This window comes from Streptomyces sp. NPDC003284 (genome assembly GCF_053589675.1).
Genome location: NZ_JBSFSI010000007.1, coordinates 230,687 through 392,569, shown reverse-complemented (window position 1 = coordinate 392,569; position 161,883 = coordinate 230,687). Strand labels below are relative to the sequence as shown.

At 73.6% G+C, this 161,883-nt stretch carries 113 protein-coding genes, 1 tRNA gene, 1 rRNA gene and 1 pseudogene (1 of these 116 running past the window's edge); 74 read left to right on the top strand and 42 right to left on the bottom strand.

Annotation, left to right across the window (positions count from 1 at the left end; translation table 11 throughout):
• From rrf to ACWDYF_RS18245, 3 genes are all read left to right on the top strand, one after another.
• Positions 1-86, top strand: a 5S ribosomal RNA gene (gene rrf / locus ACWDYF_RS18255); the annotation flags it as partial.
• A gap of 99 nt (positions 87-185) precedes the next feature.
• Positions 186-881 carry a DegT/DnrJ/EryC1/StrS family aminotransferase gene (locus ACWDYF_RS18250; protein ID WP_026252012.1) on the top strand — a complete coding sequence of 232 codons (696 nt, stop codon included), beginning with the start codon at positions 186-188 and terminating at the stop codon, positions 879-881.
• A gap of 41 nt (positions 882-922) precedes the next feature.
• Positions 923-995: transfer RNA gene (locus ACWDYF_RS18245), tRNA-Thr, on the top strand.
• 114 nt (positions 996-1,109) lie between these two features.
• Here the strand turns inward: ACWDYF_RS18245 and ACWDYF_RS18240 are convergent.
• Complete coding sequence (locus tag ACWDYF_RS18240; protein WP_389470038.1) at positions 1,110-3,878, bottom strand: SpoIIE family protein phosphatase; 2,769 nt, start codon at positions 3,876-3,878, stop codon at positions 1,110-1,112.
• A gap of 447 nt (positions 3,879-4,325) precedes the next feature.
• On the opposite strand from ACWDYF_RS18240, the gene ACWDYF_RS18235 reads away from it, so the two are divergent.
• The 9 genes from ACWDYF_RS18235 to ACWDYF_RS18195 all read left to right on the top strand — a co-directional run bounded on the left by ACWDYF_RS18235 (position 4,326) and on the right by ACWDYF_RS18195 (position 19,151).
• Entirely contained in the window at positions 4,326-9,851 is a 5,526-nt protein-coding gene (locus ACWDYF_RS18235; protein ID WP_389470035.1) for a HAMP domain-containing protein, read from the top strand.
• Positions 9,852-10,176: 325 nt separating this feature from the next.
• A complete protein-coding gene (locus tag ACWDYF_RS18230; protein WP_381739371.1) occupies positions 10,177-10,857 on the top strand; it encodes a response regulator in 681 nt (226 codons plus the stop codon).
• Between the two features lie 181 nt (positions 10,858-11,038).
• The gene (locus tag ACWDYF_RS18225; RefSeq protein ID WP_389470032.1) at positions 11,039-13,876 is read left to right on the top strand and encodes a DNA translocase FtsK; all 2,838 of its coding nucleotides are present in this window, start codon (positions 11,039-11,041) and stop codon (positions 13,874-13,876) included.
• A gap of 334 nt (positions 13,877-14,210) precedes the next feature.
• A complete protein-coding gene (locus tag ACWDYF_RS18220; RefSeq protein ID WP_389470029.1) occupies positions 14,211-15,056 on the top strand; it encodes a helix-turn-helix domain-containing protein in 846 nt (281 codons plus the stop codon).
• A 113-nt stretch (positions 15,057-15,169) separates the two neighbouring features.
• Positions 15,170-16,642, top strand: a complete 1,473-nt coding sequence (rimO, locus tag ACWDYF_RS18215) for a 30S ribosomal protein S12 methylthiotransferase RimO (protein WP_389470025.1) — start codon at positions 15,170-15,172, stop codon at positions 16,640-16,642.
• Complete coding sequence (gene pgsA / locus ACWDYF_RS18210; protein ID WP_026252008.1) at positions 16,639-17,403, top strand: CDP-diacylglycerol--glycerol-3-phosphate 3-phosphatidyltransferase; 765 nt, start codon at positions 16,639-16,641, stop codon at positions 17,401-17,403. The genes rimO and pgsA overlap by 4 nt, the downstream gene beginning before the upstream one ends.
• Positions 17,400-17,945 carry a CinA family protein gene (locus ACWDYF_RS18205; RefSeq protein WP_389470020.1) on the top strand — a complete coding sequence of 182 codons (546 nt, stop codon included), beginning with the start codon at positions 17,400-17,402 and terminating at the stop codon, positions 17,943-17,945. The genes pgsA and ACWDYF_RS18205 overlap by 4 nt, the downstream gene beginning before the upstream one ends.
• Before the next feature lie 109 nt (positions 17,946-18,054).
• Positions 18,055-18,432, top strand: a complete 378-nt coding sequence (locus tag ACWDYF_RS18200) for a helix-turn-helix domain-containing protein (protein ID WP_018564735.1) — start codon at positions 18,055-18,057, stop codon at positions 18,430-18,432.
• A 302-nt stretch (positions 18,433-18,734) separates the two neighbouring features.
• On the top strand, positions 18,735-19,151 hold the full coding sequence (locus ACWDYF_RS18195) for a hypothetical protein (RefSeq protein WP_389470016.1): 417 nt from the start codon (positions 18,735-18,737) through the stop codon (positions 19,149-19,151).
• Between the two features lie 64 nt (positions 19,152-19,215).
• Here ACWDYF_RS18195 and ACWDYF_RS18190 read toward each other — a convergent pair whose 3' ends face one another.
• Both ACWDYF_RS18190 and ACWDYF_RS18185 read right to left on the bottom strand, forming a co-directional pair.
• Entirely contained in the window at positions 19,216-20,061 is an 846-nt protein-coding gene (locus ACWDYF_RS18190) for an Fpg/Nei family DNA glycosylase (protein WP_389470013.1), read from the bottom strand.
• A gap of 53 nt (positions 20,062-20,114) precedes the next feature.
• Positions 20,115-25,160, bottom strand: coding sequence for an ATP-dependent helicase (locus ACWDYF_RS18185; RefSeq protein WP_389470010.1), 5,046 nt, complete (start codon positions 25,158-25,160; stop codon positions 20,115-20,117).
• A gap of 85 nt (positions 25,161-25,245) precedes the next feature.
• On the opposite strand from ACWDYF_RS18185, the gene ACWDYF_RS18180 reads away from it, so the two are divergent.
• From ACWDYF_RS18180 to ACWDYF_RS18170, 3 genes are read left to right on the top strand one after another with little or no spacing between them, the layout of a single operon-like run.
• Positions 25,246-26,268 (top strand): AraC family transcriptional regulator, encoded by a 1,023-nt coding sequence (locus ACWDYF_RS18180; RefSeq protein WP_389470006.1) that lies wholly within the window; start codon positions 25,246-25,248, stop codon positions 26,266-26,268.
• The gene (locus ACWDYF_RS18175; RefSeq protein WP_389470057.1) at positions 26,232-27,020 is read left to right on the top strand and encodes an AzlC family ABC transporter permease; all 789 of its coding nucleotides are present in this window, start codon (positions 26,232-26,234) and stop codon (positions 27,018-27,020) included. The genes ACWDYF_RS18180 and ACWDYF_RS18175 overlap by 37 nt, the downstream gene beginning before the upstream one ends.
• Positions 27,017-27,325: an AzlD domain-containing protein gene (locus ACWDYF_RS18170; protein WP_018564729.1), complete on the top strand. Its 309-nt coding sequence runs from the start codon at positions 27,017-27,019 to the stop codon at positions 27,323-27,325. The genes ACWDYF_RS18175 and ACWDYF_RS18170 overlap by 4 nt, the downstream gene beginning before the upstream one ends.
• A gap of 37 nt (positions 27,326-27,362) precedes the next feature.
• Here ACWDYF_RS18170 and ACWDYF_RS18165 read toward each other — a convergent pair whose 3' ends face one another.
• Positions 27,363-28,331: a hypothetical protein gene (locus ACWDYF_RS18165; protein ID WP_389470003.1), complete on the bottom strand. Its 969-nt coding sequence runs from the start codon at positions 28,329-28,331 to the stop codon at positions 27,363-27,365.
• Positions 28,332-28,411: 80 nt separating this feature from the next.
• Here ACWDYF_RS18165 and ACWDYF_RS18160 point away from each other — a divergent pair, with 80 nt between their 5' ends.
• Both ACWDYF_RS18160 and ACWDYF_RS18155 read left to right on the top strand, forming a co-directional pair.
• On the top strand, positions 28,412-28,606 hold the full coding sequence (locus ACWDYF_RS18160; protein WP_018564727.1) for a DUF3046 domain-containing protein: 195 nt from the start codon (positions 28,412-28,414) through the stop codon (positions 28,604-28,606).
• Positions 28,607-28,666: 60 nt separating this feature from the next.
• Positions 28,667-29,995: an AI-2E family transporter gene (locus ACWDYF_RS18155; protein WP_389470000.1), complete on the top strand. Its 1,329-nt coding sequence runs from the start codon at positions 28,667-28,669 to the stop codon at positions 29,993-29,995.
• Positions 29,996-30,035: 40 nt separating this feature from the next.
• Here the strand turns inward: ACWDYF_RS18155 and ACWDYF_RS18150 are convergent, their stop codons facing one another.
• Positions 30,036-30,842, bottom strand: a complete 807-nt coding sequence (locus ACWDYF_RS18150; protein WP_389469997.1) for a hypothetical protein — start codon at positions 30,840-30,842, stop codon at positions 30,036-30,038.
• A 262-nt stretch (positions 30,843-31,104) separates the two neighbouring features.
• On the opposite strand from ACWDYF_RS18150, the gene ACWDYF_RS18145 reads away from it, so the two are divergent.
• From ACWDYF_RS18145 to recX, 4 genes are all read left to right on the top strand, one after another.
• Positions 31,105-31,464 carry a hypothetical protein gene (locus ACWDYF_RS18145; RefSeq protein WP_389469995.1) on the top strand — a complete coding sequence of 120 codons (360 nt, stop codon included), beginning with the start codon at positions 31,105-31,107 and terminating at the stop codon, positions 31,462-31,464.
• Between the two features lie 343 nt (positions 31,465-31,807).
• The gene (locus ACWDYF_RS18140; protein ID WP_389469993.1) at positions 31,808-32,143 is read left to right on the top strand and encodes an inner-membrane translocator; all 336 of its coding nucleotides are present in this window, start codon (positions 31,808-31,810) and stop codon (positions 32,141-32,143) included.
• 212 nt (positions 32,144-32,355) lie between these two features.
• Positions 32,356-33,483 carry a recombinase RecA gene (gene recA, locus ACWDYF_RS18135; protein ID WP_037888982.1) on the top strand — a complete coding sequence of 376 codons (1,128 nt, stop codon included), beginning with the start codon at positions 32,356-32,358 and terminating at the stop codon, positions 33,481-33,483.
• A gap of 3 nt (positions 33,484-33,486) precedes the next feature.
• Positions 33,487-34,362, top strand: a complete 876-nt coding sequence (gene recX / locus ACWDYF_RS18130) for a recombination regulator RecX (RefSeq protein WP_389469989.1) — start codon at positions 33,487-33,489, stop codon at positions 34,360-34,362.
• Between the two features lie 28 nt (positions 34,363-34,390).
• On the opposite strand, the gene ACWDYF_RS18125 is transcribed toward recX, so the two are convergent.
• The 8 genes from ACWDYF_RS18125 to ACWDYF_RS18090 form a co-directional block, all read right to left on the bottom strand.
• Positions 34,391-34,867, bottom strand: coding sequence for a rhodanese-like domain-containing protein (locus ACWDYF_RS18125; RefSeq protein WP_389470054.1), 477 nt, complete (start codon positions 34,865-34,867; stop codon positions 34,391-34,393).
• A 43-nt stretch (positions 34,868-34,910) separates the two neighbouring features.
• A complete protein-coding gene (locus tag ACWDYF_RS18120) occupies positions 34,911-35,537 on the bottom strand; it encodes a cupin domain-containing protein (protein ID WP_389470052.1) in 627 nt (208 codons plus the stop codon).
• A gap of 77 nt (positions 35,538-35,614) precedes the next feature.
• Complete coding sequence (locus ACWDYF_RS18115; protein ID WP_309544753.1) at positions 35,615-35,686, bottom strand: putative leader peptide; 72 nt, start codon at positions 35,684-35,686, stop codon at positions 35,615-35,617.
• 121 nt (positions 35,687-35,807) lie between these two features.
• The gene (locus tag ACWDYF_RS18110; RefSeq protein WP_389469987.1) at positions 35,808-37,406 is read right to left on the bottom strand and encodes an FAD-dependent monooxygenase; all 1,599 of its coding nucleotides are present in this window, start codon (positions 37,404-37,406) and stop codon (positions 35,808-35,810) included.
• A gap of 175 nt (positions 37,407-37,581) precedes the next feature.
• Complete coding sequence (locus tag ACWDYF_RS18105; protein WP_381739395.1) at positions 37,582-38,469, bottom strand: amino acid ABC transporter permease; 888 nt, start codon at positions 38,467-38,469, stop codon at positions 37,582-37,584.
• On the bottom strand, positions 38,466-39,131 hold the full coding sequence (locus ACWDYF_RS18100; RefSeq protein WP_018564716.1) for an amino acid ABC transporter permease: 666 nt from the start codon (positions 39,129-39,131) through the stop codon (positions 38,466-38,468). The genes ACWDYF_RS18105 and ACWDYF_RS18100 overlap by 4 nt, the downstream gene beginning before the upstream one ends.
• A gap of 76 nt (positions 39,132-39,207) precedes the next feature.
• On the bottom strand, positions 39,208-40,041 hold the full coding sequence (locus ACWDYF_RS18095; RefSeq protein ID WP_381739397.1) for a glutamate ABC transporter substrate-binding protein: 834 nt from the start codon (positions 40,039-40,041) through the stop codon (positions 39,208-39,210).
• Between the two features lie 268 nt (positions 40,042-40,309).
• On the bottom strand, positions 40,310-41,086 hold the full coding sequence (locus tag ACWDYF_RS18090) for an amino acid ABC transporter ATP-binding protein (RefSeq protein ID WP_018564714.1): 777 nt from the start codon (positions 41,084-41,086) through the stop codon (positions 40,310-40,312).
• Positions 41,087-41,379: 293 nt separating this feature from the next.
• On the opposite strand from ACWDYF_RS18090, the gene ACWDYF_RS18085 reads away from it, so the two are divergent.
• Together ACWDYF_RS18085 and ACWDYF_RS18080 are read left to right on the top strand one after the other, a co-directional pair.
• The gene (locus ACWDYF_RS18085) at positions 41,380-42,066 is read left to right on the top strand and encodes a response regulator transcription factor (RefSeq protein ID WP_018564713.1); all 687 of its coding nucleotides are present in this window, start codon (positions 41,380-41,382) and stop codon (positions 42,064-42,066) included.
• 9 nt (positions 42,067-42,075) lie between these two features.
• Positions 42,076-43,518, top strand: a complete 1,443-nt coding sequence (locus ACWDYF_RS18080) for a sensor histidine kinase (RefSeq protein WP_389469980.1) — start codon at positions 42,076-42,078, stop codon at positions 43,516-43,518.
• Positions 43,519-43,561: 43 nt separating this feature from the next.
• On the opposite strand, the gene ACWDYF_RS18075 is transcribed toward ACWDYF_RS18080, so the two are convergent.
• The gene (locus tag ACWDYF_RS18075) at positions 43,562-44,560 is read right to left on the bottom strand and encodes a TAXI family TRAP transporter solute-binding subunit (protein WP_381739402.1); all 999 of its coding nucleotides are present in this window, start codon (positions 44,558-44,560) and stop codon (positions 43,562-43,564) included.
• Between the two features lie 143 nt (positions 44,561-44,703).
• On the opposite strand from ACWDYF_RS18075, the gene ACWDYF_RS18070 reads away from it, so the two are divergent.
• On the top strand, positions 44,704-45,144 hold the full coding sequence (locus ACWDYF_RS18070) for a pyrophosphohydrolase domain-containing protein (protein ID WP_381739404.1): 441 nt from the start codon (positions 44,704-44,706) through the stop codon (positions 45,142-45,144).
• Between the two features lie 133 nt (positions 45,145-45,277).
• Here ACWDYF_RS18070 and ACWDYF_RS18065 read toward each other — a convergent pair whose 3' ends face one another.
• Positions 45,278-46,537 carry a glycosyltransferase family 87 protein gene (locus ACWDYF_RS18065; RefSeq protein WP_389469975.1) on the bottom strand — a complete coding sequence of 420 codons (1,260 nt, stop codon included), beginning with the start codon at positions 46,535-46,537 and terminating at the stop codon, positions 45,278-45,280.
• Positions 46,538-46,862: 325 nt separating this feature from the next.
• Here ACWDYF_RS18065 and miaB point away from each other — a divergent pair, with 325 nt between their 5' ends.
• Entirely contained in the window at positions 46,863-48,383 is a 1,521-nt protein-coding gene (gene miaB, locus ACWDYF_RS18060) for a tRNA (N6-isopentenyl adenosine(37)-C2)-methylthiotransferase MiaB (protein WP_381739407.1), read from the top strand.
• 375 nt (positions 48,384-48,758) lie between these two features.
• Positions 48,759-49,493, top strand: coding sequence for a class III extradiol dioxygenase subunit B-like domain-containing protein (locus ACWDYF_RS18055; RefSeq protein ID WP_389469971.1), 735 nt, complete (start codon positions 48,759-48,761; stop codon positions 49,491-49,493).
• Positions 49,494-49,643: 150 nt separating this feature from the next.
• Here the strand turns inward: ACWDYF_RS18055 and ACWDYF_RS18050 are convergent, their stop codons facing one another.
• A complete protein-coding gene (locus ACWDYF_RS18050; protein ID WP_389469968.1) occupies positions 49,644-49,994 on the bottom strand; it encodes an antitoxin in 351 nt (116 codons plus the stop codon).
• A gap of 24 nt (positions 49,995-50,018) precedes the next feature.
• A complete protein-coding gene (locus tag ACWDYF_RS18045; RefSeq protein ID WP_389469965.1) occupies positions 50,019-50,339 on the bottom strand; it encodes a hypothetical protein in 321 nt (106 codons plus the stop codon).
• A gap of 183 nt (positions 50,340-50,522) precedes the next feature.
• Between ACWDYF_RS18045 and miaA the strand changes: the two genes are divergently transcribed.
• The 6 genes from miaA to hflX all read left to right on the top strand — a co-directional run bounded on the left by miaA (position 50,523) and on the right by hflX (position 58,919).
• Complete coding sequence (gene miaA, locus ACWDYF_RS18040; protein WP_389469962.1) at positions 50,523-51,461, top strand: tRNA (adenosine(37)-N6)-dimethylallyltransferase MiaA; 939 nt, start codon at positions 50,523-50,525, stop codon at positions 51,459-51,461.
• 106 nt (positions 51,462-51,567) lie between these two features.
• Positions 51,568-52,065: a hypothetical protein gene (locus ACWDYF_RS18035; protein ID WP_389470049.1), complete on the top strand. Its 498-nt coding sequence runs from the start codon at positions 51,568-51,570 to the stop codon at positions 52,063-52,065.
• A gap of 73 nt (positions 52,066-52,138) precedes the next feature.
• Entirely contained in the window at positions 52,139-53,008 is an 870-nt protein-coding gene (dapF, locus tag ACWDYF_RS18030) for a diaminopimelate epimerase (RefSeq protein WP_037888997.1), read from the top strand.
• 302 nt (positions 53,009-53,310) lie between these two features.
• A complete protein-coding gene (locus ACWDYF_RS18025) occupies positions 53,311-55,479 on the top strand; it encodes a RelA/SpoT family protein (RefSeq protein WP_381739415.1) in 2,169 nt (722 codons plus the stop codon).
• A gap of 172 nt (positions 55,480-55,651) precedes the next feature.
• Positions 55,652-57,199 carry a M1 family metallopeptidase gene (locus ACWDYF_RS18020; protein ID WP_389469957.1) on the top strand — a complete coding sequence of 516 codons (1,548 nt, stop codon included), beginning with the start codon at positions 55,652-55,654 and terminating at the stop codon, positions 57,197-57,199.
• Between the two features lie 211 nt (positions 57,200-57,410).
• The gene (gene hflX / locus ACWDYF_RS18015) at positions 57,411-58,919 is read left to right on the top strand and encodes a GTPase HflX (protein ID WP_381739418.1); all 1,509 of its coding nucleotides are present in this window, start codon (positions 57,411-57,413) and stop codon (positions 58,917-58,919) included.
• Positions 58,920-59,019: 100 nt separating this feature from the next.
• Here hflX and ACWDYF_RS18010 read toward each other — a convergent pair.
• From ACWDYF_RS18010 to ACWDYF_RS18000, 3 genes and pseudogenes are all read right to left on the bottom strand, one after another.
• Positions 59,020-60,230 (bottom strand): annotated as a pseudogene (locus tag ACWDYF_RS18010) (trypsin-like serine peptidase).
• 144 nt (positions 60,231-60,374) lie between these two features.
• Positions 60,375-61,613 carry a trypsin-like serine peptidase gene (locus tag ACWDYF_RS18005; RefSeq protein WP_389469953.1) on the bottom strand — a complete coding sequence of 413 codons (1,239 nt, stop codon included), beginning with the start codon at positions 61,611-61,613 and terminating at the stop codon, positions 60,375-60,377.
• A gap of 234 nt (positions 61,614-61,847) precedes the next feature.
• Positions 61,848-62,861: a GlxA family transcriptional regulator gene (locus tag ACWDYF_RS18000; RefSeq protein ID WP_389469950.1), complete on the bottom strand. Its 1,014-nt coding sequence runs from the start codon at positions 62,859-62,861 to the stop codon at positions 61,848-61,850.
• A 170-nt stretch (positions 62,862-63,031) separates the two neighbouring features.
• On the opposite strand from ACWDYF_RS18000, the gene ACWDYF_RS17995 reads away from it, so the two are divergent.
• From ACWDYF_RS17995 to ACWDYF_RS17975, 5 genes are all read left to right on the top strand, one after another.
• Positions 63,032-63,622, top strand: a complete 591-nt coding sequence (locus ACWDYF_RS17995) for an isochorismatase family protein (protein WP_018564695.1) — start codon at positions 63,032-63,034, stop codon at positions 63,620-63,622.
• A 477-nt stretch (positions 63,623-64,099) separates the two neighbouring features.
• Complete coding sequence (locus ACWDYF_RS17990) at positions 64,100-65,578, top strand: diaminobutyrate--2-oxoglutarate transaminase family protein (protein ID WP_389470046.1); 1,479 nt, start codon at positions 64,100-64,102, stop codon at positions 65,576-65,578.
• Positions 65,579-65,781: 203 nt separating this feature from the next.
• Entirely contained in the window at positions 65,782-67,824 is a 2,043-nt protein-coding gene (locus ACWDYF_RS17985) for an IucA/IucC family protein (RefSeq protein ID WP_389469947.1), read from the top strand.
• Between the two features lie 64 nt (positions 67,825-67,888).
• Positions 67,889-68,641 carry a GNAT family N-acetyltransferase gene (locus ACWDYF_RS17980; protein ID WP_389469945.1) on the top strand — a complete coding sequence of 251 codons (753 nt, stop codon included), beginning with the start codon at positions 67,889-67,891 and terminating at the stop codon, positions 68,639-68,641.
• Between the two features lie 70 nt (positions 68,642-68,711).
• Positions 68,712-70,703 (top strand): ATP-dependent DNA helicase, encoded by a 1,992-nt coding sequence (locus tag ACWDYF_RS17975; protein WP_381739432.1) that lies wholly within the window; start codon positions 68,712-68,714, stop codon positions 70,701-70,703.
• A gap of 273 nt (positions 70,704-70,976) precedes the next feature.
• Here ACWDYF_RS17975 and lexA read toward each other — a convergent pair whose 3' ends face one another.
• Positions 70,977-71,756, bottom strand: coding sequence for a transcriptional repressor LexA (gene lexA, locus ACWDYF_RS17970; protein ID WP_018564690.1), 780 nt, complete (start codon positions 71,754-71,756; stop codon positions 70,977-70,979).
• 590 nt (positions 71,757-72,346) lie between these two features.
• Between lexA and nrdR the strand changes: the two genes are divergently transcribed.
• Both nrdR and ACWDYF_RS17960 read left to right on the top strand, forming a co-directional pair.
• Positions 72,347-72,901, top strand: coding sequence for a transcriptional regulator NrdR (gene nrdR / locus ACWDYF_RS17965; RefSeq protein ID WP_018564689.1), 555 nt, complete (start codon positions 72,347-72,349; stop codon positions 72,899-72,901).
• A gap of 164 nt (positions 72,902-73,065) precedes the next feature.
• The gene (locus ACWDYF_RS17960) at positions 73,066-75,954 is read left to right on the top strand and encodes a vitamin B12-dependent ribonucleotide reductase (protein ID WP_018564688.1); all 2,889 of its coding nucleotides are present in this window, start codon (positions 73,066-73,068) and stop codon (positions 75,952-75,954) included.
• Between the two features lie 83 nt (positions 75,955-76,037).
• Here ACWDYF_RS17960 and ACWDYF_RS17955 read toward each other — a convergent pair whose 3' ends face one another.
• Positions 76,038-76,568, bottom strand: a complete 531-nt coding sequence (locus tag ACWDYF_RS17955; RefSeq protein WP_018564687.1) for a TerD family protein — start codon at positions 76,566-76,568, stop codon at positions 76,038-76,040.
• Between the two features lie 157 nt (positions 76,569-76,725).
• Between ACWDYF_RS17955 and ACWDYF_RS17950 the strand changes: the two genes are divergently transcribed.
• The 5 genes from ACWDYF_RS17950 (at position 76,726) to ACWDYF_RS17930 (ending at position 80,845) form a co-directional block, all read left to right on the top strand.
• Complete coding sequence (locus ACWDYF_RS17950; protein ID WP_381739435.1) at positions 76,726-77,331, top strand: YdbC family protein; 606 nt, start codon at positions 76,726-76,728, stop codon at positions 77,329-77,331.
• A 62-nt stretch (positions 77,332-77,393) separates the two neighbouring features.
• Positions 77,394-78,053 carry a histidine phosphatase family protein gene (locus ACWDYF_RS17945; RefSeq protein WP_018564685.1) on the top strand — a complete coding sequence of 220 codons (660 nt, stop codon included), beginning with the start codon at positions 77,394-77,396 and terminating at the stop codon, positions 78,051-78,053.
• Between the two features lie 34 nt (positions 78,054-78,087).
• Positions 78,088-78,996 carry an ADP-ribosylglycohydrolase family protein gene (locus ACWDYF_RS17940; protein WP_037889009.1) on the top strand — a complete coding sequence of 303 codons (909 nt, stop codon included), beginning with the start codon at positions 78,088-78,090 and terminating at the stop codon, positions 78,994-78,996.
• A 449-nt stretch (positions 78,997-79,445) separates the two neighbouring features.
• Positions 79,446-80,147 (top strand): ribonuclease HII, encoded by a 702-nt coding sequence (locus ACWDYF_RS17935; protein ID WP_037889011.1) that lies wholly within the window; start codon positions 79,446-79,448, stop codon positions 80,145-80,147.
• 68 nt (positions 80,148-80,215) lie between these two features.
• On the top strand, positions 80,216-80,845 hold the full coding sequence (locus ACWDYF_RS17930; RefSeq protein ID WP_078509711.1) for a hypothetical protein: 630 nt from the start codon (positions 80,216-80,218) through the stop codon (positions 80,843-80,845).
• A gap of 308 nt (positions 80,846-81,153) precedes the next feature.
• Here ACWDYF_RS17930 and ACWDYF_RS17925 read toward each other — a convergent pair whose 3' ends face one another.
• A complete protein-coding gene (locus ACWDYF_RS17925; RefSeq protein WP_381739438.1) occupies positions 81,154-81,768 on the bottom strand; it encodes a hypothetical protein in 615 nt (204 codons plus the stop codon).
• Positions 81,769-82,213: 445 nt separating this feature from the next.
• Between ACWDYF_RS17925 and ACWDYF_RS17920 the strand changes: the two genes are divergently transcribed.
• From ACWDYF_RS17920 to ACWDYF_RS17885, 8 genes are all read left to right on the top strand, one after another.
• The gene (locus ACWDYF_RS17920; RefSeq protein ID WP_389469938.1) at positions 82,214-84,373 is read left to right on the top strand and encodes a RecQ family ATP-dependent DNA helicase; all 2,160 of its coding nucleotides are present in this window, start codon (positions 82,214-82,216) and stop codon (positions 84,371-84,373) included.
• A 313-nt stretch (positions 84,374-84,686) separates the two neighbouring features.
• Positions 84,687-86,333, top strand: a complete 1,647-nt coding sequence (locus ACWDYF_RS17915; RefSeq protein ID WP_389469936.1) for a DUF4192 domain-containing protein — start codon at positions 84,687-84,689, stop codon at positions 86,331-86,333.
• A gap of 306 nt (positions 86,334-86,639) precedes the next feature.
• On the top strand, positions 86,640-88,745 hold the full coding sequence (locus ACWDYF_RS17910) for a glycogen debranching N-terminal domain-containing protein (RefSeq protein ID WP_389469933.1): 2,106 nt from the start codon (positions 86,640-86,642) through the stop codon (positions 88,743-88,745).
• Between the two features lie 130 nt (positions 88,746-88,875).
• Positions 88,876-89,634 (top strand): NUDIX hydrolase, encoded by a 759-nt coding sequence (locus ACWDYF_RS17905; RefSeq protein ID WP_018564676.1) that lies wholly within the window; start codon positions 88,876-88,878, stop codon positions 89,632-89,634.
• An 81-nt stretch (positions 89,635-89,715) separates the two neighbouring features.
• Positions 89,716-92,097 carry an ATP-binding cassette domain-containing protein gene (locus ACWDYF_RS17900; RefSeq protein WP_451584283.1) on the top strand — a complete coding sequence of 794 codons (2,382 nt, stop codon included), beginning with the start codon at positions 89,716-89,718 and terminating at the stop codon, positions 92,095-92,097.
• A gap of 162 nt (positions 92,098-92,259) precedes the next feature.
• Positions 92,260-93,147: a FadR/GntR family transcriptional regulator gene (locus ACWDYF_RS17895; RefSeq protein WP_078509712.1), complete on the top strand. Its 888-nt coding sequence runs from the start codon at positions 92,260-92,262 to the stop codon at positions 93,145-93,147.
• A 621-nt stretch (positions 93,148-93,768) separates the two neighbouring features.
• The gene (locus tag ACWDYF_RS17890) at positions 93,769-95,319 is read left to right on the top strand and encodes an RNA polymerase sigma factor (RefSeq protein WP_037891203.1); all 1,551 of its coding nucleotides are present in this window, start codon (positions 93,769-93,771) and stop codon (positions 95,317-95,319) included.
• Between the two features lie 221 nt (positions 95,320-95,540).
• Entirely contained in the window at positions 95,541-96,338 is a 798-nt protein-coding gene (locus ACWDYF_RS17885; RefSeq protein ID WP_389470043.1) for a S1 family serine peptidase, read from the top strand.
• 102 nt (positions 96,339-96,440) lie between these two features.
• On the opposite strand, the gene ACWDYF_RS17880 is transcribed toward ACWDYF_RS17885, so the two are convergent.
• A complete protein-coding gene (locus tag ACWDYF_RS17880; protein WP_018564671.1) occupies positions 96,441-96,671 on the bottom strand; it encodes a DUF7455 domain-containing protein in 231 nt (76 codons plus the stop codon).
• 442 nt (positions 96,672-97,113) lie between these two features.
• On the opposite strand from ACWDYF_RS17880, the gene ACWDYF_RS17875 reads away from it, so the two are divergent.
• From ACWDYF_RS17875 to ACWDYF_RS17850, 6 genes are all read left to right on the top strand, one after another.
• Positions 97,114-99,237, top strand: a complete 2,124-nt coding sequence (locus ACWDYF_RS17875; protein WP_389469925.1) for a DNA gyrase/topoisomerase IV subunit B — start codon at positions 97,114-97,116, stop codon at positions 99,235-99,237.
• Positions 99,238-99,642: 405 nt separating this feature from the next.
• Complete coding sequence (locus tag ACWDYF_RS17870; protein ID WP_389469921.1) at positions 99,643-100,167, top strand: DUF1453 domain-containing protein; 525 nt, start codon at positions 99,643-99,645, stop codon at positions 100,165-100,167.
• On the top strand, positions 100,164-101,315 hold the full coding sequence (locus ACWDYF_RS17865) for a sensor histidine kinase (RefSeq protein WP_389469916.1): 1,152 nt from the start codon (positions 100,164-100,166) through the stop codon (positions 101,313-101,315). Before ACWDYF_RS17870 ends, ACWDYF_RS17865 begins: the two co-directional genes overlap by 4 nt.
• Positions 101,312-101,995 carry a response regulator transcription factor gene (locus ACWDYF_RS17860; protein ID WP_381739453.1) on the top strand — a complete coding sequence of 228 codons (684 nt, stop codon included), beginning with the start codon at positions 101,312-101,314 and terminating at the stop codon, positions 101,993-101,995. Before ACWDYF_RS17865 ends, ACWDYF_RS17860 begins: the two co-directional genes overlap by 4 nt.
• Before the next feature lie 69 nt (positions 101,996-102,064).
• Complete coding sequence (locus tag ACWDYF_RS17855; RefSeq protein WP_389469913.1) at positions 102,065-102,664, top strand: DUF485 domain-containing protein; 600 nt, start codon at positions 102,065-102,067, stop codon at positions 102,662-102,664.
• Positions 102,661-104,259, top strand: coding sequence for a solute symporter family protein (locus ACWDYF_RS17850; protein WP_381739457.1), 1,599 nt, complete (start codon positions 102,661-102,663; stop codon positions 104,257-104,259). The genes ACWDYF_RS17855 and ACWDYF_RS17850 overlap by 4 nt, the downstream gene beginning before the upstream one ends.
• 106 nt (positions 104,260-104,365) lie before the next feature.
• On the opposite strand, the gene ACWDYF_RS17845 is transcribed toward ACWDYF_RS17850, so the two are convergent.
• Positions 104,366-105,058: a response regulator gene (locus ACWDYF_RS17845; protein ID WP_018564664.1), complete on the bottom strand. Its 693-nt coding sequence runs from the start codon at positions 105,056-105,058 to the stop codon at positions 104,366-104,368.
• A 161-nt stretch (positions 105,059-105,219) separates the two neighbouring features.
• Between ACWDYF_RS17845 and ACWDYF_RS17840 the strand changes: the two genes are divergently transcribed.
• The 3 genes from ACWDYF_RS17840 (at position 105,220) to ACWDYF_RS17830 (ending at position 108,057) form a co-directional block, all read left to right on the top strand.
• Entirely contained in the window at positions 105,220-106,035 is an 816-nt protein-coding gene (locus ACWDYF_RS17840) for an ABC transporter ATP-binding protein (RefSeq protein WP_018564663.1), read from the top strand.
• On the top strand, positions 106,025-106,888 hold the full coding sequence (locus ACWDYF_RS17835; protein ID WP_381739461.1) for an ABC transporter permease: 864 nt from the start codon (positions 106,025-106,027) through the stop codon (positions 106,886-106,888). The genes ACWDYF_RS17840 and ACWDYF_RS17835 overlap by 11 nt, the downstream gene beginning before the upstream one ends.
• 110 nt (positions 106,889-106,998) lie before the next feature.
• A complete protein-coding gene (locus ACWDYF_RS17830; protein ID WP_381739463.1) occupies positions 106,999-108,057 on the top strand; it encodes an ABC transporter substrate-binding protein in 1,059 nt (352 codons plus the stop codon).
• 88 nt (positions 108,058-108,145) lie between these two features.
• Here ACWDYF_RS17830 and ACWDYF_RS17825 read toward each other — a convergent pair whose 3' ends face one another.
• Positions 108,146-109,774 carry an ATP-binding protein gene (locus ACWDYF_RS17825; RefSeq protein WP_381739465.1) on the bottom strand — a complete coding sequence of 543 codons (1,629 nt, stop codon included), beginning with the start codon at positions 109,772-109,774 and terminating at the stop codon, positions 108,146-108,148.
• Positions 109,775-109,839: 65 nt separating this feature from the next.
• The gene (locus ACWDYF_RS17820) at positions 109,840-110,832 is read right to left on the bottom strand and encodes a sucrase ferredoxin (RefSeq protein WP_389469908.1); all 993 of its coding nucleotides are present in this window, start codon (positions 110,830-110,832) and stop codon (positions 109,840-109,842) included.
• 384 nt (positions 110,833-111,216) lie between these two features.
• Between ACWDYF_RS17820 and ACWDYF_RS17815 the strand changes: the two genes are divergently transcribed.
• Complete coding sequence (locus tag ACWDYF_RS17815) at positions 111,217-112,059, top strand: SDR family NAD(P)-dependent oxidoreductase (protein ID WP_389469905.1); 843 nt, start codon at positions 111,217-111,219, stop codon at positions 112,057-112,059.
• Between the two features lie 79 nt (positions 112,060-112,138).
• Here the strand turns inward: ACWDYF_RS17815 and ACWDYF_RS17810 are convergent, their stop codons facing one another.
• Positions 112,139-113,281, bottom strand: coding sequence for an FAD-dependent oxidoreductase (locus tag ACWDYF_RS17810; protein WP_389469903.1), 1,143 nt, complete (start codon positions 113,279-113,281; stop codon positions 112,139-112,141).
• 257 nt (positions 113,282-113,538) lie between these two features.
• Between ACWDYF_RS17810 and ACWDYF_RS17805 the strand changes: the two genes are divergently transcribed.
• From ACWDYF_RS17805 to ACWDYF_RS17790, 4 genes are all read left to right on the top strand, one after another.
• Entirely contained in the window at positions 113,539-114,540 is a 1,002-nt protein-coding gene (locus tag ACWDYF_RS17805) for an AfsR/SARP family transcriptional regulator (protein WP_381739473.1), read from the top strand.
• Positions 114,541-114,660: 120 nt separating this feature from the next.
• Positions 114,661-115,080 carry a type II toxin-antitoxin system RatA family toxin gene (locus tag ACWDYF_RS17800; protein WP_381739475.1) on the top strand — a complete coding sequence of 140 codons (420 nt, stop codon included), beginning with the start codon at positions 114,661-114,663 and terminating at the stop codon, positions 115,078-115,080.
• A gap of 15 nt (positions 115,081-115,095) precedes the next feature.
• Positions 115,096-116,340 carry an aspartate aminotransferase family protein gene (locus ACWDYF_RS17795; protein WP_389469899.1) on the top strand — a complete coding sequence of 415 codons (1,245 nt, stop codon included), beginning with the start codon at positions 115,096-115,098 and terminating at the stop codon, positions 116,338-116,340.
• Between the two features lie 36 nt (positions 116,341-116,376).
• On the top strand, positions 116,377-117,552 hold the full coding sequence (locus ACWDYF_RS17790; RefSeq protein WP_389469896.1) for a thioester reductase domain-containing protein: 1,176 nt from the start codon (positions 116,377-116,379) through the stop codon (positions 117,550-117,552).
• Between the two features lie 103 nt (positions 117,553-117,655).
• On the opposite strand, the gene ACWDYF_RS17785 is transcribed toward ACWDYF_RS17790, so the two are convergent.
• From ACWDYF_RS17785 to ACWDYF_RS17770, 4 genes are all read right to left on the bottom strand, one after another.
• Entirely contained in the window at positions 117,656-120,463 is a 2,808-nt protein-coding gene (locus tag ACWDYF_RS17785) for a helix-turn-helix transcriptional regulator (RefSeq protein WP_381739481.1), read from the bottom strand.
• A gap of 451 nt (positions 120,464-120,914) precedes the next feature.
• Positions 120,915-122,654, bottom strand: coding sequence for an ABC transporter ATP-binding protein (locus tag ACWDYF_RS17780; protein WP_037889047.1), 1,740 nt, complete (start codon positions 122,652-122,654; stop codon positions 120,915-120,917).
• Positions 122,654-124,480 carry an ABC transporter ATP-binding protein gene (locus ACWDYF_RS17775; RefSeq protein WP_389469891.1) on the bottom strand — a complete coding sequence of 609 codons (1,827 nt, stop codon included), beginning with the start codon at positions 124,478-124,480 and terminating at the stop codon, positions 122,654-122,656. The genes ACWDYF_RS17780 and ACWDYF_RS17775 overlap by 1 nt, the downstream gene beginning before the upstream one ends.
• Before the next feature lie 178 nt (positions 124,481-124,658).
• On the bottom strand, positions 124,659-126,827 hold the full coding sequence (locus ACWDYF_RS17770; RefSeq protein ID WP_381739485.1) for an MMPL family transporter: 2,169 nt from the start codon (positions 126,825-126,827) through the stop codon (positions 124,659-124,661).
• Between the two features lie 263 nt (positions 126,828-127,090).
• On the opposite strand from ACWDYF_RS17770, the gene ACWDYF_RS17765 reads away from it, so the two are divergent.
• Positions 127,091-127,687, top strand: a complete 597-nt coding sequence (locus ACWDYF_RS17765; protein ID WP_018564648.1) for a TetR/AcrR family transcriptional regulator — start codon at positions 127,091-127,093, stop codon at positions 127,685-127,687.
• A gap of 150 nt (positions 127,688-127,837) precedes the next feature.
• Here ACWDYF_RS17765 and ACWDYF_RS17760 read toward each other — a convergent pair whose 3' ends face one another.
• The 9 genes from ACWDYF_RS17760 to ACWDYF_RS17720 all read right to left on the bottom strand — a co-directional run bounded on the left by ACWDYF_RS17760 (position 127,838) and on the right by ACWDYF_RS17720 (position 138,101).
• Positions 127,838-128,548: a 4'-phosphopantetheinyl transferase family protein gene (locus tag ACWDYF_RS17760; RefSeq protein ID WP_389469887.1), complete on the bottom strand. Its 711-nt coding sequence runs from the start codon at positions 128,546-128,548 to the stop codon at positions 127,838-127,840.
• The gene (locus tag ACWDYF_RS17755; RefSeq protein ID WP_381739489.1) at positions 128,545-129,927 is read right to left on the bottom strand and encodes a 3-deoxy-7-phosphoheptulonate synthase; all 1,383 of its coding nucleotides are present in this window, start codon (positions 129,925-129,927) and stop codon (positions 128,545-128,547) included. The genes ACWDYF_RS17760 and ACWDYF_RS17755 overlap by 4 nt, the downstream gene beginning before the upstream one ends.
• Positions 129,924-131,834, bottom strand: coding sequence for an anthranilate synthase family protein (locus ACWDYF_RS17750; protein WP_389469885.1), 1,911 nt, complete (start codon positions 131,832-131,834; stop codon positions 129,924-129,926). The genes ACWDYF_RS17755 and ACWDYF_RS17750 overlap by 4 nt, the downstream gene beginning before the upstream one ends.
• A complete protein-coding gene (locus tag ACWDYF_RS17745; protein WP_018564644.1) occupies positions 131,831-132,523 on the bottom strand; it encodes an isochorismatase family protein in 693 nt (230 codons plus the stop codon). Before ACWDYF_RS17745 ends, ACWDYF_RS17750 begins: the two co-directional genes overlap by 4 nt.
• Positions 132,524-132,860: 337 nt before the next feature.
• Complete coding sequence (locus ACWDYF_RS17740) at positions 132,861-133,685, bottom strand: 2,3-dihydro-2,3-dihydroxybenzoate dehydrogenase (protein WP_381739495.1); 825 nt, start codon at positions 133,683-133,685, stop codon at positions 132,861-132,863.
• A complete protein-coding gene (locus ACWDYF_RS17735) occupies positions 133,682-135,166 on the bottom strand; it encodes an amidohydrolase family protein (RefSeq protein WP_381739497.1) in 1,485 nt (494 codons plus the stop codon). Before ACWDYF_RS17735 ends, ACWDYF_RS17740 begins: the two co-directional genes overlap by 4 nt.
• Positions 135,166-135,435, bottom strand: a complete 270-nt coding sequence (locus ACWDYF_RS17730; protein ID WP_381739499.1) for a phosphopantetheine-binding protein — start codon at positions 135,433-135,435, stop codon at positions 135,166-135,168. Before ACWDYF_RS17730 ends, ACWDYF_RS17735 begins: the two co-directional genes overlap by 1 nt.
• Position 135,436: 1 nt before the next feature.
• Positions 135,437-137,056 (bottom strand): (2,3-dihydroxybenzoyl)adenylate synthase, encoded by a 1,620-nt coding sequence (locus tag ACWDYF_RS17725; protein ID WP_389469881.1) that lies wholly within the window; start codon positions 137,054-137,056, stop codon positions 135,437-135,439.
• Positions 137,049-138,101 (bottom strand): ketoacyl-ACP synthase III family protein, encoded by a 1,053-nt coding sequence (locus ACWDYF_RS17720; protein ID WP_381739503.1) that lies wholly within the window; start codon positions 138,099-138,101, stop codon positions 137,049-137,051. The genes ACWDYF_RS17725 and ACWDYF_RS17720 overlap by 8 nt, the downstream gene beginning before the upstream one ends.
• 613 nt (positions 138,102-138,714) lie before the next feature.
• On the opposite strand from ACWDYF_RS17720, the gene ACWDYF_RS17715 reads away from it, so the two are divergent.
• Together ACWDYF_RS17715 and ACWDYF_RS17710 are read left to right on the top strand one after the other, a co-directional pair.
• Entirely contained in the window at positions 138,715-140,025 is a 1,311-nt protein-coding gene (locus ACWDYF_RS17715; protein ID WP_018564638.1) for a phenylacetate--CoA ligase family protein, read from the top strand.
• A gap of 727 nt (positions 140,026-140,752) precedes the next feature.
• Positions 140,753-145,894 (top strand): type I polyketide synthase, encoded by a 5,142-nt coding sequence (locus ACWDYF_RS17710; RefSeq protein WP_389469879.1) that lies wholly within the window; start codon positions 140,753-140,755, stop codon positions 145,892-145,894.
• 236 nt (positions 145,895-146,130) lie between these two features.
• On the opposite strand, the gene ACWDYF_RS17705 is transcribed toward ACWDYF_RS17710, so the two are convergent.
• Entirely contained in the window at positions 146,131-146,829 is a 699-nt protein-coding gene (locus ACWDYF_RS17705) for a TetR/AcrR family transcriptional regulator (RefSeq protein WP_018564636.1), read from the bottom strand.
• Positions 146,830-147,149: 320 nt separating this feature from the next.
• On the opposite strand from ACWDYF_RS17705, the gene ACWDYF_RS17700 reads away from it, so the two are divergent.
• The 5 genes from ACWDYF_RS17700 to ACWDYF_RS17680 all read left to right on the top strand — a co-directional run.
• Complete coding sequence (locus ACWDYF_RS17700; protein ID WP_037872560.1) at positions 147,150-148,697, top strand: MFS transporter; 1,548 nt, start codon at positions 147,150-147,152, stop codon at positions 148,695-148,697.
• 246 nt (positions 148,698-148,943) lie between these two features.
• Complete coding sequence (locus tag ACWDYF_RS17695; RefSeq protein ID WP_389469875.1) at positions 148,944-151,481, top strand: BTAD domain-containing putative transcriptional regulator; 2,538 nt, start codon at positions 148,944-148,946, stop codon at positions 151,479-151,481.
• Between the two features lie 323 nt (positions 151,482-151,804).
• Positions 151,805-152,071 carry an acyl carrier protein gene (locus ACWDYF_RS17690; protein ID WP_018564633.1) on the top strand — a complete coding sequence of 89 codons (267 nt, stop codon included), beginning with the start codon at positions 151,805-151,807 and terminating at the stop codon, positions 152,069-152,071.
• An 800-nt stretch (positions 152,072-152,871) separates the two neighbouring features.
• Positions 152,872-160,176, top strand: coding sequence for an SDR family NAD(P)-dependent oxidoreductase (locus tag ACWDYF_RS17685; protein ID WP_389469872.1), 7,305 nt, complete (start codon positions 152,872-152,874; stop codon positions 160,174-160,176).
• Between the two features lie 127 nt (positions 160,177-160,303).
• Positions 160,304-161,883: the 5' portion of a beta-ketoacyl synthase N-terminal-like domain-containing protein gene (locus ACWDYF_RS17680; RefSeq protein WP_389469870.1), read on the top strand. The gene runs 6,064 nt beyond the window's last position; only the first 1,580 of its 7,644 coding nucleotides appear in the window; its start codon is at positions 160,304-160,306; the stop codon falls past the right edge of the window.

The following is a 161,883-nucleotide window of genomic DNA, read 5'->3' as shown; positions in this document are numbered from 1 at the left end:
GTTACATTCCGAACCCGGAAGCTAAGCCTCACAGCGCCGATGGTACTGCAGGGGGGACCCTGTGGGAGAGTAGGACACCGCCGAACAATCATTCAAAGGGTTGGACCCCGAACTTCGGTTCAGGGTCCAACCCTTTTTTGTTTCCGGCCACTTGGTGTTCACATGGCCACGCAAGCATCCGCGGCATGGGTACTGCTGCACTGCTCAGGGCCGCCGGCGTCGGAGTCGGTGACGAGGTCGTCGTGCCGGCGTTCGGGAACGTGGAGGTCGCGGAAGCGGTCGTCCAGGCCGGTGCGTTGCCGGTGTTCGCCGACATAGACCCCGTGACGTACTGCCTCGACGCGTCGGCGGTCGAGGCGGCTGTGACCGCGCGTACGGCGGCCGTGGTCGTCGTGCACCGCTTCGGGCGGTCGGCGGACCGGGCGCGGCTGCACGCGGCCGGACAGCGGCACGGGCTGCTGGTGCTGGAGCACGGCGAGTCCGAGGCGCCGCACGAGGAGACGGCACGGCGCCGGGAGCGAGCCGCCTATCTGGACGCGCGGCTGCGGGGCGTACGGACGCCCGACGGGGGCGACGGGCACATCTACCAGCAGTACGTGGTGCGGGTACCGGGGAACGGACGGCCGGACCGGGACGCGTTCGCACGGGCCGTACGCGCCAAGGGAGTCGACTGCCGGGTGCCCGTGAAGACGCCCGTGCACCGGCTGCCCGAGTTCCGCCGCTGCGTGTCGCTGCCGGAGACGGAGCGGGCCGCGGAGGAGACGCTGGCGCTGCCGGTGGACGCCGCTCTGACGCGACGGGAGATGCAGCGGATCGTCACCGCGTGCAATGCGCTCGGCGGACCGGTCGTGGTTGGGAGCACGGCTGTGTTCGGGGTATGATCTATTCCGTTGCCGAGGGGGAAACCCCGAAAAGGCGACAGGCCCCCATAGCTCAGTCGGCAGAGCGTCTCCATGGTAAGGAGAAGGTCAACGGTTCGATTCCGTTTGGGGGCTCCGACAGGAAAGACCCCGCCCTTTCGGGCGGGGTCTTTCGCGTTTTCGCCGCGTTTCGGTGGGTCCCGGTGAGTGGGGGAGTGTGCGGGTCCCCCGGCGGGGGACCCGCACGGGTCAGGAGTTGAGGACCTCCGGGACGCGCATGGCCAGGATCGCCATGTCGTCGGACGGCGCGTCCGAAGCGAAGCGCTCCACGGCCCGCATGATGCGGGCGGCGACCGCGCCGGCCGTCAGCCCCGTGCACGTGGTGAGGACGTCCGCGAGGCCGTCGTCGCCCAGCATGCGGGTGCCCTCGCGGCGTTCGGTGACGCCGTCGGTGACGCAGAGCAGGACGTCGCCGGGATCGAGCGTGACCGACTGCTCGTACAGCTCCAGGTCCTCCATCACGCCGAGCAGCGGCTGCGGTTCGGCGGCCGGTTCGACCGTGCCGTCCTGCCGCAGGCGCAGCGGCAGCGGATGACCGGCGCAGACCACCTTCAGCCGGGCGCTGCCGTCCTCCTGGGGCCACAGCTCGCCGTAGAGGAGTGTCAGGAAGCGGCTGCGGGCGCCCTCGTCGAGGATCGCGGAGTTCAGGCGCTCCAGGACCGCGGGGCCGCCGTAGCCCTCGCGGGCCAGCAGGCGCAGGGCGTGCCGGGCGAGGCCGGTGACGGCCGCCGCCTCCGGGCCCGTACCGCAGACGTCGCCGATGGCGAAGCCGTAGGCGCCGTCGCGGATGGGGAAGAGGTCGTAGAAGTCGCCGCCGACCTCGTTGCCCTCACCGGCCGCGCGGTAGATGACGTCGACCTCGACGCCGTCGATCTGGGGCAGGCCGGGCGGCAGCAGGCTGCGCTGGAGGGACTGGCTGATGGCGGTGCGCTCGGAGTAGAGGCGGGCGTTGTCCAGGGCGAGCGCGGCGCGGCGGCTGAGGTCCTCGGCCAGTTCGAGGATCTCCTGGCGGAAGTGCTCGTCAGTGGGCTTGCCGAGGGTCAGCATGCCGATGACGCGGTTGCGGGCGACCAGGGGCAGGACGACCGTCTCGCCGCCGACCGCCGCGGCGGTGGCGAGGGTCGGGCCGATGGTCGTACCGATGCGGTGGTGCGAATCGCCCAGGCTGAGGCTGCGCATGGAGGTGCGCAGGGCCGCCTGGTGGGCCGCCTCGCCGGGCGCGGACCAGACGCGGGCGCCGGGGGTCGGCACCGGGTCGGGCGGGGCGATCTTCGACAGCAGGGACTTGATGCCGTCGATCAGTTCCTCGTCCTCGTGCAGCACGTAGGAGAGGTAGGGCTCGGACGCCTGGTCGGCGATCGTGTAGACGGCGCACCAGGTGGCCAGGGTGGGGACCGTCATCTGGGCCATCAGGGCGAGGGTCTGGTCGCGGTCCAGGGTGCCGGCCAGCAGGTCGGACGCCTCGACGAGGAAGCTCAGCGAGCCGCGGCGCAGCCGTTCCAGCTCGCCGAGGCGGGCCGACTCGACGGCCAGGGCGATGCGGTCGGCGGCGAACTGGAGGCGCAGCGCCTCCTCGTTGGAGTATCTGCCGGGCGCCTCCGCGGCGACGCCGAGGGAGCCGGTGAGGCGGCCCTCGACCTTCAGCGGGACCGTGACGACGGAGCGCATGCCCGTACCGCCGAGCAGGGGCACGGCGCCGGGGGCGGCGGTCAGGTCGTCGTGGACGGCGGGCATCCGGGCCGAGCCGTAGCGGCCGGGTCCGGCCTCGACGGGGACGCGGGCGAAGCGCTGGCGGGCGGAGGGCAGGCCGGTGGAGGCGCGGACCTCCAGTTCCGTCTCGTCGTCGGTGGCCAGGAGCAGGAAGGCGGCGTCGCCGTCGAGCATGTCGCGGGCGCGTTCCACCGTGCGCTGGAGGAGGCCGTCGAGGTCGTCGGGGGCGGGGGAGCCGATGAAGACCTCGAAGGGGTCGGTGCCGCTGCCGTCCGCCGAGCCGGACTTGGTGTCGCCGGAGGAGGCGGCGCGGACCGGGGTCTGGAGCACGGCGCGCTCGTGGTCGCGGACGAGCAGGCAGACCGTCGAGGGTTCGCCGCCGGTGTCGCGGACGCGCAGATGGGAGGCGTAGACCGGGATGACCCGGCCGTGGGCGCCGCGGATGCCGTAGCTGCCCTCCCAGCGGGACAGGCGCAGTGCCTCGGCGATGCCGGTGCCGGTGCCGGGGGTGTGCGGCCAGGCCGCGAGGTCGGTGAGGGGCTTGCCGGTCACCTGTTCGGCGGAGTAGCCGAAGAGTTCCTCGGCGTCGTCGTTCCAGGCGGTGATGGTGCCGCCGCGGTCGATCTGGACGACGGCGACGCGGACCCGGCCGTCGGCGAGCGGGAGCATCTCGGCGGGCAGGGAGGGACCGGCGGTGCGGGTGCCGACCGGGCGTTCGGGCAGGTCGAGGCGGAACCAGACGTTCTTGTGCGTGGGCGTGTACTCCACGCCCCAGCGGCCGGCGAGGGCCGCGCACAGCTGGAGTCCGCGTCCGCCCTCGCGGTCGGGGCTGCCCATGGAGACGGCGGCGCTCTGGAGCGGGACCTCGCGCTCGGGGTAGCGGTCGGCGACCTCGATGCGCACCCCGTGGTCGCTGCGCAGGCACAGCACGTCCGCCGCGGTGCCCGCGTGCACGACGGCGTTGGTGACCAGCTCGCTGGTGAGGACCACGGCGTCGTCGACGATGTCGCCGAAGCCCCACCCTTGGAGGGTGTCGCGGACGAAGGAGCGGGCGGTCGCGACCGATCGCCCCAGTGGCTCGAAGCTGGCGGCCGCGCGCGCGGTGATCACAGAACTCCTCGTCCGGTCGTCGGCATCCCGGCCCCCGCGGCCGCCCGGTTCGCCCCGCTGCTCCGGCAGCTGGGGAGCGTTCGGCCCCGTCGGCCGTGGCTCCGGGGGCTGTCCCCCGGGGATCACTCCGGTGGTCATGTGTGCGGATGCCCTCCGATGCCCGCTGGTCTCCCTGCCACCGTCCAGGCCGGACGGACCGTGGCTGGACAGCCGCATGCAAGGTTACTTACCTTCGCCGTCCGTGCGGATGCCGGTCACCAGTGTTTTCGCCCGGAGGGTGTGCGGACGGTGTGCGAAGCTGCCGAACTGTTATGGCCTGGTTCCGCAGGGGTGAAACACTGGGCAGGCTTCTGTTGACGGTGCGGACGGGCCGAGTGCGGTCCCCGTATGCGGGGCAGCAACCCCTGGTGGGGCTGTGACCCCGGGTGCGGCCCGGTCGTACCGGGGCGGAAGCGGCGCGGCAGTGACGAGGGCGCGGGCCGGGGCGACGGACTAGTCGTACCGGCGCGGCGTCATCGGATCGGCAGGACCGGCAGCAGTATCCGGAGCACAGCAGTGACGGTCGACCCCTGCGGGAGGGACACAGTGGAGTCTGGCGCAGCGACGCGGGGCACGAAGACGCGCGCGAAAGGCGGTCAGTCCGGGCAGTCCCTGAGCAGTCGGCGCACGCCGAGGGGTGCGACGACGACGGTCGACACGGCCGCCCTGAACCGGCTGCTGGCCGCGCTGGTGGGGATGCGGGACGGGAACTTCCGCAAGCGCCTCACGGTGTCCGGGGACGGCGTGATGTCGGAGATCGCCGCGGTCTTCAACGAGGTGGCCGACCGCAATCTGCATCTGACCGGTGAGCTGTCGCGGGTACGGCGCGTGGTGGGACGTGAGGGAAAGCTCACGGAGCGGCTGGAGACGGGCGCCTGCGAGGGGTCCTGGGCCGCCGCGATCGACCACTCCAACGCGCTGGTCGACGATCTCGTACGGCCCGTCTCCGAGGTCGGCCGGGTGCTGTCGGCGGTCGCCGAGGGCGATCTGTCGCCGCGCATGGAGCTGCGCACGCAGGCGCCGGAGGGGGCCGGGCATCCGCTGCGGGGCGAGTTCCTGAAGGTGGGCCGGACCGTCAACAACCTGGTCGACCAGTTGTCCGCGTTCACCGACGAGGTCACGCGCGTGGCCAGCGAGGTGGGCACCGAGGGCAAGCTGGGCGGTCAGGCGCGGGTGCGCGGTCTGTCGGGTTCCTGGAAGGACCTCACGGACTCCGTGAACACCATGGCGTCCCGGCTGACGGCGCAGGTGCGGGACATCGCGCTGGTGACCACGGCGGTGGCCAGGGGCGATCTGTCGCGGAAGGTCACGGTCGACGTGGCCGGGGAGATGCTGGAGCTGAAGAACACCGTCAACACGATGGTGGACCAGCTGTCGGCGTTCTCCTCGGAGGTGACGCGCGTCGCCCGCGAGGTGGGCACGGACGGCATCCTGGGCGGCCAGGCGCATGTGCCGGGTGTCGACGGCACCTGGAAGGAGCTCACCGACTCGGTGAACCTGATGGCCGGGAACCTGACGGCCCAGGTGCGCGGGATCGCGCAGGTCACCACCGCGGTCGCCAACGGCGATCTGTCGCAGAAGGTGACCGTTCCGGCGCGCGGCGAGGTCGCGCGGCTCGCCGAGACGATCAACCAGATGACCGAGACGCTGCGGATCTTCGCGGACGAGGTCACCCGGGTGGCCAACGAGGTCGGCGCGGAGGGCAGGCTCGGCGGGCAGGCGATCGTGCCGGGCGTGGCCGGGACGTGGAAGGACCTGACGGACTCCGTCAACACGGTGTTCCGGAACCTGACCACGCAGGTGCGGGACATCGCCGCGGTGACGACGGCGGTGGCCAGCGGTGACCTGTCGCAGAAGGTCACCGTGGATGTGGCCGGCGAGATGCTGGAGCTGAAGAACACCGTCAACACGATGGTCGACCAGCTGTCGGCGTTCGGCGCCGAGGTCACCCGGGTCGCGCGGGAGATCGGCGTCGAGGGCGAGCTGGGCGGCCAGGCGCAGGTGCCGGGCGCGGCGGGTACCTGGAAGGACCTGACGGACTCCGTCAACACCGCGTTCCGCAACCTCACCGGCCAGGTGCGCAACATCGCCCAGGTGACGACGGCGGTGGCCAACGGCGACCTCTCCCAGAAGGTCACCGTGGACGTCTCCGGCGAGATGCTCCAGCTGAAGAACACCGTGAACACCATGGTGGACCAGCTGTCCTCGTTCGCCGACCAGGTGACCCGGATGGCCCGTGACGTGGGCACCGAGGGGCGCCTGGGCGGCCAGGCGCGGGTGGACGGCGTGTCGGGTACGTGGAAGGAGCTGACGGACTCCGTCAACTCCATGGCGTCCAACCTGACGGGCCAGGTGCGCAACATCGCCCAGGTGACGACGGCGGTGGCCCGCGGTGACCTCTCGCAGAAGATCGACGTGGACGCGCGCGGCGAGATCCTGGAGCTGAAGAACACCATCAACACGATGGTCGACCAGCTCTCCGCCTTCGCCGACCAGGTGACCAAGGTGGCGCGCGAGGTGGGCACCGAGGGGCGGCTCGGCGGCCAGGCGCAGGTGCCCGGCGTCGCCGGGGTGTGGCGGGACCTGACGGACTCCGTGAACGGCATGGCGGGCAATCTGACCTCGCAGGTGCGCAACATCGCGCAGGTCGCCACCGCCGTGGCCCGCGGCGATCTCTCCCAGAAGATCACCGTGGACGCCCGCGGGGAGATCCAGGAGCTGAAGAACACCCTGAACACGATGGTGGACCAGCTCTCCTCGTTCGCCCAGGAGGTCACCCGGGTGGCCCGCGAGGTGGGCACGGAGGGCATCCTGGGCGGCCAGGCCGAGGTGCAGGGTGTGGCGGGCACCTGGAAGGACCTCACCCAGTCGGTGAACTTCATGGCGAACAACCTGACCATCCAGGTCCGCAACATCGCCGAGGTCACCACCGCCGTCGCCAAGGGCGACCTGTCGAAGAAGATCACCGTCGACGCCAAGGGCGAGATCCTCGAACTCGTCACCACGGTGAACACGATGGTCGACCAGCTGTCGTCCTTCGCCGAGCAGGTCACGCGGGTCGCCCGCGAGGTGGGCACGGAAGGCATCCTCGGCGGCCAGGCGCACGTGCGGGGCGTCGTCGGCATCTGGAAGGACCTCAGCGACAACGTCAACCTGATGGCCAACAACCTGACCATGCAGGTGCGCAACATCTCCCAGGTCGCGGCGGCGGTCGCCAACGGCGACCTGACGCGGACGGTGACGATCGAGGCGCGCGGCGAGGTCGCGCAGCTCGCCGACACCTTCAACACCATGGTGAAGACGCTGAGTTCCTTCGCCGACCAGGTGACCAAGGTGGCCCGCGAGGTGGGCACCGACGGCATCCTGGGCGGGCAGGCGTACGTGCCGGGTGTGGCGGGGACATGGAAGGACCTCACCGAGTCGGTGAACCAGATGGCGTCCAACCTGACCGGCCAGGTGCGCAACATCGCCATGGTGACCACGGCCATCGCCAAGGGCGATCTCACCAAGAAGATCGACATCGACGCGCGCGGGGAGATCCTGGAGCTGAAGACGACCATCAACACGATGGTCGACCAGCTGTCCAGCTTCGCCGAGGAGGTCTCGCGCGTGGCCCGCGAGGTGGGCACCGAGGGGCAGCTCGGCGGCCAGGCGCGGGTGCGGGACGTCGACGGCACCTGGCGGGACCTGACCGAGTCGGTGAACGAGATGGCCGGGAACCTGACCCGCCAGGTGCGGGCCATCGCGCGCGTGGCGACCGCCGTGACCCGCGGCGACCTCAACCTGAAGATCGACGTGGACGCCTCCGGGGAGATCCAGGAGGTCCAGGACTCGATCAACAAGATGATCGCCAATCTGCGCGACACCACGATCGCCAACAAGGAGCAGGACTGGCTCAAGGGCAATCTGGCCCGGATCTCCGCGCTGATGCAGGGCCGCCGCGACCTGGTGGACGTGGCCTCGCTGATCATGAGCGAGCTGACGCCGGTGGTCTCCGCGCAGCACGGCGCCTTCTTCGTCGCCATGCCGCTCGCCGACGACAAGGACCTCGGCGGTGACCAGGAGGACGCCTACGAGCTGCGGATGCTCGGCTCCTACGGCTACTCGATGGGCTCCATGCCGACCTCGTTCCGGCCCGGTGAGGCGCTGATCGGGACGGCCGCCGAGGAGAAGCGCACGATCCTGGTGGAGCGGGCGCCCAACGGCTATCTGAAGATCTCCTCCGGGCTCGGCGAGGCGCCGCCCGCGCAGGTGATCGTGCTGCCGGTGCTGTTCGAGGGCAAGGTGCTGGGCGTGATCGAACTGGCGTCGTTCACGCCGTTCACGCACATCCAGAAGGACTTCCTCAACCAGATCGCGGAGATGATCGCGACCAGCGTCAACACCATCTCCGTCAACACCAAGACCGAGCAGTTGCTCAAGCAGTCCCAGGAGCTGACCGAGCAACTGCGCCTGCGCTCCGAGGAGCTGGAGCAGCGGCAGAAGGCGCTCCAGGCGTCCAACGCCGAACTGGAGGAGAAGGCCGAGCTGCTGGCCCAGCAGAACCGCGACATCGAGGCGAAGAACTCCGAGATCGAGGAGGCCCGGCAGGTCCTGGAGGAGCGCGCCGAGCAGCTCGCGGTGTCCATGCGCTACCGCAGCGAGTTCCTGGCCAACATGTCGCACGAGCTGCGGACGCCGCTGAACTCGCTGCTGATCCTGGCCAAGCTGCTCGCCGACAACGCGGAGGGCAACCTCTCCCCGAAGCAGGTGGAGTTCGCCGAGACGATCCACGGCGCGGGCTCGGACCTGCTCCAGCTGATCAACGACATCCTGGACCTGGCGAAGGTCGAGGCGGGCAAGATGGACGTCTCCCCGACGCGTATCGCCCTCGTCGAGCTGATCGACTACGTGGAGGCCACCTTCCGGCCGCTGACCGCGGAGAAGGGCCTGGATCTGTCGGTGCGGGTGTCGCCGGAGCTTCCGGCCACGCTGCACACCGACGAGCAGCGGCTGCTCCAGGTGCTGCGCAATCTGCTGTCCAACGCGGTGAAGTTCACCGACTCGGGCTCCGTCGAGCTGGTCATCCGGCCCGCGCGTGGTGATGTGCCGCAGGCGATCCGGGAACAACTGCTGGAGGTCGGCTCGCTGACCGATCCGGACACGGAGATGATCGCGTTCTCGGTGACCGACACCGGTATCGGCATCGCGGCCAGCAAGATGGGTGTGATCTTCGAGGCGTTCAAGCAGGCCGACGGCACCACCAGTCGCAAGTACGGCGGTACGGGGCTGGGGCTGTCCATCTCGCGGGAGATCGCGCAACTGCTGGGCGGCGAGATCTACGCCCAGAGCGAGCCGGGCCGCGGCTCCACCTTCACGCTCTATCTGCCGCTGCACCCGGGGGACCTGCCGCCGCACGGCTACCAGCAGCCCGTGTCCGCCCTGGACACCGACGACCTGGTGGAGGCCGGCGAGCCGCGGCTGACCGAGCTGCCCGGCGTGTCGCACGCCTCCGAGCTGACGGCGGCCCAGGTCGAGACGCCGGCCGAGGTGAAGTCGTACCAGGAGACGCAGAACGGCGCCGCCGCGCTGTTCCGCCGCCGCCGCAGGGCGCTGCCCGCCGCCGGGCAGCAGGGACCCGAGGACGGGCCGGAGCAGTGGTCGCCGCAGATCGCGGAGCCGTCCGGGGCGCCGCAGCAGAACCGGGACGTGCGGTTCGGCGGCGAGAAGGTGCTCATCGTCGACGACGACATCCGCAACGTCTTCGCGCTGACCAGCGTCCTGGAGCAGCACGGTCTGTCGGTGCTGTACGCCGAGAACGGCCGCGAGGGCATCGAGGTCCTGGAGCAGCACGACGACGTGGCGGTGGTGCTGATGGACATCATGATGCCCGAGATGGACGGGTACGCGACGACCACGGCGATCCGCAGGATGCCGCAGTTCGCGGGGCTGCCGATCATCGCGCTGACCGCGAAGGCCATGAAGGGCGACCGGGAGAAGGCGATCGAGTCGGGTGCCTCCGACTATGTGACCAAACCGGTCGATCCCGATCATCTGCTGGGCGTGATGCGGCACTGGATGGGCGAGGAGTGACGAGGAGTGACACGGTCGCGGGGCCCGCGGTGATCCGGGTTCCGGTTCCGGGAACTTTCCCGGAGGGCCGGGAGTTGTCGGTTCCGGGTGCCCGATGCCGTGTAGGGACACGGGATTCGGGGAACCTTCTGGTCTCGCGTCGCGTTTCCGCTGCGTGCACTGTGACATCACGGTGACAGGGTGTGGTGACAGGCGGGGTGCGGCTACGATGACCGGCACAAGGACGGGCGGCGCAAGGAAGTCGTCCCCTGGGGCGGCACTCACCGGTGCTGCCCCGATTCCTGCGGACAGGGGCGGCCCCAAGCCGGGGCGAGGAGGGCGGGCCATGGTGCAGAAGGCCAAGATCCTCCTGGTCGATGACCGGCCGGAGAATCTGCTGGCGCTGGAGGCCATCCTCTCCGCGCTCGATCAGACGCTGGTGCGGGCATCGTCCGGGGAGGAAGCGCTCAAAGCGCTGCTCACGGACGACTTCGCGGTCATTCTGCTGGACGTCCAGATGCCGGGCATGGACGGTTTCGAGACGGCCGCGCACATCAAGCGGCGGGAGCGGACCCGGGACATCCCGATCATCTTCCTCACCGCCATCAACCACGGGCCGCACCACACCTTCCGCGGCTACGCGGCGGGCGCGGTGGACTACATCTCCAAGCCGTTCGACCCCTGGGTGCTGCGCGCGAAGGTCTCCGTCTTCGTCGATCTGTACATGAAGAACTGCCAGCTGAAGGAGCAGGCGGCACTGCTGCGGCTCCAGCTGGAGGGCGGCGGCCGGGGCGCCGTCGGCGACGGCAAGGAGGCGGCCGGACTGCTCGCCGAGCTGTCCGCGCGCCTGGCCGCGGTCGAGGAGCAGGCGGAGGCGCTGTCCAAGCAGCTCGACGACGACTCGGCGGACGCCGCGGCGGTGGCGACGGCGGCCCATCTGGAGCGCAAGCTCACCGGTCTGCGCCGCGCACTGGACGCGCTGGAGCCGGGCACGGGCAGTCCCTCCTCGCTCCCCTCGCAGAACTGACGTCCACCGGCGGCGCGTTGGGGCCGCCCGGCGGAGTCGGTCGCCGCGCCCGCCGGACGTCCGGGGCGCGGCCGCAGCCCATGTGAGCCCTGGTCAACTGCCGCAAGGACAGCCACGACACGAACGGGTGAAGCAGAGGGCACACGTGTCCGGCGCCGCCTCCGGCGGTAATCTCGCACCTATGGCCTCACGTCCCTCCGCAGCCAACAAGCCGCCCGCGAAGAAGGCGGCCGCTTCCGCGAAGGCTCCGGCGAAGCAGGCCGCCGCGAAAAAAGCCCCGGCCAAGAAGGCTCCCGCGAAGAAGGCACCCGCCAGGAAAGCCGCCGCGGCCAGGCCCGCGCCCCGGCCGGCGCCGAACCCCACCGGGGGCGTGCTCCGTGTCGTGCGCGCCCTCTGGCTCGGCCTCGCGCACGCCGTCGGCGCCGTCTTCCGCGGCATAGGGCAGGGCGCGAAGAACCTCGACCCCGCGCACCGCAAGGACGGCATCGCCCTGCTGCTGCTCGCCGTCGCGCTGATCGTCGCCGCCGGTACCTGGGCCGATCTGCGCGGTCCCGTGGGCGACCTGGTCGAGATCCTGGTCACCGGCGCCTTCGGGCGGCTCGACCTGCTGGTGCCGATCCTGGTCGGGATCATCGCCGTCCGCTTCATCCGGCACCCGGAGAAACCCGAGGCCAACGGCCGGATCGTGATCGGTCTGTCGGCGCTCGTCCTCGGGGTGCTCGGCCAGGTGCACATCGCCTGCGGCTCGCCCGCCCGCAGCGAGGGCATGCAGGCGATAAGGGACGCCGGAGGTCTCATCGGCTGGGGCGCGGCGACCCCGCTGACGTACGCCATGGGCGAGGTGCTGGCCGTACCGCTGCTGGTGCTGCTGACCGTGTTCGGCCTGCTGGTCGTCACCGCCACCCCCGTCAACGCCATCCCGCAGCGGCTGCGGCTGCTCGGGGTGAAGCTGGGCCTGCTGCCCGACCCCGAGGACTACGAGGACGCCGGGTACGGCGAGTACACCGAGGACGACGCGCGCTACGACGAGCAGTGGCGCGAATCCCTGCCCGCGCGCCCCCGCAAGCGCCGCAGCGCCCCCCAGGACCAGGGCTACGACCCCGAGACCGCCGAGCAGGAGGCGCTCGCCAAGCGGCGCGGCCGGCCCCGGCGCTCCGCCGTGCCGCAGCCCGACATGGAACGGCAGATGGACGCGGTGGACGTGGCCGCCGCTGCCGCCGCCGCGCTCGACGGCGCCGTCCTGCACGGCATGCCGCCCTCCCCGGTGGTGGCCGACCTCACCCAGGGCGTCACTGTCGGCGACCGCGCCGAGACCCCCACGCCGACCCCGGTCCCGGCCGCCCGCCCCGAGCAGGACGCGCCCGCCGCGCCCCCCCGGAGCGAACCGGCGCCGAGCGGTGCCACGGCCAGTGCCACCGGAGCGGGCGCCCCGGCGCGCCCGGCGGCCGGGAAGCCCCCCGCCGGGGTCCCCGACCTCACCAAGGCGCCGCCCGCCGAGACCCAGGACCTGCCGCCGCGCGCCGAACAGCTCCAGCTCTCCGGCGACATCACCTACGCCCGGCCGTCCCTGGACCTGCTGGAGCGGGGCGGCCCCGGCAAGGCGCGCAGCGCCGCGAACGACGCCATAGTGGACGCGCTGACCACCGTCTTCACCGAGTTCAAGGTCGACGCGCGCGTCACCGGCTTCACCCGCGGCCCGACGGTCACCCGCTACGAGGTCGAACTCGGCCCGGCCGTGAAGGTCGAGCGGATCACCGCGCTGGCCAAGAACATCGCCTACGCCGTCGCCAGCCCGGACGTGCGGATCATCAGCCCGATCCCCGGCAAGTCGGCGGTCGGCATCGAGATCCCCAACACCGACCGGGAGATGGTCAACCTCGGTGACGTGCTGCGCCTGGCGGCCGCGGCCGAGGACGACCACCCGATGCTCGTCGCGCTCGGCAAGGACGTCGAGGGCGGCTATGTGATGGCCAACATCGCGAAGATGCCGCACATCCTGGTGGCCGGTGCCACCGGCTCCGGCAAGTCGTCCTGCATCAACTGCCTGATCACCTCGATCATGATGCGGGCGACCCCGGAGGACGTCCGCATGGTCCTGGTCGACCCCAAGCGCGTCGAACTGACCGCGTACGAGGGCATCCCGCACCTGATCACGCCGATCATCACCAACCCCAAGCGGGCCGCCGAGGCGCTCCAGTGGGTCGTGCGCGAGATGGACCTGCGCTACGACGACCTGGCCGCGTACGGCTTCCGGCACATCGACGACTTCAACGCGGCCGTGCGCGCCGGCAAGGTGAAGTCCCCGGAGGGCAGCGAGCGCGAGCTGCAGCCGTACCCGTATCTGCTGGTGATCGTGGACGAGCTGGCCGACCTGATGATGGTCGCGCCGCGCGACGTGGAGGACGCGATCGTGCGCATCACGCAGCTCGCGCGCGCCGCCGGCATCCACCTGGTGCTCGCCACCCAGCGGCCCTCGGTCGACGTCGTCACCGGTCTGATCAAGGCGAACGTGCCGTCCCGGCTGGCCTTCGCCACCTCCTCGCTCGCCGACAGCCGGGTCATCCTCGACCAGCCCGGCGCCGAGAAGCTGATCGGCAAGGGCGACGGGCTGTTCCTGCCGATGGGGGCGAGCAAGCCGACCCGGCTCCAGGGCGCCTTCGTCACCGAGGCCGAGGTCGGGGTGGTCGTCCAGCACTGCAAGGACCAGATGACGCCGGTGTTCCGGGACGACGTCGTCGTCGGCAGCAAGCAGAAGAAGGAGATCGACGAGGACATCGGCGACGACCTCGACCTGCTGTGCCAGGCGGCCGAGCTGGTGGTCTCCACGCAGTTCGGGTCGACGTCCATGCTCCAGCGCAAGCTGCGCGTCGGCTTCGCCAAGGCCGGGCGGCTGATGGACCTGATGGAGTCGCGGAACATCGTCGGGCCCAGCGAGGGGTCCAAGGCGCGCGACGTGCTGGTGAAGGCCGACGAGCTCGACGGCGTGCTGGCCGTGATTCGGGGCGAGAGCGAGGGGTAGGCGCAAGGAGTCCGCCGGGGCCGACGGCCGCCCGGCGGACACCGGTGCCGCGAGCGGGCGGCGGGCCGGTCCGGCCGGTGGTCCGGCCGGCCGGGTCCGCTCGTCCGTGATCCACCCGTTAACCGGCGCCGGGCAACCGTTTCGCCTGGCCGTACGTCAACGTGGGCAGGACACCGGACGCGGGTCCCGCCATCGGCTCCGCATCCGTCCCACCATCGGATTGTCCGGCCATTCCGATGGCGTACAAAGTACCGCCGCCGGGTCGCTCCACCCTTCGGCACACCCCTAGACTGAACCTCCAGCACAGGCGGCTACACGCTCGAAAGGCGCCCCCGTGTCCATCGGCAACTCCCCTGAAGACGAGCGTCCGTTCGAAGACGTATCCGAGGAAGCCGGCCCCTCCGTCGGCCGATCCCTCAAGGACGCCCGGCTCGCCGCCGGGCTCACCGTCGACGAGGTCAGCACCGCCACCCGCGTCCGTATCGCCATCGTGCACGCCATCGAGGCCGACGACTTCGCCCCGTGCGGCGGGGACGTCTACGCCCGGGGACACATCAGGACCCTGGCACGCGAGGTGGGTCTCGACCCCGCCCCGCTGCTCGCCCGGTTCGACGCCGGACACGGCGGACGCCCGGCGCCGACCCCGGCCGCCCCGCTCTTCGAGGCGGAACGCATCCGCCCCGAGCGCCGCGGACCCAACTGGACCGCCGCCATGGTCGCCGCGATCGTCGTGGTCGTCGGCTTCGTCGGCTTCACCGCCTTCAAGGGCGGCGACGACGGCGACGCCAGTGCCAAGGCGCAGGCCGCCGAGGGCTCCACCGCCTCCACGAGCACCCCGCCCTCGCCCGCCCCCAAGCACACCAAGCCCGCCGGTCCCAAGCCCGCGCCCTCGGACAGCGCCATCGCCGCCGCGCCCCAGGACAAGGTGACCGTCCAGGTCAGCGCGCCCAACGGCCGCAGCTGGGTCTCGGCCAAGGACCACAACGGCCGCATGCTCTTCGACGGCCTGCTGAGCAAGGGCGAGTCCAAGACCTTCCAGGACAGCTCCAAGATCAACCTGATCCTGGGCGACGCCGGGGCGGTCCAGCTCTACGTCAACGGCAAGAAGATCGAGGACCAGTTCCAGTCGGGCGCGGTGGAACGCCTCACGTACACCAAGGGCGACCCCCAGGTCGGGTGACATCGCGACCTGCCCGTGACCGCGGTCCCGCCAGGCAGGAGAACAAGAGGCCGGCCGTACTCGGCCAACCCCTTCGACGTGGGGTGTCGGCGGGACAAAGTAGTCTTGAGCCCATGCCTGAACGCCGTACCGTCGCACTCGTCACTCTCGGCTGCGCCCGTAACGAGGTGGACTCGGAGGAGCTCGCAGGCCGTTTGGAGGCGGACGGCTGGCAGCTCGTGGAGGACGCCGCGGACGCCGATGTCGCCGTCGTCAACACCTGTGGCTTCGTGGAAGCCGCCAAGAAGGACTCCGTCGACGCCCTCCTGGAGGCCAACGACCTCAAGGACCACGGCAGAACCCAGGCCGTGGTCGCCGTCGGCTGCATGGCCGAGCGGTACGGCAAGGAACTCGCCGAGGCCCTTCCCGAGGCCGACGGCGTGCTCGGCTTCGACGACTACGCCGACATCTCCGACCGCCTCCAGACCATCCTGAGCGGCGGCATCCACGCCGCCCACACCCCCCGTGACCGCCGCAAGCTGCTGCCCATCAGCCCGGCCCAGCGCCAGGACGCGGGCACCGAGGTCGCCATCCCGGGCCACGGCCCCGCCGACCTGCCCGAGGGCGTCGCACCCGCCTCCGGGCCGCGCGCACCGCTGCGCCGCCGGCTGGACGGCGCCCCGGTCGCCTCCGTCAAGCTCGCCTCCGGCTGCGACCGCCGCTGCTCCTTCTGCGCCATCCCCTCCTTCCGCGGCTCCTTCATCTCCCGCCGCCCCAGCGACGTGCTGAACGAGACGCGGTGGCTGGCCGAACAGGGCGTCAAGGAGATCATGCTGGTCTCCGAGAACAACACGTCCTACGGCAAGGACCTCGGCGACATCCGCCTGCTGGAGTCCCTGCTGCCCGAGCTGGCGGAGGTCGACGGCCTGGAGCGGGTGCGGGTCAGCTACCTCCAGCCCGCCGAGATGCGGCCCGGACTGATCGACGTCCTCACCTCCACCCCGAAGGTCGCCCCCTACTTCGACCTCTCCTTCCAGCACTCCGCGCCCGGCGTGCTGCGCGCCATGCGCCGCTTCGGCGACACCGACCGCTTCCTGGAACTGCTGGACACCATCCGCTCCAAGGCGCCCCAGGCCGGGGTGCGCTCCAACTTCATCGTCGGCTTCCCCGGCGAGTCGGCGGCCGACCTCGCCGAACTGGAGCGGTTCCTCACCGGCGCCCGGCTCGACGCCATCGGCGTCTTCGGCTACTCCGACGAGGACGGCACCGAGGCCGCCACCTACGAGAACAAGCTCGACGGGGACGTCGTCGCCGAGCGGCTGGCCCGGGTCTCCCGGCTGGCCGAGGAGCTGGTCTCCCAGCGCGCCGAGGAGCGCGTCGGCGAGACCGTGCGGGTACTCGTCGAGTCCGTCGACCCCGAGGAAGGGGTGTACGGCCGGGCCGAGCACCAGGCGCCCGAGACCGACGGCCAGGTGCTGCTCACCGGCGGCACGGGCCTGACCGTCGGCCGTATGGTCGAGGCGAAGGTGGTCGGCACCGAGGGCGTCGACCTGGTCGCCGAGCCGCTGGCGGATCCGCTCGGGTGGAGTGAGGAGGCGGGCAGATGACGGGAGTCCCGGCATCCGCGGCGGGCGGCGCCCCCGGGGCGCGGCCCACGGCCCAGCAGGTGTCCGCCGCCATGGTCCCCGGCGCCGCAGGGCAGGGGGCCGAGGACGCGGAACGGGAGCAGGACGCCGGCAGGCCCGCGCGCGGCGGGAAGATCACCGCCGCCGCCGTCAACCAGGCGAGCGTGTGGAACGTCGCCAATCTGCTGACCATGCTGCGGCTGCTGCTGGTGCCCGCCTTCGTGGCCCTGATGCTGGCCGACGGCGGCTACGACCCGGCGTGGCGCTCGTTCGCCTGGGCGGCGTTCGCCGTCGCGATGATCACCGACCTGTTCGACGGTCATCTGGCCCGTACGTACGACCTCGTCACCGACTTCGGGAAGATCGCCGACCCCATCGCCGACAAGGCGATCATGGGGGCGGCGCTCATCTGCCTCTCCGCCCTCGGCGACCTGCCCTGGTGGGTGACCGCCGTGATCCTCGGCCGGGAACTCGGCATCACCCTGCTGCGCTTCCTGGTCATCCGCTACGGCGTCATCCCCGCGAGCCGCGGCGGCAAGCTCAAGACCCTCACCCAGGGCGTGGCCGTCGGGATGTACGTGCTGGCGCTGACCGGCTGGCTGGCCACCCTGAGGTTCTGGGTGATGGCCGCGGCCGTGGTGCTGACCGTGGTGACCGGCCTGGACTATGTGAAACAGGCCATTGTGCTGCGCAGGCAGGGAATCGCCGAGCGCAGGGCGGCGTTGAAGGAACCGGAAGCGTGAGTTCGTACGCCATCGACGTGGTGGAACTACTGACCGTGAGGGGTGAGACGCTCGCAGTCGCGGAGTCGCTGACCGGTGGCCTCGTCGCGGCGGACATCACCTCGGTCCCCGGGGCCTCCAAGGTCTTCCGGGGTTCGGTCACCGCCTACGCCACGGACCTCAAGCACCGCCTGCTCGGCGTGGACGCCACTCTGCTGGCGCAGCGCGGGGCGGTGGATCCGCAGGTCGCGGCCCAGATGGCGGCCGGAGTGCGCGAGGCACTGGGTGCGGACTGGGGCATCGCGACCACGGGTGTCGCCGGACCCGAGCCCCAGGACGGACAGCCCGTCGGCACGGTCTACGTGGCCGTGGCGGGCCCGCCGTACGCCGAGGACGGCGCGACGGGTGGCGGGAAAACAGCCGCACTGCGGTTGAACGGCGACCGGGCGGACATTCGTATGGAGAGTGTACGGAGCGTACTCGCCCTGCTCCTGGAGCGGACAGCGGGCGAACACACCGGGAACGAGCGGGCACAGGATACGGAACGGAACGGGGGGTTCTGATGTTTACAGCCCTGAGTGAACACGACATCGCTCCCCGCACGGCCGCGTCGCGAGGCGGTACGGTGGGGCGTGAAGGATGCGGCTACGCGGTCCGAGGAGGGAGCCACCGATGATTCTGCTCCGTCGCCTGCTGGGTGACGTGCTGCGTCGGCAGCGCCAACGCCAGGGCCGTACTCTGCGCGAAGTCTCCTCGTCCGCCCGAGTCTCGCTCGGCTATCTCTCCGAGGTGGAGCGGGGGCAGAAGGAGGCTTCCTCCGAGCTGCTCTCCGCCATCTGCGACGCGCTGGACGTACGGATGTCCGAGCTCATGCGGGAAGTGAGCGACGAACTCGCCCTTGCCGAGCTGGCCCAGTCCGCTGCGGCCACCGATACCGTGCCCACGCCGGTTCGCCCGATGCTGGGTTCCGTGTCGGTGACCGGCGTGCCACCGGAACGGGTGACGATCAAGGCGCCCGCCGCCGAGGCGGTGGACGTGGTCGCCGCGTGACGGCTCTGTGCGCGTGAACTGACGTAAGACGTCGTGAGGCCCCGGCCGGGGTGTCTCCGGGAGACCGGGGAGGCAGCGGCCGGGGCCTTTCGCGTGCTCCGGGCCGCGCGGAAGGCGGCCGTCCCCGGAGGCGTGGGCGAGGGGCGCTCGCGTTTGCCGGGGCGCTGCGCTCCGGTGAGGGTGGAGAACGGACCGATTTCCGGTCGACCGGCGCAAGGGAGCGGGAGAAGCACCTCCGCGTGCTCCGGTGCGCCCTCCTGCGGGCGAGGGCGGCGTTCTAGCGTCGGGCTGGAGGTGGGCGCGTGGGTGCGACGGCGGGGCAGGTACTGCGCTGGGGCGCCGCCCTGGCGCTCGGAGCCTTGTGGTGGTGGGCGGTGCTGCGTCTGGTGCTGACGGACGGCGCGGGGGTGCTGGAGGCGGCGGTCGCGGCGGGCGGCTGGGGCCTGAGCGTGCTGCCGCTGCACTGCGTGGGGGCGCCGTCCGCGTCTCCCTGCCCGGACCGCGCCGACGGGGGTGAGCGGTTCGCCGCGCCCCAGGATCTGGGTGGTTCGTCGTGGGCCGAGGCCGGCGGCTGGCCGTACGGGCACGGCGGGGGAGCGCTGTCCTCCGGGGGCGGGTGGCCGACGTCCGGCGAGGGCGGCGGTCCGGCGGCGGGGACGGGTGCGGGCCCAGGGCTTGAGCGGCCGGAGGACGGGTCGGGGCGCTGTCCGGCTGAGTGAGCGGCTGCGGTGGTCCGGCCGTGTCGGTGGTCCGGCCGTGTCCGGACCTCGGGGTGACGGCGCGTCAGCGGGGCGTGCGGTGGTATCGGTCGCGCCACCGCTGCGAGGAACCGGGCGGCGGAGCGGGTCCGGCCTGGCAGGACGGGCACCAGTACGTGGGACGTTCCTGGGAGCCGTCGCCCTGGTCGGCGACGCGGACCGAGGTGCCGCAGCGCAGACAGGGGCGGGGCGCACGGCCGTAGACGAACAGGTCCTGACCGCGCAGGCCCGTGGTCTGCCGGACCACGCGCTCGCGGTTGGCCTCCAGGAGCCGCCGGGCGAGGGCGGGCAGCTTCGCCGCGCGGTCGGCGGGCAGGGCGCCCACGGGCAGCCACGGTGTCACGCCGAGCAGGAAGCACAGCTCGCTCTTGTAGACATTGCCGATCCCGGCGAGGTTGCGCTGGTCGAGCAGGGCCTCGCCGAGCGGGCAGGCCGGGTCGGCGAGGAGGTGCGACAGGGCCAGCTCGGCGTCCCAGTCGGGGCCGAGCAGGTCCGGGCCGAGGTGACCGACGACGCGTTCCTCCTCGGTGCTGCGCAGCAGCTCCAGCACGGGCAGGCGGTAGCCGACCGCAGACCGCTCGGCGGTGGCGAGGACGACGCGGATCTGGTGCCCGGGGCCGCCCTTCCAGCGTTCGCCGCTGCCGAACACCTTCCAGGCGCCCTCCATCCGCAGATGCGAGTGCAGCGTGAGACCGCCCTCGAACCGGGTGAGCAGGTGTTTGCCCCGGGCGATGGTGTCCAGCACCCTGCGGCCGGACAGATCAGCGGTGGCGTAGCGCGGCACCCGGAAGTCGCTGCGGACCAGCACCTGGCCCGCGAGCGCGTCGTGCAAGCGCTTCGCGGCCTGCCAGACCGTGTCACCCTCGGGCATGCGTCAAGGGTGACACGGCGCCGGGCGCGCGGCTCCGGTGGCCCGCGCCCGCATCAGGCGCGCAGCCGCAGTCCGCGCGGGGTCGCGATGAAGCCCGCCGTCTCCAGCAGGGGGCCGAAGGGGGAGGTCAGGGCGGGGGCGCCGTTGATCCGCTCCACCGTGACGGTGCCGAGGGAGCCCGCGCGCGCCGCCGCGGCCAGTCCCTCGGCCGCCGCCGTCAGACGCGGGTCGTCGAGGGGCGCGGTGTCCGAGATGTCCGAGGCGTTCGAGGTGTCCGGGCCGGCGGGCCACGCCAGCACGGTCTTGCCGCCGCGCTCCATGTACAGCGTCAGCTCGCCGTCCACGAGGACCACCAGGGAACCTGCCTTGCGTCCCGGCTTGTGCCCGGCACCGGTCGGCGGCTCGGGCCAGGGCAGGGCGGCGCCGTAGGCGTTCGCGGGGTCGGCGGCGGCGAGCACGACGGCGCGGGAGCCGGGGGTGTCCTGCCGTCCGCCGCCCCGCCGTCCGCCGGACCCCGGACCGTACGGGAAGGAGGGGCCGCCGCCTCTCCGGTCGCCGCCGCGCGGGCCGCCCACGCCGGGCGCGGCGAGATCGGCCGGGGAGACGTAGGCACCAGGGGAGAAGGGGGTCGGGGCGGAAGCGGTGGGATCGGCGGGCGGCCAGTCGACGTCGGTCGCCCAGTCGGGAGCGGACGTCCAGTCGGAGGCGGACGTCAGGTCGGGTACGGCGGTCGGGGAGCCGTCGGCGGGCGCCCGGCCGCCGGGGGCTCGCCCGGGTGCGACGGAGGGTGCCGGTGCGGCCGCGCCGAAAGCGTCCGGGACACCGTCACCGGAACGGGCGCCGGGCAGTCCCTCGCCGCGCTCGCGGGCGTTCGCCACCGCGCGCAGCCGGTCCACGGCGCCGTCCATCGCGAACTGGGCGGCGCCCAGGCCCTCGACCACGTACCCGCGGCGCGCCTGCCCGCTGTCCTCGAAGGCGGACAGGATCCGGTACACCGCCGAGAAGCCGCCCTCGACGCCCTCCGCGGCGACCGCGCCCCGGGTGACCACGCCGTGCCGGTCGAGCAGGGTGCGGGCCAGCGCGTGGGCGCGCACGGTCGGATCCGGCTCGTGGGCGGGCAGCAGCGACCAGCGTCCGGCCACGGTCGGCGGCCCCGTGCGCGAGGCGGCGCGGGCCGCCGCGGTCAGGGAGCCGTAGCGCCCGCGCGGGACGGCCCGCTTGGCGCGGTGGGCGGTGGAACCGGCCGTACGGCCCGAGCCGAGCAGGGCGCGCATCGGGGCCAGGGTGTCGTTGGTGAGCCGGCCGGACCAGACGAGGTCCCAGAGCGCGTCGGCCAGTTCGGGGTCGGTGGCCTCCGGGTGGGTGGTGGCGCGGACCCGGTCGGCGATCTGGCGGAAGAACAGGCCGTACCCGCCCGAGAGGGCGTCCAGCACGGAGGCGTGCAGCGCGGTCTGCTCCAGCGGGTGCGGCGGCGGCAGGAGCAGCGGCGCCGCGTCCGCCAGATACAGCGAGACCCAGCCGTCCTTGCCGGGCAGCGCCCCGGCGCCCGCCCACACCAGCTCACCCGCCGCGGTGAGCTCGTCGAGCATCGCCGGGGTGTAGTCGCTCACCCGGGACGGCAGGACGAGCTTCTCCAGGGCGGACGCCGGTACGGAGGCGCCCTGGAGCTGTTCGACCGCGCGGACCAGTCCGTCGGTGCCCCGCAGGCCGTGCCCCCTGCCGATGTGCTGCCACTGCGGCAGGAACTGGGCGAGGGCGGGCGGCGGGACCGGCTCCAGCTCGTGCCGCAGCGCGGCCAGCGAGCGGCGCCGCAGCCGCCGCAGCACCGTCGCGTCGCACCACTCCTGTCCGATGCCCGCCGGATGGAACTCGCCCTGGACCACCCGGCCCCCGGCGGCCAGCCGCTGCAACGCGCCCTCGGTGACCGCCGTCCCCAGACCGAAACGGGCCGCGGCGGTCGCCGAGGTGAACGGGCCGTGCGTGCGGGCGTAGCGCGCGAGGAGGTCGCCCAGCGGATCCTTGACCGGTTCGGTGAACGCCTCCGGGACGCCGACCGGCAGCGCCGTGCCCAGCGCGTCGCGCAGCCGTCCGGCGTCCTCGACCGCGGCCCACTGCGGGGTGCCCGCGATCCTGACCCGGATGGCGCGGCGCCGGGCGGCCAGCTCCTCGGCCCAGCCCGGCTCCGCGCCGCGCTCGGCCAGCTCCTCGTCGGTGAGCGGTCCGAGCAGCCGCAGGAGGTCCGCGACGCCCTCGATGTCCTTGATCCGGCGGTCCTCGGTCAGCCACCGCACCTCCCGCTCCAGCTCGGCCAGCACGTCGGCGTCCAGCAGCTCGCGCAGCTCGGCCTGGCCGAGCAGTTCGGCCAGCAGCCGGGAGTCCAGGGAGAGCGCGGCGGCGCGGCGCTCGGCCAGCGGCGAGTCGCCCTCGTACAGGAACTGGGCGACATAGCCGAAGAGCAGGGAGCGGGCGAAGGGAGACGGCTCGGGGGTGGTCACCTCGACCAGCCGGACCTTGCGGGACTCGATGTCCCCCATCAGCTCGACCAGCCCCGGCACGTCGAAGACGTCCTGGAGGCACTCGCGGACGGCCTCCAGGACGATCGGGAACGAGCCGAACTCGCTCGCCACCTGGAGCAGCTGGGCGGCGCGCTGGCGCTGCTGCCACAGCGGGGTGCGCCGGCCCGGGTTGCGGCGGGGCAGCAGCAGCGCGCGGGCGGCGCACTCGCGGAAGCGGGCGGCGAACAGGGCCGAGCCGCCGACCTGGTCGGTGACGACCTGGTCGACCTCGCCCTTGTCGAAGGCGACGTCCGCGGCGCCCACCGGTGCCTGCTCGGCGTCGTACTCCGCACCGGCCTTCGACGGCTCCTGGTCGAGCAGGTCCAGACCCATGAGGTCGGCGTCGGGCAGGCGCAGCACGATGCCGTCGTCCGCGTGCATGACCTGCGCGTCCATGCCGTACCGCTCGGCCAGGCGGGCACCGAGCGCCAGGGCCCACGGGGCGTGCACCTGGGCGCCGAAGGGGGAGTGCACGACGACCCGCCAGTCGCCCAGCTCGTCGCGGAAGCGCTCCACGACGATGGTCCGGTCGTCGGGGACATGGCCGCAGGCCTCGCGCTGCTCGGCCAGATAGGACAGCACATTGTCCGCGGCCCACGCGTCGAGACCGGCGGCGAGCAGCCGCAGCCGCGCGTCCTCCCGCGGCAGCGAGCCGACCTCGCGCAGGAACGCGCCGACCGCGCGGCCCAGCTCCAGCGGGCGGCCCAGCTGGTCGCCCTTCCAGAAGGGCAGGCGGCCCGGTACGCCCGGCGCGGGCGAGACCAGGACCCGGTCGCGGGTGATGTCCTCGATGCGCCAGGAACTCGTGCCCAGGGTGAAGACGTCGCCCACCCGGGACTCGTAGACCATCTCCTCGTCCAGCTCGCCGACCCGGCCGCCGCCCTTCTTGGGGTCGGAACCGGCGAGGAAGACACCGAAGAGCCCGCGGTCGGGGATCGTGCCGCCGGAGGTGACGGCGAGGCGCTGCGCGCCGGGCCGGCCGGTGACGGTGCCCGCGACCCGGTCCCACACCACGCGCGGGCGCAGCTCGGCGAACGCGTCCGAGGGATAGCGCCCGGCGAGCATGTCGAGCACGGCGGTGAACGCCGACTCGGGCAGCGAGGCGAACGGCGCCGCCCGGCGCACCACGGCCAGCAGGTCGTCGATCTGCCAGGTGTCCAGGGCCGTCATCGCGACGAGCTGCTGGGCGAGGACGTCCAGCGGGTTGGCGGGCACCCGCAGGGACTCGATGGCACCGGTGCGCATCCGCTCGGTCACCACCGCGGCCTGCACCAGGTCGCCGCGGTACTTCGGGAAGACCACGCCGGTGGAGACGGCGCCCACCTGGTGCCCCGCGCGGCCCACACGCTGGAGCCCGGAGGCGACGGACGGCGGCGACTCGACCTGCACGACGAGGTCGACGGCGCCCATGTCGATGCCCAGCTCCAGGCTGGAGGTGGCGACCACCGCCGGGAGGCGGCCCGCCTTCAGGTCCTCCTCGACCAGGGCGCGCTGCTCCTTGGAGACCGAGCCGTGGTGGGCGCGGGCGATCACCGGGGGCGCGCCCTGGGCCGCGCCCGAGCCGCCCATCAGCTCGGCCGGGGAGTGGTGCTCGTCCAGGGGCTCGCCGGTCGCCCGCTCGTAGGCGATCTCGTTGAGGCGGTTGCACAGGCGCTCGGCGAGGCGGCGGGAGTTGGCGAAGACGATGGTGGAGCGGTGCGCCTGCACCAGGTCGGTGATGCGCTCCTCCACATGCGGCCAGATCGAGGGGCGCTCCGCGCCGTCGTCGCCGTCGGCGGCCGGGGAGGCGCCCAGCTCGCCCAGGTCCTCCACCGGGACGACCACCGACAGGTCGAACTCCTTGCCGGACGCGGGCTGGACGATCTCCACCTTGCCGCGCGGGGACAGATAACGGGCGATCTCGTCGACCGGGCGGACGGTCGCGGACAGCCCGATCCGGCGGGCGGGCTTCGGCAGCAGTTCGTCCAGGCGCTCCAGGGTCAGCGCGAGATGGGCGCCGCGCTTGGTGCCCGCCACGGCGTGCACCTCGTCCAGGATCACCGTCTCGACGCCGGTCAGCGCGTCGCGGGCGGCCGAGGTGAGCATCAGGAACAGCGACTCGGGGGTGGTGATCAGGATGTCCGGCGGGCGGGTGGACAGGGCGCGGCGCTCGGCGGGCGGGGTGTCGCCCGAGCGGATGCCGACCTTCACCTCGGGCTCGGGCAGGCCCAGCCGGACGGACTCCTGCCGGATGCCGGTGAGCGGACTGCGCAGATTGCGCTCCACGTCGACGGCGAGCGCCTTGAGCGGGGAGACGTAGAGCACCCGGCAGCGCTTCTTCGGGTCGGCCGGCGGCGGCGTCGAGGCCAGCTGGTCCAGGGCGGCGAGGAAGGCGGCCAGCGTCTTGCCGGACCCGGTCGGGGCCACGACCAGCACGTCCGAGCCCGCGCCGATGGCCCGCCACGCGCCCGCCTGGGCCGCGGTGGGCGCGGAGAACGCCCCCGTGAACCAGCCGCGGGTCGCGGGGGAGAAGCCGTCGAGGGCCCGGTGTGCGTCGCTGACCATGCGTCCATCCTGCACCCGGCCACTGACAACGGGGTCCGGCCCGCCCGGTGCGCGGGGAGGACCGGGAGCGGCGGAGAATCGACGTATGGCGGCATCCGGCGAGGAGCGGGCACGGCACTGGCGGTACGACGAACTGCCCGGTGTCGATCTGCTGCGCGCCCGGTACGTCCGCAAGGAGTTCGTGCGCCACACGCACGAGCACTTCGTGATCGCCGCCATCGCGGAGGGACTCGAGGTCTTCCACCACCGCGGGGCCGACCAGTACGCCGGACCGGGCACCCTCGCGCTGGTCAATCCGGACACCCCGCACACGGGCCGGGCCGGTGTCCCCGAGGGCTGGCGGTACGGCGCCGTGTACCCCTCGCCCGATCTGGTGGCCGAGATCGCCGCCGAGACCACCACCCTGCGGGGGACACCGGGCTTCGTCAGCCCGGTCCTCGACGACCCCGGCGCCGCCCGCCTGGTGCACCAGGTGCTGCGCGCGGCCGACGAGGGCAACGCGCTCGCCGCCGACACCCTGCTGCGGATCGCCGTGACCCGGCTGCTGCGGCGCAACGGCGGCGTGCTGCCGCAACGGGTGGCCCGCACGGCGGGACACGGCGTCGCGGCACGCGCGCGTGCCGTGCTGGAGGACCGGATCGCCGAGCCGCCCACCCTCGAATGCCTGGCGGCGGACCTCGGGACGAGCCCGTTCGCACTGCTGCGCGCCTTCCGCAGCGCCTACGGGATGCCGCCGCACACCTGGCTGACCGACGCCCGGGTGCGTCGGGCCAGACGGCTGCTGGACGAGGGCACCGCGCCCGCCGCCGCGGCCGCCGCCGTGGGCTTCACCGACCAGTCGCACCTCAGCAGACACTTCTCCCGGATCGTGGGCGTGCCGCCGGGCGCCTACCAGCGGGAGCGCAAGAACGTACAAGACGCGCGGCCACCGCTGCTCCTACCGTCCGGGGTGTGGCAGAAGAGACAGCTCTCGCAGACACGCGCGCCGGACGCGCAGCAGCGGCGGGCGCGGGAGGGGACGGCGGCGGGAAACCGGACGCCGCCGTCGTCCGGGACGCCCTCGGGGTCGGGATCGCCGTCGGCCTTTCCGGGTTCGCCTTCGGGGTGACCTCGGCGGGCAGCGGGCTCACCCTCTGGCAGACCTGCGCGCTCAGCCTCCTGGTGTTCACCGGCGCCTCCCAGTTCGCGCTGGTCGGGGCGCTGGCCGCCGGGGGCAACCCGCTCACGGCGGCGGCCGGTGCCTTCTTCCTGGGGGTGCGCAACGCGTTCTACGGGCTGCGGCTGTCCCAGGTGCTGGCCCTGCCGCGCAGGAGCCGGCCGTTCGCCGCCCAGTGGGTCATCGACGAGACCACCGCCGTGGCGCTGGCGCAGCCCACCCGGCGCGCGGCGCGGATCGGCTTCACCGTCACCGGGGTCACCCTCTACGTGCTGTGGAACCTCACCACGCTGCTCGGCGCGCTCGGCGCCGAGGCCATCGGCGACACCGACGCCTGGGGCCTGGACGCGGCCGGGCCCGCCGTCTTCCTGGCACTGCTCGCCCCCATGCTGCGGAGCGCCACCGAGCGGACCGCCGCCGCGCTCGCGGTGCTCCTCGGGCTGGGGCTGCTGCCCGTCCTGCCGGCCGGGGTGCCCGTGCTCGCCGCCGCCTTCGCCGCGCCGGCCGTGCTGTACCTGGAGGGCCGCCGCCGGGGCGGCACCCGGGACGACGTACAGGACGACGTACGGGACGACGTACGGGACGGTGCCCCGGACCCTGTGCGGGACGAGACCCGGGACGTACGCGCCGAGGCACAACAGGACACGGCGCGAGAAGACCAGACGCGAGAAGACAAGACGCGAGAAGAAGAGGCAGACCGGTGAACACCTGGACCGCGGTCGTAGCGACCGCACTCGGCTGCTACGCCGTCAAGCTGGCCGGGCTGCTCGTCCCGGCGGGTGCCCTGGAACGGCCGCTGGTGCGACGGCTCGCCGCGCTGCTCCCGGTGGCCCTGCTCGCCGCCCTCACCGCCCAGCAGACGTTCGCCGACGGGCGCGTGCTCGTCCTGGACGCCAGGGCGGCCGGTCTCGCGGCGGCCGCCGTGGCGCTGGTGCTGCGGGCGCCCTTCCTGCTCGTCGTCGCGGCGGCCGTGGCGGTGACGGCCGGGGTGCGGGCCCTGGGCGGCTGAGCGCACCTCCTTCGGGAGGACCGCCCGCGGCGGACGCTCAGCCGATGACGCGGCCGTACGCCCTCAGGGTGAGCAGCGCCTCGATCGTCACCATGGGCCGCGCCTCCAGCACGGCCGCCGGGGACCAGGGGCGCCGGGTGACCGGCCAGCCGCCGTCCTCCTGCTGCCCGTCCGCGAGGAAGTCCAGCGAGCGGGCCATCTCCTCGTCGGTGAACCACGCGCGCGCCAGCGAGCCGGGCGTGCGCGCGAAGTCGTGCGGGAAGTGCTGCGGGAAGTCGTGCGGGAAGCGGTGCTCGTCGGGCGTGTGGCCGGGGGCGCCCGGCCGGTCCTCCCGGCGGTCCGGGTCCAGGACCGCCAGCCGCCGCTCGCGGACCAGGCGGCCCAGCCGGTCGGCGGCGGCACGCGCGCGCGTGCGGTCCGGCACATGGTCCAGGAAGGCGACGGCGGCCCGCACCTCGTACGGGTGGGACGCCTCCAGCGACTCGATCCGCTGCCAGCAGAAGTCGCCCGCCCGGAACAGCCACGCGTGCCACACCTCGTTGCGGTGCAGCAGACCGACCACCGGCCCGGTGGCCAGGAGGTCGCCCGGCGGATCGTCCGGCACCGGCACGAAGGGCGCCGTGGGATAGCCGCGCTGGGCGGGACGGACCGCGGGCAGCGCGCCGTCCGGGGTGGAGACGGAGGTCAGATAGCGGCACACGCGCTCCACCCGGCGGCCGCCGCAGCGCCCGGCCCGGTCCAGGACACGGAGCGCGAGCGCGGTGTGCAACGGCTGGCTGACCGGTCCCCGCAGATCCGGCTCCAGGGCGTGGCCGTACCCGCCGTCGTCGTTGCCGTAGGCGTCCAGCGCGCTCTCCACCGGGTCGGCGGCGCCGTTCAGGAAGAGGTGCGCGAAGAGCCGCTGCTCCAGCACGCGCGCGGTGAGCCACACGAAGCGTTCGGCACGGAAGAGCGGGGAGGCCGCCGAGGGCGGCGCGGGAGCGGGGGAAGATCGTGTCTCGGCCATGGATCAGACCGTAGGGCGCCCCGCGGTCCCGGCAGGCGCTCCCGGGCTGGTCTCACTCCCAGGGGCTGGATACTGGGGGCATGCGGTTGACGGTCTTCTGGGAGCGGATGGCGGAGCACTTCGGTGCCGGGTACGCCGAAACCTTCGCACGCGATCACGTGATGTCCGAGCTGGACGGGCGCACGGTGCAGGAGGCACTGGCGGCCGGCTGGGACGCCAAGGACGTCTGGCGCGTGGTCTGCCAGGTGATGGACGTCCCGGGGGAACGCCGGTGACCGGGCACCGTGCGCACCGGGCTGTGCGGGACTGTCGGTGGCATCGGCGACACTTGCACCGTGGCACCCACTGACGAGTCCGGGCCGACGGCCCCGCACACCGCCCCGACCGGTACGACACCGCCCGCCCGGCCGCCCGCCGCGGGTGCTGCCGGGCCGGGCGCCCGCATGCCGCGCTGGCTGCCGCGCGCCATGGTGCTCGCCCTCGCGCTGGTCGCCGCCTTCCAGTTCGGCAGCTGGGCCTTCCACCAGGTGACCGGCCTGCTGATCAACGTCCTCATAGCGTTCTTCCTGGCGCTCGCCATCGAGCCCGCGGTCAGCCGTATGGCGGCGCGCGGCATGCGCCGGGGCTTCGCGACCTTCCTGGTCTTCCTGGGGCTGACGATCGCCACGGCGGGCTTCGTCACCCTGCTCGGGTCCATGCTCGCCGGGCAGATCATCAAGATGATCGAGAGCTTCCCGGAGTATCTGGACTCGGTCATCCACTGGATCAACACCACGTTCCACACCGAGCTGCGGCGTGTCGACATCCAGGAGGGGCTCCTGCACTCCGACTGGCTGCGCAAGTACGCGCAGAACAGCGCCGCCGGTGTGCTCGACGTCTCCGCCCAGGTGCTCGGCGGGCTGTTCCGGATCCTGACGGTCGCGCTGTTCTCGTTCTACTTCGCGGCCGACGGACCCCGGCTGCGCCGTGCCCTGTGCTCGGTGCTGCCGCCCGCCCGCCAGGCCGAGGTGCTGCGCGCGTGGGAGATCGCCGTCGACAAGACCGGCGGCTATCTGTACTCGCGCAGCCTGATGGCGCTCGTCTCGGGAATCGCCCACTACATCCTGCTCCAGGCCCTCGGCGTGCCGTACGCGCCCGTGCTCGGTGTGTGGGTGGGCCTGGTGTCGCAGTTCATCCCCACCATCGGCACCTATCTCGCGGGCGCCCTGCCCATGCTGATCGCGTTCACCGTCAACCCGTGGTACGCGCTGTGGGTGCTGGCGTTCGTGGTGGTCTACCAGCAGTTCGAGAACTACATGCTGCAACCCAAGCTGACCGCGAAGACCGTCGACATCCACCCCGCGGTCGCCTTCGGCTCGGTCATCGCGGGCACCGCGCTGCTCGGCGCCGTCGGCGCGCTGATCGCCATCCCGGCGGTCGCCACGCTCCAGGCGTTCCTCGGGGCGTACGTGAAGCGGTACGACGTCACCGACGACCCCCGTGTCCAGGGCCACCGCACCCGGGTCCCGGCACCGGGGACGCTCGCGCGCATACGGCGGCTGGTGCGGCAGCCGCAGGCCGGGCCGGGGACGGCACGGACGCCGGACACCGCCGCGGACGGGCCCGGGACGGCGGCGGGCACCCGCGGTGCCGTGGTGGCGGAGGAGGGCTCAGCCGCCGAGTGATCCGGCGCCGCGCGGCGCCGGGTGCCCGTCCGCGCGCCGCTCACAGGCGCACGGCGGCCCAGACCCCGGCCCCGGCCACCGCGAGGGCGTAGCAGACGACCGCCGCGGCCACGATCCGCCGACGCGTCCGCTCCTCCCAGGAGGTGCGGGACAGCAGCAGGGCCAGCGCGGGCAGTACCAGTACCGCGTGCAGGCTGACCCCGTGCAGCGGCTTGAGCGGAGCCGTCGAGTGGTACGCCGCCTGCTGGTGCCCCGTGCGGGTGAGCACCACCCCGCGCGCGATCATCGCCGCGCCCGAGGCGAGCGCGACGAGCAGCACCGCGAACCCGGAGCGCAGCGCGAGCGGCATCCCGGCGGGCCCCGCCGGACGGTGCCGGAAGGACGCCACGGCGAACACGGTCAGCAGGGCCACGAGCACCCCGCCGCCCACGGCGAGCGTCATCGACACCGCCGTGTCGAACGGGGTCTCCATGTTCAGGTGCGAGGGCACCCGGCGCCACGCCTGGAGGGTGATGCCGCCCACCTCGACGACGCAGTCGGCGGCGAGGACGGCGAGCAGCGCGGCGCGCCGCCGGTCCGGCACGCGCAGGTACGACGTCACCCAGGTGAGCGCGATCAGCGTCAGCCCGAAGGACAGCCCGAAGGTGATGGGCTTGCGCCAGGACACGGGCCCGTCCCACGGGCCGCCGTCGACCGCGAGGACCAGCAGATGGACGAGGCCCGACACGACGAGGAGAAGCCCCGTGATGTGGCACAGCCGTTCGACGGGGCGCAGCGCGCGGGCGCGCGCCGCCAGGGACGGGGCGGACGGGCGCGCCGGGCGCGACGAGGGAGCGGAGACTGCCATGGCACCACCCTCGCGACCGGGCCCCGCCCCGGCGTCGTCCGAGTGAAGGCATCTCCCGTACGCCGCGCGGAGTAGGCGGAGCGGGCTTCCCGCGAACACACCCCGACCTGGGGTTTTCGATCCTGCCCGAAGAGCATGGCGGAGCCGGTGCGCCGCCCGGCACGCTGAGGAAGGGCCGACGTCCTCGGCCCGGCCGGTCACAGGACCGTGCGCAAGAACCTTCGGAGCACCTTCACCGGAGCACCTTCAAGGGGGAAGAACCATGGCACTGCGCGAACTGGCGGCGACCGTGCTCGCCACCGGAGCACTGCTGGGCGGGTCGCTGGCGGGGGCGGCGGCGTCCTCCGCCGCCGAACAGCCCGCTCCCGCCCGAGCCCAGCTGAGCTGTCCGTACTACTCCGTCTGCGGCCAGGCCGCCAACGGCAGCTGGTTCCAGTACACCACCTGCAACTTCACCTTCCAGCTGCCCGACCTGGTCGGCTCCGGGCCGCTCGTCAACAACCAGACGCCCGGCACGATGGCGAAGTTCTACGACAAGAACCACAAGCTCCTGTTCACCTCCAAGGCGTACGAGTCCCGCACGGTCAACTGGACCCCGGTCTGGTACGTCGTCGCCTGCTGAGGCGGTACGACGGCCACGGCTCACGCCCACGGCCACCGCCGCACCGGGCCTTCCCTCCGCAACCGGCACCGCATCCGCGTCCGGGCCCGGAGGGGAGGCCCTTCGCCGTCCCCGGGAGCACCGGTCGGCCGAGGTGGCGCGCGCGTCATGGCGCCGGTCCGAATGGCGCCGGTCCGAAGCGCCTGACGGCGTCCGCGACAAGCGGGAGGACGCGCGTCCCCACGCCCCTGCTCCGGCAGTCGTCGGCCAGGGTCGGACCGAAGCGGCAGAGAGCGGAGGACGCCCGGGTCGCGGATCGGTGACGGTCCGTCCGGAGGGAGGTGTTCCGTGTGACCGTACGGGCATGCGTGAACTTGTCGGCAAGCGGTCCTCCAGCGTGAACAGCGCCTTCACCTCGGGTTGCCTCCTGCTGCTCGTCCTGGTGGCGGACGTGGCGGCCGGTCTGCTGAGCCTCGTCCTGCTCGTGGCGCGTGGGATGAGCCGAGCCACGGACTCGGCGCGGACAGCGGCCGGCCGACCACCCGCGGACTGGGCACCCGTGCTGTGCTTCGGCGCGCTGAGCCTGGCGGTCTGTGTGACGGGTGCCATGCTGCTGCGGCTCGGACACCGGGGTCTCGGGACGGTTCAGCTGGTGCTCTGCCTCGTCCCGGCGGCCTGGGCGCTGAGCGCCTGGCCCTGATCCGGGTGCCGCGTGGTGCGCTTGACACGAAAATCGAACATCCATTCTTATGGAGGCTCCGGTGAGGCGCGACCGAGGGGTTTTCGCCCGGGTATGCGGTAGTTGGCCCCCTGGTTATCCACAGGCCGGACGTGCGTCGAGGCGCATTGTCAGTGGCAGGCGTTAGCGTCTTTGACGTGAAGCGATCGACTCAAGCAAATCGGGTGGAACCCATGGCAGGAACCGACCGCGAGAAGGCGCTCGACGCCGCGCTCGCACAGATTGAACGGCAATTCGGCAAGGGCGCGGTCATGCGCATGGGCGAGCGGTCGATGGAGCCCATCGAGGTCATCCCGACCGGGTCGACCGCGCTCGACGTGGCCCTCGGCGTCGGCGGCCTGCCGCGCGGCCGGGTCGTGGAGATCTACGGCCCGGAGTCCTCCGGCAAGACGACCCTGACCCTGCACGCCGTGGCCAACGCGCAGAAGGCCGGCGGTCAGGTCGCCTTCGTGGACGCGGAGCACGCCCTCGACCCCGAGTACGCGAAGAAGCTCGGCGTCGACATCGACAACCTCATCCTCTCCCAGCCGGACAACGGCGAGCAGGCGCTGGAGATCGTGGACATGCTGGTCCGCTCCGGCGCGCTCGACCTCATCGTCATCGACTCGGTCGCAGCCCTCGTGCCGCGCGCGGAGATCGAGGGCGAGATGGGCGACTCGCACGTGGGTCTCCAGGCCCGTCTGATGAGCCAGGCCCTGCGCAAGATCACCAGCGCGCTCAACCAGTCGAAGACCACCGCGATCTTCATCAACCAGCTGCGCGAGAAGATCGGCGTGATGTTCGGCTCCCCGGAGACCACGACCGGTGGCCGCGCGCTGAAGTTCTACGCCTCCGTGCGCATCGACATCCGCCGCATCGAGACCCTGAAGGACGGCACCGAGGCGGTCGGCAACCGCACCCGCTGCAAGGTCGTCAAGAACAAGGTCGCGCCGCCCTTCAAGCAGGCGGAGTTCGACATCCTCTACGGCCAGGGCATCAGCCGCGAGGGCGGCCTGATCGACATGGGCGTGGAGCACGGCTTCGTCCGCAAGGCCGGTGCCTGGTACACGTACGAGGGCGACCAGCTCGGGCAGGGCAAGGAGAACGCCCGCAACTTCCTGAAGGACAACCCCGACCTGGCCAACGAGATCGAGAAGAAGATCAAGGTGAAGCTGGGCGTCGGCGTGCGTCCGGAGGAGCCCGCCGCCGAGCCTGCCGCGGACGCCGCCGCCCCCGCCGCCACGGGTGACGCGGCCAAGACGGTGCCGGCCCCGGCGACCGCCAAGGCCACCAAGCCCAAGGCCGCCGCAGCCAAGAGCTGATCCGTGATACGGCGAACGGACTGGCCCGAGTACTCCGAGCACGAGGACGGGTACGCCGGACACCCGGACACGGCTTCCGGTGCCCCACGGGGGAGGGGCACCGGGGACCGCTCCGGCACCGGCGCGTTCCCGGACCCGGGCCTTCAGGCGGGCTCCGGGCCGTCCGGTCCGTACGAGCCGTACGGCCTGGACGGACCGGACACGGACGGCGGAGACGGGCAGGGCACCGCGACCGGCTCCCGTACGGGGGGCGCACGCCGGGGCGGTTCGCGTGACGGCGGACCGTACGGCGGGCGCGGGCGTCGCCGGAGGGGTTCCGGCGGGGCGCCCGTGGCGGACGGAGACATCTCCTCGCCGAGGGCCGAACAGGGGGAGTCTCCGGGGGACCCGGTGGAGCGGGCGCGGGCGATCTGCCTGCGCCAGCTCACCGGGACCCCGCGCACCCGCAGACAGCTGGCGGACGCCCTGCGCAAGCGGGAGATCCCGGACGAGGTGGCCGAGGAGGTGCTGTCTAGGTTCGAGGAGGTCGGACTGATCGACGACGGCGCGTTCGCGGACGCCTGGGTGGAGTCCCGGCACCACGGACGCGGACTGGCCCGGCGCGCGCTCGCCCAGGAACTGCGCACCAAGGGCGTCGACACGGCACTGATCGACGAGGCCGTCGGACGGCTCGACGCCGAGCAGGAGGAGGCCACCGCCCGCGAGCTGATCGCCCGCAAGCTGCGCTCCACCCGGGGCCTCGACCGCGACAAGCGGCTGCGCAGGCTGGCCGGCATGCTCGCCCGCAAGGGCTACTCCCAGGGCCTGGCCCTGCGGCTGGTGCGGCAGGCCCTGGAGGAGGAGGGCGAGGACACCGGGTTCCTGGAGGACGGGGACTGACGCCCTCCCGGGGGACGAAGCGCGGTGTCTACGCCTCACGCGCCTCCGCCGGGACGGACGGCGCCGACGCCGCCGCCACGGGAAGCCCGGCCGACCGCCACGCCTGGAACCCGCCGATCAGATCGGTCGCCCGGCGCAGGCCGAGCCGGTGCAGGGAGGCGGCCGCGAGACTCGACGCATAGCCCTCGTCGCAGATGACGACGACCCGCAGATCGTGGCCGGTGGCCTCGGGCAGGCGGTGGCTGCCCCGGGGGTCGAGCCGCCACTCCAGCTCGTTGCGTTCGACGACGACGGCGCCCGGGATCAGCCCGTCCCGCTCCCGCAGCGCGGCGTACCGGATGTCGACCAGCAGGCCGTCGCCCCCGCGGGCGGCGTCGTACGCCTCCCGCGGTCCGACGCGCACATAGTCCCGGCGCACCCGCTCCAGCAGCTCGTCGATCCCGGTCGGCGCTTCTTCCCCCGCCGCGCTCACGTGGTGCACGTCCGTGCCGCTCGGGTGGTTCAGGTCGTTCACGTCGCTGCCGGTCCTCTCGTGCGGTGCGGGCGGCTCACTGCCAGTCCTCGGGGCGCTCGACCTGCTCCAGCCGCAGGGTCTGCCCGGCGCGGCTGTAGCGGCGGATCCGCGGCAGCGGCGGGTGGTAGGCGTGCACAGAGACAGCGTGCACGGCAGTGGACTCGTTGCGCACCTCGTGGACATGGTGGCGGCCGAAGGCGCGGCCCCGGCCGGCGGGCAGCCGCCGCTCCCGGTCCACGCCCTCGGTGAGTTCCAGGGTCTGCCAGCCGTCGGTGGGCAGCCGGGCGGCGAGCGAGCTCTCCGCCAGTTCGCCGGCGGCGGTGACGAAGGCGCCGACCGAGTCGGCGTGGTCGTGCCAGCCGGTGCCGGTGCCGGGCGGCCAGCCGATCAGCCAGGCCTCGCTGCCCCCGGGCCCGTCCAGACGGATCCAGGTGCGGCCCTCGGGATCGAGCGGCAGCGAGGCGATCAGCTCCGTGTCGGCGGCGGCGCGCCGGACGAAGTCGAGCAGCTCCGCCTCGGTGGGCGGCGCGGTGGAAGCGGTGGAGGGGACCGGGGCGGGGGAGGCGGGGGCGGCGGGAGCCGACGCGGAGGCAGCGGAGGCAGAAGCAGACACGGGCACCGTCCTGGAGAGCGTTCGCGGAGCGCGCGCGGCGGCACCCATGAACATGAGCACGGGTGCGGAACGGAACAGCACGACGGACACGGCTGCGGCGCGCGCGGGGAAAGGGAGAGGCGAATTCAGCAGGACGGACGACACACGCAGCCCGCATAGCGGACGAGGTCCATATGGACCCTCCGCCACAGGCGCACATCGGTGTCGGTCACGATCGGGAGTACACCATGAGGGCCGGAGACGGTCAACTCACCGACACCATCCGGACGGTGGTGACGGTGAGTACCCGAGCGGCGCGTTGCGCGTGACGGCGTGCGGTCAGTGCGCGCCCGCCTCGGCGTGCGCCCCGGTCGCCGCCGTACCGCCGAGGGCGGCCTCGGCCGCCGAGTAGAGGTCGGCGGGGCGCACCCCGCTCAGGGCGGTGACCAGGTGCCCGTCCGGCCGCACCAGCAGCACGGTGTGGGGGGCGGCGCCCGGATAGCTCTCGGCGACCAGCAGCTCGGCCGGGTGCGGCAGCGCGGTCACCGCGGCGGCCAGCCGGGGCATGATCCCGGCGCTGACCCAGTGCCGCCGCTCCCACACCCCCGTACCCGGCGCGACCAGCACGGCCAGCAGCACACCGCGGCCCAGCCGGTCCCGCAGCGGGACGAACGAGCCGTCCTCCGCCGTCACCACCACGTCCTCCACCGGTGCTCCGACGGGCGTGTCCAGAGGTGCCTCCGCGTCGAAGGGCCCGGGGGCGAGCGGCGAGCCGGCGTACGTCCCCGGCGCGCCCAGTGCGCCGCGCCCCAGGTGGCCCTCGATGAGCGCCATGTCGTGCCCGCGCGCGGCCCCCGGGACGTACGAGCGCAGCCCGCCGCCGCGCAGCACCGGCAGCAGCTGGTCGGCGGCGCGCAGCCGGGCGGCGACCACCGCGCGCCGCTCGCTCTGGTAGCTGTCGAGCAGGGCCTCGTGCGGGCCGTGATGCCAGGTCAGGGCCAGTTTCCAGGCGAGGTTGTCGGCGTCCCGCAGCCCCTCGTCGAGTCCCTGCGTGCCGAACGCGCCGAGCAGATGCGCCGCGTCCCCGGCGAGGAACACGCGCCCGTTGCGCCAGCGCCGCGCCACCCGGTGGTGGACCGTGTGCACACCGGTGTCCAGGAGTTCGTAGGCCGATGCGCTCTCGCCGGTCCAGCCGGTGAGGGTCTCGCGGATGCGGGCGATCAGCAGTTCGGGCGTGATCAGGTCCTTGCCGGGCGGCAGCAGCCAGTCCAGGCGCCACACGTCGTCCGGCAGCGGGCGCGCGGTGATCTCCCCGGCGAAGGGGCCGGAGGTGCGCCAGGGGGGCGTGCGATGGAGGAACGCTTCCTCGGGCCGGGGCAGTCCGGTGCGCAGCGCGGCCACGGCGTACCGCTCGACGGCGGTGCGGCCGGGGAAGCGGATGTCCTGGAGTTTGCGCACGGTCGAGCGCGGTCCGTCGCAGCCGACGAGATGGCTGCCGCGCCACCAGGTGCCGTCCGGGCCGCGAGTGCGGGCGCTCACGCCCGCCGCCTCCTGCTCCAGGGCGTCGAGGCGGCTGTCGGTGGCCAGTTCGATCAGCGGTTCGCGGGCCACGGCGGCGCGCAGGGCGCCGGTCAGGACGTGCTGGGCGATGTGCAGCGGCGCCGGTTCGCTCTCGCCGAAGGCGACCTCGGCCGTCACCTGTTTGCGCCGCATCGCCCACCATCCGGCCCAGCGCAGCCCGGCCCGGCCGAGCGGGGCACCGGCCAGCCGCTCCACGAGGGCCGCGGTGTCCTCGCGCAGCACGACGGTGCGCGCGGCCCGCGCCGGGTCGGTGCCCGGAGTCTCGTCGAGGACGACGGACGGCACCTCCTGACGCGCCAGCGCCAGGGCGAGCGTGAGCCCGACGGGCCCAGCGCCGACGACGATCACCGGATCCACGGCGCGGCGCCCCCTGCCCGCAGCGGTGTCCTGACGGACAGACGTGAACAGACGGTTGGAGCAGGGTGCACGATCACAGAACGTATGCAACCTATTGCCGCTGCTTGCGTCAAGTGACGGGGGCAGCGGTGATCACTCCGCTGCCCCCGTGCCGCGCCCGGCCGGTGACCGTCCGTCAGGCGGCGATCCCCGTCGACTCCGCGCCCGCCACCGCGGTCGGCGGAAGCACCGCGCCGGTGGACTTCTTGGCGCGCCGCAGCCGGCGTTCCAGCCAGCTCGCGAAGCTGGTGAGGCTGAAGTTCAGCACGATGTAGATGACGGCGACCACGGTGAAGCTCGCGATGGTGTTCGCACCGTAGTACGAACTCATCGGGGAGACCGACGCCAGCAGTTCGGGGAAGGTGAGGATCGCGCCGCCGAGCGCGGTGTCCTTCACGATCACCACCAGCTGGCTGACGATCGCCGGGAGCATCGCGGTGACCGCCTGCGGCAGCAGGATCGAGGTCATGATCTGGGTCTTGCGCAGGCCGATGGCCTGACCGGCCTCCGCCTGCCCCTTGGGCAGGGACAGGATGCCCGCCCGGACGATCTCCGCGAGGACCGAGGCGTTGTAGAGGACCAGGCCGGTGACGACGGCGTACAGCGGGCGGTCGTCCGAGCTGACATCGGTGTACTGGGAGAACAGCGCCACCCCGAAGATCATCAGCATCAGCACCGGGATGGCGCGGAAGAACTCCACGATCACGGCGGCCGGTACCCGGATCCAGGCGTGGTCGGAGAGCCGCGCGATCCCGAGGACGGCGCCCAGCGGCAGCGCGATGACCATCGAAAGGGCGGCGGCGATCAGCGTGTTCTTCAGGCCCGGCAGGATGTACGTGGTCCATGCCTCGGAACCGGCGAAGAACGGCTTCCACTTCTCCCAGTCGAGCTGCCCCTTGTCGTTCAGGCCCTGGTAGACCCACCACACGAGCGCGGCGACCGCGACGACGAACACGATCGAGTAGACGATGTTGCGCCGTTTGGCCCTGGGGCCCTGCGCGTCGTACAGCACCGAGGAGCTCATCGCTTCACCGCCACCTTCTTGCTGACCCAGCCGAGGAGCAGACCGGTCGGCAGCGTCAGGCACACGAAGCCGAACGCGAACACCGCCGCGGTCAGCAGGAGCTGTGCCTCGTTCTCCAGGATGTCCTTCATCAGCAGCGCCGCCTCGGCCACACCGATCGCGGCGGCCACCGTGGTGTTCTTGGTGAGCGCGATCAGTACGTTGGTGAGCGGGCCGACGACCGAGCGGAACGCCTGCGGCAGCACCACCAGGGTCAGCACCTGGGTGAAGTTCAGCCCGAGCGCGCGGGCCGCCTCCGCCTGGCCGACGGGCACCGTGTTGATGCCGGAGCGCAGTGCCTCGCAGACGAACGCCGAGGTGTAGGCGATCAGTCCGAGCACGGCGAGCCGGAAGTTGATGGTGTCGAAGTTCTCGGAGCCGAGGCGGACACCGAGGGTCTGGTTCAGGCCCAGCGAGGTGAAGAGGATGATCACCGTCAGCGGGATGTTCCGCACGGTGTTGACGTACGCGGTGCCGAAGCCGCGCATGAGCGGGACCGGGCCGACGCGCATGGCGGCCAGCAGGGTGCCCCAGACGAGGGAGCCGACGGCCGAGAGCAGGGTGAGCTGCACGGTCACCCAGAAGGCCCCCAGCAGGTCGTAGCCTTCAAGAAAGTCGAACACGATCTCCCGTGCTTCCGCGTGTGGTGGACCCCGGTGCGCCGCCCGCGAAGGAGCGGCGCACCGGGCGGGCGCTGGCTCAGCTCTTGATGTCGCCGATCTTCGGCGCCTGCTCGTACTGGTAGTTGGCCGGGCCGAAGTTGGCCTTCACGGCCTTCTCCCAGGAACCGTCCGAGACCATCTCCTCAAGAGCCTTGTTGATCTTGGCCTTGAGGTCGCTGCCCTTCTTGACGCCGATGCCGTAGTTCTCGTTGGTCATCTTCAGGCCGCCCAGCTTGAACTTGCCCTTGAACTGGGGCTGCGAGGCGTAACCGGCGAGGATCGAGTCGTCGGTGGTCAGCGCGTCGATCGCCTTGTTCTGCAGACCGTTCAGGCAGGCCGAGTACGTCGGGTACTTCAGCAGGTTCGCCTGCGGGGCCAGCTTCTCCTTGACGTTCTGCGCCGAGGTCGAACCGGTCACCGAACACAGCTTCTTGCTGTTCAGGTCGGCCGCCGACTTGATCGAGGTGTCGTCGGCGCGGAGCAGGACGTCCTGGTGGGCGAGCAGGTACGGGCCGGCGAAGTCGACCTTCTTCTCGCGCTCCGGGGTGATCGAGTAGGTGGCGGCGATGAACTGCACGTCACCGCGGGCCAGCATGGTCTCGCGGTCGGCGCTCTTCGACTCCTTCCACTCGATCTGGTCCTCGTTGTAACCGAGCTTCTTGGCCACGTACTTGGCCACGTCCACGTCGAAACCGGAGTAGCCCTGCGGCGTCTTCTGGCCGAGGCCCGGCTGGTCGTACTTGATGCCGATGGCGATCTTCTTGCCGTCGCCCGACGACCCGCCGTCCTTCTTGTCCGAACCGCACGCCGTCGCCGAGACGGCGAGGGCGAGCACGACGGCCGAGGCGGCGGTGACCTTGCGGAGCTTCATGCTGAACTTCCTTTGCTGAAAGACGCGGGGACCCGGCGCGGAGCCGGGGCCCCGGCGGTGGTCTTCGGTGCCGCGGGGGCAGGTACGGGGCCGGTGCGACCGGCGGCGACGGACGGCGCGGGTACCGGCGCGGGCCGGGCATCGGCCGCGTCGTCCGCACCGGGACCGGCCGGCGGCGCGCCGCCCGGCGGTGGGACGTGCGGGACGCCCGGGGCCGGACCGGCCGCGCGGTGCTGCGGTGTCGCGTGGTGCTGCGGTGGTACGGACGTCAGTGGTGCAGGATCTTCGAGAGGAAGTCCTTGGCCCGGTCGCTGCGCGGATTGCTGAAGAACTGGTCGGGCGCAGCCTGCTCGATGATCCGGCCGTCCGCCATGAAGACCACCCGGTTGGCAGCCGATCGGGCGAATCCCATCTCATGGGTGACGACGATCATCGTCATACCGTCCCGGGCGAGCTGCTGCATGACCTCCAGCACCTCGTTGATCATCTCGGGGTCCAGCGCGGAGGTCGGCTCGTCGAACAGCATGACCTTCGGCTCCATCGCCAGCGCCCGCGCGATCGCCACGCGCTGCTGCTGGCCGCCGGAGAGCTGCGCCGGGTACTTGTCCGCCTGCGCCCCCACGCCGACCCGGTCCAGCAGGGCCCGCGCCCGCTCCTCGGCCGCCTGCTTGTCCGTGCGGCGGACCTTGACCTGGCCCAGCGTCACGTTCTCCAGCACGGTCTTGTGCGCGAAGAGGTTGAAGGACTGGAAGACCATGCCGACGTCGGCGCGCAGCCGGGCCAGCTCCTTGCCCTCGGGGGGCAGCGGCTTGCCGTCGATCGTGATCGTGCCGGAGTCGATGGTCTCCAGCCGGTTGATGGTGCGGCACAGGGTCGACTTCCCGGACCCGGAGGGCCCGATGACCACGACGACCTCGCCGCGGGAGATCGTCAGCTCGATGTCCTGGAGCACGTGCAACGCGCCGAAGTGCTTGTTGACGCTCTTCAGGACGACCAGGTCGCCGGTCGCGGCCACGTCTTCCTTGGCCACCGATACTTCGGTCATCGCTTTCAGGCTCCGTCCTCATCGGTTTCGCAGGACAGTAGCCACGCCGCGCGACCAGCGTCATTACATCTGAGGTACATCTGAGCATCACGATCCGATAGCAATCGGACACGCGTCGTAGCGCGTCCCACGGGGCGCGTACCGGCTGGATAACGACCGGCACCCGCACCCGGCAGCCCCTTGACGGGGTCCTCGTCCATCGGCGTCACTGCCATGGTGCATGCACGCGCGCGTGCACACCGTTTCGCCGCGACCGACGCGGGACGACATCACGATGAACGGGAGGGGCCGGGTTGAGACTGCTCCTGGTCGAGGACGACAACCACGTCGCGGCCGCGCTGTCCGCCATCCTGGCCCGGCACGGCTTCGACGTCACCCACGCCCGCAGCGGCGAGGAGGCCCTCCAGGCGCTCGTCCCCGAGGGGACCTGCTTCGGCGTGGTCCTGCTCGACCTCGGCCTGCCCGACCAGGACGGCTACGAGGTCTGCGGCAAGATCCGCAAGCGCACCAGCACCCCGGTCATCATGGTCACCGCCCGCGCCGACGTCCGCTCCCGCATCCACGGCCTCAACCTCGGCGCCGACGACTACGTGGTCAAGCCCTACGACACCGGGGAACTGCTCGCCCGGATCCACGCCGTCAGCCGCCGCACCGCCCACGAGGACACGGGCGGCGGCGGCGAGGGCGACCTGCGGCTCGGCCCGGTCCACATCGAACTGCCCACCCGGCAGGTCAGCGTGGACGGTACGGCCGTCCAGCTCACCCGCAAGGAGTTCGACCTGCTCGCGCTGCTCGCCCAGCGCCCCGGAGTGGTCTTCCGCCGCGAGCAGATCATCAGCGAGGTGTGGCGCACCAGCTGGGAGGGGACCGGCCGCACCCTGGAGGTGCACGTCGCCTCGCTGCGCTCCAAACTGCGGATGCCGGCCCTGATCGAGACCGTCCGCGGCGTCGGCTACCGCCTCGTCGCCCCGGCCGCGTAGCGGGCACCGGTGCGCACCCGGCTGCTGCCGCTGCTGATCGTCCTGATGGCGGCGGTGCTGCTCGCCCTCGGCTTCCCGCTCGCCGTCAGCCTCGCCGCGGGCGAGCAGCAGAAGGCCGTCGTCGACCGCATCGACGACACGGCGCGCTTCGCCGCGCTCGCCCAGTTCGTCACCGACCCGCCCACCGGCTCCCGCCGCACCGTCCCCGACGAGCGCCTGGAGACGCTCCGCCGCGAACTCGCCAGCTACCACGAGGTGTACGGCATCCGGGCCGGTGTCTTCTACCGCACCGGCATGGCCATGGCCAGCGCCCCCGCCGACTGGGCCCTGCCCGCCGGGGGCGAGGTGCGCGAGGCCTTCGACGAGGCCAAGCTGAGCCGCCGCAGCCACGACCCAGCACAGGTCTGGCCCTGGCAGCGCACCCGGCTCGTCGTCGCCTCGCCCGTCATCCGCGACGGCGACGTCGTCGCGGTCGTCGTCACCGACTCGCCGACCGGGCAGACCCGTTCGCGGACCCTGCGGGACTGGCTGATCCTCGGCGCGGGCGAGACCGCCGCCATGCTGGTCGCCGTCGGCGCGGCGCTGCGGCTGACCGGCTGGGTGCTGCGTCCGGTACGGGTGCTCGACGCCACCACCCACGACATCGCCACCGGACGGCTCAAGTCCCGGGTGGCGGTGGCCGGCGGTCCGCCGGAACTCCGGCGCCTCGCCCGGTCGTTCAACGAGATGGCCGACCACGTCCAGGACGTGCTGGAGCAGCAGCGCGCCTTCGTCGCCGACGCCTCCCACCAACTGCGCAACCCGCTGGCCGCGCTCCTGCTGCGCATCGAACTGCTCGCCCTCGAACTGCCCGAGGACAACGAGGAGATCGCCTCCGTCCGCACCGAGGGCAAGCGCCTGGCCCAGGTCCTGGACGACCTGCTGGACCTGGCGCTCGCCGAGCACGCCGAGGCCGATCTGCGGCTCATCGACATCGGCGCGCTGACCGGGGAGCGGGTGGCCGCCTGGGCGCCGACCGCCGAGGCCAAGGGGGTGCGGCTGGTGGGGGAGTGCCCGGCCACCACCGCCTGGGCCGACCCGGTGGCGCTGTCCTCCGCGCTGGACGCGGTGATCGACAACGCGCTGAAGTTCACCCCGGCGGGAGAGCGCGTCGACGTGGCGGTCTCCGGCGGCGGCGCCACCTCCACGATCGTCGTCGCCGACCGCGGCCCCGGCCTCACCGACGAGGAACTGGCCCGCGTCGGCGACCGGTTCTGGCGCAGCGGCCGCCACCAGAACATCAAGGGCTCCGGTCTCGGCCTGTCCATCTCCCGCGCGCTGCTCGCCGCGGGCGGCGGCTCCATCGGCTACGCGGCCCACCGCGCCGAGGAGCCGCGCGGACTGGAGGTGACGGTGACCGTGCCGAGGACCGAACCGGCCGCCCGGCCCCGCTCCGGAGCGGCGGCGACCTGAAAAGACACGGGGCTCGCGGCGGAGGCGAACGCGGCCGCGGGCCTCAGGGCTTGACGGACCGGTAGTAGCGCCGGGCACCCTCGTGCAGCACCAGCGGATCGGTGTAGATCGCGGTGCGCAGATCGACGAGCTGGGCGGAGTGCACATGCGCGCCGATGCGGTCGCGGCTGTCGATCACGGTCCGGGTCAGCCACTCGGTGAGCCGCGGGTCCACGTCCGCGCGGGTCATCAGCAGGTTGGACACGGCGATGGTCGGCACGGTCGCACCGTCCTGGACCGCCGGGTACGCCGACTCCGGCATGTTGGTCGCGCGGTAGTAGCGCGTGGCGCCGCCCTCCGCGTGCAGCCGCGCCACCAGACCGGCGTCGATCGGCACGAACCGGAAGGCGAACTTCGAGGCGAGCTGCGTGAGCCCGTCCGTGGGCAGCCCGCCCGACCAGAAGAACGCGTCGATCGCGTGCGTACGCAGCCGTCCGGGGCCGGTGTCGATGCCGTCGGCCACGGGCTCGATGCCGTGCTGCGGATCGATCCCGGCGGCGGCCAGCACCCGGTTCGCGATCAGCCGCACACCCGACTCCGGGGGACCGACCGCGACCCGCTTGCCCCGCAGGTCCGCGACCGAACGTATCGGCGAGTCACGGGCCACCACGAGCTGCACGTAGTCGTCGTAGAGCCGGGCGACACCGCGCAGGTCGGACGCGCCCGGACCGTGGTCCAGGACGTACGTCTCCACGGCGTCGGCGGCGGCGATGGTGAAGTCGGCCTTGCCGGTCGCCACGCGCGTGACGTTCTCCTGCGAACCGTCGCTGGTCAGCAGCCGCACCTTCAGGTCCGGCATGTCCTTGGCGAACGCGGCGCGCAGCCGTACGCCGTACTCCTGGTAGACACCGCGGGTGGTCCCGGTGCTGAAGGCGATCGTCCCCCTCGGCGGGCCGTCCCCCAGCGGCATCAGCCACCACAGCAGCAGCCCGAGGACCACGGCACCGGCGGCCGCGCCCATGAGGCCGCGGCGCCTGCGGGTGGAGGAGAACAGCTTGGGCATGCGCGCGATCCTGCCAGCCGGGCGCCGCCCTGACCAGGGCCGGTCCGCCGTTCCCGTGGTGCGGGACGGACGCGCGGCGGCGGGGGCGCCCACCGGACACGCTCGGCGCGGGCGCTGTCACAGGTGCCGGTTAGAGTCGCCGTATGAGTTCCTCGCCCGCCGCCCTCGTCCGACAGTTCCACCGGGCCTTCGGGCTCGACGTCCGCAGCACTCCCGCCCAGGTCCCGCCGCAGCTGGCGGCCCACCGGGGCGAACTGCTCGCCGAGGAGGCGGCCGAGGTCGCCGAGGTCTCCGTCGGGGGACCGCTCGACCACCTGGCGCACGAACTGGCCGACGTCGTCTACGTGGCGTACGGCACCGCCCTGGTGCACGGCATCGACCTCGACGAGGTGATCGCCGAGATCCACCGCGCGAACATGAGCAAGCTCGGCCCCGACGGACAGGTCGCCCGCCGGGCCGACGGCAAGGTGCTCAAGGGCGAGCACTACCGCGCGCCGGACGTCGCGGCCGTCCTGCGCGCCCAGGGCTGGGACCCCGAGGCCGACGACCGGGGCCGACCGGCCGAGTCGAGCGACCGGGGCTGACGGGCCGAGTCGAGTCGGGGCTGGCCGGACCGCCGGGGGACCGGACGGGCCGGTCGGCCGGTGCGAGCGGCCCGCAGCGATCCGGAGCGGCCCGCCGCGCGCCCGCCGCGCGCTCGGCGTGGGCCCGCGGCGATCAGCGACGCCCCGTGCCGAGGCGCGCGGGCTCGGCCGCCGCCGGACCCCCGGTCCCGGCGGCCCCGGACGCGCGCCCGCCGGGCCACGGGCGTACGCACCGCAGCGCCAGCACCAGCGCCAGTCCGCACAGGCTCACCACGTCCTTGAACGCCCGCCGGGTCGACGCCTCCAGGCCGGGGAAGGCGAACCCCGGCGCCTGCGGCATCAGCGCGGCCCAGAACCACGGCGAGCGCGCCGCCGCACCGGCCTCGAACACCCCGGCGACCAGCAGCGGCACCACGACCACCAGATAGTGCTCGTAGGACGGCCGGGACACCAGATACGACGCGAGCATGAGCATGGCGGCGGTGTCCGCGAGCCGGGCCGGACCGGGATCCGTGCGCCGCCAGCGCCGCCCGGCGCACACCACCCCGGCCGCGGCGGCCGCGAGCGCCACCGCCTCGGCCGCCGTCCGCGGCACCCCGAGCCGGGGCAGCACCGCGGGCAGGGAGCAGTCGAAGGGCCGCATCAGCGCGTCACCGCCCCTGAGCAGGAAGGGCAGCGTGCGGGTGAAGAACCCGCCCGGATCCGGCATGACCAGCGCCATGCCCGCGGACAGCGCCAGCGGCAGCGCCACCGTCCAGGCGAGGGCGCGCCACTGCCGGGCCAGGACCAGCAGGAGGGCGACGGGCACCAGCAGCGGTTTCACCGCCACGGAGAGCCCGAGGACCACACCGGCGGCACCCCAGCGCCCGCGGTCGGCCAGCAGCAGCGCCAGCGGCAGGGCCAGCGCGCCGACCGCCGTCCAGTTGCCGAGGTCGATCAGGTGGCCGACCGGAGCCCAGCACAGGACGAGACCGAGCAGCCCCAGCACCGCGAACCGGCTGCGCGCCGGTACCCGGAACAGCCGCAGCGCGCACCACCAGCCCGCCGTGACCAGCCCCACGCACACCACCGGAGCGGCGACCCGCAGCACGGCGGCGGGCAGCAGCGCCTGCCCGGCCGCGAACAGCACCGCGCTCGGCAGATAGAGGAAGCGCCGGTCGCCGTACGGGGCGCCGCCGTGCAGCCACACCTGCCCGGCGTGGACGACGAAGGCGTTGTCCATGCCGCCCTGGGCGTCCGCCACCGCCACGTGCGCGGCGCGGGCCGCCAGAACCGCGGCGAGCAGGACGAACCACACCGCACCGGCCGGACGCAGCAGCCAGGCCCGTGGGGCGGCGGCCGGGACCGGGGCCGGGTCGGGGGCGGAGGTCCGCGGGGCGTCACGAAGCTGCATCACTGGTACCTGTCCGGGAGAGGCCGCCACGAGCCGGACGGCCCGACGGAAACCGGTTCCTCCTGGTTTGAAACTGGAGGAACCGATGGATGTCTCTGGGCGTTTCTGGGGGCCTATGGGTGGGTTCGGCTGGCTGGGTTCGGCTCATTCTGGGTCTGCCGTCGCCGTCCCGGAGCCATCGGCCGCCCGCGCGTAGCTCGTGTCGCGCCGCGCAGCGGCGGCGCACAGGCCGCGCACGCGCCGCGCAGCGCGCCGTGCGCCCCTCGGTCCGCGCCGCCCGATCGGCCGTCCGGGTGCACTTCCGCGAGCGCCTACCCTTAGGAGCATGAGCAGCATCGACCGGAGCCGAGAAGTGGGCGTCACGCGCAGCTACGAGATCCGCACCTACGGATGCCAGATGAACGTCCACGACTCCGAGCGGCTGGCCGGGCTGCTGGAGGACGCGGGGTACGTGCGGGCCCCCGAGGGGGCGGACGGCGACGCGGACGTCGTCGTCTTCAACACCTGCGCCGTCCGGGAGAACGCCGACAACCGCCTCTACGGCAACCTCGGCCACCTCGCGCCGAAGAAGGCCGGCCGCCCCGGGATGCAGATCGCGGTCGGCGGCTGCCTGGCGCAGAAGGACCGCGACACCATCGTCAAGAAGGCGCCCTGGGTGGACGTCGTCTTCGGCACGCACAACATCGGCAAGCTGCCCGTCCTGCTGGAGCGCGCCCGCGTCCAGGAGGAGGCCCAGGTCGAGATCGCCGAGTCCCTGGAGGCCTTCCCCTCCACGCTGCCCACCCGGCGCGAGAGCGCGTACGCGGCCTGGGTGTCCATCTCGGTCGGCTGCAACAACACCTGCACCTTCTGCATCGTCCCCGCGCTGCGCGGCAAGGAGAAGGACCGCCGCCCCGGCGACATCCTCGCCGAGGTCGAGGCCCTGGTCGCCGAGGGCGTCTCGGAGATCACCCTGCTCGGCCAGAACGTCAACGCGTACGGCTCCGACATCGGCGACCGCGAGGCGTTCAGCAAGCTGCTGCGGGCCTGCGGCGCGATCGACGGCCTGGAGCGGGTCCGCTTCACCTCCCCGCACCCGCGCGACTTCACCGACGATGTGATCGCGGCCATGGCCGCGACGCCGAACGTGATGCCGCAGCTGCACATGCCCCTCCAGTCCGGTTCGGACACGGTCCTGAAGGCGATGCGCCGCTCCTACCGCCAGGAGCGCTACCTCGGGATCATCGAGAAGGTGCGCGCCGCCATCCCGCACGCCGCGATCACCACCGACATCATCGTGGGCTTCCCCGGCGAGACCGAGGAGGACTTCGAGCAGACGCTGCACGTGGTGCGCGAGGCGCGGTTCGCGCAGGCGTTCACCTTCCAGTACTCCAAGCGCCCCGGCACCCCGGCCGCCGAGATGGCGGACCAGATCCCCAAGGAGGTCGTCCAGGCGCGCTACGAGCGGCTTGTCGCCCTCCAGGAGGAGATCTCCTGGGAGGAGAACAAGAAGCAGGTCGGCCGCACCCTGGAGCTGATGGTCGCCGAGGGCGAGGGCCGCAAGGACGGCGCCACCCACCGGCTCTCCGGCCGCGCCCCCGACAGCCGCCTGGTCCACTTCACCAAGCCGGACCAGGACGTCCGCCCCGGTGACGTGGTCACGGTCGAGATCACCTACGCGGCCCCGCACCACCTGCTCGCCGAGGGCCCGGTGCTGGACGTGCGCCGCACCCGCGCGGGCGACGCCTGGGAGAAGCGCACCGCCGGGGCGGCCGCCGAGCCCGCCGGGGTGATGCTGGGCCTGCCGAAGATCGGCGTCCCGGAACCGCTGCCGGTCGCCGCGAACAGCGGCTGCGGCTGCGACTGACCCGGAGACCGGCCGCGGGGGCCGCGGGCCTGACGCGACGGACCCGGTGACCGTCCTGACTCCTGGCTTGGCCCGGACCGGGTTCGTGACCGGTCCCGGGGCCGTCCGGACGGACCTGCTCCAGAGCGCCGCGCGAGCGTGTCCCACCGGGGCGCGCCGAGCGGGCGCGGTTCTGCCTTGCGCGCCCTGGTCGAGCCCGAGCGGGTCCCCGGCGGCTTCCGGGACGGTTCGGTCCGTCCGGAACGGGCTGCGGGAGCGGCACCGAGCCGCCCCGGAACGGCCGTGGCCGGTTCCCGTCCCCGCCCGGAGCGCGCGCATCCCGACCTGGCGGGGACGGCCGTCCGGTGCCCGGTGCCGCGCGTTACGCTGCCGGGCATGCTTGTCGCCGCCGCAGTCTGCCCCTGTCCGCCCCTCCTCGTCCCCGCGGTCGCACAGGGAGCCGCGCCCGAGCTGGCTGCCGCGCGCGCCGCGTGCACGGACGCGCTGGGCGTGCTCGCCGCCGCCCGGCCCGACCTGCTCGTGGTCGTGGGCCCCGCCGGGCGGTCCGGCCGGGGCCCGCACCCCGAAGGTGCCCGCGGCTCCTTCCGGGGCTTCGGTGTGGACCTCGACGTCCGGCTCGGCCCGGACCGGGGCGAGGGCACGGGCACCGGCACCGGCACGCCCGAGCGTGCGCTGCCGCCGTCGCTCGCCGTGGCCGCGTGGCTGCTGGACCGGACCGGCTGGTCCGACTGCCCGGTCGAGGGGCTGGGGGTGGGAGAGCCCCTGGCGCCCGAGCGGTGCGTCGCGGCGGGCCGCGACCTGGCCGCGCGGTCCGCGCGGGTCGCCCTCCTGGTGATGGGCGACGGCAGCGCCTGCCGCTCGCTCAAGGCACCGGGGTACCTGGACGAGCGGGCCGAGCCCTTCGACGCGGCGGCCGCCCGCGCGCTCGGCGCGGCGGACGTGCAGGCCCTGGCCTCGCTCGACGCCGAGATGGCGTACGCGCTCAAGGTGTCCGGCCGGCCCTCGTGGCAGGTGCTCGCGGGCGCCGCCCAGGGCGCCGGGCTCGCCGGGACGCTGCTGTACGACGAGGCACCGTACGGCGTGGGCTACTTCGTGGCCGCCTGGTCCTGAGCGACCGCACCGGCGCGAGCGCCGCGTGCGCGGCGCGGTACGGGGGCGCACACGCGGGGCGCGGGGGCCGGGAGCGTACGTCTCCCTGCCCCCGCGCCCCGCGTGTGCGCTTTGCGCACTGTCCGCGTACTGTCCGCGCGCTGCTCCGTGTCACGACGCGGGCGGCGGCCCCTGCGGCGGTGTCTGCGGGGGCGGTGTCCGGTCCGTGCCGGAGCCGGAACCCGGGGCCGTCCCCGGAGGTTCCTGAGCCGGAGCGGCCGGTTCGGGCGCGGGAGCACCGGTGTCCGCGCCGCCCGGGTGGGCGAGCCGGTCCACGGCCTCCTTCGCCTTGCCCGTACCCGCGTGGATCTTGTCGCTGTACTTGCCCTTGGTCTTCTCGTCGACCATCTTCGCGGCCTTGTCGAGCCCCTGCTCGATCGAGCCCCCGTGCCGCTGCGCGAGGTCCGACACCTTGTCCCTGGCCGGGCCGAGCCTGGCCCTCACGTTGTCCAGCAGACCCATGGTTCACCTTCCCTGGCGGGGCAGTTACCTGCGGGCGCCCTCGCCGGCCGTGTGCTCGGCCGCCTCGTCGGCGGACTGCTGCTCGGGGATGCCGACGCCCTCGGCGGCGGCCTCCGCCGCCTCCTCGTCGGCGGCGCTCCCGGATCCGGCGTCCGGTGTCCGCGCCGACGGCGTGTCCGCCGGTTCCGCCGTGCCGTCCGCGCTGCTGTCGCCGCCGCTTCCGGCCGCGTCGCCGTCCGTCCCGGGGGCGGCTTGCGCCGCCTGGGCCGCACCGGTCGGCTCCGCCGCGGACGACGTCTCCTCGGTGGCCTTCGACCTCCGGAGAAGTCGCGCAAAAACGCCCATGTCAACTCCATACGTTACTCGTGCGGGCGGCATCCCGCGTAGCCCGGTGTTCCACTCGCGGCGCCCCGTACCACCGCCCGCCGGCGTCCGGCCGCGGGAACCTCGCAACGGGCAACGACCCGGCGCGCACGCCGTCACGTAACTCGTTCGAGGCGCCCGCCGGAGGTTTGCGAGACTGGTGCGGTGAGCAGCGCACCCCCCGCCCCCCGCGTCATCGCCGTCGTCGGCCCCACCGCGGCCGGAAAGTCCGATCTGGGCGTATTCCTGGCCCAACGCCTCGGCGGTGAGGTCGTCAACGCCGACTCCATGCAGCTCTACCGAGGGATGGACATCGGCACGGCCAAACTGACGCCCGAGGAGCGCGGCGGCGTGCCGCACCATCTGCTGGACGTCTGGGACGTGACCGTCACCGCCTCCGTCGCCGAGTACCAGCGGCTCGCCCGGGAGCGCATCGACGCCCTGCTCGCCGAGGGGCGCTGGCCGGTCCTGGTCGGCGGCTCCGGGCTCTATGTGCGCGGGGCGGTCGACGACCTCCAGTTCCCCGGCACCGACCCCGTGGTGCGGGCCCGGCTGGAGGAGGAGCTGACACTGCGCGGCTCCGGCGCGCTGCACGCGCGGCTCGCCGCCGCCGACCCGGAGGCCGCGCGCGCCATCCTGCCCGGCAACGGCCGCCGCATCGTCCGCGCGCTGGAGGTGATCGAGATCACCGGCCAGCCCTTCACGGCCAATCTGCCCGGCCACGACTCCGTCTACGACACGGTGCAGATCGGGGTCGACGTCGCGCGCCCCGAGCTGGACGAGCGCATCGCGCGCCGGGTCGACCGGATGTGGGAGGCGGGGCTCGTGGAGGAGGTGCGCGCGCTGGAGGCGCACGGCCTGCGCTCCGGGCGTACGGCGTCCCGGGCGCTCGGCTACCAGCAGGTGCTCACGGCGCTCGCGGGGGAGTGCACGCTCGACGAGGCGCGCACGGAGACCGTGCGCGCCACCAAGCGCTTCGCGCGCCGTCAGGACTCCTGGTTCCGGCGCGACCCGCGCGTGCACTGGCTGAGCGGAGCCGCCGCGGACCTCGCGGAACTTCCGGACCTGGCGCTGGCGTTGGTGGAACGACCGGTTACAGCCTGATCACGTGATGGCATCGGGAAGCCCAGGCCGTCATCCGGGCCTTCGGCGCCGTGCCATCATCGAGCTCTGATCGACAAGTGAGTCCTAGTTGGGAGGGCGCGTGGCGATGGAGGCCGGCCCTCGCGACACCGCACAAGGCACCGAGAGCATCACCGTGCAGGGCATCGATCCGGAGCCCGAGGAGGACTCGCTGAGCCCCGACGGCCCCGACGAGTCCGAGGGCGGTGTGACCGCCGACGGACCGGAGCCCGAGGAGATGTTCGCCGGGCCCGAGGTGGAGGTCGAGCTGCGCCCGCAGCGGCGGCTGCGCATCTGGCAGCTCGCGCCCATCGTGGGTCTGGCGGCGGTCGGCTCCTTGATGTTCGCCTTCCCGCTGGCCTTCGACGGCGACAGCGGTGCCATGATCGCCATGCTGGGGCTGCTGATCTGCTTCTGCGCGGCCGGCTGGGGCACGATGGCCGCCCGCCGTGTCGGCTACACCTGGCCGGGACTGCCGCCGCGCGGCTCGGGACGGCGGCCCGCCTGGCGGCTCGTCGCCGCGTACGTCCTGCTCGTCGCCGTGGTCGTCGTCCTCGCCGTCTGGCGGGTCGCGAAGCTCCGCTGAGCGGCCCCCGCGAGGACGAGGCTGCGCCGAGCGGCCCCGCGAGGATGTCGGACCCACCCCGTACGATCGAGGCATGAGCACCGGTATCGCCTTCCTCAAGGGTCACGGCACGGAGAACGACTTCGTGATCGTCCCCGACCCGGAGAACGCCGTGGAGCTGTCCCCGGCAGCCGTCGCCGCCCTGTGCGACCGCCGCGCGGGCATCGGCGGCGACGGCGTGCTGCACGTCGTGCGCTCGGCCGCGCACCCGGAGGCCCGTGCGATGGCCGCCGACGCCGAGTGGTTCATGGACTACCGCAACGGCGACGGCTCGGTCGCCGAGATGTGCGGCAACGGCGTACGGGTGTTCGCGCGCTACCTCCGGCACGCCGGGCTCGTGGCCGAGGGCGACCTCGCCGTCGCCACCCGGGGCGGCGTCAAGAGCGTGCACATCGCCAAGGACGGCGACATCACCGTCGGCATGGGCCGGGCCCGGCTCCCCGAGGGCGACGTCGCGGTGAGCGTCGGCCCCCATGTGTGGCCCGCGCGCAACGTCAACATGGGCAATCCGCACGCGGTCGCCTTCGTCGACGACCTGGCGGACGCCGGTGACCTGCTCTCCGCGCCGCCGTTCCACCCGGCCGCCGCCTACCCGGACGGGGTCAACGTCGAGTTCGTCGTCGACCGCGGCCCCGGTCACGTCGCCATGCGCGTGCACGAGCGCGGGTCCGGCGAGACCCGCTCGTGCGGCACGGGCGCGTGCGCCGTCGCCGTGGCGGCGGCCCGCCGCGACGGCGCCGACCCGGCCGTCACCGGCACCCCGGTGACGTACCGGGTCGATGTGCTCGGCGGCACCCTCGTCATCACCGAGCGGGCGGACGGGGAGATCGAGATGACCGGCCCCGCGGTGATCGTCGCCGAGGGCGAGATCGACCGGGAATGGCTGGAAACAGCGGCAGGTTGACTGCGGGACCGCCCGGACATCGCAGGCCGCAAGCCGTCGCGACCGGCCAGGATCCACGTCGTCGGGACCGGTGCGGGTGGGAATCCACGGCCGCCCGCCTGTCCCATGACCGAAAACCGTAAACCTGACACGCCGTCGCTCGATGGGGTGATCCGTTTCACGCTCTCCGAGAGGCGGTCGGCTCGGTGTGCTGGGCTCGGTAGCATCAAGCACCGGCCCGGACGGGGGATCCGACGCCAACCCCTGAGCCGCGTACGCCCTGGGGCACCCCCGTCCACCGGTCGAGACAGCCGGAGGTGCCCATGAGTGCGGATGCCACAAACCCTGCGGCCCCGGGCCCGGTGGCGCCGTCGGCGCCCCGGCGCAGAGCCCGCCCGCGGATCGACCTGCGCCGTCTGGGCCGGGCCGCCCTGCTCGGCCCCACCGCCCGGGACCGGCTCCCGGACGCCATCGGCCATGTCGCCGAGGCGCACCGCGCCCACTTCCCCGACGCCGATCTCGAACCGCTGCGCCGCGCCTACCTGCTGGCCGAGTCCTCGCACCGCGGCCAGATGCGCAAGAGCGGCGAGCCGTACATCACGCACCCGCTCGCCGTCACCCTCATCCTCGCCGAACTCGGCGCCGAGACCACCACGTTGACGGCCTCCCTGCTGCACGACACGGTCGAGGACACCGAGGTGACCCTCGACCAGGTGGGCGAGGAGTTCGGCGCGGAGGTCCGCTATCTCGTCGACGGCGTCACCAAACTGGAGAAGGTCGACTACGGCGCCGCCGCCGAACCGGAGACCTTCCGCAAGATGCTCGTCGCCACCGGCAACGACGTGCGGGTCATGTCCATCAAGCTCGCCGACCGGCTGCACAACATGCGCACGCTCGGCGTCATGCGCCCCGAGAAACAGGCCCGCATCGCCAAGGTGACCCGGGACGTGCTCATCCCGCTCGCCGAACGCCTCGGGGTGCAGGCGCTCAAGACCGAGCTGGAGGACCTGGTCTTCGCCATCCTCCACCCCGAGGAGTACGCGCACACCCGCGAGCTGATCGCCCAGAACGCGAGCCGCCCGCACGACCCGCTCACCGAGGTCGCCGAACAGGTGCGCGGCGTGCTCCGCGAGGCCGGTATCCCGGCCGAAGTCCTCGTCCGGCCACGGCACTTCGTCTCCCTGCACCGGGCGTCCCGCAAACGCGGCCGGCTGCGCGGCTGCGACTTCGGCCGCCTCCTGGTGCTGGTCCACGAGGACGCCGACTGTTACGCCGTCCTCGGCGAACTGCACACCTGTATGACGCCGGTCGTCTCGGAGTTCAAGGACTTCATCGCCGTACCCAAGTTCAACCTGTACCAGTCGCTGCACACCGCGGTCGCCCTGCCCGCGGCCCGGCCGGACACGTCCGAGGACGCGCAGGCGGACGGCCAGATCGTCGAAGTCCTCATCCGCACCCACCAGATGCACAAGACCGCCGAGGCCGGGGTCGTCGCGCTCGGCAACCCCTACGCCCCGCCCGCCGAGGACCCGGCGGCGGGCGACGGCGAGCGCGTCGACCCGACCCGGCCCGGCTGGCTCTCCCGCCTGCTCGACTGGCAGCAGGCGGCACCCGACCCGGACACCTTCTGGTCCACCCTGCGCGAGGACCTCGCCCAGGACCGCGAGATCACCGTCTTCCGCCCCGGCGGCGGCACCCTCGGCCTGCCCGCCGGTGCCAGCTGTATCGACGCCGCCTACGCCCAGTACGGCGAGGACGCGCACGCGTGCATCGGCGCCCGCGTCAACGGCCGCCTGGCCCGGCTGAGCACCGTCCTGAAGGACGGCGACACCGTCCAGCTCCTGATGGGCCAGGACCCCGCCTCCGAGCCGTCCAGGGAGTGGCTGGAGCACGCCCGTACGCCCGCCGCGCGCATCGCCATCCAGCGGTGGCTCACCGCACACCCCGCCCCGGCCGACGACGCGCCCGAGACCCGCGAGGACGCCCCCGACGCGCACCCGGTCTCCTCGGCGGTCCCCGTCGGCTCGCCCGACACTCCCGCGGGCCGTCCCGGCCCGGCGGCGGCCGTGGCCGCCGACCGGCCCGGCGCCACCGTACGGCTCGCGGGCTGCTGCACCCCCGTGCCGCCCGACCGCATCACCGCCTTCGCCGTGCGCGGGGGAGCGGTGACCGTGCACCGCGTCGAGTGCGCGGCGGTCGTGCGGATGAAGAGCACGGGGCGCGCGGAGATCGGCGTGCGCTGGGGCGACACCGCCGCGTGCCGGGTCACCCTGCTCGCCGAATCGTTCGGCCGCCCCCATCTGCTCGCCGACCTGACCGAGGCCATCGCCCTGGAGGGGGTCGAGATCGTCTCGGCCACCGTCGCCCCGCCGGCCCAGCAGCGCGTCCACCACACGTACACCCTGCAACTGCCCGACGCCGCCCGCCTGCCCGCCCTGATGCGGGCCATGCGCAACGTGCCCGGCGTGTACGACGTGAGCCGCGCCCGGTAGCGCCCGGTAGCGCCCGGTAGCGCCCGCGCGGGCCGGCGCAGAGCGTGCCGCCCCGGCGCGTGCCCGCGCGCGTCCCGCCTCCCCCGGCAGCGCGCGCTCCCGAGAGCCCCGTTCGGGTGGGCCGGGCGCGCGCCGCCGCCGCGGCGGGCCCGCGCGCTGATAGCCGTGGTGCATGCCGCGCACCCTCCGATCCCGCCTCCCGCGCCGTCGCAGGGCCCTCACCGGGACCCTCCTCGCGTCCGCCGTCTCCGTCTGCCTGCTCGCCGCGAGCGCCCCGCCCGCCGCGCTCGGCCTCGGCGACCGGCTCTACCCGACCCTGGGCAACCCCGGGTACGACGTGACGTCGTACGACCTCTCCCTCACCTACTCCGGGGACAACAGCAAGCCACTGCGGGCCGTCACCACCATCGACGCCCGGACGACCCGGGACCTGGACCGCATCAACCTGGACTTCACGCACGGCACGGTCGACTCCGTGCAGGTCGACGGGTTGCCGGCCGACTTCGCCGGCGCCGGGGAGGACCTGGTCGTCACCCCGCGGATCCCGCTGCCCGAGCAGAGCTGGGTGCGTGTCACCGTGCACCACACCAGCGACCCGGTGTCCGAGAAGGGCCGCGACGGCGGCTGGGTGCGCACCGCGGACGGCCTCGCCATGGCCAACCAGGCGGACGCCGCCCACCTGGTGTTCCCGTGCAACGACCACCCCTCCGACAAGGCGATGTACACCTTCCACATCACCGCCCCCGAGGGATACACGGCGGTCGCCAACGGCCTGCCCGCCGGGGTCACCCGCACCGGCGGCTCGGCCACCTGGACGTACCGCACCCGGCACCCGATGGCCACCGAGCTGGCGCAGGTCTCCATCGGGCGCTCGGCCGTGCTGCGCCGCACCGGACCGCACGGCCTGCCCGTGCGCGACGTCGTGCCCGCCGTCGACGCCAAGGCGCTCGAACCGTGGCTGGCCAGGACGCCCGGCCAGATCGCCTGGATGGAGAGCAAGGTCGGGCCCTATCCCTTCGAGACGTACGGCCTGCTGATGGCGTCCGCCACCACCGGCTTCGAACTGGAGACGCAGACCCTCTCCCTCTTCGAGAAGGAACTGTTCACCGACCCCGCCTGGCCCCAGTGGTACGTCGAGTCCGTCATGGTGCACGAGCTGTCCCATCAGTGGTTCGGCGACAGCGTCAGCCCCCGCTCCTGGTCCGACCTCTGGCTCAACGAGGGCCACGCGACCTGGTACGAGGCGCTGTACGCCGACGAGACGGCGCACAAGTCCATGGACGCGCGCATGAAGGCCGCCTACGGCGCCTCCGACGGCTGGCGCGCGGCCGGCGGCCCGCCCGCGCTGCCCAAGCCGCCCAAGGCCGGGCAGAAGGTCGGCATCTTCCGCGCGAACGTCTACGACGGCGCCGCCCTGGTGCTGTACGCGCTGCGCCAGGAGATCGGCAAGGACGCCTTCGAGCGCGTCGAGCGCGCCTGGGTCCATGACCACCGGGACTCCACGGCGGCCACGGCCGACTTCGAGCACCTGGCCTCCACCGTCGCCGGACGCGATCTGAGCGCCTTCTTCCAGGCGTGGCTCTACGGCGAGAAGACCCCGCCCATGCCCGGCCACCCCGACTGGAAGCAGGCGCCGCCGCCCGCTGCGGACAAGGCGGGCCGGACGGTGAAGGCGGCGACGTCCGCGCGGCCGGCCGGGGCGGGGGCGGCCCGGGGCTGAGCGGGCGGACGGGGCGCGAATAACGCCGTGACGAGACGGGCCGTGCCGTGCGACCATCGTCGGGTCGGCGCGGCGCGGTGCACGGGAATCTCCCCGGGTACCCGTGCGTTGTCACAGGTGACGGAATGGCTGCGGCAGGAGTGCCGGAGCCCGGCCGTCACCGGCGCGGCCCCGTGGCCGCACCACGGATTCCCGACGACGTAAGGACCCAATGACCTCCTCTTCCGGCTCTTCCGGCGCTTCTTCCTCTTCCCAGGCCACCAAGCGCTTCGCGCACACCCACCCCGAAGGACTTCGGGCCGATGCCCTGATGGAAGAGGACGTCGCCTGGAGCCACGAGATCGACGGAGAGCGGGACGGCGACCAGTTCGACCGCTCCGAGCGCGCGGCCCTGCGCCGCGTCGTGGGTCTCTCCACCGAGCTCGAGGACGTCACCGAGGTCGAGTACCGGCAGCTCCGCCTGGAGCGCGTGGTGCTCGTCGGCGTCTGGACCTCGGGGACCGTGCACGACGCGGAGAACTCCCTCGCCGAGCTGGCCGCCCTCGCGGAGACCGCGGGCGCGGTCGTCCTGGACGGCGTGATCCAGCGCCGCGACAAGCCCGACGCGGCCACCTACATCGGCTCCGGCAAGGCCGGTCAGCTGCGGGACATCGTCCTGGAGACGGGCGCCGACACCGTCGTCTGCGACGGTGAGCTGAGCCCCGGCCAGCTCATCCACCTCGAGGACGTCGTCAAGGTCAAGGTCATCGACCGTACGGCCGTGATCCTGGACATCTTCGCCCAGCACGCCAAGTCCCGCGAGGGCAAGGCGCAGGTCGCGCTCGCGCAGATGCAGTACATGCTGCCGCGGCTGCGCGGCTGGGGCCAGTCGCTGTCCCGGCAGATGGGCGGCGGCAGCGGCGGTCTGGCGACGCGCGGTCCCGGTGAGACCAAGATCGAGACCGACCGGCGCCGCATCCGCGAGAAGATGGCCAAGATGCGCCGGGAGATCGCGGCCATGAAGACCGGCCGCGAGATCAAGCGCCAGGAGCGGCGCCGCCACAAGGTGCCCTCCGTCGCCATCGCGGGCTACACCAACGCCGGGAAGTCCTCCCTGCTCAACCGGCTCACCGGCGCGGGCGTCCTGGTCGAGAACGCGCTGTTCGCGACCCTGGACCCGACCGTGCGCCGGGCCGAGACCCCGAGCGGGCGGCTGTACACGCTGGCGGACACCGTCGGCTTCGTCCGGCACCTGCCGCACCACCTGGTCGAGGCGTTCCGCTCCACCATGGAGGAGGTCGGCGACTCCGATCTGATCCTGCACGTCGTGGACGGTTCGCACCCCGACCCGGAGGAGCAGCTCGCCGCCGTGCGCGAGGTGATCAGGGAGGTCGGCGCCACCGACGTGCCCGAGATCGTCGTGGTCAACAAGGCGGACGCGGCGGACCCGCTGGTGCTCCAGCGGCTGCTGCGCCGGGAGAAGCACTCGATCGCGGTCTCCGCCCGGACCGGCCAGGGCATCGACACGCTGCTCGCCATGATCGACGCCGAGCTGCCCCGGCCCGCGGTGCAGGTCGAGGCGCTGGTGCCGTACACCCACGGCAAGCTGGTCGCCCGCGCCCACACCGAGGGCGAGGTGATCTCCGAGGAGCACACCGCGGAGGGCACCCTGCTCAAGGCCCTGGTGCACGAGGAGCTGGCCGCGGAGCTGGCGCCGTACGCGCCGGTTCCCGCGCTCTGACCTCCGCGCCGGGTGCACGACCGGTGCACACGGCACAGCGGGCCCGTCCCCTTCCGCGGAAGGGGACGGGCCCGCTGTCGTGCCGGGAGCGGCGTGGAGGTCACCGGCCGCCGTAGGTCCGGCTCATGTTCTGGTACAGCGCCTCGGCGCCCCGGCCGAGCTGCGGGCCCGCGAGCCAGGTGTTGTCGGACGGGCCGATCGAGGTGTTGGACACCAGGACGGTCTTCCCGCCCGCCACGCGGAACCAGCCGCCGCCGGACGAGCCGCCGGTCATGGTGCAGCCGATCCGGTACATCGTCGGCAGGGACGGGCTGAGCGACAGCCGGCCGGGCCGGTCCAGGCACCGGAACATCCGGAGCCCGCTGTACGGCGGCGCCGCCGGGTAGCCCCACGCGCCCATGGTGGCGACCTGGGGCGCCTGCGGCGCGGAGAAGTCCACGTCGAGCGCGGCCCCGACCGTCTCCTCCAGTGACTTTGTCCCGGCCTCCGGCTTCACGTGCAGCACCGCGTAGTCGTACGTGGCGCCCGCGCCGCCCGTCTCCGAGCCGCCCTGGATCCACTGGCCCGAGGTGGACGCCCAGTCCGCCCACCAGGCGCCGTAGGGGGCGACCTCGGCGGGAGCGGCCTGGCTCAGCTGGTCGGCGGACCTGCCCAGGTCGTTGTAGGCGGGCACGAAGGCGATGTTGCGGTACCAGCCGCCGCCCTGACCGGCGTGCACGCAGTGCCCGGCCGTCCACACCAGGTTGGACCGGCCCGGGTGGTTGACGTCCTTGACGACCGTGCCCGAGCAGACCATCGCACCCTGGGGCGAGTCGAAGAAGACCTTGCCGACCGGGGCCGCGTGCTGGTGGTACGGGGTCTTCTCGGCCTGCGCCGGGACCGCGCGCGGCGCCGGTCGCTGACCCCCTGGCCGGCGGCGTCCTGGGTGGTGACCGTCTTGTTGGCCTCCTTGGCGGACTTCATCCGCTCAGGCTTCCAGAGGCCCTTGATCACCGGGTTGACGAAGTCCTTGGCGGCGCTGAGCCACTTGTCCTTGTCCCAGTTCTTCCAGCCGCCGTCGCGCCATGTGTCGGCGTCGATGCCGTGTTCCTTCAGCTTGTCCGCGAGACCGGCCGGGATCTTGGCCTTCCCGTCGCCGCCGCTGCCCGCGTTCCGGGAGGCGGCGGTGGACGGCGTGCCGCTCGCGTCGTCGGAGTCCGAGCCGCCGCAGGCGGTGGCGGTGAGCGTCAGGGCCGCCGCGAGACCGGTGGCGGCGAGTGCGGTGCGCCGGCGTGCGCGCCGGGGCGTCTGGGATGTACGCGGTGAACGCATGGTGCGAGGAACCCCCGTTGGTTCGTGTCTGGGCTGCCCGGCCGGCGGTGCTCACCGGCCGGGATCGGTTGCGGGCGGCGGAGGGGTGGCGGGCGTGCCGGTCACCCCTCCGCCGCCCGGTTCAGCGGGTGCGCGGAGCCGCGCTCAGCGCCCGGCGAACTTCTTGCTGACGGAGTCGTACACGCCCTTGGCGACCGTGCCCAGCCGCGGACCGGCCAGCCAGCCCGAGGTGACCGGGCCGATCGAGGTGTTGGAGACCAGCGCCGGCTTGCCGTCGGCGCCCTGCTCGACCCAGCCGCCGCCGGAGGAACCGCCGGTCATGCTGCACCCGATGCGGTACATCGTCGGGTCGGCGGACGCCACCGACAGCCGGCCGGGCTTGTCCTGGCACTGGTAGAGGAGCTGCCCGTCGTAGGGCGGCGCGGCCGGGTAGCCGGTCGCGGTGATGCTCCGGACCTTCGGCACCGCGGGGGCGTTGAAGTTCACCGGGAGCGCCGAACCGACGGTCTCCTCCAGCGACTTGCCGTTCCCGCCCTTCTCCGGCGTCACATGGATGACGGCGAAGTCGTAGCTCGCGCCCTGCCCGCCGGTGGAGCCGCCCTGCTCGATCCACTGGTCGGAGGTCTGCGCCCAGTCGCCCCACCACACCCCGTACGGGGCGATCTGCTCCCGGGTGGCACCCTGGAGCTGGGCGGCGCTGCTGCCCGCGTCGTTGTACGACGGCACGAACGCGATGTTGCGGTACCAGCCGCCCTTCTTGCCCGCGTGCACGCAGTGGCCCGCCGTCCAGACCATGTTGGACTTGCCGGGGTGGGCCGGGTCCTCGACGACCGTGGCCGAGCAGACCATCGTGCCCTCGGGGGAGTCGAAGAAGACCTTGCCCGCCGTCGCGGCGCCCGTGTGGTACGGCGGCGCCACCTTCGCGGCGCGCACGGGCACCGGGGTCGGGTCGGTGACGCCCTGGTCACCGGAGATGTCGTTGTCGTCCACGCCCTTGTCCGGGTCGTTGGCGCGGCGCATCCGGTCCGGGTCCCACAGGCCCTGGATGATCGGGTTGACGAAGTCGTTGGCCTCGCGCAGCCAGTCGCTCTTGTCCCAGTTCTTCCAGGCGCCGTTCTTCCACTTGTCGATGTCGATCCCGTGCTCTTTGAGCTTCTTGCGGATGTCGTCCGGGATCGTGATCTTTCCGTCGCCCGTGGCTCCCGCGTCACCGGTCTGCGCGGCGGCGGTGGGCTGCCCGCCCGCGTCGGTGTCGTCGCCGTTGCAGCCGGTGGCGGTGAGTGCCAGCGTCGACACCAGGGCGACGGTGGCCAGTACGGGGCCGGCCGTGCGCCGGGAGCGCCCTCCCCGGCGAGCGGTGGTGGACGGGCGTATGGATCGCATGCTTCGGTTCCCCCTGTGGTGAACGGACGTGCTGACGCGCTGCGTTCCGGCGCCGGACACGGGCGGACGGCGGACCGGTGTCGGACCGGTGACGGACCGTCGGTGGACCGGTGCCGGCCGCGTGGCGCGGCTGCTGGAACGGCACCACACACTATGCGCTCGCTGTGGGGGACTGCCCACGGAACGGCAACGGTTCGGCTACAAGCCGCCTGACCTGGACAACCGTCCGGCGGCCTACGGGCTCACGGACGGTTCGGCGCCGGACGGGCGGAAGCGGCGCCGGTACTCCGTGGGGGTCGTGCCGAGCCGACGGCGGAAGGCGCGCACCAGCGTGTCCACCGTGCCGAACCCGCACTCCGTGACGATCCGTTCGAGGGTGGCGTCGGTGGACTCCAGCCGGGCGCGCGCCCGTTCGACGCGGGCGGCCTCCACATAGGCGCTGGGCGTCATGCCGAGTTCGGACCGGAAGACGCGGGTCAGCTGCCGTTCGCTGAGATGGGCGTGCGCGGCCAGGTCCGCCACGGTCAGCCGTTCGCCGAGACGGTCCAGGATGTGGTGGCGCAGCTCCTCCACGCGGCGCGTCCCGGAGACCGGTTCCAGCGGCACGCTGAACTGGCTCTGTCCACTGGGCCGTTTCAGATACATCACCAGCTGCCGGGCGACCCGCAGCGCCACCGTCTCGCCGTGGTCCTCGGCGACCAGGGCGAGCGAGAGGTCGAGGCAGGCGCTGATCCCCGCACCGGTCCAGGTGTCGCCCTCCCGGATGAAGATCGGATCGGCGTCGACCCGCACCGCCGGGTGCTCGTCGGCGAGTTGCCGCGCCGTCGACCAGTGGGTGGTGGCGCGCCTGCCGTCCAGCAGCCCGGCGGCGGCCAGGATGTGCGCGCCGACGCAGACGGAGGCGGTCCGGCGGGCCCGTCCCGCGAGATCCCGCACCCGGTCGACCACGGCGGGCTCCGCGAGCGCCCGGACCCGCCCGGGGCCGTCCGTCTCGACCGAGCCGGGCACCAGGAGGGTGTCGACACGGCTGTCCGACAGCTCCTCGAAAGTGGTGTCGGGCACCACCCGCACCCCGGCGGAGGTGGTGACGGGATCCATGGTCTCCGCCGCCAGGACGACCCGGTAGCAGGCCGGGTCCGCCAGCTCCCGCCGCACCAGGGAGAACACCTCGGGCGGGCCGGTGACGTCGAGCAGGTCGACGCCCTCGAAGAGCACGACGACGACGAGGCGTCCGGTGGCGGCGCTCAAGGGATCTCCGTCCGTTCGGCAGGGCAGGCGATGTCCGGATCTGCGGGTTGGGCGACATTGCCGACGCGCAGAGCATGATCGTACGTTCGTATCCGGGCCGGCCACCGCACCGGCGGCCCACGCACGACGACTCCGGGCGCACGGCCCGGTGCTTCTCCCGAGGGGAACCCATGACCACGACGACGCTGCGCGCGCTCAACGGACTCGACGACACCCCGGCCTCGCTCGCGGACGCGACCCTGATCCTGGTCGACTACCAGAACACCTACGTCGGCGGAGTGATGGAGCTGACGGGCTGGCGGGCCGCGCTCGACTCCGCCGCCGCCCTGCTGGCGCGGGCCCGGCGGGCCGGGGCCACGGTCATCCATGTCGTCCACGACGGCGGACCCGGCAGCGCGTACGACATCAGGGAGGAGATCGGCGCCGTCCACCCGAGCGTGGCCCCGGCCGAGGGCGAGGCCGTCGTGGTGAAGCAGGCGCCGAACGCGTTCGTCGGCACCGAACTGGGCGACCTGGTCGACGCGGCCGGGCACCAGGACGTCGTGGTGATCGGCTTCATGACGCACATGTGCGTGCAGTTCACCGCCGAGGGCGCCTTCCTGCGCGGCAACCGGCCCACGGTCGTCGCCGACGCGTGCGCGACGCGTCCGCTCCCGTCCGGGGGCACGCTGCTGGACGCCGGCCAGATCCACGCCGCCGCGCTGGCGACGGTCGGGGATCTGTACGGGGTCGTCGTCGCGTCGGGGGAGGAGCTGGGCTGAGGACTGAGACGCTCCCGGCTGTTCCGGGCGGGGCCACGGCTGTTCTCCGCCGGATCCCCGGCTGGTCCCCGGCTGGTCCCCGGCTGGTCCCCGGCGGCGGGTGCCGGGTCGCCGGAAACTCCCTCCGGGCGGCCCGTAACCGTACGGATCACCGGCGGTTGTACCGGTGGGGTTCCCGCTGCCCACGGCCAGGCCCACGCGCCCCGGCCGGGCAGAACACGGGCGAGCGACACCATGCCGCAGGGGCCCCGGAACGCGGCCCCTCCCGTCGGAGGAGGCCGCCGCCTCGGGACAGCGGGAGGGCAGGGAGCCGTGACGGTGGCCGCGCACGGGGGGTATGAGACGCACGGGGGAGCCGGGACCTCCGCGGAGCGCGAGGAGCGCGAGGAGCGCGAGGGGCGCGAGGGGCGCGAGGGGCGCGCGCGGGAGCAGGAGAGGTGCGCGGAGGACGGCGCGCACGCCCTTCATGAGGGCATCCTGCGGCGCCAGGGCGCGCGCGAGTCGGCGGCCCGCACCTACGCGCGCGCCCTGCCGATCGTGCCGGTCCGGGCGCGCGGCCTCACCATCGAGGGCGCGGACGGCCGCCGTTACCTGGACTGCCTCTCCGGTGCGGGCACCCTCGCCCTCGGCCACAACCACCCCGTCGTCCTGGAGGCCGTCCGCAAGGTCCTCGACTCGGGCGCGCCGCTGCACGCCCTCGACCTGGCCACGCCCGTCAAGGACGCGTTCGTCACCGAGCTGTTCCGCACCCTGCCCGCCGGACTGGCCGCACGCGCGCGCGTGCAGTTCTGCGGTCCGGCCGGTACGGACGCGGTCGAGGCCGCCTTCAAGCTCGTCCGGGCCGCCACCGGACGCACCGGCATCATGGCGTTCACCGGGGCCTACCACGGGATGACCGACGCGGCGCTCGCCGCCTCCGGGCACGCCCAGGACGTACGCGTCACCCGGCTGCCCTACCCGCAGGACTACCGCTGCCCCTTCGGCGTCGGCGGCCCGCTCGGCGCCGAACTCGCCGCCCGCTGGACAGAGTCCCTGCTGGACGACCCCAAGTCCGGGGTGCCGCTGCCCGCCGGGCTGATCCTCGAACCCGTCCAGGGCGAGGGCGGGGTGATCCCCGCGCCGGACGCGTGGACGCGCCGCGTCCGGCGGCTCACCGAGGACAGGTCCGTACCCCTGATCGCCGACGAGGTCCAGACCGGCGTCGGCCGCACCGGCGCCTTCTGGGCGGTGGACCACAGCGGCATCACACCGGACGTGATGGTGCTGTCGAAGGCCATCGGCGGCAGCCTGCCGCTGGCCGTCGTCGTGTACCGGGACGACCTCGACGTCTGGGCACCCGGTGCCCACGCGGGCACCTTCCGCGGCAACCAGCTCGCCATGGCCGCCGGGACCGCCACCCTGGCGTACGTCCGTGAGAACCGGCTCGCCGAGCACGCCGCCGATCTCGGCTCCCGCATGCTGCGCAGGCTGGGCGAGCTGCGCGAGCGGTACGCCTGTGTGGGCGACGTGCGGGGGCGTGGGCTGATGCTCGGCCTGGAACTGGTCGATCCGGAGGCCGCGGCGGAGACGGAGACGGAGCCTGAAGCAGAGCCTGAGATGGCGTCCGGGGCCGGGACGGGGGCGGGGTCCGGCACGGGGGCCGCGCCGCTCGCCGCTCCCGGGCGACGCCCGCCCCCCGCCGCTCCCGCCCTGGCCGCCGCCGTGCAGCGGGAATGCCTGCGGCGGGGCCTCATCGTCGAACTCGGCGGCCGCCACGGCAGCGTCGTCCGGCTGCTTCCGCCGCTGACCCTCACCGACGAGCAGTCCACCGCCGTGCTCGACCGGCTGGCCGACGCGGTCGAGGCGGTCGAAGCGGTGGCCGGTCGGCCTCCCGCGCGCGTGGGCGAGCGGTCCGGGCCGCCCGGACAGGGCCGCCGTGCCGCCGGGCCGGTGCGAGGAGCGGGGGGCGCGGAATGACCGGGCCGGAGCCCGCCGCCGTGCCCGGTCGGCGGCCGGGCGGCCGACCGCGGCGACCGCCCGGGACGACGCCGCAGCCCCCGGACGCCTCGGTCGACGTACCGGACGTCGTCCACGAACCGGACGTCGTCGGCGTACCGGACGTCACGGACGTCACGGACCCCGCAGACGCCCACGTCTCACCCCCACGCCGAGGAACCGCCGTGAACGCCACCCCCACCGTCCCCCACCAGACGGGCGCCCTGCCCGCCCACCGGTCACCGGACCCGCGTCCGTCCCCGGCCGACGCGGTGTCCACGTCGGCCGACCCGCTCGACCACCCCGACCCGCACACGGCCGCCCAGATCGCCGGTGTCGAGAACCTGCTGCGCTGCTGGGTCCGCGAGACCGGCATGCAGGGCCCCGGCGACGGCATCCTCCGCGTCCCCCTGCCGAGCAGCGGAACGGCCCTCCTGGTACCGGTCCGCCACTGGTCGCCGACCGGCTGGCACCGCTTCGGCCCGCCGCGCCTGGCCGGTGCCCCGGAGTCCGCCCCAGCGGCCGACGCCGTCACGGTCGCCGCGCTGCTCGCCCGCGAAGCCGCGGTCCCGGCCGCCGACAGCGACGACACCAGCGGCTCCGGGCCCCGCGGCGGAGCCGAATCCCGCGGCGGCTCCGGCCCGGCGGACGCCATGGCCGGGGCCGACGCGGTCGACCTGGTGTCGCGCGTCGCCGACTCGGTCCGGCGCACCGCGCTCTTCCTCGCCGACCGCCGCGCGGACCCGGCCGACCGCCCCGACCTCTTCCTCTCCGCCGAGCAGGCCCTCCTGCTCGGACACCCCCTGCATCCGGCGCCCAAGAGCCGCGAGGGCCTGTCGGAGGCCGAGGCACGGCCGTACTCGCCCGAGTCCCGCGGCGCCTTCCCGCTGCACTGGATGGCCGTCGCCCCCGGCGTGCTCGCCACCGACTCCGCGTGGACCGAGGGTGGCCGCCGTGTCCCGGCCGACCGGATCACGGCCCGGCTCGCGGGCCCGGGACTGCCCCTGCCCGAGGGGTACGCGGCACTGCCGCTGCACCCGTGGCAGGCGCGCGAGGTGCGGCACCGCCCCGGCACGGCCGCGCTCCTCGACGCGGGACTGCTGCGCGACCTCGGACCGCACGGCCCGTCCTGGCACCCGACCTCCTCCGTACGCACCGTCCACCGCGGCGGCGCGCCCGCCATGCTCAAACTGTCCCTCGCCCTGCGCATCACCAACTCGCGCCGGGAGAACCTCCGCAAGGAACTCCACCGCGGAGTGGAGGTGCACCGGCTGCTGCGGGCCGGACTCGGCGCGCGGTGGCGGGCCGCCCACCCCGGTTTCGACATCGTGCGCGACCCGGCCTGGCTGGCCGTCGACGACCCGGACGGCGGTCCCGTGCCCGGCCTCGATGTGATGATCCGGCACAACCCGTTCGCCCCGGCGGACGACGTCGCCTGCGTCGCCGGACTGGTCGCTCCCCGGCCGAGCCCCGGCGGCGCGCCCCACAGCCCGGCAGACGGCGCACCCGCACCGTACGGCCCGGCCGGGAGCGCGGCGCACGACTCGGCCGCGAGCCCGGCGTACGACCCGGACGGCGGCCGTCCCCGGACGGACAGCGGCCGGATCACGCGCTCCCGCCTCGCGGAGATCGTCACGCGGCTCGCCGCCCGCAGCGCCCGGCCGGTGGGCGCCGTCGCCGCCGAGTGGTTCCTGCGCTACCTCGAACAGGTGATCCGTCCCGTGCTGTGGCTGGACGGCGAGGCGGGCATCGCCCTGGAGGCGCATCAGCAGAACACCCTGGTCCTGCTGGACCCGGCGGGCTGGCCGGCGGGCGGCCGCTACCGCGACAACCAGGGGTACTACTTCCGGGCCTCCCGGCACGCGGAACTCGACGCGGCACTGCCCGGGATCGGCGCCCGCAGCGACACCTTCGTCCCCGACGAGGTCGCCGACGAGCGCTTCGCGTACTACCTCGCCCTCAACAACGTGTGCGGCCTCGTCGGCGCCCTCGGCTCCCAGCGGCTCGCCGACGAACGGCTGCTGCTGGCCGCCTTCCGCCGCTTCCTGGCCACCGCGGCGAGCGGGCCCGGACGCCTGCGCTCCACGCTGCCCGCCCGTCTGCTGGACGCGCCGGTCCTGCGCTGCAAGGCCAATCTGCTGACCCGGCTGCGCGGCCTGGACGAACTGGCCGGTCCGGTCGACACCCAGTCCGTCTACGTCACCGTCGCCAACCCCCTCCACTCCTGACGCCCTGACGCTCCGGCCCCCCGGCCGCTCCCGAGTGCCACGGATCCCTCCGAGAGGACCGCCCATGCCGTCCGCCGACACCGGCACCGCCCCGAGCCCCGCCCCCGACCGGACCCCCGCCGCAGGGGCGCCCGCCGAGGCGGGCAGCGACGGCGAGGACACGCTCGATCTGCGGCTGCCCGAGGAATTCGTCGCGCTCTTCGCCGACCCCGCCGGGACCGCTCCCGCCGCCACCGGCGGCCCGGCCGACCTCCTGGACGGTGTGGGCGACTGGGGCCCCGTCGACACCCCCGTGGGGACCTTCCGCCTGGTGCCCGTCCGGATCGAACGGGACCTGCCGGTCGTCAGCCGCTGGATGAACGACCCCGCGGTCGACGCCTTCTGGCAGCTCGCCGGGCCACCGAGCGCGACCGAGGAACACCTGTGCGCCCAGGTGGACGGCGACGGACGCAGCGTCCCCTGCATCGGTCTGCTGGACGGCATGCCGATGAGCTACTGGGAGATCTACCGGGCCGATCTCGACCCGCTGGCCCGCCACTACTGCGCACGGCCGCACGACACGGGCCTCCACCTCCTCATCGGCGCCGCCGCCGACCGCGGCCGGGGGACCGGCGGCGCGCTGCTGCGGGCGGTGGCCGCACTGGTCCTCGCCCGGCGCCCGGCCTGCGCCCGCGTCGTCGCCGAACCCGACCTGCGCAACGGCCCCTCGGTGGCCGCCTTCCTGCGCGCGGGATTCCGGCAGGCGGCCGAGGTGGAGCTGCCCGGCAAGCAGGCCGCCCTCATGGTGCGGGACCGGTTCCCGCAGCGGCCGCGATGACCGCGGACCGACGCCGGTGTCCGGCTTCGGCGCACCGGCTGTCAGTGCCGCCCCGTAGGGTGGTCGCGCTATGACGAAGCCCTCACTCCCCGAACTCCTGCATGCCGCCGTCGCAGCCGTCGGCGGTGCGGAGCGCCCCGGCCAGGTGACCATGGCCCAAGCCGTCGGCGACGCGATCGACGACGGCTCACATCTGCTGGTCCAGGCCGGCACCGGCACCGGCAAGTCCCTCGGCTACCTCGTGCCGGCGCTCGCGCACGGGGAGCGGGTCGTGGTGGCGACGGCCACCCTCGCCCTCCAGCGCCAGCTCGTCGAGCGCGACCTGCCGCGCACGGTGGACGCGCTGCACCCGCTGCTGCGCCGCCGCCCGGACTTCGCGATGCTCAAGGGCCGGTCGAACTACCTGTGCCTGCACCGGCTGCACGAGGGCGTCCCGCAGGACGAGGAGGAGGGCCTGTTCGACCAGTTCGAGGCGGCGGCGCCCACCAGCAAGCTGGGACAGGACCTGCTGCGGCTGCGCGACTGGTCGGACGAGACCGAGTCAGGGGACCGCGACGACCTCACCCCGGGCGTGTCGGACCGGGCCTGGGCGCAGGTGTCGGTCTCCTCCCGGGAATGCCTGGGCGCCTCGAAGTGTGCCTACGGTGCGGAGTGCTTCGCCGAGACGGCCCGCGAGCGCGCCAAGCTGGCCGAGGTCGTCGTCACCAACCACGCGCTGCTCGCGATCGACGCCATCGAGGGCGCGCCGGTCCTGCCGCAGCACGAGGTCCTGATCGTCGACGAGGCGCACGAACTGGTCTCCCGGGTGACCGGTGTGGCCACCGGCGAGCTGACCCCCGGCCAGGTCAACCGCGCGGTGCGCCGCGCCGCGAAGCTGGTCGACGAGAAGACGGCCGACCAGCTCCAGACCGCCGCCGAGGGCTTCGAGCGGCTGATGGAGCTGGCCCTGCCCGGCCGCCTGGAGGAGATCCCGGAGGACCTCGGCTACGCGCTGCTGGCGCTGCGGGACGCGGCGCGCAATGTCATCTCGGGGATCGGCGCGACCCGCGACAAGTCGGTCCAGGACGAGGACGCCGTCCGCAAGCAGGCCCTGGCCTCCGTCGAATCCGTGCACGACGTGGCCGAGCGGATCACCGAACGCTCCGAGTGGGACGTCGTCTGGTACGAGCGCCACGACCGCTTCGGCGCCTCGCTGCGGGTGGCCCCCATGTCGGTGTCGGGCCTGCTGCGGGAGAAGCTTTTCACCGACCGCTCCGTGGTGCTCACCTCGGCGACGCTGAAGCTGGGCGGCGACTTCAACGGCGTCGGGGCGTCACTGGGCCTGGCCCCGGAGGGCACGGAGGGCGAGGACGTGCCGCAGTGGAAGGGCGTGGACGTCGGTTCCCCCTTCGACTACCGCAGGCAGGGCATCCTGTACGTCGCCAAGCACCTGGCGCGGCCCGCGCGCGACGGCGACCGCACGGACATGCTCGACGAGCTGGCGGAGCTGATCCGGGCGGCGGGCGGCCGGACACTGGGCCTGTTCTCCTCGATGCGGGCCGCCCAGCTCGCCGCCGAGGAGCTGCGCTCGCGCATGCCGGAGTTCCCGATCCTGCTCCAGGGCGAGGAGACCCTCGGCGAGCTGATCAAGAACTTCTCGGCCGACCCGAGGACGTGCCTGTTCGGCACCCTCTCGCTCTGGCAGGGTGTCGACGTCCCGGGCGCCAGTTGCCAGCTGGTCGTGATGGACAAGATCCCCTTCCCGCGTCCCGACGATCCGCTGATGAGCGCCCGCCAGAAGGCGGTCGAGGAGGCCGGGGGCAACGGCTTCATGGCGGTCGCGGCGACGCACGCGGCCCTGCTGATGGCCCAGGGCGCCGGGCGTCTGGTCCGCGCCTCCGGGGACCGGGGCGTGGTCGCCGTACTGGATCCGCGGCTGGCGACCGCGCGCTACGGCAGCTATCTGAAGGCGTCGCTGCCGGACTTCTGGTACACCACCGACCGCAACCAGGTGCGCAAGTCGCTCACGGCCATCGACGCGGCGGCGCAGGCCGCGGAGACGGAGCGGGCCGCGGCGGAGTGATCCCGGGCGGCAGGCACCGGCCGGGCCTCCCGGCCGGTGCCTGCCGTTCCACGCGTGGGCGGCGGGCGGCAGTGCCTGTACGGATGGCTCACGTGAGCGTGCCCAGCCGCCCGCCCGCGCGGGCAAGCGCCGTGGCCCGGGGTCCGCGGTCCGCGCGGGCCGACGCCGCGCCCCGGGCCCACGGTCGCGCAGCACAGCACAGGGCCCCGGAACCGGCGCAGAGGTTCCGGGGCCCGGTCAGGGGGCGGGAGGTGAGCCCGCCCGGCGGCGGTCTCAGACGCGCCGCAGCACCGCGACCACCTTGCCGAGGATGGTCGCGTCGTCACCGGGGATCGGCTCGTACGCGGCGTTGTGCGGCAGCAGCCACACATGGCCGTCCTCGCGCTTGAAGCGCTTGACGGTGGCCTCCCCGTCGATCATGGCGGCCACGATGTCGCCGTTCTCGGCGACCTGCTGGCGGCGGACCGTCACCCAGTCGCCGTCGCAGATCGCGGCCTCGATCATCGAGTCGCCGACGACCTTGAGGACGAACAGCTCACCGTCGCCGACCAGCTGCCGGGGCAGCGGGAAGACGTCCTCGACGGACTCCTCGGCGAGGATCGGGCCACCGGCCGCGATCCGCCCGACGAGCGGGACGTACGACGCGGCCGGCTTGCCGACGGTGTCCGTGGGCTGGAGCGTGGCCGCCTGGTCGGATCCGCGGACCTCGTACGCGCGCGGGCGGTGCGGGTCGCGCCGCAGGAAGCCCTTGCGCTCCAGGGCCATCAGCTGATGCGCCACCGAGGAGGTGCTGGACAGCCCCACGGCCTGGCCGATCTCCCGCATGGACGGCGGGTAGCCGCGCCGCTGCACGGAGTCCCTGATGACTTCGATCACTCGGCGCTGCCGCTCGGTGAGTCCCGAACTGTCCGCCCGGATGCCTGGAGGTCGGCCGGGCAGAGAGCGCTTGTGTGCCTCGGGATTCGCGGCTTCGTTCATCGCATGCACCGGCTCGAGTCGGCCCTGGGAGCGGTCCTGGGCGGTGATGGTGGCACTGTCTGCGGTGGTGGTCACGTCGGCCCCTCTCGATGGTCTCCCTCCGGCACAACGGTAGTTGCTTTCGAAAGGTTGCGCCAAACACACGTTCGAGTGAAAAAACGAGGATGGCGTGACTTGATCATGTGTGTCGGTGTATGGGTGGCGCGGTGTCCGGCAGACAAAAGGGCCTATTGCTGTACTCTTCACCGCCGGGGCGTGGGCCCGTGGCGGCGCGGCCCCAGTCTGCCACCGGGCGGCCCGCCCGCAGGGCGCCGAACCCTCTTCCGCCCGGGAGTCCCACGCGTCCTCCGTGCGGCGTTCACGGTATCTCCGTACCCCCGCGGCGGGCACGGGCGAGCACCGGAGTGTCCCGTTCCGCGTGTGCGGACGTACGGTGCGTGACCGTGTCCCGTCGGCGCTCCCGTGGCGGCCGTGCGACACGCGCGTATTTCGCAGCCCGTACGGGCCGATCCCTACATCTAGTGGTTGGATAGCTACAGCAGCCCAGAAGTTGTGGTGCCCCGGGTCTTGGACCCTCTCGTCATCGCCTATGCTGGGGGCTGCTTCGGCGGGGCCCATGAGGCCCGGCGAGGCCATCGAGTCTGCTGTGAGGAGGGTTGGAGCCCATGCACTGCCCCTTCTGCAGGCACCCCGACAGCCGTGTGGTCGACAGCCGTACGACGGACGACGGCACGTCGATCCGCAGGCGCCGCCAGTGCCCCGACTGCTCTCGCCGGTTCACGACCGTCGAGACGTGCTCGCTCATGGTGGTCAAGCGGTCGGGGGTCACCGAGCCCTTCAGCCGCACCAAGGTCATCAACGGCGTGCGCAAGGCGTGCCAGGGCCGCCCGGTCACCGAGGACGCGCTGGCCCAGCTCGGCCAGCGGGTGGAGGAGGCGATCCGGGCCAGCGGGAGCGCCGAGGTGGCCGCCCACGAGGTGGGACTCGCCATACTCGGCCCCCTGCGGGACCTCGACCTCGTGGCCTACCTGCGGTTCGCGTCCGTGTACCGGGCGTTCGACTCGCTGGACGACTTCGAGTCGGCCATCGCGGAGCTGAGGGAAGACGCGCGCCCCCCCGGCGCGGAGGACGGCGACGGCGCCGTCACGGGGGGCCAGGAAGACGATCGCGGGCGCGGTGGGACGGCTGAGGTCCCCCTGCCCGCGCGCGCCGCCGACTGATCGGCGGGCCCGGTCCGGACCGCGCGTCCGGACCCGGCCGGGCGGCGGCGAGGAAGACGGCTGCGGGCGGCAGCGACACACGTGCCCGCAGCACCAGACAGAACACCGTGTCTCGGAACATTCGGGGCACTTCTGGGCGTTTTCGCCCGTATCAGGGAGGCGGCATGACAGAGACGGCGAGCGGTCCGGCACGAGGTTCCCGCGCCAAGGGCGGCAAGGCGGGGAACAAGGGACTGCACATCGAGCGCATCCACACCACCCCCGGCGTGCACCCGTACGACGAGGTGAGCTGGGAGCGCCGTGACGTCGTCATGACCAACTGGCGCGACGGCTCGGTCAACTTCGAGCAGCGTGGCGTCGAGTTCCCCGACTTCTGGTCGGTGAACGCGGTCAACATCGTCACCAGCAAGTACTTCCGGGGCGCCGTGGGCACCCCGCAGCGCGAGACCAGCCTCAGGCAGCTGATCGACCGCATCGTGAAGACGTACCGGAAGGCCGGCGAGGACCACAAGTACTTCGCCTCGCCCGCCGACGCCGAGATCTTCGAGCACGAGCTGGCGTACGCCCTCCTGCACCAGGTCTTCAGCTTCAACAGCCCCGTCTGGTTCAACGTGGGCACCCCGCAGCCCCAGCAGGTCTCCGCCTGCTTCATCCTGTCCGTCGACGACTCCATGGAGTCGATCCTCGACTGGTACAAGGAAGAGGGCATGATCTTCAAGGGCGGCTCCGGGGCCGGCCTGAACCTCTCCCGCATCCGCTCCTCCAAGGAACTGCTGTCCTCCGGCGGCAACGCCTCGGGACCGGTCTCCTTCATGCGCGGCGCCGACGCCTCCGCCGGCACCATCAAGTCCGGTGGCGCCACCCGCCGCGCCGCCAAGATGGTCATCCTCGACGTCGACCACCCCGACGTGGAGGACTTCATCGAGACCAAGGTGAAGGAGGAGGAGAAGATCCGCGCCCTGCGCGACGCGGGCTTCGACATGGACCTGGGCGGCGACGACATCACGTCCGTCCAGTACCAGAACGCCAACAACTCGGTCCGGGTGAACGACGAGTTCATGAAGGCGGTCGAGCAGGGCGGGAAGTTCGGTCTGCGCGCCCGGATGACCGGCGAGGTCATCGAGGAGGTCGAGGCCAAGTCGCTGTTCCGCAAGATGGCCCAGGCCGCCTGGGCCTGCGCCGACCCGGGCATCCAGTACGACGACACGATCAACCACTGGCACACCTGCCCGGAGTCCGGCCGGATCAACGGCTCGAACCCGTGCAGCGAGTACATGCACCTGGACAACACGTCCTGCAACCTCGCCTCGCTGAACCTGATGAAGTTCCTCAAGGACGACGGCAAGGGCAACCAGTCCTTCCAGTCCGAGCGCTTCGCCAAGGTCGTCGAGCTGGTCATCACCGCGATGGACATCTCGATCTGCTTCGCGGACTTCCCGACCCAGAAGATCGGCGAGAACACCCGCGCCTTCCGCCAGCTCGGCATCGGCTATGCCAACCTCGGCGCCCTGCTGATGGCGACCGGCCACGCCTACGACTCCGACGGCGGCCGCGCGCTCGCCGGTGCCATCACCTCCCTGATGACCGGCACCGCCTACAAGCGCTCCGCCGAGCTGGCCGCGGTCGTCGGCCCGTACGACGGCTACGCCCGCAACGCGCAGCCGCACCAGCGCGTCATGAAGCAGCACGCCGACGCCAACGGCACCGCCGTGCGCATGGACGACCTGGACACCCCGGTGTGGGCCGCCGCCACGGAGGCCTGGCAGGACGTGCTGCGCCTCGGTGAGAAGCACGGCTTCCGCAACTCCCAGGCGTCGGTGCTCGCGCCGACCGGCACCATCGGCCTGGCCATGTCCTGCGACACCACCGGTGTCGAGCCCGACCTCGCCCTGGTCAAGTTCAAGAAGCTGGTCGGCGGCGGCTCGATGCAGATCGTCAACGGCACCGTCCCGCAGGCCCTCCGCCGCCTGGGCTACCAGGAGGAGCAGATCGAGGCGGTCGTCGCCCACATCGCCGAGAACGGCAACGTGATCGACGCCCCCGGTCTCAAGCAGGAGCACTACGAGGTGTTCGACTGCGCCATGGGCGAGCGCGCCATCTCCCCGATGGGCCACGTCCGCATGATGGCCGCGATCCAGCCGTGGATCTCCGGCGCCATCTCCAAGACGGTCAACATGCCGGAGTCGGCGACCGTCGAGGAGGTCGAGGAGATCTACTACGAGGCGTGGAAGCTGGGCGTCAAGGCGCTCGCGATCTACCGCGACAACTGCAAGGTCGGCCAGCCGCTCTCCGCCAAGACCAAGGACTCCGGCAAGAAGACCGAGGCCGCCGTGGACGCGCAGCCCAAGGTCGAGAAGGTCGTGGAGTACCGCCCGGTCCGCAAGCGCCTCCCGAAGGGCCGTCCCGGCATCACCACCTCCTTCACCGTCGGCGGCGCCGAGGGCTACATGACCGCCAACTCCTACCCGGACGACGGTCTCGGCGAGGTCTTCCTCAAGATGTCCAAGCAGGGCTCGACCCTGGCGGGCATGATGGACGCCTTCTCCATCGCGGTCTCCGTCGGCCTCCAGTACGGCGTGCCGCTGGAGACCTACGTCTCGAAGTTCACCAACATGCGCTTCGAGCCGGCCGGTATGACCGACGACCCGGACGTGCGGATGGCGCAGTCGATCGTCGACTACATCTTCCGCCGCCTGGCGCTGGACTTCCTGCCGTTCGAGACGCGCTCGGCGCTCGGCATCCACTCCGCCGAGGAGCGTCAGCGCCACCTGGAGACCGGTTCCTACGAGCCGATCGACGAGGACGTCGACGTCGAGGGCCTGGCCCAGTCGGCGCCGCGCCAGACCGACCTGAAGGCCGTCGCCACGCCGAAGGCCGCGGCCGAGGCGGCTCTGCCCGCCCCGCAGCAGGCGCACACCAGCGCCGAGCTGGTCGAGATGCAGCTGGGCATCCAGGCGGACGCCCCGCTCTGCTTCTCCTGCGGCACCAAGATGCAGCGGGCCGGCTCCTGCTACATCTGCGAGGGCTGCGGCTCGACGAGCGGCTGTAGCTGAGCCGACAACCGCACCATGAGGTGACGTGTAAGGGGCGCCGGCCATGGGCCGGCGCCCCTTACACATGTGCCCGTGCCGCCTGGCTACGGCCGGTCCGCGCCCATCACGGCGGTGAACCGCGCCGGGTCGCCCTCGTAGCCGCGGATCCCGGGACGGAACTGCCAGCTTCCGGAGCCGTCGCGGGCGAACTCCGCGACGACGGCCGCGGTCGCGCCCAGTACGCCGCCGAAGTCGTCCTCGGCGAGCACGGTGTAGCCCTCGCGGATACGCAGCCCCGGGTCGAGCACATCGGCGAAGGGCCGGTGCGCGCCCGTCTGCTGGATGACCACGCCGACCACCACGCGCGCGTAGCGCTCGGAGAGCCGGTCCAGCTCCAGGGTCATCACCTCGTCCCAGCCGAAGCCCTTGCCGTCCGTGCTGTCCCGGTTGAGAGTGATCGTGCCGTCGGGCGACCGGCTGTCGAAATGCACCAGATAGTCCGGAGCGCCGTACGGATCGCCCGCCAGGTAGGTGCCCGCCACTATGTCCAGATCGGTGGGCGGCTGCCCCGTGGGACTCGGATCCCACTTCAGCGCGACCTCGACCTTGCGGATCCCCTTGCTGAGCCCGCTCACCGGACCTCCCCTTCCCCGTCACCGTGCGCCCTGACTGTCCCAACCACCGGACTGCGCACGCTCGTTGTCCATCGTGCCACGGAGTCGGGGGCGCACGCGCGGGCGCTGTCCGCGCGAGAGTGACCGGCGCCACGCCCCAGGGCCGTACCATGGCGCGGTGCTGGTCAAGTGGATTCGCTGCACCGTGGTCGACCGCCGTGGGTTCGAGCGCGGGCAGCGGAAATGGGCGGGGCTTCTGGGGGAGCCGGGGTTTCGGGGGCAGGGGGGTGGCTGGAGCCGGGGACGGCAGGGGGTGGCGCACATCTTCGCCTTCTGGGAGAGCCGCGCCTTCTACGACTCCTTCATGGCCCGGTCCTACGACCGGCTCGCCGCCGCCCAGGCCGGGACCTTCAAGGACATGCGGGTCCGGCTCTTCGATCACCGGTTCGATGTGAAGACGGGCTTCGAGCCGCGCTTCACCGACGCCGACCTGGTGCGGGTGGCGCTCTGCCGGGTCCACGAGGAGCGCGCCGAGCACTTCACCCTGATGCAGGAGAAGGTCTGGAACCCGGCGATGGCCGGCTCGCCCGGCATGACCCGCGGCCTGTTCGGCGAGGCGCCCGGCAGCGAGTTCCTGGTGCTGTCCATGTGGCAGTCGGCCGCCGAGCACGGGAAGTACCGCACCGAACGGGTGGAGCGCCTCGCCCTGCGCGCCCAGACGGAGGCCGACGTGGCCGCCATGACCGGTGACATCGTGGAGCTGGAACCCGCCTGGACCGTGTGACCCCCGCCGAACGAGGGCCGCTCGATTCTCCGGTCCGCCCTCCTCCGATCTAGTGTTTTGGCATGGCACGACCACGGCGCATCGTTCTTGTCCGGCACGGCGAGTCGACGGGCAATGTCGATGACTCTGTCTACGAGCGCGAGCCCGACCACGCGCTCGCGCTGACCGAGCGGGGTCGGCAGGAGGCGGAGGAGACCGGCAAGGAGCTGCGCGACCTGTTCGGACGGGAACACGTCAGCGTGTACGTCTCGCCCTACCGGCGCACCCACGAGACCCTCCGCGCCTTCCACCTCGATCCCGGCCTCATCCGGGTCCGCGAGGAGCCGCGGCTGCGCGAGCAGGACTGGGGGAACTGGCAGGACCGCGACGACGTACGCCTCCAGAAGTCCTACCGGGACGCCTACGGGCACTTCTTCTACCGCTTCGCCCAGGGCGAGTCCGGAGCCGACGTCTACGACCGGGTCGGCGGCTTCCTGGAGAGCCTCTTCCGCAGCTTCGAGGCCCCCGACCACCCGCCCAACGTCCTCCTGGTGACCCACGGCCTGGCCATGCGGCTGTTCTGCATGCGGTGGTTCCACTGGACCGTGGCCGAGTTCGAGGCGCTGTCCAACCCCGGCAACGGCGAGACGCGGATGCTCGTCCTCGGGGACGACGGCCGCTACACCATGGACCGGCCCTTCGAGCGCTGGCGGGACCCGGAACCGTACGGCATATCCGGATAGACCGTACGGCATCTCCGGATAGAGTGGCCGGACGATGACCTCTGACTCCTCTTCCCCCGGGCGCCTGGAGCGCGCCCTCGCCAGTCTGCGCGGACTCTCGGTCGGTGACGCGCTCGGCTCGCAGTTCTTCGTACCGGCCGTCTATCCGCTCCTGCACCGCAGGGAGCTGCCCCCCGGCCCCTGGCAGTGGACCGACGACACGGAGATGGCCTGCTCCGTGGTGGCCGTGCTCACCGCACACCACCGCGTCGACCAGGACGCCCTGGCCGAGTCCTTCGCCCGGCACCACGACTTCGACCGCGGCTACGGCCCCGCCGTGAACCGCCTGCTGCGCCTCGTCCGCGAGGGCGGCGACTGGCGCGAACTGGCCTCGTCCCTCTTCAACGGCCAGGGGTCCTGGGGCAACGGCGCCGCGATGCGCATCGCCCCCCTGGGCGCCTGGTACGCCGACGACCCCGAGCAGGCCACCCATCAGGCCGAGATCTCCGCCTACCCGACGCATCAGCACCGCGAGGCCGTCGTGGGCGCCATGGCGGTCGCCGCCGCGGCGGCCCTGGCCGCGGCGCCCGGCGGACCACCGCGGCCCGAGGCGCTGCTGGACGGTGTGATCGCCCTGGTGCCCGCGCGCAGCGCCGTCGGCGCCGGACTGCGCCGCGCCCGCGACATGCTCGACTACGACGACGCGAACACGGTCGCCGCCGTCCTCGGCTGCGGACGGCGTACGACGGCGCACGACACGGTGCCCTTCGCGCTCTGGTCGGCCGCGCGGTGCCTCGGCGACTTCGAGGAGGCGTTCTGGCGGACCGCCCAGGCCGGCGGTGACGTGGACACCACCTGCGCCATCGTCGGCGGGATCCTCGCCGCGGCGGAGCCCGGCCGCCCGCCCGCCGAGTGGATCCACGGCACGGAGGCGCTGCCGGGCTGGCTGCCGGTGCCTGCCTGAGCGGGACCGCCGGACCTCGCGCCTTCCTTCGCGCTCCTTCGCGCCGCGATTCACGAATGCGATCCAGGGGGGCGGGGGTGGGGGTGCGGGCAGGAGCGGGAGGCGCTGTGGTGCCGGACGGCGGGCTGCGGGGGGCGTCGCCCGCCGTACCCCGGCGACGTTCCGGCCCGGTGCTGCTGTCGGTGTCGCTCTCGGTCGCGTTCCGGCCTGACGGTGCATCGGCCCTGCGGTGAGTGGGGGCGTGCGTCCGGCGTGCAGGCGTACGCCGGTTGCACAGCTGTGCGCGTATGTGAAGACGGCGGCCTCCACCGCGCGCCCCCGGACGCGACGGCGGCGGCCCCGCCGGTCCGCTGCGCCGGGCCTCGGCGGGGCGTCCGCGGCGGCGGTGCGGGCGCCGGGGGAAACCGGGGTGTCGCACCGGGTTCCGGGCGGCGTACGCTAAGGGCGCCATGCCGTACGAACCACCCACTCACACCGTCGAGCGCTCCCTTCGCGCCACGACCGGAGCGAAGGTCATCGCAGGTGTCGACGAGGTGGGGCGCGGCGCGTGGGCCGGGCCCGTCACCGTCTGCGCCGCGGTCACCGGACTGCGCCGGCCTCCCGCCGGTCTCACCGACTCCAAGCTCCTCACCGTCAAGCGGCGGACCGAACTCGCCGTGGTGCTGGAGAAGTGGGTGACGGCCTACGCCCTCGGGCACGCCTCGCCCGAGGAGATCGACGAGCTGGGGATGACGGCGGCACTGCGGCTCGCCGCCGGCCGTGCGCTCCAGGACCTGCCGGTCCGTCCGGACGCGGTCATCCTCGACGGCAAGCACGACTATCTCGGCGCGCCCTGGCGGGTCCGTACGGTCATCAAGGGCGACCGGTCCTGTGTGGCCGTCGCGGCGGCCTCGGTGATCGCCAAGGTGCGTCGCGACAAAATGATGGCCGAACTGGGTGCCGACCATGCAGACTTCGGATTTGCGGCCAACGCCGGGTATCCGTCGCCTGTGCACAAGGCCGCGCTGGAGGAGCGGGGGCCCACCCCGTACCACCGGCTGTCGTGGGCGTATCTTGATGCGCTGCCGCGTTGGCAGCACCTCAAGAAGGCCCGGATCTGGGCGGACGGAAGCGTTCCGGAGATCGAGGGCCAGCTCGGCTTCGACTTCTGACGGGACCGCCCGCCCGGAAGTGCCACCCGCCGCCGCGGGCCGCACCGACGTTTGATAGATATCAGCTCATGCCTCTCATTCCCGAGGAGCCTCAGATTCACGAGAGTGCCCAGGGTCCCCGCGTCACTCCGGCCACCGGCCGCACCGCGCCGACCCCTCGTCCCGTACCCGGCCCCCGTCCCGCGGCTCCGCCGCGTCCCGGTCGTCCCGGCCCCGTGCGGCCCGCTCCGCCGGCGCAGCGCACGCCGCGGGACACGGCCGCCACCAAGCCCGCCCCTTCGGGGCCGGCTGTCCCCGCCGCCCCGGCGGCTCCGCAGATCCAGCTGATCCCCGCCTCGGCCGAGGGAGCGCTCGACGCCGCCGAGGAAGCGGTCGACCTGCTCCTGGAGTCGGGTCGTGCCCCCGGGGAGGTGCTGGTGATCACCACCGGTGACCCGCACCCGTGGGCCACCCACGAGCTCACCTTCGGTGAGACGTCCTACTGGGCGCAGCACGACGCGGGCGACGACGTCTTCTACACGGACGCCGCCGGAACCTCCCGCGCCGCGTCCCGTGCCGTCGTCGTGGTCGCCGTCAACGGCGGCACCGGTGACGGCGTCGCCACCGCACTGCCGCTGGCCCACGCACGGGCCGGTGCCCTGCTGATCGTCTGCGGTGACCCGCAGCAGATCAACTCGGTGCTGGGCGTCGGCGTCTGAGACGTCCTGTCCCCGGCGCACGCGTCGGCCAGGACGTCCTGATCACGGGGGACGCAGGGGGGAGCGCAGAGCGACAGCCGTCGTTGCGGAACATCGCACGACGGCTGTTTCGGCGTGCCCGGAGGCCGCGTGGGCGCCGCATGGGCGTCCGGGGGGTAGGTGTCTGGGGGCGTGCGGGGTGCGCGAGTGGCGTGTGGGGGCATGCGTGGGCAAACGCGGGCGTGCGTGAGCCGGGCGTACGTGCGGGCGGGACGGATCCCGGGCGGCCCGGTCCGCTCAGTGGCGGTGGCCGGGAGCGGCTGCGGGCGTCAGCGGGCCGCAGCGCGGCTCAGCACCTCGGAGGCCGGGCCCCCGGTGCGTGGCGACGGCGGCCGGCTCTCCGTCGTACCGAGAGCCTCGGGCGCCGAGACGGCGCTCGGTCTGCGGCCGCCGCGCCCCTCGCCGAGCACCTGCCACCCGTCCCGGGTCAGCGTGATGTACGCGCCGCAGCGCAGCCCGTGCAGGGTGCACGCGTCGCGCAGCCCCCACATCCAGGCGCCGTCCTCCTCCGTCCACCGCGCGTCGCCCTCACGGCAGTAGAGCAGCACAGCGGTGCGCACCGGGGTGCGGCGCCGCAGGTCGTGCGGTATCACCCGGCGGAGCTGGGCGAGCAGGGCGTTGCGGAACATCCAGCCGTCGGCGGGCGCGGCACGGCGCACGAACGAGGCGCTGGCGCGCAGCCGCTCGTCCGGATCGAGCACGGCGACCACGGCGGTGGCCGGCCCGGGGCGGTGCCGGGCGTGGAGTCCGCTGACGACCTCACGGGGGTTGCGCAGCAGGGGGATTCCCGCGGCGGCCCACTCCGCGGGTTCGAGCACGCGATGGGCGGAGGCGGGGGACGTCGACAGCGAGGCCGCCGAGGACGGAGCGAATCCGAAGGTCACGTTCCTCCCTTCGGCTACGCGCCCATGACTGCGGGCGGGGCGGATGCAGGAGAGCGCACACCGCAGCAGAGCACTGCCGGGGTCACGGCCGAGCCGAGCGGGGAGCGGACTTCAATTCTTCCTGTCGAACTGGAATGCGGCAACGAGCAATTGAGGCCGCCGACCCTTTTCGGCTGACCCGCGCCTTATATCCCTACCCAGCGGTCCACCGCGTGACGCCCGGGGCGACCGGTCGGACACCTTACTGTCGTCTTTCCGTCATCACTGTCGTCTTCCCGTCATCCGCCCGCAATCTGTCCACCAGCGCCCTCACACGGGTACCCCGTGCCACGCCTCCTGCCACGCCCTCCGCGGCCGCCGGGCGACGGCGCGGCTACCGTGCGGGTCCGGCCGGTCCCGGTGGGTGAAGTGGCCCGTTGTCAGTGGCATCGGGTTGCATGGAGGCATGGAACAACTGGACCTCCGCGCCGAAGCCGATGCCGTCCTCGCCGAGCTGGTCGGCGACCCGGGCGGTTCGGCGCGGCTGCGGGAAGACCAGTGGCAGGCTGTGGCGGCCCTGGTGGAGGATCGGCGCCGTGCCCTCGTGGTGCAGCGCACCGGCTGGGGCAAGTCGGCGGTGTACTTCGTGGCCACCGCTCTGCTGCGCAGACGCGGCGCCGGTCCGACGGTGATCGTCTCACCGCTGCTGGCGCTGATGCGCAACCAGGTCGAGTCCGCGTCGCGGGCCGGTATCCGGGCGCGCACCATCAACTCCGCCAACCCGGAGGAGTGGGACACGATCTACGGGGAGGTCGAGCGCGGCGAGACCGACGTCCTCCTGGTCAGCCCGGAGCGGCTGAACTCGGTGGACTTCCGCGAGCAGGTGCTGCCCAAGCTGGCGGCCACGACCGGCCTGCTGGTGGTCGACGAGGCGCACTGCATCTCCGACTGGGGACACGACTTCCGCCCGGACTACCGGCGGCTGCGGTCGGTGCTCGCCGGGCTCGCCCCCGACGTGCCCGTCCTGGCCACCACCGCGACGGCCAACGCGCGCGTCACCGCGGACGTGGCCGAGCAACTGGGCACCGGCGCGGGCGAGGCCCTGGTGCTGCGCGGCTCCCTGGAGAGGGAGAGCCTGCGGCTGGGCGTGGTCCGGCTGCCGGACGCCGCGCACCGCCTCGCCTGGCTGGCGGAGCACCTGGAGGAGCTGCCGGGCTCCGGGATCATCTACACGCTCACGGTGGCCGCGGCCGAGGAGGCCGCCGCCCATCTGCGCCAGCGCGGCTTCACGGTCGCCTCCTACACCGGTCGTACGGAGAACGCCGACCGCCTCCAGGCCGAGGAGGACCTGCTCGCCAACCGGGTCAAGGCACTGGTGGCGACCTCCGCGCTCGGCATGGGCTTCGACAAGCCGGACCTGGGCTTCGTGCTCCACCTCGGTTCGCCGTCCTCCCCGATCGCCTACTACCAGCAGGTCGGGCGTGCGGGGCGCGGTGTGGCACACGCCGACGTACTGCTGCTGCCGGGCAAGGAGGACGAGGCGATCTGGCGGTACTTCGCCGACACCGCTTTCCCGCCCGAGGCCCAGGTCCGCCAGACGCTCACGGCCCTCGCCGACGCGGGGCGCCCGCTGTCCGTCCCGGCGCTGGAGGCGGTGGTGGACCTGCGGCGCAGCCGACTGGAGACCATGCTCAAGGTGCTGGACGTGGACGGCGCGGTCAAGCGGGTCAAGGGCGGCTGGATCTCCACCGGCGAGCCGTGGAGCTACGACGCCGAGCGGTACGCCTGGGTGGCGCGGCAACGGGCGGCCGAGCAGCAGGCCATGCGCGACTACGTGAGCACGTCGGGCTGCCGTCTGGAGTTCCTGCGGCAGCAACTGGACGACGAGGGAGCGGCTCCGTGCGGCCGCTGCGACAACTGCGCGGGCCCGTGGGCCGACGTGTCCGTCTCCGACCAGTCGCTGACGACCGCCGCGCAGGAGCTGGACCGCCCCGGAGCCGAGATCGAGCCGCGCCGGATGTGGCCGACGGGCATGCCCGCGCTGGGCGTCGACCTCAAGGGCCGCATCCCGCCCGGCGAGCAGTGCTCGGCCGGGCGCGCCCTGGGACGGCTGTCCGACATCGGCTGGGGCAACCGGCTGCGCCCCCTGCTCGCGGAGAACGCGCCGGACGGCGTGGTCCCCGACGACGTCCTGCGGGCCGCCGTCGCGGTCCTCGCGGACTGGGCGCGCTCCCCGGGCGGCTGGGCGACAGGCGCACCGGACGCCCCGGCCCGCCCGGCGGGCGTCGTCGCGGTTCCGTCCACGACCCGCCCGCGGCTCGTCGGCTCCCTCGCCGAGGGCATCGCGACCGTGGGCCGCCTGCCCTTCCTCGGCACCCTGACGTACACCGGACCGGACGACGGCCGCGCGGTGCGCCGCAGCAACTCCGCACAGCGCCTCAAGGCGCTGTCCCAGGCGTTCACCGTCTCCGGGGAACTGGCGGACGCCCTGAGCCGCTCTCCCGGTCCCGTCCTGCTCGTGGACGACAGCACCGACTCCGGCTGGACCCTGGCGGTCGCCGCCCGCCTGCTGCGCCGGGCGGGCAGCGGACCGGTCCTGCCGCTGGTCCTCGCGACGGCGGGCTGATCCGGCGGCGGGGACCTGGACCTCGCCGCCCGGTTCCCGGGTCGGGCGATGCGCTTCCACCTCTACCTCTACGCCGCGAGCCGCGCGGGAGGGGAGGCAGCGGGAGAGGAGTTCACGGGGCAGGGGCAGGGGCAGGGGCAGGGGCGTGGGCGTGGGGATGGGGATGGCGGTGTCGGGTGGCGCCCCGTTCCCCGCGGCCTCGGCACGGTTCGGCGAGGTCCGGCCGGGGTGAAGCGGGTTGGGTTGACGTGTCCCTGGCCCGACTTATCCACAGGCGAAAGCGAAATGCTGGATTCCGCGAGATCGTCGGGGCATGACGAATCACGGCGAAACGACTGGATCGCACGGAAGCGGACCTTTCGGTGGGGAGACCTTCGGGGTGGGCCCTTCCGGGACCGAGCCCTTCGGAAGCGGGTCCCTCGGCTCCGGCGACATCACGTACGACGGAACCGGACCGAACCACCAGATCACCCTGCGTACCCCGGCCGAACTGGCCGACGCCCTGCCGTATCTCCTCGGCTACCGCCCCGAGGACAGCATCGTCCTGGTCGCCCTGCACGACCGGGACGGCGGCGGCAGGTTCGGCGGCAGGGCCAGGGTCGGCATCCCGGCGGACCACGACGACTGGCCGGAGGCGGCCCGGCAGTTGGCGCGGGGACTGATCAGGGGCAGCGAGCGCAGGGGAGTGATGCCCGAGCAACTGGTCGCCTTCCTCTGCCAGGAGCCGGCGAACGGCGAGACGGCGCGTGAGGTCGCGCGGCGGTTGCAGCCACTGGCCCAGACGCTGCGCGAGGAGTGCGGCTCCCTCGACGTCCCGGTGGTCGAGGCCCTGTGCATCTCCGATGGCCGCTTCTGGTCCTACTGCTGCCCGACCGACCGATGCTGCCCCGACGAGGGCTGGCCCATGGGTCTGCCCGGCACCTCGGTACTGGCCGCGGCGGCGGCGTACGCCGGACTTCAGGTGCGCGGCAGCCTGAAGGAGCTGCGGGCCAGGCTGCTCCCCTGGGAGGCCTCGGTGGCACGCGCGCAGGAGACCGCGCTGGACGCGGCGGGCCGGGCCCTGGTGCCGAGGATCCTCGACGAGGTGAGCCGTGCCGGAGTCGCCGAGGAGACACTGGAACTCGCCGGGCGCGTCCTGGGCCGCTTCGCCGACACGCCCGCCGTCCCCGGCGCGGTCGCCGCCGACCTCCGCGACGATCGGCTCTTGGACGACGGGGAAGCGGCCTCGCTGATCCTCGGCCTACAGGACCGCACGACGCGTGACCGCGCGGCCGAGTGGATGGAAGGGGACGAAGCGGCCCCTGCGCTCCGCCTCTGGCGGGCCCTGGCCCGCCGCTGTGTCGGCCCCTACGGAGAACACGCGGCCGCGCCGCTCACCCTCGCGGGCTGGGTCGCCTGGTCCTCGGGCGACGGCCTGGAGGCCCGTGAAGCCCTCGCCATGGCGCTGGGCGCGGACCCCGACTACCTCTTCGCCCGCCTCCTCCACCAGGCGTGCAACGAGGGACTGGACCCGGAATCGGTCCGCCGCTGCCTCCGCGCGGAGCGCACGGGGCGCCTGCACCCGGCCGAGCAGGAAGCAGAAACCGGCGAGGACCCGCCCGAGGCGGCTGCCCCGCGATCGTCCGGCGAGCAGAACGGCCCGGAAGCGGAAGCGGAAGCGGAAGCGCAGGGCGCAAAGGGCCCGGAGGACCCGGAGGGCGTGGCGCCCGGTACCGGCGCGGAGCGGCATCCGGCGCCCGGCCCCCGCGGCAGGTGCGCACCGGCGGTGGCGGCGGCCCCGTCCGGCCGTCGGCGTCGCGTACGAGGCACCGCGGCGGTGTCCGGCCCCGGCCCCGCCAGGCCGCCCGGCCGCACACGCCCGCGTGCCACGGGGGCGACGGGCGCGACGGACCCGGCTCGCCGCGCCCGGCGTCGGCCGACCCATGAGCCACAGCCCGACCTGTCCGGAGACGACGCATGAACCCCCCGTCCGCCCCGAACCGTCGCAACCGTCGCGCCCCTCTCACTCCCCCCACTCCTCTCACCGCTCCCACCTCGCGCGCCTCCACCGCTCCCACCTCTCTCGTCTCGCCTCTCGGCCCTCCGTACCGCCGCCATTCGGTCGGCTTCACCGGTCCCGGGCGTGACCCGGCCCCGCTCCGCGCCGTTCACCTGAGTGGCGGAACACCTGCCCAGGCCACCCCGCCACCCCAGGTCGCTTCGGAGCCGCCGCCGGTGCCGGGCGCCGTACACGCCGAGGCCCCCAGAGCGCAGAGGAAGCCGTCCCATGCACCAGCCGACTCCGCCCTGCCCCACCGGCGGCGCCGCGGTCTTCAGCACGCCCGTGAGCCCCGTGGGGCAGCGCCCGGCCGCGCCCGCGCGGTACGCCGCGCTCGTGCCGGGTGACTCCCGGACCCGGGCGCCGCGCTCGCTCCCGGGCAGTCCCGCGGAACTGCCCGCAGCCCATGACGCCATGATCTGCGTGGCCCTCCCCGGGCTGGCGATCTCCTCCGCCCAGGGGCAGTTGAGCGGGCGCGGTCTGGAGGGCTTCTACCGCTCCGGACGGCGCCTCCTCTCCCGCTGCCAGGTGCGCGTCGCCGGGCGTGAACCGCTCGGCGTCCAGGCCCTGATGACCGCCGCCGACCGGGTCCGCTTCGTCGGCACCCTGCGCGCCTCTCCGGGCACGGGCCCGGACCCCGACGTGCTGGTGGAGCGCGTACGGGACGCGGACGGCACGGAGCGGATCACCCTGCGCAGCACCTCGCCGCGCCCGTTGCGGCTCCCCGTGGAGGTGGCTCTCGGCACCGACCTCGCGGACCTCGGTCAGATCGCCCGTGGACGCGCGGGGGAGGAACGCCCCGCGAGCGTGCGGGGCTCGGGGCTGCGCTGGTCCCGCGGCGCCACCAGCGCGTCGGTCACCGCGGACCCGCCGCCCGCCGAAGCACTGGCCTCCGCGGGCCTGCTGCGCTGGGAGTTCGAGCTGTCCCCGGGCGGCACGGCCACCGTGGAACTGCGGGTGCGGCAGGACGGCGCGGGACCCCTGCGGGCCGTGGGCCGCACCGCCACGAGTCCGCTGGCGCCCGCGCGGGCCACCGGCGACACCCCCGGGGTGGCGGAACTGCTGCGCACCGGCATCGACGACCTGCACGCCCTGCTGCTGCGCGCCCCGGCCTCCCCGTCCGACCTGCACCTGGCGGCCGGGGCCCCGTGGCGGTGCGGCCTGGCCCCGGCCGAGGCGCTGGTCGCTGCCCGGATGGCGCTGCCCCTGGGGACCCGGCTGGCCGTGAGCACCCTGCGCACCCTGGCCCGCACCCAGCACACCGGCCCAGGGCGGCAGACCGGGATGATCCCCGGACCGCGCCGCGACGCGGGCCCCCACCTGCCGCCCGGCTGCACCGGCACGGAGGCGACTCTGCTCTTCCCCGCGCTGCTCGCCGAAGCCCGCCGCTGGGGCCTTCCCGAACGGGAGGCGGAGGACCTGCTGCCCGCGGCCGAGGGCTGCCTCACCTGGCTGCGTGCTGCCGTGGGAGACGGCACATATCTGTGCGATCACCTGCCCGGCAGACCCGTGCGCTGCGAGATCCAGGCGCACGCCCACCGGGCGGCGCTGCTCGGCGCGGACCTGCTCGACGCGTACGGCAGACCGGGCGCGGCCGAACTGCGGCAGTGGGCCCAGCATCTGCGCACGGCGTTCCGGGACGACTTCTGGGTCGACGACCGCGGCGGCGGCAGACCCGCGGCCGGCCGGGCCCCCGACGGGCGGCTGCTCACGCACCTCGACGCCTCCGCCGTGCACCTGCTCGACACCGGCCTGCTGGGCGGCGGACGGCAGGCACCCGGACTCCTCGACGAGGCGCGGACCGGTCAGCTCGCCCGGCTGCTGCGCGGGCCCACGATGGACTCGGGCTGGGGACTGCGCGGGCTCGCCGCCAGGGAGGCCGGCTACAACCCCTTCGGGCACCGCGCCGGGGCGGTGCGGGTGGCCGAGACGGCCGTCGCCGTCGCGGGCCTGGCGGCAGCGGGCCACGAGGAGGAGGCCGGTGGCCTGCTGCGGGGCATCCTGGCGGCGGCCGGGGCCTTCGGACACCGGCTGCCCGAGATGTTCGCCGGAGAGCAGCGCACGGACGGCGGCGCGCCCGTTCCGCACCCGGCGGCCTGCCGTCCCTCGGCGACGGCCGCGTCCGCCGCGGTCCTGCTGCTGACCGCGCTCGTCGGCATCCGGCCCGACGCCCCCGCCGGGACGGTCACGCTGCGGCCGGTGCGTGCGGCGCCGCTCGGAGAGATCGGCCTCACCGGGCTGCGGGTCGCGGGCGCCCCCTTCTCGGTACGGGTCAGCCGGCTCGGTCTCGCCCTGGTCGAGGAGGCTGCCGACGGGCTGCAACTGGGGGTATGACCTCGTACGACATGGTGCGGGGAACGGCCGCGACGCGAGCGCGGGGAGTCCGGCGCGGCCGTGCGGACCGCTCGTCGCTGCGACCGGCGAAGGGAGTGTTTATCGTCAGGCAGACGACTATGATCACGGCATGCCCTACGACCCGTCAGCCTTTCCGCCCTTCGCTGTCACCGTGGACCTGGTCGTGCTGACCGTGCGCCGCCATGCCCTGTGCGCGCTGGCGGTGCGCAGGGGAGAGCCCCCGTTCCAGGGACGGTGGGCGCTTCCAGGCGGTTTCGTGCGGGAGGACGAGGATCTGGCGCAGGCCGCGGCGCGCGAGCTGGAGGAGGAAGCGGGCCTGTGCGTCCATGATCCCGCCGCACCGGTCCAGGACAACGGCGCGCATCTGGAGCAGCTCGCGACCTACGGCGACCCGGGCCGTGATCCGCGGATGCGTGTCGTCAGCGTCGCCCACCTCGCCCTCGCGCCCGATCTGCCCGCGCCCCGGCCCGGTGGTGACGCCGGTGACGCCCGCTGGGCGTCCGTGGCGGAGCTGCTCCAGCAGGACGGCTACGGCCGGGACGGCGAAGCGGTGGCCCCGCTCGCCTTCGACCACGCCCGGATCCTGGCCGACGGGGTCGAGCGGGCCCGGTCGAAGATCGAGTACTCGTCGCTGGCGACCGCCTTCTGCCCGCCGGAATTCACCGTCGGTGAACTGCGGCGCGTCTACGAGGCGGTGTGGGGAGTGGCGCTCGACCCGCGCAACTTCCATCGCAAGGTGACGGGGACGCCGGGCTTCCTGGTGCCGACCGGGGGCACGACCACGCGGCAGGGCGGCCGCCCCGCCCAGCTGTTCCGGGCGGGCGGGGCCACGTTGCTCAACCCGCCCATGCTGCGCCCGGAGGTCTGACACGGGAACGGAGGGCGGCGGTGTCGGCCGTACGCGCGTTGCAAACCGTAAAAAAGGTACATAACGGCTATCTTGCTGCGGGTGATCCAGGCCTTCGGATTGACCAGCGACTCCCGCAAGGGCCGTTCGCCCGCCGTCGACGACGTCTCCTTCGAGGCGCACTCGGGGTGTGTCACCGCGCTCCTGGGGACCGCGGGCGCGGGCAAGACGACCACGCTCAGACTCATGCTCGAACTCCAACAGGGCCGGGGAATCACCTACTTCAAAGGGCGGCCCCTGCATCGCATCGCCCATCCGGCGCGTGAGGTCGGTGTCCTCCTGGGTGACGTGCCCGGCCATCCCTCCCGCTCGGTCCGGGGCCATCTGCGGATGCTGTGCGCGGCGGCGGGACTTCCGGCCCGGCGGGCCGACGAAGTGCTGGAGGCGGTCGGACTCGTCAGCTTCCGCGACGAGCGTCTGGGCATGCTGTCGCGCGGCATGGACCGGCGGCTCGGCCTGGCGTGCGTCCTGCTGTCCGACCCGCACACGCTGGTGCTCGACCATCCGGCGGGCGGCGTCTCCCCGCGGGAGGGCCGCTGGCTGCACGGCATGCTGCGGGCCCACGCGGGCCGGGGCGGCACGGTGCTGTTCGCCACGGACGACCCCAAAGAGGCCGCACGCACCGCAGACCGGGTCGTCACGCTGGAGCGCGGCAGCGTCGTGGCCGACCAGGAGGCGACGGACTTCGCCCGCCACCGGCTGCGCCCGCGCGTCGCGGTCCTCAGCCCGCACGCCGCCCGCCTCGCCGCCCTGCTGGCCAAGGAGGCCCGCACCGCCCAGCGCTCCGTGGAGGTCGTACGGGAGGACGGCAATCGCCTGTCCGTCTACGGCAGTACGTGCGCCGACGTCGGGGAGACCGCGTTCCGCCACGGCATCCTCGTCCATCAACTCGCCGACGAGGTGGGCGACATGGGTGCCGGAGCCGGAGCCGGAGCCGAGCGTGCCACTGCGGAGCACCCGTTCGCCGAGCAGGCGCACGCCGGGGAGCCCGGCGTCCCCGCCGCCGGAGAGACTTCGGCTGCCCCGGCTTCGGGGCAGGCCCCGGGGCCGGGGACCGTCCCCTTCGTTCCCTCCACTTCCCTGGTGCGCGACGACGGTGGAGCGGTCGGCGCGCCCGGCGGGAACACACGTGCCGCGGCGGACCGGGGCGGAAACGCCGCCGCCACCGCTCCGGGCGGGCCCGGCACCACGCCCCGGAAGGAGGCCGAGGAGACGGTCGCCGCCGCTCTCCTCGACCACGGCCGCCCCGAGGCCGTCTCCGTCGCCGCGCACCCGGACGGCTCGACGGCCGCCGCCGCACACGCCGACAGCGTGCCCACGGCGGCACGCCCGCACGTCGGTGGCGTACGGGCCCGGTCCGGCGACGCGTCCCGGACCGGCCACGGGGACCGCGCCGACGCACCGGAGCAGTCCCCGGACGGCCCTCCCGGCGCCCGGTCCTCGGCACGACGGCGCCCCGGTCCGCACCCGGACCCCCAGCCGCAAGGGACTGCTCGGACACCGGGCCCGCAGGCATCCACCACGCACCCGGCAGCCGCGAACTCGGCCACCGCGAACCCGGCCACCGCGCAGCCCTCGATCCCCACGCCCCGCCCCGCCGAGGTGGTCACGGCGGACGCCTCGTCGCCGTTGCCGCCCCCCATCGCGGTCCGCCCCGGCGCGGGACCGCTGCGCCCCCTGCGCTACGAACTGCGCCGCGCCCTGGGCATCGGCACCGGATTCGCCGTCTGCGCGGCCGTTCTGGTCGTCTCCGCCCTCACGGCCCTGGTCATGGGGCACATCGGCCATACGCCGCAGCCCCGGTTGCTGGCGGCGTGGCCGCAGCAGTTGCCGCTGCCACCGGCGGCGCTCGGCGCGGGACTGCTCGGAGCGCTCGCCTTCGGCGACGAGTTCCGGCACCCCGCGCTGGCGGCGGACCGGGGCACCGTGCCCCGCCGCCTCGGACTGCTCGCCGCCAAGCTCCTCGTCGCCACGGCCACGGCGGCGCTGCTGGCCTTCCTCACCATCGGCTGCGACGCCGAGTTGCTGTACCTCGTCTACGGAGGAGAGCTGACACAGGTCCCCGGTGACTGGCTCTCCCCGGCCGCGAGTTGGGCCGGCCTCGTGATCGGGTGCGGCTGGACCGGGGTGCTGGCGTCCGGGGTGTTCCGGTCCGCGACCGCGGGGCTGGCCGCGGTGCTCGCCGTGCCGGTCGTCGGCGTACCGCTGGTGCAGGAGGCGCTGGGCGGGGCCGCCTGGGACACCGCCGGACTGCCCGCGCGGCTGCACGAGACGTTCCTGCTGCCGTGGCCCTTCGGCGGGGACCGCTGGCTCGCCGCCGCAGCCCGTGTGGTCGCCCAACCGGTGGGCGGCGCACTGGTGTTGTCGCTCGTCGCGCTGCTCGGCGGGTATCTGCTGACGGTCCTGCGCGGCAGGGTCCGGTGAGCAGGGTTCGCGCTCATTCGATCGCGCATCGGGCGCAACTCCCCGCGGAAAGCACATTTCTTTCCGATAAGGCGTCAATTGCGACGGAGTGAGCGATCACCCTTTCGTGTGCTTTTCACCAAAGACCTCAAGGGAGTTGGAGGCAGCGCCGACAAAGGATCCGTGAGTACCCTTGCGCACACCATGATGACCGCCGCCCGCTCCACCGACTCCGGTCTGGCCGGACCGGGCGGACTCGACCGCTACCCCTACGCCGAGGCACCCGTCCCCGACCGCGTCGGAAGTCCTGCCTGGGAGGGCGCGGACCCCGAGCTGGGGCGTGTCGGCCGACGCGCCGCCGGCAGCCGCGGCCGCGGCCTGCACGGCCAACTCGTCCAGCAGCTCGGTCAGATGATCGTCTCGGGCGACCTGGGCGCCGACCGCCCGCTGGTTCCCGAGGAGATCGGCCAGCGCTTCGAGGTCTCCCGCACCGTCGTCCGGGAGTCGCTCCGCGTGCTGGAGGCCAAGGGCCTGGTCAGCGCGCGTCCCAACGTCGGCACGCGGGTGCGCCCGGTCAGCGACTGGAACCTCCTCGATCCCGACATCATCGAGTGGCGGGCCTTCGGGCCGCAGCGCGACGACCAGCGCCGTGAGCTGAGCGAGCTGCGCTGGACGATCGAGCCGCTCGCCGCGCGCCTCGCCGCGGGACACGGACGCGAGGACGTCCAGCAGCGCCTCGTCGACATGGTCGAGATCATGGGCCATGCCCTTGCGCAGGGTGACGCGCTGACCTTCTCCCGGGCCGACACGGAGTTCCACGGCCTGCTCATCCAGGTCGCGGGCAACCGGATGCTGGAGCACCTCTCCGGGATCGTCTCGTCCGCCCTGCATGTGTCGGGCGGCCCCGTCACGGGCTGCGACCGGCCGAACGACGCCTCGGTGGGACAGCACGCCCGGATCGTCGACGCGCTCGCGGCCGGCGACGGCGCCGCGGCGGAGGGCGCCATGCGCCAGCTCCTCACGGTGCACCCCGAGATCGAGCGAGTGGTGCCCGCGCCGCGCGAGCACTGAACCGCGGGCGACGCGCCGGGGCGCGGGCGGCACGGCCGGAGTCCTGCCGCCCTCCCGTGCCCCCGGACCGCGGCCCGCTTCCCTCCGCTCCGCCGCTCCAGTCCGTCCCTCCGCCGTCCTCTCGTCGTCCGGTCGTCGTCCCGTCGTCCTGTTGTCCAGGCGTCGCGCTCGCGCTGTCCTCGTGCCGTCCCCCCGGTGCCCCGGCCGGTGAGCGGCCGTCGGCGGACGAGTGGCCCCGGCGGACGAGTGGCCTCAGCGGGGACCCGGCCGGACCTCCCGTCTCCGCCGTCCCGTGCCCGGCGGGGTCGTGGTCGCTCGACGGGCGGGCGGCGCCGCGTGAGAGCCCGTCCACCCCGACTGATCTCATGTGTCCACTTCTGACCGTTTTTAAGCGCTTACGGGGTGTGACTCGGGCCACGCGGATTGGGCGTAACGCTCATGGGAACAACGCGATGACCTAAGAGGTGACAGCCGCGGAGGGAATACGGACGCCGTTCATGGCGCTGTGCATCTTCCCGGCCCCCGCCCGTCCCGTCGGCCCAATCCCCAGGCCGGTGGTCGGCTCCTGTCCATCCGAGGACGGGGCCGGAAGCCGTTTTCCAACGTTCCGAGAGGTTGTTCGTGTCGGCCAGCACATCCCGTACGCTCCCGCCGGAGATCGCCGAGTCCGTCTCTGTCATGGCGCTCATTGAGCGGGGAAAGGCTGAGGGGCAGATCGCCGGCGACGATGTGCGTCGGGCCTTCGAAGCTGACCAGATCCCGGCCACTCAGTGGAAGAACGTACTGCGCAGCCTCAACCAGATCCTCGAGGAAGAGGGTGTGACGCTGATGGTCAGTGCCGCGGAGCCAAACAAGCGCACCCGAAAGAGCGTCGCAGCGAAGAGCCCGGCCAAGCGCACCGCCACCAAGACGGTCGCGGCGAAGACGGTGACCACCAGGAAGGCCACCGCCACCGCCACTCCGACGGCGCCGCCCGCCGCCGACACGCCGGTCGAGGACGACGCTCCCGCCAAGAAGGCCGCCGCCAAGAAGACGACCGCCGCCGCGAAGAAGACGGCGGCGAAGAAGACGACCGCCGCCGCCAAGAAGACGACGGCCAAGAAGACCGCGGGCAAGAAGGACGACGCCGAGCTCCTCGAGGACGAGGTGCTGGAGGACCCCAAGGGCGCGACGGAGGAGCCGGAGGGCGCGGAGAGCGCCGGTTTCGTGCTCTCCGACGAGGACGAGGACGACGCCCCCGCCCAGCAGGTCGCCGCGGCCGGTGCCACCGCCGACCCGGTCAAGGACTACCTCAAGCAGATCGGCAAGGTCCCCCTGCTCAACGCCGAGCAGGAAGTCGAACTGGCCAAGCGCATCGAGGCGGGTCTCTTCGCCGAGGACAAGCTGGCCAACTCCGACAAGCTGGCGCCGAAGCTCAAGCGCGAGCTGGAGATCATCGCCGAGGACGGCCGCCGCGCCAAGAACCACCTCCTGGAGGCCAACCTCCGTCTGGTGGTCTCCCTGGCCAAGCGCTACACCGGCCGCGGCATGCTCTTCCTGGACCTCATCCAGGAGGGCAACCTCGGTCTGATCCGCGCGGTCGAGAAGTTCGACTACACCAAGGGCTACAAGTTCTCCACGTACGCCACCTGGTGGATCCGGCAGGCGATCACCCGCGCCATGGCCGACCAGGCCCGCACCATCCGTATCCCGGTGCACATGGTCGAGGTCATCAACAAGCTCGCGCGCGTGCAGCGCCAGATGCTCCAGGACCTGGGCCGCGAGCCCACCCCGGAGGAGCTGGCCAAGGAGCTCGACATGACCCCGGAGAAGGTCATCGAGGTCCAGAAGTACGGCCGCGAGCCCATCTCGCTGCACACCCCGCTGGGCGAGGACGGCGACAGCGAGTTCGGTGACCTCATCGAGGACTCCGAGGCGGTCGTCCCGGCCGACGCGGTGAGCTTCACGCTGCTCCAGGAGCAGCTGCACTCGGTGCTCGACACCCTGTCCGAGCGCGAGGCGGGTGTCGTCTCCATGCGCTTCGGTCTCACCGACGGCCAGCCCAAGACCCTCGACGAGATCGGCAAGGTCTACGGCGTCACGCGTGAGCGGATCCGCCAGATCGAGTCCAAGACCATGTCGAAGCTGCGCCACCCGTCGCGCTCGCAGGTGCTGCGCGACTACCTCGACTAGGACGACTCGAAGGACGACGCGTAGGACGACTCGCCAGGACCCGCGCGACACCGTGAGGCCCGGTTCTCCCCGTGGGGGAACCGGGCCTTCGTGCTGCGGCGCGCGCCCCTGTGCCCGACTCTGGGTGTTCGATGATCGCCACAGAGTGAGGAGTGCGTATGTGACGCCGTATTGCCCGCGCCCTGGCCGGGCCGCTGGTGCTGGCGGCCACCGGGGCCGCGATACCGCTGGTGAACGCCGCCCCCGCCGCAGCGGACAGCGTTGTCGTCGGGGGTTTCCCCGTCGATGTGGCCCAGAGCCCCTGGACCGTGGCGCTGTCCAGCCGTGACCGGTTCGGAGGTACGCGCGCGGGACAGTTCTGCGGGGCCGTGGCCGTCGCCCGCGACGCCGTGCTGACCGCCGCGCACTGCCTGTCCGGTGAGGTGGTCGGTGCGCCGCCGACACGGGATCTGAAGGTCATCGAGGGACGCACGGACCTGCTGTCCGGACAGGGCAAGGAGATCCGCGTACGCGCCACCTGGGTCAATCCGCGCTACGACCGGGCGACCAACTCGGGCGACTTCGCGGTGCTCACGCTGGCCGAGCCGCTGCCCCGCAGTGCCGTCATCCCGATGGCGGGCGCGGGCGACCCCGCGTACGCGCCGGGGACCGGTGCCCTCGTCTACGGCTGGGGCGACACGACCGGCGGCGCGGCCTACCCGCACAGCCTGCACGCGGCGCGGGTGCATGTGCTGCCCGACGCCCAGTGCGAGCGGGCGTATCCGGGCAGTGCGAACGGCACGTACGTGCCCGGGACCATGCTGTGCGCGGGCGAGAGCGTCGGGGGGCGGGACGCCTGCCAGGGCGACAGCGGGGGACCGCTGGTGGCCCAGGGGCGCCTCATCGGGCTGGTCTCCTGGGGGGACGGCTGCGGGGAGGCGGGGAGCCCAGGCGTCTACACGCGGGTGTCCGACGTGGTGCGGACGCTGCGTGCCGCGCGGGGGTCCAAGGGCCTGCGGCAGTCCGTGGACGGGGCCTGAGCGGTCTCGGGCGGACATGACGACGGGCGGTCGCTCCTGTGGATCAGGAGCGGCCGCCCGTTTCGCCGGCCTGTGCCGGAGCTGGCTCGTCGTGCGAGATGGTCAGCGCTCTTCGTCGGGCGTGGTCGCAGGCACGGAGGTGAGGCGCTCCGTCTCATCCTGTATCTCAGCGGCGATCTTCTTGAGTTCCGGCTCGAACTTGCGACCGTGGTGGGCGCAGAAGAGCAGTTCTCCGCCGCTCAGCAGGACGACGCGCAGGTATGCCTGGGCGCCGCAGCGGTCGCAGCGATCAGCGGCCGTCAGCGGGCTCGCGGGGGTCAGAACAGTAGTCACGTCGCCTCTTCTCTAGCTCGACGAGCTGTCGTACCAGGGTCAACATCCAACCAGCCCCAAACGTTCCCGCTCGCGGCTTTTCCTCGAAAAATCTTCCCGAGGTGGCTGTCCGTTGCCGGTTTGGCGGCGAATGTGCCGTATTACGTTTCTGTGTGTCTTACGGGTTCGCGCTGTCGGTCATGGTCGGTCCTCCCCGGCCGGCTTGCCGGTTGTTCATGAGGACGTGCCCGGAGCCTAAATGGTTCATGCCCCGAAGGGAACGTGATATGTGCTTCACTCCATCGAGGGATCGAACGTACATGCGACGCCTCGACTAGTCTGAAGCGCCGCCGAGGGTTGCGTTACAAGGGCTCTACCAGGGCTCGGTACCCTCTGAGCGGCAACCCAAGCCGCGCCCTTACCCATCAGGGCCTCACCTGAAATTCAGCGAGGAGCGAACCGCGTGACCGCCGATACGTCCGTGCCGTCCACAGCGCTGCTGGCAGGAGCAGACCGTGACGGCTCCAACTACACCGCGCGGCACCTGCTCGTCCTCGAGGGACTCGAGGCCGTGCGCAAGCGCCCCGGCATGTACATCGGGTCGACCGACAGCCGCGGTCTCATGCACTGCCTGTGGGAGATCATCGACAACTCCGTGGACGAGGCCCTGGCGGGCGTCTGCGACCACATCGAGGTCGTCCTGCACGACGACGGCTCCGTGGAGGTCCGCGACAACGGCCGCGGCATCCCGGTCGACGTCGAGCCCAGGACCGGCCTGTCCGGTGTCGAGGTCGTCATGACCAAGCTGCACGCCGGAGGCAAGTTCGGCGGCGGCTCCTACGCCGCCTCCGGCGGTCTGCACGGCGTCGGCGCCTCCGTCGTCAACGCGCTGTCCGCCCGGCTGGACGTCGAGGTCGACCGCGGTGGCCACACGCACGCGATCAGCTTCCGGCGCGGTGTGCCGGGGGCGTTCACGGGCAACGGCCCCGACGCCAAGTTCGAGGCCGGCAGCGGGCTGCGCAAGGCCAAGAAGATCCCCAAGTCGCGCACCGGTACGCGCGTGCGCTACTGGGCCGACCGCCAGATCTTCCTCAAGGACGCGAAGCTCTCCCTGGAGAACCTGCACCAGCGCGCCCGGCAGACCGCCTTCCTGGTGCCCGGCCTGACCATCGTCGTGCGCGACGAGTACGGCCTGGGCGAGGGCGGCAGCAAGGGCGAGGAGTCCTTCCGCTTCGACGGCGGCATCAGCGAGTTCTGCGAGTACCTGGCGAGCGACAGGCCCGTCTGCGACGTCCTCCGCCTCAGCGGCCAGGGCACCTTCAAGGAGACGGTCCCCGTCCTGGACGAGCACGGCCAGATGACGCCCACCGAGGTCACCCGCGACCTCGGCGTGGACGTCGCCCTGCGCTGGGGGACCGGCTACGACACCACGCTGCGGTCCTTCGTCAACATCATCGCCACGCCCAAGGGCGGCACCCATGTCGCCGGCTTCGAGCAGGCCGTGGCCAAGACGATGAACGAGGTGCTGCGGGCCAAGAAGATGCTGCGCGTCGCCGAGGACGACATCGTCAAGGACGACGCCCTGGAGGGCCTCACCGCCGTCGTCACGGTCCGCCTGGCGGAACCGCAGTTCGAGGGGCAGACCAAGGAGGTCCTCGGCACCTCGGCGGCCCGCCGCATCGTGAACAACGTGATCACCAAGGAACTGAAGGCGTTCCTGACCTCCACCAAGCGGGACGCCGCCCAGCAGGCCCGCGTCGTCCTGGAGAAGGCCGTCGCCGCCGCCCGCACCCGCATCGCGGCGCGCCAGCACAAGGACGCCCAGCGCCGCAAGACCGCTCTGGAATCCTCCTCGCTGCCCGCCAAGCTCGCCGACTGCCGCAGCGACGACGTCGACCGCAGCGAGCTGTTCATCGTCGAGGGGGACTCCGCGCTCGGCACCGCCAAGCTCGCCCGGAACTCCGAGTTCCAGGCGCTGCTGCCGATTCGCGGCAAGATCCTCAACGTCCAGAAGTCGTCCGTCACGGACATGCTGAAGAACGCCGAGTGCGGCGCGATCATCCAGGTGATAGGAGCGGGCTCCGGCCGGACCTTCGATCTGGACGCGGCACGCTACGGCAAGATCATCATGATGACCGACGCCGATGTGGACGGCTCCCACATCCGCACCCTGCTCCTCACCCTCTTCCACCGCTACATGCGGCCCATGGTCGAGGCGGGCCGGGTCTTCGCCGCCGTGCCGCCGCTGCACCGGGTCGAACTGGTCCAGCCGAAGAAGGGCCAGGACAAGTACGTCTACACGTACTCGGACCGCGAGCTGCGGGACAGGCTGCTGGAGTTCCAGAGCAAGAACATCCGGTACAAGGACTCGATCCAGCGGTACAAGGGCCTCGGCGAGATGGACGCCGACCAGCTGGCCGAGACCACGATGGACCCGCGCCACCGCACCCTGCGCCGGATCAACCTCTCCGACCTGGAGGCTGCGGAGGGCGTGTTCGACCTGCTCATGGGCAACGACGTGGCCCCCCGCAAGGAGTTCATCGCCAGCTCGGCCGCGACGCTGGACCGCTCGCGCATCGACGCGTAGCGGCCGAAGGGGCTTCACGGCACCCTGGCTGTGGCTGTGGCTGTGGCTGTGGCTGTGGCTGTGGCTGTGGCCGTGGCTGGTGGCTGCGGTCGCCGGACCGTGCCGCGGTCGTGGTCGTGGTCGCGGCCACGATGCCGTTGTGCCGTCTGGACGGGTGCCCCCGGCGGGCACGGCGGTGGGGCGCCGACGAGGTCCGGGGGCCCGGGGGCCGGAGGCCCAGAGTCTGGTGCCCGGGGGCTGGGGGGCCGGGGGCCCGGTTGTCCACCCGTGGGTGGAGAATTCCGGCGCCGGGGATCCACCCTCGATCCACCCCCGGTCCGATCAGTCCGCCCGTGATTTTCCGTAGCGTCGAAGGCGTCGGCGGTTCTCGCCGCCGGCCTCTCCTTCCCGCTCATGGAGGCTCTGATGTCCGGGCTCGTCAACGTGCTGGTGATCGTCGCGGTCGCCGCGCTCGTGATCTCCAGGCAGTTCCGCGCCCGCCGGGTCGACGCGGACCGGCGCTGGTGGCTGCTGCCCGCGATCCTCGCCGTCGTCGCCCTGCGCGACCCGCACCTGATCGACGCCCACCGTCAGGGCGAGGCCGTCGCGCTCCTCGTCGCCGAGCTGATCATCGGCCTGGGGATCGGAGCCGGCTGGGCCTGGACCTCCCGGATATGGGTGGAGGCGGACGGCGCCGTCTGGACCAGGACGACCAAGGCGGGGATCGCCGTCTGGACCGGAGGCATCGTCCTGCGCGCCGGTCTGTTCGGACTGGGCGAGCTGCTCGGTGTGCGCCAGGGCAGCCCGGCGCTGATGCTCGCGCTCGCCGCCACGCTGCTGGTGCGCTCGGGAGTCCTGGTCCAGCGCACCGGCGCCCTGACGGCGGCGGACGACCGGACCGCGGCGTACGGTGACGGCAGGCCCCGGCCCGCGTGGAAGGAACACGCATGACGGAGAACGTCTGGACGCGCTGGCCCTCTCCGGAAGCGCTGGGCCGCGAGGGCATCTCACGGCCCCGGCGCCTCCTGGGCTGGGGGGTGCGGCTGCTGCTGGCCGCCATCCTGCTGTGGGGCGCCTTCCGCAACAGCCACGTCCACGCCTGGGGAGCCGCGGCGGCCGCGGCGGGCGTGCTGGTGGCCGCCGGCGCGTCCTGGGCCTTCTTCCGGACCACGCTCGCCCACCGGCTCGGACCGTCCCTGGCGCTCTTCGCGCTGCTCCTCGGAGTCGGCGCCGCCGCCCAGGCGGGGAGCTTCCACGATCCCGCCCTCGTCATCTGGTGCGCCTGCGCGGTCGCCGCGCTGGAGAGACTGCCGCTCGCGGTGGCCACCCCGCTGACGGGGATCGCGCTCGGCGCGTTCGCCACGGCCAACGACGACCGGTGGCTCACCACCGTCGTCACGGCGGTCGGTCTGGCACTCGCCGGCTATGTCCTGCGGCTCGACGCCGAGGCCCGCGCCGGTGCCCAGCGGCTGCTCGCCCAGGAGCGGGCCGCGCGGGCGGCGGAGGCGGAGTCGGCGGCGCTGGGGGAGCGGGCCAGGATCGCGCGGGAGATCCATGACGTGCTGGCCCACAGCCTCTCGGCCCAGCTCGTGCACCTGGAGGCGGCCCGGCTCCTCATCGAGCGGGGCGCGGACCGGGACCAGATCCTGGAGCGGGTGGTCGCCGCCCGGGGCATGGCCCGCGACGGACTCTCCGAGACCCGGCAGGCACTGTCCGCGCTGCGCGGCGAACTGACCCCGCTGGAGGACTTCCTCAGCCAGCTCGTGGCGGCGAACGACGGGGCGGAGGTCACCGTCTCGGGTGAACGCAGACGGCTTCCCGCCGAGGCGTCCCAGGCCGTCCGCAGGGTCGCTCAGGAGGCCCTGACCAACGTCCGCAAGCACGCTCCGGGCGCCCGGGTCAGGCTCAGCCTGGACTACCGCGACGACCAGGTGGTGCTGGACGTACGGGACTCGGGCGGTTCGCCCGGCGAACTGGCCGGGGCCGGCGGCGGGTACGGTCTGCTGGGCATGCGTGAGCGCGCCGAGCTGCTGGGCGGCTCGCTGGAGGCAGGGCCGCACGAGGAGGGGTTCGCGGTGACGTTGAAGGTGCCGGTATGACCGAGGAGGCTGTCGGGAAGCCGGCGCGGGTGGTGGTGGCGGACGACCAGACGGTGGTCCGGGAAGGCATCGTGATGCTGCTGGGGCTGCTGCCGGGCGTCGAGGTGGTGGGGTCCGCGGGGGACGGCGAGGAGGCCGTGCGGCTCGTCGCGGAGGTCGCGCCGGACGTGGTGCTGATGGACCTGCGGATGCCGCGCTGCGACGGTGTCGAGGCCACCCGGCGGATCCGCTCGCAGCACCCGGGAACACAGGTGGTGATCCTCACGACCTTCGCGGACGACGAGTCGCTGTTCCCCGCGCTCAGGGCGGGGGCGCGGGGCTATCTGACCAAGGACGCGGGGGGTGACGAGATCGTCCGGGCGGTGCACAGCGTGCTGTCCGGGGACGCGGGGCTCTCGCCCGGCATCCAGCGGCGGCTGCTGGAGCGGCTGTCCGAGCCCGAGTCCCGCCACACGTCCGCCGATGAACCGCCGGACGGGCTCACGACGCGGGAGTGCGAGGTGCTGGTGCTGATCGCCGAAGGGCTGAGCAACCAGGAGATCGCCCGGCGGCTGCATGTCTCCACGGCCACCGTGAAGACGCACATCAACAACCTGTTCGCCAAGACGGGGCTGAAGGACCGTGCGCAGGCGGTGCGGTACGCGTACACGAAGGGCCTGGCGCGTCCGCCGGCGAGCTGAGTCACCTGATGGGGTGAAGCGCGGGGAGAAGCGAGGCGGCGGGTCCGCCGGTTCTGACCATGCTGGGGCATGGAGTCGAACAACGGCCGTCCCGGCGGGGGCGGGAGCGGTCCCGGGGACCGGTTCGGGAGCGGCCAGGGGCAGGGACGGTCGGAGCCGGGGCAGGACCGGGAGCGGGCGGCGCCCGAGGATCTGCGGCAGCGCGACCCGTGGTCCGACGAGCCCGGGACCGGCCGGGGCGAGGAAGAGGGGGCCGGGGCCCGTGGCGTGCGGGTGCCGGCGGCGCGCGGGGCCCGGCCGGACCGGGACGGTGACGGGGACGGTGCGGCGGCGGGCGAGGTGTATCTCGCGGTGCAGCGCAGCGCGGCGTTCCAGGAGGTGCGCAGCCGCTACCGGCGGTTCGTGGTACCGGCGGTGGTGGCCTTCCTGGGCTGGTACCTGGCGTACGTGGTCACCGCGACGTCCGTGCCCGGGTTCATGGCGCGGCCGGTGGCGGGCGCGGTGAACGTGGCGATGGTCGCGGGGGCGGGGCAGTTCCTCAGCACGTTCCTCCTGGCGTGGGCGTACGCGCGGCACGCCCGGCTGCGCAGGGACCGGGCCGCGCTCGAACTGCGCTGGGAGACACAGGAGCTGACACGGAGCGCGGTGCAAGGGGGTGGCGGGGCGTGACCGGTGATCATCAGAGGCTGGCGCTGGTGCTGTTCGGCGTGTTCGTGGCCGTCACGCTGGCCATCACCACCTGGGTGAGCCGCGGGCGGCACGGCTCGGCGGAGGAGTTCTACGCGGGCGGGCGGCTGTTCTCCCCGATGGAGAATGGTTTTGCCATCGCGGGGGACTACGCGTCGGCCGCCTCCTTCCTCGGGGTTCCCGGGCTGATCGCGCTGTTCGGCTACGACGGGGTGCTGTATGTGGTGGGCTTCCTCGTGGGCTGGCTGGTGGTGCTGTTCCTCGTCGCCGAACTGGTGCGCAACTGCGGGCGGTTCACGCTGGCGGACGTGGTGGCGGCGCGGCTGCGCGAGCGGCCGGTGCGGATCGCGGCGGGCACGTCCTCGGTCACGGTGTCCGTGCTGTACCTGGTGGCGCAGATGGTGGGCGCGGGCAGCCTGGTGGCCCTGCTGCTGGGCAGGACGGGCGCGGGCGGGGCGGCGCAGGGCTGGACGGTGATCGGCGTCGGCGCGCTGATGGTGGTCTATGTGTCGCTGGGCGGGATGCGGGCGACCACCTGGATCCAGATCGTCAAGGCCGTCCTCCTGCTGGGCGGGACCGTGGTGCTGACGGTGCTCGTCATGGTCCGCTTCCACGGGGACCTCGACGAGCTGCTGCGCGCCGCGGCCGGGCGCAGCGGGCACGGGGACGCCTTCCTGGCACCCGGACTCAGATACGGCGGCGACTGGACGGCCCGGCTGGACTTCATCAGCCTCGGACTCGCGCTGGTGCTCGGCACGGGCGGGCTGCCGCACATCCTGTCGCGCTTCTACACGGTGCCGACCGCGCGGGCGGCGCGGCGTTCGGCGCTCTGGTCCATCGGGCTCATCGGCGGCTTCTATCTGATGACGATCGTGCTCGGCTTCGGGGCCGCCGCGATCGTGGGCCCGCAGGCGGTCCGCGGGGCGAACGCCGCCGGGAACACGGCGGTGCCCCTGCTCGCGCTCGATCTGGGCGGCGGCGCGGACTCCACGGGCGGCACGGTGCTGTTCGCGGTGGTCGCAGCGGTCGCGTTCGCCACCATCCTCGCGGTGGTCGCCGGGATCACCCTGGCCTCCTCGGCGTCCGTCGCCCACGACCTGTACGCGTCGCTGCGGCGAAGGGGCGGACGGGGGCCGGGCGAGGTGGCCGTGGCGCGGATCGCCGCCGTGGGCGTCGGTGCGGCCGCCATCGCCCTCGGCCTGCTCGCCCGCGACCTCAATGTCGCCTTCCTGGTGGGTCTCGCCTTCGCCGTGGCCGCCTCGGCGAATCTGCCGGTGCTGCTGTACTCGCTGTTCTGGCGGGGGTTCACCACCCGGGGCGCGGTCTGGGCCGTGTACGGCGGGCTGGTTCCGGCGCTGGGGCTCGTCGTGCTCTCCCCGGTGGTCTCCGGCAGCCCCGACTCGCTCTTCCCGGGGGTGGACTTCCAGTACTTCCCGCTCCAGAACCCCGGCATCGTCTCCATCCCGCTGGGCTTCCTGGCCGGCTGGCTGGGCACCGTCACCTCCGCCGAGCCGCCCGACGAGGCCCGGCACGCCGAGACGGAGGTGCGCTCGCTGACCGGGGCGGGCGCCGTGTGAGCGGCCCCGGGCGCGTCGTACCCCTGCGCCCGCCCTGCGCCCGTCCTGCGTCCGCGTCGGCACCCGGGTACGCGCCGGTCCGCCCCCGCCCCCGCCTCCGCGACGGCTACGGCGCCACCCAGGCGTAGCGGTGCTCCGGGCGGCCCGTGTCGCCGTACCTCAGGGACAGGCGCAGCCGGCCGGCCTGTTCCAGGTGGCGCAGATAGCGCTGGGCGGTGGAGCGGCTCAGACCGGTGCGGGCGGCCACCTCGTGGGCCGACAGGGGCCGCGCCGCGCCGTGCAGGACACCGCAGATGAGGTCCGTCGTCGGTTCCGAGTGGCCGCTGGGCAGGCCGGGCGAGGCCGGTGCGGGCGCGGTGCGCAGCGCACCGAAGATCCGGTCCACCTGCTCCTGCCCGGCCACGCCCCGGCCGCCGACCCGGTCGACGGTGCGGCGCAGGGCGGCGTAGGAGTCCAGGCGGACGCGGAGCGCGGCGAAGGTGAAGGGCTTGACCAGGTAGTGCAGCGCGCCCAGGCGCATCGCCTGCTGCACGGTCGCCACGTCACCGGCCGCCGTGATCATGATGACGTCGGTGCGCAGGCCCTGGTCGCGCATGCGGTGGACGAGTTCGAGGCCGGTGCGGTCGGGCAGGTAGTGGTCGAGCAGGACCAGGTCGGTGCCGCCGCGCTGCACGGCGGCCAGTGCCTGGTCGGCACTGTGCGCGCGGGCGGTCACCCGGAATCCGGGAACCTTCCCCACGTATCTCGCGTTGATCTCAGCGACACGGAAGTCGTCGTCGACCACCAGGACGTCAATCATCGGGCCTCTCTCCGTCAAGGCCGGGCCGGCGTCGAGCCCGTGTTCCGGCTCCGATGTTGTAGCGCGAGCAAAACGAGCACAACAGGTGCCTGCGAGCAAAAGAACAGGTTGCGCCCAGAAGACTGCTGCCGTGGCGGGGGTCACACCTACCGTCCCGGGGCATGAGCGCAGACACCAGCCCCGCCATCGAGCTGCGGGGCGCGAGCAAGATGTTCAGGACCCCGTCGGGGGGCCTGCACACCGCGGTCAGGGATCTCGACCTCACCGTGCGGCGCGGTGAGTTCGTCGCCGTGGTGGGTCCGACCGGCTGCGGCAAGTCGACCACGCTGACGCTGGTCAGCGGCCTGGAGGAGCCCACCGAGGGCGAGGTGCTGGTGGCCGGGGAGCCGGTGGCCGGTGTCGGCGGCAAGGTCGGCTTCGTCTTCCAGCAGGACGCCACCTTCCCCTGGCGCACGGTGCTGTCCAACGTCACGGCCGGGCCGCGCTTCCGCGGCGTCCCCAAGGCGGAGGCGAAGGAGAAGGCACGGGCGTGGCTGGCCCGGGTCGGGCTCGCCGCGTTCGAGGACCGCTATCCGCACCAGCTCTCCGGCGGCCAGCGCAAGCGCGTCGCGCTCGCCGCGACCTTCGTCAACGACCCCGAGATCCTGCTCATGGACGAGCCGTTCTCGGCGCTCGACGTGCAGACCCGGGCGCTGATGTCGGACGAGCTGCTGGAGCTGTGGGAGGGCACCGGGTCCTCGGTCGTCTTCGTCACCCACGACCTGGAGGAGGCCATCGCGCTGGCCGACCGGGTCGTCGTGATGACGGCGGGACCCGCCACCGTGAAGCAGGTCTTCGACATCGGGCTGCCCCGGCCGCGCAAGGTCGAGCAGGTCCGGTTGCGGAGCGAGTTCATCGACATCTACCGCGAGATCTGGGAGTCCCTGGGCGAAGAGGTCCGCATCACCCGTGAAAGAGGTGCCGCCCATGTCGCCTGAGGTGCTCAGCACACCGGTCGCCGAGACCGCGAAGACATCCGGCCGGGCGCACTCCCGGGCCCGTGCCGCCCGCAGGCGGAAGGTGATCGTCACCGCGGGCCGCGTCCTGCTCCTGGTGGCCGTGCTCGGCCTGTGGGAGGCGCTGTCCCGGGCCGAGGCCATCGATTCGTTCAACTTCTCGATGCCCTCGAAGATCTGGGACCAGATCTGGACCTGGATCACCCACGGCACCGCCCTCGGCTCGCTCGGCGAGCAGATCTGGTACACGCTCTACGAGGCGCTGCTCGGCTGGGTGGCCGGGGTGGTGGCCGGTGTGGTCCTCGGGATCGCGCTCGGGCGCGTCGCCTTCCTCGCCGACGTCCTCGGCCCGTACATCAAGGTGCTCAACTCCATCCCGAGGATCGTGCTCGCCCCGATCTTCGTGATCTGGTTCGGGCTCGGCCCGGTCTCCAAGATCGCCTCGGCCGTCGTCCTGGTCTTCTTCCCGGTGTTCTTCAACGCCTTCCAGGGCGCCCGCGAGGTCGACCGCAACCTCGTCGCCAACGCGCGGATCCTCGGCGCGAGCGACCGCAGGGTCACGCTCCAGGTGGTCATCCCGTCCGCCACCTCCTGGATCTTCACCAGCCTCCACGTCAGCTTCGGCTTCGCGCTGATCGGTGCCATCGTCGGCGAGTACATCGGCGCCACCAAGGGCATCGGGCTGCTCGTCGCGCAGTCCCAGGGCACCTTCAACGCGGCCGGTGTGTATGCCGCGATGGTCATTCTCGCCGCCGTCGCCCTGGTCGCCGAGGGGCTGCTCACCTTCGCCGAGCGCCGCATCTTCCGCTGGAAGCCCGCCGACTCCGGTCACTGAGCCGCCCTCGCCCGCCTCTCCCCGCCCGTACCCCGCCTGTACTCGCCCCTCCGTACGGACGCACCCGCACCCCGCCGCCGTACCGGCCTCCCCAAGGACGTGAATCCGCCATGCGCACAACCACCAGACTCGCGGCGTCGGCCGCCGCCGGACTGCTCGCCCTGTCCTCCCTCACCGCCTGCGCCAACGACGCGGCCGGCTCGGCGTCCGGCAGCGGCGGCGGGGGAGACGGCAAGGGCGAGCACGTCAAGATCATGGTGGGCGGCCTCGACAAGGTCATCTACCTGCCCGCCATGCTCACCCAGCGCCTCGGCTACTTCTCCGCCGAGGGCCTGAACGTGGAGCTGCTGAGCGAACCCGCCGGGGTCCAGGCCGAGACCGCGCTCGTCTCCGGCCAGGTCCAGGCCGCCGTCGGCTTCTACGACCACACCCTCGACCTCCAGGTCAAGGGCAAGGACATCGAGTCCGTGGTGCAGTTCTCGCACGCGCCCGGCGAGGTGGAGGTGGTCTCCGAGAAGGCGGCGGCCGACATCACCTCGCCCAAGGACTTCAAGGGCAAGAAGCTCGGCGTCACCGGGCTCGGCTCCTCCACCGACTTCCTCACCAAGTACCTGGCGGTCAAGAACGGCGTCGGCGTCGGCGAGTTCTCCCCGGTCGCCGTCGGCGCCGGACCGACGTTCGTCTCCGCGCTCCAGCAGGGCTCCATCGACGGCGGTATGACCACCGACCCGACCGTCGCGACCATCCTGGCCAAGAAGGCGGGCCGGGTCCTCGTGGACATGCGGACCCCGGAGGGCTCCCGGCAGGCGCTCGGCGGCCCCTACCCGTCGTCCAGCCTCTACATGCAGTCCAGCTGGGTCGACGGCCACAAGGACACCGTGCAGAAGCTCGCGAACGCGTTCGTGAAGACCCTCCGCTGGATGTCCGCCCACAGTGCCGACGAGATCGCCGCCAAGATGCCCGCCGACTACTCCCAGGGGGACAAGAAGCTCTACGCCGACTCGATCCGCAGCACCCTGCCGATGTTCACCAAGGACGGCGTCATGCCGGCGAACGGCCCCGAGACCGTGGAGAAGGTCCTCAAGGCGTTCAACCCCGCCGTCAAGAACGCCACCGTGGATCTGAGCAGGACGTTCACCACCGAGTTCGTCGAGAAGGCCGCGGGCTGAGCCCGTACCGGCACAAAGGCACCGGGCCCGTACCGGTACGCGAGCGAGGACACGGCCCGCGCCGCACACCGGCGCGGGCCGCCGCGGCTCAGCCCGGGGCGGCCGCGGGCTCCTCCAGCGCCTCGGGCAGCACCACCGTGAACTCCGCGCCGCCGCCGTGCGCCGCGCCCGCCGTCGCGGAGCCGCCCTGCCGCTCGGCGAGCCTGCGCACCAGGGAGAGCCCGATGCCGCGCTTGCCGTGCGCCGGGGGCCGCTTGGTCGACCAGCCCTCCGTGAAGACCGATTCGCGCAGCTCGGGCGGGATCCCCGGCCCGGTGTCGCGGACCCGGAGGACGGCGCTGCGCCCGCGGGTGCGCAGCTCGACCTCCACGCGCGCGTGCGGGGTCGCCGCCACGGCGTCGAGCGCGTTGTCCACCAGGTTGCCGACGACCGTCACCAGGCCCCGGGGGTCGACCAGCCGGTCCGGCAGCCAGGTGCGGTCCGAGATCCACAGCGCCACCCCGCGTTCGGCGGCGACGGTCGCCTTGCCGACCAGCAGCGCGGCGAGCAGCGGGTCCTGGATCTTCTCGGTGACCTGTTCCGCCGTGGCCCGGTGGTCGCCGACCACCTCGCCGATGAACTCCGCCGCGTCGTCGTACATCTCCAGCTCCAGCAGGCCGAGCAGGGTGTGCATCCGGTTGGCGTGCTCGTGGTCCTGGGCGCGCAGCGCGTCGATCAGACCATGGGTGGAGTCCAGTTCCCGGCCCAGCTGCTCCAGTTCGGTGCGGTCGCGCAGGGTGGCGACGGCGCCTCCGTCGTCGGTGGGCATGCGGTTGGCGACCAGGACGCGCTGGCCGCGCACGGTGAGCAGGTCCGTGCCGGTCACCCGCCCGGCCAGCACATCGGTGGTGCGGCCCGCGCCGAGCGCCTCGTCCGGTGACCGGCCGAGCGCCTCGTCGCCGATGCCGAGCAGCCGTCGCGCCTCGTCGTTGAGCAGCCGGACCCGCCCGCCCCGGTCCAGGGCCACGACGCCCTCCCGTATCCCGTGCAGCATCGCCTCCCGCTCGGCGAGCAGCCCCGCGATGTCGGAGAACGCCAGGTCCCGGGTCTGCCGCTGCACCCGGCGCGCGACCAGCCAGGCGGCCAGCGCCCCGACCGCGAGCGCGCCGCCCGCGTACGCGAGCAGCCCGGGGATGGCGTCCACCAGCCGGGCGCGCACGCTGTCGTAGGCGATGCCGACCGAGACCGCGCCGACGATGCGGTGGTCACCGTCGTAGAGCGGCACCTTGCCGCGGGCGGAGCGGCCCAGGGTGCCGGTGTCGATCTGCATCACCTCCCGACCGGTGAGCGCGGCGCTCGGGTCGGTGGAGACGGGCTCGCCGATCTGCTCCGGGTCGGCGTGCGACCAGCGGGTGCCGGCCGTGTCCATCACCACGACGTACTCGGCGCCCGTCGCCCGCCGGATCGCCTCCGCCCGCCGCTGCACGGGCCCGCTCACGCTCGGGGCGGTGTGCAGGAGGTCGTCAACGATCTGCGGGTTCTCGGCGGTGGTCTCGGCGATGGCCAGCGCGCGGCGCATCGCCTGGTCGTCCAGCTGATGGCTGAGCGGGGCCAGGAACAGGCCGGTCGCCAGGACCGCGACCGACGCGGCGATCGCCAGTTGCGTCAGCAGGACCTGGGAGAATGCCCGCCGGGGCAGACCCAGGCGACGGCGGCGTACGGGGGCGGTGGTGCTCATGGCGACGACCGTACGGTGCGGTGCGCGGCCGTCCCAGGGGTCGTGCGCCGCGGATCCGGGCGGATTCAGCGGGGCGCGTGGGGCAGGGACAGTTCGCGGACCGCCAGGACGTCCATGCGGGCCGGGGTGCCCAGGACCGCGGCGCCGCAGCTCTCCGGGCGGGGCGGCCCGGCGGCGCCGCGCGCCACGGTGACGTGCCAGCGGCGGCCGTCGGTGTGGGCGACGGTCACCTCCCAGCACGGCGTGCCGTCCTCGGCCGCCGGTGCGCCGTGCGGGCCCGGTGCGGCCGGGGCGGGCAGCGGATCGGTGCCGACGACGCTCAGCGCGTCCGCGCCGTGCTCGCCGCTCAGGGCGCGCACGGCCAGCTCGGCGGCCTGCGCGGGCCGCTCCCACGCGCTGCGGCCCCGGCAGCCGTCGAGGCTGATCCGGCCCTCGCGCAGCCCGCGCAGGGCGTCGCGGACCGCGCCGGTCTCGGCGCGGCCGTACGCGTAGCCGTGCGGGAGCAGGAGCAGCGTGGGGGAGAAGCGGTGGCCGCCGAGGTGGGAGACCTCCCAGACGCCGTGCTCCCCGGCGGCGGCCAGCTCCGCGGCCAGCGGCCTGCCCAGCAGGGCGCAGCAGCGGTCCCGCTTGCCGTTGGTGCAGACGAGGGCGAGCGGGCCCGCGGTGTGCGGCACGCCCCGCAGGACCGTGTCGAAGGTGTGGTGCTCGCCCCTGCCCAGCGCGGCGAGGTCGAGACGCAGCAACTCCTCCGGTGCGGCGGTATACGCGGAGCGCACCCAGCTGTTGTCGGGCAGGGTGTGGGCGGCGTACACCTGCCGTACGGACTGCGTACGGCGGTCGGCGTGCCGTCCCGGGCGCCGGACCAGGGCGATCCGTACGCCGGTGCCCTCGGCCGCCCGCTCCAGCGCGCGGCCCAGCTCCGGGTCCAGATGGCTGGAGGTGAGCGCCTTGGCGCCCCAGGGGCCGGGCTGTTCCAGCAGCAGCCATGTCGTCGCGGTGGGCGCGGTGGCGCCCTGCGCTTCGCCGAGCTGCCGGGAAACGGTCGTGCACGTACTCACAGGGGCGAGCCTACTGCGGCCCGCGGGCCGTCGATCGCCCGGCACCTGCGCCTTGTACGCGCGCCCCGCACCGGGCGTCCCACCGAGGTCCCGCCGAGGGCCCGCCGGGCGTTCCGCCGAGGTCCGCCGGGTGGGCCCGGTCCGCCCTGACATGTCAGCTCCTGTCAGAGTCGGGGGCCCCGGCGCGGTGGTCTCACTAGGGTGACGGAGCAGGCGTGGGCGGCACGTCGGTTCCGTTCGCCACGGGGTGGGCCGTGGTGCTGAGTTCCTTGGATGAGGGGGGCGACCGGGGCGGCGGACCGATCCCCGCACGATCGACGACGTGCCGGCCACGCCCGCCGTGAGGGTGCGAGGAGTCAGCCGTCCTGCCGAAAGGGAACAGCCATGAGCACTGCCCCCGCCGTCCCGAGCACCGCGCTCGTCACCGGCGCGTCCTCCGGGCTCGGCACGGAGTTCGCCGCCCAGCTCGCCGCCCGGGGCCACGACCTCGTCCTGGTGGCCCGCTCCCGGGACCGTCTGGAGGAGGTCGCCGCCGAGCTGGCGCGGGTCCACGGCGTCAAGACCCACGTGGTGGTGCAGGACCTGGCCCGGCCCGACGCCGGACGGCAGGTGGCCCGCGAACTCGCCGACCGGGGGATCCACGTCGACCTGCTGGTCAACAACGCGGGCTTCGGCACCGGCGGCCGGTTCGAGGAGATCGGCCCCGAACGCGACCACGACCTGCTGATGGTGAACGTCGTCGCGCTCGTCGACCTCACCCACGCCCTGCTGCCCGGCATGCTGGAGCGCGGCACCGGCGCGGTCCTCAACGTGGGCTCGACCGCCGGCTACCAGCCCAGCCCCTACCTGTCGGTCTACAGCGCCTCGAAGACGTTCGTGCTGAACTTCTCGATGGCCCTGCGCGAGGAGGTGCGGGGGCGGGGCGTGCGGGTGACCGCGCTGTGCCCCGGACCGGTCGAGACGCGGTTCTTCGAGGTCCTCGGCACCCGCGACGCCGCCGTGGCGGGCAGCTTCACCACGCCCGAGCCGGTGGTGCGGGCGGCCCTGGCGGCGCTCGACCGCAACCGCGCCTATGTGACGCCCGGCCTCGGCAACGCGCTGATGGCGCATCTGACGCCGCGCCGCCCCCGCACCCTGGTGGCCCGGGTCGGCGAACGGATCTGCCGCAAAGTGCTCAAGACGGCGCCGCGCCCGGCCGCGCCCGCTCCGCAGAGCCTCACCGGCTGACGCGCGGGTGCGTTCCCGACACTCCCGCCCCGCGCGCGGCCCACGGGGCGGGGTCCGGCAGCCCGGCGCCGTGCGGCGCTCAGCTGAAGCGGTCCGGCGAGAGGAAGTCCAGCCCGGCGGCGCCCGCCGCGCCCTGCACCAGGTCGGCGAGGGCGTCGCCGACACCCGGCGCGTACGCCGCGCTGTCCGCACCGCCGCCGCCCGCGACGACCAGGCGCGGATCGCCGCCCGGACGGCCGCACACGAACAGGCCGTCCGGGGTACGGGTGCGGGTGCCCACCGCCGTACGGACGGGCAGCGTCTCCAGGCCGGGCACCTTGGCGGGCAGCACCCGCGCCAGGTCCGACCAGTCGTCGGCGGTCACCGAGCGGTCGGTGTCCTCGGGGTCGACCGGCTTGGCCGCCCCTCCGTCATCGAGGCCCAGACCGACGTCGTCGCCGCCCTGCGCGCCGCTGCCCCACAGGATCCGGCCGTCGTCCAGCTCCCGCCGGAACACCGGGAAGCCCTCCAGGTCGAAGCCGCTGTCCGCCACGTCCAGCGGACGGAAGCGGGAGAAGGGCGCGCGGACCGGCTGCACCGGCAGGCCGGGCACCAGCCCCGGCAGCCACGCACCCGCCGTCAGCACCGCCTGGCGCGCGGTCACCGAACCCGTGGCGGTGTGCAGCCGCACCCCGCCCGGCACCCGTTCGACCCGGACCACCCGCGAGTCGGTGTGCACCCGGGCACCGGCGCGCTCGGCCAGCGCCACCGCGGCCCGTACCGCGCGCCGCGGCCGCACCAGTCCGGCGGAGGGCTCCCACACGCCGATGTGGTGGGCCGGCACCCCGGTGTGGCGCGGGAAGCGGAAGCGCAGCGCGGTCGCCGTGAAGGTGCGGACCGGGACGCCGTGCGCGCGGGCCGTGCGCAGCGCGCCGCCCGCGAGCGGGCCGCTCTCCGGGCCGATCAGCAGTCCGCCGCAGGGCGTGAACAGCCCGTCCTGCCCGGCGCGGGCCAGCTCCGCCCACAGCTGCCTCGATCTGCGCGCCAGCGGCAGCAGACCGGGATGCTCGGCGCCCGTCAGGCGGACCATGCGGGCGCCGCCGGACGAGGAGCCGAGCGCGTGCCCCGGCGTGAAGCGTTCCAGACCGATGACGTCCACGCCCCGGGCCGCCAGCCGCCATAAGGCCGACGCCCCCCAACTTCCCAGACCCACCACCGCGGTCTCGGCATCCCAACGTGTCATGTCCGCCTGCTCCCTGGGTCGTGTCACGGTGCCCGGCCAGCCGAACACGGCCCCGTGCGCCCGCGCATGAGTAACCGTCACTCAGCTCGCTGCCCCGCGCGCCCCCGGCGGGGTCCCGGCCGGGGCCGCCCGGCCCCGCGCGCGGCCCGGCGGCCGCCCCGGTTTGGAGTACCTGAGTACTCATGCGCCCGGGGCGGCGCGCGTGATCACCTCGGAGTGCGGCGTGGTCCGGGCCGCGACGACTGGTGGAGGTTTCGATGCAGTTCCGGGTACTGGGACCCCCAGGGATCTACGACGACGTCAGGCGTGCCAGCGTGCAGCTGACCAGTCCCAAGCAGCGGGCGCTGCTCGGGGCTCTGCTGGTGCGCCTGGGGACCCCGGTGCCCACCGAGGAGCTGATCCGTGAACTGTGGGGGAACAACGCACCGGACAAGGCCGGCAACGCCCTCCAGGCGCATGTCTCGCGGCTGCGCCAGCAGCTGATCGAGGCGGAGCCGTCCCGGGCGAACACCCCCCGCCTGGTGGTGCGCGGGCCCGGCTATGTGCTCCAGGCGCGCCCCGAGGAGCTGGACAGCGTGCAGTTCCGGCTCCAGGTGACCCGGGCCAAGCGCCTGCTGGCCGCCGACCCGCGGGCCGCCGCGCTGCTGCTGCGCAAGGCGCTCGGGCTGTGGCGCGGACCGGCCCTGGACGGCGGCTCCCACGGGCCGCTGTGCGCGGCGGCCGCCGCCCGCCTGGAGGAGGAGCGGCTGACCGCCCTGGAGGACCTGTGCGACGCCTCGCTGCGCATCGGCAGGCACGAGGAGGTCGTCCGCCGGCTGGAGGAACTGGTCGTCGCCCATCCGGCCCGCGCGCGCTTCCGTGACCAGCTGGCGCTCGCGCTCCAGCGCTGCGGACGGCAGGGCGAGGCGCGCGCGGTGCGCCGGGGCGCCGCCCACCAGGCGGAGGACCGGACTCCGGTGCGTACCGGCAACGTCCGGGTGCTGCGCGAACCGGGCAGCCTGCGCGCCACGGAGCCGGTCCCGGCGGAGCCGGGCGCGGCCGGGAGCGGCACGGCCGTCGCGACGATGGAGCCCGTGCCCGGGTGGCCCGCCGAGGGAGACCTCGTCGACGGCCCCGGCACCCAGGGACACGAACTGCACCGGCTGCGCGTCCGGGTGGAGGAGCTGACCTCCCAGCAGCTCGCGCTCCGCTCGGAGCTGCAACGCCTGACGGCGCTGCTGGAGGAGCGGGTCCCGGCGCGCCGGCGGGACTCCGCGTGAGAGCCCGCTCCCGCCGGGCCCCGGCCCGCCGGGAGCCGCGGGCCACGAGACGTACGTGATGCGAGATGCGCAAGTGGCGCAAGGAATCACGGGATTCAGGGATCGAGTGAGGATGAGTTCATGCATGTAGTGCACAGCACATGCCCCGGCGCCGGTACCGCGGACGCCGTGTGGAAGGTGCTCACGGACTGTGAGGCGTTCCCCGACTTCATGGAGGGCGTCAACGAGGTCACCGTCAACGGCGAGGACGGCGACCGCCGCACCAGCAGCTGGGTCGTCGAGCTGAAGGGCTCGGAGATGGAGTGGGACCAGGAGGACGTCCTGGACCCGGAGCGGCGCCGCTGGGAGTTCCGCCAGAGCGACGGCGACCTCGCCCACTACGAGGGCTACTGGCAGGTCGTCGAGGACGGCGGCACGGTGGCGCTCGAACTCAAGGTGGAGTTCGACGTCGGCCTGCCCATGGTGGCCGAGATGATCCACCCGGCGGTGGCCAAGGCGCTGGAGCGCTACCAGCGGGACATCGTCGAGCAGAGCGCGTAGGGGCGGGGACAGACCATGACTGAGACGCACCCCGTCGACGCCAAGGAGACCTTCCGGCGGGTCAGACGCCACTTCTCGCCCGCGCTCGCGGTGGCCGGGAAGTTCACCGGGCAGGGCGCCGTCGAGGCGTCGGCCGAGGGCTCCCGGGTGACCCTCTCGGACGGCCGGAGCATGCTGGACTTCGGCTCCTACGCGGTCGCCCTGCTCGGCCACCGCAACCCCGAGGTCGCGGACGCCGTCCGCGCGCAGCTCGACCTGATGCCCGCCTCCACCCGCTCGGTGCAGACGCCCGTCGCCCCGCTGGCCGCCGAGCGCCTGGCCGCGTACGTGGGCGGCGGCCTCGGCCGGGTCTACTTCGGCTGCGGCGGCGCCGACGCCGTCGAGGTGTCCGTCAAGCTCGCCCGGATGGCGACCGGCCGCACCACCGTCGTCGCGGTCGACGGCGCCTTCCACGGCAAGACCCTCGGCGCCCTCGCGCTGACCGACAACTCCCGCTTCCGGGCCGGTCTCGAACCGCTGCTCCAGGGCGTGGTCCGGGTCAGCGGCGACGACCCGCAGGCCGTCGCGGACGCGCTGCGCGAGCACGACGTCGCCGCCGTGGTCTTCGAACCGGTCCAGGCCGAGAACGGTGTGCGGATCCTCGACACCGAGGTGCTGCGCACCTGGTGCCGGGACGCCCACGAGCACGGCGCGTTCGTCATCGCCGACGAGATCCAGGTCGGTCTGCGCCGGTGCGGCGAACGGTCGGTGGCGCTGGCCGACGGCCTCGACGTGGACGCGGTGCTGCTCGGCAAGCCGCTGGGCGGCGGCGTCCTGCCGGTCTCGGCCGCGGTGGGCAACGACCGCCTGTTCGCCCCGCTGCTGGCCGACCCGATGGTGCACACCGCGACCTTCAGCGGCCACCCGCTGTCCACGGCGGTCGTCCCGGTCGCCCTCGACCTGATCGAACGGCACGCGGAGGACGGCGAGCGGATCGCCCTCGCCATGGAGAACGGGCTGGCCGAGCTGCGCGCCGAACACCCGGACAAGGTGGTCGGGACGCGCGGCCGCGGTCTGCTGTGGGGCGTCGACTTCCGCTCGCCCGAAGTGGCCGGCGACGTCCTGACCGGTCTCGCCCAGCGGGGCCTGGTCGTCTCGCCCTGCCTGAGCCGTCCCACCACCATTCGCCTGCTGCCGCCGATCGTCGCCACCGACGCCGACGTCAAGGAGGCGATGAGCCTGCTCTCCGACGCCACGGCCGCCGCCGGTGCCGACGCCTAGCCCGGACACGGATTCCGGAAGGACCACAGATAACTGATGAGTTCGACGATACCCATGGAGATCTCCGAGGAGTTCGCCGCCGATGTCGTGCTGGCCGACGACATCACGGGCTACCGGGCACCGGAGCCGGGCGCGGTGTCCGAGGTGTTCCTCACCGGCGCGACCGGGTTCCTCGGCGCGTTCCTGCTGAGGGACCTGGTGCGGCAGGGACTGGTCGTGCACTGCCTGGTGCGGGGCGCCGACACCTCCGCCGCCCGTGCCCGGCTGGAGGAGAACCTGCGCACCTACGAACTGCTCGACGACATCGACCCGGACCGCGTCCAGGTGCACACCGGGGACATCACCCGGCCGCTGCTCGGCATGGAGCGCGACGCGTACGACGCGGTCGCCGGGCGGGTCGGCGCCGTCTACCACTCCGCCGCCAAGGTCAACTTCCTGACCATCTACAAGTGGCTGCGCAAGTCCACGGTGGAGGCGACCCACGGCGTGCTGCGGTTCGCCCAGGCGGCCGGCGCCACCCTGCACCACGTCTCGACCACCGGTGTGTTCGAGCCCGGCGCCGACCGGGAGCCGCGCGGCGAGCTCGACCCGACCGGACCGCCGGAGAACCTGTCGCTGGGCTACACCAAGAGCAAGTGGGTGGCCGAGCAGCTGGTGCGCGAGGCGGCCCGCCGGGGCGTGCCGGTGACCATCCACCGGCCCGGCCAGGTCTGGGGCGACTCGGTCACCGGCGCCTGCCAGCCCAACGACTTCGTGTGGCGCTTCATCAAGGGCTCGCTCCAGGTGGGCCTGTACCCGCGCAAGTTCCGGCTGGCGATGAACATGGTCCCGGTCGACTACGTGTCCGCCGTGATCGTCGCCGCCTCCCGGCACCCGGAGGGCACCGGCGGCACCTACCACCAGGTCAGCCCGGACACGCTGGACTCCGAGCGGATCCTGCGGCTGCTGCGCGGCGCCGGGTACGACCTCAAGGAGGTCAGCATCCTGAAGTGGATGAAGGCCGTCGCCGCCGACCTCACCAACTCCATGGCGCCGCTGCTGAGCATCCTCGTGGAGTCGGAGAAGGTCGAGGTCGCCGAGTTCGCCGACGAGCTGACCCGCGACCTGCTCAAGGACACCGGGATCGTCTGCCCCGACATCGACGAGAAGGTGTTCGGCGGCTACATCGCCTACTTCGTGCGGGCCGGTGTGCTGCCGGCTCCGCAGGAGTGACGGACCGCCCCCCGAGCACGCCCCGTGACACGGCGGTGCCCCGCGAGAGCCGACCTCGCGGGGCACCGCCGTGTGCGCCTGCCGTACGTGCTGCCGTACGCGCCTACGCCACGTGCTCGGAACCGCCCTCGTACAGCCGCAGCGGTGCCATGCGGTTGGTCTCCCGCGGGCGGCCGATCAGCTTGTCCAGGCCGCGCTGGAGGTCGTTGCGGGCGGTGATGCCGAGCTTGTGGTAGATGCGGTGCAGATGGTTCTCCACGGTGCGCACCGACACCACCAGCCGGTCCGCGATGTCGCGGTTGGACATCCCGGTCGCCGCCAGTACGGCGACCTCCCGCTCCCGGGGCGTGAGCGAGGCCGAGTCCCGCTCGGGGCGGGTGTCCGCCTCCACCCACGGCGGCAGCGCCACACCGGAGCCGGGCAGCAGCTCCCGGCAGGCGGCCTGGGCCTCGCGGCCCTTGCGGTGCTGCCCGGAGGCGCGGAACGCCCGCGCGGCCTGGGCGGCGGCCTCCCCGGCCAGCGGCAGCGCCCCCATCTCCACCAGGCGGTCGCAGACGTCGGTGAGCGCGGCGCCGTCGCCGTCGGCCAGCGCCTCGGCGTAGTCGGCCAGCACCCGGGTCAGCCCGCCCGCGGTCCGGGCCGCCCGCAGCAGCGCCCGGTGCGGGAAGCGGACCGCGGCGCCCTCGGTGACCCGGGCGGCCAGCAGCAGCGCGTTGGTGGCGCGCACCGTGCGTCCGGCCGCGCCCGCCCGCTCGGCCAGGGCCACGGCCTGGGCGGCGGCGCTGGAGTGGTCCCCGGTGTAGGCGAGCACGAGGGCGCTCTCGTAGGCGATCTCGTCCTCGCTGATGGGGAAGCCCAGCACCTCGCCGCGCAGCGCGCGGACCTCGACCAGGGTGCGCAGCGCCTCCGAGTGGTTGCCCGACTCGGCCAGCGCCCCCGCGAGCTGGGCCAGCGGCCAGGCGCTGGTCACCGGGTACTCGTGGGCGGCCTCGGAGGCGATCGCCCCGCGCAGCAGCGCGACGGCCTGCTCGGACTGCCCCAGCATGCGCAGCAGCCGGCAGCGGTCGAGCAGCGCCTGGAGCAGGACGGGGCGGCCGTGCCCCGGGTCGTAGCGGTGCACCGCGTCGAGCGCCTCGGCGGCGCTCCTGAGGTGGCCGAGCAGGGAGGAGCAGCGCGCCGAGACGGAGTTGGCGAGGAGCTGGGCGTCGGTGTCCCACTCGTCGCACACGTCGCGGTAGCGGTTCAGCAGCTGCAACGCGCCCGCCGGGTCGCCCAGTTCACTGCGGGCGAAGGCCACGGTCGGCACCACCGACTGGGCCAGGGGCAGGTCGGGCGCCGTCGCGTCGAGCGCGGTGTCGCCGAGGGCGACCGCCTCCTGGAGCCGGTCCGACATCACCGCGATCAGCACCCGGGTGCCGTGCAGCAGCCCGGCCCGGTCCGCGCCGACCTCGGCGACCGTGCGGTCCAGCAGCTCCCCGGCCTCCTGGACCCGCCGCAGGCTCCAGGCCAGGTTGGTCACGCGGGTGTGCACGGCGCCGACGTACTCGTCCAGCGGGACCGCCACGCCGGACTCCAGCGCCGCCTTCAGCACCGTCTCCGCCTCGGCGGGCCGGTCCCTGCCGACGAGCACCTGGCCGAGCAGCAGGGCCGCGCGGACCCGGGGCACGGCCTGCTCCGGGTCCCGCACTACGCGCGTAACCAGACGGCGCAGATCGGCGCCGAAGAGCGCGGAGTCCGGGACCGGGCCGTGCAGCGCGGGCGTGTCCAGGTCGCTCGGCTCCTCCTGGAGGGCGAGCAGGCACAGGCGCTCCGCGAGCGGGAACTCCCGCCGCCTGAGGGCGATCCGGGCCGCGCCGAGCAACTGCTCGCGCTCGGGGACGAGCCCGGCCTCGGTGCGCAGGGTGACGATGCGCAGGATGTCGTCCGCCCGGCGCGCGCCGGTGCGCTCCAGGGAGTCGGCGACCTCGCGGCGCAGCCGGGCGGCGGTCAGGTCGGACATCCGGGAGGCGATGACCACCCGGCTGAGCGGGACGGCCAGCCGCAGCCGGACCCGGGAGCGGCTGCGCTCGACGGTGACGATGCGGCGCAGGTCGAGCGCCTCGGCCGCGCGGGAGAGGCCGGCCGCGGCGACGATCTCCGCCTCCAGCGGTTCGGCGACGGCGAGCATCTGGACCAGCTCGTGCTCCTCGTGGCTGAGGTCGCGCAGGCCGACGCGGATGACGTCCGAGAGCCGTTTGCCGGGCCGGCGGGTCAGGCCGGGCCAGCGCCAGGTGCCGTCCACACACGTCAGGGAGCCGTCCTCCAGCGCGTGTTCGACGAGTTCGCGGAGCATCAGCGCGTTGCCGTGCGTGGCCGCCCACAGCCGTTCCAGTGTGGCGGTGTCGGTGTGGCCGCCGAGCCGGGCCCGCAGCACGGTGTCCATCGCGGTGCGGTCGAAGGGCGCCACCTCGACGTGCTCGACGAGCCGCTCCACCCACAGCTTGTCGATGCCGGTCGGGGTGGGCGCGTCCTGGCGGGCCGCGGCCAGGACGCTGAGGCGTCCCGCGGCGACCAGGCGGTGCAGCCGGACGCTGACGGCGGTGTCGAGCAGGTGCACGTCGTCGACGGCGACGAGGGGCCGGTCGGCGGCCGTGCCGTCCGCCGCGGCGGGCCGTACGGCCTCCAGGCACTCGGTCAGCGTGCCGAAGCCCCGGATCCGGGTGCCACTGCTCCAGCCCGCGCCGCCGACGCTCAGGACCGTGCGGCCCTCGTCGGCCGCCCGGCGCAGCGCGGTGGCCAGCAGAACGCTCTTGCCGACGCCCAGCGGACCGACGAGCAGCGCGCCGCCACGGCGCTGCACGGCGTTCCGGAGGGTGCGCAGTTCGGTGTCTCGCGCAGTTATCGGCCAGTCGAAGGAATCACTCGTTGACATCTTTTTACGCCCCCGCGGTCGAATGATTTCGGCCATGTTGCCATGCGTGTCCTGAACGTGCCGCCTTGGTTCTTCCCTGAATATTTGAACGCTTGATCAATTCGAGGTGAAGGCGGTCCTCCGGAGAGGTTTCCGGGGGTGCCCATGAACCGGTCGCATCCCGTCAGGCCGAGATGTTCCAAGCGGGCTGTTCGCTGGACTTTGGCCAGTATAGACCGGCAGCTCGTAGGTCAATCTGTATTCCCGGAACATTGAGTAAAAAAGTTAAATGCCCAGGTGGGGGCCTGGGCAGTTCGGTGAACTCGCGAGTAAGCGGCAGCTCTCACCGGCAATTCTGACATCGGGTCGGCGCTGCTATGAATAAAGCGGACCGGCTGGTTTTATTCCATGCTCCAGGATCGCCGAAGGGCCTCCCCGGGATTACCCCGTGGAGGCCCTCGTCGGCCTTGCGTCAAGAATTCTGTCCGGCCAGACTCCAGTCGCGTGCCCGGCTGCGCCGGGCCCAGAACGACGCGTACCGGCCGTCCGCCGTGACGAGTTCGTCGTGCGTGCCGCGTTCCACGATCCGGCCCTCGTCGAGGAACAGGATCTGGTCGGCGGCGGCGACCGTCCGCAGCCGGTGGGCGATCACCAGCAGGGTGCGGCCGGCGGTCAGCGCGCTCAGCGCGTCCTGCACCGCCTGCTCGTTCTCCGGGTCGAGCGAGGCGGTCGCCTCGTCGAGCAGCACGATCGGCGCGTTCTTCAGGATGGCGCGGGCGATCGACACCCGCTGCCGCTCACCGCCGGACAGCAGCGCGCCGCCCTCGCCGACCCGGGCGTCCCAGCCGTCCGGCAGCCGGTGCACGATCTCCTCCACCCGGGCGAGCCGGGCCGCCTCGCGGACCTCCGCGTCCGTCGCCGTGGGACGCCCGACCCGGATGTTGTCCGCGATGGTGCCCTCGAAGAGGTACACGTCCTGGAAGACCGCCGAGACGCGCGACATCAGCACCTCCGGGTCGATCTCCCGGACGTCCACGCCGCCCACCCGGACCGCGCCGCCGTCCACGTCCCAGAACCGGGGGACGAGCTTGCTCACCGTGGTCTTGCCGGAGCCGGACGGGCCGACGAGCGCGGTCATCGTGCCCTCGGCCAGCGTCAGCGACACCCCGGAGAGCACCGGCCTGCCGTCGTCGTAGCCGAAGGTGACGTCCTCGAACTCGACCCGGTTGCCCTCGGGCACGCGCGGCGAGACCGGCGCGGGCAGCGTGGGCTGCGCCAGCAGGTCGGCGACCTGGGCCAGCGCGGAGCGCGCCGTGCCGAGCGTCGAACCGAGGATCGCGGTCTCGGCGATCGGCTCGGTGAACCGCACCGCCAGGACCAGCAGCGCCAGCAGCTTGGCCGCGTCCAGACCGCCGTGCAGCGCCAGATAGGTGCCGGTCAGCAGGACCGCGGTGAACGCGGCCTGGATCACCAGACTGAAGCCGATCAGTCCGGGCACCCCGGTGACCAGCACCCGGCGCGACGCCTCGCGCTGGGTGCGCAGCGCCTCGCCGAGCCGGGCCCCCGAACGGGCCTCGCCCCGGCCGAACACCCGCAGCACCGGCTGGAGCTGCGCGAACTCCACCACCCGGCCGCCGGTCACGGCCCGCGCCGCCGTTCGCTCCCGGTCGGCCTGTCGGCTCAGCGCGGTGCTCCACCGGTACACCAGGACGATGACCGGCACGGTGAGCGTGGCCGCCAGCGCGAGCCGCCAGTCGAACAGGTACATCAGCACGGTCACGGTCGCGGGCGTCACGAAGCTGGTCACCAGGGGCCGCAGCAGATGCGCCGGTACGCCCATGATGTCCATCACGCTCTTCGTGGTGAGCTGGCCGAGCTGGCCCACCCGCTCCGGCGCGAACCAGCCGAGCGGCAGTTCGGCCACCCGGTCGCCGATCCGCTGGCGCAGGCTCCTGGCCAGACCGGCACCGGCCTCGAAGCCCGCCAGCAGGCTCCAGTAGTAGACCGCGCAGTACAGCACGGCCACCGCGACCAGCGTCCACAGCCACGGCCAGACCTCGTCCGGGTCGGAGCCGAACAGCGCCTCCAGCACGGGCACCAGCAGGGCGAAGGCGATGCCCTGGAGCACCGCGCCCGTCACCAGCGCGACCAGCATCCGGCGCACCGGGCGCGCGTGCTCGGGCCCCAGCACCTCCAGGAGTCGACGGATCATCAGCTCACTCCTCCGGTCGCGGCGACGTCCGCCGTGACATCCGCCGCCGACTCCGCGGCCGGGTCCCGGGGCACCGGTCCCGGTCCGTGCGGGCGCCAGCGGGCCGTACGTTCATGGGCCTGCCACATCCGGGCGTAGCGGCCGCCGGCCGCGACCAGTTCCGCGTGCCGCCCGCGCTCGACGATCCGGCCCTCGTCCAGCACCACGATCTGGTCGGCGTCGACGACGCTGGACAGCCGGTGCGCGATCATCAGCACGATCCGGCCCCGGGTCAGCTCCGACAGCGCGTCCTGCACGGCCGCCTCGGAGTGCGGGTCGGCGTGCGCGGCGGCCTCGTCCAGCACGATCACCGGGGCGTCGGCGAGCAGCGCCCGCGCCACGGACACCCGCTGCGCCTGGCCGCCGGAGAGCCGCGCGTCCTCACCGATCACCGAGTCGTAGCCGCGCGGCAGCGCCTCGATGACGTCGTCCACGCAGGCCGCGCGTGCGGCGGCGCGGACCTCGTCCGCTCCGGCGTCCGGGCGGCCCATGCGGATGTTGGCCGCGATGGTGTCCTGGCTCAGGCGCACGTCCTGGAAGACGAACGCGACCCGGCCGTACAGATCGTCGAGGGCCATGTCCCGGATGTCGACGCCGCCGACGCTGACCGAGCCGCCGGTGACGTCCCAGAACCGGGGCAGCAGCGCCGCCAGCGTGCTCTTGCCGGAACCGGAGGGCCCGACCAGCGCGGTGACGGTGCCCGGCGCCAGCTCCAGATCGATCCCGGACAGCGCGTCCTGCTCGCCGTCGTAGGAGAAGCGCACGTCCCGGTAGACGACCCGGTCGCCCTCGGGGCTCCCGGGCGCCTCGGGCACCGGGAGTTCGGGGGTGTCCAGGATGCCCGCGACCCGGTCGGCCGCGCCGCGGGCCACGCGCAGTTCGTAGCCGGCGTAGAACAGGGACAGCACCGGCGCGGTCAGGCCGATGCCGAGCAGGGCGAACGGCAGCAGGTCGACGGCGTCGAGCCAGCCCCGTGTCACGAAGAGGGCGCCGCCCGCCAGGGTGGCCACCAGCACCGCGATCGGGGACAGCACGATCTCGGCCGCCGCCTTGGAGTACTGGGTGGAGCGCACCCACTTCAGGAAGAACTCCGAGAAGTCGTCGGCGGCCTCGCTGAACTCGCGGTGCGCGCGGCGGGCCTGGCCGAAGGTCTTCACGACGGCGATGCCCTGCACGAACTCCACCGCGCTGCCGTTGATGCGGCCCATCGCCCGGTCGTACTCGGGCAGGTTCTTCGCCAGGCCCGCCATGGTGGCGCTGTACAGCGTCAGACCGATGAGCAGCGGCGCGATCACCACCAGGGTCATCCGCCAGTCCACCCAGAACAGATACGCCAGGGAGGCGGCCGGGACGACCGTGGCCGTGGTGATGTCCAGCAGCGAGTGGGCGATCAGATGGTGCATCGCGTCGACGTCGTCCTGCACGGCCTGTTTGACCTGGCCGGCGTTGCGGGACGAGAACCAGCCGAGCGGCACCCGGCCGAGCCGGTCGACGAGCCTGCGCCGGATGTGGAACTGAAGGTCGTTGTCGGCGAGATGGGAGATCCCGCCGGCCACGAGCGCGACGATCAGCCGGACCAGCAGCGCTCCCGCGCCGATCGCGGTGACCGTCCAGGCGCGGTCGGTGCGGTCCTCCCCGTCGCCGAGCAGCACCCGGCCCAGTTCGGCGACGGCGATGAACGGCACCACGCCGGCGGCGGCCGAGACGGCCTGGGCGGCGATCGCCCAGCGCAGCTTTCCCCTGACCGGGCCGAGAATCGCGCCGAGTGCGGTCTTTCCCGCGGGCATGCGGGCCTCCAAGCGCTTCGATTGGACGGCTGTTAGACGCTGTCTAACGCCGGGACGACTGTACCCGCCCACCGGCGTTTCATGTCAAGCGCGCAAGGGTGCCCGAAGGTGAGCGGGAGATGAACAGTGGCGCCGAAGTGCCTTGGGAGCCAAGGCACTTCGGCGCCGGGAGGGGGCGTCAGCCCGCGACCGGCACCGGCCGCTTGACCTCCGGAGCCTCGTCGGACTCCTTGATGCCGTACTTGCTGTAGAACCTGGCCAGCGGCCCGGGGGCCCACCAGGCGGCCCGGCCCATCAGCTTCATCGCCGCGGGCACGAGCAGGATGCGCACGATCGCCACGTCGGCGAGGATCGCGAACACCATGCCGACGCCGAACAGCTTCATGGTGAGCACCCCGCTGGTCGCGATCGCCGCGAGCGGCACGCACATCAGCAGCGCCGCGTTCGCGATCAGCCGTCCGATCTTCTGGAGCCCGGACGCCACGGCGGCGGTGCTGTCGCCCAGCAGGTCGTACTGCTCACGGATGCGGGAGACCAGGAAGACCTCGTAGTCCATGGAGAGGCCGAAGATCAGCGCGAACAGCATGATCGGCATGTTCGGCTCGATGTTGCCGGTCGAGTCGAAGCGGATCAGGCCCTCCAGATGGCCGTCCTGGAAGACCCACACCAGCACACCGAAGGTCGCCGACAGCGACAGCAGGTTCATGACGATGGCCTTGAGCGGCAGCAGCAGCGAGCCGAACGCCAGGAACAGCAGCAGATAGGTCGCCACCGCGATGTACAGCAGCATCCACGGCAGCGTCTCGCCGAGCGCGTCCAGCGTGTCGTCGAAGACCGCCGTCTCACCGCCGAAGTACGCCTGGGCGCCGGGCGGCGGCGGCACCGCCTTGAGCCGGTTCACCAGGTCGCGCGCCGGGGTGGAGACCGCGGGCCCGTCGAAGGTGACCGAGATCCGCGCGTTCGTGCCGGTGGCGCCGCTGATCTGCGCGCCGGTCGCGCCCTTGGTGGCGGCCAGCCGGTCGGCGTAGGACTTGAGCGCGGCACCCTGCTGGGGGGAGGTGGCGTCGCCCTTCAGCACCAGCAGCGAGTCGATGGACTTGGTGGCGTCGCTGTCGAAGTCGCGGTCCAGGGCGTTGCCGACCTGCCGTCCCTCGGCGCTGTTGGGGAGCTGGCGGGCGTCGTTGGCGCCGAACTCGATCCGGGTGAAGGGCACCGCGAGCGCCAGCAGCACGGCCAGCGTGCCCACCGCCACGATCGCCGGACGCCGCATCAGGCCCTGCGCCAGGCGGTACCAGCCGCCCTGGCCGTCCTGGCGCGGCGCCTTGTTCCGGCGCAGCGACAGGGCGTTGACCCTGGTGCCCAGCACGCCCAGCACCGCGGGCAGGGCGATCAGCGAGAAGAAGACGGACAGCACGACCGCGGCCACACCGCCGTAGGCCATGGACTTCAGGAAGCCGAACGGGAAGAACGTCATGCCGGCCAGCGCCACCGCGACCGTGGTGCCGGAGACCACCACCGTGCGCCCGGCCGTGGCGACCGTGCGGGACAGCGCCTGCTCGCCGGTGTGGCCGCGCTCCAGCTCCTCGCGGTAGCGGCTCACGATCAGCAGCCCGTAGTCGATGGCGACCGCGAGACCGAGGATCGTCACCAGGCTCATCGCGAACACCGACACGTCGGTGAGCTGCGCGATGACCCGCAGCACCGCCATCGAGCCCAGGATGGACAGACCGCCGACGAACAGCGGCAGGCTGGCCGCGGCCAGGCCGCCGAAGACGATCACCAGCAGGATGAAGAGGATGGGGAAGGACAGGCCCTCCGCCAGGCCGAGGTCCTTGCCGATCTCGTCACTGGCCTGGTGCCCCGTGGGGACCGGACCGCCGCGCAGGGTCTCCAGGCCCGGCGCCGCGAGCTTGTCCTTGATCGCCTTGTACGAGACCTCCTTGGCGTTGTCGTCGGCGCCCTGGAGGTTGATCGCCACATAGGTGGCGTGCCGGTCGTGGCTGACCTGCGCCGGCATCTTGGTCATCCAGAAGGTGGAGAAGCCGCTGACCGAGGACTTCGGCAGGGCCTGCACCGTCTCGGTGACCGACTTCCGGAAGGCGGGGTCGTCGACCGTGCGGGTCTTGTCGCGGTAGACGACCACGGCGTCCGGCGCCCGCTGCGGGAACGCCCGCTCGGCGATCTGGGCCGCCTTGCGGCTGTCGGATCCGGGGTCCTCGAACCCGCCGGGTTTCATGTCGCCGAAGACGCCGACGCCGTAGGCACCGGACAGGACGGCGAACAGCAACGTCAGGACAAGGAGCGGTTTGCGCCTGCGGAAGAGGAATCGCCCCAGCGCCTCGAACATGGTTCTCCCTAGGGGTAGTAGGCGGGCGCCGCAGGCCTGCCAGGGTCCGGCGCCGCGCCAACCGTAACAGCGTTTTGAATGCCCCTTCCAGGGCTCTTGCACACTGTCTAACCGGAAGGACTCCGGGTTACCCCTTGTGACCTGCGGGTTCACTGGAAAAAACTTCTTCACAGGGGCTTGCGCCTGAGGGCATGGTCGGTCCTGACATGAGACTGACGTGATGTCAGGGGCCATTCATAACGCTGTTGCAATACGGTGGGACAATGGCCAGGCTCAAGACACATGACGAAGCGCTCCGGCAGCGGCTCATCAACCGCGCGGCCGCCACGGTGTTCGACCGGGGCACCGCGGCGCTGAGCCTTCGACAGCTCGCGGCGGACGTGAAGACCTCGACCACGGCGGTCTACTCGCTGTTCGGCAACAAGGCCGGGCTGCTGGCCAGCCTCTACGAGGAGGCCGCCCGCCTCTTCGTGGTGCGGCTGGCCGGTGTGCCCTCGACCGACGACCCGGCGCGCGACGTGATCCGGCTCGGCATCGCCTACCGCGCGTACGCGCTCGCGAACCCGCACCTGTACGCGATCCTCTTCCTGGAGAGCCTCGCCCAGTTCGAGCCCGCCCCCGAGGGGCAGCGCGAGATGCTGGAGATGTACCAGCCGCTGGTCGACGCGGTGCGCCGCGGACAGCGGGCGGGGCAGTTCACCGAGGCGCTGGAACCCGAGGTCGTGGCGCTGGCGTGCTGGGCCACCGCCCACGGCCTGGTCTCCCTGGAACTGTCCGGCAACGAGCCGCCGGGTCTGCCCATCGCCGACTCCTACGAGCGGATGCTGGACGCCGTGGTGACCGGCTGGCGGGCCGTCTGAGAGGGCGCGCGGGCGCCGCGCGGGTGGCGTTCGGGTGTGTGCGGGCGGGAAGCGCGCGGCTCCGGCCGCGCCCCCGCCCGCACCGCTGCGGGCATGACAGCGGCCCCCCGGATCCGTGGGGCACACGGAACCGAGGGGCCGGTGAGCGGCTCAGGCGGCGGGCCCGGTCACGGCCGCCGCGCCCGGCAGCCGCAGCCGGGCCGGCTCGGGTCCCGGCGTCTCCACGGCGAGGGCCACGGTGTGCTCAGCGGTGGGCCGGAACAGGCTGAAGTGCCAGGAGAAGGTGGTGTCGTGCAGGGGGTCGCGCACGCGCGGGGGAGCCGTGCCGCGCGGGGTGAAGGTGAAGGTGTCGAGGTCGCGGCGGACGCCGGTGCCCAGGCCCTTGAGGTACGCCTCCTTGAGCACCCAGAGCTCCCGGGTGCGCTCGGGCCGCTCCGTGGCGGGCAGGGCGGCCAGCTCCGCCTGTTCGGAGGGGGCGAGGAAGCGGGCGACGCGGGCCGCCGACTCCGCGGAGAGCGGGCCCTCCACGTCCACCCCGCACGCCGGTCCGTCCGTCACGGCGCAGACCACGAGCCCGTCGGTGTGCGAGATGCTGAACCGCACCCCGTACCGCTCGGGCCACGGCTCGGGCCGCCCGTACGCGTTCACCGGGAACCGCCAGCCGTCGACCGGATGCCCGGTGCGTTCGCTGAGCGCGTGCCGGCACAGCAGCCGCCCGGCCAGGAAGTGGCCCCGCTGGCGCGGGGTCAGCATCCGGGCCAGGCGCCGCTGTTCCGTCCCGTCGAGCAGCCGCTCGCCGCCGAGCCCGCCGACGAAGGACGCCGCGGCGGGCTCGGGCAGCAGCCACAGCTCCGTCGTCACCGGCTCTCCCGGACCGCCCCGGAGGACGGCCGGGCGGTGTCGAGGAGTTCGGCGAGCCGGTAGGCCAGGTCCAGCGCCTGGCCGCGGTTGAGCCGCGGGTCGCACACCGACCGGTAGCGCGCGGGCAGATCGCCGAAGCCGATCCCGTCGCCGCCGCCGACGCACTCCGTCACGTCGTCGCCGGTCAGCTCCAGATGGACACCGCCGGGATGCGCGCCGAGACCGGTCAGCACCTCGAAGAACCCGGCCAGTTCGTCGAGCACGTCGTCGAACCGGCGGGTCTTGTGCCCGCTGGGCGCGCTGATCGTGTTGCCGTGCATCGGGTCCGACACCCAGGCCACCGGCAGCCCCTCGGCGGTGACCCGCTCGACCAGGCCCGGCAGCACGTCCCGGATCTTCCCGGCGCCCATCCGGACCACCAGCGTGAGCCGGCCCGGCTCGCCCTCGGGCGACAGCCGGCCGATGAGGCGCAGCAGGTCGTCCGTCTCGATGGACGGCCCGATCTTGACGGCGACCGGGTTGCTGATCCGGGAGAAGAACTCCACGTGCGCCCCGTCCAGGCGGCGCGTGCGCTCCCCGATCCACAGCAGGTGCCCCGAGGTGGCGTACGCCCCGCCGGTGGCCGGGTCCAGGCGGACCAGCGCCGACTCGTAGTCCAGCAGCAGCCCCTCGTGCGACATGAACAGCTCGCCGGGCGTGTGCCAGCCGTCACCGGTGCCGGTGAAGCCGCCCGCCCGCTCGATCTCGGCGGTGAGCGCCGCGTAGCGGTCCCGCTCGGGCGAGGCGTCGGTGAACTCCCGCAGCGCCGCCAGCACCTGGCCGGGCCCGGCGTGCTCACCGGCGCCGTACGCCCGGACCAGGTTCACGGTGGCGGCGGAGGTGTGGTGGACCCGCACCAGCCGGTGCGGGTCGGGGGTGCGGGCGGCGGCCGTGAAGGCGTGCCCGTTGACCGCGTCGCCCCGGTACACCGGCAGCTCCACGCCGCCGCGGATCTCGGTGGGCGAGGAACGCGGCTTGGCGTACTGCCCGGCCATCCGGGCCAGCGTCACCACGGGCAGCGAGCGCGCGTACCCGAGGACGGCGGCCAGTTGCTGGAGGGTCCCGGCGGTCCGGCCGATGGACGCCGCGTTCACCGCGTCCAGCTCCTCGGCACAGTCGCCGCCCTGGACCAGGAACGCCTCCCCGCGCGCGACGGCGGCGAGCCGGGCCCGGAGCAGATCGCACTCGCGGGCCGTCACCAGCGGCAGGGCCGACGCGAGGGCGGTGACCGCCGCGTCCAGCGCGGCGGCGTCCGGCCAGGACGGCTGCTGCCCGGCGGGCAGCCGGCGCCAGCTGGTCTGCGCCGCGTGCGCGGCGGGCGGATCGAGCAGGGAAGTCACGCCGTCAGCTCCGCTCGGTGAGGTGCGAGGGCACCGGTGACCAGATCGTCCAGGATGGCCGCGCCGTGCAGGGTCATCACCGACTCGGGATGGAACTGCACCGAGGTGAAGCCCGGCCCGCGCAGCGCGTGCACCTCGCCGCTCGCCGGGTCGCGGGCGACCTCGACCAGACCGGGCGCGTGCGGGCTGTCCAGCAGCGCGCTGTCGCTGTACGCGGCGAACGTGTTGTAGAAGTACACCGGCTGCTCGGCGCCGAACAGGTCGATCGTGCGCCGCACCCCCTGGTTCGGACGGTGCAGCCTGCGCAGTTCCAGGCCGAGCAGCGAGGCGAGCACCTGGTGGCTCAGGCACACCGAGACGAACGGGATCCGCAGGTTGAGGAGGCTGCCGGTGACCGCCCGCAGATGGGCGATCTTGGCGTGGTTCACCTCGCGCGGGTCGCCCGGACCGGGGCCCAGCAGGACCAGGTCGTGGCCGGTGAGCCGGTACGGCTCGTCGTAGCGGCGGATCGTCACGTCGTAGCCGAGACTGCGCAGTTGCAGCGCGCCCATCGCGGTGAAGGTGTCCTCGGCGTCGATGACGAGGATCCTGCCGCGCGTGGCGGACCCGGCGGGCGGCGGGGCCAGCCAGAAGCGCGACAGCGGCGCGTTGCGCGCGGCCAGCGCCGCCCGCACCCGGGGGTCCGCGCCGAGCCCCGCGGGCGCGCGCCGGTCGGCGACCCGGTGCAGCGCGTCGAGCAGCCCCGCGGCCTTCGCCGAGGTCTCGGCGGCCTCCCGGGCGGGGTCGGAGTCGCGCACCAGCGTGGCGCCGACCCCGATCCGGACCCGGCCCGCCGCGTCGACGTCGGCCGTCCTGATCATGATGGCCGAGTCCATCCGCCGCCGGCCCGCCTCGTCGCGGCCGATCAGCGCCGCCACCCCGGCGTAGTAGCCCCGGGCGTCCGGCTCGAACTTGGCGATCACCTGGGAGGCGCTCTCCAGCGGGCTGCCGGTCACCGTCGGGGCCAGCAGCGTCTCGCGCAGGATCTCCCGCACGTCCCGGCCGCTGTGCCCGACGATGCGGTACTCGGTGTGGGCGAGGTGGGCCATCTCCTTCAGCAGCGGCCCGACCACGTGCGCGTCGTCGCACACGCGGCTCATCATCTTCAGTTCCTCGTCCAGCACCATGTACAGCTCGTTGGTCTCCTTGCCGTCGGCGAGGAAGTCCAGCACCGGGCCGACATCGGGGCCGCCCGCCGGATAGCGGTGGGTGCCGCTGATCGGCGTCATCACGGCCACACCGTCGTCGAGGCTGACATGGCGCTCCGGGCTGGCCCCGATGAAGGTGCGCCTGCCGGTGTGGATGAGGAACGTCCAGTACGCGCCGGGCTCGCCGCGCAGCAGCCGCCCCCAGAACGCCAGGGCGGTCCGCGCCGACCAGTTCGGGACCTCGGTGACGAAGGTCCGCTTGAGCACGAAGTTGGCGCCGGAGCCGTGCCCGATCTCCTCGTCCAGGACCCGGCGCACCAGCTCGCCGTACTCCTCGTCGTCGAGGTCGAAACGGCCCTCGCCGGTGACGAACGGCCAGGCCAGGACGGTGTCCAGCACCTCGTCCACGGGCAGTTGAGACTGCGCGCGCACCGGCATCACCAGCAGCGGCTCGCCGTCGTTGTGGTGGTCGTAGCCGCGCTCGCCGATCACCCGGTAGGGCAGCACGGCCAGCACCTCGTGGCGGCCCGGCTCACCGGACTCGGGAACCGGCAGGTCCGCCGTCCCCGCGACCACGCCGAAGTCGCCGACCAGCACGTCCACCTGGCCCGCTGTGCCGCTCTCCGGCCGGTGCAGCACCGCGAACGGCTGCCCGCCCGCGGCCAGTTCCGTCAGGGACGGCGGCTCGGGTACGGACCCGGGCCGGTACGGGGGTGTCATGAGGGGCCTCCCACGGGATCTCCCGCGAATTCGCCGGCGAAGGCGGCGGCCGGGGCCGCCAGCTCGCTCAGCACCGTCCCGGTCTGTGCCACCACGGCGCACCGGGAGGCGGCGTACTCCAGTGCCATCCGGTGGCGGTCCGGGGTGAAGTCGGCGACCGCGTCGGCGACCACGAACGGCTGGATGTCGTGCGCGAACGCGTCGCACGCGGTCAGCAGGATGCCCACCTGCGCGTAGACACCGCAGATGATCAGCTGGTCACGGCCCTGCTCGCGCAGGAGTTCGAGGAGCGGGGTGCGGTGGAAGGCGCTGGCCCGCCACTTCACCAGGACGGTGTCCCGCTCGCCGGGTGCCAGGACCTCGGGGATGCCCCGGTCCTCGGGGTCCGCGGACATGCCCGCGCCCCAGAAGTCCGCCAGCAGACCGCGCTGGGCGGGGGTCATGTCGCCGGGCTGCGCCGAGTAGACGACCGGGACGCCGGCGGCGGCGCACCGCTCGCGCAGCAGGGCCACATTCGCGACCAGGTCGGTGTGCGGCTGCGCGCCGTGCCGGAACGGGGCGAGGAAGTAGTGCTGCATGTCGTGCACCAGCAGCACCGCCCGGTGCGGGTCGACGCGCCAGGAAACGGTGTTGGGCGGCAGCTCTGCGGTCCGTGGCATCGGATACGGGTCGATCGGTGCGATCGCCACGTCTGGTTCCTTTCCTGGTCGGAGAACGGCCGGCGTCCGGTGCCGGGTGCGCCCCGGTGACCGGGGGCCCGGCGGGGGTGAACCGGTGGTGCCGGTGGTGCTCGGAGTACCGGTGGGGCGGCGGATGCGCGTGGGGGAGCGCGTCGGGAGAAGCGAGGGAGTGCCGGGAGAAGCGAGAAGACGGGGTGTGCGCCCGGGACCGCGGGGGATTCGGCCCCGGGCGCATCCCGGCCCGGACCTCGGGGAAGTCGGTCCGGGCGCACGGCCCGTGGCGGGGCCGGTCCGGGAGGGCCGTACGGGACGGCGGGCGGTACGGTGCGGACGGGCGCGGCGGGCCTCAGACGCCCAGGGCCGCGCCGCCGTCCACGGTCAGGTCCTGGAGCGTGATGTGCGCGGACCGGTCGGACAGCAGGAACAGCACCGCGTCGGCGATGTGCGCGGGCTCGGCGATCCGGCCCAGCGGGATACCGACCCGGTACGCGTCGGGCACCCCGTCCACCGAGGCGCGCACGGCCGCGTCGCCCTGGAGGGCGGTGAGCATCGACGTACGCGTCGAACCGGGCGCCACCACGTTGCAGCGGATGCCGTGCCGCCCCAGCTCCAGACCGAGGCACTTGGTGAACATCGCCGAGGCGGCCTTGGACGCCGCGTACGCCGCCATCGACGTGCGCGGGGTGAGCGCCGCGTTGGAGGCGATCGTCACGATCGAGCCGCGCCCGCGCGGGACCATCAGCCGGGCCACCGCCCGGCTCACCCGGAACACCCCGCCCGCGTTGACCGCGAGCGTGTGGTCCCAGTCCTCGTCGGAGAACTCCTCGGCCGGGCCGCTGTGCAGCACCCCGGCACCGTTCACCAGGTAGGCGACCGGCCCGAGTTCGGCCTCCGCCTTGGCGACGGCGGCGTCCACGTCCGCGCTGTCGGTGACATCGGCGGCCACCGCCAGCACCGTGCCGCCGGCCGCGCTCAGCTCCGACGCCAGCTCGCGCAGCGCCCCCGGCTCACGGTCCAGCAGCGCCACCGGGACACCGGCCGCCGCCAGCGCGCGGGCGATCTCGGCGCCGATGCCGCCGGCCGCGCCGGTGACCACCGCGCTGCCGGACCACTCGGCGCCCGCCGCGGCCGCCGTGCCGGTCGTGCCTGTCGTCGTGAGGGTGTCGCTCATCGGGCCACCTCCGCCAGTACCGGGTCGACCGCTTCCGCGGGAACGCGCAGGGCGCGGGTGGTGAAACCGCGCAGTGCCTGGAGGTAGCGGTCGCGCAGCGCCGCCTCGTCGACCTCCACGCCCCGGCCGCCCTCCACGAGGGTGCGGCCGCCGACGATCACCGTGTCCACGTCCGCCGAACCGGCGAGCCACAGGAAGCTCTCCAGCGGCCGCGGGTTGAGCAGATAGCGCCAGTCGTCCGTGCGCACCAGCAGCAGGTCGGCCTGCTTGCCGGGCTCCAGGCTGCCGACCGCGTCGTCCCAGCGCAGGCCCTTCGCCGCGATCCGGGTGGCCATCGCCAGCGCGTCGGTGGGCAGCACCTCGGTCTGGTCGGCGCTCATCTCGTTGTACATCTGCCAGGCCGCGCGCATCGTCTCGGCGATCCCCGCGCCCGGCAGCGCCGCCGCGTCGGTCGACAGCGACACGTCCAGCCCGGCCCGGCGCAGCGCCGGGACCACAGCGGTCTCGGTGAGCGCGGACTCGCCCGACGGGCCGTACTTGCCGGGGGAGTGGGAGATGTGCGCCCGCCCGGCGAGCATCAGCTTCTGCTCCTGGTCGTCCAGGAAGGCGCTGTGCCCGGCCATCAGCCGCTCGTCGACCAGCCCCGCCTCCGCCAGCCGGCGCACCCCGGTCTCCCCGTGGTAGGCGCGCATCGCGTCGGCCTCGTTGCGCAGCGCGCCCACATGCGTGGCGAACGGCAGATCGTGCCGCTCGACGAGTTCGGCCATGCCGCGCGCCAGCTCGTCCGTCATGTTGGTGACGTACGAGACGTTCGGGCGGCACCGGATGCGGCCCGTGGGGTCGGCGGCGACCGCACCGAGCAGCGCCTCGAAGGAGGCGAGCACCGTGTCCGCGTCCCGGGTGCGCAGGAACCGCGACCGGTCCGGCGCCAGCACCGCGTCGCTCGCCCAGGTGGACGCCGAGAAGCGCATCCCGAGGCGGCGCGCCGCCTCCACCATGGCCAGCGGCCGGTTCAGCGAGCCCATGTCGCCGAGCGTCGTGACACCGCCGCGCAACTGGATCCACATCGAGTACTCGGCGATGGCCCGCGCCTCGTCCTCGGTCATCGCCTCGATGAGGCCGTCGAACCGGTCGAAGGTGGCGGAGATCTGGTGCATGTCACCGCCGCCGCCCATGAACGCGACCTGGTCGGCGCGGTCGGAGGGCGGGCGCAGCGCGCCGCGCATGGTGAAGCCCATCGCGAACATCTCGTGCCAGTGGGCGTTCACGAAGCCGGGCAGCACCATCATCCGGCTCGCGTCCAGGCGGCGCAGCTCCGCGCGCACGGCCGGGTCCAGCGCCTGGACGGCCTGCTCCACCTCGACGGCCGGGCCCACCGCGACGACCTTGTCGTCCACGGTCAGCACCGCGCCGCGGGCGTGCACGGACTCCTGGGCGTCGGCGGTGTAGACGGTGCCGCCGGTGATCAGCCGGGCCCCCATCACGCCGCTCCGGGCGCGGTCGGCGCGGAGGTGCGCAGCGAGTCGAAGTGGGCCAGCCAGCCGCTCAGGGTCGGCGCCGCGACCAGCGCCTCGAACTGCACCGGGACACCCGCCTTGCGCCAGCGGCTGACCAGCCGCATGATCTCCAGCGAGCTGAGCCCGAGCAGCACCAGACTGGCGTCCGGCTCGATCCGCTCCGGTTCGAGGCCCAGTACGGGCGCGACGGTGGCGCGCAGTTCGTCTTCGGTCGGGAATGCGGTGATGTCCACGTCAGCCTTCCTGCTCGGACGCGGCATGTCGGGCCAGCGCCTTCTTGTCGACCTTGCCGAGCGGGGTCAGGGGGAGTTCGGGCAGGTAGTGCACGAGATCGGGCAGCTTGTAGTCGGCCACGCCCCGTGCGTGCACGGCCTGCTTGAGGTCGGCCAGGGCCGGCTCGGGACCGCCGGCCACCAGGAACGCGCAGATCCGCTCGCCCAGGAACTCGTCCGGTACGCCGATGACGGCCGCCGCCGCGATGTCCGGGTGGGTGAGCAGCAGATCCTCGACCTCACCGGCGGCGATCTTGTCACCGCCGCGGATGATGGTCTCCTTGATCCGGCCCTCGATGACCAGATCGCCGTCCTCGGTGAGCCGGGCCAGGTCACCGGTGCGGAAGAAGCCGTCCGGGGTGAAGGCCCGCCGGTTGTACTCGGGCACCCGGTAGTAGCCGCGCAGCGTGTACGGGCCGCGGGTGACCAGCTCGCCGATGCCGCCGGGCGGCAGCGGGGTGCCGTCCTCGCCGAGGATGAGCACCTCGTCCGCGTCGGAGACCGGCCGGCCCTGCGTGGTGAGCACCGCGTCGGCCGGGTCGTCGGGGCGGCTGAAGGTGAGCAGGCCCTCGGCCATGCCGAACACCTGCTGGAGCCGGGCACCCAGCACGGGCTGGATCCGCTCGGTGAACTCGCGGGTCATCCGGGCCCCGCCGACCTGCACCAGCCGCAGCGTCGACAGGTCCTCCCCGGACCACTCGGCCGCCTCCAGCCACAGCGTCATGATGGACGGCACCATCGCGGTGACGGTGACGCCGTGCTTCTCGATCAGCGGGAAGCAGTCCAGCGGGTTGGGCGTGTCGGCGAGGACGGCGGTGCCCCCGGTCAGGAACGTGCCGAGCAGACCGGGGCAGCCGAAGGCGAAGTTGAACTCGATGGGCAGCACGGCCAGATACACGTCGTCCTCGGCCAGCTCGCACACCGCCGCGGCCCGGCCCGACATGTACACATAGTCGTCGTGGGTGCGCGGGATCAGCTTCGGCAGGGCCGTGGTCCCGCCCGACAGCAGGAAGAACGCCACGTCCGACGCGTCGGGTTCGGGCAGCGGCCGCGGGTCGGGGACCGCCGTCTCCAGCTCGGCGACCGAGACGAACCCCTCGGTCTTGGCGCCCAGCACGAAGAGCGTCTCCAGGGTGGTGGTCTCCGCCTTCACCTGCCGGGCCAGCTCGCGGTGGTCGTGGCCGCGGTGCGACTCGGGCACCAGGAAGCTCACGGCGCCGCTCAGCTCGACCAGGTGGACCAGTTCGGTGGCCCGGTGTGCGGGCAGCGAGAAGACCAGCTTGGCGCCGAGCCGGGTCAGCCCGAAGGCGATCGCCACGAACTCGGGCACGTTCGGCAGCTGCACCACGATCCGGTCGCCGGCCCTCAGCCCGTGCGCGGCGAACCCGGCGGCCAGCCGGTCGGCCCAGCGGTCGAGTTCGGCGTAGCTGATACGGCGTTCGCCGTGCACCAGCGCGGTCCGCTCGCCGTACCGGCGGGCGGCCTCGCGCAGCGCCGTGCCGAGCGTGTCACCGCGCCAGATGCCCTGCTCGCGGTAGCGCGCCGCGATGTCCTCGGGCCAGGGGACGCAACCCTCAAGCATCGCCGCCCCCCTGGGAGCCGGGAGCGGCCTCGGCGATCCGTACGACGGCGGCGCCGGCCTCCATGCCGGTGCTCGCGCCGATCAGCAGGACATGGTCGCCGGGCCCGACCTGGCCGGTGCGCCACACGTGCTCAAGGCCCAGGAAGAGATCGGCGGCGCCGGTGTGCCCGATCGTGTTGACGTGGTCCCAGACCGTCTTCTCCTCGGGGACGTCCAGCGGCAGCAGGAACATCGCCTCCAGCGCCGGCCGGCCGAAGCCGACGTGGCACACCTTGGCGATCTGGTCCCAGGACACGTCGGCCTGCTTCAGGACGCGCTCGGTGACCTCCGCGACCCGGTCGCCGAAGTTCTTGATCGGCGGGGCCTGGCCGGCCGCCCACTGCTCGCGGACCTTCTCGGCGCGCTCGGCGAAGTTCAGCCCGCGGCCCCGGGTGACGCCGGGCGGGAACAGCTCCTCGCCGGCCCGGTGCAGGATCTCCATGGACGAGTCCGACAGCGAGTCCAGGGCCAGCAGTTCGGCGAAGCCGCCGCGGCGCGAGAGCACCACGGCCGAGCCCGCGTCGGCGAGCACGAACAGGCCCGAGGCGCGCCAGCGCTCCACCCCGGGGGTGGAGTAGTTGTCGCCGGTGGTGATCAGCGCGGCGTCGTGCGTCGGGTTGGCGATCAGCCGGGCGGCGGCCACGTCCAGCGAGGCCAGCATGCCGAGGCAGCCCTGCTTGATCTCCACGGCGGGCACCGGGCGGTCCACGGTGTTGTTCAGGATGTAGTGCACCGCCGACCAGCCGTCGGGGCCCTGGTGGTGGGTGTAGCTGTGCAGCAGGATGCCGATGTCGTCCGCGTCGTGCCCGGAGGACTCCAGCGCGGCCCGCGCCGCGTCGATCGCCATCTGCGGGGCCGGGGTCGAGGCGCTGACGGCGGCCGAGCGCATCCCGGAGGACTGCCGCGCCTCCTCGTCGTACAGCCCCTCCGCGACCGCCCGCTCGGCCGGGAACAGGGGCGGCAGGTGGCTGCCGATCCCGGCGAGATACAGGTTCGCAGTCCTCATCGAGCCGACTCCTTCATGTCCTGTGCGTGTCCTGGCGAATGGGTGGGGGAAGAGGTGGGGGAGGGGGCGTACGGCGGTGCGGGTGGTGCGGTGCGGCGCCGGTGGCGGCGGTGGTGCGGGCGGTGCCGGGCGGTGGCCGGACAGGTGCCGGGCGTGCTCCGGTGGCCGCCGGGTGTCTCGGCCGCAAGCACAGCACCGGGGCCGCCGGACCCTCATGAGTAGGCGGTACTCAACCGGTCCCCGGCCGCCGCCCGGACCCGGCGGGCCCGCGGCGGCCCCGGCCACGGCGGCGGCAGGGCGCCCACGTGCGGCGGCGGGGCCCCGGGCCGCCCGGCGGGCCCGGTGGGCGAATTGAGTGGCGACTACTCGCGTTGCCGCCCCGCCCCCGGTGATGTGCTGCCTTCAGCGCAGCCGCCGCGTGACACCTCGCGCGGCCGGGGCCTGTCCTCCCGGATCCCTCGGCGGCCGCGGATCCCCACGGATCCGCGGCCCACGGGTTCCGCGGAGCACAGGACAGCACCGGGCGAACGCCGGTGAGCGGGGCGCGCGTCGGCCCCGCGGCCCCGGGCTGATCCGTACGACAGGCCCCAGGGCACACACGAGGGAGATCCCAATGTCGCGCTCGCGTCCGGAACTTGGTGACTGGTCGAGCCCGGCCGAACTGGCCGAGCTCCAGCGGTCCCAGCTGCCGAGGGTCCTCGCGCAGGCACTCCGTTCGCCCTTCTACGCGGCCCGCTACCGCGGCACCACACCGCCGCGCACCGCGGACGACTTCGCCGGCGTCGAGGTGACCGCCAAGCAGGACCTGCGCGACCAGTACCCCTTCGGGATGCTCGCGGTCGGGCGCGAACACCTGGCCACCTACCACGAGTCCAGCGGCACCGCGGGCGAACCCACCGCCTCCTACTACACGGAGGAGGACTGGACCGACCTCGCCGAGCGCTTCGCCCGCAAGTGGACCGGCATCCACCCCTCCGACACCTTCCTGGTGCGCACCCCCTACGGCCTGGTCATCACCGGCCACCTCGCCCAGGCCGCGGGACGGCTGCGCGGCGCGACCGTCGTCCCCGGCGACGCCCGCTCGCTGGCCACCCCGCTCTCCCGCATGGTGCGCGTCCTGAAGACCCTCGACGTGACGCTCACCTGGTGCAACCCGACCGAGATCACCATGCTGGCCGCCGCCGCCAAGGCCGCCGGACTCCGCCCCGACCAGGACTTCCCGCACCTGCGGGCCATGTTCACCGCCGCCGAGCCGCTGACCGAGGTGCGCCGCCGCCGGCTCAGCGAGATCTGGGGCGGCATCCCGGTCGTCGAGGAGTACGGCTCCACGGAGACCGGCACCATCGCCGGGCAGTGCCCCGAGGGCCGGATGCACCTGTGGGCGGACCGGGCGATCTTCGAGGTGTACGACCCGAGGACCGGCACGCTCTCCGAGGCGGGCCGCGGCCAGATGGTCGTCACCCCGCTGTACCGGGACGCGATGCCGCTGCTGCGCTACAACCTCGCCGACGACGTCGAGGTGTCCACCGACCCGTGCGGCTGCGGCTGGCTGCTGCCGACGGTCACCGTGCTGGGGCGGGCCGGAACCGGTCACCGGATCGGTCCGGCGACCGTCACCCAGCAGCGGCTGGAGGAACTGGTGTTCTCCCTGCCGGCCGCGTACGAGGTGATGTTCTGGCGGGCCAAGGCCCACCCAGACGTGCTGGAGCTGGAGTTCGAGGCGCCCGAGCCGGTGCGGCAGCGGGCCGTCAAGGAACTCGGCGCCGCGCTCGACCGCGAACTGGGGGTCCCGCACCGCATCACCGGCCTCGCCCCGGGCACCCTCGTCCCGGCGGAGGCCCTCACCGCCCAGCGCGACATCCTCAAGGCCCGCTATCTCTTCGCGGAGGACGAGGACTGGGACAAGGCGGTCATGTACTTCTGACGCCGCGCGGGCGGAGGGGCGGTGCGCGGGTGCGGGGGCGGGGGCGGCGCGCGGGCGGACGGGCGGCGCGACGGCCCGGCCCGCTCCGGCCCCGGCCCCGCTCCGGACCTGGCCCCGCTCTGGACCGGCCCGGCGTGGGTCCGGCTCGGCGCGGGTCCGGCCGGGACCGGGCCCTCCGGGACCGGCCCGCCCGGGGCTGGTCCACCTGGGACCGGCCCGCCCGGGACCGGTCCCCCTGGGACTGTCCCACCTGGGGCTGACCCACCCGGGGCTGACCCCTCTGGGATCAGCCTGCGCGGGACTGACCCCTTCGGGACCGGCCCGTCCGGGGCTGGCCCCCTGGGACTGTCCCACCTGGGGCTGGTCCACCTGGGATCAGCCCGCCCGGGACTGGTCCGCCCGGGACTGGTCCGCCCGGGATCGGCCCCTCCGGGGCCGGTCCGCATCGGGCCGGTCCGCCCGGGACGGGACCGGCGGGCCCGTCCCGTTCCGGCCCCGGTACAGGCCCGCCTCGCCCTCGGGCGGGGCGCCCGATGCCTCGCCCGCACCCGTTCCGCCTCCGGCCCGTACGGGCCCGCCCCGTCCCGGCCCGGGACGCCCGGCGCCGGGCCCGTCCCGTTCGTTCCGCCGCCCGTCCGTCCGCCCGTCTCCCTGCCCCGTCCCGATGCCTCGCCTCCCTTCCCACGCCGTCCGCCACGGACGGCGCCGACTCGTGAGCGGTGAACCCATGAGTGAGCTGTCCCCCCTGCCCCCGAGCCCCACGGAACCCATCGCCGTCATCGGCATCGGCTGCCGCTTCGCCGGCGGCGCCGACTCGCCCGAGGCGCTGTGGGACCTGCTGATGGACGCGGTGGACGCGTCCGGCCCCGTACCCGAGGACCGGTGGGCGCCGCAGCGCGCGCAGTCGCGGGAGAACGCGGCCGTGCTGACCCGCGTCACCCCGAACGGGTCGTTCCTCGGCGACATCGCCGGTTTCGACGCCGCCTTCTTCGGCATCTCGGCGACCGAGGCCCGCCAGCTCGACCCGCAGCAGCGCATCGCGCTGGAGGTCGCCTGGGAGGCCCTGGAGCACGCCGGTATCGCGCCCACCTCCCTGGCCGGTACCGACACGGGTGTGTTCGTCGGCGTCGGCACCGACGACTACGGCCGCCGCCTGCTGGAGGACCTGCCCGGCGTCGAGGCGTGGACGGGCATCGGCTCCTCGCTGTGCGGCGTGCCCAACCGCATCTCCTACACCCTCGACCTGCGCGGCCCCTCCCTGGCCGTGGACACCGCCTGCTCCTCCTCGCTGGTCGCCGTCCACCAGGCGTGCGCGAGCCTGCGCGCCGGTGAGGTGCCGGTGGCGCTGGCCGGCGGCGTCATGCTGATGGCGGGCCCCGGCCTGACCACTGTCCTGGACCGGGCGGGCGCCATCTCCCCGGACGGCCGCTCCAAGGCGTTCGACGACGCCGCCGACGGCTACGGCCGCGGCGAGGGCTGCGGCATCGTCGTCCTCAAGCGGCTCTCCGACGCCCGGCGCGACGGCGACCGCGTGCTGGCCCTGATCCGCGGCAGCGCCGTCCACCAGGACGGCCGCACCGAGGGCATCATGGCGCCCAGCCCGACCGCGCAGGCCCATCTGCTGCGCAAGGCGTACGAGGCCGCGGGCGTCGCCCCGCACGACGTCGACTACGTCGAGGCGCACGGCACCGGCACCCGGGTCGGCGACCCCATCGAGGCGAGCGCGCTCGCCGAGGTCGTCGGCGACCGGCCCGAGGGCGCCCGGCCGTGCCTGATCGGCTCCGTGAAGTCCAACATCGGGCACTGCGAGGCCGCCGCCGGAATCGCCGGGCTCATCAAGACCGCGCTCGCCATGGAGCACGGCACCATCCCGCCCACCCTGTCCACCCGCGGCCCGCGCGGCGACATCCCCTGGGAGACCGCCGGACTGCGCCTGGTCACCGAGGCGACCGCCTGGCCCGGCTCCGACCGCGCCCGCCTGGCGGGCGTGGCCAGCTACGGGTACGGCGGCACCATCGCGCACGTCGTCCTCGAACAGGCGCCGCCCGCCCCCGCCGCCGAGCCCGCGGCGGAGCCCGCCGAGGCCGGGACGGCGACCCTGTACCCGCTCTCCTCCGGCACCGGACTCGGCATCGTCGGCCAGGCCGCCCGCCTCGCCGCCGCGCTCGACGGCCACACCCTCGCCGACACCGGCCACACCCTCGCCCACCGCCGCGCCCACCTGGGCGCCCGCGCGGCCGTCGTCGCCGCCGGACGGGACGAACTCGCCGAAGGGCTCGCCGCGCTGGCCGAGGGCCGCCCGCACCCGGCCGTCCTCACCGGCGAGACCTCGGGTCCGGCCCGCCACCCCGTGTGGGTGTTCTCCGGACACGGCGCCCAGTGGGCCGGCATGGGCCGCGAACTGCTCGCCACCGAGCCGGTGTTCGCCGCCGCGATCGACCGCCTCGGTCCCGTCTACGCCGAGGAACTGGGCGTCACCCCGCGCGAGGTCCTCACCGGCGACGACCTCGGCTCGGTGGACATCATCCAGTCCATGCTGTTCGCCGTGCAGGTCGGTCTGACCCAGGTCTGGCGCCGCCACGGCGTGCGGCCGGGCGCCGTCATCGGCCACTCGGTCGGCGAGATCGCCGCCGCGGTCGCCGCCGGGGTGCTCAGCGAGGAGGACGGCGCCCGGCTGGTCTGCCGCCGCTCCGTGCTGCTGCGCCGGGCCGCGGGCAAGGGCGCCATGATCATGGTGGACCGGCCGTTCGACGAGGTCCGCGAGCACATCGGCGAGGACGGCACCCTGTGCGCGGCCATCGCCGCCGCGCCCTCCTCCACGGTCGTCGCCGGTGACGTCCCGGCCGTGGACAAGGCCGCCGAGCAGTGGGCGTCGCTGGGCTGGACCGTCCGCCGCATCGACTCCGACGTGGCCTTCCACAGCCCGCACATGGACGGCGCCGCCGCCGACCTCGCCGTGGCCGTCGCCGGCCTCGAACCCCGTACGCCCGAGGTGCCCCTCTATCTCACCGCCGTCGAGGACCCGCGCTCCGGACAGCGCCAGGACGCCCGCTACTGGGCGGCCAACCTGCGCAACCCGGTCCGCTTCCACCAGGCCGTGCAGGCCGCCGTCGAGGACGGCCACCGGCTCTTCCTGGAGATCTCCGCGCACCCGGTGGTCAGCCACTCGATCACCGAGGTCGTCGCCAACCTGCCCGGCGCCCTCGTCACCCCCAGCCTGCGCCGCCGCCAGCCCGAGCGGGCCGCCCTGCTCACCTCGCTGGGCCGGCTGCACTGCCACGGCGTCCCCGTCGACTGGTCGGTGCTCCAGCCCGCGGGCACGCTGACCGCCCTGCCGAGCGCCGCCTGGCAGCACGAGCGGCACTGGGTCGACGCGCGCACCGGCACCGAGTCCCCGGTGGACACCCTGCTCGGCACCGAGACCGCGGTGCACGGCTCGCGCACCCGGGTCTGGCAGACCACGCTCGACCTGCGCACCCGCCCCTACCCGCGCCGCCACCCGGTCCTCGGCACCGAGATCGTCCCGGCCGCGGTCCTCATCAACACCTTCCTCACCGCGGGCCGCACCGACACCCTGTCCGACCTCAGGCTGCGCCAGCCGGTGGTGGTCCCGCAGACCGAGACGCGCGAGGTGCAGATCGTCCGCGAGGGCACCGCGCTGCGGCTGGTCTCCCGCCGCCTCGGCGCCCCCGACACGGCCTGGTCCACGCACACCTTCGCCACCGCCGGCGCCGACGGCACCGAGGAGACGGCGACCCTGCTCCCGGTCGTGCGCGGCCCCGAGGAGCTGGACCCCGGCCACGTCGTGGAGCGGCTGGCCGAACTCGGCGTCGCCGACATGGGATACCCCTGGACCATCGACACCCTGCACCGCGGCGAGGGCACCCTCACCGCCGTCGCCAGCGCCCCGCTGGACCGCAGCTGGGCCGCGATCCTGGACGCCGCGCTGTCCATGGCCTCGGTGATCTTCTCCGGCCCGGCCGTGCTGCGCATGCCCGCCCATGTCGACCAGGTCACCCGGACCGGCCCGGCGCCGCGCCGCGCCGTCATCGCCGTACGCCTGGACGCGGACCGGCCCACGTCCGTGCACGTCGACATCCGCGGCGAGGGCGACGACGCGGGCTCGCTGCTGACGCTGCGCGGCCTGCACTACGGCGAGCTGGACGGCGACCTGTCCGGCGAGGAGCAGAGCACCGACGGCCGCTTCGACGTGGTCTGGCAGCCCTTCCCGGTGGACGCCGCCGCCCCGACCCGGCTGACCGGCCGCACCGTGCTGGTGCTCGGCTCCACCGAGGCGGCCCGCGCGCTGGTGCCCGAGGCCGCCGCCCACGGGGTGACCGTGAGCGCCGACCGGGCGGCCCTGGCCGAGGCCGACCACGTGCTGTTCGCGCCCGGTCTGCCGGACGGCACCCAGGGCGCCGAACCGGCCGACGTGGCCGTGGAGTTCGCGCGCCTGGTGGCCGACATCGCGGCGCTGCCCGGCCGCAGGCCGCTGCTGTGGTGCCTGACCTCGGGGGTGCGCGAGGCCGTGGCCGCCGACGCGCTCGCCCAGTCCCCGCTGTGGGGCATGGGCCGGGTCGCCGCCAGCGAGCACCCCGAGTTCTGGGGCGGAGTCGTCGACTTCCCGGCGGGCGCGCCCGCCGAGCTGCCGGTCCGGCTGCTGTTCGGGCTGCTGCACCTGCGGCCGGCCGAGCCCGTGGTCGCGCTCACCGCCGAGGGCGTACGGGTGCCGCGGCTGGCCCCGGCCGAACTCGCCCCGGACGGCGAGCCGTTCGCCTGCCGCCCCGACGGCACCTATCTGATCACCGGCGGTCTCGGTGTGCTCGGTCTCGAACTGGCCGGACACCTCGCCGAGCGCGGCGCGCGCCGCATCGTGCTGCTGGGCCGTACGCCGGTGCCGCCGCGGTCGCGGTGGTCCGACGACGACCCGCGCGTCGCGGCGCTGCGGCGGCTGGAGGCGGCCGGGGTCACCGTCCGCACGGTCGCCGCCGACATCACCGACCCGGTCGCGACCCGCGCGGCGCTCGACGCGCTCGAACTGCCCCCGGTGCGGGGTGTCGTGCACGCCGCGGGCACCGTCCACAGCGCGCTGCTGCACCGGCTGGAGGCGGACGACCTGCGGGCCGTGATGCGGCCCAAGACGGACGGCGCGCTGGTCCTGCACGAGCTGTTCCCGCCCGGTTCGACCGACTTCTTCGTCCTGTTCTCCTCCGCCGGACCGCTGCTCGGTCTGCCCGGCCAGGGCGCGTACGCCGCCGCCAACACGTTCCTCGACGTGCTGGCCGCGCACCGGCGCGCGGGCGGCCACGGGGAGACGGTGTCCCTCGCCTGGACCAGCTGGCGCGGGCTCGGCATGGCCACGTCGGCGGAGGCCACCGACGTCGAACTCGCCGCCCGCGGCACCACCGACATCGCCCCGGACCGCGCGCTGCGGGCCTTCGACCAGACGGTGGGCCACCCGACGAGCGCGCTGGTCGCCGTGCTGGGCCTGCGCCCCGGGCACACCGGGCCGCGCCCCGCGCTCCTGTCCGACCTGGCCCTCGGCGAGGCGGGGCAGCCGGCCGAGGTGCCCGACTGGGTCGGTCTGAGCGGTGACGAACTGACCGCGTACCTGCTCGACGGGGTCCGCGCCCGGGTGGCCGCCGTCCTCGGGGTGCAGCCCGCCGCCGTGGGCGACCACCGCCCGCTGAGCGAGGCCGGCGTCGACTCGCTGCTGGCCGCGGCGCTGCGCGTCGCGCTCGAACGTGACCTGGGCGTCGCGCTGCCCGCGACCCTGCTGTGGAACTACCCCACGGTGGGCGAGATAGCGGGCTATCTGACGGCTGTCCTCAGCGACGACCACGCCGACCAGGGCCAGCCCACGGCCTGACCCGACCGGTACGACGGCGGCAGCCCCGGCCCCTTCCGAGGGGGGCCGGGGCTGCCGCCGTATGCCCGTATGCCCGTGTGGCTGTACGGCCGTTCGGCTGGAGGTACAGGGGGGAGGCGCTGGGGGCCGGGGCCGAGCGGCGCGGTCCGGCGCGGAGGGTGCGCGGAGGAGGGGGCGCGGGCAGGGCGCCGGGACGGGCGGTCGTCCGGGCGTCCCCGCCGCGCCGTCAGGTTGTTTCAGCGGGACGTCAGCATGGCTTCCGCGCCGTCCAGGGAGCGTTCGACCGTGAAGCGGAAGAACTCCGTCTCCTGCGCGGCGACGGCCGCGGGGTCGGTGCTGCGGGAGCGGGCCGTGGTACCGGCCGCGGCGAGGCCCGGATGCGTCTCGTCCTCGGCGAAGGCGGCCATCGCGCGCCCCATCTCGGCGCGTGCCGTGGGGAAGCTGCCCCGGTCGTCCTCGACCGCGACCAGCGTGAACGCGCAGTTGAACAGGTAGCGGTAGACCTCGGGCGCGTGCGCGCCGAACCCGGCCTTCAGCAGGACCCGGATGCCCGTGTCGATGGTGGGGAGCGCGGCCGGCACGTTCGGGCCGACGACGCACAGCCGCCGGGCCACGCCCGGGAACTCGCGCAGCACGGTGCGGCCCTCCGACATCACGGAGCGGAACCAGTCCCGCCAGGGGACGTCGTCGTCGGGCACGGGTATGCGGGAGATGACGCGGTCGGTCACGCCCATGACCACCGCCTCGCGGTCCCCGACGTGGTGGGCGATCACCCCCGGCCAGACGTCGAGGCGCGTGGCGATCTGCCGGATGGACCAGCCGTCGAGCCCGCGTTCCCCGGTCAGTTCGACCGCGGCGTCGATGATCTTCTCTGCCGTGATCGGCGGCAGACCCGCCGACGCCCGGGAGCGGCGGCGGGGAGCTGAGTCTGACATGACGAAAGACCTCACACTGGGGCGCTGTTCTGTCAGCGCTGGGATGCCAGGCGGCTCGCAAGGCAAGGTCAACACTAACCTATTAGCCACTGTCTAAGAGTCTGGTGTAGAGTCTTAGACAGTGGCTAAGAGAGGTCCTCCGGCCTCTTCGGACGCCCTGTGCGCACACCTGTGCGCGGAGGGTGGACGACCCGCCGCGGCCCGGTGGCCGGGACCTGTCTCCCCGCCTCCTGCTTCCCCTTCCCGTCCCTGTGTGCGTCCGGCGCGGGTCCATTCCTTCCCCGCCCGCGCCGGCCCCCCTCCCCGAGAGGCTCCACGCCATGCGCAAATGGATGCCGCTGCTGGCCGTGTGCCTGGGCACCTTCATGCTGCTCATCGACGTGACCATCGTGAGCGTCGCCCTGCCCCAGATGACCGACTCGCTGGACACCTCCTTCTCCGCCCTCCAGTGGGTCGTCGACGTCTACGTCCTCGTCCTCGCCGCCCTGCTGATGGCGCTCGGCTCGCTGTCCGACCTGGTCGGCGACCGGCGGGTCTACCTCGCCGGACTGACCGTCTTCGCCCTCTCCTCGCTCGCCTGCGGCCTGGCCACCAGCAGCGAGGCGCTGATCGCCGCGCGCGGTGTGCAGGGCCTGGGCGCCGCCGCCATGTTCGCCACCAACACCGCGCTCATCGCGCGCAACTACGAAGGCCGCGACCGCGGTATCGCGTTCGGCATGTGGGGCGCGGTCAACGGCGCCGCCGCGGCGGCCGGACCGATCCTGGGCGGCATCCTCACCGAGCACCTCAACTGGCGCTGGATCTTCCTGGTCAACCTGCCCGTGGCCGCCGTCGCCCTCTACATCGGCGCCCGCTTCCTGGCCGGCTCGGAGACCCGGACCGACCGCCGCGTCGACCTGCCCGGCACCGTCGGCTTCACCCTCGTCGCCACGCTGCTGATCTTCGCCCTGATCCGCGCGGGCGAGGACGGCTGGGGCGCCGGCAACACCCTGGCCCTGTTCGGCGGTTCGGCGCTCGCGCTGGTCGTCTTCCTGCTGGTCGAACGCGGGCGGCGGGACCCCATGCTCGACCTCGGGCTGATGCGTACGCCGTCCTTCGCCACCCTGATGGCCGGTGCCGTCATCTTCAGCGCCGCCGCCTTCGCCAACCTGGTGTTCGTGTCGGTGTGGGCCCAGTCGGTGCTCGGCTTCAGCCCGGTCAAGGCCGGACTGATCCTCATGCCGTTCAGCGGTGTGTCCTTCCTCGCCGCGGGGCTGGGCGGCCGGTTCCTGGCGAACGTGCCGCCGCAGTTCCCGATCGGCGGCGGGCTGCTGCTGATCGGCGCCGGTTCGTTCCTGGAGATGTTCGTCTCCGGCACCTCCGGCTGGACCGGGCTGCTGGCCGGCTTCCTGGTGGCCGGTGTCGGCGTCGGCATCGCCTCGCCGATCCTCGCCTCGGCCGCGCTGGCGGCGGCGCCACCGGACCGCGCGGGCATGGCGGGCGGCGCGGCCAACACCTTCCGGCAGCTCGGCTTCGCGCTGGGCATCCCGGCCGTCGGCACCATCCTGTCCGGCGCCGTGGCGGCCAAGCTGACGGACAGCAAGCTGTTCGCCGACGCCGACGCCGCGGCCGAGCTCGTCACCGGCGGGCAGTCCGGCGCCGTGCTCGGCGCGCTCCCCGCGCAGTCCCGCGCCGCGGCGCAGCGCGTGGTGGAGGACGCCTACGCGGCGGGCCTGGACCGGGTCTTCCTGCTCGGCGGTCTGGTGGCCGTCGTCGCCGGTGCCCTGGTGCTGCTCCTGGTGCGCGGTGCCGCGACTCCCGCCCCGGGCGGGGACCGGCCGGGCGCCCCCGGGGTCAAGGCGTCGGAGGAGGGCGTTCCCGCGGTGTGACAGACGGTTTCGGTGACTTTCCGCGTAACCGTCGGGAAAACCCGTATGACGCGTCCGGGAAAGCCCGGATTTAAAGCGGAGGGATTCGTTCCGGAAATATGCCCCTGGGATTCACTCATTGCCAGGGGGACACGTTCCGCGTGACGAATCCCTCCCTTTTACGCTTCGCCCACCGAACGCTCCGCGCGTGCGGTAGAGATTCTGTTGTCCGGATGTGTGCTCGAGAATGCACGTGAAGGGTGGGGGATGACTGCGGGGCGCGAGAGAGACGGTCTGCGAGCCGCTCGTATCAAGGCGGGACTGACCCAGGAAGAGGTCGCCCGCCGGGCCGGGATCAGTGTCAGGACCGTACGGCACATCGAGCGCGGCGAGGTGCACACCCCGCGCCACGACTCGCTCGACCGCCTCGCCCGCGTTGTCGGGTACGACCTGGCCGCCCACGGGCCCCGCCCCCGGGGCGGGCCCGACGAGCGGGCCGCGGCCCCCTACGAGATACGCCTGTTCGGGCCGCTGACCCTGTTCCGCGCCGGACTGCCGGTGGCCGCCCCGCCCAAACTCCGCGCTCTGCTCGGCCTGCTGGCCGTCCAGCCCGACCAGGTCGTCGGGCACGAGGAGATCGCCGACGTCCTGTGGCCCGGCGACGCCCCGCCCGGGTACGCCGGACTGGTCCACACCTACGCCGCCCGGCTGCGCCGCGTCTTCGGCCAGGGCACCGGCGGCCGGGGCGGCGGCCGCCGCATCGGCACCGTACGCGGCGGCTACGTCTTCAACAGCACCGGCGTCCGGCTGGACCTGCACCAGTTCGAGGAGCGCGTCGCACGGGCCGCGCGGACCGCCGGGTTCGACCCGCTCAGCGCGCTCGAACTGTACGGCCAGGCGCTGCGCGGCCGGCAGGGCCGGATCCTCCAGGACGTGCCGCAGCTGTGGCAGCACCCCGCCGTCGTCCGCGTCGCCCAGCGCCACATCGACGTGGCCAGCGACCTCGCCGACCTGGCGCTGCGCCTGAACCGCCCCGGCTACGCGGTGGAGCACCTGGTGACGGCCACCCACGAGGACCCGCTGCACGAAGGGCTCCAGGCGCGGATGATGCTCGCCCTGGCCGGGTCCGGCCGCCGGGCCGCCGCCCTGCGGCTCTTCGCCGACCTGCGCTCCCGGCTGCGCAAGGAACTGGGCGTCGAGCCGAGCGACGAGGTGTGGCGCGCCCGCCACGCCGTCATCGCCGCCGACACCCCCGAGCCGCTGCCCCAGCCCGCCGCCGCCCTCGCGGCCCCCGCCGCCTGGCCGCCGCCCCAGCACCCGCGGCGCGCCCCCAAACTGCTCTCCGCCATCGGACGCCAGCCGACCGCCGGATCCCGGACCGCCCCGCCGGGCGTGCCCCCGGCCGCGCCCGGCGGACCGCGGAACCTGCCGGGCGCCGGGCCCCGCGGTCTCCGGGCCGCGGCCGCGGCGGGGGACCGTCCGCCGGGCACCGGGACGCACGGCGCGCCGGGCGGGCCCGCGCGGGAGCCGCTGACGGCGTACCCGCAGGACAGACTGCCCGAGCAGGCGCCGGGCGCCCCGGGCGAAGGGACACAGGGCGTGCCGCGGGAGGCGTTCGGCGGCCGCTCGCAGGACGGCCCGGCCGGCCGGACGCGGGAGGCGTCGACCCCGGGCGCGCAGGAGCCCCCGGCCTCCGGTGCGCCGGACCGGCCGTCCTCGGGCGCGGCGCGCCGGACGGCTCCGGGCACGCCGTCGGCCCAGCCGTCCCGGGGCGCGGCGCGCCGGTCGTCCCCGGCCTCCCCGGGCTCCCGGGACAGGACTCCTCCGTCGCCCCTGGGCATGCCGGTGGCCCCGCCGTTCCCGGTCCCGGGGCCTCAGCCGCCCCTGGGCTTCCCGGCCCGGCTGTCGCCCGGTTCACCCGCCCAGGCGGCCGCCGGGCCGCGCCCGCAGCCCGCGTCCTGGCCGCCGTCCCACGGCCCCCTCCGGGTCATCGCGCCCCCCGCGCAACTGCCCGCGACCACCCCCTGGTTCGTCGGCCGCGACCAGCAGCTCGGCGCGCTGAACGCCCTGCTGACACGACGTCAGTCGGACACCGCCTCGGTGAGCATCGGCGTCCTGCACGGCCCCCGCGAGGTCGGCAAGACCGCGCTCGCCGTCCGCTGGGCCCACCAGCGGCACGAGGCGTTCCCGGACGGCCAGCTCTACGCCGACCTCCAGGGCGGCTCCGGCAAGCCGGTGCCCGCGGCGACGGTGCTCACCCGCTTCCTGCGCTCGCTCGGCGTACCCGACGCCTGGGTGCCCGGCACCTGCGAGGAGGCGGCGGCGCTGTTCCGCAGCATGGTCGCGGGCCGCCGCTTCCTGGTCCTGCTCGACGACGCCGCCGACGCCGCCCAGGTCCGCTCCCTGCTGCCCGGCACGCCCGGCAACCTCGTCCTGGTCACCAGCAGGACCCCGCTGACCGACCTGGTGACCCGCGAGGGCGCCGTGCCGATCCCCGTGGACGCGCTGTCGCCGGCCGAGGCGCACGCCCTGGTCGAGGCCCGCCTCGGCGCCGAACGCACGGCCGCCGAACCCGGGGCCGTCGCCGAACTCGTCGCGGTCTGCGGCTCGCTGCCCGTGCCGTTACGCGAGGCGGCCGTGCGCCTGGCGGCCGAGCCGCGGCTGTCCCTGCGGGCCCTGGTGGACGAACTCGTCCGCACCGGCCCCGGGTCCGGCCGCACCCGCAGGCCGCCGCTCGTGCCGCGCCGCCCCGGCGCCGCGCGGAACGCGGACGCCACGCCGCGCGTCTTCGGCTGTCAGGGCTGACACGGGCGCTGACAGCGGCGCCCCAGGCTGACATCGGTATCAGTATTACCCCGCCTCCGCAGAACGCCCCAGCTCAGCGCGTGGAATACCGGAGGACGGCGGACGGCTGCCCTTTCTTCCCGGCCCCGGAATGTTTTCCCGGGGCCGGTCGCAGTTGCCCGAAGAGGTCCGCGGTCATAGGTTCGACGTCGCGGACAGGGTCCGCCGTCCGGCCCCTTGTGGCCCTCTTAGCTCAAGAATCTACGCGCCTCCGCAGGGGGCGTCCTCCGGGAATTCCACCCACCCCCGGCAACGCGCGAAAAGCCGTTCGGAGAGGATCGGAAATGGTGAAAATCACGGCCGAGGAGGCCCAGAAGTGGCTGATCGATGAGATCGCGCAGCGCTTGGGCACCGACCCGTCCCAGGTCCCGCCGGACCAGTACTTCGACGAGCTGGACCTCGACAGCACCGCCGCCCTGATCATCGCGGGCGAGATGGAGAAGTGGCTCGGCTTCGAGCTGGGCACCACGGCCCTCTGGTACCACCCGACCATCGAGGCGCTCGCGGCCCACATCGCCGAGGAGTCCGAGCGGCGCACCGCCGCGGTCTGACGTCCACCGGACGCCGGACGGCCACCGGACGCCGCGCCGGACGCGGGTGACGGCGGGGGAGCGGGACCGGTACCGCCGCCCCGGCCTTCCCCGGCTCCTCCCGGGCCGCCACCGGCCGCCCGGGAGCCGAGGGGCCACCGACCGGGACGCCGGTCACGGGCACCACGGGCCACGAGACCACGGGCCATCGCCTACGGGCCCCGGGACGGTCACCGGGACCGGTCACAGGACCGGTCACCGGGAACCGTACGAGGCCCGGCCTCAGGCCCCCGACGGCGCCAGTCGCCCCGGCCCGCGAGTGCGGTCGCCGGGCCGGGGCGACCGGCCGCCACCCCGAACCGTCCGCCCGCCGGGCACCGGCCCCGCCCCCGGCGGGCGGACCACCGCCGCCGTCCGGCGGCCGGGCGGAGCCACGGCCCCGCCCTCCGGCAGCCGGATCCGCGACAGCCGGACCCCGGGGGCCGGACGCCCGACCCGACCGCCCCGGCGGCCGGGCCGCCGGCCGTCCGGCCGCCGGCCGCCCGTCCGTCCGCCGGTCCCGCCGACGTACCGCCCGATCGCCAGCGCACCTCAGCACCTGAGCACCTGAGCACCCGTCCGTCCACCGGGGCCACGCCCCTCGTCCGGTCCGTCCGCTCACCGGGACCGGCCCGTCCGTTCGCTCACCGGGGCCACGGGTCCGTCCCGTCCGGCCACCGAGCCGCGAGGGCGGTCACGCGGCCACCCGACCGCACCGCACCGCCACCGCCCGCCCGCCGCTCCCGACCTCCCTGTTCGCTCCAGATCCAGAGAGACTCGCCGTGAACTCTTCGCAGGAATCCGACCTCGACCGTCGGCTCGCCCGGGAACCCATCGCCATCGTCGGCCTCTCCGCGCTCTTCCCCAAGTCCAGCAATCTGCGGGAGTTCTGGTCGAACGTCGTCTCGGCCGCCGACTGCATCGACGACGTGCCCGCCGACCACTGGGACGTCGACGAGCACTACGACCCGGACCCGACCGTGCCGGACAAGACGTACGCCCGGCGCGGCGGCTTCATCCCGGACACACCGTTCAACCCGCTGGAGTTCGGGCTGCCGCCCAACACACTGGAGGTCACCGACGTCCTCCAGCTGCTCAGCCTGGTGGTCGCCCGCGATCTGCTGAAGGACGCCGGAGCCGACCAGGGCTGGTACGACAAGGCGCGCACCGGAGTCGTGCTCGGCATCACCGGCGCCAACCAGCTCACCCAGCCGCTCACCGCCCGCCTCCAGAGCGGTGTGCTCAAGGAGGTCGTGCGCAGCTGCGGCCTGTCCCAGCGGGACGCCGAGGAGATCGTCGCCAAGTTCCGCCTGGCGTACGCCCCGTGGGAGGAGAACTCCTTCCCCGGCATGCTCGGCAACGTCGTCGCGGGACGCATCGCCAACCGGCTCGACCTCGGCGGCATCAACATGACGATCGACGCCGCCTGCGCCAGCTCCCTGGGCGCCGTCCGCTCCGCGGTCAGCGAACTGGTCGAGCGGCGCGCCGACACCATGCTCGTCGGCGGCTGCGACGCCGAGAACACGATCTTCATGTACCTGTGCTTCAGCAAGACCCCGGCGCTGTCGAAGTCCGGGCACATCCGCCCGTTCGACAAGAACGCCGACGGCACCCTCATCGGCGAGGGCATCGGCATGCTCGCGCTGCGCCGCCTCTCCGACGCCGAGCGCGACGGCAACAAGATCTACGCCGTGCTGCGCGGCATCGGCACCTCCAGCGACGGCCGCTTCAAGTCGATCTACGCCCCCCGCAAGGAGGGCCAGATGGTCGCGCTGCGCCGCGCCTACGAGGACGCCGACTGCTCGCCGTCCAGCATCGAGCTGTTCGAGGCGCACGGCACCGGCACCGCCGTCGGCGACGCCACCGAGCTGAGCGCGCTGTCCGCGGTCGTCTCCGAGTCCACCGAGGACCGCCGCTACGCGGCCCTGGGCAGCATCAAGTCGCAGATCGGGCACACCAAGGCGGCGGCCGGCGCGGCCGGCATGATCAAGCTGTCGCTCGCCCTGCACCACAAGGTGCTGCCGCCCACCATCAACGTGGACGAGCCCAACCCGGCCATCGACTTCACCTCGGGCCCGGTCTACGTCAACACCGAGGCCCGGCCCTGGATCCGCACCCCGGAGCGGCCCAAGCGCCGCGCCGCGCTCTCCTCGTTCGGCTTCGGCGGCACCAACTTCCACGTGGTCATGGAGGAGTACGGCGACGGCGACGACCTGCGCGTCTCCTACCCGGTCGCGGCCGTGCACCTGTGGCACGCGCCCGACACCGCACAGCTCACCGAGGCGCTGGCCTCCGGCGCGCCCGCCACCGGCGGCCCGGCCCCCGAGGGCCACGCCCGCGTCGCGTTCGTCGCCCGCACCGCCGGGGAACTGGCCGACCTGCGCGCCCTCGCCCTCGGCGAACTGCGCGCCCGCCCCGACGCCGACACCTGGTCCCACCCCAAGGGCGTGTACTTCCGCCGCTCGGCGGCCGCCCAGGGCAAGGTCGCCGCGCTCTTCGCCGGACAGGGCAGCCAGTACGTCAACCCCGGCCGGACCGCCGTGATGGCGCTGCCGCCGCTGCGCGCCGCCTTCGACGCCGCCAACCACCACTTCGAGGGCGCCGAGCCGCTGTCCCGCGTCGCCTTCCCGCCGCCCGCCTTCGGCGAGGAGGAGCGCGCCGCGCAGGAGAGCGCGCTGCGGGCCACCGCGTACGCCCAGCCGGCCATCGGCGCGCTGTCCGCCGGGCAGTTCACCTACCTCAGCGAACTCGGCTTCCGCGCCGAGGGCTTCCTCGGCCACAGCTTCGGCGAGCTGACCGCGCTGTGGGCCGCGGGCGCCCTCACCGACGAGGCGTTCCACGCGCTGGCCCGCGCCCGCGGCAGGGCGATGGCCCCGCCCGCCGACGCCGGCACCGGTGCCGACACCGGCGCCATGGCCGCCCTGTCCGTCTCCGAGGCGCAGGTCACCGAACTCATCGCCGGACGCGACGGCGTGGTGGTCTGCAACCGCAACGCCCCGGACCAGATCGTCGTCGGCGGCCCCACCGCCGAGATCGACCGCCTCGTCACCGACGCCCGCGACGCCGGACTGCGTGCCAGCAGACTGCCCGTCTCCGCCGCCTTCCACACCCCCTTCGTCGGCCACGCCCTGGACGCCTTCCGCGCCGACCTGGAGCGCTACGAGGTGACCGCGCCCGAGGGCACGGTCCTCGCCGACACCGCGGGCGCCGCGTACGGCGACGACATCGCCGCCAACCGCGCGGTCCTCGCCGAACAGCTCATCAACCCGGTGGACTTCGCCACCCGCGTCGAGGAGCTGTACGAGGCCGGGCACCGGGTGTTCGTGGAGTTCGGCCCCAAGAACGTGCTCACCCAGCTCGTACGGCGCATCCTCGGCGACCGCGAGCACACCGCCATCGCCCTGGACGCCGGACCCGGCCGCGACGCGGACGTCGCCCTCAAGCAGGCCGTCGCCCAGCTCGCCGTGCACGGACTGCCCCTCGCGACGGCCGACCGCTATGTCGAGCCGGTGGCCGAGCAGGCCCCCGCCAAGGGCATGTCCATCCTGCTCAACGGCATCAACTACGTCTCGCCGGAGCGGAAGGCGAAGTACCGGGACGCCATCGAGAACGGCTACCGGATCGCCGTACCGACCCTGCCCGGCACCGCCGTGAACGGCACCGGCGGGACCGGTGGCACCGCTCGCGGCGACGGTGACGGCGGCGCGGGCCGCGGCGCCGCCGCCGGACCGGGCACCGCCCCCGCGCACACCCCGGCCGCGCCCACCCGCCTGCCCGCCCCGGCGCCCGCGCCCGTCCCGGCCGCCGTGGCGTCCGCCGCGCCCGTCCCCGCCGGAGTGACCTCCTCCGCCGCGGTGGCCGTGCGCACGCCGGGCCAGGTGGCCCCGGCCGCCGCGTCCGTCGCCACCGCGCCCGCCCCGACCCCCGCTCCCGCCTCTGCTCCCACCGTCATGGAGACAGCTCACGTGGACAGTGACCGCCTGGCCGATCTCGTGGCCGACCATCTCGCCCTGCACGACGACTATCTGAACAGCCAGTTGCAGAGCGCCGAGCGCCTGACCGGCCTCCTGGAGCGCGCCGCCGAACAGGGCCGGCTCGGACAGGTCCTGCCCGGGATCAACGCCGTCAAGGAGCACGGCCTCGACATCGGCCGCAGCCACCTGCGCGCCAACGAGATCCTGCGCGACCTGGCCGGCCTTGAGCTGGGCACCGCCGCCCCGGCCACGGCGCCCCGCCCGGTCCCGGCCCAGCCCGCCGCCCCGCGCGTGACCGCCGCCCAGCCGGCCCCGCAGCCCGCGCTGCCCAGCCCGGCCGCCGCCGTCGCGGCGCCCGCCCCGGCCCCGCAGGCCCTGGCCACCGCCCCGGCCGGCAGCCCGGCCCCCGCGCCCGCCGCCCGTCCGCTGCCCGCCGCCCCGGCCCCGGCCGCCGCGCCCGCCCCGGCCCCCGCCGCACCCGTCGCGGACACCGCCGCTGTCGAGGCCGCGCTGCTGGACGTCGTCGGCCAGAAGACCGGCTACCCGGCGGACATGCTCGAACTGGACATGGATGTCGAGGCGGACTTGGGGATCGACTCGATCAAGCGGGTCGAGATCATGGGTGTGATGCAGGAGCGGTTCGGCGGCGGTGTCGCGGCCGGTCCGGAGCAGCTCGCCGAGCTGCGCACCCTGCGCGACATCGTCGACTTCATGGCCTCCTCGGCGTCCTCGGCTCCCGCCCCGCAGTCCCAGACCCCCGCCCCGGCCGCCGCCTCCGCACCTGCGGTGGACGCCGCCGCCGTGGAGGCCGCGCTGCTGGAGGTCGTGGGCCAGAAGACCGGTTACCCGGCGGACATGCTCGAACTGGACATGGATGTCGAGGCGGACTTGGGGATCGACTCGATCAAGCGGGTCGAGATCATGGGTGTGATGCAGGAGCGGTTCGGCGGCGGAGTGGCCGCCGGTCCGGAGCAGTTGGCCGAGCTGCGCACGCTGCGCGACATCGTCGACTTCATGTCCTCCTCGGCGTCGTCCTCCTCCGCGTCCGCCCCGCAGGCGCCCGCCGCCGTGGCCCCGGCCGCCGTGTCCGCGCCGGTGGCCGACGCGGCCGCTGTGGAGGGTGCGCTGCTGGAGGTCGTGGGCCAGAAGACCGGTTACCCGGCGGACATGCTGGATCTCGACATGGATGTCGAGGCGGATCTGGGGATCGACTCGATCAAGCGGGTCGAGATCATGGGTGTGATGCAGGAGCGGTTCGGCAGCGGTGTCGCCGCCGGTCCCGAGCAGCTCGCCGAACTGCGCACCCTGCGCGACATCGTGGAGTTCATGTCCTCCTCCGCGCCCGCCGCGCCCGCCCCGCAGGCGCCCGCCGCCGTGGCCCCGGCCGCCGCGTCCGCGCCGGTGGCCGACGCCGCCGCTGTGGAGGGTGCGCTGCTGGAGGTCGTGGGTCAGAAGACGGGTTACCCGGCGGACATGCTGGATCTCGACATGGATGTCGAGGCGGATCTGGGGATCGACTCGATCAAGCGGGTCGAGATCATGGGCGTCATGCAGGAGCGGTTCGGCGGCGGTGTCGCGGCCGGTCCGGAGCAGCTCGCCGAACTGCGCACGCTGCGCCACATCGTCGACTTCATGTCCGGCGCCCAGAGCGGCACCACCACCCCGGAAGGGAGCGCCGCCCCCGCCCCTTTCGGCGGTGAGCCCGAGGCCACGGGCGGCCCACGCGGCGGCATCGGCCGCGCGCAGGCCGCACTCGTCGAACTGCCCGTGCCGGACCAGCTGGTCGGCGCCTACGCCAAAGGGTCCGGCGCGCTGATCGTCGACGACGGCTCCGAGCTGGCCCCCGCGGTCGCGGCCCGGCTGACCGAGTCCGGACGGCACGTGCACGTCCTGCGGCTGCCCGGCGTGCCGCAGCGCATCAGCGGCGTCAAGGACCACGCCCTGTCCGGCTGGGGCGTCACCGAACTCGCCGAGCGGATGGAACTCGTCCTCGCCGACCGGATCAGCCTGGTCATCGACCTCTCCGCCGCCCACCACGACGAGTTCGCCGACGGCACCCGCCGCCTCGCGCACACCCTCCTCGTCGCCAAGCACGCGGTGGAGGCGCTGAACACCGCCGCCGACACGGGCCGCGCCGCCTTCGTCACCGCGACCCGCCTCGACGGCGCCTTCGGCCTCACCGGCGTCACCGAGGAGCACACCCCGGCCGCCGGTGTCGCCGGCCTCGTCAAGACGCTGGCCGTGGAGGCGCCGAAGCTGTTCTGCCGGGCCGTCGACCTGGCCCCGGAGCTCACCCCGGAGACCGGCGCCGCGCTGCTGCTGGCCGAGACGCAGGACGCCGCCGCCGGCGTCACCCAGGCCGGACACGACGGCACCCGCCGGGTCGGACTCGGCGTCGCCGAGGTGCCGCTGCCGCTGCACCCGCTCGCCGACATCCCGGAGGTCGGCCCCGAGGACCTGTTCGTCGTCACCGGCGGCGGACGCGGCATCACCGCCTCCTGCGTCACCGAACTCGCCGCCCGGCACCGGCCCGGACTGCTCCTGCTCGGCCGCACCCCGCTGGAGGACGAGCCCGCCTGGGCCGAGGGCGTCGACGACGCCGGGCTCAAGGCCGCCGCCGCGGCCCAGCTGAAGGCGTCGGGCGAGAAGCCCACCCCCAAGCGCGTCGAGCAGCTCTTCCGCGCCGTCACCGGCGCCCGGGAGATCCGCCGGACCCTCGCCTCGATACGCGAGGCCGGCAGCACCGCCGAGTACCTGGCCGTCGACATCACCGACGCCGCCGCCACCACCGCCGCCCTCGCCCCGTACAAGGAGCGCGTGACCGGCCTGGTGCACGGCGCCGGGGTCCTGGCCGACCAGCTCATCGCCAACAAGAAGGCCTCCGAGATCGAGCGGGTCTTCGCGCCGAAGCTGACCGGACTGCGCGGCGTCACCGCCGCCCTGGACACCGGACGGCTGCGCCACGTGCTGCTGTTCTCCTCGGTCGCCGGGTTCTTCGGCAACCGCGGCCAGTCCGACTACGCGATGGCCAACGAGACCCTGAACGCCTGGGCCTCCTCCTTCAAGCAGCGCCACCCCGCCGCCCGCGTCACCTCGCTGAACTGGGGCGCCTGGGACAGCGGCATGGTCTCCCCGGAGATCAAGGCGGTCTTCGAGGAGCGCGGCATCACCCTGATCCCGGTGGACACCGGAGTGAAGCTGTTCACCGAGCAGTTCGACGCCGCGCGCGCCGCCGACGTGGTGACGGTGCTCGGCCCGACGACCCCGCTGTCCGAGCCCGAGCGGCCCGCCGCCACCGGCCCGGTCACCGTCGAGCGCGGCCTGAGCACCCTCACCGCCGAGACCGTCGTCACCGACCACGTCATCGGCGACGCACCGGTCCTGCCCGCCGTCGCCGCCCTGGGCTGGGCGATCGGCGCGGTCGAGCGCACCGCGGGCACCGAGGTCAGGCAGCTGCGGGACTTCGCCGTCCACAAGGGCATCGTCTTCGACGGCAGCCAGCCCGCCCGGCTCGCGCTGACCATGACGACGGCCGCCGACGGCGTCCAGGTCGACATCCGCTCCACGGACGCCAAGGGCGCCCCGCGTCCGCACTACGCGGCCGTGGCCGTCCCCGGCACCGCGCCCGCCCCGGCCACCGTCACCGGACTGCCCGCCCTCGGCGGCGGACGCGACGCGGCCGGTCTCTACACCGACGGCACCCTCTTCCACGGTCCGGCCCTGCGCGGGGTGCGCCGGGTGCTCGCCGAGGACTCCTCGCGGCTCGTCCTCGAATGCGCCCTGCCCGAACTGCGGCCCGAGGGCGGCGCGTTCGGCGGCGCCCGGTTCGCGCCCGGCACCGCCGACCTGCTGCTCCAGGCCGGTCTGGTCTGGGTCCGGCTGGTCCAGGGCACCGCGTCCCTGCCGCTCGGCGTCGGCCGGGTCGACCTGCACCACCCGCTGCCCGACGGCGAGCCGTTCCTGATCGTGGTGGAGCCCGCCGCGGGCGGCACCTCCACCACCGCGTCGCTCACCATCACGGCCTGCGCACCCGACGGAACCGTACTGACCCGCTTCGACGGCGTCCGCGTGGTCTCGGCCCCGCAACTGGCGGCCAAGTTCATCCGCGGCTGACCTTCGCCCCGCCGCGGCGAAGCCGCACCACGCCACAGCCAGCGCAAGCGATCGGGCCGGCCCGGACGGAACCTCACCTTGCCGCCGTCCGGGCCGGCCGCCCGTCAGAAGGGACCCGAGAGCTCTCATGAGCAAGTACGCCATAGTCGGCCTCTCCTGCCTGTTCCCGGGAGCGGAGACGCCCGCCGAGTTCTGGCAGAACCTCCGCTCCGGCGCCGACAGCCGCCGCGAGGGAGGCGAGGAGGTCTTCGGCCAGCCGCCCGAGCCCCGCGACCTGGACCCCCAGCACGACATCTACTGCCGTCGCGGCGGCTTCGTCACCGACTTCGACTTCGACCCGCAGGGCTACCTGCTGGACGCCGAGCACCTCGCCGGACTCGACCGGATCTTCCACTGGTCCCTGCACGTGGCCCGGGAGGCGCTGCGCGACAGCGGACACGCCGACCGGCCGGACATCCTGGCCCGCACCGGCCTCGTCCTCGGCAACTACTCCTTCCCCACCCCGACGTCCGCCCAGGTCAGCGTGCCCCTCGTCCAGGAGGCCGTGCTGGAGGGGCTGCGCCGGGCCGGGCATCCGGCGCTCGGCGCGCTCGCCCGCGCCGAGGACCGCATCGACCGCGAGCGGCTGCATCCCGAGGACCTGAGCGTCAGCGGCTCCCCGGCCGGGGTCGCCGCCGCCGCGCTCGGCCTCGGCGGTCCCCGCTACGCCCTCGACGCGGCCTGCTCCTCCGCGCTGTACGCGCTCAAGCTGGCCTGCGACCACCTCGCCGCCGGGCAGGCCGACGTCGTCCTCGCGGGCGGTGTCTGCGCCCCCGACCCCACCCTCATCCACCTCTCCTTCGGCGACCTCAACGCCTATCCGCGCGACGGCTTCAGCCAGCCCTTCGACGCCCGCTCCGGCGGCATCCTCACCGGGCAGGGTGCCGGCATGGTCGTCGTGCGGCGGCTGGAGGACGCGCTGCGCGACGGCGACCGCATCCACGCCGTGGTCGACGGCATCGGCCTGACCAACGACGGCAGCGGCCGCCATCTGCTCGTCCCGCAGGGCGCCGGGCAGCTCGGCTCCTACCGGCTCGCCTACGAGCAGGCCGGCATCGACCCCACCACCATCGACTACCTCGAATGCCACGCCACGGGCACCCCCATCGGGGACGCCACCGAGGCCCAGTCCGTCGCCGACTTCTTCGGCACGGCGGGCCGGGTCCCGCTGATCGGGTCCGTGAAGGGCAACATCGGCCATCTGCTGACCGTCGCCGGGCTCAGCAGCATGCTGAAGGTCGTCCTCGCCATGGGCGAGGGGCACATCCCGCCGACCATCGGCGTCGAGCAGCCCGTCCGCTCCAAGGACGGCCGGGTCGGCGAGGACGCCCTCGTCCGCACCGGCCGCGCCTGGCCCGAGGGCACCGGGCCGCGCCGGGCGGCGGTCTCCGCCTTCGGCTTCGGCGGCACCAACGCGCACGTCGTCCTCTCCCAGGCCGACGCCGACAGCGCCGCCACCGCCGACAGCGCCGCCACCGCGCCGCCCGCCGAGACGCCCGTGCCCGCGCTCGACATCGCCGGACTCGGCGCCCACTTCGGCTCGTTCGACTCCGTCGACGCCTTCGAACGCGCCGTGCACTCCGGCCGCGACGCCCTGGGCCCGCTGCCCGAGCGGCGCTGGCGCGGCCTCGACCAGACCCGCGGCGGCTCCCTCGAACACGGCGCGGG

Bases quoted from the DNA above. Each gene is read 5' to 3' on its own strand.
- ACWDYF_RS18250 (WP_026252012.1), top strand. From the start codon at position 186: ATGGGTACTGCTGCACTGCTCAGGGCCGCCGGCGTCGGAGTCGGTGAC.
- ACWDYF_RS18240 (WP_389470038.1), bottom strand. From the start codon at position 3,878: ATGACCACCGGAGTGATCCCCGGGGGACAGCCCCCGGAGCCACGGCCG.
- ACWDYF_RS18230 (WP_381739371.1), top strand. From the start codon at position 10,177: ATGGTGCAGAAGGCCAAGATCCTCCTGGTCGATGACCGGCCGGAGAAT.
- ACWDYF_RS18225 (WP_389470032.1), top strand. From the start codon at position 11,039: ATGGCCTCACGTCCCTCCGCAGCCAACAAGCCGCCCGCGAAGAAGGCG.
- rimO (WP_389470025.1), top strand. From the start codon at position 15,170: ATGCCTGAACGCCGTACCGTCGCACTCGTCACTCTCGGCTGCGCCCGT.
- pgsA (WP_026252008.1), top strand. From the start codon at position 16,639: ATGACGGGAGTCCCGGCATCCGCGGCGGGCGGCGCCCCCGGGGCGCGG.
- ACWDYF_RS18200 (WP_018564735.1), top strand. From the start codon at position 18,055: ATGATTCTGCTCCGTCGCCTGCTGGGTGACGTGCTGCGTCGGCAGCGC.
- ACWDYF_RS18190 (WP_389470013.1), bottom strand. From the start codon at position 20,061: ATGCCCGAGGGTGACACGGTCTGGCAGGCCGCGAAGCGCTTGCACGAC.
- ACWDYF_RS18185 (WP_389470010.1), bottom strand. From the start codon at position 25,160: ATGGTCAGCGACGCACACCGGGCCCTCGACGGCTTCTCCCCCGCGACC.
- ACWDYF_RS18180 (WP_389470006.1), top strand. From the start codon at position 25,246: ATGGCGGCATCCGGCGAGGAGCGGGCACGGCACTGGCGGTACGACGAA.
- ACWDYF_RS18165 (WP_389470003.1), bottom strand. From the start codon at position 28,331: ATGGCCGAGACACGATCTTCCCCCGCTCCCGCGCCGCCCTCGGCGGCC.
- ACWDYF_RS18160 (WP_018564727.1), top strand. From the start codon at position 28,412: ATGCGGTTGACGGTCTTCTGGGAGCGGATGGCGGAGCACTTCGGTGCC.
- ACWDYF_RS18150 (WP_389469997.1), bottom strand. From the start codon at position 30,842: ATGGCAGTCTCCGCTCCCTCGTCGCGCCCGGCGCGCCCGTCCGCCCCG.
- ACWDYF_RS18145 (WP_389469995.1), top strand. From the start codon at position 31,105: ATGGCACTGCGCGAACTGGCGGCGACCGTGCTCGCCACCGGAGCACTG.
- ACWDYF_RS18140 (WP_389469993.1), top strand. From the start codon at position 31,808: ATGCGTGAACTTGTCGGCAAGCGGTCCTCCAGCGTGAACAGCGCCTTC.
- recA (WP_037888982.1), top strand. From the start codon at position 32,356: ATGGCAGGAACCGACCGCGAGAAGGCGCTCGACGCCGCGCTCGCACAG.
- ACWDYF_RS18120 (WP_389470052.1), bottom strand. From the start codon at position 35,537: ATGGGTGCCGCCGCGCGCGCTCCGCGAACGCTCTCCAGGACGGTGCCC.
- ACWDYF_RS18105 (WP_381739395.1), bottom strand. From the start codon at position 38,469: ATGAGCTCCTCGGTGCTGTACGACGCGCAGGGCCCCAGGGCCAAACGG.
- ACWDYF_RS18095 (WP_381739397.1), bottom strand. From the start codon at position 40,041: ATGAAGCTCCGCAAGGTCACCGCCGCCTCGGCCGTCGTGCTCGCCCTC.
- ACWDYF_RS18090 (WP_018564714.1), bottom strand. From the start codon at position 41,086: ATGACCGAAGTATCGGTGGCCAAGGAAGACGTGGCCGCGACCGGCGAC.
- ACWDYF_RS18075 (WP_381739402.1), bottom strand. From the start codon at position 44,560: ATGCCCAAGCTGTTCTCCTCCACCCGCAGGCGCCGCGGCCTCATGGGC.
- ACWDYF_RS18070 (WP_381739404.1), top strand. From the start codon at position 44,704: ATGAGTTCCTCGCCCGCCGCCCTCGTCCGACAGTTCCACCGGGCCTTC.
- ACWDYF_RS18065 (WP_389469975.1), bottom strand. From the start codon at position 46,537: ATGCAGCTTCGTGACGCCCCGCGGACCTCCGCCCCCGACCCGGCCCCG.
- miaB (WP_381739407.1), top strand. From the start codon at position 46,863: ATGAGCAGCATCGACCGGAGCCGAGAAGTGGGCGTCACGCGCAGCTAC.
- ACWDYF_RS18055 (WP_389469971.1), top strand. From the start codon at position 48,759: ATGCTTGTCGCCGCCGCAGTCTGCCCCTGTCCGCCCCTCCTCGTCCCC.
- ACWDYF_RS18050 (WP_389469968.1), bottom strand. From the start codon at position 49,994: ATGGGTCTGCTGGACAACGTGAGGGCCAGGCTCGGCCCGGCCAGGGAC.
- ACWDYF_RS18045 (WP_389469965.1), bottom strand. From the start codon at position 50,339: ATGGGCGTTTTTGCGCGACTTCTCCGGAGGTCGAAGGCCACCGAGGAG.
- ACWDYF_RS18035 (WP_389470049.1), top strand. From the start codon at position 51,568: ATGGAGGCCGGCCCTCGCGACACCGCACAAGGCACCGAGAGCATCACC.
- dapF (WP_037888997.1), top strand. From the start codon at position 52,139: ATGAGCACCGGTATCGCCTTCCTCAAGGGTCACGGCACGGAGAACGAC.
- ACWDYF_RS18025 (WP_381739415.1), top strand. From the start codon at position 53,311: ATGAGTGCGGATGCCACAAACCCTGCGGCCCCGGGCCCGGTGGCGCCG.
- ACWDYF_RS18020 (WP_389469957.1), top strand. From the start codon at position 55,652: ATGCCGCGCACCCTCCGATCCCGCCTCCCGCGCCGTCGCAGGGCCCTC.
- hflX (WP_381739418.1), top strand. From the start codon at position 57,411: ATGACCTCCTCTTCCGGCTCTTCCGGCGCTTCTTCCTCTTCCCAGGCC.
- ACWDYF_RS18005 (WP_389469953.1), bottom strand. From the start codon at position 61,613: ATGCGATCCATACGCCCGTCCACCACCGCTCGCCGGGGAGGGCGCTCC.
- ACWDYF_RS17995 (WP_018564695.1), top strand. From the start codon at position 63,032: ATGACCACGACGACGCTGCGCGCGCTCAACGGACTCGACGACACCCCG.
- ACWDYF_RS17980 (WP_389469945.1), top strand. From the start codon at position 67,889: ATGCCGTCCGCCGACACCGGCACCGCCCCGAGCCCCGCCCCCGACCGG.
- ACWDYF_RS17975 (WP_381739432.1), top strand. From the start codon at position 68,712: ATGACGAAGCCCTCACTCCCCGAACTCCTGCATGCCGCCGTCGCAGCC.
- nrdR (WP_018564689.1), top strand. From the start codon at position 72,347: ATGCACTGCCCCTTCTGCAGGCACCCCGACAGCCGTGTGGTCGACAGC.
- ACWDYF_RS17960 (WP_018564688.1), top strand. From the start codon at position 73,066: ATGACAGAGACGGCGAGCGGTCCGGCACGAGGTTCCCGCGCCAAGGGC.
- ACWDYF_RS17945 (WP_018564685.1), top strand. From the start codon at position 77,394: ATGGCACGACCACGGCGCATCGTTCTTGTCCGGCACGGCGAGTCGACG.
- ACWDYF_RS17940 (WP_037889009.1), top strand. From the start codon at position 78,088: ATGACCTCTGACTCCTCTTCCCCCGGGCGCCTGGAGCGCGCCCTCGCC.
- ACWDYF_RS17935 (WP_037889011.1), top strand. From the start codon at position 79,446: ATGCCGTACGAACCACCCACTCACACCGTCGAGCGCTCCCTTCGCGCC.
- ACWDYF_RS17930 (WP_078509711.1), top strand. From the start codon at position 80,216: ATGCCTCTCATTCCCGAGGAGCCTCAGATTCACGAGAGTGCCCAGGGT.
- ACWDYF_RS17920 (WP_389469938.1), top strand. From the start codon at position 82,214: ATGGAACAACTGGACCTCCGCGCCGAAGCCGATGCCGTCCTCGCCGAG.
- ACWDYF_RS17915 (WP_389469936.1), top strand. From the start codon at position 84,687: ATGACGAATCACGGCGAAACGACTGGATCGCACGGAAGCGGACCTTTC.
- ACWDYF_RS17910 (WP_389469933.1), top strand. From the start codon at position 86,640: ATGCACCAGCCGACTCCGCCCTGCCCCACCGGCGGCGCCGCGGTCTTC.
- ACWDYF_RS17905 (WP_018564676.1), top strand. From the start codon at position 88,876: ATGCCCTACGACCCGTCAGCCTTTCCGCCCTTCGCTGTCACCGTGGAC.
- ACWDYF_RS17870 (WP_389469921.1), top strand. From the start codon at position 99,643: ATGTCCGGGCTCGTCAACGTGCTGGTGATCGTCGCGGTCGCCGCGCTC.
- ACWDYF_RS17865 (WP_389469916.1), top strand. From the start codon at position 100,164: ATGACGGAGAACGTCTGGACGCGCTGGCCCTCTCCGGAAGCGCTGGGC.
- ACWDYF_RS17860 (WP_381739453.1), top strand. From the start codon at position 101,312: ATGACCGAGGAGGCTGTCGGGAAGCCGGCGCGGGTGGTGGTGGCGGAC.
- ACWDYF_RS17855 (WP_389469913.1), top strand. From the start codon at position 102,065: ATGGAGTCGAACAACGGCCGTCCCGGCGGGGGCGGGAGCGGTCCCGGG.
- ACWDYF_RS17845 (WP_018564664.1), bottom strand. From the start codon at position 105,058: ATGATTGACGTCCTGGTGGTCGACGACGACTTCCGTGTCGCTGAGATC.
- ACWDYF_RS17840 (WP_018564663.1), top strand. From the start codon at position 105,220: ATGAGCGCAGACACCAGCCCCGCCATCGAGCTGCGGGGCGCGAGCAAG.
- ACWDYF_RS17835 (WP_381739461.1), top strand. From the start codon at position 106,025: ATGTCGCCTGAGGTGCTCAGCACACCGGTCGCCGAGACCGCGAAGACA.
- ACWDYF_RS17830 (WP_381739463.1), top strand. From the start codon at position 106,999: ATGCGCACAACCACCAGACTCGCGGCGTCGGCCGCCGCCGGACTGCTC.
- ACWDYF_RS17825 (WP_381739465.1), bottom strand. From the start codon at position 109,774: ATGAGCACCACCGCCCCCGTACGCCGCCGTCGCCTGGGTCTGCCCCGG.
- ACWDYF_RS17815 (WP_389469905.1), top strand. From the start codon at position 111,217: ATGAGCACTGCCCCCGCCGTCCCGAGCACCGCGCTCGTCACCGGCGCG.
- ACWDYF_RS17810 (WP_389469903.1), bottom strand. From the start codon at position 113,281: ATGACACGTTGGGATGCCGAGACCGCGGTGGTGGGTCTGGGAAGTTGG.
- ACWDYF_RS17805 (WP_381739473.1), top strand. From the start codon at position 113,539: ATGCAGTTCCGGGTACTGGGACCCCCAGGGATCTACGACGACGTCAGG.
- ACWDYF_RS17800 (WP_381739475.1), top strand. From the start codon at position 114,661: ATGCATGTAGTGCACAGCACATGCCCCGGCGCCGGTACCGCGGACGCC.
- ACWDYF_RS17795 (WP_389469899.1), top strand. From the start codon at position 115,096: ATGACTGAGACGCACCCCGTCGACGCCAAGGAGACCTTCCGGCGGGTC.
- ACWDYF_RS17790 (WP_389469896.1), top strand. From the start codon at position 116,377: ATGAGTTCGACGATACCCATGGAGATCTCCGAGGAGTTCGCCGCCGAT.
- ACWDYF_RS17785 (WP_381739481.1), bottom strand. From the start codon at position 120,463: ATGTCAACGAGTGATTCCTTCGACTGGCCGATAACTGCGCGAGACACC.
- ACWDYF_RS17780 (WP_037889047.1), bottom strand. From the start codon at position 122,654: ATGATCCGTCGACTCCTGGAGGTGCTGGGGCCCGAGCACGCGCGCCCG.
- ACWDYF_RS17775 (WP_389469891.1), bottom strand. From the start codon at position 124,480: ATGCCCGCGGGAAAGACCGCACTCGGCGCGATTCTCGGCCCGGTCAGG.
- ACWDYF_RS17770 (WP_381739485.1), bottom strand. From the start codon at position 126,827: ATGTTCGAGGCGCTGGGGCGATTCCTCTTCCGCAGGCGCAAACCGCTC.
- ACWDYF_RS17765 (WP_018564648.1), top strand. From the start codon at position 127,091: ATGGCCAGGCTCAAGACACATGACGAAGCGCTCCGGCAGCGGCTCATC.
- ACWDYF_RS17750 (WP_389469885.1), bottom strand. From the start codon at position 131,834: ATGACACCCCCGTACCGGCCCGGGTCCGTACCCGAGCCGCCGTCCCTG.
- ACWDYF_RS17740 (WP_381739495.1), bottom strand. From the start codon at position 133,685: ATGAGCGACACCCTCACGACGACAGGCACGACCGGCACGGCGGCCGCG.
- ACWDYF_RS17735 (WP_381739497.1), bottom strand. From the start codon at position 135,166: ATGGGGGCCCGGCTGATCACCGGCGGCACCGTCTACACCGCCGACGCC.
- ACWDYF_RS17725 (WP_389469881.1), bottom strand. From the start codon at position 137,056: ATGCTTGAGGGTTGCGTCCCCTGGCCCGAGGACATCGCGGCGCGCTAC.
- ACWDYF_RS17720 (WP_381739503.1), bottom strand. From the start codon at position 138,101: ATGAGGACTGCGAACCTGTATCTCGCCGGGATCGGCAGCCACCTGCCG.
- ACWDYF_RS17715 (WP_018564638.1), top strand. From the start codon at position 138,715: ATGTCGCGCTCGCGTCCGGAACTTGGTGACTGGTCGAGCCCGGCCGAA.
- ACWDYF_RS17710 (WP_389469879.1), top strand. From the start codon at position 140,753: ATGAGTGAGCTGTCCCCCCTGCCCCCGAGCCCCACGGAACCCATCGCC.
- ACWDYF_RS17705 (WP_018564636.1), bottom strand. From the start codon at position 146,829: ATGTCAGACTCAGCTCCCCGCCGCCGCTCCCGGGCGTCGGCGGGTCTG.
- ACWDYF_RS17700 (WP_037872560.1), top strand. From the start codon at position 147,150: ATGCGCAAATGGATGCCGCTGCTGGCCGTGTGCCTGGGCACCTTCATG.
- ACWDYF_RS17695 (WP_389469875.1), top strand. From the start codon at position 148,944: ATGACTGCGGGGCGCGAGAGAGACGGTCTGCGAGCCGCTCGTATCAAG.
- ACWDYF_RS17690 (WP_018564633.1), top strand. From the start codon at position 151,805: ATGGTGAAAATCACGGCCGAGGAGGCCCAGAAGTGGCTGATCGATGAG.